The organism is Microbacterium sp. SORGH_AS_0454 (assembly GCF_031453395.1).
Lineage (GTDB): Bacteria > Actinomycetota > Actinomycetes > Actinomycetales > Microbacteriaceae > Microbacterium.
Map to the genome: position 1 here is coordinate 3298157 of NZ_JAVIYS010000001.1, position 230686 is coordinate 3528842.

Annotated in this window: 220 protein-coding genes, 2 tRNA genes and 6 pseudogenes (2 of these 228 cut by a window edge); 68 read left to right on the forward strand and 160 right to left on the reverse strand. The window is 69.5% G+C overall.

What is annotated here, in order from left to right; genetic code table 11:
• Positions 1-1403, forward strand: the 3' end of a protein-coding gene (locus tag QE454_RS15865; RefSeq protein WP_307459804.1) for an ATP-binding protein. Its footprint begins 1951 nt before the window's first position; only the last 1403 of its 3354 coding nucleotides appear in the window; its start codon lies off the left edge, out of view; its stop codon occupies positions 1401-1403.
• A gap of 69 nt (positions 1404-1472) precedes the next feature.
• Here QE454_RS15865 and QE454_RS15870 read toward each other — a convergent pair whose 3' ends face one another.
• Positions 1473-1793 (reverse strand): hypothetical protein, encoded by a 321-nt coding sequence (locus QE454_RS15870; protein ID WP_307459799.1) that lies wholly within the window; start codon positions 1791-1793, stop codon positions 1473-1475.
• Between the two features lie 19 nt (positions 1794-1812).
• Between QE454_RS15870 and QE454_RS15875 the strand changes: the two genes are divergently transcribed.
• Both QE454_RS15875 and QE454_RS15880 read left to right on the forward strand, forming a co-directional pair.
• The gene (locus QE454_RS15875; protein ID WP_307459796.1) at positions 1813-3255 is read left to right on the forward strand and encodes a PLP-dependent aminotransferase family protein; all 1443 of its coding nucleotides are present in this window, start codon (positions 1813-1815) and stop codon (positions 3253-3255) included.
• 112 nt (positions 3256-3367) lie between these two features.
• Positions 3368-5146, forward strand: coding sequence for a Na+/H+ antiporter (locus tag QE454_RS15880; protein WP_307459793.1), 1779 nt, complete (start codon positions 3368-3370; stop codon positions 5144-5146).
• Positions 5147-5175: 29 nt separating this feature from the next.
• Here QE454_RS15880 and QE454_RS15885 read toward each other — a convergent pair whose 3' ends face one another.
• Complete coding sequence (locus QE454_RS15885; RefSeq protein ID WP_210076411.1) at positions 5176-5949, reverse strand: hypothetical protein; 774 nt, start codon at positions 5947-5949, stop codon at positions 5176-5178.
• 309 nt (positions 5950-6258) lie between these two features.
• On the opposite strand from QE454_RS15885, the gene QE454_RS15890 reads away from it, so the two are divergent.
• The 10 genes from QE454_RS15890 to QE454_RS15935 all read left to right on the forward strand — a co-directional run bounded on the left by QE454_RS15890 (position 6259) and on the right by QE454_RS15935 (position 11966).
• On the forward strand, positions 6259-6654 hold the full coding sequence (locus QE454_RS15890; protein ID WP_210076413.1) for a YbaB/EbfC family nucleoid-associated protein: 396 nt from the start codon (positions 6259-6261) through the stop codon (positions 6652-6654).
• Complete coding sequence (locus QE454_RS15895; protein WP_307459789.1) at positions 6651-6968, forward strand: hypothetical protein; 318 nt, start codon at positions 6651-6653, stop codon at positions 6966-6968. The genes QE454_RS15890 and QE454_RS15895 overlap by 4 nt, the downstream gene beginning before the upstream one ends.
• The gene (locus QE454_RS15900; RefSeq protein WP_307459786.1) at positions 6965-8080 is read left to right on the forward strand and encodes an HNH/ENDO VII family nuclease; all 1116 of its coding nucleotides are present in this window, start codon (positions 6965-6967) and stop codon (positions 8078-8080) included. Before QE454_RS15895 ends, QE454_RS15900 begins: the two co-directional genes overlap by 4 nt.
• Positions 8080-8604 carry a hypothetical protein gene (locus QE454_RS15905; RefSeq protein ID WP_307459784.1) on the forward strand — a complete coding sequence of 175 codons (525 nt, stop codon included), beginning with the start codon at positions 8080-8082 and terminating at the stop codon, positions 8602-8604. The genes QE454_RS15900 and QE454_RS15905 overlap by 1 nt, the downstream gene beginning before the upstream one ends.
• Positions 8591-8932 carry a DUF2185 domain-containing protein gene (locus QE454_RS15910; protein ID WP_307459778.1) on the forward strand — a complete coding sequence of 114 codons (342 nt, stop codon included), beginning with the start codon at positions 8591-8593 and terminating at the stop codon, positions 8930-8932. Before QE454_RS15905 ends, QE454_RS15910 begins: the two co-directional genes overlap by 14 nt.
• Before the next feature lie 253 nt (positions 8933-9185).
• On the forward strand, positions 9186-9752 hold the full coding sequence (locus QE454_RS15915; RefSeq protein WP_210076423.1) for a DUF1851 domain-containing protein: 567 nt from the start codon (positions 9186-9188) through the stop codon (positions 9750-9752).
• A gap of 133 nt (positions 9753-9885) precedes the next feature.
• On the forward strand, positions 9886-10233 hold the full coding sequence (locus QE454_RS15920; RefSeq protein ID WP_307459771.1) for a DUF2185 domain-containing protein: 348 nt from the start codon (positions 9886-9888) through the stop codon (positions 10231-10233).
• 18 nt (positions 10234-10251) lie between these two features.
• Complete coding sequence (locus QE454_RS15925; protein ID WP_307459768.1) at positions 10252-10818, forward strand: GAD-like domain-containing protein; 567 nt, start codon at positions 10252-10254, stop codon at positions 10816-10818.
• Positions 10819-10892: 74 nt separating this feature from the next.
• Entirely contained in the window at positions 10893-11456 is a 564-nt protein-coding gene (locus QE454_RS15930; RefSeq protein ID WP_307459765.1) for a GAD-like domain-containing protein, read from the forward strand.
• 48 nt (positions 11457-11504) lie between these two features.
• Positions 11505-11966, forward strand: a complete 462-nt coding sequence (locus QE454_RS15935; RefSeq protein ID WP_307459762.1) for an NUDIX domain-containing protein — start codon at positions 11505-11507, stop codon at positions 11964-11966.
• Positions 11967-11995: 29 nt separating this feature from the next.
• Here QE454_RS15935 and QE454_RS15940 read toward each other — a convergent pair whose 3' ends face one another.
• Both QE454_RS15940 and QE454_RS15945 read right to left on the reverse strand, forming a co-directional pair.
• Entirely contained in the window at positions 11996-12391 is a 396-nt protein-coding gene (locus QE454_RS15940) for a ribonuclease inhibitor (protein ID WP_307459759.1), read from the reverse strand.
• Positions 12388-13179 (reverse strand): AraC family transcriptional regulator, encoded by a 792-nt coding sequence (locus QE454_RS15945; RefSeq protein WP_307459756.1) that lies wholly within the window; start codon positions 13177-13179, stop codon positions 12388-12390. The genes QE454_RS15940 and QE454_RS15945 overlap by 4 nt, the downstream gene beginning before the upstream one ends.
• A 49-nt stretch (positions 13180-13228) precedes the next feature.
• On the opposite strand from QE454_RS15945, the gene QE454_RS15950 reads away from it, so the two are divergent.
• Both QE454_RS15950 and QE454_RS15955 read left to right on the forward strand, forming a co-directional pair.
• A complete protein-coding gene (locus tag QE454_RS15950) occupies positions 13229-13663 on the forward strand; it encodes a DUF2000 domain-containing protein (RefSeq protein ID WP_307459753.1) in 435 nt (144 codons plus the stop codon).
• 484 nt (positions 13664-14147) lie between these two features.
• Entirely contained in the window at positions 14148-14360 is a 213-nt protein-coding gene (locus QE454_RS15955) for an alternative tryptophan synthase beta-subunit (RefSeq protein ID WP_307459750.1), read from the forward strand.
• A 132-nt stretch (positions 14361-14492) separates the two neighbouring features.
• Here the strand turns inward: QE454_RS15955 and QE454_RS15960 are convergent, their stop codons facing one another.
• The gene (locus QE454_RS15960) at positions 14493-15155 is read right to left on the reverse strand and encodes a response regulator transcription factor (RefSeq protein WP_307459747.1); all 663 of its coding nucleotides are present in this window, start codon (positions 15153-15155) and stop codon (positions 14493-14495) included.
• Entirely contained in the window at positions 15152-16360 is a 1209-nt protein-coding gene (locus QE454_RS15965) for a sensor histidine kinase (RefSeq protein WP_307459744.1), read from the reverse strand. Before QE454_RS15965 ends, QE454_RS15960 begins: the two co-directional genes overlap by 4 nt.
• Before the next feature lie 133 nt (positions 16361-16493).
• Here QE454_RS15965 and QE454_RS15970 point away from each other — a divergent pair, with 133 nt between their 5' ends.
• The 4 genes from QE454_RS15970 (at position 16494) to QE454_RS15985 (ending at position 20998) form a co-directional block, all read left to right on the forward strand.
• Positions 16494-17201 carry an ABC transporter ATP-binding protein gene (locus QE454_RS15970; protein ID WP_267786679.1) on the forward strand — a complete coding sequence of 236 codons (708 nt, stop codon included), beginning with the start codon at positions 16494-16496 and terminating at the stop codon, positions 17199-17201.
• Positions 17198-18490, forward strand: a complete 1293-nt coding sequence (locus QE454_RS15975; protein WP_307459741.1) for an ABC transporter permease — start codon at positions 17198-17200, stop codon at positions 18488-18490. The genes QE454_RS15970 and QE454_RS15975 overlap by 4 nt, the downstream gene beginning before the upstream one ends.
• A 93-nt stretch (positions 18491-18583) precedes the next feature.
• Positions 18584-20251, forward strand: coding sequence for an FAD-binding dehydrogenase (locus tag QE454_RS15980; protein WP_307459739.1), 1668 nt, complete (start codon positions 18584-18586; stop codon positions 20249-20251).
• A 117-nt stretch (positions 20252-20368) separates the two neighbouring features.
• A complete protein-coding gene (locus tag QE454_RS15985; RefSeq protein WP_309668755.1) occupies positions 20369-20998 on the forward strand; it encodes a hypothetical protein in 630 nt (209 codons plus the stop codon).
• A gap of 166 nt (positions 20999-21164) precedes the next feature.
• Here QE454_RS15985 and QE454_RS15990 read toward each other — a convergent pair whose 3' ends face one another.
• Complete coding sequence (locus QE454_RS15990; protein WP_307459734.1) at positions 21165-22106, reverse strand: alpha/beta fold hydrolase; 942 nt, start codon at positions 22104-22106, stop codon at positions 21165-21167.
• Positions 22107-22263: 157 nt separating this feature from the next.
• The gene (locus tag QE454_RS15995) at positions 22264-23343 is read right to left on the reverse strand and encodes an acyl-CoA desaturase (protein WP_267789386.1); all 1080 of its coding nucleotides are present in this window, start codon (positions 23341-23343) and stop codon (positions 22264-22266) included.
• Between the two features lie 390 nt (positions 23344-23733).
• Between QE454_RS15995 and QE454_RS16000 the strand changes: the two genes are divergently transcribed.
• The 3 genes from QE454_RS16000 to QE454_RS16010 all read left to right on the forward strand — a co-directional run bounded on the left by QE454_RS16000 (position 23734) and on the right by QE454_RS16010 (position 24950).
• On the forward strand, positions 23734-24099 hold the full coding sequence (locus tag QE454_RS16000; protein WP_210076457.1) for a hypothetical protein: 366 nt from the start codon (positions 23734-23736) through the stop codon (positions 24097-24099).
• Positions 24100-24243: 144 nt separating this feature from the next.
• On the forward strand, positions 24244-24408 hold the full coding sequence (locus QE454_RS16005) for a hypothetical protein (RefSeq protein WP_210076459.1): 165 nt from the start codon (positions 24244-24246) through the stop codon (positions 24406-24408).
• 83 nt (positions 24409-24491) lie between these two features.
• Complete coding sequence (locus QE454_RS16010; protein WP_210076461.1) at positions 24492-24950, forward strand: hypothetical protein; 459 nt, start codon at positions 24492-24494, stop codon at positions 24948-24950.
• A gap of 389 nt (positions 24951-25339) precedes the next feature.
• On the opposite strand, the gene QE454_RS16015 is transcribed toward QE454_RS16010, so the two are convergent.
• The gene (locus tag QE454_RS16015) at positions 25340-26044 is read right to left on the reverse strand and encodes a hypothetical protein (protein WP_307459732.1); all 705 of its coding nucleotides are present in this window, start codon (positions 26042-26044) and stop codon (positions 25340-25342) included.
• A gap of 695 nt (positions 26045-26739) precedes the next feature.
• Between QE454_RS16015 and QE454_RS17330 the strand changes: the two genes are divergently transcribed.
• The gene (locus QE454_RS17330; RefSeq protein ID WP_373459423.1) at positions 26740-26883 is read left to right on the forward strand and encodes an MYXO-CTERM sorting domain-containing protein; all 144 of its coding nucleotides are present in this window, start codon (positions 26740-26742) and stop codon (positions 26881-26883) included.
• A 3974-nt stretch (positions 26884-30857) separates the two neighbouring features.
• On the opposite strand, the pseudogene QE454_RS17335 reads toward QE454_RS17330, so the two are convergent.
• A pseudogene (locus tag QE454_RS17335) lies at positions 30858-32156 on the reverse strand (AAA family ATPase); the annotation flags it as partial.
• Between the two features lie 305 nt (positions 32157-32461).
• Positions 32462-32998 carry a DUF4238 domain-containing protein gene (locus QE454_RS17340; RefSeq protein ID WP_396652976.1) on the reverse strand — a complete coding sequence of 179 codons (537 nt, stop codon included), beginning with the start codon at positions 32996-32998 and terminating at the stop codon, positions 32462-32464.
• Here QE454_RS17340 and QE454_RS16025 point away from each other — a divergent pair.
• Positions 32997-33383 carry a tyrosine-type recombinase/integrase gene (locus tag QE454_RS16025; RefSeq protein WP_373459407.1) on the forward strand — a complete coding sequence of 129 codons (387 nt, stop codon included), beginning with the start codon at positions 32997-32999 and terminating at the stop codon, positions 33381-33383. The two genes, QE454_RS17340 and QE454_RS16025, sit on opposite strands and share 2 nt — an antisense overlap.
• Positions 33384-33619: 236 nt before the next feature.
• Here the strand turns inward: QE454_RS16025 and QE454_RS16030 are convergent.
• Positions 33620-33693: transfer RNA gene (locus tag QE454_RS16030), tRNA-Pro, on the reverse strand.
• A 123-nt stretch (positions 33694-33816) separates the two neighbouring features.
• Between QE454_RS16030 and QE454_RS16035 the strand changes: the two genes are divergently transcribed.
• Both QE454_RS16035 and QE454_RS16040 read left to right on the forward strand, forming a co-directional pair.
• On the forward strand, positions 33817-34395 hold the full coding sequence (locus QE454_RS16035; RefSeq protein ID WP_307459723.1) for a GNAT family N-acetyltransferase: 579 nt from the start codon (positions 33817-33819) through the stop codon (positions 34393-34395).
• 42 nt (positions 34396-34437) lie between these two features.
• The gene (locus QE454_RS16040) at positions 34438-34821 is read left to right on the forward strand and encodes an RNA-binding S4 domain-containing protein (protein ID WP_210076488.1); all 384 of its coding nucleotides are present in this window, start codon (positions 34438-34440) and stop codon (positions 34819-34821) included.
• A gap of 461 nt (positions 34822-35282) precedes the next feature.
• Here QE454_RS16040 and QE454_RS16045 read toward each other — a convergent pair whose 3' ends face one another.
• On the reverse strand, positions 35283-36185 hold the full coding sequence (locus tag QE454_RS16045) for an NUDIX domain-containing protein (RefSeq protein ID WP_210076490.1): 903 nt from the start codon (positions 36183-36185) through the stop codon (positions 35283-35285).
• Positions 36186-36349: 164 nt separating this feature from the next.
• Between QE454_RS16045 and QE454_RS16050 the strand changes: the two genes are divergently transcribed.
• Positions 36350-36763 (forward strand): GNAT family N-acetyltransferase, encoded by a 414-nt coding sequence (locus QE454_RS16050; RefSeq protein ID WP_307459717.1) that lies wholly within the window; start codon positions 36350-36352, stop codon positions 36761-36763.
• A 166-nt stretch (positions 36764-36929) separates the two neighbouring features.
• On the opposite strand, the gene QE454_RS16055 is transcribed toward QE454_RS16050, so the two are convergent.
• The 11 genes from QE454_RS16055 to QE454_RS16105 all read right to left on the reverse strand — a co-directional run bounded on the left by QE454_RS16055 (position 36930) and on the right by QE454_RS16105 (position 47356).
• Positions 36930-37367, reverse strand: coding sequence for a DUF805 domain-containing protein (locus QE454_RS16055; RefSeq protein ID WP_307459713.1), 438 nt, complete (start codon positions 37365-37367; stop codon positions 36930-36932).
• Positions 37368-37694: 327 nt separating this feature from the next.
• A complete protein-coding gene (der, locus tag QE454_RS16060; protein WP_210076496.1) occupies positions 37695-39218 on the reverse strand; it encodes a ribosome biogenesis GTPase Der in 1524 nt (507 codons plus the stop codon).
• Positions 39208-39951 (reverse strand): (d)CMP kinase, encoded by a 744-nt coding sequence (gene cmk, locus QE454_RS16065; protein WP_307459711.1) that lies wholly within the window; start codon positions 39949-39951, stop codon positions 39208-39210. The genes der and cmk overlap by 11 nt, the downstream gene beginning before the upstream one ends.
• A complete protein-coding gene (locus QE454_RS16070) occupies positions 39944-41077 on the reverse strand; it encodes a prephenate dehydrogenase (RefSeq protein WP_307459708.1) in 1134 nt (377 codons plus the stop codon). The genes cmk and QE454_RS16070 overlap by 8 nt, the downstream gene beginning before the upstream one ends.
• A gap of 52 nt (positions 41078-41129) precedes the next feature.
• Positions 41130-41915, reverse strand: coding sequence for a pseudouridine synthase (locus tag QE454_RS16075; protein WP_307459705.1), 786 nt, complete (start codon positions 41913-41915; stop codon positions 41130-41132).
• Entirely contained in the window at positions 41912-42538 is a 627-nt protein-coding gene (scpB, locus tag QE454_RS16080) for an SMC-Scp complex subunit ScpB (protein WP_307459702.1), read from the reverse strand. Before scpB ends, QE454_RS16075 begins: the two co-directional genes overlap by 4 nt.
• Positions 42528-43355 (reverse strand): ScpA family protein, encoded by an 828-nt coding sequence (locus QE454_RS16085; RefSeq protein WP_210076524.1) that lies wholly within the window; start codon positions 43353-43355, stop codon positions 42528-42530. The genes scpB and QE454_RS16085 overlap by 11 nt, the downstream gene beginning before the upstream one ends.
• Positions 43247-44287 carry a ParA family protein gene (locus tag QE454_RS16090; protein WP_309668758.1) on the reverse strand — a complete coding sequence of 347 codons (1041 nt, stop codon included), beginning with the start codon at positions 44285-44287 and terminating at the stop codon, positions 43247-43249. The genes QE454_RS16085 and QE454_RS16090 overlap by 109 nt, the downstream gene beginning before the upstream one ends.
• A gap of 419 nt (positions 44288-44706) precedes the next feature.
• On the reverse strand, positions 44707-45516 hold the full coding sequence (locus tag QE454_RS16095) for a DUF4184 family protein (RefSeq protein ID WP_210071842.1): 810 nt from the start codon (positions 45514-45516) through the stop codon (positions 44707-44709).
• Position 45517: 1 nt separating this feature from the next.
• Positions 45518-46831 (reverse strand): tyrosine--tRNA ligase, encoded by a 1314-nt coding sequence (tyrS, locus tag QE454_RS16100; RefSeq protein ID WP_307459699.1) that lies wholly within the window; start codon positions 46829-46831, stop codon positions 45518-45520.
• Positions 46832-47014: 183 nt separating this feature from the next.
• Positions 47015-47356, reverse strand: coding sequence for a hypothetical protein (locus tag QE454_RS16105; RefSeq protein ID WP_309668759.1), 342 nt, complete (start codon positions 47354-47356; stop codon positions 47015-47017).
• A 107-nt stretch (positions 47357-47463) separates the two neighbouring features.
• Here QE454_RS16105 and QE454_RS16110 point away from each other — a divergent pair, with 107 nt between their 5' ends.
• Positions 47464-47676 carry a hypothetical protein gene (locus QE454_RS16110; RefSeq protein ID WP_309668760.1) on the forward strand — a complete coding sequence of 71 codons (213 nt, stop codon included), beginning with the start codon at positions 47464-47466 and terminating at the stop codon, positions 47674-47676.
• 49 nt (positions 47677-47725) lie between these two features.
• Here the strand turns inward: QE454_RS16110 and QE454_RS16115 are convergent, their stop codons facing one another.
• The 18 genes from QE454_RS16115 to infC form a co-directional block, all read right to left on the reverse strand.
• Positions 47726-48373: a SatD family protein gene (locus QE454_RS16115; protein WP_307459694.1), complete on the reverse strand. Its 648-nt coding sequence runs from the start codon at positions 48371-48373 to the stop codon at positions 47726-47728.
• A 51-nt stretch (positions 48374-48424) separates the two neighbouring features.
• Positions 48425-49855 carry an argininosuccinate lyase gene (gene argH, locus QE454_RS16120; protein WP_210071846.1) on the reverse strand — a complete coding sequence of 477 codons (1431 nt, stop codon included), beginning with the start codon at positions 49853-49855 and terminating at the stop codon, positions 48425-48427.
• A gap of 204 nt (positions 49856-50059) precedes the next feature.
• Positions 50060-51172 (reverse strand): heparan-alpha-glucosaminide N-acetyltransferase domain-containing protein, encoded by a 1113-nt coding sequence (locus QE454_RS16125; protein ID WP_307459689.1) that lies wholly within the window; start codon positions 51170-51172, stop codon positions 50060-50062.
• The gene (gene argF, locus QE454_RS16130; protein ID WP_210071848.1) at positions 51169-52092 is read right to left on the reverse strand and encodes an ornithine carbamoyltransferase; all 924 of its coding nucleotides are present in this window, start codon (positions 52090-52092) and stop codon (positions 51169-51171) included. The genes QE454_RS16125 and argF overlap by 4 nt, the downstream gene beginning before the upstream one ends.
• Complete coding sequence (locus tag QE454_RS16135) at positions 52089-53306, reverse strand: acetylornithine transaminase (protein ID WP_210071849.1); 1218 nt, start codon at positions 53304-53306, stop codon at positions 52089-52091. Before QE454_RS16135 ends, argF begins: the two co-directional genes overlap by 4 nt.
• Entirely contained in the window at positions 53303-54205 is a 903-nt protein-coding gene (argB, locus tag QE454_RS16140) for an acetylglutamate kinase (protein WP_307459685.1), read from the reverse strand. Before argB ends, QE454_RS16135 begins: the two co-directional genes overlap by 4 nt.
• The gene (gene argJ / locus QE454_RS16145) at positions 54202-55359 is read right to left on the reverse strand and encodes a bifunctional glutamate N-acetyltransferase/amino-acid acetyltransferase ArgJ (protein WP_307459682.1); all 1158 of its coding nucleotides are present in this window, start codon (positions 55357-55359) and stop codon (positions 54202-54204) included. Before argJ ends, argB begins: the two co-directional genes overlap by 4 nt.
• Positions 55356-56405 carry an N-acetyl-gamma-glutamyl-phosphate reductase gene (argC, locus tag QE454_RS16150; protein ID WP_307316064.1) on the reverse strand — a complete coding sequence of 350 codons (1050 nt, stop codon included), beginning with the start codon at positions 56403-56405 and terminating at the stop codon, positions 55356-55358. Before argC ends, argJ begins: the two co-directional genes overlap by 4 nt.
• Before the next feature lie 502 nt (positions 56406-56907).
• Positions 56908-59418 (reverse strand): phenylalanine--tRNA ligase subunit beta, encoded by a 2511-nt coding sequence (gene pheT, locus QE454_RS16155; protein ID WP_307459679.1) that lies wholly within the window; start codon positions 59416-59418, stop codon positions 56908-56910.
• Entirely contained in the window at positions 59418-60458 is a 1041-nt protein-coding gene (gene pheS / locus QE454_RS16160; protein ID WP_307459677.1) for a phenylalanine--tRNA ligase subunit alpha, read from the reverse strand. The genes pheT and pheS overlap by 1 nt, the downstream gene beginning before the upstream one ends.
• 83 nt (positions 60459-60541) lie before the next feature.
• The gene (locus tag QE454_RS16165) at positions 60542-61459 is read right to left on the reverse strand and encodes an amino acid ABC transporter permease (RefSeq protein ID WP_210071855.1); all 918 of its coding nucleotides are present in this window, start codon (positions 61457-61459) and stop codon (positions 60542-60544) included.
• Complete coding sequence (locus tag QE454_RS16170; RefSeq protein WP_307459673.1) at positions 61456-62106, reverse strand: amino acid ABC transporter permease; 651 nt, start codon at positions 62104-62106, stop codon at positions 61456-61458. Before QE454_RS16170 ends, QE454_RS16165 begins: the two co-directional genes overlap by 4 nt.
• 78 nt (positions 62107-62184) lie before the next feature.
• Positions 62185-63105 carry a glutamate ABC transporter substrate-binding protein gene (locus tag QE454_RS16175; RefSeq protein ID WP_210071857.1) on the reverse strand — a complete coding sequence of 307 codons (921 nt, stop codon included), beginning with the start codon at positions 63103-63105 and terminating at the stop codon, positions 62185-62187.
• 132 nt (positions 63106-63237) lie between these two features.
• Entirely contained in the window at positions 63238-63996 is a 759-nt protein-coding gene (locus QE454_RS16180; protein WP_373459405.1) for an amino acid ABC transporter ATP-binding protein, read from the reverse strand.
• A gap of 75 nt (positions 63997-64071) precedes the next feature.
• Positions 64072-64869 (reverse strand): RNA methyltransferase, encoded by a 798-nt coding sequence (locus QE454_RS16185; RefSeq protein WP_210071858.1) that lies wholly within the window; start codon positions 64867-64869, stop codon positions 64072-64074.
• Positions 64870-64981: 112 nt separating this feature from the next.
• The gene (gene rplT, locus QE454_RS16190; RefSeq protein WP_056227445.1) at positions 64982-65365 is read right to left on the reverse strand and encodes a 50S ribosomal protein L20; all 384 of its coding nucleotides are present in this window, start codon (positions 65363-65365) and stop codon (positions 64982-64984) included.
• Between the two features lie 29 nt (positions 65366-65394).
• Positions 65395-65589, reverse strand: a complete 195-nt coding sequence (rpmI, locus tag QE454_RS16195; RefSeq protein WP_013583375.1) for a 50S ribosomal protein L35 — start codon at positions 65587-65589, stop codon at positions 65395-65397.
• A 47-nt stretch (positions 65590-65636) separates the two neighbouring features.
• Complete coding sequence (gene infC, locus QE454_RS16200) at positions 65637-66281, reverse strand: translation initiation factor IF-3 (RefSeq protein ID WP_144782047.1); 645 nt, start codon at positions 66279-66281, stop codon at positions 65637-65639.
• A 227-nt stretch (positions 66282-66508) separates the two neighbouring features.
• On the opposite strand from infC, the gene QE454_RS16205 reads away from it, so the two are divergent.
• On the forward strand, positions 66509-66934 hold the full coding sequence (locus QE454_RS16205) for a DUF1844 domain-containing protein (RefSeq protein WP_373458847.1): 426 nt from the start codon (positions 66509-66511) through the stop codon (positions 66932-66934).
• 297 nt (positions 66935-67231) lie between these two features.
• Here QE454_RS16205 and QE454_RS16210 read toward each other — a convergent pair whose 3' ends face one another.
• The 6 genes from QE454_RS16210 to QE454_RS16235 are packed head-to-tail and all read right to left on the reverse strand — an operon-like array spanning position 67232 to position 71558.
• Positions 67232-68032, reverse strand: coding sequence for an SseB family protein (locus QE454_RS16210; RefSeq protein WP_307459668.1), 801 nt, complete (start codon positions 68030-68032; stop codon positions 67232-67234).
• A complete protein-coding gene (priA, locus tag QE454_RS16215) occupies positions 68016-68762 on the reverse strand; it encodes a bifunctional 1-(5-phosphoribosyl)-5-((5-phosphoribosylamino)methylideneamino)imidazole-4-carboxamide isomerase/phosphoribosylanthranilate isomerase PriA (protein ID WP_210071861.1) in 747 nt (248 codons plus the stop codon). The genes QE454_RS16210 and priA overlap by 17 nt, the downstream gene beginning before the upstream one ends.
• A gap of 46 nt (positions 68763-68808) precedes the next feature.
• Positions 68809-69459: an imidazole glycerol phosphate synthase subunit HisH gene (gene hisH, locus QE454_RS16220; protein ID WP_210071862.1), complete on the reverse strand. Its 651-nt coding sequence runs from the start codon at positions 69457-69459 to the stop codon at positions 68809-68811.
• Entirely contained in the window at positions 69456-70070 is a 615-nt protein-coding gene (gene hisB, locus QE454_RS16225; protein WP_210071863.1) for an imidazoleglycerol-phosphate dehydratase HisB, read from the reverse strand. The genes hisH and hisB overlap by 4 nt, the downstream gene beginning before the upstream one ends.
• Positions 70067-71161 carry a histidinol-phosphate transaminase gene (locus QE454_RS16230; protein ID WP_267786642.1) on the reverse strand — a complete coding sequence of 365 codons (1095 nt, stop codon included), beginning with the start codon at positions 71159-71161 and terminating at the stop codon, positions 70067-70069. The genes hisB and QE454_RS16230 overlap by 4 nt, the downstream gene beginning before the upstream one ends.
• A 46-nt stretch (positions 71162-71207) precedes the next feature.
• Positions 71208-71558, reverse strand: a complete 351-nt coding sequence (locus QE454_RS16235) for a LysM peptidoglycan-binding domain-containing protein (protein ID WP_307459666.1) — start codon at positions 71556-71558, stop codon at positions 71208-71210.
• Between the two features lie 258 nt (positions 71559-71816).
• Between QE454_RS16235 and lexA the strand changes: the two genes are divergently transcribed.
• The gene (gene lexA / locus QE454_RS16240) at positions 71817-72506 is read left to right on the forward strand and encodes a transcriptional repressor LexA (protein WP_210071866.1); all 690 of its coding nucleotides are present in this window, start codon (positions 71817-71819) and stop codon (positions 72504-72506) included.
• A gap of 97 nt (positions 72507-72603) precedes the next feature.
• Entirely contained in the window at positions 72604-74490 is a 1887-nt protein-coding gene (locus tag QE454_RS16245; protein WP_307459663.1) for a prolyl oligopeptidase family serine peptidase, read from the forward strand.
• Positions 74491-74621: 131 nt separating this feature from the next.
• Here the strand turns inward: QE454_RS16245 and hflX are convergent, their stop codons facing one another.
• Entirely contained in the window at positions 74622-76139 is a 1518-nt protein-coding gene (hflX, locus tag QE454_RS16250) for a GTPase HflX (protein WP_210071868.1), read from the reverse strand.
• An 86-nt stretch (positions 76140-76225) separates the two neighbouring features.
• On the opposite strand from hflX, the gene QE454_RS16255 reads away from it, so the two are divergent.
• On the forward strand, positions 76226-76870 hold the full coding sequence (locus tag QE454_RS16255) for a class I SAM-dependent methyltransferase (protein WP_210071869.1): 645 nt from the start codon (positions 76226-76228) through the stop codon (positions 76868-76870).
• A gap of 130 nt (positions 76871-77000) precedes the next feature.
• On the opposite strand, the gene dapF is transcribed toward QE454_RS16255, so the two are convergent.
• Genes dapF through miaB form a run of 4 tightly spaced genes read right to left on the reverse strand, consistent with a single transcriptional unit; the run spans position 77001 to position 80812 of the window.
• Positions 77001-77855 (reverse strand): diaminopimelate epimerase, encoded by an 855-nt coding sequence (gene dapF / locus QE454_RS16260; RefSeq protein WP_210071870.1) that lies wholly within the window; start codon positions 77853-77855, stop codon positions 77001-77003.
• Between the two features lie 37 nt (positions 77856-77892).
• The gene (locus QE454_RS16265) at positions 77893-78342 is read right to left on the reverse strand and encodes a GNAT family acetyltransferase (protein WP_307459659.1); all 450 of its coding nucleotides are present in this window, start codon (positions 78340-78342) and stop codon (positions 77893-77895) included.
• Positions 78339-79268 carry a tRNA (adenosine(37)-N6)-dimethylallyltransferase MiaA gene (miaA, locus tag QE454_RS16270; protein WP_307459656.1) on the reverse strand — a complete coding sequence of 310 codons (930 nt, stop codon included), beginning with the start codon at positions 79266-79268 and terminating at the stop codon, positions 78339-78341. The genes QE454_RS16265 and miaA overlap by 4 nt, the downstream gene beginning before the upstream one ends.
• Positions 79265-80812, reverse strand: coding sequence for a tRNA (N6-isopentenyl adenosine(37)-C2)-methylthiotransferase MiaB (miaB, locus tag QE454_RS16275; protein ID WP_210071873.1), 1548 nt, complete (start codon positions 80810-80812; stop codon positions 79265-79267). Before miaB ends, miaA begins: the two co-directional genes overlap by 4 nt.
• Positions 80813-81009: 197 nt before the next feature.
• On the opposite strand from miaB, the gene QE454_RS16280 reads away from it, so the two are divergent.
• Positions 81010-83565: a LuxR family transcriptional regulator gene (locus QE454_RS16280; protein ID WP_307459652.1), complete on the forward strand. Its 2556-nt coding sequence runs from the start codon at positions 81010-81012 to the stop codon at positions 83563-83565.
• A 30-nt stretch (positions 83566-83595) separates the two neighbouring features.
• On the opposite strand, the gene QE454_RS16285 is transcribed toward QE454_RS16280, so the two are convergent.
• The 7 genes from QE454_RS16285 to QE454_RS16315 form a co-directional block, all read right to left on the reverse strand.
• Complete coding sequence (locus QE454_RS16285; protein WP_307459650.1) at positions 83596-84333, reverse strand: regulatory protein RecX; 738 nt, start codon at positions 84331-84333, stop codon at positions 83596-83598.
• A 143-nt stretch (positions 84334-84476) separates the two neighbouring features.
• Positions 84477-85529: a recombinase RecA gene (gene recA / locus QE454_RS16290; RefSeq protein WP_210071875.1), complete on the reverse strand. Its 1053-nt coding sequence runs from the start codon at positions 85527-85529 to the stop codon at positions 84477-84479.
• Between the two features lie 285 nt (positions 85530-85814).
• Positions 85815-86039 (reverse strand): DUF3046 domain-containing protein, encoded by a 225-nt coding sequence (locus tag QE454_RS16295; RefSeq protein WP_210071876.1) that lies wholly within the window; start codon positions 86037-86039, stop codon positions 85815-85817.
• A 9-nt stretch (positions 86040-86048) separates the two neighbouring features.
• Positions 86049-86357 carry a helix-turn-helix domain-containing protein gene (locus QE454_RS16300; protein WP_055835145.1) on the reverse strand — a complete coding sequence of 103 codons (309 nt, stop codon included), beginning with the start codon at positions 86355-86357 and terminating at the stop codon, positions 86049-86051.
• A gap of 171 nt (positions 86358-86528) precedes the next feature.
• Complete coding sequence (locus QE454_RS16305) at positions 86529-87056, reverse strand: CinA family protein (protein ID WP_307459646.1); 528 nt, start codon at positions 87054-87056, stop codon at positions 86529-86531.
• The gene (gene pgsA / locus QE454_RS16310) at positions 87053-87640 is read right to left on the reverse strand and encodes a CDP-diacylglycerol--glycerol-3-phosphate 3-phosphatidyltransferase (protein WP_307316015.1); all 588 of its coding nucleotides are present in this window, start codon (positions 87638-87640) and stop codon (positions 87053-87055) included. The genes QE454_RS16305 and pgsA overlap by 4 nt, the downstream gene beginning before the upstream one ends.
• Entirely contained in the window at positions 87640-89901 is a 2262-nt protein-coding gene (locus QE454_RS16315; protein WP_396652977.1) for a DNA translocase FtsK, read from the reverse strand. Before QE454_RS16315 ends, pgsA begins: the two co-directional genes overlap by 1 nt.
• A 61-nt stretch (positions 89902-89962) precedes the next feature.
• On the opposite strand from QE454_RS16315, the gene QE454_RS17345 reads away from it, so the two are divergent.
• Entirely contained in the window at positions 89963-90355 is a 393-nt protein-coding gene (locus QE454_RS17345; protein WP_396652978.1) for a hypothetical protein, read from the forward strand.
• A gap of 65 nt (positions 90356-90420) precedes the next feature.
• On the opposite strand, the gene QE454_RS16320 is transcribed toward QE454_RS17345, so the two are convergent.
• From QE454_RS16320 to dapA, 3 genes are all read right to left on the reverse strand, one after another.
• Positions 90421-90912, reverse strand: a complete 492-nt coding sequence (locus QE454_RS16320; protein ID WP_210071880.1) for a GNAT family N-acetyltransferase — start codon at positions 90910-90912, stop codon at positions 90421-90423.
• Between the two features lie 78 nt (positions 90913-90990).
• Positions 90991-92667 carry a ribonuclease J gene (locus tag QE454_RS16325; protein ID WP_210071881.1) on the reverse strand — a complete coding sequence of 559 codons (1677 nt, stop codon included), beginning with the start codon at positions 92665-92667 and terminating at the stop codon, positions 90991-90993.
• Between the two features lie 76 nt (positions 92668-92743).
• Positions 92744-93721 (reverse strand): 4-hydroxy-tetrahydrodipicolinate synthase, encoded by a 978-nt coding sequence (gene dapA / locus QE454_RS16330; RefSeq protein WP_103210415.1) that lies wholly within the window; start codon positions 93719-93721, stop codon positions 92744-92746.
• A 96-nt stretch (positions 93722-93817) separates the two neighbouring features.
• On the opposite strand from dapA, the gene QE454_RS16335 reads away from it, so the two are divergent.
• Positions 93818-94354 (forward strand): NUDIX domain-containing protein, encoded by a 537-nt coding sequence (locus QE454_RS16335; protein WP_307459636.1) that lies wholly within the window; start codon positions 93818-93820, stop codon positions 94352-94354.
• A gap of 20 nt (positions 94355-94374) precedes the next feature.
• On the opposite strand, the gene QE454_RS16340 is transcribed toward QE454_RS16335, so the two are convergent.
• From QE454_RS16340 to QE454_RS16350, 3 genes are read right to left on the reverse strand one after another with little or no spacing between them, the layout of a single operon-like run.
• Complete coding sequence (locus QE454_RS16340) at positions 94375-95127, reverse strand: SDR family oxidoreductase (RefSeq protein ID WP_307459633.1); 753 nt, start codon at positions 95125-95127, stop codon at positions 94375-94377.
• Between the two features lies 1 nt (position 95128).
• Positions 95129-95629, reverse strand: coding sequence for a dihydrofolate reductase (locus tag QE454_RS16345; protein ID WP_309668763.1), 501 nt, complete (start codon positions 95627-95629; stop codon positions 95129-95131).
• A complete protein-coding gene (locus QE454_RS16350) occupies positions 95626-96435 on the reverse strand; it encodes a thymidylate synthase (protein ID WP_307459631.1) in 810 nt (269 codons plus the stop codon). The genes QE454_RS16345 and QE454_RS16350 overlap by 4 nt, the downstream gene beginning before the upstream one ends.
• A 150-nt stretch (positions 96436-96585) precedes the next feature.
• Here QE454_RS16350 and QE454_RS16355 point away from each other — a divergent pair, with 150 nt between their 5' ends.
• The 4 genes from QE454_RS16355 to QE454_RS16370 all read left to right on the forward strand — a co-directional run bounded on the left by QE454_RS16355 (position 96586) and on the right by QE454_RS16370 (position 99034).
• Positions 96586-97023 (forward strand): thioredoxin family protein, encoded by a 438-nt coding sequence (locus tag QE454_RS16355; RefSeq protein ID WP_307459628.1) that lies wholly within the window; start codon positions 96586-96588, stop codon positions 97021-97023.
• The gene (locus QE454_RS16360; protein WP_307459624.1) at positions 97016-97588 is read left to right on the forward strand and encodes a DUF4395 domain-containing protein; all 573 of its coding nucleotides are present in this window, start codon (positions 97016-97018) and stop codon (positions 97586-97588) included. The genes QE454_RS16355 and QE454_RS16360 overlap by 8 nt, the downstream gene beginning before the upstream one ends.
• Positions 97589-97695: 107 nt before the next feature.
• Positions 97696-98121 (forward strand): OsmC family peroxiredoxin, encoded by a 426-nt coding sequence (locus QE454_RS16365; protein WP_103210405.1) that lies wholly within the window; start codon positions 97696-97698, stop codon positions 98119-98121.
• Positions 98114-99034 (forward strand): TIGR01777 family oxidoreductase, encoded by a 921-nt coding sequence (locus QE454_RS16370; protein WP_307459621.1) that lies wholly within the window; start codon positions 98114-98116, stop codon positions 99032-99034. The genes QE454_RS16365 and QE454_RS16370 overlap by 8 nt, the downstream gene beginning before the upstream one ends.
• Before the next feature lie 54 nt (positions 99035-99088).
• Here the strand turns inward: QE454_RS16370 and QE454_RS16375 are convergent, their stop codons facing one another.
• The 5 genes from QE454_RS16375 to QE454_RS16395 form a co-directional block, all read right to left on the reverse strand.
• On the reverse strand, positions 99089-99541 hold the full coding sequence (locus tag QE454_RS16375) for a hypothetical protein (protein WP_267786620.1): 453 nt from the start codon (positions 99539-99541) through the stop codon (positions 99089-99091).
• Positions 99538-100350, reverse strand: coding sequence for a 4-hydroxy-tetrahydrodipicolinate reductase (dapB, locus tag QE454_RS16380; protein ID WP_307459619.1), 813 nt, complete (start codon positions 100348-100350; stop codon positions 99538-99540). Before dapB ends, QE454_RS16375 begins: the two co-directional genes overlap by 4 nt.
• 64 nt (positions 100351-100414) lie before the next feature.
• Entirely contained in the window at positions 100415-101017 is a 603-nt protein-coding gene (locus tag QE454_RS16385; protein ID WP_210071892.1) for a histidine phosphatase family protein, read from the reverse strand.
• Between the two features lie 78 nt (positions 101018-101095).
• Positions 101096-102121, reverse strand: coding sequence for an aldo/keto reductase (locus QE454_RS16390; RefSeq protein WP_267786618.1), 1026 nt, complete (start codon positions 102119-102121; stop codon positions 101096-101098).
• Between the two features lie 229 nt (positions 102122-102350).
• The gene (locus QE454_RS16395; RefSeq protein ID WP_210071894.1) at positions 102351-104648 is read right to left on the reverse strand and encodes a polyribonucleotide nucleotidyltransferase; all 2298 of its coding nucleotides are present in this window, start codon (positions 104646-104648) and stop codon (positions 102351-102353) included.
• A 304-nt stretch (positions 104649-104952) separates the two neighbouring features.
• On the opposite strand from QE454_RS16395, the gene QE454_RS16400 reads away from it, so the two are divergent.
• Positions 104953-106209, forward strand: a complete 1257-nt coding sequence (locus QE454_RS16400; protein WP_307459614.1) for a hypothetical protein — start codon at positions 104953-104955, stop codon at positions 106207-106209.
• 99 nt (positions 106210-106308) lie between these two features.
• On the opposite strand, the gene QE454_RS16405 is transcribed toward QE454_RS16400, so the two are convergent.
• Positions 106309-108342 carry a GDSL-type esterase/lipase family protein gene (locus QE454_RS16405; RefSeq protein ID WP_307459611.1) on the reverse strand — a complete coding sequence of 678 codons (2034 nt, stop codon included), beginning with the start codon at positions 108340-108342 and terminating at the stop codon, positions 106309-106311.
• Positions 108343-108409: 67 nt separating this feature from the next.
• Here QE454_RS16405 and QE454_RS16410 point away from each other — a divergent pair, with 67 nt between their 5' ends.
• The gene (locus tag QE454_RS16410) at positions 108410-109021 is read left to right on the forward strand and encodes a DedA family protein (protein ID WP_307459607.1); all 612 of its coding nucleotides are present in this window, start codon (positions 108410-108412) and stop codon (positions 109019-109021) included.
• Positions 109022-109105: 84 nt separating this feature from the next.
• Here QE454_RS16410 and QE454_RS16415 read toward each other — a convergent pair whose 3' ends face one another.
• Genes QE454_RS16415 through QE454_RS16425 form a run of 3 tightly spaced genes read right to left on the reverse strand, consistent with a single transcriptional unit; the run spans position 109106 to position 112631 of the window.
• The gene (locus QE454_RS16415) at positions 109106-110893 is read right to left on the reverse strand and encodes a VWA domain-containing protein (protein WP_307459603.1); all 1788 of its coding nucleotides are present in this window, start codon (positions 110891-110893) and stop codon (positions 109106-109108) included.
• Entirely contained in the window at positions 110886-111821 is a 936-nt protein-coding gene (locus QE454_RS16420; protein WP_307459600.1) for an ATP-binding protein, read from the reverse strand. The genes QE454_RS16415 and QE454_RS16420 overlap by 8 nt, the downstream gene beginning before the upstream one ends.
• Before the next feature lie 48 nt (positions 111822-111869).
• The gene (locus QE454_RS16425) at positions 111870-112631 is read right to left on the reverse strand and encodes a fructosamine kinase family protein (protein ID WP_307459597.1); all 762 of its coding nucleotides are present in this window, start codon (positions 112629-112631) and stop codon (positions 111870-111872) included.
• 46 nt (positions 112632-112677) lie between these two features.
• On the opposite strand from QE454_RS16425, the gene QE454_RS16430 reads away from it, so the two are divergent.
• Entirely contained in the window at positions 112678-113460 is a 783-nt protein-coding gene (locus tag QE454_RS16430; protein WP_309668764.1) for a DNA/RNA non-specific endonuclease, read from the forward strand.
• A gap of 13 nt (positions 113461-113473) precedes the next feature.
• Complete coding sequence (locus tag QE454_RS16435) at positions 113474-113890, forward strand: nuclear transport factor 2 family protein (protein ID WP_307459594.1); 417 nt, start codon at positions 113474-113476, stop codon at positions 113888-113890.
• 24 nt (positions 113891-113914) lie between these two features.
• Here the strand turns inward: QE454_RS16435 and QE454_RS16440 are convergent, their stop codons facing one another.
• The 6 genes and pseudogenes from QE454_RS16440 to efeU form a co-directional block, all read right to left on the reverse strand.
• The gene (locus QE454_RS16440; protein ID WP_210071903.1) at positions 113915-114517 is read right to left on the reverse strand and encodes a bifunctional 2-polyprenyl-6-hydroxyphenol methylase/3-demethylubiquinol 3-O-methyltransferase UbiG; all 603 of its coding nucleotides are present in this window, start codon (positions 114515-114517) and stop codon (positions 113915-113917) included.
• 223 nt (positions 114518-114740) lie between these two features.
• Positions 114741-115385 carry a CE1759 family FMN reductase gene (locus QE454_RS16445; protein ID WP_307459591.1) on the reverse strand — a complete coding sequence of 215 codons (645 nt, stop codon included), beginning with the start codon at positions 115383-115385 and terminating at the stop codon, positions 114741-114743.
• A 1-nt stretch (position 115386) separates the two neighbouring features.
• The gene (locus QE454_RS16450; RefSeq protein WP_210071904.1) at positions 115387-116616 is read right to left on the reverse strand and encodes an LLM class flavin-dependent oxidoreductase; all 1230 of its coding nucleotides are present in this window, start codon (positions 116614-116616) and stop codon (positions 115387-115389) included.
• 116 nt (positions 116617-116732) lie between these two features.
• A pseudogene (efeB, locus tag QE454_RS16455) lies at positions 116733-117961 on the reverse strand (iron uptake transporter deferrochelatase/peroxidase subunit).
• A 59-nt stretch (positions 117962-118020) separates the two neighbouring features.
• Positions 118021-119250, reverse strand: coding sequence for an iron uptake system protein EfeO (gene efeO / locus QE454_RS16460; protein ID WP_307459587.1), 1230 nt, complete (start codon positions 119248-119250; stop codon positions 118021-118023).
• A gap of 62 nt (positions 119251-119312) precedes the next feature.
• The gene (efeU, locus tag QE454_RS16465; protein ID WP_307459584.1) at positions 119313-120254 is read right to left on the reverse strand and encodes an iron uptake transporter permease EfeU; all 942 of its coding nucleotides are present in this window, start codon (positions 120252-120254) and stop codon (positions 119313-119315) included.
• 216 nt (positions 120255-120470) lie between these two features.
• Here efeU and QE454_RS16470 point away from each other — a divergent pair, with 216 nt between their 5' ends.
• On the forward strand, positions 120471-121487 hold the full coding sequence (locus tag QE454_RS16470; RefSeq protein ID WP_307459581.1) for an isopenicillin N synthase family oxygenase: 1017 nt from the start codon (positions 120471-120473) through the stop codon (positions 121485-121487).
• Positions 121488-121848: 361 nt separating this feature from the next.
• Here the strand turns inward: QE454_RS16470 and rpsO are convergent, their stop codons facing one another.
• Entirely contained in the window at positions 121849-122118 is a 270-nt protein-coding gene (gene rpsO / locus QE454_RS16475; protein WP_056227311.1) for a 30S ribosomal protein S15, read from the reverse strand.
• Positions 122119-122286: 168 nt separating this feature from the next.
• Between rpsO and QE454_RS16480 the strand changes: the two genes are divergently transcribed.
• Positions 122287-123621 (forward strand): MFS transporter, encoded by a 1335-nt coding sequence (locus QE454_RS16480; protein ID WP_307459578.1) that lies wholly within the window; start codon positions 122287-122289, stop codon positions 123619-123621.
• 99 nt (positions 123622-123720) lie between these two features.
• Positions 123721-124638 (forward strand): DMT family transporter, encoded by a 918-nt coding sequence (locus QE454_RS16485; protein ID WP_307459575.1) that lies wholly within the window; start codon positions 123721-123723, stop codon positions 124636-124638.
• 101 nt (positions 124639-124739) lie between these two features.
• On the opposite strand, the gene QE454_RS16490 is transcribed toward QE454_RS16485, so the two are convergent.
• The 3 genes from QE454_RS16490 to QE454_RS16500 all read right to left on the reverse strand — a co-directional run bounded on the left by QE454_RS16490 (position 124740) and on the right by QE454_RS16500 (position 127149).
• Positions 124740-125300 (reverse strand): YceI family protein, encoded by a 561-nt coding sequence (locus QE454_RS16490; protein WP_210071910.1) that lies wholly within the window; start codon positions 125298-125300, stop codon positions 124740-124742.
• Positions 125301-125450: 150 nt separating this feature from the next.
• Positions 125451-125816, reverse strand: coding sequence for an FKBP-type peptidyl-prolyl cis-trans isomerase (locus QE454_RS16495; RefSeq protein ID WP_013583439.1), 366 nt, complete (start codon positions 125814-125816; stop codon positions 125451-125453).
• A 172-nt stretch (positions 125817-125988) separates the two neighbouring features.
• Complete coding sequence (locus QE454_RS16500) at positions 125989-127149, reverse strand: PrsW family intramembrane metalloprotease (protein WP_307459572.1); 1161 nt, start codon at positions 127147-127149, stop codon at positions 125989-125991.
• 83 nt (positions 127150-127232) lie between these two features.
• Between QE454_RS16500 and QE454_RS16505 the strand changes: the two genes are divergently transcribed.
• Positions 127233-128099: a fumarylacetoacetate hydrolase family protein gene (locus tag QE454_RS16505; RefSeq protein ID WP_307459570.1), complete on the forward strand. Its 867-nt coding sequence runs from the start codon at positions 127233-127235 to the stop codon at positions 128097-128099.
• Between the two features lie 60 nt (positions 128100-128159).
• Here the strand turns inward: QE454_RS16505 and QE454_RS16510 are convergent, their stop codons facing one another.
• The 4 genes from QE454_RS16510 to QE454_RS16525 all read right to left on the reverse strand — a co-directional run bounded on the left by QE454_RS16510 (position 128160) and on the right by QE454_RS16525 (position 132299).
• A complete protein-coding gene (locus QE454_RS16510; RefSeq protein WP_210071913.1) occupies positions 128160-129623 on the reverse strand; it encodes an aspartate ammonia-lyase in 1464 nt (487 codons plus the stop codon).
• A 184-nt stretch (positions 129624-129807) separates the two neighbouring features.
• On the reverse strand, positions 129808-130710 hold the full coding sequence (locus tag QE454_RS16515; protein WP_210071914.1) for a phosphodiesterase: 903 nt from the start codon (positions 130708-130710) through the stop codon (positions 129808-129810).
• Positions 130711-130752: 42 nt separating this feature from the next.
• Positions 130753-131082 carry a peptidase gene (locus QE454_RS16520; protein WP_210071915.1) on the reverse strand — a complete coding sequence of 110 codons (330 nt, stop codon included), beginning with the start codon at positions 131080-131082 and terminating at the stop codon, positions 130753-130755.
• The gene (locus QE454_RS16525; RefSeq protein ID WP_307459564.1) at positions 131082-132299 is read right to left on the reverse strand and encodes an inorganic phosphate transporter; all 1218 of its coding nucleotides are present in this window, start codon (positions 132297-132299) and stop codon (positions 131082-131084) included. Before QE454_RS16525 ends, QE454_RS16520 begins: the two co-directional genes overlap by 1 nt.
• 209 nt (positions 132300-132508) lie before the next feature.
• On the opposite strand from QE454_RS16525, the gene QE454_RS16530 reads away from it, so the two are divergent.
• Positions 132509-134623, forward strand: coding sequence for a S9 family peptidase (locus tag QE454_RS16530; protein WP_307459561.1), 2115 nt, complete (start codon positions 132509-132511; stop codon positions 134621-134623).
• Between the two features lie 468 nt (positions 134624-135091).
• Positions 135092-135730 carry an endonuclease domain-containing protein gene (locus QE454_RS16535; protein ID WP_307459558.1) on the forward strand — a complete coding sequence of 213 codons (639 nt, stop codon included), beginning with the start codon at positions 135092-135094 and terminating at the stop codon, positions 135728-135730.
• A gap of 364 nt (positions 135731-136094) precedes the next feature.
• On the opposite strand, the gene QE454_RS16540 is transcribed toward QE454_RS16535, so the two are convergent.
• The 3 genes from QE454_RS16540 to QE454_RS16550 form a co-directional block, all read right to left on the reverse strand.
• Complete coding sequence (locus QE454_RS16540) at positions 136095-137123, reverse strand: 6-phosphofructokinase (RefSeq protein ID WP_141375580.1); 1029 nt, start codon at positions 137121-137123, stop codon at positions 136095-136097.
• A gap of 306 nt (positions 137124-137429) precedes the next feature.
• The gene (locus QE454_RS16545; RefSeq protein WP_210071919.1) at positions 137430-139589 is read right to left on the reverse strand and encodes a DEAD/DEAH box helicase; all 2160 of its coding nucleotides are present in this window, start codon (positions 139587-139589) and stop codon (positions 137430-137432) included.
• Between the two features lie 268 nt (positions 139590-139857).
• Complete coding sequence (locus tag QE454_RS16550) at positions 139858-142248, reverse strand: cation-translocating P-type ATPase (protein ID WP_307459555.1); 2391 nt, start codon at positions 142246-142248, stop codon at positions 139858-139860.
• Between the two features lie 119 nt (positions 142249-142367).
• On the opposite strand from QE454_RS16550, the gene QE454_RS16555 reads away from it, so the two are divergent.
• Positions 142368-143735 carry an MFS transporter gene (locus QE454_RS16555; RefSeq protein WP_307459553.1) on the forward strand — a complete coding sequence of 456 codons (1368 nt, stop codon included), beginning with the start codon at positions 142368-142370 and terminating at the stop codon, positions 143733-143735.
• Positions 143736-143834: 99 nt separating this feature from the next.
• On the opposite strand, the gene QE454_RS16560 is transcribed toward QE454_RS16555, so the two are convergent.
• From QE454_RS16560 to QE454_RS16580, 5 genes are read right to left on the reverse strand one after another with little or no spacing between them, the layout of a single operon-like run.
• Positions 143835-144779 (reverse strand): bifunctional riboflavin kinase/FAD synthetase, encoded by a 945-nt coding sequence (locus tag QE454_RS16560; protein WP_210071922.1) that lies wholly within the window; start codon positions 144777-144779, stop codon positions 143835-143837.
• Positions 144776-145195, reverse strand: a complete 420-nt coding sequence (locus QE454_RS16565) for a hypothetical protein (RefSeq protein WP_307459550.1) — start codon at positions 145193-145195, stop codon at positions 144776-144778. Before QE454_RS16565 ends, QE454_RS16560 begins: the two co-directional genes overlap by 4 nt.
• Positions 145196-145246: 51 nt before the next feature.
• Complete coding sequence (locus QE454_RS16570; RefSeq protein WP_307459547.1) at positions 145247-145615, reverse strand: hypothetical protein; 369 nt, start codon at positions 145613-145615, stop codon at positions 145247-145249.
• Complete coding sequence (truB, locus tag QE454_RS16575) at positions 145612-146496, reverse strand: tRNA pseudouridine(55) synthase TruB (RefSeq protein WP_307315920.1); 885 nt, start codon at positions 146494-146496, stop codon at positions 145612-145614. The genes QE454_RS16570 and truB overlap by 4 nt, the downstream gene beginning before the upstream one ends.
• Positions 146496-146972 carry a hypothetical protein gene (locus QE454_RS16580; RefSeq protein ID WP_307459544.1) on the reverse strand — a complete coding sequence of 159 codons (477 nt, stop codon included), beginning with the start codon at positions 146970-146972 and terminating at the stop codon, positions 146496-146498. Before QE454_RS16580 ends, truB begins: the two co-directional genes overlap by 1 nt.
• Positions 146973-147158: 186 nt before the next feature.
• On the opposite strand from QE454_RS16580, the gene QE454_RS16585 reads away from it, so the two are divergent.
• Entirely contained in the window at positions 147159-148037 is an 879-nt protein-coding gene (locus tag QE454_RS16585) for an A/G-specific adenine glycosylase (protein ID WP_307459541.1), read from the forward strand.
• Positions 148038-148226: 189 nt separating this feature from the next.
• Here the strand turns inward: QE454_RS16585 and rbfA are convergent, their stop codons facing one another.
• The 4 genes from rbfA to nusA all read right to left on the reverse strand — a co-directional run bounded on the left by rbfA (position 148227) and on the right by nusA (position 153051).
• Positions 148227-148703: a 30S ribosome-binding factor RbfA gene (gene rbfA, locus QE454_RS16590; protein ID WP_307459537.1), complete on the reverse strand. Its 477-nt coding sequence runs from the start codon at positions 148701-148703 to the stop codon at positions 148227-148229.
• A 171-nt stretch (positions 148704-148874) separates the two neighbouring features.
• Entirely contained in the window at positions 148875-151682 is a 2808-nt protein-coding gene (gene infB / locus QE454_RS16595; protein ID WP_267786573.1) for a translation initiation factor IF-2, read from the reverse strand.
• Between the two features lie 93 nt (positions 151683-151775).
• Complete coding sequence (locus QE454_RS16600; RefSeq protein ID WP_210071930.1) at positions 151776-152027, reverse strand: YlxR family protein; 252 nt, start codon at positions 152025-152027, stop codon at positions 151776-151778.
• A gap of 34 nt (positions 152028-152061) precedes the next feature.
• A complete protein-coding gene (gene nusA / locus QE454_RS16605; RefSeq protein ID WP_267786572.1) occupies positions 152062-153051 on the reverse strand; it encodes a transcription termination factor NusA in 990 nt (329 codons plus the stop codon).
• A gap of 286 nt (positions 153052-153337) precedes the next feature.
• Between nusA and QE454_RS16610 the strand changes: the two genes are divergently transcribed.
• A complete protein-coding gene (locus QE454_RS16610; RefSeq protein WP_307459534.1) occupies positions 153338-154348 on the forward strand; it encodes a LacI family DNA-binding transcriptional regulator in 1011 nt (336 codons plus the stop codon).
• A 92-nt stretch (positions 154349-154440) separates the two neighbouring features.
• Here QE454_RS16610 and QE454_RS16615 read toward each other — a convergent pair whose 3' ends face one another.
• The 5 genes and pseudogenes from QE454_RS16615 to QE454_RS16630 form a co-directional block, all read right to left on the reverse strand.
• Positions 154441-156456, reverse strand: coding sequence for a sucrose-specific PTS transporter subunit IIBC (locus QE454_RS16615; RefSeq protein WP_307459531.1), 2016 nt, complete (start codon positions 156454-156456; stop codon positions 154441-154443).
• 137 nt (positions 156457-156593) lie between these two features.
• Positions 156594-157973, reverse strand: a complete 1380-nt coding sequence (locus tag QE454_RS16620; protein WP_396652988.1) for a glycoside hydrolase family 32 protein — start codon at positions 157971-157973, stop codon at positions 156594-156596.
• Positions 157921-158058: pseudogene (locus QE454_RS17350) on the reverse strand (hypothetical protein); the annotation flags it as partial. The pseudogene QE454_RS17350 and the gene QE454_RS16620, both read right to left, overlap by 53 nt.
• 80 nt (positions 158059-158138) lie before the next feature.
• Entirely contained in the window at positions 158139-158741 is a 603-nt protein-coding gene (locus QE454_RS16625) for an HD domain-containing protein (RefSeq protein WP_307459525.1), read from the reverse strand.
• A gap of 138 nt (positions 158742-158879) precedes the next feature.
• Positions 158880-161375: a glycogen/starch/alpha-glucan phosphorylase gene (locus QE454_RS16630; RefSeq protein ID WP_267786567.1), complete on the reverse strand. Its 2496-nt coding sequence runs from the start codon at positions 161373-161375 to the stop codon at positions 158880-158882.
• 177 nt (positions 161376-161552) lie between these two features.
• On the opposite strand from QE454_RS16630, the gene QE454_RS16635 reads away from it, so the two are divergent.
• A complete protein-coding gene (locus QE454_RS16635; protein ID WP_307459520.1) occupies positions 161553-162362 on the forward strand; it encodes a DUF1206 domain-containing protein in 810 nt (269 codons plus the stop codon).
• Between the two features lie 9 nt (positions 162363-162371).
• On the opposite strand, the gene QE454_RS16640 is transcribed toward QE454_RS16635, so the two are convergent.
• The 9 genes and pseudogenes from QE454_RS16640 to ispG all read right to left on the reverse strand — a co-directional run bounded on the left by QE454_RS16640 (position 162372) and on the right by ispG (position 172270).
• Entirely contained in the window at positions 162372-163193 is an 822-nt protein-coding gene (locus QE454_RS16640) for an aldo/keto reductase (RefSeq protein WP_307459517.1), read from the reverse strand.
• 68 nt (positions 163194-163261) lie between these two features.
• Positions 163262-165058 (reverse strand): proline--tRNA ligase, encoded by a 1797-nt coding sequence (locus tag QE454_RS16645; RefSeq protein WP_210071938.1) that lies wholly within the window; start codon positions 165056-165058, stop codon positions 163262-163264.
• Between the two features lie 119 nt (positions 165059-165177).
• A complete protein-coding gene (locus tag QE454_RS16650) occupies positions 165178-165840 on the reverse strand; it encodes a hypothetical protein (RefSeq protein ID WP_309668772.1) in 663 nt (220 codons plus the stop codon).
• Entirely contained in the window at positions 165803-166297 is a 495-nt protein-coding gene (locus QE454_RS16655) for a hypothetical protein (RefSeq protein WP_309668773.1), read from the reverse strand. The genes QE454_RS16650 and QE454_RS16655 overlap by 38 nt, the downstream gene beginning before the upstream one ends.
• Entirely contained in the window at positions 166294-166824 is a 531-nt protein-coding gene (locus QE454_RS16660) for an RNA polymerase sigma factor (protein ID WP_210071940.1), read from the reverse strand. Before QE454_RS16660 ends, QE454_RS16655 begins: the two co-directional genes overlap by 4 nt.
• Before the next feature lie 121 nt (positions 166825-166945).
• A pseudogene (locus QE454_RS16665) lies at positions 166946-168129 on the reverse strand (benzoate/H(+) symporter BenE family transporter).
• Between the two features lie 111 nt (positions 168130-168240).
• A complete protein-coding gene (locus tag QE454_RS16670; protein WP_307459503.1) occupies positions 168241-169170 on the reverse strand; it encodes a L,D-transpeptidase in 930 nt (309 codons plus the stop codon).
• A complete protein-coding gene (locus QE454_RS16675; RefSeq protein WP_307459500.1) occupies positions 169167-170924 on the reverse strand; it encodes a phosphatase PAP2 family protein in 1758 nt (585 codons plus the stop codon). Before QE454_RS16675 ends, QE454_RS16670 begins: the two co-directional genes overlap by 4 nt.
• 215 nt (positions 170925-171139) lie before the next feature.
• A complete protein-coding gene (ispG, locus tag QE454_RS16680; protein WP_056228466.1) occupies positions 171140-172270 on the reverse strand; it encodes a flavodoxin-dependent (E)-4-hydroxy-3-methylbut-2-enyl-diphosphate synthase in 1131 nt (376 codons plus the stop codon).
• A 242-nt stretch (positions 172271-172512) separates the two neighbouring features.
• Between ispG and QE454_RS16685 the strand changes: the two genes are divergently transcribed.
• Positions 172513-174492: a chorismate-binding protein gene (locus QE454_RS16685; protein WP_307459497.1), complete on the forward strand. Its 1980-nt coding sequence runs from the start codon at positions 172513-172515 to the stop codon at positions 174490-174492.
• Between the two features lie 70 nt (positions 174493-174562).
• Here QE454_RS16685 and QE454_RS16690 read toward each other — a convergent pair whose 3' ends face one another.
• Positions 174563-175879 (reverse strand): RIP metalloprotease, encoded by a 1317-nt coding sequence (locus QE454_RS16690; RefSeq protein WP_210071945.1) that lies wholly within the window; start codon positions 175877-175879, stop codon positions 174563-174565.
• Positions 175880-175966: 87 nt separating this feature from the next.
• Here QE454_RS16690 and QE454_RS16695 point away from each other — a divergent pair, with 87 nt between their 5' ends.
• Positions 175967-177631: a Mur ligase family protein gene (locus QE454_RS16695; protein WP_307459491.1), complete on the forward strand. Its 1665-nt coding sequence runs from the start codon at positions 175967-175969 to the stop codon at positions 177629-177631.
• 24 nt (positions 177632-177655) lie between these two features.
• Here the strand turns inward: QE454_RS16695 and dxr are convergent.
• Both dxr and QE454_RS16705 read right to left on the reverse strand, forming a co-directional pair.
• Positions 177656-178739 (reverse strand): annotated as a pseudogene (gene dxr / locus QE454_RS16700) (1-deoxy-D-xylulose-5-phosphate reductoisomerase).
• Positions 178740-178752: 13 nt separating this feature from the next.
• The gene (locus tag QE454_RS16705) at positions 178753-179745 is read right to left on the reverse strand and encodes an FKBP-type peptidyl-prolyl cis-trans isomerase (RefSeq protein ID WP_210071948.1); all 993 of its coding nucleotides are present in this window, start codon (positions 179743-179745) and stop codon (positions 178753-178755) included.
• 191 nt (positions 179746-179936) lie between these two features.
• Here QE454_RS16705 and QE454_RS16710 point away from each other — a divergent pair, with 191 nt between their 5' ends.
• The 4 genes from QE454_RS16710 to dhaM all read left to right on the forward strand — a co-directional run bounded on the left by QE454_RS16710 (position 179937) and on the right by dhaM (position 183096).
• Positions 179937-180638: a 1-acyl-sn-glycerol-3-phosphate acyltransferase gene (locus tag QE454_RS16710; protein WP_267789383.1), complete on the forward strand. Its 702-nt coding sequence runs from the start codon at positions 179937-179939 to the stop codon at positions 180636-180638.
• Between the two features lie 102 nt (positions 180639-180740).
• Positions 180741-181736 (forward strand): dihydroxyacetone kinase subunit DhaK, encoded by a 996-nt coding sequence (dhaK, locus tag QE454_RS16715; RefSeq protein WP_210071950.1) that lies wholly within the window; start codon positions 180741-180743, stop codon positions 181734-181736.
• A complete protein-coding gene (gene dhaL / locus QE454_RS16720) occupies positions 181733-182368 on the forward strand; it encodes a dihydroxyacetone kinase subunit DhaL (protein ID WP_307459485.1) in 636 nt (211 codons plus the stop codon). Before dhaK ends, dhaL begins: the two co-directional genes overlap by 4 nt.
• Positions 182369-182376: 8 nt before the next feature.
• Positions 182377-183096 carry a dihydroxyacetone kinase phosphoryl donor subunit DhaM gene (gene dhaM, locus QE454_RS16725; RefSeq protein ID WP_307459481.1) on the forward strand — a complete coding sequence of 240 codons (720 nt, stop codon included), beginning with the start codon at positions 182377-182379 and terminating at the stop codon, positions 183094-183096.
• A 19-nt stretch (positions 183097-183115) separates the two neighbouring features.
• Here dhaM and QE454_RS16730 read toward each other — a convergent pair whose 3' ends face one another.
• The gene (locus QE454_RS16730; RefSeq protein WP_307459478.1) at positions 183116-184081 is read right to left on the reverse strand and encodes a sugar-binding transcriptional regulator; all 966 of its coding nucleotides are present in this window, start codon (positions 184079-184081) and stop codon (positions 183116-183118) included.
• A 112-nt stretch (positions 184082-184193) separates the two neighbouring features.
• On the opposite strand from QE454_RS16730, the gene QE454_RS16735 reads away from it, so the two are divergent.
• The 3 genes and pseudogenes from QE454_RS16735 (at position 184194) to glpK (ending at position 188386) form a co-directional block, all read left to right on the forward strand.
• Complete coding sequence (locus QE454_RS16735) at positions 184194-185912, forward strand: glycerol-3-phosphate dehydrogenase/oxidase (protein ID WP_307459474.1); 1719 nt, start codon at positions 184194-184196, stop codon at positions 185910-185912.
• A 121-nt stretch (positions 185913-186033) separates the two neighbouring features.
• Positions 186034-186790: pseudogene (locus tag QE454_RS16740) on the forward strand (MIP/aquaporin family protein).
• Positions 186791-186874: 84 nt separating this feature from the next.
• Positions 186875-188386, forward strand: coding sequence for a glycerol kinase GlpK (gene glpK / locus QE454_RS16745; RefSeq protein WP_307459471.1), 1512 nt, complete (start codon positions 186875-186877; stop codon positions 188384-188386).
• Positions 188387-188542: 156 nt separating this feature from the next.
• Here glpK and QE454_RS16750 read toward each other — a convergent pair whose 3' ends face one another.
• On the reverse strand, positions 188543-189022 hold the full coding sequence (locus tag QE454_RS16750; protein ID WP_210071957.1) for a hypothetical protein: 480 nt from the start codon (positions 189020-189022) through the stop codon (positions 188543-188545).
• A gap of 47 nt (positions 189023-189069) precedes the next feature.
• A complete protein-coding gene (locus QE454_RS16755) occupies positions 189070-189540 on the reverse strand; it encodes an OsmC family protein (protein WP_307459468.1) in 471 nt (156 codons plus the stop codon).
• A gap of 137 nt (positions 189541-189677) precedes the next feature.
• Here QE454_RS16755 and QE454_RS16760 point away from each other — a divergent pair, with 137 nt between their 5' ends.
• Positions 189678-190661 carry an asparaginase gene (locus tag QE454_RS16760; protein ID WP_210071959.1) on the forward strand — a complete coding sequence of 328 codons (984 nt, stop codon included), beginning with the start codon at positions 189678-189680 and terminating at the stop codon, positions 190659-190661.
• Between the two features lie 36 nt (positions 190662-190697).
• On the opposite strand, the gene QE454_RS16765 is transcribed toward QE454_RS16760, so the two are convergent.
• The 17 genes from QE454_RS16765 to prmC all read right to left on the reverse strand — a co-directional run bounded on the left by QE454_RS16765 (position 190698) and on the right by prmC (position 206152).
• A complete protein-coding gene (locus QE454_RS16765; RefSeq protein WP_307459465.1) occupies positions 190698-192230 on the reverse strand; it encodes an APC family permease in 1533 nt (510 codons plus the stop codon).
• Positions 192231-192273: 43 nt separating this feature from the next.
• Positions 192274-193047 carry a PP2C family serine/threonine-protein phosphatase gene (locus QE454_RS16770; RefSeq protein ID WP_210071961.1) on the reverse strand — a complete coding sequence of 258 codons (774 nt, stop codon included), beginning with the start codon at positions 193045-193047 and terminating at the stop codon, positions 192274-192276.
• A gap of 115 nt (positions 193048-193162) precedes the next feature.
• Positions 193163-194143: an aldo/keto reductase gene (locus tag QE454_RS16775; RefSeq protein WP_307459461.1), complete on the reverse strand. Its 981-nt coding sequence runs from the start codon at positions 194141-194143 to the stop codon at positions 193163-193165.
• Positions 194144-194208: 65 nt separating this feature from the next.
• Complete coding sequence (locus QE454_RS16780) at positions 194209-194871, reverse strand: large exoprotein (protein ID WP_210071963.1); 663 nt, start codon at positions 194869-194871, stop codon at positions 194209-194211.
• Between the two features lie 100 nt (positions 194872-194971).
• Positions 194972-195721: a YaaA family protein gene (locus QE454_RS16785; RefSeq protein WP_210071964.1), complete on the reverse strand. Its 750-nt coding sequence runs from the start codon at positions 195719-195721 to the stop codon at positions 194972-194974.
• Positions 195722-195791: 70 nt separating this feature from the next.
• Positions 195792-196052, reverse strand: a complete 261-nt coding sequence (locus QE454_RS16790) for a F0F1 ATP synthase subunit epsilon (RefSeq protein ID WP_058597269.1) — start codon at positions 196050-196052, stop codon at positions 195792-195794.
• A gap of 1 nt (position 196053) precedes the next feature.
• Complete coding sequence (gene atpD / locus QE454_RS16795; protein ID WP_210071965.1) at positions 196054-197502, reverse strand: F0F1 ATP synthase subunit beta; 1449 nt, start codon at positions 197500-197502, stop codon at positions 196054-196056.
• 22 nt (positions 197503-197524) lie between these two features.
• Entirely contained in the window at positions 197525-198424 is a 900-nt protein-coding gene (locus QE454_RS16800; protein WP_210071966.1) for a F0F1 ATP synthase subunit gamma, read from the reverse strand.
• A gap of 24 nt (positions 198425-198448) precedes the next feature.
• Positions 198449-200080 (reverse strand): F0F1 ATP synthase subunit alpha, encoded by a 1632-nt coding sequence (gene atpA / locus QE454_RS16805; RefSeq protein WP_103210257.1) that lies wholly within the window; start codon positions 200078-200080, stop codon positions 198449-198451.
• Between the two features lie 62 nt (positions 200081-200142).
• A complete protein-coding gene (locus QE454_RS16810) occupies positions 200143-200931 on the reverse strand; it encodes a F0F1 ATP synthase subunit delta (RefSeq protein WP_210071967.1) in 789 nt (262 codons plus the stop codon).
• Positions 200931-201488 (reverse strand): F0F1 ATP synthase subunit B, encoded by a 558-nt coding sequence (locus QE454_RS16815; RefSeq protein WP_103210253.1) that lies wholly within the window; start codon positions 201486-201488, stop codon positions 200931-200933. The genes QE454_RS16810 and QE454_RS16815 overlap by 1 nt, the downstream gene beginning before the upstream one ends.
• A 35-nt stretch (positions 201489-201523) precedes the next feature.
• Positions 201524-201757 (reverse strand): F0F1 ATP synthase subunit C, encoded by a 234-nt coding sequence (gene atpE, locus QE454_RS16820; RefSeq protein WP_043360904.1) that lies wholly within the window; start codon positions 201755-201757, stop codon positions 201524-201526.
• A gap of 44 nt (positions 201758-201801) precedes the next feature.
• A complete protein-coding gene (gene atpB / locus QE454_RS16825) occupies positions 201802-202614 on the reverse strand; it encodes a F0F1 ATP synthase subunit A (protein WP_103210251.1) in 813 nt (270 codons plus the stop codon).
• A 213-nt stretch (positions 202615-202827) separates the two neighbouring features.
• Positions 202828-203316, reverse strand: a complete 489-nt coding sequence (locus QE454_RS16830; protein WP_115920136.1) for a hypothetical protein — start codon at positions 203314-203316, stop codon at positions 202828-202830.
• Positions 203313-204485 carry an MraY family glycosyltransferase gene (locus QE454_RS16835; protein WP_210071968.1) on the reverse strand — a complete coding sequence of 391 codons (1173 nt, stop codon included), beginning with the start codon at positions 204483-204485 and terminating at the stop codon, positions 203313-203315. Before QE454_RS16835 ends, QE454_RS16830 begins: the two co-directional genes overlap by 4 nt.
• Positions 204482-205219, reverse strand: coding sequence for an L-threonylcarbamoyladenylate synthase (locus tag QE454_RS16840; RefSeq protein WP_210071969.1), 738 nt, complete (start codon positions 205217-205219; stop codon positions 204482-204484). The genes QE454_RS16835 and QE454_RS16840 overlap by 4 nt, the downstream gene beginning before the upstream one ends.
• Positions 205220-205258: 39 nt before the next feature.
• Positions 205259-206152: a peptide chain release factor N(5)-glutamine methyltransferase gene (gene prmC / locus QE454_RS16845; RefSeq protein ID WP_307459456.1), complete on the reverse strand. Its 894-nt coding sequence runs from the start codon at positions 206150-206152 to the stop codon at positions 205259-205261.
• Positions 206153-206251: 99 nt separating this feature from the next.
• On the opposite strand from prmC, the gene cysK reads away from it, so the two are divergent.
• Positions 206252-207190: a cysteine synthase A gene (gene cysK, locus QE454_RS16850; protein WP_267786533.1), complete on the forward strand. Its 939-nt coding sequence runs from the start codon at positions 206252-206254 to the stop codon at positions 207188-207190.
• Position 207191: 1 nt separating this feature from the next.
• Positions 207192-207761, forward strand: coding sequence for a serine O-acetyltransferase EpsC (epsC, locus tag QE454_RS16855; RefSeq protein ID WP_307459454.1), 570 nt, complete (start codon positions 207192-207194; stop codon positions 207759-207761).
• Between the two features lie 52 nt (positions 207762-207813).
• On the opposite strand, the gene QE454_RS16860 is transcribed toward epsC, so the two are convergent.
• Positions 207814-209067, reverse strand: a complete 1254-nt coding sequence (locus tag QE454_RS16860) for an acyl-CoA dehydrogenase family protein (protein WP_210071973.1) — start codon at positions 209065-209067, stop codon at positions 207814-207816.
• Positions 209068-209282: 215 nt separating this feature from the next.
• Between QE454_RS16860 and QE454_RS16865 the strand changes: the two genes are divergently transcribed.
• Together QE454_RS16865 and QE454_RS16870 are read left to right on the forward strand one after the other, a co-directional pair.
• The gene (locus QE454_RS16865; RefSeq protein ID WP_307459451.1) at positions 209283-210269 is read left to right on the forward strand and encodes a helix-turn-helix domain-containing protein; all 987 of its coding nucleotides are present in this window, start codon (positions 209283-209285) and stop codon (positions 210267-210269) included.
• Positions 210270-210420: 151 nt separating this feature from the next.
• Positions 210421-211818, forward strand: coding sequence for an amidase (locus QE454_RS16870; protein WP_307459449.1), 1398 nt, complete (start codon positions 210421-210423; stop codon positions 211816-211818).
• Positions 211819-211927: 109 nt separating this feature from the next.
• Here the strand turns inward: QE454_RS16870 and QE454_RS16875 are convergent, their stop codons facing one another.
• The 13 genes from QE454_RS16875 to QE454_RS16935 form a co-directional block, all read right to left on the reverse strand.
• A complete protein-coding gene (locus tag QE454_RS16875; RefSeq protein WP_210071976.1) occupies positions 211928-212521 on the reverse strand; it encodes a GrpB family protein in 594 nt (197 codons plus the stop codon).
• A 9-nt stretch (positions 212522-212530) separates the two neighbouring features.
• Entirely contained in the window at positions 212531-213607 is a 1077-nt protein-coding gene (gene prfA, locus QE454_RS16880) for a peptide chain release factor 1 (RefSeq protein ID WP_267789382.1), read from the reverse strand.
• A 32-nt stretch (positions 213608-213639) separates the two neighbouring features.
• Positions 213640-215844: a transcription termination factor Rho gene (rho, locus tag QE454_RS16885; protein WP_307459440.1), complete on the reverse strand. Its 2205-nt coding sequence runs from the start codon at positions 215842-215844 to the stop codon at positions 213640-213642.
• 153 nt (positions 215845-215997) lie between these two features.
• Positions 215998-216930: a homoserine kinase gene (gene thrB, locus QE454_RS16890; protein WP_307461223.1), complete on the reverse strand. Its 933-nt coding sequence runs from the start codon at positions 216928-216930 to the stop codon at positions 215998-216000.
• Positions 216927-218009, reverse strand: coding sequence for a threonine synthase (gene thrC / locus QE454_RS16895; protein WP_115920114.1), 1083 nt, complete (start codon positions 218007-218009; stop codon positions 216927-216929). The genes thrB and thrC overlap by 4 nt, the downstream gene beginning before the upstream one ends.
• A gap of 1 nt (position 218010) precedes the next feature.
• Positions 218011-219366, reverse strand: a complete 1356-nt coding sequence (locus QE454_RS16900; RefSeq protein ID WP_210071980.1) for a homoserine dehydrogenase — start codon at positions 219364-219366, stop codon at positions 218011-218013.
• Positions 219363-220811, reverse strand: coding sequence for a diaminopimelate decarboxylase (lysA, locus tag QE454_RS16905; protein WP_307459437.1), 1449 nt, complete (start codon positions 220809-220811; stop codon positions 219363-219365). The genes QE454_RS16900 and lysA overlap by 4 nt, the downstream gene beginning before the upstream one ends.
• A 231-nt stretch (positions 220812-221042) precedes the next feature.
• Entirely contained in the window at positions 221043-221813 is a 771-nt protein-coding gene (locus tag QE454_RS16910; RefSeq protein WP_210071982.1) for a DUF2993 domain-containing protein, read from the reverse strand.
• A gap of 3 nt (positions 221814-221816) precedes the next feature.
• Positions 221817-223481 (reverse strand): arginine--tRNA ligase, encoded by a 1665-nt coding sequence (locus tag QE454_RS16915; RefSeq protein WP_307459434.1) that lies wholly within the window; start codon positions 223479-223481, stop codon positions 221817-221819.
• Positions 223482-223520: 39 nt separating this feature from the next.
• On the reverse strand, positions 223521-224324 hold the full coding sequence (locus tag QE454_RS16920) for a transglutaminase family protein (RefSeq protein ID WP_307459432.1): 804 nt from the start codon (positions 224322-224324) through the stop codon (positions 223521-223523).
• Between the two features lie 54 nt (positions 224325-224378).
• A complete protein-coding gene (locus QE454_RS16925; RefSeq protein WP_307459430.1) occupies positions 224379-224852 on the reverse strand; it encodes a hypothetical protein in 474 nt (157 codons plus the stop codon).
• On the reverse strand, positions 224849-226003 hold the full coding sequence (locus QE454_RS16930) for a serine/threonine-protein kinase (RefSeq protein ID WP_307459427.1): 1155 nt from the start codon (positions 226001-226003) through the stop codon (positions 224849-224851). Before QE454_RS16930 ends, QE454_RS16925 begins: the two co-directional genes overlap by 4 nt.
• A 31-nt stretch (positions 226004-226034) precedes the next feature.
• Positions 226035-226289: a DUF6458 family protein gene (locus tag QE454_RS16935; protein ID WP_307459425.1), complete on the reverse strand. Its 255-nt coding sequence runs from the start codon at positions 226287-226289 to the stop codon at positions 226035-226037.
• 120 nt (positions 226290-226409) lie between these two features.
• On the opposite strand from QE454_RS16935, the gene QE454_RS16940 reads away from it, so the two are divergent.
• Positions 226410-226607 (forward strand): DUF2188 domain-containing protein, encoded by a 198-nt coding sequence (locus QE454_RS16940; RefSeq protein ID WP_307459423.1) that lies wholly within the window; start codon positions 226410-226412, stop codon positions 226605-226607.
• 50 nt (positions 226608-226657) lie between these two features.
• Here QE454_RS16940 and QE454_RS16945 read toward each other — a convergent pair.
• From QE454_RS16945 to QE454_RS16980, 8 genes are all read right to left on the reverse strand, one after another.
• A tRNA-Arg gene (locus tag QE454_RS16945) sits at positions 226658-226730 on the reverse strand.
• Between the two features lie 91 nt (positions 226731-226821).
• On the reverse strand, positions 226822-226995 hold the full coding sequence (locus tag QE454_RS16950; protein WP_156371637.1) for a hypothetical protein: 174 nt from the start codon (positions 226993-226995) through the stop codon (positions 226822-226824).
• Between the two features lie 82 nt (positions 226996-227077).
• Positions 227078-227527, reverse strand: coding sequence for a hypothetical protein (locus tag QE454_RS16955; RefSeq protein WP_267786512.1), 450 nt, complete (start codon positions 227525-227527; stop codon positions 227078-227080).
• 100 nt (positions 227528-227627) lie between these two features.
• Entirely contained in the window at positions 227628-227933 is a 306-nt protein-coding gene (locus tag QE454_RS16960; protein ID WP_307459418.1) for a hypothetical protein, read from the reverse strand.
• 156 nt (positions 227934-228089) lie between these two features.
• Entirely contained in the window at positions 228090-229259 is a 1170-nt protein-coding gene (locus QE454_RS16965; protein ID WP_307459414.1) for an RtcB family protein, read from the reverse strand.
• A gap of 338 nt (positions 229260-229597) precedes the next feature.
• Complete coding sequence (locus QE454_RS16970) at positions 229598-229951, reverse strand: hypothetical protein (RefSeq protein WP_307315782.1); 354 nt, start codon at positions 229949-229951, stop codon at positions 229598-229600.
• A 70-nt stretch (positions 229952-230021) separates the two neighbouring features.
• Positions 230022-230201, reverse strand: coding sequence for a hypothetical protein (locus tag QE454_RS16975; RefSeq protein ID WP_307459410.1), 180 nt, complete (start codon positions 230199-230201; stop codon positions 230022-230024).
• A protein-coding gene (locus tag QE454_RS16980; protein WP_210071994.1) for a MarR family winged helix-turn-helix transcriptional regulator crosses the window boundary here: on the reverse strand, positions 230198-230686 show its 3' portion. It continues 66 nt past the right edge of the window; the window shows 489 of its 555 coding nt (coding positions 67-555); the start codon falls outside the window, past its right edge; its stop codon occupies positions 230198-230200. Before QE454_RS16980 ends, QE454_RS16975 begins: the two co-directional genes overlap by 4 nt.

Here is a 230686-nt window from a genome sequence, read left to right on the forward strand (position 1 = left end):
CCACCGCCAAGACCGCGGTCGATGAGGCCGCCGCCGCCCTCGACGCCTTCGACGCCCGGCGCGGTGCCCTCGAGAAGATCGCCGATCTGTCGTGGGACCAGGTGGACGTGGCATCCGTTCAACGCGAACTCGACCGCTGGAACGAGACCGTGGTCGACATCACCGCGGGCAACCCCCGCATCGCCGAGCTGCAGGAGCAGATCTCGGGCGCGAAGGCCCGCGTGGCGCGCCTTCGCGAGGAGATCGGCGGAGCCAAGACCGAGCAGCAGGCGCTGGCCGCGCGCTGGGCCGAGATCACCGACGACGTGGATGCCGCGCAGATCCTGCTCGAACGGGCCGAGGACCTCGAGATGACGCTCACCCCCGATGAGGTCGCCTACCTCGACGGGCTGTTCGTGGCGCCCTCCGGCGACGACCTCTCGCCGTCGCAGCGGCTCGCGCGCTTCGACGCGGCCCTCGAGTCCGCGTCGAAGCGCCTGCTCGAGGAACAGCGGAGCGCGCAAGAGACGTGGAGCGACCAACGCGAGAGCCTCCGCCGCACGATGACCGCGTTCACCGACCGGTGGCCGAGCCCCAACCTTCTCGCCGACCCCGACGACTCGCTCGGCGACTTCGAGCGGATCCTCGCCGACCTCGAGGCCAGCGGCCTGCACGAGCTCGAGGCGGAGTGGCGCGACTCGCTGCTGCGCCTGTCGGGCAACGACCTCACCAGCCTCGACTCCGCTCTCACCCGGGCCCTGCGCGAGATCCGCGAACGCATCGCCCCGATCAACGACATCATGCAGGATCTGCCGTTCTACGACGACGAGCACCGGCTGCAGATCGTGCCGCGCGAGAGCCAGTCCGAGGTGCGCAAGCGCTTCCGCCGGGAGCTCCGCGACGTGCGGGCCGCGATCGACGCCGCCTCATCCGATGAGGAGCGCGAAGCCGTGTACGGGCGGATGGCGCGGCTCATCGGCCGCATCCGGCCGACCGCACCCGACTTCGCCGACCTCGTCGACGTGCGTAATCACGTGCGGGTCAGCGCCGAGCGCTTCCGCGCCGACACCGGCGAGCACGTCGCCCTCTACGACCACATCGGCGAGAAGTCGGGAGGCGAGTCGCAGGAGCTCATCGCCTTCATCGTCGGCGCCGCTCTGCGGTATCAGCTCGGGGATGCCGGTGCCGAACGGCCGCGGTACGCGCCCGTGTTCCTCGACGAGGCGCTCATCAAGGCCGACGCCCACTTCACCAAGCGCGCGATCGGCGCGTGGCGCGGCCTCGGCTTCCAGCTCGTCATCGGGGCGCCGAACGACAAGTACAGCGCGATCGAACCGCACGTCGACGTCGAGTACGACATCCTCAAGGACACGCGCGGGCGCTCGTGGGCGAAGGCGAAGGTGGGGCTGGCGGCGGAGAGCTGAGGTCCTCCCGAGATCGCGATCGCGGCCAGCAGCGATACGCTCCGCGGTGGGAGCACGGAGGCGCCGGCGTCACGCGGGCGTCATGACGCCGCGCTCCACACACGCGAGGTCAGGTACCGGTATCTGGGCGAGGACGTCGACCACGCGCGACGTCCCCAGGGCCGGTTCGCTCGCGACGCGCATCGCGAGGGAGCGCACGGCTACTACCGGCGTCACCGACGTCACGGCCGTCTCTCCGAGCGCTCGGTTCACGGCGTGCACCGCGTCCGCGAGCCCCTCCTCGTGACAGCGCGCGTCCTCGGCGCCGATCCACGCGAGCAGCTCGCCAATGGTCCAATCGAGGGTCAGTGGACTGAGAACGAACGGTTCGGCTGATTCACGACGGGTCATTGGTCCAGAATCGGGGGCTATGACCCTCGTCGACAGAGCCACTTCCGCCCTGGTGGACCACCGGACGGCTGTCGTGTCGGCAGAAGCCCTCGCCGCGCGGCTCGGACGCTGGGCGACGACCGACGCGACCTTATCCGCAAGTCTCGCCGACGGCATCGCTCGCCTCGTCCGTGAGGGAGAACTGCGCGGTGGGGACCGCCTCCCCTCGGAACGCACCCTCGCCGCGACCGTCGCCGTCTCGCGCGGCACGGTCGTCAGCGCGTACGCGCGGTTGTATGAGGACGGCATCCTGGACCGCCGGCAAGGCAGCGGGACGCGGATCGCGGGGGCGGCGCCCACCGCCGCGCGCTCGCGGGCCGGGCGCGGCGAGGCCCTCTACGCGTCGCTGTCGTCGAACATCGATCTGCTGCGCGCGGTACCGGCGATCGCGCCGCGCGCCGTCGAGATCGTGCACCGTCACCGACCGGTGCTCGACGCCACCACCGCCGAGGCCGACCCCGCGGGTCTGCCCGCCCTGCGCGAACTGATCGCCCAGACCGTGACCGACGACGGAACGCCCACCACGCCCGCGCAGATCCTCGTCACGCACGGCGGCCAGCAGGCGCTCAGCCTCCTCGTGGAGGAGCTCGTCTCCCCCGGCGACACCGTGCTCACCGAGAACGTCAGCTGGCCCGGACTCACGGACGCGGTGCGCCGCCGCGGCGGCCTGGTGCACGGCATCCGCCTGACCGCGGACGGGATCGACGTCGCAGAGCTCGAGGCAGCCATCGTCGTGCGCCGCCCCGTGCTCATCGCCTTGAACCCGCACAATCACAATCCGACCGGCATCCAGACCCACCCGCTCGTCCGACAGCGGATCGCCGACCTCGCGGCCGAGCACGGCATCACCGTGGTGGAGGATCGCGTGCTCGCGTACCTGTCGTTCGACGGCGTCACTCCCCCCTCGCTCGCGGCCCTGCGGCCGGACGCGCCGATCATCGCCGTCGAGTCGCTGTCGAAGTGGGCCTGGGAGGGTCTGCGGGTGGGGTGGGTGCGCGCCGACCCGGTACTGGTGAGGCGGTTACGGGGCCTCCGCCAAACGACGGATCTGTCGACGAGCGTGCCCGCCCAACTGCTCGCGCTCGATCTGCTCGCCGAGGCGCCCGCACTGCGACGGGATGCCGTCGTGACGCACCGCGAGGCCGCCCTGCGCGCCGGCGCCCTCCTGACGTCGCACCTGCCCGAGTGGGAGTGGCGACCCCCGCGCGGTGGCCTCTGCATCTGGGCCCGGATACCGGTGGGCTCGGCCGCGGCGTTCGCGCGGCACGCTGCGGCCTTCGGCGTCTCGGTGGCCGGGTCGGCCGCGTTCTCGTCCGACATCGACACCGACGATCGGATTCGTGTGCCGATCACCTCGCCCCTGCTCGATGAGGGACTGCGGCGACTCGCCGACGCGTGGGAGGGATATCGAGATCGCGACTGAAGACGACGCGCGCACGGAGATGTCGGCCCTCCCACCCCGCGGCTGACGCCGCTCGGGAATTCCCCGCACGCTCTCTACGCTGTGTCCAGGGGCACGACGAAGGGCGGCAGGCATGCAGGGACTCGAGATCACGGTTCTGCTGGGCCTCGCGATGCTCGTGGGCACGGTCCTGGCACCGCGACTGCGCGTGGCCACACCGCTCGTGCTGCTCGTCATCGGCCTCGCCCTGGGCTTCATCCCAGAGCTCCGTCAGATCGAACTCCCGCCCGAGACCGTGCTGCTGCTCTTCCTGCCCGTCATGCTGTTCCGCGAGGCGTGGACGACCTCTCTGAGGTCGGTGCGCCGGTCGCTGCGCTACATCATCCCCATGAGCACGCTTCTCGTCGTGGCATCCGCTTTCGCCGTCGCCGGGGTCGCGACCTGGATGGGGGTGCCGTGGGAAGCAGCCCTCGTGCTCGGTGCCGCAGTCGCTCCGCCCGACGCGACGGCCGTCGCAGCGCTCGGACGACTGTTGCCCGCCAGGACCTTCATGAAACTCAAGGCCGAGAGCCTCACCAACGACGGCACCGCGCTCGTTCTCTACGCGATCGCCGTCGCCCTGCTCCTCGGTGACCAGATCACGCCGCTGCAGATCACCGGCATGGTGCTGCTGTCGTACCTCGGTGGCGCGGCGGCCGGTGTCGCGGTGGCGGCCGCCGCCTTCTTCGCCCTGCGCCGCATGCAGTCGACGCTCACGATCAACCTCACGATGGTGCTCGTCCCGTTCGTGTCGTTCCTCATCGCCGAACTCGTCGAGGCCTCAGGGGTGCTCGCCGTGGTGTTCGCGGGTCTGATCATGGCGTGGGTGTCGCCGCGCATCACCACCGCGATGTCGCGACGAGCGGCGGATGCCACGTGGCCCTTCGGCGTCTACCTGCTCAACGGCGCGCTCTTCGTGCTGATCGGGCTCGAGGTGCAGCTCGTGCTGCACGAGATCTCGGGGTCGGAGATCGGTCTGCTGCTCCTGGTCACCGTTGCGGCGTGGGTCGCTCTCTTCGTCGTGCGGTACCTGTTCCAGTGGCTCTTCTCGCCGTTCTCGCGCCCCGCCGCCGGATCATCGCGGTCGCTGCGGCATCGATCTCGCGTGGTGAGTACGGTGGCGGGATTCCGCGGCGCCGTATCGCTCGCCATCGCCCTGTCGGTGCCGGTCACCACGGCCGAGGGCGCACCCGTGGCCGGTCGCGACGCCATCGTGTTCGTCACGGCGGGCGTGATCGTGCTCACCCTGCTCGTCCAGGGTCCCCTGCTGCCCGCCGTGATCCGGTGGGCGAAGCTTCCGAACGACGACGCCGCGATCGAGGAGTACGAGCTCGCCGAGCGCGCGATCTCGGGTGCCGCCCTCGCGGCCCTCGACGACCTGGCGACCGAGCACGGCATCAGCGATCGCGTGCGCGACCGTGCGCGACGCGAAGGCTACGAGCGTCTCGAGCTGGCGAACGCCCGCGCGATCGCGCGGCAACGCGCGATCGAAGAACACGACCTCGCCGAGCTCGACGCGTCGCTCGGCGATGACCCGTCATCGACGGGGCCAGTACCGCCGGACGGTCCCGAAGCCGAGCGTCGCCGCGCGGGCGCCGACAGCACGGCGGACAGCCCCGACGAGGCAGCGGCCTTCACCGGCCCCCTGCGGATGATCGCCGTGAGCGACGACATCGACGTCACCCAGCGCTCTCCCCTGCTTCGCCACAAGGAGGCGCAGCGACTGCGGCTGGCGGTGCTGGACCGCAAGCGCGAGGTGCTGCTGCGACTGCGCCGCGAGGGCACCATCGACGACCTCGTCGCGCGGAAGATCCTCGCGGGCCTCGACCTCGAAGAGATCCGCACGCGGGGGCTCGAGAAGGCGAGCGAGTAGGGGGATCGGCGGGATGTCCCGCGTCGTAATCAGCCCCCGACGGGACGGAGCACGTCTGCTGCGCGGTTGAGCGCCGCCTCTCCCCCGGTCTCGAGCACACCGCGCTCTTCGGGATGGTCGCGGAAGAAACGGACGATCGCCGCGACCTGATTGGGATCTGCGCCGAGGTAGCGCATCGAACACGTGACCGGCACGTACCCGTCGACCATCGTGAGCGACAGCGTCGCGGGCGGCCCGGTGACCGTGACCTCGCCCACGAGATCCCACGGCCAGTCGACGTCGCCGCGCGCGCGGATGCCTTGCAGGCCGTCGACCGTCAGAAGCAGCCCGGGGGTGACCTGCAGACGCCAGAGCACAACGCCGAGGAAGACCACCGCCAGGAGCGTCAGCAGCAGAGAAGAGCGGCGGGGAGACACGAAGCCGTCGCCGTCCAGGCCCACCGCGATGGCCGCCACGACCCCGACCAGCCCGTACAGGACGATGAGCGCCACGGTCACCGCGGTGGGCCAGACCGGGGGCCGGAAGTGCAGGCCCGGACCGCGAGACGCGATGTAGACGACGCCGTCACGCGGAAGTCGCTTCATGAGGAGGAAGAACCCGACGAGCGCGGCGAGCGAGAGAGCGAACGCGCCCATCACCAGCCGGATGCCGAGCTCGTCGTCGACCACGACGATGAACACCGGGATGAGGATCGCGAGCGCGACGAGAGTCATCATCGCGTTCGCGCGACGCATGTCGCCCGTCGTTGCGATGTGCGGCGTGTCGCCGGAGAGACGGCGGACGAGGATCTTCTGGACAGCCACGCGTCGATTCTGTCAAAGCGCGCCGTCCTCGCCCAGAACCGCATGCGCGACGTCGAATACGGAGCGCGTCGCCCCTTCGGCCTCGCGCCGCGCCCTCGTCCGAGAGCTCGGGATCCCGCGCGAGCGCGTGCCGTTCCTGGGCTACTGGCGCGCGGGCGGGGGGATGACTGAGCCAGGCGCTCGCACGAGGATGAGACGATTCTCATCCTGCCCGGCGGCTTTTCGACCTACCCTCGTCTGTGTATAAGCGACGATTGCCGCGCGCTGGGGAGAAACGTCTGCCGCGTGTGGCCTGGGTGGGGGCGCAGCGTGTACGGATCACCGGAAGAGACGCTCGCGCGGATCGAAGAAGATACGCGTCGGGCGCAGGAACGCGGCGAGAAGCTGCCCGTGCTGCAGGCCGCGATCGCCGATGTACGAGCGAAGGCCGTGGCACGCACCCGGGACATCTCGGTCGAGGTGGACGCGGCGGGGGTCGTGCGCGACCTCGAGATCGCGGACTCGGCCCTCGACCGCGGGGGCCGACGCGTCAGCGCCGAAGTGATGGAGCTGATCGCGAAGGCGACGAAGAACGCCCGCGTTCGCACCCTGGAGGTGACCACCGAGATCATGGGCGAATCCGACCCCATCGTCGGCGTCGTCGCCGCGGAGCTCATTCCCGACCAGGAAGACGACGGAGTGACGCGCCGAGGAGGGCTGCGATGAGCCAGCAGATCCGGATGGATTCGGACATTCTGCTGCAGCACGCCTCGCGCGTGCAGCAGCTGGCCTCGGATGCTGCCGAGGCCGCATCGGCGATTCAAAGCGTCAACCTCGGCGGAGGGGCGTTCGGCGTTCTCTGCGCCTGGATCGTTCCCCCTGTCGGAATGGTGTCGGGGGCGGTCTCTCAGCACATCAACGGCGCGGAGGGCGTACTCGAACGCACTGGGCAGGAGTTACGCGCAGTCGTCGCCGACTTCGACACGTTCGAAGAGACCGTCATCCAGGTGACGAAGCACCTCGAGGGAGGCCTTGGATGAGCAACTCGCTCGTGGCGGCTCCCGTGGATACGACATCCGCGTTCTCGGGCGCGTTCCTCGTCACCGACGGGCAGGCTCTGGCCGATGCCATCCAGAGCGGCAACTGGGTCGAGGGAGGGATCGCGGGATTCTCGGCCGCGATGAACACCGTCGCCGCCGTGATGGACCCCATCGGCACGCTGATCGCCAACGGCCTGGGGTGGCTGCTCGACCACATCGAGCCGCTCAAGGGATGGCTGAACGATCTCACGGGGAACGCGGCCGAAGTCCAGGCGTTCGCCGCAACCTGGAGCAACGTGGGCGCCCGGATGAGCGAGCTCGGCGTCACCGCGCAGAACCGGCTCGCTGACCTGGACGGGCTATCGGGTGAGACCATCACCGCGTACACGGCGCACGTGCAGGGGCTGTCGCAGCACCTCACGACCTCGGGCCAATGGGCGGGGGCGATCTCGACGGGCTTGTCGATGGCGTCGTCGCTCGTGCAGATGACCCATGATCTCGTGCGAGACGCCATCAGTCAGATCGTCGGCATGGCGATCTCGGCCGCCATCACCGCTGTCGCAACCGTCGGTCTCGCAACACCCGTGATCGCGGCGCAGGTCGGCTCGCGGGTCTCCGCGCTCGTCCCGCGCATCAGCAAGACCATCACCACCGTCGTGAACGCCTTCACGAAGCTCCGCGGGCTCGTCGACGAGCTGACCGGCATGGCGGGCAAGGCGTTGCAGTTCTTGACGAAGTGGGCCGGGGGTGGCAAAGGCTCCTCGACAGTCGAGCACGTCATTGAGACGGTTGCCGACACTCGCCCCTATCTGAAGCCGGGATCGCGCCCGTCCTTCCGGAAGGGTGTGGTGGAAGAGGTATGGGAACGCGCGAAGTCCTTTGACGGGCACGTCTACGACCCGAACACGGGTGCACGCATCGATTGGACTCCGGGGCAACCACGAAAGGGCGTGTGGGACATGGGTCACATCCCCCAGGAGAAGTACCATGACATGTGGGTGGAGTATGTCGAGGGCAAGATGACTCCCGCCGAATTCCGGGATTGGTACAATACGCCCGAGAATTATCGACCAGAATTGCCGGCGAATAACAGAGGTCACAAGTTCGAGTAATGGATATATTTCTTACTGCCCATTTGAAATCAGCGGACGATTTTTTCGCGAAGTTCACACCTGGCGATGCCCAGGCGGTCGACGCGAAAGGACGCGGTCTCTTGCTTATGTCCCTGCAGAATAAAGACCTGCCCAGTCGATACACTGTGAGTAACTTCCTCCTTGATCACGGCGCCCCCGTCAACACCTCCGGCAATGGAGGGGCGACGGCCCTCCATGTCCTCTTCGGTCAGGTCTCGCACGACGTGACCGAGGATGCGCACCTCGCGCGACGTCTTATCGACGCCGGCGCGGACGTGAACGCTCGTGACGACAACGGGCGGTTGCCGTTTTTAGAAGTTCTCAACATGAAATACAGCGACGATGATCTGAAATCGATTTACGACCTCTGGTTTGAACAGCCGCATGCCGACTTCACAACGGTTTCGGATCACGGAGTCTCACCCATCACATTTGCTAAGAAACTCCCTTTCCGCGGCACCGTTGTCGCACGAATGGAGAAGTATGTCAATGAGCGTTCCTGAATTCATCCGCGAGTCGGGAGCGTCGATAGCGTCCCGGCGGGTCCTCGACGGCAGCGCGCTCCTCAAGTGGGCCGTACGCGAGGCTCCTTCAAACCCGTCCGACAACGGGTGGCGCTTCTTCTCGGAGATCGACGACGAGTCGTATTTGGATGATCCTTCGAACCTCGAGGTGGCGTCGTTCAACAGAGTCGCGGCCATCGAGCCGGCCGTGATCCCCCTTCTCAACCTGCCGGTGGGCACGGACTTGGCAATCATCCGCGACCAGGGCAGGATCCGGTTCTTCGACAACGAAACGGGACGCGAAGTGCCTGCGTCCGACCTCGGCTGATGACAGATCACAAGATCTGCGGCTTCGCCCCGGCAGCAACGGGTACAGCAGAGCGCACGCCGCGGAAACCGAAGCCAAGAGACTGGTCCGCTACCCGACTTAGCAAGACGTCGACGTCAGACACAACCCGAAGCACGGTCGCCCCGGTGGGATGGGCAGCGCACACCCGGGGCGTCATGGACAACAAGACGTTCGAGACATCGCTGCAACGGAGAGATGACTTCACGACGTGAGAGCTAGAGAATAACAAGCGATGCCCACATCCCCCTTCGAAGATTTCGTGCATTTCTCTGAAATGCCCGCCAGTTCCCTCGCAAAGTTCTCACCCCTCGTCGAGCCCGCCGTCGTAGAACTCTGGCGTGTGCATGGTATCGGTTGCACGACAGATGGCTTCCTGAAGTTGATCGACCCCGACCATTACCTGACCATGATCGGAGAATTCCTCCCGCGACCCGACATGATCCCCGTTCTCGCAACAGGGATGGGGGACGTAGTCGTCGCGTACTCGGGAAAATACCGCGTTCTCCAATACCGGTACGCTCGGGCAACCGGCGGAGTCGGATCCAGTCTCGCTCGCATCGGACGTCGAGCAGCAGATCGTGAATACCTCGAAGAGTTCCTCGACGCGAAGCCTTACTTCGAAGCCGTGAACACATACGGTCCGCTCAATTCTCCTGATGACATCGACTACATCTTCGGATACGAACTCCCTCTTCCTGCCGGAGGACCGGAGGGCGTCGACCACCTCACACGCTCTCGGATATTCGAGCACATCGCATTGACAATCCAGCTGTCTGGTCCGATTCCCTTCGCGGGCTGATCAAGACCATCACGAACAGCAGCAGGACGCTGACGAGGTGCTGGAATGCGCGAGAACGAGTACTCACTAATGCTCATTACCCAGCAGGCAAACACCACCTTAGCGATGATCCAGATACTGCGAATGGAGAAACATGTCAGCGAGCGTTCCTGAATTCATCCGCGAGTCGGGAGCGTCGATAGCGTCCCGGCGGGTCCTCGACGGCAGCGCGCTCCTCAAGTGGGCCGTACGCGAGGCTCCTTCAAACCCGTCCGACAACGGGTGGCGCTTCTTCTCGGAGATCGACGACGAGTCGTATTTGGATGATCCTTCGAACCTCGAGGTGGCGTCGTTCAACAGAGTCGCGGCCATCGAGCCGGCCGTGATCCCCCTTCTCAACCTGCCGGTGGGCACGGACTTGGCGATCGTCCGCGACCAGGGCAGGATCCGGTTCTTCGACAACGAAACGGGACGCGAAGTGCCTGCGTCCGACCTCGGCTGACAGCCGGAGCGTCCAGAGATGTCAGTCGAGTTGTTACGCGACTTCGTCCCCGTCGCTCCTGCTCCGTCAGAGGTGATCCTCCGGTACCAAGACGTCGTAGAGCCCGCTCTCGTCGAGCTATGGGAAAAGCAGGGATTCGGGCTCGCAGCCAACGGCTTCCTGCGGGTTGTCGACCCGGGTTACTACTCGTCCATGATCCAAGAATTCCTTCCCCGCCCCGACATGATTCCTGTCCTCGCGACAGCACTGGGCGACGTGATCGTCTTCTTCGACGGCTCGTACCGTGTGTTGCAGTTCCGGTATGCCCGCGCGACCGGTGGTGTGGGATCGAGCCTGAATATGATCGGACTGTTCGCGGCTCAGGAGAGCTGGCTCAACAGATTCATGGCCTACACCCCGTATGCCGAGGCAGCTGAGAAGTACGGTGCCTTGAACTCGCCCGCAGAGTTTGATGACATCTACGCATACAGACTGCCCCTACCCGCGGGAGGAGTCGAGGGGGTCGAGCACTTGAGGCGTTCCCGCATTTTCGAGGACATCGCACTCACGACGCAGCTCGCCGGGATGATCCCGTTTGCTGGATAAGCCCCCTCATCGGGCACTGTTATGGCCCCAACATCTGACGAAAGTACACTCAACGGCCGCGCGATTGGACAGTCATGACGTTCCGACCATTTGAAGATTTCGTGCCCGTCGCCTCGGTCCCGGCAGCTACGATCCAGAAATATTCGGGGACTCTCGAGGAAGCGGTTTTGGAGATGTGGCAGCTCCACGGACTCGGAATAGCGGCGAATGGATTCTTGAAGATCATCGACCCCGAGGTCTACAAAGAGATGATCGGCGAGTATCTGCCGCGACCCAATATGGTTCCTCTGTTCGCGACCGGTCTCGGGGATATCGTGGTGGCTGAGGCGGGAAACTACCGAATACTACAATTCCGGCATGCCCGAATTTCGGGGATGAGCTCGAGTATCCGCCATCTCGGACTCAAGATCATCAGTGCCGACTGGCGTCAGGAGATCTACGGCTCCGCTCCATACGACGAAGCGGCGTCCACATACGGGCCACTGACGGCGCGCGCAGACTTCGACGACATCTACGCGTACGGGCTCCCCTTACCCGCAGGCGGCGTGGAGAGCGCTCAGTCTGTCACCCGCGCCCGGATCTTCGAGCACATCGCCGTCACCACACAGCTCGCCGGTCCCATCCCTTTCGCTGACTGAGATTATGAAGTAGATCTCATCAGCAGGCGCGAGCGAGAGGAGGACGACATGCCTCACAACGCGTCATTCATCCGCGTGAAAGCCATGCTCGTCATCCCCCACCCGAGCATCCCCGCCCATCTCGTGAGCGCCCACGCCCCGACCCTCGAAAACCCGCGAGGCTTCCATCGTCTGATCGGCGGCAGCGTCGAATTCGGCGAAACGCATCGCGAGGCGATCATTCGCGAGGTGAGGGAAGAGCTCGGCGCGCGCATCACCGACCTGACCTACCTCGACACGGTCGAGAGCCTCTTCCGCTACGACGGCGAGAGGGGTCATGAGATCGTCGCGCTCTACTCCGGGGGACTCGACCCCTTACCCGAAGAGTACGGCGGCAGCCTCACCGAGTCCGACGGTTCCGTGGTGCCGGTGGCCTGGCGACCGATCGATGCCGAAACGGATGCCGTTCCTCTCTACCCCGCGGCCGCGGAGCGTCTGGTTCGATCCGTCCTCACCCGCACGGCGCGGTGAGCCTCGCCCTCGCGACCCCGCGCGCCGACTCAATCGGGCACGAGCTCGATGTTCCCGTGATCCCGGAACACCCGCACCACCAGCTCGAAGTACGTCTCACCCGCGCCCGCCTCGAGCGCATCGAGGGCGCGTTGGGCGGTGTCCACGGAATACACCTGCGGCCGAGCGAGCTTCGCGCGGTAATACTCGCGCGTGGCCTCCACCCCCAACGCTTCTCGAGCGACGTCCGAGCGTTTCCACACCACCCGCGCCGGCTCCGCCCCGTCGAGCACCCCGAACCCGCCGTACAGCAGGTCGTCGAGGGCATCCAGGCTCTCCCCCAGCGTCCAGTCCTCGTCGGGCATGAACACGCGGTTCAGTTCGGAGTACAACGACGGGATGCCGTGGACCGCCGCACCGTCGATCTCGATGGTGCGCCGGGTCATGGCATCCCTCGTCCGGAGCCGGCGAAGACCGCCGGAGTGACGCCCAACACCCGGCGGAAGTGACGCGTGAGGTGGGCTTGATCGTGAAAGCCCGTGCGAGCGGCGACCTCGGCGGGCCGGCCGCCGTCGACGAGCATGCGTCGCGCGGCGTCGACCCGACGCGTCACGAGGTAACGGTGCGGGGCGATGCCGTAGGTCTGCGAGAACACGCGCACCAGGTGGCTGGGGTGCGCGTGCAGTTCACGGGCGGCGTCGGCAAGGGTGAACGACTCCCCCCACCGGTCGTCGAGGAACGAGCGCAAGCGCCTCGCCAACGGTACGTCGGCGAACACCGCCGTCTCCGACCCCGCGTGCGACAACACGGCCTCGCGTACGGCGATCAGCCAGTGCTCGGCGGCGAGTTCGTCTCCGGGATGCCGGAGTGCCGCGTGGATTCTCTGTGCTGCGGCCACCGCCGAGTCGCGGGCGAGGGTCGGCCGTCGCGCGATGCGAGCCGCCGTCGCCTCCGACAACCAGTCGCCCGAGAGGTACAGCACGCGCTTGCGGTATCCCTCACCCGCGCGCGCCGAACGCCCGTCGTGCGGGATGCCCGGCGGCAGGAGCGTGACCGCTGCGGGCACCGCCTGATGCGACGCGCCGTCGAGACCGTACGACACGGCCCCGCGGTCGACCAGCATGACCGCCCAGTCGTCGTGCGTGTGCACGGGATAGGAGTGGTCGAGATCGGCGTGGTACGTCTCGCGCAGGAACGGCACCTCCGGATGCCAAGCCCGCACGCGATCGACCATGCAAGAAACGTACAAGACGCCTCCGACACCGCGGGCAGAAGCTGGATCCATGACTGATCTGACCGACCCACCCCGCTTCGACTCGAAGGTGGTCGTGGTGCTCACAACCGGCCTCGCGGCGTGGCAGGAACTCAACGTGACGGCCTTCCTGATGTCGGGCATCGCCACCAGCGCCGACGACCTCATCGGGGAGCCCTACCGCGACGCCGACGGCACGACCTACCTGCCGATGCTCCGTCAGCCGGTCATCGTGCTCACGGCCGATGGCGACGCCCTTTCCCGAGCACGGGCCAAGGCCGCCGCACGCGACGACGTCGCCCTGGCGATCTACACCCGCGAGCTCTTCGGGACGTCGCACGACGTCGCCAACCGCGCCGCGGTCGCCGCCGTTCCGGCATCCGATCTCGATCTGGTCGGCATCGCCGTGCGCGGCCCGCGCAACGTCGTCGACCGGGTGGTCAAGGGGGCGACGTTCCACGAGTGAGCGAACGACGAAGGGCCGGACGCCTATCGGCATCCGGCCCTCTCGTACGAACCCCGCTCGGAGGTTCCGGACGACTAGTTGCCGCCGTTGATCACCGACAGGTACGACCCGAAGGGGCGCGAGGTGTCGAGATCGGCGAAGTCGTCGGCAAGGCCCTCGTGAGGCGTGTTCTCGTTCTTCATGGATCAAGTGTCCGCGAGAGGGCGTCGCCACGGAGGGTGCTTGACAAGCGACCGATATTTCGCCTAGCTAACTACTCATCCCTCTAGAGATTGGATGCGCCGCTCCAGGTAACCGACGTCGTCGACCGCGGCCAGGGCGAACAGGATCACGATGCGCGCGGTGGTCATCCCGACATTGTCGGGGGGCGCTTCGGCTCCGATCGTGACCGACCGGGTTACGCCGGAAAACCGGCAGATGACGGGTGCGAGACATTTGGGATGAGTGCGATTCACGGGCGTTACGGTTCCCTCAGGAGGCATCCATGACTCGACCCCGCACGGTGACCCACACCTACACGCTGGCGGGCGGATGGCAGAAAGCGCATCACGCGCCCTTGGCGGCAGAACTCGCCGAGAATCTGCGCCGCTCCGGCGTGACCATGGCCCGCGCGCGTCGAGGCATGTTCGACAGCCGCGAGATCTCGCTTCGCGACTACCCACCGCGGCGAGCGGGAGCGCCCGTCGTCCCGCGCTGAGAACCGGCAGCGAGCGGGACGGAGGCGGCCGACCGCGGGGGCCTGCATCCCGATCCTCGACGAGAAGATCACCCGGCCCCGGCGAGTGAGTGCGCGCATGATCCGCACACGGGCCTCCGGGAGCGAGAACCGTCAATTACCGGGACGGAGCAGCCCGCTCTCGTACGCCGCGATCACAAGTTGCGCGCGATCGTGGGCCCCGAGCTTGAGCATCGTGTTCTTCACGTGCGACTTCGCCGTGTGCGGAGAGATGAACAGCTGGGCGGCGATCTCGTCGTTCGAGTGCCCGCGCGCGATGAGCAGCAGGACCTCGCGCTCGCGATCGGTCAATGCCTCGAGCGACGGGGGCGCGCCCACCGGCGCGGGAGCCGTGCGCACCCAGGTTTCGATCAGCGCGCGCGTGGCCGTCGGAGAGAGCAGGGCTCCCCCCTCGTGCACCGTGCGCACCGCGCGCACGATGTCGTCGGGCTCGGCGCCCTTGCCGATGAACCCGCTCGCCCCGGCCCGCAGAGCCGAAACGACGTACTCGTCCTCCTCGAAGGTGGTCAGGATGAGCACCCGGGTGTCGGTGAGGGCCGGGTCGGCGCAGATCACCGCGGTGGCGTCGATGCCGTCCATCCGCGGCATCCGGATGTCGCACACCACCACGTCGGGTCGGAGGCGCCGGGCGAGCGCGACAGCCATCTCGCCGTCGACGGCCTCGCCCACGACCGTGATCCCCTCGGCTGCGTCGAGCAAATCGCGAACGGCGGAGCGGATGAGCGACTGATCGTCGACGACGATGACGGTGGTCACGGGGCGGTCTCCGATCGAGCGGCAGCGGGGAGGGGAAGACGCGCGGCCAGCCGGTAGCCGCCGGGGGCGAGGCCGGCGTCGAGCTCGCCGCGCACGGCGTCGACGCGCTCGCGCAGACCGAGGAGCCCGAACCCCGACGTCGGCGGTGCGTCCTCGGGGTCGGAGACGCGATCGAGCGGGTTCGTCACCACGATCTCGAGCGCACCTCCGTCGCGACGCATCAGGACGTGCGCGCGGCGCGCCGCGCCGTGCTTCACCGCGTTCGTGAGGCCCTCCTGCACGACGCGGTAGGCCACGATGCCGATTCCGATCGGGATGCCGGAGGCCTCGGCATCCGTTCCGATCTCGTCGCGCACCACGACGTCCCACCCCGCCACACGCACCGACTCGACCACCTCGGGAACGCGCGCGAGCCCGGGTTGCTCGAGCGCTGCGGCCTCGTCGGGAGCGCGGAGCACGCTGAGCATCGCCCCGATCTCGCCGAGCACGTCGCGCGAGGTGGTGCGGATGGTGGCGAGCGCCTCGCGTGCCTTCTCGGGCCGCGTCTCGAGCGACGACGATGCGACGCCGGCGTTGAGGCTGATCACCGAGATGCGGTGCGCGACCGCGTCGTGCAGGTCGCGGGCGATGCGCAGGCGCTCCTCGGTCACGCGGCGGCGGGCCTCGACCTCGCGGGTCTCTTCGGCCCGTCGTGCCCGTTCCTCCACCGCCTCGACGTACGCACGTCGCGATCGGGATGCGTCGCCGACCGCGCCGGCGAGCGCGAGAGCGAGGGCCACCTGCAGAAAACGCGTGTCCGTGCCGGTGACGAGCGTGATCGCGATGCTCACCCCCGCCACGACCGCCACGGCCACGAGACCGGCCGGGACCGACACCCGCCGGGTCGTGCGCTGGGCGACGGCGTACATCGAGACGATCAGCGCGAGGGTCGCACCGGGCGAGAGGGTCCCCAGGCTCAGCGCCCCCAGGTACAGGGCCGCGCACGCGGCGAGCGCGACCCGAGGACGCACGCGTCGCAGCGGTAGCACCGCAGCCGGAAGCAGCACCAGAACGAGGGCGAGAGTGTTGGCGGGGCGCATCTCGGCGACGGGGATCGGTGCGAACGCGGGTCCGACGATGAGGAGGGCGAAGCCGAGGTCGACGAGCCACGGACGCGCCGACCGCATCGCGCGGCGCGCGGGCATCGTCGATCCGGGGGCGCTCACCCGACCAGTCTGTCCCCTCGCTCCCTGTCCGGCGATCGCCCCGGCGGGTCATTCGCGAATACCCCCGTGGGGGGGAGGCGTCTTCCCCGGCGGTGGGACGCGGCATCCGGGGTCCGAGCGCGAGGGTGGGGTCATGGCATCCGATCCCGCTCCCCCACTCCTCTCGGTCACCGACCTGCACAAGTCGTACGGCCGAGGTTCCGCCCGCTTCGACGCGCTGCGCGGGGTGACCCTCGACATCCACCGCGGCGAGAGCATCGCCATCCTCGGCAAGAGCGGCTCGGGCAAGTCCACGCTCATGCACCTCTTGGCGCTGATGGACGCTCCCACGCGCGGCACCGTGCGCCTCGACGGAGTGGATGCCACGACCCTGCGCGGACGCCGGCTCAACCGAACGCGCAACAAGACCTTCGGTTTCGTCTTCCAGCAGTTCTTCCTGACGCCGACCGCGTCGGTGTTCGACAACGTCGTGCTGCCGCTGAAGATCGCCGGCGTGGGGCGCGCCGAGCGCAAGCGTCGAGGGCTGGCCGCCCTGGCCGAGCTCGACATGGGCGACAAGGCCCGCAACAAGGCCACGGCCCTGTCGGGCGGACAGAAGCAGCGCGCGGTGATCGCGCGGGCGCTCGTGAACGACCCGCAGGTGATCTTTGCCGACGAACCCACCGGCAACCTCGACTCGGCGACCGGCGCGGTGGTGGAGGACATCCTCTTCCGCCTCAACCGGGAGCACGGCATCACCCTCATCGTCGTGACGCACGACGAAGACCTGGCGGCGCGGTGCGACCGCCGCGTGCAGATCCGCGACGGACTGATCGTCGCCGAAGAGCGGAGCGCGGCATGAAAACCCTCGACCTCGTCGGCACCGCCGTCGCCAACACCTTCCGTTCGAAGACCCGCACGATCCTGACGGTGCTGGCGATCTTCGTCGGTGCCTTCACCCTCACCATCACCAACGGACTCGGAACCGGCATCAACGCCTTCATCGACAGCACCGTGAGCGCGATGGGCGCCTCGGACGCGCTGACGGTGACGAAGACGAGCACCGACGCCGCGGCATCCACCGCTCCTCAGAAATACGATCCGGATGCCATCTCGTCGGGGCGTCAGGCGGGCCCTCCGGGAACGACGAGCGAGGTGACAGCGCTCACGGATCAGGACATCACGACGCTCGCGGCGGTGCCGGGCATCGCGCGGGTCGTACCGGTGAAGTCCGTGACGATCGACTACGTGCAGGCGCCCGGCGGTGACCCGTATGTCGCGCGGGCCGGGAGCCTCGTGGCGGGACAGACGCCGCAGCTGGGCGCGGGGGCAGCGCCCGACGACGGTTCCGAGACGTTGGAGGTCGCCCTCCCCGACGCCCTGGTGGCGCCGATGGGCTTCGCCGACGCCGAAGCGGCCGTGGGTGCCACCGTGACCATCGCGGTCACCGATCCGGTGCGCACGCAACACACGGTCGAGGCGACGGTGACCGGGGTCACCGAGGAGGCGTTCGGCAGCACCACGACGCTGACGACGAACGCCGCGCTCGAGAACGCCCTGTCGGCCGCGCAGAACACCGGCGTCCCCGCCGACCAGCTCGACCGGTACGCCTCGGCGAGCGCGACGATGACGGCGGACGCGGACGCGACCGAGGTGAAGGCCGCGCTCACCGATGCCGGCTACACGGGCACGACGGTCGCCGATCAGCTGGGCACCTTCGAAGCGGTGATCAACGGGATCGTGCTGGTCCTGAACGCCTTCGCGATCATCGCGCTGCTGGCCGCGAGCTTCGGCATCGTGAACACCCTGCTCATGTCGGTGCAGGAGCGGACCCGCGAGATCGGCCTGATGAAGGCGATGGGTATGGGGAGCGGACGCGTGTTCTCGCTCTTCAGCCTCGAGGCGATCTTCATCGGTCTGCTGGGCAGTGCTCTCGGCGCAGTCGTGGCGATCGGGGTGGGGACGGCGGTCAGCGCCCAACTCGCGACGAGCCTGTTCAGCGACCTCCCCGGCCTGCAGCTCATCGCCTTCGATCCGGTGTCGATCGTCGTGACGACGCTGGCGGTGATGGGGATCGCTTTCCTCGCCGGAACACTGCCGGCAGCGCGTGCCGCGCGCGCCGACCCGGTGGAGTCGCTGCGATACGAGTGAGTCGAGGGCCGGTGCGCGGGAACATTCTCGGGCACCGGCCCTGGACGCGTCGACGGCGTAACGTGGACCCGCTACTCGACGCCGAGGGAGAACATGGACGCCGACGTCATCATCATCGGGGCGGGCCTCGCCGGCCTCGTCGCCAGCAATGAACTGGTGCGCGCGGGCAAGCGCGTGATCATCGTCGAGCAGGAGAATGCGGCCAACCTCGGCGGGCAGGCCTTCTGGTCGTTCGGCGGGATCTTCCTGGTCGACTCCCCCATGCAACGCCGCCTCGGGGTGAAGGACTCCCTCGATCTCGCCTGGCAGGACTGGCAGGGTTCCGCAGGCTGGGACCGCCTCGACGGCGCACACCCCGAAGACGAGTGGGCGCAGAAGTGGGGGCGGGCGTACGTCGAGTTCGCCGCCGGCGAGAAGCGCGCGTGGCTGCAGCAGCAGGGCGTGAGGTTCACCCCCGTCGTCGGCTGGGCCGAGCGCGGGTCGCTCAGCGCCGGGGGCCACGGCAACTCGGTTCCCCGCTTCCACGTTCCGTGGGGAACGGGCACCGGGATCTCGGAACCCTTCGCCGACAGAGCGAGAGAAGCGGATGCCGTCGACCTGCGGTTCCGCCACCGGGTCGACGAACTGGTCTTCACCGACGGCGCCGTGACGGGCGTGCGCGGCGCGGTCCTCGCCCCCGACGATTCCCCGCGCGGGGTGTCGTCGTCACGCGAGGTGGTCGGCGAGTTCGAGCTCTCGGCGCAGGCCGTCGTCATCTCGTCGGGCGGCATCGGCGGCGACCACGAGCGCGTGCGCCGGTGGTGGCCCGAGCGCCTCGGTACTCCCCCGCGCACCATGGTCACCGGCGTGCCCGCCCACGTCGACGGCCGCATGCTCGACATCGCCGCGGACCAGGGAGTGCGCCTGGTGAACCGCGATCGCATGTGGCACTACACCGAGGGGCTGCAGAACTGGAATCCCGTGTGGCCGGGTCATGGCATCCGGATCCTGCCCGGTCCGTCGTCGATGTGGCTCGATGCGCGCGGTCGCCGGTTGCCCCTCCCGGGGCTGCCCGGGTACGACACCCTCGGCACGCTGAAGATCCTGCGCTCGACGCCCGACCTCGTCGACTACGACTACTCGTGGTTCGTGCTCGATCAGACGATCATCAAGAAGGAGTTCGCGCTGTCGGGGTCGGAGCAGAACCCCGACATCACCAACCGCGACCTGGCTCTGCTGCTGCGCACGCGGCTCGGGCGTGCCGCTCCCGGCCCCGTCGAGGACTTCAAGCGGGAGGGAGCCGACTTCGTCGTCGCCGACACCCTGGCGGAGCTCGTGCGCGGCATGAACGCCCTCACCGGAGACGATCTCCTCGACGAGGACTCGATCCGCCGACAGCTCGAGGCGCGTGACCGCGAGGTCGTGAACCCGTACTCGAAAGACGCTCAGACCATCGGCATCCAGAACAGTCGACGCTTCCGCGGCGACCGCCTGTTCCGCACGGTCCCCGCCCACGCGATCCTCGACCCCCGCCACGGCCCGCTCATCGCCGTGCGGCTCTGGATCGTCACGCGCAAGACACTCGGCGGCATCCAGACCGACCTCGACGGCCGCGCCCTGCACGGATCCGGGATGCCGATCCCCGGCCTCTACGCGGCGGGCGAGGCCGCGGGCTTCGGCGGCGGCGGGGCCCACGGGTACAACGCCCTCGAGGGGACCTTCCTCGGCGGGTGCCTGTTCACCGGGCGGACGGTGGGGAGGGCGTTGGCGGGGGTCGTGTGAGGGGTGGCGGCCGGGGCGCGCGACTCGGTGTAGCAGCGCGGCCTCGGGCCCGTGTGGAGCGCCTCGTATGGGGGAATGGTCCGCATGCCGCCAGCATGCGATCCGTACACTCGACACGTGACCCCACCGCCCGCCGACGAAGCGTTTCGCGCGCAGGACTCGCGGATGCACATGCGGCACAGGGTGCTCTTGCTATGGACGCTCGTCGTGGTGTGCGTGGTGGCGAGCGCACTCATCTGGGGTCTGTGGGTCATGCCGGTGTCGCGGTCGGTCGCGGAGGCGCAGAAGGTGCCGCTGGGCCAGACGGTCGAGCTGCCCGCTGAGGGCGTCACGGGAGTGTGGGCGTCGGGCGTGGCACCGCTGCTGGGACTCGTCGAGTGCCGGGCCGAGACCGCCGACGGGCGCGCGCTCGGCATCTGGTCGGTCCCGTCACCGGGGTGGGACGACACCCTGTGGTGGATGACCCACGGCGACGGCTTCTCGCCTGTGCAGAGCATCGCGGATGCGGACGGCGCCGCCGCATCCGTCACGTGTTCGTCGCGGCTCGACGCGTACGACGGGCAGTTCCTGCTGGCCGGCGACGTGACCGCCGGCGGTGGCGGCGTGGGGCTCGGACGGATGGGAAACGTCGACTATCCCGCCGGCACCCTACTCGCGCTCGGTGCCGTGGGACTGCCGCTGTTCGCCTTCCTGATGACGATCGTGCTCCTCGCGCAAAGGCTCCGTACCGGCCGCTCGGCCCGATAGCCGCGGTCGCCGCGACCCCGTCCGACGGTCAACCGGAGGCCGCCCGGTGGCCTACGCTTCCGGGAACAGCGGACCGATCACGGCCCACGCCTCATCCGAGATCACCTCACGCGACACGACATCCAGAATCGCCCGAGGAGCGCAACCGGGGGTTCAGCAACGTGCCCTAGCGCGAGGCTTCGAGAAACCGGCGCGTATCCTGGGCGATCTCGCGCGAGAGCGTGTGGTGCAGGTAGTGCTCGCCCGCCATCAGCACCACCTCGCCCCGGTCGACGGATGCCGCCTGGGCGCGGTGAAGGTCGACCCACCCCTCGACGTCATCGTCGGCCTCGCGCACGAACAGCAGCACCGGGAGGTCGGCGGGGAAGCGTCGACCGCTCGCGTCGGCGACGTTCGTCGATGCGTGGGTCATCTCGTCGAGCACGGTCGGCGCCGCGGAGTTCGCGTTCGTGAGCAGACGCATCTGCTCCCTCTCGTTCGCGCCGTACGGCAGTCCCTCGTACGGGTCGGGGGTGAACGCACGAAGGGCGCGGGTGACGCCGAGGGTGTCCAGGAGCGCGAGGGAGTCGGTCGCGATCGGTTCGTCACCGCCGGGTTGGTCCGGCACGCTGCTGTCGATGCCGACGAAGGCCGTCACCTCGTCGCGATACGCCTCGACGTAGGTCAGCGCGTAGATGCCGGAGATCGAGTGCCCCATGAGCGCGTAGCGGTCGACGCCGAGGTACTCCAGGGCCGTGTGCACCTCGCGCGCGATATTCGCGGCCGTGCGCGGCTCGTCGGTCTGATCGCTCAACCCCGTGCCGAACGGCTCGACGGCGACGACACGATAGGTGTCGTCGAGCTGGTCGATGAGCGGCGCGAAATCGAGGCCGGGCGCCGCGGTGCCCAGGCCCGGCAGCAGCACGATGGTCTCCGCGTGGTCACCGTTGATGACGACGTTCATCGAACGATCCCCCACGGGCACCCGCTCGCCGTACGGGGTGATCTCCGCGGCCTCAGCGCGGGTGGCCACGGCGTTGACGGTGGCCGTGGTGGCCAGCGTCACCGCGAAGACGCCGACGATCGCGACGGGTGGGAGCAGGAGGGCGAGGCGGGTGGATTTCTTCACGGGAAGGTCCTTCGGGTCGAGGTTCCTCCAGTCGACCAGCGGCTGCCCGTGGGCGGGAGAGCCTTCGGTCACCACTCGCGGTGACATTTGTCACCGAAACCACGACAGAGGGCCCCGCGCGATGCGGGGCCCTCTGGGATGGATGGTCGTGCGGGCGTCAGGCCCGCGCGGCCGCCGAGGTCATGGGGCACTCGAACGGGTCGCGGGCGGCGAGCCCCACCTGGTTCAGGTAGCGGATGACGATGCCGTACGACTCGAACAACGTGGTCTCGACGTAGGGGACGTTGAGCGTCTGGCTGTGCTCCTTGACGATCGCACGGGCCTTGCTGAGGTGCGGGCGCGGCATGTTCGGGAACAGGTGGTGCTCGATCTGGTAGTTGAGCCCGCCCATGAGCCAGGTGGCCCACCAGCCGCCGGTGATGTTGCGCGAGGTGCGCACCTGCTTGCTGAAGAAGTCGAGCTTCGCATCGGGAGCGATGACGGCCATGCCCTTGTGGTTCGGAGCGAACGAGGCGCCCATGTACAGACCGAACACCGCGAGCTGTACGCCGACGAAGGCGAAGGCCATTCCGAGCGGCAGGAAGACGAACACCGGAGCCACGAAGACCGCGAAGCGCAGGGCGATGAGTCCGAGCTCCGTCCAGCGGCCCTTGACCGGTTCCTTCGAGAGCAGGTGGCGCAGACCGATGAAGTGGAGGTTGGCGCCCTCGAGCGTGAGCAGGGGGAAGAACGCCCAACCCTGGCGCTGGGTGATCCAGCGCTGCAGGCCGCGTGCCTTGGCGGCGTCGACCTCGATGAAAGAGATCGTGTCGATCTCGATGTCGGGGTCTTTGCCCACGCGGTTGGGGTTGGCGTGGTGACGGGTGTGCTTCGAGGTCCACCACGACAGGCTCATGCCGACGACACCGGCCGCGAGCCACAGCGCGAGGCGGTCGTTGGCCTTACCAGAGGAGAAGATCTGCTTGTGCGCGGCCTCGTGGGCGAGGAACGCCACCTGGGTGAACAGGATGCCGAGGGCCGCGGCGATGAGCAGCTGGAACCAGCTGTCGCCGAGCAGGACGAATCCGGTGATCGCCCCGCCGAACCCGAGGGCGAGGACGGTGCCGACCAGGGCGTAGAACCGGCGGGCGCGAACGAGCAGGCCCGTCTCTCGGACGACCTGCGACAACTCCGTGTAGGCCTTGGCCATGGGCGGGAACTCCGTCGTTCCCTTGTAGGTCTGACGGATCGGTCCCATCCGGGACTCGATGACGGGTGCAGCCAATGCGTGCTCCTCGGTGGGGGTGACCGAAGTCTTCGACGACGAAAGCGGATGCCGACGACGTGAGGGCCACGCTACGGGGGCGGTATGCGCCACGACGTATACGCCGACGCCGGAATCGGCGGAAATCCGCATATTCGCCGCCCCGCGCGCACATTCTGCTCAGACAATTGCCAGCCTCAGGACACAGAACGTTCTTTTCGGTGCGTCCGCCGATCAGGTGGCGCGTGTCATCGACGGCCTCGACGGCACGTGCTTTCGAGCCGCCCGCCTGAACGGTTCGGAACCCTGCGGCAAGATGCGACGATAATCAACCCACCCCCCGAAACCGTCTGCCCCCGCAAGACGGGGCGCACACTGGGGAAGATGCGACAGGTCAGCTACGCGGGTGGACGGTTCGTCACCACCGACGAAGTCGCCGACGCGCTCCTTCACCTCATCGTGGGGATCGCCGCGACCGGCGTTCCTCAGCGGGTTGAGGTGCCCATCGTCGTCGAGGGCGACGGTGGCGGCCAGGAAACCGCGTGGATGACCGTCGGCCCATCGCCCGCGATGCTGAGTGTGCCCCTCGCCTGGGTCGGCGAGGTGCCCGACTTCTCCGATCAGGTCACCATGATGCGGATGCAGGCGTCCTACCCACGAACGGCGATCACCATCGCGCCCTCGTCACCCGAAACCTGGGACCCGACCCCCGTCACGTCGTGGGACGACGAAGACTACTACGGGCTGTGAATGCGCACCCGACATCATTCGTCGACCGTGGAATCACCGGCTCCCCGCGAAGTGCGGCGCGCTAATCGGTGAACTATTCGATTTCACAAAATGCCCGTAAAAAGAAAATGACGGGAAAAAAATAATGAGCGTAGAGTCGGCGATATGTGGCGCACTCTCGTAATTCTGCTCGTCGTGTGGGCGGTGCTGACAGTCGTGGGATTCGCCTTCCAGGGGCTGCTCTGGCTCGCAATCATCGGCATCATCCTGTTCGTCGGCACGTTCCTGTTCGGCGTGATCCGGTCTCGGACACGTCGGCGCGCCTCCTAGAACCAGCCTTCGTTCGAGCCATTTCGACGGGGGACCCTTGCGCCCAGTTCGCTCTGCGACGCCTGCCGAAAAGTCGAGATCATATGACCAGTTCCCCTTCGCCCGCCTCCGACCGCTCGGATCTGCTCGGTCTCACGACGGTGTTGGCGGGCTCGCTTCCGCGAACCCTGGGCACCCCCGAAACGCCCGACACCTACCAGGTCGACGCGGTGTTCTCTCGCCGCCCCCTCCCGGAAGAGGTGGCGGCGATCCATTCCGCAGCGACGCAGCAGGCGCTGGCCACCGCCGGATACCCCTCCGTGACCGTGCGCGTCTCCGACCGGCGCCTCGAGATCCGCAATACGACCCTCGAACAGCTCGAGACGGGACTGGCAACCGTCCTCGCCGATCAATTCGCACTGATCACCTCGCACATTCGCGAAGAACAAGCCACGGCACGCAAGCTCGTCGAGGACGCAGCCGGCGCGGAGGGCACCCGCATCGATGCCGTCGCAGCGCGCGCAGGACGCATTCGGTTCCAGCGTTCCGGCGACGCCGGCTGATCTCGAAGACCCCGCACGGGTGATCCCGCCGCTCGAGAGGAACGACTCCGGTACCGCGAGTTCTGAAAGAGCATGACCGCCACGACAATACGAAGGGCCCCTGCAAACCCGCAGGGGCCTTTCGTGTTCTCCGACATCGCCGGACCGTTTCGCCAACAGTCCTCTTGGTCGGGATGACAGGATTTGAACCTGCGACCCCTTGACCCCCAGGTGCCAGGACCAGGTTCTTAGCCTTCGTGACCTGGCTATTCCTGTTTCAGCGATGCTCTCCGCGCGTCCCATATTGCAGGTTTTGCAGGCTGTTGGTCACTTGATTGGTCCACTTCGTCGACGAGAACGGACCTCCAGTGTGCAACCACCAGATGCTGGCAGTACCGGTGCCGGAAAGGTCAGCCACCGCTCTTACCCGGAAGCTCCGAGCCCTCAGCTTCAAATGCGGTGACCAGGGTCGACACCACCGATGACAGCGCTGTTGCTCTCCTCGTGACCTCACTGTTCCAGTCCGGACTCTCGACATCGTCTTCGCTGCCATTGTCGGCGAAGCGAATGCGACGGAGTGTCCGCAGCGCCCCGTCTCCGATCTTCTCCGCTTGCTTCGTCCAAGCCGCGCCGTCTTCCTCGGCAAGTGCGGCCGCCCGGCCAATCAGTCCATGGACGAGATCGCCGGCGAGTCGATCGATGAGCAGTGCGGCTTTCAGAGTGGTGCTTGTCTCGGTCTCCTCTGTGCTTGGCTCGGCATCAGCGGCGAAGGCGCCGAAATATGCCCACGGTCTTCGTCCGGGTGTCAGCCTCGCGATTGCCGCCTCCACCTCGTCCACTTCAGCGAGGGGTAACCGACTGCCGGGAAGCTGACGGCGAAGCGACCAGAGTCGGAGGATTAGGTCGGCAACCTCAGCCTCAGCGGTAGATCCCTCAGGTCCAGCCCTCTGTTCAAGGCTGGTCAGGCGCTCCGCAAGATAGTGAGCTATCCAGCGTCCGAGAGTGTCGGTCTGTTCCAGCTCAGCCGCCAGCAGCTTACCTAGTTCCAACACAGCCGTTGAAGTCGTTCCATCCTGTTCCTGGCTGGTAGGAGAAGACTCGGAAGTCGCTGCCATGATCGGCGTCACCTCCTTCATTGTCGTTGTCTGAGACGTCGGCATAGCGAGCGCTACGATCTTCGCGCCTCACGCGTACCTCCACAATGAGCGCGGCATGGAGGCGTCCCAGCAACTGGTCGAGCGCTTCGGTCGTGATCCGCAGCCGGTGACCTGATGGGCCGTGTGGTTCACGGCCGGCGCTAATCTCTGCCCAGGTCTCAGACGCCAAGACCACGTCCGCCTCCTCGCTCTGCCAGCGGAGGCCGCCGTCTCGGGAGGTAATGCTGAGCATTTTCGCAATGTCCTCGGAAGGGCGTGGGAGCTCGGGCGTGAGTTCGGTGGCGAGGGGGTCCAGCCGGTCGATGCCGCCTTCAGAATTCGGCGTTGACACCCAACCTTGAAGCTGGAACGGAGGCGAGGAGAACTGGAAGTCTTCGTCATCTAGGTCAGCTGATGGGATTCGGAAGCTCCAGTAACCGTCAGCAGTTTGCAGCGCACGTACAAGCGCGCCCGCGGCTTCGGGAGTGACCAGAGCCGATGCGATGTCGATGCTCAGGGATCGGTCGTACTCAGTGGCAGCGGCCGATTGCCAGACCGTCACCCATCCGTCAGCAGGTTCGAGGGCGGTCAGAAACTCGGATTCATGAACCCGGCTACTTCCTCGCGGTCCGGCAGTAGCCAATGAACCAGGGATCGAGCTTCGCTGATCTGTAATCCATCGCCCGTCGTGGCGTGCGACGTCGAAGTCGGCGAGCCATTCTAGGACGTCGGGCTGTTCTGCATCGGGGTCGCGGTACGGAACAACGGTCCTCATGAGTCTTCCGGCGATGGTAAGTGCCGCGTGGCGTTCCAGGTAGTAGTCGAGATCCTCAGCTTTAGGAATCTCCCACTTGTATCCGTAGGTTTCACCGTCCTCGTAAACACCTGCGGTCCGCCTCGGGTCCTCTAGACGTTTGCCCTTGCCTCGCCATCCCCATTCGTCGAGGATGAGCGTGCTAGCCGCATCGAGCACTTCTTGGTGTGTGATGGCGAGTGCCTTCGTTAGTCTTCCGAGGACATACTCGTCGAAGTCTGGATGGAATCGGTGCTCAGCGTATGGTGCGCCCTTCATCATTGGACCGGGCTGGGTGGGGCGGTGCCAGCTTTCGAGAGTCACCGGCTCTGCAAGCTTGGCCTTCCAGTCTGTCCCAACAGAACGGCCAATTGGTGCGGTGGTCAGTAGTGCAACTGATGAGCAGTGCCGTTGAATCGCGGCGTGGTCCGGATAGCGGTCGCTTAGTTCGATCACTGTGGACATGAGTGCGTCGACGGCAGAGGGATCGTCGCGTGCTACTCGCTCGACAGCGACCAGGAACCACTCTGCTGCGCTCATCTGGTAGTAGAGGAATCGTTCATCGGCGTACCCAGCTGCATCGCCCCGCGTGACTGCCGAGCCGAGCGCAATGATCACGTCGCTGACGCCGAGTTCGATGGCTGTACGCACTGCGTGTGCAGCCAGCCAACGAACTGCTGAGCGCGGGTCACCAAGTGCAGCCCAGAGGAAGTTTGCTATTGCGGTATCGATTGGGTCTGCTGGCGCCTGCCCGGAAGCTGTCCTGGGACTAATTCTGAGTTCTTCCTCGAAGGCGGCGAGCGCTTCGTCGAGCACGCGCGCAGCCGTGGAAGGGTCGAGGACTGCTGAAGCTCCAGCTGCGAGCATGTAGCAATGGTCGGCATCGGTCAACGCTTCCTCAAGATTCAGGTGGTCGAGGGCACGTTGGAGGAGATCGGTCGTGCGCACCTCCAAGAGGTCGGCCGCCGCAGGCAGGTCAAAACTCATCCAGTTGTGGTGAAGCAACCGGGCACCGTGTCGATCAACGTAGGTGCCGACCGCATTCTTCAGCGAATCGACGAACGATTGAGCCGTTCGAGGACGCACTAGGGCCGCGTTCAAGAGCTTGGCTAGCTCGTAGTCGCTGAGGGCATCAGAATCCAATGCGGCGTCCAGGATCGGGCCCCACTGAAGCTCTGGACGCGAAAAAGTTTCTGAGATGAAGAGACTGTCACTGTACGTACGAGCCTCTTGCTGAAGTCGAACCGCCACGTTCACGTCGCTTGTCCGAGTGAGGTCAAGTGCCGCGATCTGCGCTTTGCATTCGTCTATCTGAGCGGATCGTTCTGTTTGTTCGTCTGGCGTGAGATCCATGGTGGTGCTCCTGAACTCGTCAGGGTCCTTGGCACGAAGGGGGTCAGGAAGTGGGGACTGCCTGAACTCGGGATCGAGGGAGCGTCCAAGTCGGTTTGCGAGATTATCTACGGCAGACAGGGCCTTTGCGTTGAGGGCGCCGGATACGTCAAGTTCACGAAGCGCGGCGTCCAGGTCAGAGTTGGTCGAGAAGGGCGCCAAAACTATTCTGAGATCTGGCCGTCCCGCAAGCAGGGCACCATCCCCTTCAATTAGTCCCCTGAATTGCCAGTCGAGCGCCCCGAACCGGCGATCCCTCCACTGCCCGAGAATTCGCAGAACGTTGGCGCCCGAGACCCGCGCGAGTGCAGCGACGAGCTGCTGTTGGTTGAATCCGTCATACACAATCGGTTCCACGGCCTCGCCGAGGCGAGCGACGCGCTCAGCGAGGGTGAATGCGTCGAGGGGGTCGATGCCAGCAGCTGCCCGCGTGAGGGCAACTACTGCATCCCATCGATAAATCGCATCATCACCCACTCCGCTGGCAGCTTTCACAGCGTGGTCGAAGTAGCTTCCAGCTTCGGCCTCACTAAAGCGGTGCATTCCCCGAGCTATGCGCACGAGCGTTTCGGCCTTGCTGTCGGCCGTTTCAGCGGAACCCGTCAGGGCATGCCGTGCCGCGTTGGAGAGTTCGAGGACCGCCGACGCGAAACGGGCGTCGCCTCGCAGCCCTGAGATCAGGTCGAGCGCCCCGGCAATCGGAGCATTGGCAGAGAACGTCTGAATCGCTTGAATGCAAGCGACTGTCACCTCTTTTTCCTCGTAGGAAGAGCCGAGCATGGGCAAGATCTGCCGGGCGATTCGGAGGGCCATTGACCAGATGTCATCTTGTGACTGGCGTTTGGGGTAACTCGCGATCACTGCTGCCGCGGCTTGCGGATCGAGGTCACCGCGAGCGTATTTTGCCCAAGAACTGAGCCAGCTGATGGCGGGGCGCAGATAGCGATTGAGATCGTCGTCATTGGACTTCGCGGGGTCGTACTTTCCACGCTTCGCTGGAACTTTAAGGGGCCGGTAGTGCCCGACATCGAGTACCTCACCCATTAATTCGGCACGCAACGCGACCGCTAGGAGAAGACCCGATCGGCCTGAGCCGTGTCTGTCGCCGAGTCCAATAGGTAGCGATGGCGGCAGGCATTCGCGAAGTCGTTCTGCGGCCACTGTTGCGTCGGCAATCGAGTGACGCACCGCAAGCGCGCAAAGCCATGAAGCGCCCCGGAGCGCGGTATCTTCCGCATTCCGGTGATCGTATTCTTCGGCAGTGAGACGAGCACGGAATCGTTCCAGTACCGTCCACGCGCCGCCAACGACACTGGCATCTACGGTCATTCCAACGCGCTGCATCTCGCCAAAGACGCCAAGAATTAACGCAGGATGGGTGGAACTAACGATCAGGCCAGAAACGTCCTCCTCTGGGGCACATGAGATGAGCATCCGCGCAAGCGCTGCGCTCGATTCGAGGACAAATCGAGCTGGGCGCCAACCCGACAAGTAACGGACAGCCGCAGGAGGTCCATCCGTTCGAAGGATCGCAAGTGCGATGTGTGCCACTTGTTCTGGGGTGACATTCTCGTCGCGCGAGTACCGCTCTCTCGGCGAGCGTACCCAGGCAGCGATGGCGGAAGCTGCTTGCCGAGACCTGCTTCTGGCTGTGCTCGTACCTCCGGTGGAATGAGCAAGCATCGCCGCCTCGGCACCGAGCGTAGAGCCAGACCAACTTTGTGGGAGCTCTCGCGACGCGATCAGCTCACCAAGCACCCGGGCGTCCATCCGCGAACCCGCCAGGTCAGGGTTGTCTCTAATGATCGTGAACTGCCGCCCCTTCCCTGCGCGACCCGCTCCAGCGCGCATGGCCAACTGCACAATCGAATCCGGACGTCGTAACTGGACAGCTGCACGAAGACCGAACTCCACGCGTAGGTGCTCGACCTGGGTACGCTCGACGTCACTCGTTGAGGGCAGGGCATCATCCGTGGCAACGAGGGCGAGCAGTTCGTCGTGGAGATTTGCGCTCCAGAGAACCTCCGGCAGGGAAGACGCGGCGTAAGCAGAGGAGCCGCTCAGCGTGCGCAGCTGAGACGCGACTTGGGCCGCGACCTCAGGTGTGGCACGGTGCCGGGAGCGGAAGTACGTTTCCGTCGGTTCGTCGAGAAACTGGACGCTTTGCCCGCTCAGGATCAAGCCGCGACCTAGGTCGGATATGAAACTGCGGACGTTAGCAACCTGCGTACCGGCAAGTTCCGCAAGCACGCCCAACGGAACACTCGGACGCAATAACGTGAGGAGCTGGGCAGCACGTTCGAGTTCTGATCGCGATCTACCAGCGTTGTTGAAGACCTTGGTGACTTGCTCTTGCATGAGAGCGTCAAGCGGAGAAGTGCTGTCCGTAAACCCCGCGAGTCGACCGAGAGCCTCTTGAATCGTTTCGGTTTCAGAGAGCACCGTTGACACGACTCGCGGATTACCCGCGGTTCGATCGTGAATCTCTGCAACGTCCAGAGTCGTCGCCGATGGATGTGAAGTTGAAACGACCTTCGCCGTCTCTTCTAGTGCGAAGGCCGGTAGTTCGAACGTCGCCGTGCCCGCAGGAGCTTCAAGAAGATGAGCACGCTCTGGTCGACAAGTCAACACGATGTGAACGTTCGTCGGAATAGCGTCGTCTAGCCTCAGCAAGTCCCGCACGAATGCTCTAGATTCCGCGTTGTCCTCCGCGGCCATCACGGCGTTATCGGCGGCGTCTACCACTATCACTAGCTGGCGAGTTCCACTCTGAACGAGAATCTCGCTCGCAGCGTCGAGGCGACGAACGAAAGCCTTGGTGTACTCCTCGGGGGCGAGGTTGCCGGTGTGAACTATCGGGAGACCAAGCCCAATTCCCGCGATTTCAGTAGCAAGCTGAACTAGTCCGTCGCGGTGACGATGCCGCGTACGGTCTGGTCTGCGGTAGGACCCATTGCCGAAGCAATCGTAGATGATGACGTCGGCTCGACCTCGTAAAAGATCCGGTAGCGCCCGAGCGAACGTGCTCTTCCCCGCTCCGCCCTCAGCCGTTACGACTATCGAACCGGAAGATCCAAGAATCCGATCCGCGAGTTCAACATATGCGTCTCGCACAAAGAACGGTGCAGTCTCAAGCTGGCACGGCGCCGGTGCAAGCTCGTCCTCCCGACAACCGAAAGCAGTGAGGACATCTGCCTTCCGCATTGGGCCACTGGACTCAGTGCTCGCTCTTGAGGCGACAAGGTCAACAAGAGACGCGGACACGCGGAGGTCGGTGTCAGCGGTGAGTCCGCCGACTTCTCGGTCAAGCCCGCGTCGGAGAACGGCAACCCCGGGCTCACGGCCTCGGAGGTCGAGCCGTGAGCATAGAGACGCCGCATCATCGGCGCTGAGATTCGCTGCACTCGTCAGCTTGGCGGCTGACGACCCCACGGCAGTCGGCTGACCACTAGCCAAATCGCGCACAGCATTGACAGCGTCAGAGGAAATCGGCTTGTTCGTGACTATGGAGAAGCGAATCGTGGCCTGCGGGTACTGCATTCGCAATGTGTCGTCGAGCTGAGCAAACTTGCTGAGGATCTTGCAAACCTCGCCAAGGGTGACATTCTCGTTTGGGCGCAGGGTCGAGTGCTTGAACTGACGCACTTCCAGGGACGTAAAGTCTTCGTCTGTGGGTCCATAGAACTCAACAAGGTCTATGACCTCAGCACCGTCTGGCTCGGCGTCCGAAGGAGCGGAGCCGAGTCCCTCGATTGATACCTGCTGGAGATCGGTCGCGGGGCTCAGGAGCTTTAGCAGGCGGGCTGCAGCCCAGGTGTAGTGGAATCGGTCACCGTCACGTGACGCGCGTACTCGTTCTGTCCCAGTGGAACCGCTTCGAGTGGAAGCGCTCTTTGCCCTAGCCATACCTCAGTGCTCCGTACGGGACCAGCAGCGCCAACGTCTGCCGTGGTGACGAACAGTCACGAGGAGATTCGGTGACATCACCTGGTGGAAACCCCCTACCGGTGACCAGGTCACCTACTGTCCGTCCGACACGCACTCATTCTCTCGCATCCTCTCCATCGCTCTCGGGCGACACGCGCCAAGAGACCGGTGGCGTGCGATCTCCTCGGCCGCACCAACCGAGCCTGCGCGACTAGATCGCACACGACAGCTCATGATCGAGGCGATCCGCGGCGTATCACTGACCCACCACGAGAAGGTCTTATCTATTGGGCGGGCAGCCGTCGTTGGACCCAAAGCTCACGACTTGTACCTCCGTCTTCAGTGACGCTGACGAGTTGGTCGCGCCACGCCGTGCGCGGTGCCATCTGAAGGCCATCATGTAGACGGTCGTCGGGGTGGTGGATGACCCATCGGTGTGCTTGGCCTGCGATCTGGCGATTCACCACGCGGATCAGTTCGTCGCGGCCAGTAGCACTGGCAACCGAGGGGAGACCAAGCTTGTCAGGATCGACCTCGCGGTCACGCAACTGGAGTATCACTCTCGGGCTGAGAGGCAACCACACGATGCTTGCAGTCGCGTAACCAACGGGTGCATCACCGGGTGACCACCCGCACACTGGCTCGTCTGAAGTGAGGACGGGCTCGGTGTCGCTCAGGATCAGTGACCAAGTCATCTGGTGGGCCAGACGTTCTCCGAGTTCACCGAGAGCAAGCTTGATGCCCTCTTGGATCATCACCGCATCTGGTGCCACCAACCTGGGCCCGGACGGGCCGAGCATCTCAGCCCTAAAGATGCCCATGCTCGACGCCCTCGAATCGGTTCTCGAACGTCTCACCGCAGACAAGCAGCCCGACGACCCGCTCCTGCGGGGGCCACGCGGCGGAGTCCTCACCACAGCCACCGTCCGCGACGCTACCCACTGGGACGACCTCGTGGCAAAGCTCGGCTTCGACAACCTCACCCGCCACGGGCTCCGCCACACCGGAGCAACCTGGATGGCCGACGCCGGCATCGCTCTCCACGTGCTCCAAGAGATCCTCGGGCACCAGTCGATCGAGACCACCAAGGGCTACCTGCACCCCGACCACCGGCACCTGGCCGAAGCCGCCAGACAGGCCAACCAGTTCCTCTCCGCAGCACCCACCAGAAGGGACCCAGCCCGCCGCGACGGACCCCGCCTATGACCACCGCGGAACAGTCGCTCCGACCCTTCCAGAAGGGGCCGGAGCATCGGCCTGCCCGGATTCTGGTCCACCTCATGGGCACCTATTGGTGCACCTCACGGGCGACGAGCTCGAAAAAGGATTGGTCCACTTAGTCAGCGGAAGGCTGGAGCAGATCGAGAAAGTGGACCAGCCAGTGACCACATCCAGAAACGACGAAGCCCTGGTGAGAGTTTTCTCTCACCAGGGCTATTCTGTCGGGATGACAGGATTTGAACCTGCGACCCCTTGACCCCCAGTCAAGTGCGCTACCAAGCTGCGCCACATCCCGTTACCCGCGAGCGGGCAACTCCCCTATATTAGCCCCTCGCCGACTCCCCCGCGAACCAACGGCCACCCCGGGCGTGTGGGCACTCCCTTGTCGATGTCGGAGCCCCTCGCTACGGTCTCGGGCATGACGATCGAGATCCTCCCCGCCACCGGCGACCGCTTCGACGACGCAGAGACGGCGCTCGACAGCGGAGACGGTCCCGGGTGCCAGTGCCAGTGGTGGCTGCTCACGAACGCGGAGTTCCAGCAGAGCTCGCGCGACGACCTCACCACGCGCTTTCATGCCGAGATGCACGGTGATCGCTCGCCGGGGCTCATCGCCTACGTCGACGGCGAACCCGCGGGCTGGGTGCGCGTCTGCCCCCGCGTCGACCAGGCCCGCCTCCTCCGCACCCGCGACGTCACGGTCGCGACAGAGGAGCCCCTCGACGCCGACGACGTCTGGTCGGTCTCGTGCTTCGTGGTCCGCACGGCGCACCGAGGCACGGGCTTGATGAAGAAGCTCCTGGATGCCGCGGTCTCCACCGCCCGCGCGGCCGACGCCCGCGTCGTCGAGGCGTATCCCCTCGACCCCACCGTCACGAAACGCTCGGCCAACCAGCTCTATCGCGGCACGGTGTCGATGTTCGAGCAGGCGGGTTTCGACGTCGTCGATCGCCCCAAACCCGACCGCGCGCTCGTCGCGCTGACTCTCCACGACTGACCGCCCGACCTACGATGGAGGTTCACCGACGAAAGACCCGACATGACGGATGCCATGACCACCGCCCGCGTCGACGCGTGGCTCTGGGCGGTGCGCGTCTACAAGACCCGGTCTGCGGCGACCACCGCGTGCCGCGCGGGGCACGTTCGGGTCAACGGGGAACGCGCCAAAGCGGCGCAGCCCGTACGTCCGGGCGACGAATTGCGCGTGCGGATCCAGGGCTTCGACCGGATCCTTGTCGTGAAGAAGACGATCGCGAAGCGTGTCGGGGCGGCCCTCGTCGCCGAGTCCGTCGACGACCGCACTCCCCCACCGCCCTCGAAAGAGAGCATGCCGTTCGTGCCGGTACGCGATCGCGGCGCCGGACGCCCCACCAAGCGCGATCGCCGCGACATCGAGAAGCTCCGCGGCCGCGATCCCGACTGACCGCGCGTCACAGCCTCGGCAATCCGCAGAACCTCAGCCGACCCCTCCCCCGCCAACTGACCTCGCGCGAATCTCAGACCCTGTGCACGCCCCGCCCCGCACGCCCCGCACAACCTCCACAATCCGCACAACCTCAGCCGACCCCCGGCCCCGCCAACTGACCTCGCGCGAATCTCAGACCCTGTGCACGCCCCGCCCCGCACGCCCCGCACAACCTCCACAATCCGCACAACCTCAGTCGACCCCTTCCCCGCCAACTGACCTCGCGCGAATCTCAGACCCTGTACAGGCGCCGCCCCCGCACGCCCCGCACAACCTCCACAATCCGCACAACCTCAGTCGACCCCCGGCCCCGCCAACTGACCTCGCGCGAATCGCCGACCCAGCGACACCGCTGACCAAACGACACCGCTGCCCACTCGACGCACGCACGACGTCGGACCGGTGACGCCCCGCAGCCGTCAGTCCAGCTGATCCAACAACCAGCGCGCACCGCGCACTCTCGCCCCGAGCTCGACGACGCGCGCCGACAGCTCGCGGTCGCTCGTCACGACGACCACGGGGCGGAACGCCGCCACGACCTCGCGCACGACCGCGACGATCTCGTCGTCGCCCTCACCCGGCGCGTGCCGCACCTCGACCGGGGGTGCCACCGGCTCGGCAGACCGCGCCTGGCCCTCCAGCACCGCCGTGACCACCGGGAACCAGCGCGTCGCGGACAGCCCGAGCGCCTCGGCATCCACTCCCCGCTCCGCCAGCCGCGAGACCTTTCTCACCAGGCGGGTCGCGGCGCCGGCGCGATCCTTCCACCACCCGTCGGGAACCGAACCCATGACGTTGGCCACGTCGACGACGATCGCCGGCCGCGCGGTCAGCGCTTGGCGCAGGGCCGGCCACGAGGCGGCGAACCCGGGGTGCAGCGGCAGGGAATCGACGTCGTCGACGGCGACCCACTCCAGGGCGACGCTCTCGGGATCGCTGATCACGGGCTCGAACGGCGTTGTCACGTCGGCGACCAGGGTCGAGTATGACCAGATGCCGAGGTCGAGCACGCTCTCGAAGCGCGCGCTCACGGCATCCGCCGGCACCCCCGCTTCTTCGCCCGATTCGCGCAGGGCGCCGTCTCGAGCGGATTCGCCCTCGTGCCGCGCGCCTCCCGGCAGGGCCCAGGTATTGCCGAAGTGGCTCCACGAGACGCGATGCTGCAGCAGCACTCCGCGCTCGGGGTCGAGGGCGAGCAGCCCCGCGGCGCCGAAACGACCCCAGTACTTCTCGCCCGTGGGCGCGACGACCCAGGCGTCGCCGGGGTCGCGGGGTCCGTGCGGACGCCGCGGCTCGCCGGGGGCAGGGGGCTCGATCGTCATCGGCTCCAGCCTGGCACACACACGACCGACGGTCCCCGCCCAGCGTCACGAGACGCCATGAGATCGCCCGCGCCGCCGCGCAGTTCGCGCCGAGAATCGCAATATGACGGCCGCTCCTCGCCCGCGGGGAAGTCGGAACCGCCTCGAGTTGCCACAATCGTCGGATGGAGTACGAATTCGACGACGACCCCGAACGGGTCGACCGCGACGCGGTCTGGCAGTGGCTGAGCACCGAGGCGTACTGGGGGCGCTGGCGCACCCGAGCCGACGTCGAGGCCCAGCTCGACAGCGCGTGGCGCGTCGTCGCCGCCTATCGCCGCGACACGGGCGACTTGGTCGGCTTCGCGCGGGCGATCTCCGACGGCGTCGGATTCGCCTACCTGGCCGACGTGTTCGTGGTCGACGGGCACCGGGGCCACGGCCTCGGCAAGGGCCTGGTCTCGCTCATGATCGATGAGGGCCCCGGCCCCCACTTCCGATGGACGCTCTTCACCAGCGACGCGCACGGCCTCTACCGCCAGTTCGGTTTCGCCGAGCCCGACCAGACGGCTCTCGTCCGCCCCGCGGCGCCCCTCTGAGACACCGGATGCCGGCTCCCCCCGCCGACACGCCATCCCGCTGTCACGTCGGTCACCGCCCGTCATCCCCCACCGCTGAGGCCCGCGCGCGAGTGGAGCGACGGGGCCACGGCATCCGGAACGACGAGCGCCCGACCCATCGGGTCGGGGCGCTCGCTCGGATGTCTCAGGCGTCGAAGCGCGCGCCCTCCGGCCGCGGCCCCTGGAGCGTGAAGACGAAGAGAACCAGGACGCCGATGAGCGGCACCACCCCGATGAACACCCAGAAGCCGCTGCGACCGGTGTCGTGCAGGCGCCGCACGAGCACCGCGAACGTCGGCACGATCGTTGCGAGGGCCCAGACGAGCCAGATCGCCCCGAGGATCACCCCGAGCGGTCCGGTGATGGTCGTCGAGCCATCGGCTTCGATACGGATGCCATCGGTCAGCGTGGGGAGCGCATTCAGCACCGTGCCCACGACGGCGGCGGTCAGCACCCACCACCAGTACTCGCTGCGGCTCGCGCGCCCACGGAAGGTGGCGTACTTCGCGAAGACGCGGCGGACCGCAGCGCCCAGCGGCGCGCCGTAATACGGCTGGTCGAGCGGCGGGGCGGCGGCGGTCATGGGGTCTCCCGGCGTCAGTGGAGGGCGGATGCCACGGCGTCGCCGTCGCGAGAGCACTGTATCGACCACCCGATCCGGCCCGACCCCGCTTGCGCTCATGCCCGTCCGTGCCTCGCGGCACCCACCGCGCGCGAGACGGCATCTCGCTGACACACCCGCGTCAGCCTGCAACCGGCTCGTCAGCGAGTTGCAGTCTCGCGCGAAATCCGGGCCCGCAGACCCCTCGCACGCACGCCGCCGCCGCGCCGCCGTGCGCGCGAGGCACACGCCCCAGCACGCGAAAGCGCCCCGACCCCCACGTGGGGATCGGGGCGCTCGCTGCGCGCCTCAGCGCTGGCGCTTCTCGCGAATACGCATGTTGAGCACGATCGGCGTGCCCTCGAAGCCGTAGATCTCGCGCAGGCGCCGCTGGATGAACCGGCGGTAGCCCGGGTCGAGGAATCCGGTCGTGAACAGCACGAATGTCGGCGGACGCGTCGCCGCCTGCGTGCCGAACAGGATGCGCGGCTGCTTGCCACCGCGCAGCGGGTGCGGGTGCTCGGCGACGAGCTCCGACAAGAAGGCGTTGAACTTTCCGGTCGGGATGCGGGTGTCCCACGACTCGAGCGCCTGCTCGAGGGCCGGCACGAGCTTGTCGAGGTGGCGACCGGTGCGGGCCGAGATGTTCACGCGCGGGGCCCAGGCGACGTGCGCGAGGTCCTGCTCGATCTCGCGCTCGAGGTAGCGGCGACGGTCCTGGTTCTCCATGTCGTCGTCGTTGAGGCGATCCCACTTGTTGAACGCCAGCACGAGCGCGCGACCCGACTCGAGCACGAGGTCGATGATGTTGAGATCCTGCACGCTGATGGGCTGCGACACGTCGATGACGACGACCGCGACCTCGGACTTCTCCAGCGCCGTCGAGGTGCGCAGTGACGCGTAGAAGTCGGCGCCCTGCGACAGGTGCACGCGGCGACGGATGCCGGCGGTGTCCACCAGCGTCCAGAGCTTGCCACCGAGCTCAACGACCTCGTCGACGGGGTCGCGGGTGGTGCCGGCGAGCTCGTTGACGACGACGCGCTCTTCGCCGGCCGCCTTGTTGAGGAGAGACGACTTGCCGACGTTCGGGCGACCGAGGATCGCGACGCGGCGAGGTCCGCCGATCTCGTATCGGGCGACCGCCGACACGTCGGGCAGTACCTTCATGATCTCGTCGAGCAGGTCGGCCACGCCGCGGCCGTGGATCGCCGAGACGGGGTGCGGCTCGCCGAGTCCGAGGTTCCACAGGGCGGCGGCCTCGGGCTCGTGGCGGGCGTCGTCGACCTTGTTCGCGATGAGGAAGACCGGCTTGCCGCTCTTGCGCAGCAGCTTCACGACGTGCTCGTCGGTCGAGGTCGCTCCCACCGTGGCATCCACCACGAACAGGACGATGTCGGCGAGATCGATCGCGACCTCGGCTTGCGCTGCGACCGAGCGGTCGATGCCCTTCGCGTCGGGCTCCCAGCCGCCGGTGTCGACCAGCGAGAAGCGCCGGTCGAGCCACTCGGCCTTGTAGGTCACGCGGTCGCGGGTGACACCGGGGGTGTCCTCGACCACGGCCTCGCGGCGGCCGAGGATGCGGTTCACCAGCGCCGACTTGCCCACGTTCGGGCGGCCGACGATCGCGACCACCGGCAGCGCCGGCAGGAACTCGATCGCTCCCTCGCCCGAGGCGAGACCGGCGAGCAGCGCCGCGTCTTCCTCGTCGAGGTCGAAGTCCTCGAGGCCCGCGCGCAACGCTTCGGCCCGCTGTTCGGCGAGCACCTCGTCGAGCTGCTCCATCTTCTCGGCGAGCTGGTCGGGCCCGCCCTCGTACTCGTCTTCAACGCCCATCGCGGGCTCCCATCGTGGAGTCGACGACGCTCAACACGGCGTCGACGGTCTGTTCGAAATCAAGGTGGGTCGAATCGACGACCTGCACGCCGGGGGCGGCGGTGAGGAAGTCGACGACCGTGGAATCAGCGGCGTCGCGCTGGTGGAGGGCTGCGGCGACCTTCGCGGCATCCTGATCCGTCAGCTCCGCACTGCGGCGCGCGGCGCGCACCTCGGGAGCGGCGGTGAGGAGGATGCGCACGGGGGCGTCGGGGAACACGACCGTGGTGATGTCGCGGCCTTCGACCACGACGCCCGGAAGAGCAGCGGATGCCACGAGCCGGCGGAACAGCTCGTTCACCGCGTGGCGCACCGCGGGAACGCGGGCCACGCCGCTCACGGCATCGGTCACGCGGGGTTCGCGGATGGCGGCGGTGACGTCGGTGCCGCCGACGCGTACCCAGCGATCGGTGGGGTCGAGCGAGATCGCGTAGTCGAAGTCGCCGAAGACCTCGAGCACCGCCGTGGCGTCGGAGGTGTCGGCCTCGTGCGCGAGGGCGTGCCAGGCGAGGGCGCGGTAGGCGGCACCGGTGTCGAGGAAGCCGTACCCGAGACGGGTGGCGGCGGCCTTGGACACGCTGGACTTGCCGCTGCCGGCGGGACCGTCGATCGCGATGACCGCGGGGGCGGATGCCGAACCCTCGGCGGGCGCGGCGAGACCGGGCCGGAAGAGGGCGGAGGTGGGATCAGTCATGGGTGGTGCTCGCAATCCGCCAACCGCGCTGCTGGAGGCCGTCGACGGCGCGGCGGACCGCGTCGGGGACGACGCTGATCTCGGCCAGGCCGAACGGGGCTCCGGGCGAGTGCTCGAGGCGTAGGTCTTCGACGTTGACGTCGAGGTCGCCGAGCTCGCCGAACAGGCGCCCCAGCTGGCCGGAGGTGTCGTCGACCATGACGACGAAGGTATCGAAACGGCGATTCTGGCCGTGCTTGCCCGGCAGGCGCTCCACGCCCTCGTTGCCGCGGCGAATGGTGTCGGCGACCGCGCGACGTGCACCGGGCACCTCGGGATCGCGCAGGGCCCCGGCGACAGCGGTGAGGTCGGCGGCGAGCTGATCGAGCACCTCGACGACGGGCGCCGCGTTCGCCCCGAGGATCTGCACCCACAGTTCCGGTGCGGAGGCCGCGATGCGCGTCGTGTCGCGCACGCCCTGACCCGCGAGACGCAGCGAACCGTCGGGGGCCTCGACGAAGCGCCCGGCGAGAAGGCTCGCCACGAGCTGCGGAACGTGCGACATGAGCGCGACGGACTCGTCGTGCTCCTCCGGCGTCATCTCGATCAGGGTCGCGCCGAGATCGAGAGCGAGGCCCTCGACCAGGGAGAGATCGTGCGCGGAGGTCTCGCCGTCGCGGCAGACCACCCACGGGCGCCCCACGAAGATATCGGCGCGGGCCGAGATGGCTCCGCCGCGCTCACGACCGGCCATGGGGTGCGAGCCGATGTAGTGGGTGAGGTCGACGCCACGTTCACGCAGCGTGCGCAGCGGCTCGAGCTTCACGCTCGCGACGTCGGTGACCACGGCATCCGGGAATGTCTCGAGCTCGCGCTGCACGACGTCGGCCGTGACATCGGGCGGAACAGCCACCACGATCAGCGCGGGCCTGTCGTCGGGGCGTTCGGCCCGACCGGCACCGTAGTCGATGGCGAGCCGCAGCTGCGACGGCGACGCGTCCACGAGCACGACGTCGACACCGCGGGCGGTGAGCGCGTGGCCGATGCTGGCTCCCAGCAGCCCCGAGCCGACGATGCGGACGGTGCCGCTCGTACGGGTCGCCAAAGGCCCGGCCGCGCGCGCGGACGTTCCGTTGACTTCGCTCATCGGGTCTCCTGCCCTGGGCGGCGCCGCTGGCACCGCGAAGCGCCCGAGAGGCTCACTCCGCCGGATCGGCCGGAGCGCTGTCGTCCTGGCGGGACAGCGTGAGCAGGGCACCGCGTTCTACTGTAGTCAACTCGCGGGCCTTGCCCACCGGGAGAGTTCCCAGGTGGAGCGGTCCGAACTGCCGCCGGACCAACTCGATGACCGGGTGACCGACCGCAGCCATCATGCGGCGGACGATCCGGTTCTTGCCCGAGTGCAGGGTCAGCTCGACCAGGCTCTCACCGCGGGAGGCGTCGAGCAGGCGCGCCTTGTCGGCGACGATCCGCCCGTCTTCGAGGTCGACGCCCTTGATGAGGCGTTGGATCGTCTGGGGAAGTACCTGCCCCTCGACCTTGGCGATGTACACCTTGGTCACCCCGAACGAGGGGTGCGCGAGCACGTGCGCGAGGTCGCCGTCGTTGGTGAGGACGAGAAGACCGCTCGTATCGGCATCCAGTCGTCCGACGTTGTAGAGGCGCTCGTCCCAGTCCTTCGTGTACTGGCGCAGATCGGGGCGGCCGCGGTCGTCGCTCATCGAGCTGACGACGCCGGTGGGCTTGTTGAGGATGACGTAGCGCTTGGACTCGTCGAGCTGGATGGCCGTACCGTCCACGTCGACGAGGTCGGTCTCGGGGTGGATGCGGCGGCCGAGCTCGGTGACGACGACGCCGTTCACTCGCACGCGTCCCTCGACGATCATCTGCTCGGCGACGCGGCGCGAGGCCACTCCCCTGTTCGCCAGCACCTTCTGCAGGCGGATGCCGTCGTCGCTTGCGGCTCCCGTCGAATCGTCGCTCATTTCAATACCTCTCCGTCGAATCCGTCCGAGCCGTCGTCGAGCAACGGCGAGATGTGCGGCAGCTCGTCGAGCGAGTTGATGCCGAGGTTGACCAGCAACTGGTCGGTCGTTCCGTAGTGGATCGCGCCCGTGTCGGAGTCGGTGAAGACCTCCGTGATGAGTCCGCGCGACAGCAGCGTGCGCACCACGGAGTCCACGTTCACCGCGCGGATGGATGCCACCTGCCCGCGCGTGACGGGCTGCTTGTACGCGATGACGGCCAGGGTCTCGAGCGCCGCCTGCGACAGGCGCGAGGGCGCCTGGGTGTTCACGAACTCGCCGACGACGTCGTCGTACTCTTCGCGCACGTAGAGGCGCCAGCCGCCGCCGACCTCGCGCAGCTCGAAGCCGCGGACCGGTCCCCCGGTCTGTCCGTCGTAGTCGGCGACGAGCGCCTCGACGGCCTGGCGGACGGCCGGGACGGGCGCGCCCACGGCGGCGGCGAGGCTCACAAGGCTCTGCGGCTCGTCGAGGACCAGCAGGATCGCCTCGAGGCGACGGGCGACGGATGCCGGGTCGCTCGGGCGCGGAGCCGGAGCGGCGTCGGTGAGCTGTGGCGACGGGGACATGGCGTCATCGGTCATAGTCGGCTCCCAGGGCGGCGAGGTTCTCTTCCGACCACCTCTCGGCGGTCCAGCGGAGTGTCAGCTCCCCCAGCGGTTCGAGCTGCTCGAACGACAGCGCCGCGTGGCGGTACAGCTCGAGGATCGACAGGAACCGAGCGACGACGACCCCGGTCTCGGTGACGCCGGCGACGAGGTCGCGGAAGTTCAGTGTTCCCGCCGACCGCAGCAGCGTCACCACGATCGCGGCCTGCTCGCGGATGCTCACGAGGGGCGCGTGCAGGTGGTCGAGACCCACCGTGGGGATCTGCTTGGGCGCGAAGGCGACGACGGCCAGCGCGGCGAAATCGTCGGCGCTGAGAGTCCACTTCAACTCGGGCACCGCGCTGCGGTACTTCTCGTCGAGCCGCACATTGCGCGTGTGCCGTTTGTCCTCGCGCTGCAGGCACCGGGCGAACCACGCCGACACCTCCTTGAAGGCGCGGTACTGCAGCAGGCGCGCGAACAGCAGGTCGCGAGCTTCGAGGAGCGCCACCGACTCGGCATCGACCAGCTCCCCCTGCGGGAGGAGACCGGCGATCTTCATGTCGAGGAGGGTCGCGGCGACGACGAGGAACTCGGAGGCCTCGTCGAGGTCGCTCTCCGGGCCCATCTCGCGCAGGTACGCGATGAACTCGTCGGTGACGCGGCTCAGTGCGACCTCGGTGATGTCGAGCTCGGCGCGAGAGATCAGGGTGAGCAGCAGGTCGAAGGGTCCGTCGAAAACGGGGAGGGTGACACGGAAGCCGGGGGCATCGGGGGTTCCAGACCCGTCGACGGCCTCGAGGACCGATGGCACCGCGAGGCCGGTGCCGGCGGGGGTGTCGTCAGGCGACGGGCGCCACGGGCGACCAGCTCCCGCGCCAACCGCAGGTAGGCCTGGGCGGCTGCGTGCTCGGGAGCGAACTCGGTGATCGGCATGCCCGAGACCGAGGCATCCGGGAACTTCACCGTGCGACCGATGACCGTCTCGAGGACGTCGTCGCCGAAGGCCTCGACCACGCGCTCGAGCACCTCGCGCGAGTGGAGCGTGCGGGGGTCGTACATCGTGGCGAGGACGCCGTCGAGCTCGATCGCCGGGTTGAGGCGGTCGCGCACCTTGTCGATGGTCTCCACGAGCAGGGCGACACCGCGGAGGGCGAAGAACTCGCACTCGAGCGGGATCAGCACGCCGTGCGCGGCGGTCAGGGCGTTGACGGTCAGCAGACCGAGCGAGGGCTGGCAGTCGATGAGGATGACGTCGTAGTCCGCCGCGACCTTGCGCAGCACCCGGGCGAGGATGGTCTCACGCGCGACCTCGTTGACGAGGTGCACCTCGGCGGCCGAGAGGTCGATGTTCGCGGGGAGGATGTCGAGACCGTCGACGCGCGTCGAGACGATGACCTCGCGGGGGTCGCGCTTGGTGTCGAGCAGCAGGTCGTAGATGGTCGGCACATCGTGCGTCTGGATGCCCAGGCCCGCCGACAGCGCGCCCTGCGGGTCGAAGTCGATCGCGAGAACGCGACGGCCGTAGCCCGCGAGCGAGGCCGCCAGGTTGATCGTGGTCGTCGTCTTGCCGACGCCGCCCTTCTGGTTGCAGAGGGCGATGATGCGAGCCGGGCCGTGGCTGTCGAGCGGCTTCGGGGTGGGGAACCCCTGGTAGGGGCGACCGGTGGGTCCGAGGATGACCTCGTCTGCGCCCGTCTTCTGGCCCTTTGTGCTCGCCGACACCGAGTCTCCCGCCTTCGTCATAACGTCCCCGAGTCTAGCCGCCGCCCGCCGCCGAGCCCGTGTGACCCGCGGGTGGTCGCCGCCTCGGCACACGGCATCCATCCGCCCCGCACAACCTCCGTGATTCGCACGACCTCCGCGCGAGAGGACCACGTCCCACTGAGTCTGCGCGAATCCCCGACCTCGCGCGCGCCGCACCCCGGCCCGCGGTCCCCGCACCTGTCGCAGGACCGCAACCCGTCGCACAACCTCCGTGATTCGTACACCCTCCGCGCGAGAGGACCACGTCCCACTGAGTCTGCGCGAATCCCCGACCTCGCGCGCGCCGCACCCCGGCCCGCGGTCCCCGCACCTGTCGCAGGACCGCAACCCGTCGCACAACCTCCGTGATTCGTACACCCTCCGCGCGAAAGGCCCGCATCCCACTGAGGCTGCGCGAATCACCGACCGTGCGCCGAAGCCCGCTTCGCGTCGACCGCCCGCGCGCGCCGCACCTGCACGACCACCGCCAGCGCGAGCGTCAGCGCCGCCCAGGCCGCGGCGACCTTCGTCAGCACGCCGTAGATGAGGTGCGTGGGCGTGTAGTCCGCGCCGAACCCGCCCTGCACCGCGAGCGCGACGAGCGCGGCACCGACCAGCGCGACCGGGAGCGAGAGCCACCACGCCGCGCGGGCGGCATCCGGGATCACCCTCCGCACCGGGTGCGGCGCGTGCCGCGACAGCCACACGAGAGCGAAGATCGCGAGCACGAGCAGGCCGAACGCACTCGACGCATGCTGCAGCCACTTTGCGCCCGTGAACATCCCCCACTGCCCCGAGAGCGCCGGGAACAGTTGCTCCCCCACCCGGCCTTCGTGCGTGAACAGGTCCCACGCGATGTGAGAGACGACGCCCAGCGCGAGCGAGACGACGAGCCACAGGATGCCGACGACTCCCCCGCCCACGCTCTCGCGCAGCGCCGTGCGGGCACCGGCATCCCACTCCGCCGGCAGGCGCTCCGCGACCGCGCGCGGCAGCAGCTCCCGGGTCGCCGGTCGCAGCACGCACCGCCACACGAGCAGGAGCACGAACGCCACCACGACGGTGATCGGCACCCACGCGAAATCGTGCGTGAGTCCGTAGCCGGGCCACATCCCGCGGACGAAGAGCGGCAGATCCGGAGTCATCGCCCCGATCGCGATCGCCGCCGGAACCAGCCGCGTGCGCAGGAAGGGCAGCGCGACGACGGCGTGGCTCGGCGTGAACGGCATGTCAGCTCAGGAACAGCCCGGCGAGCGTCTTCTTGCCGCGACGGAGCACCGAGACACCGCCGGGGAGCGCGCCCCCGACGACCGCCTCGTCGCTCGTGACCTTCTCGCCGTCGAGCGAGACACCGCCCTGCGAGATCGCTCGTCGCGCTTCGCTGAAGCTCGCGCACAGCCCCGTGGCGGTGAGCGCTTCGACGACGGTGGATCCGGCGGCGACGGTCGCGTGGGGCAGTTCCTCGAGCGCACTGCGCAGCACGGCGGCGTCGAGCACGGTCACATCACCCTGCCCGAACAGCGCCTCGGTCGCGGCGATGACGGCCTCGGTCGCCTCGACGCCGTGCACGGTCGTCAGCACCTCACGAGCGAGACGCTTCTGCGCCGCACGACGGAACGGCTCCGTCTCGACGAGGGTCTCGTACTCCTCGATCTCGGCGCGCGTGAGGAACGTGAACACCCTGAGGCGCTCGATCACGTCGCGGTCGTCGGTGTTGAGCCAGAACTGGTACATGACCCACGGACTGCACATCTCGGCATCGAGCCAGATGGCGTTGCCCTCGCTCTTGCCGAACTTCGTGCCGTCGCTGTTGGTGATCAGCGGCGTGCCGATGGCGTGAACCGAGACCCCCTCGACGCGGCGAACGAGATCGGTGCCGCTGGTGAGGTTGCCCCACTGGTCGCTGCCACCGGTCTGCAGCACGCAGTCGTACTGGCGGTGCAGCTCGAGGTAGTCGAGCCCCTGCAGGATCTGGTAGCTGAACTCGGTGTAGCTGATGCCCGCCTCGGAGTGCAGGCGCGCGCTCACGGCGTCCTTCTTGAGCATCGTGCCGACGCGGAAGTACTTGCCGATGTCGCGCAGGAAGTCGATGGCGCTGAGCGGCGCGGTCCAATCGAGGTTGTTCACGATGCGCGCGGAGTTCTCGCCCTCGAAGCTGAGGAAGCGCTCGACCTGGCCGCGCAGCAGGCCCACCCACTCCTCGACGGTCTCGCGCGTGTTGAGCGTGCGCTCGGCCGTCGGGCGAGGATCGCCGATCAGGCCCGTCGACCCGCCGACGAGCCCGAGCGGGCGGTGCCCGGCGAGCTGCAACCGGCGCATGGTGAGCAGCTGCACGAGGTTGCCCAGGTGCAGGCTCGGGGCGGTCGGGTCGAAGCCGCAGTAGAACGTGATGGGGTCGCCACCGAGGAGTTCGCGCAGCTCGCCCTCATCGGTCGAGACGTGCACCAGACCGCGATACACCAGCTCGTCCCAGACGTTGTCGAAGGTCGGGTCGTTGGCGGGGGCGAGGGCGCTCACGGGCGCCGCGTCGGTGGAGGCAGACACCGGTTCAGGCTATCAGCGGGGGTGTCCGAGTCCGGATGCCATCGCCCGGGCGCTCAGCGGGTCGCGGCGGAGACTGGCCGGCGGCGGTCGGCTCAGCGGGAAGAAGCAGCGTTCTCGAAGCCGTCTCCCCCGGTGATGACCATCGACCGTGTCGGCCTCAGTCGGTGTCCCTCGCGCGACGTGTCAGTGCGCGTGCACGCCCCACCACACGAGGAATGCGACCGCGAGCGAGGTGACCCAGCTCACGAGGCTGCCGATGAGGAAGTACTCGGCGCGGTCTCCGTCGTCGCGGTCGCGCGAGATCTCGGGGAATCGCACGATTCCCTTCGCCGCGAGCACCGCGGCGAGCAGCGTGTACGCCCCGGTCAGCGTCAGCACGAAGACGAGGATGCGCTCGAGCGGCCCGATGAGTCGACCGCCTCTGAGGGTCGGCACCGCGTCGCGTTCGGGATCGGCCGCGCGCCCGCCCATCTCGGACCGCAACGCGATGCGCACCACCGCGTTGCCCGACTCCAGCAGGAACACCAGAGAGCCGATGACGAGGACGGCGACGTCGATCGACCGCCGACGCCCCCGGCCGATAGGCGGCCCACGCCTCGCCGAGCAGGCCCGGCCGCTCGCGCCCCGGCGCGATGACCACGCACGCCGCGGCGGCGAGCGCGAGCAGGGCGACCGGCCACAGCCCCGCTCGAGCGGGACCGTCTTCGGGCACGACCCACGTCCAGATGGCGGCGACGGCGACGGCGAGGAGTCCGGCGATCACGGCATCCAGTCCCGCCGAGACGATGACGAGAGCGAGGGATGCCACGGCGAAGGCGAGCCAGCGCCGCGTGCGGATCATCTGACGGATGAGGTCGACCGCGCCCACCGCGAGCAGGAGAAGGCCGGCGGCGATCATGAGCGCACCCGCGCGGTGAGAGCCGCGAAGCCCTCGACGAGAGCGGCGGAGCCGGCGGCGGAGAGCGCCTGTGATACCGCGGACTGGCTGATGCCCTCGATGTCGGCGAGTTCGCGCTGAGAGCGTCCGACGCAGCGTCCGTAGGTCAACCGACGCGATCGCTCGCTCATGGCCGACACGAGCTGGTCGCGGCTCAGGGCGTAGGCGCGGGCCAGCGCGATGGTCTCGGTCATGGTGGCATCCTGCCCCTCGGCGAGAACGATCCAGGTGCGCGCGAGCGGCGCGGCGCGGGTCTGCAGCCGTTCGATGTGGTCGATGGCCTCTCGAGCGGCCCACCATGCCGGGCCCTCGGGGACGGTGCGGTCGGCGAGCTCGATCGGTCGCACCTCCCCCACTCCTACACCGAAACGGCAGTCGACGTCGTCGGGCAGGGCCAGGCGCAGCAGCAGGAGCGAGGCGAGCGCACCGGAGAGGTCGTCGTACTCGCCCTGCAGCTCGTCGCCCACGACGGGCGCGAGGGGGGCCCCGGCGACGGGCAGATCATGCTGAACCGCGCGCACCGACTCGACGATGGCCCGCTGCGCGCCGGCGCGATCGTCGAGTCGCCGAGAGGCGATGATGTCGGCGATCACAGCGACGGTCATGAGATAAGCCTAACGCTTATTATCTTGTCTTGATAAGCGAATAGCTGATACTCAGGCGATGAGTGAGCGAGATGCCGCCTGCGCCCGGGCCACCAGCTCTTCGCGCTGTTCGCGCACGCGCTCGGGAGCAGTACCGCCGACGCCCGTCCGGCTCGACACGGACCCCTCGATCGTCAGCACTTCGCGCACCCGCGGGGTGAGCTGCGGCGACACCGAGGCGAGCAGAGCGTCGTCGGCGTCTTCGAGTCCGATCTCGCGCTCCTCACACGCCCGCACCAGGGCCCCCGAGATCTCGTGGGCGTCGCGGAAGGCCACCCCCTGACGCACCAGCCATTCGGCGACGTCGGTCGCGAGCGAGAAGCCCTGCGGGGCGAGCTCGGCCATGCGATCGGTGTGGAAGCGGAGCGTGGCGATCATGCCCGAGAACGCGGGCAGAACGAGCTCGAGGGTGCGCACCGAGTCGAAGACGGGCTCTTTGTCTTCCTGCAGGTCGCGGTTGTACGCCAACGGCAGGCCCTTGAGCGTCGCCATCAGCCCCGACAGGTTGCCGATCAGGCGGCCGGCCTTGCCGCGCGCGAGTTCGGCGATGTCGGGGTTCTTCTTCTGCGGCATGATGCTCGAGCCGGTCGAGTAGGAGTCGTCGAGGGTGACGAAGCCGAACTCGCGGGTGTTCCAGAGGATCACGTCTTCGGCGAGGCGCGAGAGGTCGACGCCGATCATGGCGGTGATGAAGGCGAACTCGGCGACCACGTCGCGCGAGGCGGTGCCGTCGAGGGAGTTCTCGGCCGGACGGGCGAGACCGAGGCGGTCGGCCACCAGCTGGGGGTCGAGGCCGAGGGTCGCCCCGGCGAGCGCACCGCCGCCGTACGGCGAGACCGAGGCGCGCACCGACCAGTCGCGCAGGCGCTCGAGGCCGCGGACGAGAGCCCAGCCGTACGCCTGCAGGTGGTGGGCGAGGAGCACGGGCTGCGCGTGCTGCAGGTGGGTGCGACCGGGCATGATCGCGCCCTCGTGCGCCTCGGCCTGAGCGACCAGGGCGTCGATGAGGCGGAGGAGCTCACGCGTGATGGTGCGCGAGTGATCGATCAGGTACAGCCGCACGAGAGTGGCGATCTGGTCGTTTCGGCTGCGACCCGCGCGGAGCTTGCCGCCGAGAGCCGGGCCCACGGTCTCGATGAGCACGCGCTCGAGAGCCCCGTGCACGTCTTCGTCGCCGGGTGCGGCGAGCAGCGAGCCGTCCTGCACGCGGGCCGCGAGCTCGTCGAGGCCGTCGTGCATGGACTGCGCCTCGTCGGCCGTGAGATACCCCGCCGCCTCGAGAGCGGCGGCGTGGGCGTGCGAACCCTGGATGTCGTAGAGCGCGAGATCCCAGTCGAAGTGGGTCGAGCGGCTCAGCGCCGCCAGCTCGGGAGACGGTCCGCCCGAGAAACGGGCTCCCCACAGGGCGCCCTCGTTCGTCGATTGACCGGTCTCGCTGCTCATGCCGTCCAGCCTACCGAGGGCCACCGACGCCGCCGTCGGCGCGCGGCCCCGAACCGGTGACGCTCCCCGTGCCACATTCCGGAGAAATCGCGCCCGCCGGCACCGACCACGCCAGAAACCGGCCCCGGCGCACATTCCTCCGGAGTTCCGCACACCCCGCGCCGCACACCCCGCGCCGCGCACCCCGAGGCCAGGCCCCCGGCGTCAGCGGTGAGGTGTGATCGGCGGCCGGGTATCCCGGCCGACGATTAGACGCACGACGGCGTCGACGAACATCTCGAGGGGGCCGCGGCCGATCGTGAGCGCCCAGACCGTGCAGCCCACGATGAGCCCGAGCGTCAGGGGGACGAACAGCCCCGCCTCGCGGATGCCGACGAGGTCGGACGTGTCGCCCAGCAGGGCGGAGGCGACGATGGCCCAGACGACGAGTTGCAGCACGTACGCGGTCAGCGGCATCGACCCGACGGCCCGCAGCGGCAAAGCGACCCAGCGCAGCGGCGTGCGGCACAGCAGCAGGCACACCCCGATCGTCAACAGCGCGAAGCCGCCGGAACCGATGACCTCCCACAGTCCCGAAGAGTGGTCTTCGGCGGTCAGCACCGCCGCGAGATACGGATCCCCCGCCGCCACCGGGGCCGTGGCGATCGCGAAACCGTACCCGGCGAGCGCGAGCGAGGCGCCCGCCATGGCGAGCAGCGCCTGATCCGTGACGTTGCGCAGGTCGAGTCGGCCCACGCCCATACCCGCCAGCAGGAACGCGATCCACACGGTGAACGGGTACGCCCACCCCACGGCGGCCTCGAGCTCGGCTCCCGCCGGACCCGCCCAGATCGGCGCCGCGTCGAGGAACGGCTGGATCCACGGCATGACGATCGCGAGCACGCCGGCGGTCAGGAACAGATTCCGCGCACGCATGCCCAGAAACGGCAACGCCAGCACGAACAGCAGCGCGTACGCCGGGAGGATGACGTAGACGGGCACTCCCGTCATCACCAACGACAGGCCGATCGCCCAGAGCAGGGCTCCGCGCAACGCCAGCCGGGCAGCCGCGCGGGGTCGTCGCTGCGGGGCGAGCGGCCGCGGTCCACCGGTGACGAGGGCGATCGAGACCCCCGCGAGCACCGCGAAGAGGATCGACGAACGACCGTTCACGACGGTGACCCACGTGCTCGGATCCGGTGTGAGGGTGCGCTCGGTGTCGAGCAGGTGCGCGGCGAGCATGCCCAGGACGGCCAGCCCGCGCGCGAGGTCCACGCCGACCAGCCGGCCCGGTCCGTCGAAACGGGACCAGGCGCGGCCGAGCGGCGAAGAGGTCACTGCTGACGCAGAAGCCACACCAGGAGCGCCTTCTGGGCGTGCAGACGGTTCTCGGCCTCGTCCCAGACGACGCTCTGCGGCCCGTCGATGACCTCGGCGTCGACTTCGTAGCCGCGGTCGGCGGGCAGGCAGTGGATGAAGATCGCGTCGTCGTCGGCGCGCGCCATGAGCTCACCGGTGACCTTGAAGCCGCCCAGGTCGCGGATGCGTGCGATCTTCTCCTCCTCTTTGCCCATCGAGACCCACGTGTCCGTGACGACGACGTCGGCTCCGGATGCCGCGGCCTCGGGGTCGGCGAGCAGGGTGATCGACCCGCCGGTCTCGGCGGCGATGCGCTCGGCGTCGGCGATCACGTCGGCGCGCGGTGCGTAGTCGGCGGGGGCCGCGACACGCACGTGCATGCCGGCGGTGACCCCCGCGAGGACGTACGAGTGGGCCATGTTGCTCTGACCGTCACCGAAGAACGACAGGGTCAGGCCCTTCAGCTCGCCCTTGTGCTCGCGGATCGTGAGCAGGTCCGCCAGCAGCTGGCACGGGTGGAAGTCGTCGCTGAGCGCGTTCACCACGGGAACGCGCGTCCCGCGCGCCATCTCTTCGAGACCCGCCTGCGCGTAGGTGCGCCACACGATCGCGGCGACCTGGCGCTCGAGCACGCGCGCGGTGTCGGAGGGGGTCTCCTTGCCGCCGAGCTGGCTGTTCGCGGTCGAGATGATCAGCGGGGAACCGCCGAGGTCGGCGATCCCGACCGCGAACGAGACACGCGTGCGGGTCGACGACTTGTCGAAGATCACGGCGACGGTCTGAGGGCCCTCGAGCGGCTTCTGCGCCCAGCGGTCCTTCTTCAGCTCGATCGCGAGGTCGAGGATCTCGGCCTGCTCAGCCGGGGTCAGGTCGTCGTCACGCAGCAGGTGGCGGGTCACGCGGGGGCTCCTTCGAGGATCAGGGCATCGGAGACGGTGGCCAGCGCGGCACCGAAGAGATCGAGGAACGCCGAGACCTCGGCATCCTGGATCGTCAGGGGCGGCGCGATGCGGATCGAGTCGTCGTTCGCGGCGTTGACCACCAGGCCGTGTTGCTGGGCGGCGGCCACCACGGCCTTGGCGACGGGGCTGTTGAGCCCGATGCCGAGGAGCAGACCGCGACCGCGCACGCCCGAGACGAGCGGGGAGCCGAGGGCGGCGATCCCCTCGCGCAGCTGGATCTCGCGGCGGGCGGCGTTCTCGACCAGTCCCGCCGACTCGATCTCTTCGAGCACGGCCCCGCCGACGGCGGTGCCCAGGGCGTTGCCGCCGAAGGTCGAGCCGTGCGTGCCGGGGAAGAAGAGGTCGCTGGCCGCGCCGAAGGTGATGAGCGCGCCGATCGGGAAGCCGCCGCCGATGCCCTTGGCGACCGTGATCGCGTCGGGGACGATCCCGGCATGCTGGAAGCCGAACCAGGCACCCGTGCGACCGGCACCGGTCTGGATCTCGTCGACGATCAGCAGGGCCCCGTGGCGCGCGGTGATCTCGCGCGCAGCCTGCAGGTAGCCCTCGGGCAGCTCGACGACCCCGGCCTCGCCCTGGATGGGCTCGACGAGCAGCGCCGCCACGCGCTCGTCCATCGCGGCCTCGAGAGCGTCGATGGTGGCGTCGATGTGCTCGACGCCCGGCACCATCGGCAGGAAATCGGCCTGCAACGCGGGCTTGCCGGTGAGGGCGAGAGCACCCATCGTGCGGCCGTGGAAGCCGCCCTTGAGGGTCAGGATCCGGGTGCGGTCGGTACCGCGACCGTGCAGGCGCGCGAGTTTGAGAGCGGCCTCGTTGGCCTCGGCACCCGAGTTGCCGAAGTACACACGGCCCGACTCGCCCGTGCCCGCGAGACGCTTCAGGCGCGCGGCCATCGCCAACTGCGGGGGCGTGGCGAAGTAGTTCGACACGTGCGCGAGCGTGGCCGCCTGATCGGTGATCGCCTTCACGAACACGGGGTGCGCGTGGCCCAGGGCGTTCACGGCGATGCCCGCGAGGAAGTCGAGGTACTTGGTGCCCTCGCTGTCCCAGACGTACGCGCCTTCTCCGCGCACGAACAGCGCCATGCGGTCGCCGAAGCTGCGGACCAGGTCGCGTCCGGCGTCGTCCTGCCAGGTTGCGGTGGTCATGCGACCACCTCCGTTCCGATTCCCTTGCTGGTGAACAATTCGACGAGCACCGAGTGCGGTACGCGTCCGTCGATGATGGCCGCGGTGGGCACTCCCCCGTCGACGGCGTCGAGACACGCCTGCATCTTCGGGATCATCCCCGACTCGAGCTTCGGCAGCATCGTGCGCAGCTCCGTCGAGGTCAGGTGCGACACCAGCGAGTCACGGTTCGGCCAATCGGCGTAGAGCCCGGGGACGTCGGTGAGCACGACGAGCTTCTTGGCGTTGAGGGCCGTCGCGAGCGCCGCCGCCGCGGCATCCGCGTTCACGTTCAACGAGGTGCCGGGGTTGTCGAGGTCGGGCGCGATGCTCGACACGATCGGCACGCGGCCGGCGGCCAGGTGGTCGAGGACCGGCTGCGGGTCGACCGTGACGACATCGCCGACACGACCGAGATCGTGCTCGACGCCGTCGACGACGACGCCGCGACGGCGGCCACCGAAGAGTCCCGCATCTTCGCCGCTCAGGCCGGTGGCCAGGGGGCCGTGGGCGTTGACCTTCGCCACGAGCTGCGGGTTGATCTGCCCGGTCAGCACCATGCGGACCACGCTGATCGCCTCGGTCGAGGTCACGCGGTAACCGCCGCGGAACTCGCTCGGGATGTCGAGGCGGTCGAGCATCGACGAGATCTGCGGGCCGCCGCCGTGCACGACGACGGGCTTGACGCCGACGTAGCGGAGGTAGGCGATGTCGGCGGCGAAAGCGTTCTGCAGCTCGTCGCTGACCATGGCGTTCCCGCCGTACTTCACCACCACCACCTGGTCGCGGTACTTGCGCACCCAGGGCAGCGACTCGACGAGCGTGACCGCCCGTTCGCTCGCCTGGGCGGGATCGGTGTCTTGGAGGTCGACGTGGGTCATGAGGAGTAAGCGCTGTTCTCGTGGACGTAGTCGTGCGTGAGGTCGTTGGTGCGGATCGTCGCCGTCGCCTCGCCGACGCGCAGGTCGATGACGAGGTCGGTGGCGCGCGGGGTGAGGTCGACGTCTTCGCGGGGGCGGTCGGGGCCGCCGGCGGTGCACACGCGCACCCCGTTCATCCATACGTCCACGTCGTACGGGTCGAAGGCCGCGTCGGTCGTGCCGATCGCGGCGAGCACGCGGCCCCAGTTGGGGTCGTTGCCGAAGATCGCCGCCTTGAACAGATTGTTCCGAGCGACCGAGCGACCGACCTCGACGGCATCGTCCTCGCTCGCGGCGTTCACGACCTGGATCGTGATGTCGTGGCTGGAGCCCTCGGCATCGCCCTGCAGTTGCGCGGCCAGATCGTCGCACACCGCGGCGAGCGCGGCGGCGAACTCATCGGCATCCACGCGGATGCCACTGGCTCCGCTGGCGAGGAGCGTGACCTGGTCATTGGTCGACATGCACCCGTCGGAGTCGAGGCGGTCGAAGCTGACCCGCGTCGCAGAGCGAAGGGCCGCGTCGGCCTCGGCAGCGTCGAGCACGACGTCGGTCGTGAGAACGACGAGCATGGTCGCCAGGCCCGGGGCGAGCATGCCGGCGCCCTTCGCCATCCCGCCGATCGACCATCCCTCACCGGCGTGGACCGCGCGCTTGGGCCGGGAGTCGGTGGTCATGATCGCCAGCGACGCGTCTTCTCCGCCCTCGGCGGACAGGGCGGCCACGCCCTCGTCGACGCCCCGCAGAACCTTGGCCCGGAACGCCTCGTCCCCCGTGCCGATGAGGCCGGTGGAGCACACCACCACATCGCCCGCTCCGACACCGAGGAGCTCGGCGGCGCGCTCAGCGGTCTGATGGGTGGTCTGGAAGCCGAACGAACCGGTGAAACAGTTGGCCCCGCCGGAGTTCAGGACGACCGCCTCGATCGTTCCGTCCTTGACGACCTGCTCCGACCAGAGGATCGGGTTGGCCTTGGCGCGGTTCGACGTGAAGACGGCGGCACCCACCTTGAGCGGGCCGCGGTTGACCACGAGGGCGACGTCGCGCGCGCCGGTCGATTTCAGGCCGACCGCCACACCGGCGGCCTCGAATCCTGCGGGGGCGGTCACGCTCACGGGGCGACTCCGTTCAGGGGAAGGGCGGTGGTCTCGGCGAGACCCAGCGCCAGGTTCATGGACTGGATGGCAGCGCCGGCGGTGCCCTTGACGAGATTGTCGACCGCCGCGACGACCGTCACCCGGTTCGCCGCGCGATCGATCGCGATTCCCATCGATGCGATGTTGGCGCCGAGCACGTCGGCCGTCCGCGGGAAGACGCCCTGGGGAAGCAGCTCGACGAAGGGCTCGCCTGCGTAAGCCGTCTCCCAGGCGCCGCGGATCTCGGCATCCGTCACTCCCTCCCGGATGGGAGCGGACGAGGTGGCGAGGATGCCGCGCGACATCGGAACCAGAACGGGGGTGAAAGAGAGCCGTACGCCGTCGCTCGGCGCTCCGGCTGCCACCAGCGCCTGGCGGATCTCGGGAATGTGACGGTGCGTACCGCCAACGGCATATGGGTTGGCGGAGCCGAGGATCTCACTCGCGAGGAGGTTCGTCTTGGCCGACTTCCCGGCACCACTGGGGCCCACGGCGAGCACCGACACGATGTCGAAAGGATCGATGACTCCGGCGGCGACACCGGGAGCGAGGGAGAGAGCGACGGTGGAGGCGTTGCAGCCGGGAGCGGCGATACGCGCGGCCCCGCGGAGGTTCTCGCGCTGCTTTCCCCCCGCGACGGGCAGCTCGGGGACGCCGTAGGCCCACGGGTCGGGGTGAGCCCCGCCGTAGAACGCCGCCCAGTCCTCCGCCGAGGTGAGGCGGTGGTCGGCACCCGCATCGATCACGAGCGGGGTCTCGGCCAGGGCGTCGGTGTACTGCGCGGACTGCCCGTGCGGCAGAGCGAGGAACACCACGTCGTGCCCGGCGAGCACCTCGGGAGTCGTCGGTTTCAGCTCGAGGTGCGCGAGGGAACGCAGGTGCGGCTGGTGGGCGACGAGGGGCTGCCCCGCGCTGGAGTGCGCGGTGACGGTGCGGATCTCGACGTCGGGATGAGAGGCCAGGAGGCGGAGGATCTCGCCGCCCGCATAGCCGGAAGCGCCGGAGACGGCGACCGAGAGGGTCATGTATCCACCTTACGAGTCGGGGCTGGTGCTGAAATCAGCGTGAACCGGGGCGGCGACGCCCGTACGCCCGACCGAAGGCGGGTTACGAGGTCGCCGAGAATCGGCGCGCGACCCGACGTCGACGCTCGCCACCGGTGCTCACGAAGAGCTCCTCGGTGCGCACGGTGATCGACGACATGTGGCGAGGGTATCCGCAGCGCGGGGATGGGGGCAAATCGAGCCTCCCGCCGGCCGGCGACGATCGATGCGCGCGTGAATCTAGGGGCTCGTCCCCCTTTGTCCCCCAAATGGGGGACAAGAAACCGGTATGATGAAGTACCTGCCCTCATCGCCGGGCGCTTCCGGCAGCCCCCCTTACCGGCGGTGAGGGCAGGCCCACCCTGCGCGATCGCGCCCGAGCGTGTGACGCACACCACGCCGTCGAAGAGAGAATCCGCCGACAGCGGGAACGCCGAAGCGCCGCACGGCCCGAGCCGGCGGCGCTCCAGAACGCGTGGAATGCTCAGTCGCGAATCGCGGCGCCGAAACGCTCGGCGGCCACGGCGACACCGGCGAGCTTCGCCTCGGTCGCCTCGGCCGCGGTGAGCGTGCGGTCCTCGGCGCGGAAGCGCAGGGCGAAGGTCAGGCTCTTCGTCCCCTCGGCCAGACCCGGGCCGCGGTAGTCGTCGACGAGCCGCGCGCCTTCGAGAAGCGGAGCCCCGCCCTCGAGAAGCGCGGCACGCACCGCGCCGGCGGCGACGTCGGTCGAAACCGTCAACGACACGTCCTGAGTCGCGGCCGGGAAGCCCGAGAGGGATGCCGCGACCACACGCGCGTGAGCGAGCTCGAGCATCGCGTCGAGGTCGAGCTCGGCCACGAGAACGCGACCGGGCAGGTCGGCGGCGGCAGCGACCGCGGGCAGCAGCTCGCCGACGTAGCCGATGTCGGTCCCCGCGGCGAGCACGCGAGCCGTGCGACCCGGGTGCAGGGCCGCACGCTGCGCCTGCACCAGCTCGATATCGAGACCCGCGGCGGCGGTGAGCACGCGCACGGCGTCGACGGCGGCGGCGAGGTCCGCTGCCACCGCGGCCTGGCCGGGCTGCTTGGCCACGGTGTTTCCCGTCAGCAGCACGGCGACGTGGCGACGCTGCGGCGGAATCGATGCGTCGAGGGCCGTGAGCGTCGCGGCATCCGGTCGCACGGCCAGCGGCGGCACCGACGGGGTGCCGTATTGCACGCCGGGCTTCGGCAGGAACACCGTGCCGGTCTCGAACAGCGCGAGATCCACGATGCCGCGCGAGACGTTGCGGTGCGCGACCTGCAGCAGGGCCGGGACGAGGGAGCGGCGCAGGAACGGCGCCAGGCCGTCGAGCGGGTTCGCGAGCTTCACGCTCGGCAGCGGGTCGCCCGACGGCGAGCCGTGCAGGGCGTTCTGCTCTTCGGTGGTGAACGGGAACGACGGCGTCTCGACGAAGCCGGCCGAGGCCAGGGCGTTCGCCACGCGACGGCGCCCCTGCTGAGCGGAGGTGAGGCCGCGACCGGACGGGGGCGTCGGGAGCACGGACGGGATGCGGTCGTAACCCTCGATGCGCGCGACCTCTTCGGCCAACGTCCACTTGTCGCCGAGGTCGTGACGCCAGGACGGTGCGGTCACGGACCAGCCGCCGTCGCGCTCGTCGACCGTGCAGCCGATGAGGCGCAGGGCCGAGACGATCTCGCCGTCGGTGTACTCGACGCCGATCAGACCGGGCACGAAGCCCGCCGGAAGCGTGATGGCCTCGCGACGGTAGGTCGAACCGAGCGAGGCGCCCAGCTCCGTGTCGAGCGTGCCGCCGGCCAGCTCGACCATCAGCGTGGCGACGCGCTCCGCCGCCACGTACGGCACGAGCGGGTCGACGCCGCGCTCGAACCGGCGCGAGGCTTCGGAGGGCAGCTTGTGCCGTCGCGCGGTGCGGGCGATCGATACCTGGTCGAAGGTGGCGGCCTCGATGAGCACGTTGCGCGTGGCGTCGCTCATCTCGGTGAGCCCGCCGCCCATGACGCCGGCGAGACCGATCGGCCCCGACTCATCCGTGATCAGCAGATCTTCGGCGTGGAGCGAACGAACCTGGCCGTCGAGGGTCTCGAGCTTCTCGCCCTGCTCCGCGCGGCGCACCGTGATGCCGCCCCGCAGACGGTCGAGGTCGTAGCCGTGTATCGGCTGGCCGAGCTCGAGCATGACGTAGTTCGTGATGTCGATGAGCACCCCGAGGGAGCGGATGCCGGCGAGCGACAGGCGCGTGATCATCCACGGCGGCGTCGGACGCGAGGGGTCGACGTCTCGCACGATCCGCGCCACGAACTCGGTCGCGCCGTGGCGTCCGCGAATGGGTGCCTGATCGGCGACCGTGACCGGGAAACCGGAGGGCGTGCGCGCTGCAGCCTCATCGTGCCCGAGGCCCGGATCGCGGAAGTCCGCCCCGGTCGCGTGCGAGTACTCGCGGGCGACACCGCGCAGCGACAGGGCGTAGCCGCGGTCGGGGGTGACGTTGATCTCGACCGCGAGATCGTCGAGACCGAGGAGCGCGATGGCATCCGTTCCGACCGGCGCATCGATCCCGAGATCGACCAGGCGCAGGATGCCGCCGTGCTCGCTGCCGAGCCCCAGCTCTTTCGCCGAGGCGATCATGCCGTCGGACACGTGGCCGTAGGTCTTGCGGGCGGCGATCGGGAAGGGACCGGGCAGAACCGAGCCGGGCAGGGTCACCACGACCTTGTCGCCCTCGAAGAAGTTGCCCGCACCGCAGACGATGCCGCGCACTCCCCCGTGCTCGGCGCCCACGTCGACCTGGCACCAGCGGATGGTCTTGCCGTTGGACTGGGGTTCGGGGATGAACTCCTTCACCTCACCGACCACGATCGGGCCGGACAGCTCGAAGCGGTGCACGTCCTCTTCTTCGAAGCCGACCGACACCAGAGCCGCGAGGACGTCGTCGGGCGTGGCCTCGGCGGGCACGTCGACGTACTCGCGCAACCAGGAGAGCGGGACGCGCATCAGACCACCATTCCGAACTGCTCGCTGAAGCGCACATCGCCCTCGGCCATGTCGCGCATGTCTTGCACGTCGCTGCGGAACATGAGCGTGCGCTCGATGCCCATGCCGAAGGCGAAGCCCGAGTACTCCTCGGGATCGATGCCTGCGGCCCGAAGGACGTTGGGGTTGACCATCCCGCACCCGCCCCACTCGATCCAGCGCGCCCCGCCCTTGAAGGTGGGGTGCCACAGATCGAGCTCGGCACTCGGCTCGGTGAACGGGAAGAAGTTCGCGCGGAAGCGCGTCTTGGCCTCGGGCCCGAACAGCACGCGCGCGGCGTGATCGAGCGTGCCCTTGAGGTGCGCCATCGTGATGTTCTTGTCGATGACGAGACCCTCGAACTGCGTGAACACCGGCAGGTGCGTCGCATCGAACTCGTCGGTGCGGTAGACCCGGCCCGGGCACAGCACATAGATCGGCAGGTCGCGCTCGAGCATCGACCGCACCTGCACGGGGCTGGTGTGGGTGCGCAGCACCAGGTGGCGCGCGACCGGGTCGACGAAGAACGTGTCCTGCATCTGACGCGCGGGGTGGTCGACGTCGAAGTTGAGCGCGTCGAAGTTGAACCACTCGTGCTCGAGCTCGGGGCCCTCGGCGATCTCCCACCCCATTCCGACGAAGATGTCCGACACCTGCTCCTGGAGGAGCGAGATCGGATGCCGCGCCCCGACGCGTGCGCGCTGCGGAAGGGCGGTGACGTCGATGCGCTCGGCCTCGAGCTGGGCGGCGGTCTCGGCTTCGGCCAGCTCGCTCTCTCGAGCGGCGAGCGCCTGGTTCACCTGACCGCGAGCCTGCCCGACGAGCTTGCCGAAGGCGGCCTTGTGCTCGGGGGCGACATTGCGCATCTGGGCGTTCAGCTGCGCGAGAGAGGACTGCTCCCCCGTGTGCGCGGAACGGGCGGACTTCAGTTCGGCCGTGGTCGCGGCTGCGGCGATGGCGGCAAGCGCTTCATCGACCGCGGAGGCGACGGCCTCAGGGGTGATCTCGGGTGCGTCGGACACGAGATGAGAGTCTACCGACGGGCGGGGACACTGCCCCGCCCGTCGGTAGGTCACATCGTCACTCGGAGTGTCTGCCGAGAGCGTCAGGCGGGAGAACCCGGGTCGTGCTTCCCGAGACCGCGCTGAGCGACGATCAGCTCGGTGTCGGTGCCGGTCTGCCCCGCCGGCTCGGCGGGGGCGACGTTGCCGCCCTTCGGCGACCGGCGCAGACCGATCTCGACGCGGTGCGCGGTGTACGACAGGGCGAGGCACATCGCGACGTAGATGACGCTGGCGACCATCGCGGCGGGGATCAGCGGCGACCCGTACTCGCCATTCGATCCCAGCAGACGTGCGAAGTACAGGAGTTCGGGGTAGGTGATGATGAAGCCGAGTGCGGTGTCTTTCAACGTCACCACGAGCTGGGCGATGATCACGGGCAGCATGGCGCGGATCGCCTGCGGAAGCAGGATCAGGCGCATCACGCCGGCCTTGCGCAGCCCCACAGCGTACCCGGCCTCGCTCTGGCCGCGCGGCAGCGCCTCGACGCCCGCGCGGATGACCTCGGACAGGACCGAACCGTTGTAGAGGATCAGCGCGATGACGACGGCCCAGTACGACGACATCTTGATACCGACGACGGGCAGGCCGTAGTACAGCAACAGCATGAAGACGAGGACGGGGACGGCGCGGAGCAGTTCGACGACCCACCCGACCGGAAGGCGCACCCAGCGGTGGTCGGACATGCGGCCGATGGCGAGGATGAATCCGAGGACGAGCGCGCCGACGGCCGCGACGGCGAACGCCGCGAGAGTCGCCAGCGTCGCCTGACCGAATCGCTCCCAGATCGCGCTGTAGCTGAAGACGTTCCACTTCGCCGCCGAGAACTGGCCGGTGTCGATGAAGCGCCACACGACGAAGCCGATGACGGCGGCGACGAAGACGAGCGTGATCACGCCGAGGATGCGGTTGCGCAGCTGCGCGCGGGGACCCGGCACGTCATAGAGGACGGAGGAACTCATCGGGCGACCTTCCACTTCTTCTCGGCGGCGCTCTGCAGCCCAGCGAGCAGCAGGACGAGGATGACGAAGACCGCCATCACGAGGAGGATGGTGACGAGCTGGTTCTCGCCGTTCTCACTCATCGTCGCTCGGATGTTTCCGAGGTTGACCACCGAGAATCCGGCGGCGACGGTGGTGTTCTTGAGCAGGGCGATGAAGACGCTCATCATCGGCGGGATGACCGAACGGGTCGCCTGGGGCAGCACGACGAGCGTCATGACCTGGCCGAAACCGAGGCCGAGCGCGCGAGCCGCCTCCGCCTGGCCCACGGGGACGGTGTTGATGCCGGCGCGCAGGGTCTCGGCCACATAGGTCGCGGTGTAGATGCCGAGGCCGCACACGGCCAGCGTCAAGAAGCTGCCGCGCGGGACGTCGATCAGCAGCGGGACGCAGAACGCGAAGAAGAACAGCACCAGCGTGAGCGGGGTGTTGCGGATCCAGTTCACGTAGACCGCGCCGACCGCGCGCGCGATGGGCACGGGCGACACGCGCATGGCGGCCACGATGAAGCCGAGCACGAGCGCGATCAGGCCGCCGCCCAAGAAGAGCACGACCGTCCCCCAGAGCGCCTGCGCCCACAGGTCGGGGTAGTCGAAGATCTGGTTCACCGTACGCTGTCCGTTTCTCTCTCGTCGTCCTCGTCGGGCGGTGCGGACGGCGCGGTGTGCGCCGCCCGCACCGGGAGATCAGCTGACGGGGTCGACCGCCGGCTGCTCGCCCTTGACGCCCGAGGCGCCGAGGTTCTTCTCGAAGATGGCCTCCCAGGTGGAACCGCCATCGGTGAACATGGTGTTCACGAACTCCTGGAAGGCGGTGTCGCCCTTGGCGATGCCGACGCCGTAGCGCTCCTCACTGAAGGGCTCGCCCGCGATCTTGAGGTTGTCGGGGTCCTGCGCGGCGTAGCCGAGGAGGATCGCCTCGTCGGTGGTCACCGCGTCGACCTCGCCGTTCTTCAGCTTCTCGACGCACTGCGAGTAGGTGTCGAACTCGACGACCTTGGCCGGCGTCTGCTCGCGGATCCGCTGGATCGGCGTCGAGCCGGTCACCGAGCACACGGTGGTCTCGGCCGTGAGCGAGTCCTTGCCCGTGATGGTGTCGTTGTCGGCGGCCACGAGCAGGCCCTGACCGGTCAGGAAGTAGGGACCGGCGAAGGAGATCTGGTCCTTGCGCTTGTCGGTGATCGAGTAGGTCCCGACGTAGTAGTCGATGTCGCCGTTGATGATGGCCTGCTCGCGGTTTGCCGAGGCGATGGCCTTGTACTCCACCTTCGAGGTGTCGGCCGGGTCGTACCCGAGGGACGCGGCGATCCAGCGCGCGACGTCGACGTCGAAGCCCTTGCGCTCGCCCGTCACGGGGTCGAGGTAGCCGAGGCCGGGCTGGTCTTCTTTCACACCGACCACGATCTTGCCGGCCGAGGTGATCTTCTCGAACGTGGGGCTGCCGTCGATCTTCACGTCGGTGGCGACCGCGCCGTAGACGGGGGCGTCGGAGCCGCTGCCGCCGTCGGAACCGGGGGCTGCGCCCGGGGTGCCGCTGTTGCAGGCCGTCAGGGCCAGCAGGCCGGCGGCGACGATGCTCGCGCCGGCGAGAAAACGAGTTTTACGCATGTGATGTCTCCTTGGTTACGTGTGCTGTGCGGATAGGGGTCGTCGGTGACGGCGCGCGAGATCGACCGGGGGGAACGGTGCGTATGCGGTCGGCGGAAGAACCTCCTCGTTCATCGCCGTCAGGGGAAAGCCTCAGTGCGTGATGAGCTTCGAGAGGAAGTCCTTGGCACGGTCGGACTCGGGGCGGGTGAAGAACTGCTCGGGCGTCGCCTGCTCGACGATCTGCCCGTCGGCCATGAACACCACGCGGTTCGCGGCCTTACGCGCGAAGCCCATCTCGTGGGTGACGACGATCATCGTCATGCCGTCCTTGGCGAGGCCGACCATGACGTCGAGCACCTCGTTGATCATCTCGGGGTCGAGAGCCGAAGTCGGCTCGTCGAAGAGCATGACCTTCGGCTTCATCGCCAGCGCACGGGCGATGGCCACACGCTGCTGCTGTCCACCCGAGAGCTGGGCGGGGAGCTTGTCGGCCTGGTGGCCCACGCCCACGCGATCGAGAAGCGCACGCGCCTCTTTCTCGGCATCCGCCTTCTTCATCTTGCGGACCTTGATGGGCCCGAGCGTGACGTTCTCGAGGATCGTCAGGTGTGCGAAGAGGTTGAACGACTGGAACACCATGCCGACGTCGGCACGCAGTTCGGCCAGGCCCTTCCCCTCTTTGGGAAGCTCCTTGCCGTCGATCGTGATCGACCCGCTCGTGATGGTCTCGAGACGGTTGATGGTGCGGCACAGCGTCGACTTGCCGGAACCCGACGGGCCGATGACCACGACGACCTCGCCGCGGTCGACGGTGAGGTCGATGTCTTTCAGAGCCTGGAACTGCCCATAATGCTTCTGGACGTCGGAGACGACGACCAAGGGCTCGGTCTTCGGGGGAACGGATGCCATGTCCTCACCCTATGAGGATGCTGGGCGCCCGACCACATTCCTGCGCACGCCTTAACCGTTCTGTAACAGCGGGGGTCAGCGTGCTCGCTGTGCGAAAGCCGTCTCGTAGAGGCAGACGCTCGCCGCGGTGGCCAGGTTGAGGGACTCGGCGCGACCGTAGATCGGCAGACGCAGAGCGAGGTCCGCCTGAGCCAGGGCGGACTCGTCGAGACCGCGGGCCTCATTACCGAACAGCCAGGCCGTCGGCTCCGACAGAAGCTCTCGGGATGCCAGGAAATCGGTGCCCTCGACATCGGCGGCGACGATGCGCAACCCCGCCTCGTGAGCGCGGGCGACGACGTCCGCCAGCTCGAGATCGACAGCGATCGGCAGGTGGAAGAGCGAGCCGGTGGTCGAGCGTACGACCTTGGGGTTGTAGGGGTCGACGGTCCGGCCGGTCAGGATCACGGCGTCGGCTCCCGCGGCATCCGCGGCTCGGATGATCGTGCCCAGATTGCCGGGATCACGCACTTCCTCGCAGATCGCGACCAGGCGAGGCTCCCCCGCCAGGATGTCCTTCAGCGCGGTGGGCGCCTGCCTCGCCACCGCGACGATCCCCTGCGGCGTGACGGTGTCGGCCATGGCGTCCAGAACCGCTTCGGTGGTGACCTGCAGGTCGACACCCGCCTGCTCGGCGGCATCGCGCACGTCGGTGTGCTTGTCGAGAGCGGCAGATGTCGCGTACACCTCGAGCACGGTCTCGGGCGCCCAGGCGAGCGCCTCGCGCGCGGCTTGCGGACCTTCGAGCAGGAACAGGCCTGTCTCCTGGCGGGCAGCGCGCTTGCTGAGCTTCGCCACGGCGCGCACCCGGGGCGAACGGGGGTTCTCGAGCACGACCCCAGTGTATGGCGCAGACGGAATGCTTTCCCCACGCCGCGCGAACGACTCGCGGGAACGATGAAACGGGCGCCCTCCGAAGAGGACGCCCGTTTCGAGAAGACGTGTCTTACGCGGTCTTCGCAGCGTTGACGTCGGTCGGCAGCGCGGCCTTCGCGGTCGCGACGAGCGACGCGAACACGGCGGGCTCGTTCACGGCGAGCTCGGCGAGCATGCGACGGTCGACCTGCACACCCGCGAGGCCGAGGCCCTGGATGAAGCGGTTGTACGTCATGCCGTTCGCGCGCGAAGCGGCGTTGATGCGCTGGATCCACAGACGACGGAAGTCGCCCTTGCGCTTGCGACGGTCACGGTACGCGTAGACCAGGGAGTGGGTGACCTGCTCCTTGGCCTTGCGGTACAGGCGCGAACGCTGACCGCGGTAACCGGACGCGCGCTCCAGGATGACGCGACGCTTCTTGTGGGCGTTTACTGCCCGCTTGACTCTAGCCATTTCTCATTCTTCCTAACGTGCGTCGGCGCTCAGAGGCCGAGGAGCTTCTTGGCGACCTTGGAGTCGCCCTTGGCCAGGACCTGCTCCTGGTTGAGGCGACGGGTGCGCTTGGAGGCCTTGCCCTCGAGGTTGTGGCGCATGCCGGCCTGCTGCTTCATGAGCTTGCCGCTACCGGTGAGCTTGAAGCGCTTCTTGGCGCCCGAGTGGGTCTTCTGCTTCGGCATCTGTCTTCCTTCGTTGGGGTTCCCGCCGGAGCGGGAGTCGGGGAGCTTTACTCGGCGGACGCCGGAGCAGCTTCGTCTGTGGGTGCCGAGTCGCCTCGAGCGGCGCTACGCGCGGCTTCACGGTTCGCCGTGCGCTGCGCGTTCTGCTCGGTCTTGACCTCGGACTTGTTCTTGTGAGGGGCGACCACCATCACCATGTTGCGGCCGTCGATCGTGGGGTTCGACTCGACCGTGCCGAACTCGGCGACGTCTTCGGCGAACTTGCGGAGCAGACGGACACCCTGCTCGGGACGCGACTGCTCGCGACCACGGAACAAGATCATGGCCTTCACCTTGTCGCCCGCCTGGAGGAAGCCCTCGGCGCGCTTGAGCTTGGTGATGTAGTCGTGAGCCTCGATCTTCAGACGGAACCGGACCTCTTTGAGGACGGTGTTCGCCTGGTTACGACGCGTCTCTTTGGCCTTCTGAGCGGCCTCGTACTTGAACTTGCCGTAGTCCATGATCTTGACCACGGGCGGCTTCGAGCTCGGCGCGACCTCGACCAAGTCGAGGTCCGCTTCCTGGGCCAGGCGCAGCGCAGCTTCGATTCGGACGATGCCGACCTGCTCGCCGTTGGGTCCGACGAGACGGACCTCCGGGACTCGGATGCGCTCGTTGGTGCGGGGATCGCTGATGCGGAACTCCTCTTTCATACGGGTGGTGGCCGCCGCGATCCATCGGAATCGCGGGCGAAGAGGAGAGACACGCCACCCGGCACGGTGCTTTCGGCACCGGCTTCTGCACCCAGGCAACCCCGTGCGAAACGGAGCGGAGTGCGGGAACCCGGTAGCCTGGAGCGGCAAGCGCGGGTGGGATGTGATCCTCTTTCGTACGGAGTGAAACACTCCGAAGCCCGCCATAGTCTAGCAGAGAGATTCACGTGGACACGATCCCCTCCGACCAGCCCGCCCACGACCAGGGCACACACCGCCACGGAGCCGAAGACGAGCGCCTCGCCCGCTGGGAGGAGCAGGAGCGTGCAGCCTCTTCCGCCACGCGTGACATCGCCGATGTCCCCGCCGTCGAGGTCATCACCACCGCCGCGGTCCACCTCATGAGCGCCGCCGCGGTCAAGACCGGACTCGCCGACGACCCCGGCCAGCAGCTCGACCTCGACGAAGCCCGCAAGCTCATCAACGCCCTCGCCGGCCTCATCACCGCCGGAGCTCCCGAGATCAGCGACATGCACGCCCGCTCCCTGCGCGATGGCCTGCGGTCGCTGCAGTTGGCTTTCCGCGAGGCGTCGACGATTCAGGATCCGATCGGCAAGGGCCCGGGCGAGAAGTGGACGGGGCCCGTCACGTAAGTCTGTCGCTCTGGGGTACCGGGCTTCGTGATGCCCCCTTCCCAAGGCAAGAGCGGGGCCCCTTCCCCGATTGCCTGGGGAAGGGGGCATCACTGCGCGCTGTGCCGCAGGCCACCTCTTCCGTGACACCCGAGGGGTATGGGAGCGGGCGACGCCCCGGCTGCTGTCACGAGCACAGGGGATGCCACGAGGACAGGGGTCCGGACGCCGGGGTGGCCTGTTCTCGACGCACCGTCCTGTTGCGGTGACGGTGCTGGGGTCAGGACTCGGTGCTGGGGTCAGGACTCGGTGCTGGGGTCAGGACTCGGTGCTGCGGTGGAGCTTGACCGTCAGGGAGTCGACGAGGACAGCGATCCGATCGTCCGCCGACCAGCGTCGCGCCAGACGCGCCAGCGTGGCATCCAGTTCCTCCTGCTCGAGGCCGGACATGAGCTGAAGATGCACGACGAGTTCAGGCCCGCGCAGACGCCCGGTCGGGTCTCCCGACTCGACGGCGAGATCGAGGACGGCCAGCTCTCCGGCGATGCTCTCGTGAAGCCCGGTGAAGATCGAGGGCGAGGTGTGCGCCGGCTCCCAGGGCTCGCCCTGAGCGATCGCCCACACCGCCGGACGGCGGATGACGAACTCCGTCTCTGACGCGGGATCGACGACGATGAGTTCGGTGTCCTCCGATGCCGCCGCCAGCGCCGTGCGCCGTCCGTCGGCGGGCACCGGCCGTGCGGTGGCATCCCACGTCTGCAGAGCCGTCACCGAGGTGAAGACCGGGAGCACTTTGCGACCGTCGGGCGCGGCTACCGTCACGATCGACAGTTCCTGGGTCTTGTCGACCTCGAGGCCGTGCGCGCCGATGCCGTGGTCGCCCTTCTCCGCCACCAACGGAATGAGCAAGCGCGCGTCGCGATAGGCGTCGACGACGGAGCGGGCATCGCCCTCGCCCGCGCGGAACGTCAGGAGCGCCGCCAGCAGCGCCGGATCGGCGGATCCGGCGTCCCCCGAGTGGGGGTTGGCCGAGAAGCTCCGGCCCTCCCACGGGACGCCTGCGGAATCCGCGTGGGCGCCGTGGGCGTGGCCGTGGGGATCGTCAGTGTCCGGCGACATCCAGCGCCTCGGCCAGGGTGAACTGGCCCGCGTAGAGCGCCTTGCCGACGATCGCGCCCTCGACACCGAGCGGGACGAGCTCGCGCAGGGCCGCGATGTCGTCGAGGCTCGAAACGCCGCCCGAGGCGACGATCGGCTTGGGAGTGCGCTGCGTCATCTCACGCAGCAGCTCGATGTTGGGGCCGCGGAGAGTGCCGTCCTTCGTGACGTCGGTGACGACGTATCGGCTGCAACCGGCGTCTTCGAGGCGCTCGAGCACCGTCCACAGGTCGCCGCCGTCACGGGTCCAGCCGCGCGCGGCGAGGGTCGTGCCCCGCACGTCGAGACCGACCGCGATCGCCTCGCCGTAGCGGTTGATGACGTCGGCGGCCCACTCGGGATTCTCGAGGGCCGCGGTGCCGAGGTTGATACGGCTCGCGCCGCTCTCGAGAGCCGCCTCGAGGGAACGGTCGTCGCGGATGCCGCCGGAGAGCTCGACCTGCACGCCCTTGACCTGCTTGATCACCTTGCGCATGACGCTGGCGTTGCTGCCGCGACCGAAGGCGGCGTCGAGGTCCACGAGGTGGATCCACTGCGCGCCCTGCCGGGCGAAGTCCGCGGCGGCGTCGACGGGATCGCCGTAGCTGGTCTCTGTACCGGCCTCACCCTGAGTCAGACGGACGGCCTTGCCGTCGGCGACGTCGACCGCGGGAAGCAGCACAAGTTCGGGCGTGGACGCGAAATCGTTCATGGCTCCTCGCACCCTTCGGCGCATCTCGCCGAGCCGGGGCACGAGGTCACACAGTAGTCGTGCGCAGCCCGTCGATCCAATTGGCGAGCAGACGGATGCCGGCTTCGCCCGACTTCTCCGGGTGGAACTGGGTCGCCGACAGGGGGCCGTTCTCGACGGCCGCCAGGAACGGCGCCCCGTACGTGCACCAGGTCAGAACGGGCTGGGGGAACGGCGGGGCGACCTCGAGCGACCAGTCCTGCGCCGCGTACGAGTGCACGAAGTAGAACCGCTCCTTCTCGAGGCCGTCGAACAGGCGTGACCCGTCACCGGGTGCCACGGTGTTCCAGCCCATGTGCGGGAGCACCGGCGCCTCGAGCTCCGCGACGGTTCCGGGCCACTCCCCCAGGCCGGGGGTGTCGGCGCCGCGCTCGATACCGCGCGCGAACATGACCTGCATGCCCACGCAGATACCCAGGACGGGGCGACCGCCCGCCAGACGACGATCGATGATCTCGCCGCCCCGGCTGTCGTTCAACGCGCCCATGACCGCACCGAACGCGCCGACGCCGGGGACCAGCAGCCCGTCGGCGTCGAGCAGCAGAGAACGGTCGGAAGTCAGCCGCGCGTCGGCTCCCGCCTCGATGAGCGCCTTGACCGCGGAGTGGACGTTGCCCGAACCGTAATCGAAGACGGCGACGACGGGTCTCCGCGTCACAATGCGCCCTTGGTGCTCGGGATGCCGTCGACGAGGGGGTCGAGAGCCTTGGCCTGGCGGAAGGCACGCGCGAGCGCCTTGTACTCGGCTTCGGCGATGTGGTGCGGGTCGCGCCCACCCAGAACACGGACGTGGACGGTCAGTCCGGCGTGGATGGAGAGCGCCTCGAACGAGTGACGCACGAGCGACCCGGTGAAGTGACCGCCGATGAGGTGGTGCTCGAAGCCCGTGGGCTCGCCGGTGTGCACGAGGTAGGGACGACCGCTGATGTCGACCACGGCCTGCGCGAGGGCCTCGTCGAGCGGCACGAGAGCGTCGCCGTAGCGCGCGATACCGGACTTGTCGCCGAGCGCCTGACGGATGGCCTGTCCGAGCACGATCGAGGTGTCTTCGACCGTGTGGTGGGCGTCGATGTGGGTGTCACCCGTGGAGCGGACGCGCAGGTCGGTCAGGGAGTGCTTCGCGAACGCGGTGAGCATGTGGTCGAAGAACGGCACGGTCGTCGAGATGTCGCTGACGCCTCGACCGTCGAGGTCGAGCTCGAGCTCGACGCGGGACTCGCTCGTCTCCCGGGTGATCGAAGCGGTACGGGGCGAGGCGGGGCCGGTCATGATCGCGATCCTACCGAGGCGAGCGCGTCGAGGAATGCGGTGGTCTCGTCGGCCGTTCCCGCGGTCACGCGGAGGTGGTGGGCGATGCCGACGTCTCGAATCAGGACACCCCGGTCGTACAGCGCCTTCCAGGTGGCTGCCGGGTCGTCGACACCGCCGAACAGGACGAAGTTGGTCCACGACTCGTGGGCCGTGTAGCCCAGCGCCGACACCGTCGCCGAGATGCGGTCGCGTTGCGCCACGATGTCGTCGACCATCGACAGCATCGTCTCGGCGTGGCCGAGAGCCGCGGTCGCCGCCGCCTGCGTGAGAGCACTCAGGTGGTACGGAAGACGGACCAGGCGGAGAGCGTCGACCAGCGCGGGGTCGGCCGCGAGGTATCCCACCCGGGCGCCGGCGAAGGCGAAGGCCTTGCTCATGGTGCGCGAGACGACCAGCCGCGGGCGGTCGGGGAGCAGAGAAACCGCCGACGGCTCGTCCCGCGGGGCGAACTCCTCGTACGCCTCGTCGACGATCACGATGCCGTCGGTGGCGTCGTACACCGCCTCCACCACATCGAGGCGCAGAGGCGTTCCCGTCGGGTTGTTCGGCGCACAGAGGAAGACGACGTCGGGCCGCTGCTCGCGCACCTGCGCCGCAGCTGACGCGGGCGAGAGGGTGAAGTCGTGCTCCCGTTCCCCGGTGACCCAGCGCGCACCCGTGGCGCGCGTGAGGATCGGGTACATGGAATAGGTGGGAGCGAAGCCCATCGCCGTACGGCCGGGGCCACCGAAGGCCTGCAAGATGTGCTGGAGCACTTCGTTCGAGCCGTTGGCCGCCCAGATCTGTTCGGGGTTCAGGCCGTGCCCGAGGTATCCCGCAAAGGCCTCGCGCAGTCCGGTGAACTCGCGGTCGGGGTACCGGTTGACGTCCCGAAGCGCTCGAGCGACGGCGTCCAGGATGTCGTCAGCCACCTCGGACGGAACAGGATGCGTGTTCTCGTTCACGTTGAGCGCCACGGGCAGTGCAGCCTGCGGGGCTCCGTACGGGGTCATACCCCGCAGATCGTCGCGAAGAGGAAGGTCGTCGAGGCGTACGGTCACCTCACCCATCGTAGGCGTCGAGCGGAGTCGAGGCGCACGAGCCGCGACCCGCCGTTCAGGCCGCGGGGGCGTACTCGGCGGGGATCGCGATGCGCTGACCCGCTGACACCGAGCCGCCGGGCAGAGCGTTGAGGCGCGTGATCTCTGCCACCACGTCGCGCGGGTCGGCGGAGGGGGCCACGTCTTCGGCGATGGACCACAGGGTCTCGCCGCTCATGACGGTGATCTCGGTGAACGAACCGGCGGGAGCGCCGGCGTCGCCGGAGGCGAGGGCGGATCCGCCACCGACGATCGCCACGGAGAGCACGGCGACGATCGGGAGGGAGATAAGGAACGCCACGACACGGCGGCCGCGCGCGGTGATGCGCAGGCGAGTGGACGGGGCGGTGAGGGCGATGCTGCTCATGATGTGCTCCTTGGTGGGGAGAGATTCGCACCCCACCCTCGGCCGGGAGGGCGGTGGTGCGAATCTGTATTCCGAATCTATATTCGAACCTGTTCGAGTGTCAAGACCTCGTGTATCGCAGACGAATCGAACGCGACACGCGTGGGCCTCCGTATCAATCGGGTCGTCGACCGGATACGGTTTCGACACGGAGACCTCATCACCAACCTCCGACATTCGAATTTCCGCCGTGGTTTGCGCGGCGCGAGGGGAGCACAGATGACCGACGCGACGACCGCCGCCGGCCGCGAACGGCCGCAGACCCGGCGGCGCAAGAATCTCAGCGACAAGCAGCTGGCGATCCTCGAAGTGATCCAGCGATCCATCGCGCGGCACGGGTACCCGCCGAGCATGCGCGAGATCGGCGACGCGGTCGGACTCAAGTCGCTCTCGAGCGTCACCCACCAGCTCAACCAGCTGGAGCTCAGCGGCTACCTTCGCCGCGACCCCGGCAAGACGCGAGCGATGGAGGTGCTCATCGACCTCCCCGGCGCCGCCGCGGAGAACCCCGCCGACGCCGCTCCCGCCCTCGGCGACGCCGCCCTGGTGCCCCTCGTCGGTCGTATCGCAGCCGGCGTGCCCATCACGGCCGACCAGCAGGTCGAGGAGATCTTCCCCCTCCCGCGCCAGCTCGTCGGCAAGGGGGAGCTGTTCATGCTCAAGGTCTCGGGCGAGTCGATGATCGACGCGGCCATCTGCGACGGCGACTGGGTCGTCATCCGTTCGCAGGCCACGGCCGAGAACGGCGAGATCGTCGCCGCCATGCTCGACGGCGAGGCGACGGTCAAGACCTTCCGTCGGCGCGACGGCCACACGTGGCTGCTCCCCCGCAACAGCGCGTTCGAGCCGATCCTCGGCGACGAGGCCGTCGTCCTCGGTCGTGTCGTCGCGGTGCTGCGTACCGTCTGAGCCCGACGACTCGAGGCCGGATGCGCACCGAGAGGTGGCATCCGGCCTCTTCCGTTCTACGCGGGTGGATGTCGTAGGCCCTGCCTAGGCTGGGGTCATGGCTGACACCCTCCCCTACGGTTCCTGGCCCTCCCCGATCACGCCCGAGTCCGTCGCGCAGGCGTCACCGCGCGTCGACGGGGCTCGGCTCGTGGGCGACGAGATCTGGTGGGGCGAGTCCCTCCCCCACGAGGCCGGTCGTGTCGCGGTGAAGCGTCGCCGGGCCGACGGCTCCGTAGAGACGGTTCTCCCCGCACCCGCCAACGCCCGCTCCGCCGTCCACGAGTACGGCGGCGGCGCGTGGACCGCGTCCGACGATGGCGAGCTGTACTACGTCGAGAAGACCGACCAACGCGTGTACGCGCTTCGCCCGGGCGGGACCGCGCGACCCCTCACTCCCGCCGACGACGCCGTACGCCACGGCGGCCTCCGCTGGGAGCACGGGGGGCTCCTCGCCATCCGCGAGACACACGGCGCGTCCCGCGTGCCGCGCCGCGAGATCGTGCGCATCCCGCTCGACGGGGCGACGGAGGTGCTCGCCGAGGGCAGCGACTTCCTCGCGCAGCCCGCCCTCTCCCCCGACGGCCGTCGTCTGGCATGGATCGCGTGGAACCACCCCGACATGCCGTGGGATGCCACGACCCTCCGTGTCGCCGACCTCGAGACGGGGGTCATCCTCGACGTGGCCGGCGGGGAACGACGCGCACCGCTGCAGCCCGTCTGGATCGCGGACGACGAGCTGCTCTACGCCGACGACCCCGAGGGTCGCTGGAACCTCTTCCGCCGTCCTCTCGATGGCGACGCCCAGCCCCTCGCCCCGGCCGATGCCGACACCGGCGGAGGTCTGTGGGTGCTCGGCACCCGCTGGTTCGGCGCAGCCGCCGACGGACGCGTCGTCGCGGTCCGCACGAACGGGGCGGACGAGATCGTCGAGATCGCCCCCAGCGGCGTGCGCCCGATCGTCGTGCCCGTCGTCGCGGGGGCCGCGATCGACGACGTTCGAGGCTCGCGCGTCCTCGTCTCGGGGTCCGACGCCCGCGGACGCTCGGGGCTCTGGCTCGTCGACCTCGAATCCGGCGCGGTGGAGCTCGTCACCGGCGGTTCCGGCTCGTGGGGAGACGAATGGATGCCGGCAGCCCGCGCCCTGTCCACCGACGGACCCCATGGCCCGGTGCACGCCTTCGCCTACGCCCCCACCAACCCCGGCGTCGCGCCGATCGCGGGCGAACGCCCGCCCTACGTCGTACTCGTCCACGGCGGACCCACCTCGCACGTGGGCCCCGCCCCCTCGGCGAAGACGGCGTTCTTCACCAGTCGCGGTATCGGCGTCCTGGACGTCAACTACGGCGGCTCTACCGGGTACGGCCGCGCGTACCGAGACCGGCTGAGGGGCCAATGGGGCGTGGTCGACGTCGACGACGTGGCGGCCGCCGCATCCGCCCTCGCCGAGGCGGGGCTCGCCGACCCTGATCGCCTCGCCATCGCGGGTGGCTCGGCGGGCGGCTGGACGGTGCTGGCTGCCGTGACCCGCACCGACGTGTTCTCGGCCGGCATCTCGCGCTACGGCGTCGGGGACGCCCGGGCCCTGGCGGAGGACACGCACGACTTCGAGGCCCGCTACCTCGATGGCCTCATCGGGCCCCTGCCCGAGGCCGAGGCGGTGTACCTCGAGCGCTCGCCCCTGGGGCTCCCGGAGCTCTTCCGCGTACCCCTTCTCATCCTGCAGGGCTCGGAAGACCGGGTGGTCCCGCCGTCGCAGGCCGAGGCCATCCGCGATGCTCTGACCGCACACGGCGTGCCGCACGCCTACGTCCTCTACGAGGGCGAGGGACACGGGTTCCGACGGTCCGAGACGGTGATCGATTCGCTCGAGCGCGAACTCGGCTTCCTCGGCGCGGTGTTCGGCTTCGAGACACCGGGCACTCCGGCGCTCGAGCTCGGCTGAGTCCGCGCAGGACGCAACGGACGCAGACGTCGCTGCACGCGGAACTGCCCCGCGTCCGCGGGGCACCGCTCCCCCGGGAAGAGGCGACGGGCCCCGCGCCTACGCGCGGGGGCCCGTGACGCCGCCTCGGGTCAGGCTCCGAATGCCGCAAGCTCCGCCGCGAGACGAGCGCCCACGTGCGCGTGCAGGAACGTTCCGCTCTCGCGGTGCTCCTGCGCCACGATGAGTCCGCTCTCGTGGACGGCTGAGACGAGGTCGCCACGGTCGTAGGGAACGACCGCCTGCACCTCGACCGCCGGCAGCGGAAGGGCGTCCTCGATCGCGGCGCGGAGCTCGTCGATGCCCTCACCCGTCCGCGAGGAGACGAACTTCGCGTTCGGCGCGAGCCCCCGCAGCACGAGGCGGTCGTCTTCGCCGACGAGGTCGGCCTTGTTGAAGACGACGATCTCCTGACCGAAGTTCGCATCGACGTCGCCCATCACGTCGCGCACCGTCATGAGCTGTGCGGCCGGGTCGGGGTGCGAGGCGTCGACGACGTGCAGGATGACGTCGGCGTCGCCGACCTCCTCGAGCGTGGACCGGAACGCCTCGACGAGCTGGTGCGGGAGGTTCCGCACGAAACCGACCGTGTCGGTCAGCGTGTACACGCGGCCGTCGCTCGTCTCGGAGCGGCGGACCGTGGCATCCAGCGTCGCGAACAGGGCGTTCTCGACCAGGACACCGGCGCTCGTGAGGCGGTTCAGCAGGCTCGACTTACCGGCGTTCGTGTACCCGGCGATGGCCACCGACGGGATGGTGTGCCGCTTTCGCTCGGCGCGCTTGGCCTCGCGAGCGGGAGCGAAGTCGCGCAGCTGCTTGCGCAGCAGCGCCATCTTCGTGCGGATGCGGCGGCGGTCGAGCTCGATCTTCGTCTCACCGGGTCCGCGTGAGCCCATACCGGCACCGCCGGCGCCGACCTGTCCACCGGCCTGACGCGACATCGAGTCACCCCACCCGCGCAGACGCGGGAGCAGGTACTCGAGCTGCGCGAGCTCGACCTGAGCCTTACCCTCGCGGCTCTTGGCGTGCTGACTGAAGATGTCGAGGATCACCGTCGTGCGGTCGATCACCTTGACCTTGACGACGTCTTCGAGGGCGCGCCGCTGGCTCGGGGCGAGCTCCGTGTCGGCGATCACGGTGTCGGCGCCGACGGCGGCGACGATGTCGCGCAGCTCCGCCGCCTTGCCGCGTCCGACATAGGTCGCCGGATCCGGATGCGGCCGGCGCTGCAGCACACCGTCGAGCACCACGGCACCGGCCGTCTCTGCCAGAGCCGACAGCTCGCGCAGGGAGTTCTCGGCATCCGCCTGCTCGCCCTGAGGGTGCACGCCGACGAGCACGACGTTCTCGAGGCGCAGCTGCCGGTACTCGACCTCGGTGACATCTTCGAGCTCTGTGGACAGACCTGCGACGCGGCGCAGCGCCGCACGTTCCTCGCGGTCCCACTGATCACCGTCGGAGTCGCCGCCGTAGGCCGTGGTCACGTCCTGGAGCGCTTGAGCGGCGCCGAAGACCCGGACCCCGCGGTGCGCTTCGGCGCGCGAGAGCACGCGGTCCACCGGATCCACCGGAGACGCGTCGGTGCTCGGGGGTGTGGTCTGTTCGGTCATGGGTTCCTTCCGTTCGCGGTGTTCCCGCGTGTTCTGGCACTTTATCCGTCCCCGCGGTGCGGCGGACGGTCGGATATCCTGGCGTGATGGGGAGCGAGCACTACTTCAGCGCGTCGCCGTCGAGTCCCGAGCAGCTCCGCCACCTCCGCGTGACGCTGGCCGGTCGAGAGCTCGAGGTGGTCACGGCCGGCGGCGTTTTCAGTCCCGACCACGTCGATGCCGGCACATCGGTGCTGCTCGCGAACACCCCGCCCCCTCCCGCCGGCGGGCACTTCCTCGACCTGGGGTGCGGGTGGGGTCCGATCTCGCTGTCTCTGGCGCTCGCCTCACCGCACGCGACCGTCTGGGCGGTCGACGTCAACGAGCGTGCTCTCGATCTCGTAAGACGCAACGCCGATTCGCTCGGCCTCGACAACATCAACGCCGTGCGGCCCGAGGATGTTCCCGACGACGTCTCGTTCCGCACCATCCGATCCAACCCGCCGATCCGCGTCGGCAAGTCCGAGCTGCACGGCATGCTGCGGCACTGGATCCCGCGCCTCTCGGAGCGCAGCGACGGCTGGTTCGTCGTTCAGCGCAACCTGGGCTCCGATTCGCTGCAGCGCTGGCTGGCGGCGACCTTCCCCGACGGCTACGGCGTACAGCGCGCCGCCACCGGCCGGGGCTTCCGTGTGCTGCGCGTCCGCAAGCACGGCTCGCCGCCGAGCGAGCTCATCGACGTCGTCTCCTGACGGCGCGGCGATCCGCCTCGCCGAGACCGGATGCCAAGATCGCGCCTCTCACGCGAGACCACCCGACCGCGCGAGCCTCGGTCGTATCCCCTCGCGCCGATCGCGCATGCCCAGGACAGGGCGGCGCGCCTCAGGCCAGCGCGACCTCGCCCGTGAAGACCAGCGACGCGGGACCCGACAGGTAGACGCGACCCTCGGACACGCGCACACCCAGCGTGCCGCCCGGGGTATCGACCACCCAGGAGTCGGGTGCGGCCGCCCCGGCCCAGTGGCGCACGGCCAGAGCCGCCGCGGCCACGCCCGTACCGCAGCTCAGCGTCTCGCCCACACCGCGCTCGAACACGCGCAAGCGGATCGCCCCGACCCCGTCGCGCACGAGCGGGTCGGCGGGGACGACGAACTCGACGTTCGCGCCGTGACGGGGCGCCGGGTCGAGCACCGGCTGATAGGCGAGATCGAGACCCTCGAGTTCGGCGTCCGACGAAAGGGCGACCACGACGTGCGGATTGCCCACGTCGATACCCACCCCCGGTCGCGCGACCGGCAGACCCTTGGCGCGCACGAGGGTCTCGTCGCCCTCGATCGCGTAGACGCCCAGGTCGACCTCGTAGCCGCGGTCGCTGCGTGTCAAGGTCTTCACTCCCGCGCGTGTGCCGATGCGCAGGCCCCCGTCGAGCGAGGCGAGACCGGTGTCGCTCAGGTAGCGCGCGAACACGCGGGTTCCGTTGCCGCACATCTCCGCCTTCGATCCGTCGGCGTTGCGGTAATCCATGAACCACTCGACACCCGCGGCAGCGGCATCCGCCCCCTCGTCGATCGCGGCGCACCGCACGACGCGCAACAGGCCGTCGGCCCCGATACCGAAGTGACGATCGCAGAGCACGGCGATCTGCGCGTCCGAGAGGTCGAGTTCGCCGTCGGGGTCGGCCACCACCACGAAGTCGTTTCCGGTGCCGTGGCCCTTGGTGAACGCGAGAGTCGCCATGCGCCCAGTCTAGGGAGGGGCGACGTCCGTTCGTCGCTCAGGCCGAGGGCGACGGCCCGCCCGGCCCGTCGACAACGAGCCGCTTGCCGGTCGCCCACGTGTCGAAGGGCTCGTAGCCGAGCGCGTCGTAGAAGCCGCGTGCGCCGGCGTTGTCAGGACGCACCATGAGCTGCACCTTGGGGCAGCCCATCGACTCGAGCAGCCGCTCCGCCTCGGCGACGAGGATGCGGCCGATCCCCCGCCCGCGGTGCGAGGCCGCGGCCGCGAGGTAGTACAGCCAGCCACGGTGGCCGTCGTAGCCGGCCATCACACTGCCGACGACCCGGCCGTCGTCGACGGCCACGAGGAAGAGCTCGGGCTGGACAGCGAGCTTGCGGCGGATATCGGCGCGCGGATCGTTCCAGGGCCGCGTGAGACCCGCCTCTTCCCAGAGCGCCACGACGACGTCCTCGTCCGCCGGCGCGAACGCACGGATATCGATCGTCACGGTTCCTCCCACGGTCGGGATGCCAGGTGGCCGGCATCCACCGCCCGCGCATCGACCCACCGGGCCGTGTCGTACCGCCGGAACCACGACACCTGCCGACGCGCGTAACGCCGCGTGAGCGCCTGGGTCTCGGCGACGGCCTCGTCGCGGGTCAGCTCGCCCCGCAACTGCGCGAGGGCCTGCGCATAGCCGATAGCCCGCCCCGCGGTCGCGCCGCGCTCGAGGCCCTGCGCGCGCAGCTGCGCGACCTCGTCGACGAGCCCGTCCGCCCACATGCGCTCGACGCGCGCGTCGAGCAGCGGAACGAGCTCCTCGCGGGCGAGGGCGGTGGCCACGATACGGGTGTCCGGATGCCAGAACTCCGGCGCCTCGGGAAGGGCACCGCCGTGCGTCTCGCTACCCTGCGCCAACACCTCGAGGGCGCGGACGACCCGGCGGCCGTTGCGCGGATCGATGCGCTCGGCGGCCGCGGGGTCGGCCTGGCGGAGACGCGCGAACAGCACACCCGCACCGTGTCGCTCGAGCTCGTCCTCGAGTTCGGCGCGCAGCTTCTCGTCGCGCGGCGGGAAGCGGAAGTCCCACAGCACGCTCGAGACGTACAGTCCCGAGCCGCCGACGAGGATCGCGTCAGCTCCCCGCCGGTGGATCTCGCGGATCGCGGTGCGCGCGGCATCCTGATACCAAGCCACCGCGGCCTCGTCGGTGACCGCAAGGGCGTCGAAAAGATGATGCGGGATGCCACGACGCTCGGACTCGGGGAGTTTGGCGGTGCCGATGTCCATGCCGCGATACAGCTGCATCGCGTCGGCGTTGACGATCTCGACCGGCCGACCGCCGGCCGCCAGAGCCTCGGCGAGATCGAGCGAGAGCCCGGTCTTGCCCGTGCCCGTCGCACCGACGACGGCCCACAGGACCGGCGCGGTCACACGCCGACGCGGAGGGTGGGAAGGCCCAGCGACACCGCGCGCGGGGCACCGCTCTCGCCCGCCGGCGCCGGGATGCCGCAGGACTCGGCCTGCGACCGATCCCACGCGTCGCCCGCGCGCGTCCGGCGGATGCGCAGCGGTGCTCCGTCGGGCGCATCGGCGAGCAGATGGAAGGGCGCCGCGTGCGTCACCGTGACGGACACCACGTCGCCAGGGCGCGGGAGCGGCGAGCCCTCCGGCAGCTCGAAGTGCACCAGGCGGTTGTCTTCGGCGCGGCCGGTGAGACGGTGGGTCGAGGCGTCCTTCTTGCCCTCGCCGGCAGAGACGAGCACCTCGAGCGTGCGGCCGAGCTGCTTCTGGTTCTCTTCGGCGGCGATGCGGTCCTGCAGCGCGAGCAGACGCTCGTAACGCTCCTGCACGACAGCCTTAGGCACCTGATCGGCCATGGTGGCTGCGGGAGTGCCCTCGCGGATGGAGTACTGGAACGTGAAGGCGCTCGAGAAGCGCGCGGCCTCGACGACTCGAAGCGTCTCTTGGAAGTCCTCCTCGGTCTCACCGGGGAAGCCGACGATGATGTCGGTCGTGATGGCCGCGTTCGGGATGCGCTCACGCACACGGTCCAGAATGCCGAGGAACTTCTCGCTGCGGTACGACCGGCGCATCGCCTTGAGGATGCGGTCCGAGCCCGACTGCAACGGCATGTGCAGCTGCGGCATGACCGCGGGGGTCTCTGCCATCGCCGCGATCACGTCGTCGGTGAAGGCAGCCGGGTGAGGACTCGTGAAGCGGATACGCTCGAGGCCCTCGATCTCGCCCGCCGCCCGCAAGAGCTTGCCGAACGCCAGACGGTCGCCGAACTCCACGCCGTAGGAGTTGACGTTCTGCCCCAGCAGGGTGACCTCGATGGCGCCATCGTCCACGAGCAGGCGGATCTCGTTCAGGATGTCGCCGGGGCGACGGTCCTTCTCTTTGCCGCGCAGGCTCGGCACGATGCAGAACGTGCAGGTGTTGTTGCAGCCCACCGAGATCGACACCCACCCGCTGTGAACGGAATCGCGCTTCGTCGGCAGCGTCGACGGGAAGATCTCGAGCGACTCCAGGATCTCGAGCTCGGCTTCGCCGTTGTGACGGGCGCGTTCGAGCATGCCAGGGAGCGAGCCCATGTTGTGCGTACCGAACACCACGTCGACCCAGGGGGCCTTCTGCTGGACCGCGTCCTTGTCCATCTGGGCGAGGCAGCCGCCGACGGCGATCTGCATCCCGGCGTGCGCGTCCTTGCGTGATTTGAGGTGGCCCAGCGTTCCGTAGAGCTTGCCGGCGGCGTTGTCGCGCACCGCGCAGGTGTTGATCACCACGACGTCGGCTTCCGTGCCGGCATCCGCTCGGACATACCCGGCGCTCTCGAGCGAGCCCGAGAGCCGCTCCGAATCGTGCACGTTCATCTGGCAGCCGAACGTACGGACTTCGTAGGTGCGCGGACCGTCGACGCCGTGAGCGGCGATGGACGGCGCGATCAGCGTCGGGGTCGAGACAGGGGTGGTCATGATGCGAGCAAGTCTAAACGCCGCCCCTGCGACGGACGTCTGATCGTCCGCACTCGTCCTCCCGCAGTGGACGCACCGATCGGCGCTTATCGGGTCAAAGGATGCGCAATCGGAATGATGCCGCGCCCTCCTCATCGGTACCTTGGGGACACGTCAACGTCCGCGAGGTCTGCGGGCGGTCTCCGGGGGGAGAAATCATGGGGGAAGACCGTTCGACGAGGTGGTCGAGGGGGCTGGTCGGAACGGACCGGGATGCCGCGGCGCTGGCGCAGCGAGCGCGGAGCGGAACGTCGCTGATCCTGGCGGGACCGCGTGGGAGCGGACGCAGCTACTTTCTGCGCGCCGTCGCCGCTGAGCTGGAACGGGACGACGCCCTGGCTGTCGATCTGCGCACCTCCCCTGCGCTCACCCGCGTCGACTTCGGAGCGATCGATGCCTCCGGACACGCTGGGCTCCGCACTCTCGCGGACCGCAGCGCCACCACTGTCGTCGAGGGAGTGGTGGTCGTCGACGACGTCGACTTGCTCGATGCGGCGTCGGCGCGAGCTCTCGCTCGGGGCATCGCCGCCAACCGCGTGATCGCCGTGATCGGGCTGCGGACGGCGCGTGCTGGATCGACCGGTCTCCCCGACGACGTGGGCGTCGTCCGCCGAACCGTTGTCGACCTCTGGCTCGATGGATTCGCGCACCGGATCGACCTCGCCGACCTCAGCAACGACGACGCCCTCGACATGATCGACCTCTTTCCGGGAGCCGACGTTCTCGACAGCTCCACCCGTGCCGGGATCGTCTGGCGGGCCGACCGGTCTCGGACCCTTCTTCGACACCTCATCGTCGAGGCGATCGATGCCGCCCGAGCCGGACGCGACCCGCTGAGAGAGCTGCAGACAGTGGATCCACGCAGTCGGCTCGCCATCGCCGTGTCCGAACACGTCGCCGACTTCTCACCGGAGGATCTCGCGTGCCTCGCCGCGGTGCGGCGACTGCCTCACCTCGAGCTCGCGGTCGCCGCGCGACTGCTCGATGCCGAGAGGATTCAGGCTCTCGTCGCGAGGGGTCTCCTGCACGCCGACGCCTCCGCCGATCGCCGCCTCACTGCGAACGATCTCATCGCCCAGCAGGCGCAGAGGCAGCTCGGTGCGGCTCGGGTCGACGAGGTGGTGGAGTCGGCGGGACATCGCATGCTGAGGGAATCGGCTGAGTGGTGGAGTCCGGCTGTCGCCATCTCGGTCGCGGAGCGCTGGCACCGGCATGGGAGCTCCTCGTTAGGCGAGGCAGACTGCTCCCCCGCACTGCGCGCCCGTGTCGCGCTCGACGCTGTTCGAGAGGCCAACGACCGAGGTGACACCGCACGCGCGGCGGCGTACGCCGCTCGGGGCCTACGAGCGATGGAGGATCCCGAACTCCGACGGGAGGCGCATCTCGCCGCCGATCGGCCGGACCCGATGCCGGGGCCCGCCGAGATGACGAGTACCGACACACGGCGACGTGACGCGCGGTCCCGCGCGACACGACCTCCCCGCGGCACGACCGGCCACCGCGTCGCGGCGTCGACGCTCGCCGATGAGCGCGTCGACGTTCTGCTGCAAGACGCCGTTCACGCAGCCGCGGACATGGACTGGGCCCGGGCGGTGACCGCGACCGAGAACGCGCTCGCGGAGACCTCCGCGTCCCCGGCGGCTCGACTACGCGCCCTCGTCGCCGCGGGATCCGCACTGACGTTCCGGGGAGATTGGCGTCGAGCCCAGAAGCACTTCCGATCGATCGAGCGTGTCCTCGACGCCCGTCGATGCCCGGAGGGCATAGGGGTGCGCGACCGCCTGATGGCTCTGCTCACCATGCTCGCCTGCCATCAGATCGCCGGCGCCGACGGCACGGCAGTGCGCAAGCGACTCGAGGACGAGACGAGCATCGCCGTCCGAGAGGGAGAATCGGCGGACCTCTCGGTCGCTGGCGCCGCCTGCGCGATCGCATTCGCGTGCGTCGGTCGTCCCGAGGCATCGCAACGGGAACTCGCCTCTGCGCTTTCGCGGGAGTCGACGATGGTGCCTCCCTTGCACGCGGCCATGATCGAGCTCGGCGTGGCTGACGAGCTCGCCATGTCGGGCCGCACGAGGCAGGCTCGGGCGATCCTGAACCGCCTGCGAACGCAACCCGTGCCACTGCTGGTGCGCAGTCGACTGTATGTAGAGACGACCATTCTCACGGCGGAGGGACGGATCAACGGAGCGCGGCGAGCCGCCCGGGCCGCGGCCGACCTCTCGTGCGGGCGCTCCACCGCCGCGCTTCGCATTCGAGACCTGTTCCGGCTGGTGACCCTCGGAGAGGCCGAGGAGGGGGAGATCGACGAGCTCGTGCAGCTCGCCGCCACCACCGACCTTCCCCTCGCCTCCGCGGCCGTGCGCCGAGCGACGGCGCGCACCAGCGCGGAAGCGCGATCTCCGGTCGACGAGCTCCGACTCCACGACCTGTGGTCCGCCCCCGAGACACCCGCGGCGCGCACCGCCGTCGACGCTGCGCGCAGCACCTCGCGAGACACACCGACCGAGGCGATCGACGACCTCACGGCGCGCGAGCGCGAGATCGCGCTCCTGGCCGACGAGGGTCTGAGCAATCGCGATATCGCTCAGCGCCTGTTCCTGTCGATCCGGACGGTCGAGTCGCACGTCTACCAAGCGCGGATGAAGGTGGGAGCACCCTCGCGGCGGGAGCTCGGCCGTTTCGTGGCAGCGGCGTCCGGCGCCGGTAGCTGAGAGGCGGCGTCGACCACGGAAGGCTCGACGTCAGCGGTCGGGCGTGAACCTCACACCCGAAGCGGGACGCGAGAACGACCGGGTCCGCCCGATCCCCGCCTCATCGAGAGCTGATCGCGCGGCCGTGAGAGCGACCGACGACGGGTACCCGCGTCGCGACAGCTGACCGGCGAGGCGTCGGAGAGCCGCGTCGTAGTCCTTGCCCTCGACTCCTCGCACCTTCGACCGCGCGAAATCGAGTGCGCGTTCGGCGTCGTCGTCGGGGAGGGCGGCGAGGACGGCCTCGGCGACCTCCCTGGGAATGCCGCGCTTGCGTAGGGTCTCGGCGACGGCGCGTCGCCCCTCGCCTTTGCGCTCGACCGCCGACATCGCCAGTTGGTCCGCGAATGCGACGTCATCGAGGTACCCGAGGTCGACGAAGTGGTCGACGAGTTCGTCCGCGGTCGAGTCATCGGCACCTTCGACGCCGCGCACGACGGTCCGGGCCTCAGACAGCGACAAGGATCGCGAGCGAAGCTTGCGCAGGAGAACCGCTTCCGCCCGCTCACGGATCTCTGCCCGCTCCGGGAAAGACTCGTCGTCACCGGTGTCGTCACCGACGACGGAGAGTCGGGGACGCCCCGCGATAGGGGCGACCGCCCCTTTCACACCGGGCATTCCGGTCGAGTCGTCCGCGATGGCCTCGTCTCGGCGCGAGGGGTGGTCGCCGCCCGGCCGGACACCCGCCCCGAAGAGAGGGATGACCGGAGCAAGATCGGTATCGTCCACGGCTCGAAGCTCACGGCGCGTCGGAGACTCGTCGAGTCCGCCCCAGTCTTTCTTGCTTCCCCGTTCAGGGCTGTCACCGAGACTCCGGTCGTCGCCCACTTCCTCGGACGGGCGACGACCGGAACCCCGCGTGTCGTCGGTCATCAGGCCGGGCGCCGTGCGGCCAGCTCGTCGTCCGCCGGCGCAGCAACGGCGGGAGCGCCTCCGATGCCCATCTTGGTCTTGATCTTCGTCTCGATCTCTTCCGCGATGTCGGGGTTCTTGATGAGGAAGTTGCGCGCGTTCTCTTTCCCCTGACCGAGCTGCTCACCCTCGTAGGTGTACCAGGCACCCGACTTCTTGACGATGGCGTGCTCGACGCCGAAGTCGATGAGGCTTCCCTCACGCGAGATACCGACGCCGTAGAGGATGTCGAATTCCGCCTGCTTGAAAGGCGGGGCCATCTTGTTCTTCACGACCTTGACGCGCGTACGGTTGCCCACCGCCTCGGTGCCGTCCTTCAGCGTCTCGATGCGACGGATGTCCAGTCGCACCGACGCGTAGAACTTGAGCGCCTTTCCACCGGCCGTGGTTTCCGGCGAACCGAAGAAGACACCGATCTTCTCGCGCAGCTGATTGATGAAGATCGCGGTGGTCTTCGTGGTGTTCAGTCCACCGGTGAGCTTACGGAGGGCCTGCGACATGAGGCGGGCCTGGAGACCGACGTGCGAGTCACCCATCTCACCCTTGATCTCGGCCTCGGGAACGAGTGCGGCGACCGAGTCGATGACGACGAGGTCGATCGCGCCGGAACGGATCAGCATGTCGGCGATCTCGAGCGCCTGCTCGCCCGTATCGGGCTGGGAGACGAGGAGGGCGTCGATGTCGACACCGAGCTTCTTCGCGTACTCGGGGTCGAGTGCGTGCTCGGCATCGATGAAGGCGGCGATTCCGCCGGCACGCTGCGCGTTCGCGATCGCGTGAAGCGTCAGCGTGGTCTTTCCCGAGGACTCCGGGCCGTAGATCTCGATGATGCGGCCACGAGGGAGCCCACCGATACCGAGAGCGACGTCGAGAGCGACGGAGCCGGTGGGGATGGTCTCGATGGGCGCTCGATCGTCGCTGCCCAGTCGCATGACCGAGCCCTTTCCGAACTGACGGTCGATCTGAGCCAGCGCGGACTCGAGGGCCTTTTCGCGCTCTGCAGGTGAGGGCATGACGTCTTCTTTCTTCTCGCGTTCCGGTCGCCTATAGGCTGTCGCGCCTCCCACCGACGGTGGGTTCACCCGACAAGGCGTTCAGAGTGTCGTTCGACATCTCTCACGTTAGAGAGGGCCTCCGACATTGGCTTCGGAGAACCCCCCGGCCGTGGACAGACGAGGAACAAACCCTGGTGTGAAGGAGCCTACGCCGGTTTCGAACGTAGATTCGATGACACGCCGAAAGAACGGCGTCGACAGCCGAAAGCCTCGGCGGCACGCCGTCGGACGTACGAAGACACTTCAGGAGCGCCGCGGCTCCAGCCGACCCACTCCGTAACGACGGGTGGCGGGAACGTCCGTCTCTTCGCACAGTGCAAGCCAGACGTCTCGCGGGTCGACGCCCGCCGCGAGAGCGTCGACGCTGGTGCGCCCGCCCACCGACGACAGCACGAGATCGGTCAACAGCGAACCCCCGCGCGCGCCGAACTCGTCACGGACGGCGCGATCGAACTCGCTACGACGCACGAGCGTCGCTCAGCGGAGCGAGAGCTCGGGCTCGACGGAGGCGACGAGCTCGTCGGGCACCACGTCGGGGAAGGTCTGCAAGCCCTCGAGCACCGAGAGCCGGTCGCCGACTTCGCGCATGATGGTCGAGATGGGAACGTCGAGGGCTTCCGCGACCGAGGCGAGGATCTCGCTCGACGCTTCCTTCTGACCGCGCTCTACCTCGCTGAGGTAACCGAGGGCGACGCTCGCGCGGCTGGCGACCTGGCGGAGGGTACGACCCTTCTGCTGGCGGAGGTCACGCAGGACTTCGCCGATCTCTTGACGAACCAGGATCATGTTGGGGCCCTCCTCACTGCTGATTCCGTCGCCGCCCTCCGTGGACGGCTGTGAAACACCTTCTGTGGTCACCCTAATGCTGTGCGCTGTGCACCGGATGGGAATCGCTACACGAAACCGGGATATGCGATGATTTGTTCCCGTTTTCGTCGACCGGGTACGCCGACGTCTTCACAAGGCCGCCAGCGCCCGCCGAATCGCCAGGTGGGCCGTCTCGCGGCGGATGCGCTCACGGTCGCCGGCGATGACCAGGGAGTCGACCCGCGTGCCCAACGGCGTCGACACGGCGATGTGCACCGTGCCGACCGGCTGCCCATCCTGTTCTTCGGGGCCCGCGACGCCCGTCGTGGCGATCCCGACGTCGGTGGGCACGCCGTCTCGACCCAGGACGTCGCGCACGCCGCGGGCCATCTGACGCGCCACGCGCGGGTGCACAGCCCCGTGCGCGTCCAGCAGCGTCTGATCGACGCCGAGCAGACCGTGCTTCAGGTCGGTCGCGTACGCGACCACTCCCCCGCGTACCGTGCGCGAGGCGCCGGGGATGTCGACGAGCGAAGACACCACGAGTCCACCGGTCAAAGACTCCGCCACGCCGATCGTCCACCCCAGCTCGACGAGGCGCTCCAAGAGGACGGCAGCACTTTCACGAGGTGTCCGGACGAGGGTCTCGTCGAGGTCGTCGGGAACGCCGTCGATCACCGTGCCGCTCGCTTCTTCCGCGCCGCCCGGACCTCGGTCACGACGTAGTCGAGTCCGGAAGCGATCGTGAGGACGACCGCGATCGTCATCGTGATGACGCCCGCCCACCAGACGGTGGCCTGCCACGCACCCGCACTCGACACCGACGCGAACGGGATCAGAGCGATCGAGAGAGCGATGGCTTGGAAGACCGTCTTGAGTTTGCCCATCCACGCCGCCGCCAGCACGTGATCGCTCACGACGAGGAAGCGGTAGACGGTGATGCCGATCTCGCGCACGAGCACCACGATGGTGACCCACCAGGGAAGCTCACCCAGGATCGACAGTCCCACGAAGGCAAGTCCCGTCAGGGCCTTGTCGGCGATGGGGTCGAGGAGCTTTCCGAGGTCGCTGACGATGTCGTACCTGCGGGCGATGTAACCGTCGATGCCGTCGGTGGCGATGGCCACGATGAACAGCACAGCGGCTGCCCAGCGGAGGCCGCCGTCGGCGCCCGCGTCGACGAGAAGGAGCCAGAGGAAGACCGGCGCGCAGACGATGCGCGCGATGGTGATCGCGTTGGGCAGCTGCGGGTGCACGGCCATCAGTCGCGACCCGTCAGCTGCCAGGCGTCCTCGGAGCCCTCGTCGTCATCGGCGTTCACCACGGGCAGACCCTCGAACTGCGCCTCGATGGGATCGGAGCCGTACCGGTCGTCGGCGCCGGGTGCGGGGGCCGCCGGAGCGTCATCGCCTCGAAGGCGCGCGAGCACCGCAGGGAGTTGCTCGTTGGTCACCATCACGTCACGCGCCTTCGACCCCTCGGACGGTCCGACGATCTCGCGGGATTCCAGGAGGTCCATGAGACGACCCGCCTTCGCGAAACCGACGCGGAGCTTGCGCTGCAGCATCGAGGTCGAGCCGAACTGAGTCGACACCACGAGCTCGGCGGCGGCGAGCAGCAGCTCGAGATCGTCGCCGATATCGGCGTCGATCTCTTTCTTCTCGGCGGCGGCCTGCACGTCGGAGCGGTACTCGGGCCGCGCCTGCTGAGTGACGTGCGCGACGACCTTCTCGATCTCCTGCTCGCTCACCCACGCGCCCTGCACGCGAAGAGCCTTGGAGGCCCCCATCGGCAGGAAGAGACCGTCTCCCTGCCCGATGAGGCGGTCGGCACCGGGCTGGTCGAGGATGACGCGGGAGTCGGTGACGCTGGTCACCGCGAATGCCAGGCGTGAGGGGACGTTCGCCTTGATCAGACCCGTCACGACGTCGACCGATGGACGTTGGGTGGCGAGGACGAGGTGGATTCCGCTCGCGCGGGCGAGCTGGGTGATGCGGACGATCGAGTCTTCCACGTCGCGCGGGGCGACCATCATGAGATCGGCGAGCTCGTCGACGACGACCAGCAAGTAGGGATAAGGCTTCAGCACCCGCTCGCTGCCGGCCGGCAGCGTGATCTCTCCCGCGACCACGGCGCGGTTGAAGTCGTCGATGTGGCGGAAGCCGAACGACGCGAGGTCGTCGTACCGCATGTCCATCTCTTTCACGACCCACTGCAGCGCCTCGGCCGCTTTCTTGGGGTTCGTGATGATGGGGGTGATGAGGTGCGGCACGCCGGCGTACGACGTCAGCTCGACGCGCTTCGGGTCGATCAGCACCATGCGCACGTCGGAGGGTTTGGCGCGCATCAGCAGGCTCGTGATCATGGAGTTCACGAAGCTCGACTTACCCGAACCGGTGGAACCGGCCACCAGAAGGTGAGGCATCTTCGCGAGGTTGGCGACGACGAACCCGCCGCCGACGTCTTTTCCTACGCCGATGGTCATCGGGTGCGTGGACGAGGTCGCGGCATCCGAGCGGAGGATGTCGCCGAGGGTCACGATCTCACGGTCGGCGTTGGGGATTTCGACACCGATCGCGCTCTTGCCCGGAATGGGCGCGAGGATACGCACTTCGTTGGAGGCGACGGCGTAGGCGATGTTGTTGGTCAACGCGGTGATGCGCTCGACCTTGACCCCCGGACCGACCTCGATCTCGTATTGGGTCACTGTCGGGCCGCGCGAGAACCCGGTCACGCGCGCGTCGACCTTGAACTGCTCCATGACGCTCTCGATCGCCGCGACCACGGCGTCGTTCGCCGCCGAGCGCGCCTTCGGCGGCGTCCCGGCGGCGAGGGCGGTGACCGCGGGAAGGCGGTAGTTCGCCGCGGGGGGCGCACCGGCGTGGTCTCCGCCGAGACCCGAGATCCCGGGGAGATCGTCGTCGGGTGCGTGTTCGAGGGGCGAATCGTCATGCAGACCACGACCCGCTGCGACACCCGCCAGAGCCGTGGCGTCGAACACCTCGGTCAAGGCGTCGGGCGTCGGGGGCAGGGGCGGCGGCGTGGGACGGGTCGTCGGCTCGGGCTCGACCACCGCGGATTCGAAGCCGCCCTGCGTCGTTCCGGGCGACAGCAGCTCGGTCAGGTCGTTCGACCCGAGGGAGCCGTCGGTCTCTTCTTCACGACCCGTCTTGTTTCGCCGCCACCACGGCAGCGACTTCTCGCCCGATTCCTCGTCGGAGTCACCCGCGGGCAACACCTGGGTCGCGGCAGTCTCGTCGCGCTCGGCACGCTCGGCCCCGAACATCCAAACGTACAGGTCGCCCAGGCGGCGTCCGATGCGATTCGGCGGGGTCTTGGTGAGGATGAGGATGCTCAACACCGCGAGCACGGAAAGAGCGATGTACGCCCCGACGTCCTGAAGGACGAGCGCGAGCGGCTCTCCGACGATCCAGCCCGCGAGCCCGCCGGCGGGACTCAGCGCCGGCAGACCACCGACGTTCGGTGCGGGGCGACCCCCCGCGACGTGGCAGAACCCCCGCAACCGTCACGACGAACAGGGCGAAACCGATTCCCACGCGGCCGTTGTCGTGCACCGAGGCCGGGTGGCGGAACAGCCAGCCCGCCAGGAGAATCAGCAGAACCGGCAGAACGAAGGCGACCCGGCCCACCAATCCGCCGAAGCTGTACGCGCTGATCAGCGCAGCGGCATCCGTCCCGATGAAGAACCACTCGACCACCGCACCGAGAGCCGCGAGCACGACGAGGAAGAACGGGAAGCCGTCGCGTCGCTGATCGCGCTCGAGGTTCTCGGGGCCGAAGGCGCGGAACATGCCGCCCACGCCGTGCGCGACGGCCATCCACGCGCGGGCCGCCGCAGCAGGCTTTTCGGGCTCGTCGACGTAGCGCTTGGGCGCCGGGGCTGCGCGCTTCGACGCGGGCGGCGTGGACTTCGCGCGCGACGACCCCTTGGCGGGAGCGCGGCCGCCGGACGGTGACGAGGTACGAGGCATTCCTCCACGGTAGGCCGACCCTCCGACATTCGGGCGTACCGACGCGGACTTCAGCCCAGGCGCTTGACCATGACGTCGCGCCCCATGCCCTTCCGCACGACGGCGAAGCCCTCCGACCGGTACAGGGAGAGCGCGTAGTTGTCACGCTCGACGCTCAAGCTGATGCGCGCGAATCCCTGCACGCGGGCGTGATCGACCAGGCGCTGCAGCAGTGCACGACCGGTGCCGTGCGCGCGCCAGACGGGTCGCACGCCGATGATGAGCTCGGGCACCCCCGTGCCGACCCACCCGAAGCCGGGTTCGTCGCGGGGAAGCATGCGGTACCACGCCGCCCCGACGGGCTCGCCGCTCGGCGACTCGGCGACGAACCCCGCGTCGCCGGGGCGCATCCACCCCGCGATGTAGCGGCGGTACTCCGGGCTGCTGACGATCTCGTGACGCGGCCGCGAGACACCCGCGCGCCACGTCGCGGCCTCGACCGTCATGTCGGCGAGGAAGGCGCCGTCGGAGGCGAGCGCCGCACGGATCGGGAGACCGGGCATGCCCGAATGATAGCGAGCGCCCGCGGGGAGCGGGAACGACGAAGCGCCGCGGGCGAACCCGCGGCGCTTCGAAGAGAATCAGGCCTCGATGACCATCGGCACGATCATGGGCCGCCGACGCAGCGACTGATTGACCCAGCGACCGATCGTGCGACGGACGACCTGCGAGAGAGCGTGGTTGTCGCGCACCCCCGACTTCGCGGCCTCCGCGAGGGCCGCGGCGATCTTCGGCTTGACGCTGTCGAACACCTTGTCGGCCTCGGCGAATCCGCGCGCGTGGATCTCCGGACCGGAGATGACGCTGCCGGTCGCGGAATCGACGACGACGATCACCGAGATGAAGCCCTCCTCGCCCAGGATGCGGCGATCCTTCAGATCGGCATCCGTGATCTCGCCCACCGACGAGCCGTCGACGTAGACGAAACCGATGTCGACCTGACCGACGACCTCGGCGACGCCGTCGCGCAGGTCGACGACCGTGCCGTTCTCACCGAGGATCGTGTTCTTCTCGGGAATGCCGGTCTCGCGTGCGAGCTTCGCATTCGCCATGAGATGGCGGTACTCGCCGTGCACGGGAAGCACGTTCTTGGGCTTGAGGATGTTGTAGCAGTAGAGCAGTTCGCCGGCGGCAGCGTGGCCCGAGACGTGCACCTTGGCGTTGCCCTTGTGCACGACGGTCGCCCCGAGCTTGGTCAGCCCGTCGATCACACGGTAGATCGCGTTCTCGTTCCCGGGGATCTGACTGGATGCCAGGATGATCGTGTCGCCCTCGCCGGGCTCGATAGCGTGGTCGAGGTTGGCCATGCGACTGAGCACGGCCATCGGCTCGCCCTGCGAACCGGTCGACATGTAGACGATCTTGTCGTCGGGCAGGTCGCGCGCCTTCTTGTAGTCGATCAGCACGCCATCGGGGACGTTCAAGTAGCCCAGATCGGCGGCGATGCCCATGTTGCGCACCATGCTGCGGCCGAGCAGCGCCACCCGACGACCGTTGGCGTGGGCGGCGTCCAGCACCTGCTGCACGCGGTGCACGTGACTGGAGAAGCTCGCCACGACGACGCGACGCGGAGCGCGGGCGATGACCTGGTCGAGCACGGGGCCGATGCCCCGCTCCGTGGGGGTGAACCCGGGGACGTCGGCGTTGGTGGAGTCCACGAGGAAGAGGTCGACGCCCTCCTCGCCCAGGCGGGCGAAGGCGCGCAGGTCGGTGATGCGGCCGTCGAGCGGCAGCTGGTCCATCTTGAAGTCGCCGGTGGCCAGCACGAGGCCGGCGGGCGTGCGGATCGCGACGGCGAGCGCGTCGGGGATGGAGTGGTTCACGGCGATGAACTCGAGATCGAACGGGCCGACCTTCTCGTGCTGACCCTCCGTGACCGTCAGCGTGTACGGGCGGATGCGGTGCTCTTTGAGCTTCGCCTCGATGAGCGCGAGCGTCAGGCCCGAGCCGATGAGGGGGATGTCGCCCTTGAGCTTGAGGAGGTAGGGAACGGCGCCGATGTGGTCTTCGTGACCGTGGGTGAGAACGACACCGACGATGTCGTCGAGGCGGTGCTTGATGGGCTCGAAGTCGGGCAGGATCAGGTCGACGCCGGGCTGGTGCTCCTCGGGGAAGAGCACGCCGCAGTCGACGACGAGCAGCTTGCCGTCGTACTCGAAGACAGTCATGTTGCGGCCGACTTCGCCGAGACCGCCGAGCGGGATGACGCGGAGGGTACCCGCGGCGAGCGCGGGCGGGTCGAACGGGGTAGTGGGCATATGAGCCTCCTCGGACACCGCCTCGCGGCATCCCTTCGTGTGGCGTCCCTGGCCGCGGTTCGGCGGACGCCGATGCTTATCTCGTGGTGCCGTGCACCTTCGGCAGGGCACCGCCGGCGGCCGCGTTGCGGTCGGGGCGGAAGTTGGAGAAGTCGGCGCCGGCCACGTCCTTCACGAGGGCCAGCTCGTCTTCGATGACGGCGGCTTCCCACTCCTCCGGCCCGACGAGGGGCAGGCGGACGCGCGGGCTGCCGATGCGGCCGAGGCCGTGGAGGATGTACTTCGCCGCGACCGTGCCGGGCACGTGCGTCATGACGGCGCGGACCAACGGCTCGAGACTCTTGTGCGCGGCCGTGGCCGAGGCCAGATCCCCCGCGTTCACGGCGTCCACGATCGTGCGGTAGGGCGTCGCGGTGATGTTCGCCGTCACACCGATGAGGCCGGAAGCCCCGATCGACAGGTGCGGTAGCACGTTGGCGTCGTCTCCCGAGAAGTACATGAGGTCGGTCTGGTTCAGCACGCGGCTGACCTCGCTGAAGTCGCCCTTGGCGTCCTTGATGGCGAGGATGTTCGGGTGCTTGGCGAGACGCAGGATCGTCTCGTACTTGATGGGCACACCGGTTCGACCGGGAATGTCGTAGAGGATCACCGGCAGGTCCGTCGCGTCCGCGACGAGACGGAAGTGCGTCAGGATGCCGGCCTGGGTCGGCTTGTTGTAGTACGGCGTGACGATCATGATGCCGTCGGCGCCGGCCTTCTCGCTCGCCTTGTAGAGCTCGATCGCGTGCGCGGTCTCGTTCGACCCGCCGCCCGTGATGATCTTGGCGCGACCGGCCGAGACGCTCTTTCCGACCTCGACGAGACGCAGCTTCTCGGGGTCGGTGAGGGTCGAGGTCTCACCCGTGGTGCCGGTGACGACGATGCCGTCGGCTCCGGCGGTGATGACGTCGTCGATGTGCTTCTCGGTGGCGGGCCAATCGACTTCGCCGTCGGCGGTCATCGGGGTGATGAGCGCGACGAGCACCTGACCGAAGGGATTGCCGGAGTGCGTCATGGGTCCAGGTTATCGGTTCGCGGCGTTCCACCCTCGGCGTCGCCCGCAGCTCGGGTGAACAATGCGTGACAGCGACCGCGTCCTAGGGTGGGCGTCATGGCCTGGACCACCCGCTCATCGCGCACCGTCTACGAGAATCGCTGGATCCACGTGCGTGAGGACGAGGTGACCGGCCCCCACGGCGACGGGATCTACGGCGTCGTGCGGATGCAGCACCCCGCGGTGTTCGTCGTCGCCCTCGACGAGCGGGAGCGCGTGTGCTTCGTCGAGCTCGAGCGCTACACGACCGGGCGCTCCCTCGAGGTTCCCGCGGGCGGCTCCGACGGGGAGGATCCCCTCGAGGCCGCGAAGCGCGAACTGCTCGAGGAGACCGGGGTCACGGCATCCGAGTGGAGCTCGCTGGGCCGGATGAATGCGCTCAACGGCATTGCAGACGCTCCCGAGTACGTGTTCCTCGCGCGGGGCCTGACGACGACGGATGCCACGGCCTCGCAGCACGAGGAGGGCATCGACGCCGTGCGGTGGATCCCCTTCGCCGAGACGCTCGAGCTCATCGCGAACGGGGAGGTGTCGGACGGCGAGACGATCGGCGCGCTCGCCCTGGCGGGAATCCGGCTGGGCCGTTTCCGCTGAGCCCGTGCGGGGAGCGCGGTTCAGCGTCCTCGCGAAGCGGCGCGCACGACCACGGCGTCGGGAAGCAGGCGTGAGGCGGCGACGAGCACCCTGTACCGCCACGACGGCACCGACACCGAACGACCGCGAGCCGCGTCGCGCAGGCCCTCGCGGACCACGTGCTCGGCGTCGAGCCACATGCCCGCAGGTACGCCCTCTCGGCCGGGCGGCAGGCCGAGGCGCTCGTGGAAGTTGGTGTGCACGAACCCGGGGCACACCGCTGTCACGCTCACACCGCGCGGGGCGTAGACGACGTTCGCCCAGCGGCTGAACGAGATGAGCCAGCCCTTCACCGCACCGTACGTGCCGCGCGGGACGAACCCGGCCACCGATGCGACGTTGACGATGCGGCCGCTCCCCCGCTCGAGCATGGCGGGCAGGGAGGCGTGCATCAGCCTCATCGCGGCTTCGACGTGCAGGCGGAGATGCCGCACCTCGAGGTCGACGGGGTTCTCTTCGAAGGCGAGATCGAGGCCGAAGCCGGCGTTGTTGACGAGCACGTCGACGCCCTCGGCCAGGCGCCTCTCGACCACGGCGAGCGCTTCGCCGTCGAGGAGGTCGGCGCCGAGCACCTCGACTCCGACGCCCCATCTCGCTCGCACATCGTCCGCGACCCGCTCCAGCGCCGCGCCGTCGCGGGCGACGAGGACCAGATCGGCACCGCGGGCGGCCAGCTGACGGGCGAACTCCGCGCCCAGGCCCGAGCTGGCGCCGGTGATGAGGGCGACGGCCACCTCAGCGCGTCCCTCGGCGATAGGTCTCGAAGCGATACCGGATGCCGCTTACGGAGGTGTGCCACCCCTCGACGGGATCGGCGGCCTCGAGCGTCCAGCCGTCGATCGAGGGGGCGAAAGTGTCGCCGTCCACCTCGACGTCGAGGCGTGTGAGTTCGAGGACGTCGGCGCGGTGGATCGCCTCGGCATAGAGCCGGCCTCCCCCCATCACCCAGACGTCTTCGCCCTCTGCCCGCGCGAGAGCGTCATCGAGCGAGGATGCCCTCTCGGCGCCCTCGGCGGTCCAGCCCTCGGAGCCCGACACCACGAGATTCCGGCGCCCCGGGAGGGGGCGGAACCGCGGCGGGAGCGACTCCCACGTGCGCCGGCCCATGATGACGTCGGACGACCCGGTCACCGCGCGGAAGTGCGCGAGGTCCTCGGGCACATGCCAGGGCATCCCTCCGTCGGCGCCGATGACGCCTCCGTGCGCCTGCGCCCACACGAGGCCGACCGCGGTCATACCGCGACGGCTCCGCGGATCGCGGGGTGGTGCTGGTAGTCCTCGACGACGATGTCGTCGAAGGAGTAGTCGAAGATCGACTCCGGCTGGCGGGCGAAGCGGAGCGTCGGGTAGGGGTAGGGCTCGCGCGAGAGTTGCTCGCGGACCTGCTCTCGGTGATTGTCGTAGACGTGGCAGTCGCCACCGGTCCAGACGAACTCTCCGGGCTGGAGGCCCGTCTGCTGCGCGACCATGAGCGTCAGGAGCGCATAGGAGGCGATGTTGAACGGCACGCCGAGGAACATGTCGGCGCTGCGCTGGTAGAGCTGGCACGACAGCTTGCCGTCGGCGACATAGAACTGGAACAGGGCGTGGCACGGTGCGAGCGCCATGTCCGGGATGTCGGCGGGGTTCCAGGCCGACACGATCAGCCGACGCGAGTCGGGGTCGCGACGGATCTGCTCCACGACCTGCGAGATCTGGTCGATCGTCCCGCCGTCGGCGGTGGGCCACGAGCGCCACTGGACACCGTAGACGGGCCCGAGCTCGCCATCGTGATCGGCCCACTCGTCCCAGATGGTGACGCCGTTGTCTTTCAACCACGACACGTTCGATTCGCCGCGCAGGAACCACAGCAGCTCGTACACGATCGACTTCAGGTGCACGCGCTTGGTCGTGATGAGCGGGAAGCCCTCGGCGAGGTCGAAGCGGATCTGACGCCCGAACACGCTCGTGGTGCCCGTCCCGGTGCGATCGGACTTGTGCACGCCCGTTTCGAGAACGTCGCGGAGCAGGTCTTCGTAGGGCGTCGGGATGTCGGCGGTCACGGCCCTCACGATACCCGCGAAGCAGTCCCACCAGAACGTGGGGAGGAAGCTCGGTGCACGGCTGCGGGGAGCGCACCGCTGGGGAGGAGGCTCCGTCACGGGAGGACTCATCGGCCCTCGTCGCGCGCACGCGCATTAGCGTTGACCGTCGTGGACGTGACCTTCGCTCTTCTCGCGGTCGGCGTGCTGGTCGTGCTGACGACGCTCGTCGGTGTCGTGTTCCGCCGACGACAGGGGCGCGCGCGGACCGTCGACTCGGCCGAGGCGGTCGATCCCGGCCTGCTCGGCGCGGACTGCCTGGGCCCGGAGGCGACCCTGGTGCAGTTCAGCACCGAGATCTGCTCGCGCTGCCCCGGGGTGCGCCGCATCCTCACGCAGGTCGCCGACTCCCGTGAGGGCGTCCACTACATCGACGTCGACCTGACCCATCGTCCCGATCTCGCTCAGCAGTTCCACGTCCTGCAAACCCCCACCACCCTCGTGCTCGATCGACGCGGAGCCATCCGCACCCGTTTCGGCGGGACTCTCGAACGCGCCGCGGTCGAGAACGAGTTGACCCGACTGCAGAAGGAGCCCACCCGTGCCTGACCCCTCGCGCATCGACGCCCGCGGCCCGCGCTTCGCGGCATCCATCACCGCCGCCCTGCTCCTGGTGGCGACGGCACTCGGCCTGGTCGGTATCTCGACGCGGCGCGGGGGTCTCGGGTGGGTGGCCTACCAGCCCGCGGCCGATGCCACCTTCCGCCCCGACGCCTGGACCGTTCAACAGGTCTCGTTGCAGGACCGCGTCGCCGACCCCGGCTTCGTTCTGCTGCTCGTCATCGCGCTGCTGTTCGTGTGGGGGGTCGCCTGGCCCCGCACGGCGCCCTGGGGCGTCGTGTATCGCCGGGTGGTGCAGCCACGGCTCGCGCCGCCGACCGAGTTCGAGGACCCCCGTCCGCCCCGCTTCGCCCAGGGCGTGGGGCTGTTCGTCACCGCCGCGGGACTGTTCCTGCACCTCGTCGGAGTGCCGTGGGCGCTGCCGATCGCGGCGGCGATGGCGTTCGTCGCAGCGTTCCTCAACGCCGTCTTCGGGCTGTGCCTCGGATGCCAGCTCTACCTCGTGCTGCAGCGCGCGGGACTCATCGGTCGCCGCGGTCCCGCCGCAGCCTGAGCGTCTTCGAGCAGAGCCCTGTCAAGACCCGCCCGGCGGCCGACGCTCTCACTAGGCTGGCCGCGTCGCGGTCACCCCTGGCCGCGCCGAGACAACGGAGGTTCCCCATGGCCGTCACGAGCGAAGCCACCACCGCCTGGAAGGGCAGCCTGTTCGAGGGATCGGGTGAGGTCACCTTCACCTCGTCTGGAATCGGTACGTTCGACGTGAACTGGAAGGCGCGCAGCGAGGGATCGGGCTCGGTCACCACGCCCGAAGAGCTGCTCGCGGGTGCGCACTCGTCGTGCTTCAGCATGGCGCTGTCGAACGCACTGGCCGAGAACGGCACCCCGCCCGAGTCGGTCGACGCCACGGCATCGATCACCTTCAAGCCCGGCACCGGCATCACCGGCAGCCACCTCAACGTCAACGCCGTCGTCCCCGGACTCGACGACGAGACGTTCCAGAAGATCGCCGCCGACGCGAAGGCCAACTGCCCCGTGTCGCAGGCGCTCACGGGCATCGACATCACCCTCGAGGCGACGCTTGCCTGAGACTCCGGCCCGACGCGTCGTCCTCGCCGGCGCGTCGGGCCTCATCGGCTCGGCGCTGCTCGACTCGCTGCGCGGCGACGGCGTCGAGGTCACCTCGCTCGTGCGCCACGAGCCGACGGCGCCCCACGAGGTGCAGTGGCTGCAGGACGCCGCACCCCTCGACCCCGACGTGCTCGCCGGGGCCGACGCGGTGGTCTGTCTGAACGGGGCGTCCATCGGGCACTTCCCCTGGACGGCCTCGTACAAGAGCACCCTGCTGTGGTCGCGCATCACGCCGACCCGTACGCTGGCCGCGGCCGTGCGCGCGCTCGGTGCCGACGCCCCCGCACTCGTGAACGCCAGCGCCACCGGCTTCTACGGATCGCAGCCGGGGGCAGTGCTGACCGAGACCTCGAAGCGCGGCTCCGGTCTGCTGGCCGACATCTGCGTCGACTGGGAGCACGCCGCCCGCGCCGCCGGCGACTCGGCCCGCGTGGCGATGCTGCGCACCGCGCCCGTCGTGCACGAGCAGGGCGTGCTCAAGCCCCTGCTGCTTCTGACCAAGCTCGGCATCTCGGGCCCCATCGGGCGCGGGACGCAGGTCTGGCCCTGGATCTCGCTCGACGACGAGGTACGGGCCATCCGCCACGTCATCGACGCCGACGTGTCGGGACCGGTCAACCTCACCGGGCCGGTGCGCGCGACGGCGAACGACCTCGGGTTCGCTCTGGCTCGCCGCATGAACCGTCCCTACCTCGTACGCGCGCCGATCTGGGGCGTCAAGCTCGCCCTCGGGTCCGACGCGACGGAGGCCCTGCTCACCTCGGATGCCGACGTTCGTCCCGCCGTCCTCGAAGACAGCGGATTCGTGTTCACGCATCGCACGGTCGAAGAGGCCGTCGCCTCGGCCGTTCCCGCGCGCGACGCGGCCTGAACGCGCGGGGACGACCGACGCCACGCCGGTCGTCCCCGCGGCGCTGGCTCGTGTTCAGGCCGTCCGGCGCTCCGCCGTCTCCAGGCGGATCGCCGTGCGGATCGCGTCTCGCGCGCGACGACGATCTCCCGCCGCGTCGTACGCGAGCCCCAATCGGTAGCGCGCGCGCCAATCGCCGGGGTGCTCCTCGACGTCGGCGCGATAGCGCGGAAACAGCGCGTCGCCGTCCTCGCGCTCGATGCGGCCGCTGGGACGCACGGGAAGGTCCTCGTCGGGCAGCCCGCCCTCGGCCTCCAGCCGCTCGCCCAATCGCTGTGCACGCACGCCGAACCACAGCTCCCGACCGATCGCCCAGATGGCCAGGGCCGGAAGGACGAGCAGCGCCACGCCCATGACGACGCCGACGGTTTCGCCGCTCGAGAGCAGCACGATGGCCCGCTGCCCCGCCAGCACGACGTACATCAGCAGCAGCACCGTCATGACGGCGACCGCGACGCGGACTCTCATGCGCTGGTGACGCCCGCCACCTGGCCCGACACGTCGCCGTCGGCGATGGGGGCCTCGGGCGGCAGGGGTCGCACGCGTACCCCGATGTCGATGAAGCTGTCGAGGCCCACGTGCACCCCGCGCGCGTCGCGGGCGGCGGCCAGGGCGATCCGGATGCCGGGAGCGTACGCCCTGGCCGGCTCGATCGTGTCGTGGACGATGGTGAGCGACTCCCCCGCACCCGAGAGAATCGTCTCCTGCCGGGCGACGACGCCCGGACGGCGGAGCGAGTGGATGGGGACCGATGCGACACGCTGGCCACGGGCTCGCTGATCGACGTGCGGCGATTCGACGGGTCCGACATCGGCCCGCGCCGCTGCGATCAGCTCGGCCGTGCGCACGGCGGTTCCGCTGGGTGAGTCGATCTTGGTCTCGTGGTGCGCCTCGATGATCTCGATCGAGGGGAAGAACGGCGCCGCGGCCGCGGCGAGGGCACTGCCGATCACCGAGCCGAGGGAGAAATTCGGGATGAAGACGGCGCCCGTGCCACCGGCATCCACGAGGGAACGGACCAAGGCGATGCGCTCGTTCGACCAGCCCGACGTGCCCACCAGCACATTGATGCCGCGTTCGACGGCCGCGCGGACGACGTCGATCGACACGGCGGGCGTGGTGGCGTCGATGACGAGGTCGGCGCCGTCGATCTCGCTGAGCGGAGAGGCCGAGGTGAGCACCGCCGTCACCTCGTAGCCGTCCTCGGCGTCGACGACCGCGCGGATCACTCCGCCCAGCTTCCCGGTTCCCCCCACGATGGCCACACGCGTCGTCATGCGTCCAGCCTAGGCGCGAGCACCCGACGTCGCGGCGTTATCCACAGACGCGCCGCGGACGAACTCAGACGGGAAGCGGGTCGACCAGGCCGGTGCGCAGCTCCACCGGCAGGTGCGCCAAGTCGTTGTGGGAGAGCAGCGTCCAGGGGCGCCCCTTCTTCTGCGCGATGACCGTCAGGCCGCAGTAGGCCTGGTTGATCGTCATCCAGCGCCAGTCGGGCGCCTGCAGAACCTCGCGAACGAACCACGAGATGACGAAGTTGTGCGTGATCACGAGCTCGTGCACCTCGCCGGCCTTGCGGGCGAGGAACTCGGCGGTGGCGTCGGCCATCTGGGCGCGACCGGCGTCGATCTCGGCCTCGCTCACCGAACCGAAGAAGGGCTCGAACACCGAGGGCGTCTCGGGCGTCATCCCGGTGGGGATGCAGTCGAACAGCAGCGCCGAGGACTCGGGCGTGACCGCGGGCAGGCGGTCGGCGACCGCGCGGGCGGTCTGCGCCGCACGCTCGAGAGGCGAGTGCCAGACAGCGTCGAGAGGGAGGCCCGAGAGGCGGTCCGCCAGCAGAGCGGCCTGCCGTTGCCCTCTCGGAGACAGGGGCCCGTCGGTCAGACCGTGTTCGGCATCCTGGTGCTCGCCATGGCGCACCAGGTAGATGTAGTGCGTCACGTCAGCTCACTTCGTCGTCGATCTGCCGTCCCCCGGCCCTCTCGACAAGCCTACGTCACACCCCCGACACCGTGCCGGTCACTCCGCGGCTCGGGCGATATCCGACAGGTGCGCGCGGCTCAGGCGCACGCCCACGGCGCGCATGCACTCCACGACGTGGCGGGGGGCGAAAGCGTTGACGATCGGCGCCGTCACGATCTTCTGCGCGAGCAGCCAGGCGACGGCGACAGCGGCATCCGGGAGTCCGAGCTCTTCGCCCACCGCGTCGAGGGCGCGCAGAACGCGCGAGCCACGACGGTTCAGGTGCGCCGCCACCTGCGTGCCACGCACCGACTGCGAGGACTGGCCGCGGGTGCGCGTCTCGCCGGCGAGGAAGCCGTGGGCGAGCGGGTGCGAGGGGGTCACGGCCATGTTCTGGGCCGAGGCGATGAGGCGCACGTCGCCCTCGAACTCGGACCGGCGCAGCACGTTGTAGGGGACGTCGAGTACCGCGATGCGCGGGTACCCGGCGGAGGACAGGATGCGGGCCTCGACGAGCTGCGCGGCGGTATAGCCGTGCGCACCGATCGCGCGGACCTTGCCCGACTCCACGAGCCACTCGCTGGTGGCCAGGGTGTCCTCGAGCAGGGCTCGGTCGCCGCGGGCGGCGTCGAGGGAGAGCACGTCGATGCGGTCGGTGCCCAGGCGCGTGAGCGAGGCCTCGACGGCGCGGACGAGATTGACGGAGTCCAACCCCGGGTTGTCGGGGTGGCCGCCGATGCGGACCGTCAGCACCGTGTCGTCGCGCATGCGGCGGGTGCGGAGCCACTCGCCGATGATGAACTCGCTGCGACCGGCGGCGTAGCTGTCGGCCGTATGCAGCGCGTTGCCGCCGAGCTCGGCGTACGCGTCGAGGATCTCGTGGCTCGAGCGGGCGTCGACGTTCCAGCCGAACTCTCCCCCGCCGAGGAACAGGGGGAAGACGTCGAACCCCGTCTCGCCGAGAGGCACGCGCACGTGAGAGCCGAGGCCGGGGCCCTGCAGGGTGATCGGCGACGAGGGGTGCGCAGCACGATCCCGACGCAGGCGCGGCGAGGCCGTCTCATCGACGCCCGAGCCGCTCATGGTGAGGTCCTCTCCCCGCGATGCCGGATGACGGTACGGAACCACCCGTATCACCACGCCCCCCGACGTACTACGAGGCTAGGCCTTCCGCGAGACCGGCCAGCCCATTGTCCCGCCGTGGCGATAAACATTGCGTAACGCTTGCGCGGCGATCGTCACACCCGCCCCACGGGCCACACGACGGATGCCCGCCCCGCGAGAGCGGGACGGGCATCCGGTGATCAGAGGATCAGCCTTCGGCGGGAGCCTCGGGACCCTGGCTCGCGGCGGCCGAGCTCTCCGTGTCGGCGGGCTCGGGCGTGGTGGCCTCCTCGTCGAGCACGGGCTCGAGCGACAGCTTGCCGCGGTCGTCGATCTTCGTGATGCGCACGAGGATCTTGCGACCGACCGAGAGCACGTCTTCGACGTTCTCGACGCGCTTGCCGCCGGCGAGCTTGCGGACCTCGCTGACGTGCAGCAGGCCGTCCTTGCCGGGAAGCAGCGAGACGAACGCGCCGAAGGTCGCGATCTTGACGACGGTTCCGAGGAACTGCTCGCCCACCTCAGGGTTGGTCGGGTTGGCGATCGCGTTCACCTGGGCACGGGCGGCCTCGGCCGAGGGGCCGTCGGTCGCGCCGATGTAGACGGTGCCGTCGTCCTCGATCGAGATCTGTGCGCCGGTCTCGTCCTGGATGGAGTTGATCGTCTTGCCCTTGGGCCCGATGAGCTCACCGATCTTGTCGACCGGGATCTGGACGCTGATGACGCGGGGCGCGGTGGGCGCCATCTCGTCGGGGGCGTCGATCGCCGAGTTCAGGACGTTGAGGATCGTCAGACGAGCCTCCTTGGCCTGGGTGAGCGCGGCCGCGAGCACCGACGACGGGATGCCGTCGAGCTTGGTGTCGAGCTGGATCGCGGTGATGAACTCGCTCGTTCCGGCGACCTTGAAGTCCATGTCGCCGAGAGCGTCTTCTGCGCCGAGGATGTCGGTCAGGGCGGCGTAGCGCGTCTGTCCGTCGACCTCGTCGGTGACCAAGCCCATGGCGATACCGGCGACGGGGGCGCGAAGGGGCACACCCGCGTTCAGCAGCGACAGGGTCGAGGCGCACACCGAGCCCATCGACGTCGAACCGTTGGAGCCGAGAGCCTCGGACACCTGACGGATCGCGTAGGGGAACTCCTCGCGGCTGGGGAGCACGGGAACGAGAGCACGCTCGGCCAGGAAGCCGTGGCCGATCTCGCGACGCTTCGGGCTGCCCACGCGACCGGTCTCACCGGTCGAGTACGGCGGGAAGTTGTAGTGGTGCAGGTAACGCTTGCTCGTGATCGGCGAGAGCGAGTCGATCTGCTGCTCCATCTTGAGCATGTTCAGCGTGGTGACGCCCAGGATCTGGGTCTCGCCGCGCTGGAAGATCGCCGAACCGTGCACGCGCGGGATGACCTGCACCTCGGCGTCGAGCGGTCGGATGTCGGCGAGGCCACGGCCGTCCATACGCACGCCCTCGGCGAGGATGCGACCGCGGACGATGGTCTTGGTGACCGACTTGTACGCGGCGTTGAACTCCAGGGTTGCGACGGCGGGCAGCTCACCCGACTCGACGGCGGCGAGGAGCTGCTCCTTGACGGAGGTCTTGACCTCGTCGTCGGCGTTCTGGCGCTCCTGCTTGTCGGCGATCTGGTAGACGGGCACCAGACGGTCGTAGGCACGGCCGGCGACGAAGTCGTAGGTCTCCTGGCTGTATGCCGGGAAGACGGGGAACGACTGGATCTCCTTGGCCGCGGTACGGGCGACCTCGTTCTGCGCGTCGACCAGCTGACGCAGGAAGGGCTTGGCAGCCTCGAGGCCCTCGGCCACGACCTGCTCGTTCGGCTTGGTGGCGCCGCCCTTGATCATGTTCCAGCTGCCCTCGGTGGCTTCGGCCTCCACCATCATGATGGCGACGTCGCCGTCGTCGAGCACGCGGCCGGCGACGATGAGGTCGAAGACGGCGTCTTCGAGCTGCGTGACGGTCGGGAAAGCGACCCACTGGTCGGCGTTCTCGCCCTGGCCGGGGATGAGCGCGAGACGCACACCGGCGATGGGACCCGAGAACGGCAGACCCGAGATCTGGGTCGACAGCGAGGCGGCGTTGATCGCGAGGGCGTCGTAGAACTCCCCGGGAGCGATCGAGAGCACGGTGACGACGATCTGGACCTCGTTGCGGAGGCCGTCGACGAACGACGGGCGCAGCGGCCGGTCGATGAGGCGGCACACGAGGATGGCCTCGGTGGAGGGGCGACCCTCGCGGCGGAAGAACGAGCCGGGGATCTTGCCGGCGGCGTAAGAGCGCTCTTCGACGTCGACGGTCAGCGGGAAGAAGTCGAATCCTTCACGCGGGTGCTTGCCGGCGCTGGTGGCCGACAGGAGCATCGTCTCTTCGTCGAGGTAGGCGGCGACAGCGCCCTGAGCCTGCTGAGCGAGGCGTCCGGTCTCGAACCGGACGGTACGGGTGCCGAAACGGCCGTTGTCGAGAACGGCTTCAGCGGCGGTGATTTCTGGACCTTCCAAGAGGTCCCTCCTTCTTTGTTTAGGCTCGCCGCCCCGTGTGGGCGACGAGCTGACATGCGAAGGAGCAGGAACAGGCAGAAAGGGCGCGCCGACGAATCGGCCCGGAAATCCCGGCGACTGGCCACCAGTAGACGACCACCCGGCGATCCGACGGGGAGTCCACCACAGGGGACCAGCGTCTGCCGGCCTGCTCCGTGAGCTCATATGTAGTTGAGCCGATGCCGAGGCGGCATCCTTCCTCACCCTATCAGCGACCACCGTCCGGGGGTGGGCAGCACACGGGATCGTGCTCTAGCGTGACCTCATGGGCCTCATTCGTCGCACGAGTCACACGCTTCTCGCGTGCGTCGTCGTCGGCGCGGCCCTCGTGCCCTCTCCCGCCTCGGCGGGCGTCCGCACGGGCCATGCCCTCGCCGTCGTCGACGACAGCGCCGTGGCCCAGGTGAAGCAGGAATTGGATGCCGCGGAGGCCGATGCCGCAGCCGCGTCGCACCGTGCCCTCGATGCGTCGGCCGTCGCCGAGCAGACGCGCCTCCAGGCGGAACGGACCGCGGCGCGCGCGGCGGAGCTGACCGCGCAGAGCGCCTCGGCCGATGCCGCGGAGACCTCCAGCGCCGCCGCCGCGGGAGCGAGTGCCGCGCGGTTGTACCGCACCGTGGGCAGTGGCCCCCTCGTGGCGCAGCTCCTGACGGACGCCGATCCCGATTCGCTGCTCGAGCGGCTCGGCATCCTGGATCGTGTGTCCGAGGTCACGGCACGCACCGCGGGCCGGGCCCGCAGTGCGGCCGACGTCGCCACCTCTCTGCGCGAGCAAGCGGAGCAGGCCCGCGACGAAGCCGCGCGCCTCGCCGACGACGCACGGACCACCGCCGCGACCGCGCAGAGCGACGCCGAGGCCGAGGCCGAAACCGTGCGGGCGGCGCAGGCGCGCCTCGATGATCTGTACGCCCAGCTCGCGGCGTTGCGGGCGACCACCGCCGCTCAGGAACGCGCGGCACGCGAGCAGGAGAAGGTGCAACGCGACGCGCAGCAGCCCGGCGGGTCGGCGGGAGGACCGGTGGCGGCATCCGGCGGCGGCTCGAACTCCGGCGGCGGGTCGACGGGTGGGTCCGGCGGGTCGAGCTCGTCCGGCGGCTCGGGCTCCGGCGGTTCCAGCTCCGGCGGCTCGGGCTCGAGCGGCGGGTCGGGCTCCGGCGGCTCGAGCCCGGGCGGCGGGTCCGGCGGCGGGTCGACCGCCCCGGCGGGGCCGGTCATGAGCCCCGGCGAAGCGCGCTCGGCGGCCCGCGGCGCGATCGGTCGCTACGGCTGGGGCGACGACCAGTTCTCGTGCCTCGTCTCGCTGTGGAACCGCGAGTCGAGCTGGCGGGTCGACGCCTACAACAGCGGCAGCGGCGCCTACGGCATCCCCCAGGCGCTCCCCGGCGACAAGATGGCCGCCTTCGGCCTGGACTGGCGCACGAACGCGAACACCCAGATCTCCTGGGGCCTGTCGTACATCAGCTCGCGATACGGATCCCCCTGCGGGGCGTGGGATCACTCTCAGCGCACCGGCTGGTACTGACGGTCCGGGTCGAGCCCGCGCGAAACGCGAGAGAGCACACCAGCTCAGCGCGCATCGTCGTGCGACGTCGAGCCGATCGTGAGATCCCGAACGGAGGGCTCACACCGCGTCGGCGCGCTGGCGATCACCGCGGGTCGGCAGCTCGACGAGGCCGGTGTGCTTGGCGACGATCCCGTCTCCCGCGGTGCGCCCGCGCAGGCGCCGCCACACCCACGGCAGCGCGTCGCGTGTGAGCCAGGTCCCTCGCGGCCGCTCGGCGTCGTCGGCGTGCAGAGCCTCGTCGAGTCCGAGCAGCGCTCGCGCATCCGGCACGCCCAGCGCCTCTGCCGCCCGGTAGGCGACGAGGCGGTGCCCGGCCGAGCTGAGGTGCACGAGGTCGTCGGCCCACATCGACGCCTCACCGATCTCGCCCACCGCCTCGAGATCGAGCAGGATGGCGCCCTGCTCGGCGGCGATGCGGCGCACGTGCACGTTGTACGCGGCGAAACGCCGGGCGAAGATGCGCGCCGCGGGCCGGCGCGGGAGGAACGTCGTGACCAGCAGAACGTCGGCGCCGCTGCGGCGGACCGCCCGCACCGCCGACTCGACCTCGGCCACCAGGGCCGGCAGCACCGGGGCGGGGCCGACGAGGTCGTTCGCCCCGATGAGGATCGACACGAGATCGGGTTTCAGCTCGAGCGCGGCAGGGATCTGCTCGTCGATGAGGTGTCGCACCCGCCGGCTGCGCACGGCGAGGTTCGCGTAGCGGAACGGCCCCTGATCCGTGGTGCCCGCGAGCAGCTCGGCGAGGCGGTCCGCCCACCCGCGGAACTGACCCGACGGCATGCGCGACGCGTCGCACAGACCCTCCGTGAGCGAATCGCCCAGGGCCACGAAGCGCGTCCACCGCCCTCGGGTTCGGGACGCCGTCATGCCCGCCGGTCGTGGGCTCGTACGCCGCAGCAGACTGTCGTCGACGCGGCGCAGAGCCACGGCGTCGCGGTAGTGCTCGATCAGTGCCCCGGTCAGGGCCGACCATGTCCGCCCCTCGACCGAGTCGCGCGCCGCACGGGCGAAGGCGCGGCGCTTCGACTCGTCGCCGATGAGGTCCGCGACCCGGGTGCGCAGATCGTCGAGGTCGCCGGGCTTGTACAACCACCCGTCCACGCTCGAGCGCACGAGATCCAGCGGCCCGCCCACGCCGGTGGCGACCACCGGGACACCGCTCGAAAGCGCCTCCTGGATCGTCTGGCCGAACGTCTCGCTCTCCCCCGGATGCACGAACACATCGAAGCCCGCGAGGGTCGATGCGAGCTCGGTGCCATCCAGGTGGCCCGTGAACACGGCATCCGGTATCGCCCGCTCCAGCGCCGGACGCGACGGTCCGTCCCCCACGATCACCAGGCGCGTATCGGGCAGGTCGGCGAGGGCACGCAGGTCGTCGACCTGCTTCTCGGGGGCGAGACGCCCGACATAGCCGATGATGCGCTCGCCGTTCGGCGCGATCCGCGCTCGCCACGCGTCGTCGCGGTGCTCGGGGGCGAAGCGCACGGCATCCACTCCCCTGCCCCACCGGCGGATGCGGTCGACGCCCAGCTCTTCGAGCTGACGGGTCGAGGCCGACGACGGGGCGAGCGTCAGGGTCGCGCGGCGGTGCAGGCGCGAGACGTGGCCCGCGACGAGTGCCGTGGCGTGCGGGAGGCCGTACTTCTGGGAGTAGGCGACGACGTCGGTCTGATAGACGGCGACCGAGGGGATCTTGAGCGCGTCGGCCGCGGCGAGCCCCTGCCAGCCCAGCACGAAGGGGGATGCCAGATGCACGACGTCGGGATCGAAGTCGCGCAGCAGCGCGCCCAGGCGCGCCGCTCGGGCGAACACCACGCGCACCTCGGGATAGGAGGGCAGCGGCACCGAGCGCAGCAGCTCGGTGCGGGCTCCGTGCAGGTCGGCGGTGACGTCGCCGGACTTGGGGGCGATGACCAGCGTCTCGTGCCCCGCCTCGGCGAGATGGCGCAGAACGTGGAGAACGGAACCGGTGACCCCGTTCATGTGCGGCAGGAAGGATTCGGCCAGCAGCGCGACTCTCACGTGACCAGGGTGGGGCGCATCCGCCTCCTGTGGGAGCGCCGAGGGGCCGACGTTCGCGATGTTCACCGGATGCTCCGCTCGGCGTCACCGCCGCGTCGGCGGGGCGTCTCGATCGGCGGCGGAGAGTGACGGAATGGACGGAGTCGACGCCTGGCTGCAGGCGATCGCGGCGAGCCCCTGGGCTCTGCTCGGCATGGCCGCCCTCGTGTTCGCCGACGCGTTCCTGGTCGTCGTGCCGGGAGAGGCCGCGGTGACGGCATTCGGGGCGCTGGCCGTGTCGCACGGGACGCCGCCGTTGGCCGGGGTCATCGTCGTCGCGGGGCTCGCCGCCTTCGCGGGAGACGCCTGTTGCTACCTCGTGGGGCGCACCGTCGGCGTCGAACGCTGGGCGTGGATGCGCGGACCCCGCGTGCGCGCGGCACTCGAGTGGGCCCGGGCGCGCCTCGAACGCAACGCCGCCGTGGTGCTGTTCACGGCGCGCTTCGTGCCCTTCGCCCGGCTCGCCGTCAACCTTGCTGCCGGCGCCGCGCGGGTGAATCCGGTGCGCTACCTCGGCGTCGCGGCGCTGGCGGCCCTGGCGTGGGCGGCGTACCAGGCGGTGGTCGGCGCGGTCGTAGCCGCGGTCGTCCCGGGCGGACCGGTGGTCGCGGTCATCGTGTCGATCGTCGTGGCGGTCGGGATCGGCGTGGGCATCGATCTCGTGCTGGCGCGGCGGGCGCGACGCCGGTCGAGCGTGGAGGCGTGACGGCCGCGCCGGTCGGCGCGGATGCTCGGCGGCCGGACGGACCGGGACGAGGGAGGCACGCCCCCACCCCGAACCCCTCGGCGCTCAGTCCGAGGAGACCGTGACGCCCGCGGCCCGGAACGGGGCGAGGGTGCGTTCCAGCGGTGCCCACCCCCGCGGATCGAGCGGCACGAACACGGTGCGCGCGGCGCGCGCCGTCGCGCGATCGAGCTGGGCACGAAGATCGGCCGTCGCGGTCGACGGGTCTGCGCGCCCGACGAGGTCGACCGTCGCTTGACCATCGCTGACGATCACGAGGCGGCAGCGCTCGCGCGGCGCGTCTCCGAACTGCTCCAGAGCGCATCTGACGGCATCCGCGAGGGGCGTGCCTCCACCGCCCTGGGCGCTCGCGCGCTGAAGGGTCGCACGGGCGCGGGACGTGCGGGCGGTGCGCTGCTGCACCACACGCGAGAAGGATCCGGCCGCGAGCACGATGCTCACATCGCCCCGGTCCCGGTACACGTGCGCGAGGGCGGCGTCCGCGACGCGGCGCGCGTGCGCGGCTCCGGCCGTTCCCATCGACGATGAGCCGTCGACCACGATCACCGTGTGCGATGCCGTGGGCTCGTTTCGCAAGCGCCCGCGCAGGTCGTCGCGAGCGAGGGCGAGCTCACCCGTCGCGCCGGTCGTCGCGTGCCGGCGCAGAGCGCGTTGCAGAGTGGGGAGGATCGCGATGCGCCCGCCCGCCCTCTCCGGGGTGACGATGCGACCGGGCCGGCCCCGACCGCTACCCGCCCGCATCGCACCGCGACGCGCGCTCCGCCCCGCCCGCACCGTCGCTCGAACGACGGTGTCGCTCAGGGTGGGGTCGGCGAGCGCGTTGGCACGGGCGGAGGGGTTCTCGTCGGGATCGTGGGTCGCCACACCGGCTTCGGGCGCCCCGTCGGCCGATGCGGTGGCCGGCGCGGCGTCGGACGTCGGGGCACGCGGGTCGCCCGCCTCGCGGGGGCTCTCCCCGCCGTCATCGGCCGAGGGCTCCGCGGCGCAGACCTGCTCCGCCGCCTCGTCGGTCGCCGGATCCGCGTCCGCCGACGTGTCCTCTCCCCCACTGCCGGCCTCGGGCGCGGCGGCTTCATCCCCATCCGCGGACTGCTCCTCGCCCCCGCTCCCTTCCACCGCCGTCTCGTCCTCGCCGTCGGTGCTGTCGTCCCCCTCCGCGCCCACCGCCCACTCACCGGGCGACTCAGCGGCATCCGTCCCGTTCGGCACCTCATCCGACGCGCCGTCCGTCCCTTCGACGTCGCCGTCGCCGCTCGCCCCCATCGCCCGCCCGTGGGGGACGGCGACCATCGCGCGCACGACGGTGACGGGGTCGCCCTTCCATCCCTCCGCGACGAGGGCGGATGCCAGGACGCAGGCCGCGACGTCGATCGCCCCGTCGTGCACACCGTGCGCCGCCAGCACCCTGACGACACGACGCCACAGCCCCGCTTCTTCCTCGCCCGCCGGCCTGCGCCCCGGCGCCACCCGTCCACCCACGTCGACGACGACGGTGCAGAGGCGGCGCACGTTGTCGGGCAGCGTCGTTCCTTCGGGGCACAGCGCGAGGACCCGGGCGGTCTTCGGCGGCGGCTCATCCGCATCCACGCGGCGGATGACCCGGGTGGCCCGCGGCCGCAGAGAGCGGAACACCTGCTCGGCGCGCTGGGCGTCACCCGTCAGCGCGAGACCGAACGGGGCACCCGAGCGCCACGCCTCGATCACCGCGTGAGCAGCGGGTGCGAGCGGGATGTCTCCCGCGATCTCCGCGCGGAGCTCTGCCACCGCACCGTCGGCGCGCGAGCCGGTCGCGGCGACGGGGCGATCGGGTGGTGCGACGTGCCTCTCAGGCAACGCGCCGCCCCAGCACCGCGGTCGCGGCGACCCGCACGCGGGCAGCGGCGACCGATACCGGCTCGAGGGCGGTGCGCGGCGTGCGGTGCTGCAGAGCGGGAACCGCCACGGCGGCGAGGTCGTGGACGGTGACCGCGGGGCGTCCCGCGAGCGCCGCGGCCGCCCGGGCGGCCCGCACGAGGACGAGCTCCGCGCGGTGCCCCACCGCTCCCGCGTCGACGCAGAGGCGGACGGCGGCCTCGAGCAGGTCGTCTTCGAGGTCGACGTCGGCGCACCGGTCACGAGCGAGGCGGATCCGCGCGGCGAGGCGTTCCTCGCGCTCGGCCCACTCCGCGAGGAACCCGTGCGGATCGCGCTCGAACGCCAAACGTCGGCGCACGATCTCCCACCTCTGCTCGACGTCGCGGATCGTCGCGACCGGCGTCGACAGTCCGAAGCGGTCCTCCAACTGGGGGCGCAGCTCACCCTCCTCGGGATTGCCACTGCCCACGAGCACGAACCGCGCGGGGTGCGTGTGACTGATGCCGTCGCGCTCGACGGTGTTCACCCCCGAGGCGGCGACGTCGAGCAGCAGGTCGACGAGGTAGTCGTCGAGAAGATTGACCTCGTCGATGTACAGGATGCCGCCGTGCGCCGCCGCGAGCAGGCCCGGTGCGTAGGCGACCTCACCCCGGAGCGCTCGGTCGATGTCGAGCGATCCGAGCACGCGGTCTTCGCTCGCGCCGAGCGGCAGGTCAACGACCGGCATGTCGAGGTCCTCACGCGCGAGCAGCTGAGCGAGCCCGCGCACGGTCGTCGACTTCCCGGTTCCGCGGTCGCCCAACGCCAGCACGCCTCCCACTGCCGGATCGACGGCGCACAGCGTGAGAGCGTGTCGCAGATCATCCTGACCGACGACGGCGGTGAAGGGAAAGACGGGTGAGGTCATGGCATCCATCATATTGAGAATGTTTCTCAATAATTGGAACCTCGCGCCTCACACCAATGCGAGCGTGCGCTCCGCGGCGCTGACGAGCGCCCGCCCGTACGAGGGGCCGTGGCCCGCCGCGTGCACCGCGAGCGGATGCAGCTGATGGAGCGGCACACGGGCACGCCATCCCTCCCGCAGGGGGTGCACGGCGGCGTAGGCGGCGAGGATGTCGTCGAGGAGAGGACACCCGAACAGCTCCAGCATCGCGAGGTCGGTCTCGCGATGCCCGCCGTGCGCCGCGGGGTCGATGAGCACCACTCCCTCCGCGGCCCAGAGCACGTTGCCCGCCCACAGGTCGCCATGCAGGCGGGCAGGCGGCTCGTCGTCGTCGAAGGCGCCGTCGGCGATCAGGGCGCACGCGCGTCGGACGACCTCGGCACCGGATGCCGACAGGTTGCCCGCCGCGACCGCGATGGGCACGAACGGCTCGACGCGCTGAGCCGCGTAGAACGCACCCCAGGTCGGTTCGGGACGCGCGGGTTGCGAGCGCCGACCGATGAAGATGTCCCCCTCCCATCCGGGCGACGGTGAGCCGAAGGCATCGGCCCCGGCCGCGTGCGTCGCGGCGAGCGCCGCCCCGAAGTCCGCCGCGGCCGCGCGAGTCGGCGCGGCCTCCGCGATGCGCTCGAGAGCGATCCGGTCCTCGCCGACGGCAATGACCCGCGCGATGCGCGCTCCCCCGGCCGCCGCGAGCCACCGCAGCCCCGCAGCTTCCGCGGCGAAGAATCCGGCGGGCGCGTCGACGCGGGTCTTCACGAGCTGTTCCATCGCCCCAGTCTGTCGCGATGTCGGAGGTCACCGGCACGATGGAGGCATGAGCGACGGCTACGACCCGGACTTCCTCGGCATCCCCCTGCCGCTTCCCGCGCCCGCCGCGGCGACCACGCGGCTCGACTATCCGAGATTCTCGGTGCTGCTCGACGAACGGCGCCGATTCGCCGCGGTCACCGGCGTCGTGATCGACGGCGCGACCCTGCGCGAGCAACCACGGACGGGCGAGTGGCGTCTCGACCCGCGCGTGCCCGACGACGCGCAGGCCGGGGCCGAGGTCTACAGCCGCAACGACCTCGACCGCGGTCACCTGGTGCGCCGCCGCGACCCCGGCTGGGGCTCCGCGGCCGAGACCCGGGATGCCACCGAGGCTACGTTCTTCTACACGAACGCCGCCCCGCAAGCGGCCGGGTTCAATCAGTCGAAAGAACTGTGGCTCGGGCTCGAAGACCACGTCCTGGCCTACGCCGAGACCACCGATCAGCGGCTGGCGGTGTTCACGGCACCGGTGCTCGACGACGACGATCCGCCGTACCGCGGCATCCGGGTGCCACTGCGGTTCTGGAAGATCGCGGCGTGGCGGCAGGGCGAGACGCTGGCCGCGGCCGGATTCGTGCTCGATCAGACCTCGCTCGTCGACACGCGCCAGGGGCTGACGGTGCCGCCGCTCGGCGCGTTCCGCACGTTCCAGGCCCCGATCGCCGACATCGCGACAGAGGCACGTATCGACGTCGGCCCCCTGGCCGCGGCCGACACGTTCATCCGGCGCGGGCTGCGGCCGGTCGCGGCGCGGGAGTTGCGGAACGTGCAGGAGATCGAGCTGTGAGGCAGGACCCGAGGTGGCATCCAGACAAAGGAGACGTGAGATAAAAGAGCACACACCCGCGGCCCGCGCCCTCGCGGACCTCATCGGGGCGACGAACACGCACGACTTCGACATGGTTTCCCCTCTTCTCGCCCCCGATGTCGTCTACCACTTCACGGATGAGACCGTCCGTGGCCGAGCAGCCGCACGGGAATACTTCGAGCGCACCTGGCACACGGTGCGTGACGAGGAATACGGGATCGAGGACGTCGAGTGGCTGGTCTCGAGTGAGGCGACGGCCGTCGCCAGCTACCGCTTCGTCTGGCGCGGCATCATCGACGGTCTCCCCCGGTCGGGTTCCGGTCGCGCGACGAACGTCTTTGTCCGCGCCGCCGAAAACCGCTGGCTTCTCGCGCACGAGCATCTGAGCCCGGAACCCGGTGCCACCTGACCATCGCCTGGTCGGATGAAGCCGTCAGTCCACCCGCACCGCGTGCAGCAACGTGTCGATCGCGGCGGAGCCGTGTCCGCCCCGCAGCTCGGCATCCGCGGTCGTCCGGGTGATCCGCTCGCAGCGCTCGATTCGGAACCGGTCGTCGAGCGCACCGCGCAGCAGCTCCGGGGTGTACAGGATCGCGGGGTCAGACGGACCGTGACCACCCGCCGCGATGTTCTCGACGTCGTGGCCGATCACGACGAGCGTTCCCCCGGGCGCGACCCATTCCGCGATCCGCGCTACCGCGGCCGCGCTGTCGGGCAGGTGTAGATAGCACGAGACGACGAGTCCGACCGGTGCCGGCGGCTCCCACTCGTGCACATCGGCGTGGGTCCAGGTGACGGCGTCACCGCCGGGTCGAGCCGCGGCGAGCGCGAGCCCCGCCGCCGAGAAGTCGATCCCGATGCAGCCCCAACCGCGGGCGGCGAGCCAGACGGCGGTACGTCCGTCGCCCGTCGCGACGTCGATGGCCGTTCCGGGACGAAGCGCGGAGACGATCTCGCGCACCACGGCGGGAGGCTCTGCGGCCCACACACCCCCGGCGGAAGCCCGGTATCGCTCGTCCCACTGCGTGGCATCCATTCGAGCTCCCTCTCCTCGACCCACCCTAGGCCGCGCGCGTCGCCCACCCGCGCCGGCCCATCGCTCGGTCACAAGCTCGGCGATTCGCACAACCTCAGCCCCGAAACCGCGATCGCAGCGGAGGATACGCAGATCACTGAGACAGTGCCCCCGACGCGGCGCCCGAGCCGCACGCACGACGAAGCCCCGCCGCTCACGGGAGCGACGGGGCTTCACCACGGGATCACTCCCCCGACAGACCACCCAGTAGGTGACCGAACGACCGGCCCTCGCCGAGATACGACGAGGGGTCGAACGGATCGGCGTCGCGCACCGGCTCGCGGGCGGCGATGGCGTCCGCGAACTCCCGAGCCCCGCGGTCGACGCGGGAGCCGAGCGGGGCCACCTCGTCGGCGTTCGCCCCCCAGTCACTCGAGGCGGCGAACACGCCGGTCGGCACGGGCTTGGCGTGCAGGTAGGTGAACAACGGGCGGATCGCGTAGTCGATCGCGAGCGAGTGCCGGGCGGTGCCGGCGTTCGCGCCGATCAGCACGGGCGTTCCGCTGAGAGCCTGGGGGTCGAGCACGTCGATGAACGACTTGAACAGACCCGAGTAGCTCGTCGAGAAGATCGGCGTGACGGCGATGATGCCGTCGGCCGAGACGACCGTGTTGATCATCTGCTCGAGCGCCGGTGGGGCGAAGCCGGTGAGCAGGTTGTCGGTCAGGTCGTAGGCGTAGTCGCGCAGCTCGAAGACGTCGCTCGTGGCGTCGATCCCGCGCTCGCGGAGCTCGGCGAGGGCTGCGTGAGAGAGACGGTCGCCGAGCATGCGCGTCGACGAGGGCGTCGAGAGTCCCGCGGTGATGACCGCGATGCGGCGAGCGGCCATATCAGGCACCGACCTTCGTCGCGGCGGCACCGAACGCGCTGCCCGCGCGGGCGGCATCCTGGTACGGGCTGCCCGCGGTGAGGTTGTCTCCGCGGTTCGCGGCGGGAACGGCCTGACGCGGGGCCGCACCGGCGTAGATCTTCTCGACCTGGTTGGCGTGCGTCGGCGCGTCGGGCACCTCGGCCGGACGGTTGACCTGCAGTTCCTTGCGCAGCACCGGCACGACCTCGGAACCGAGGATGTCGAGCTGCTCGAGCACGGTCTTGGTGGGAAGACCCGCGTGGTCGATGAGGAAGAGCTGACGCTGGTAGTCGCCGAACGTCTCGCGCATCGCGGCGTAGCGATCGATGATCTGCTGAGGCGAGCCGACGGTCAGCGGGGTCATCTCGCTGAAGTCCTCGAGGCTCGGGCCGTGGCCGTAGACCGGCGCGTTGTCGAAGTAGGGACGGAACTCGCGCACCGCGTCCTGCGAGTTGGCGCGCATGAACACCTGGCCGCCGAGGCCGACGATCGCCTGCTGGGGCGTGCCGTGACCGTAGTGGGCGAAGCGCTCGCGGTAGAGCGTGATGAGGCGCTGGTAGTGCTCCTTGGGCCAGAAGATGTTGTTCGCGAAGAAGCCGTTGCCGTAGTACGCGGCCTGCTCGGCGATCTCGGGGGTGCGGATCGAGCCGTGCCACACGAACGGGGGCACGCCGTCGAGCGGACGCGGGGTCGAGGTGAAGCCCTGCAGCGGGGTGCGGAACTTGCCCTCCCAGTCGACGACGTCCTCACGCCACAGCTTGTGCAGCAGGTCGTAGTTCTCGATGGTGAGGGGCAGCCCCTGACGGATGTCCTTGCCGAACCACGGGTAGACCGGGCCGGTGTTCCCGCGACCGAGCATGAGGTCGGCGCGACCGCCCGACACGTGCTGCAGCATCGCGAAGTCTTCGGCGATCTTCACCGGGTCGTTGGTGGTGATGAGCGTCGTCGAGGTCGTGAGGATGAGGCGCTCGGTCTGAGCCGCGATGTAGGCGAGCGTCGTCGTGGGCGACGACGACCAGAACGGCGGATTGTGGTGCTCGCCGAGGGCGAAGACGTCGAGGCCGACCTCTTCGGTGTGCTTGGCGATCGTGAGGGTGTCCTTGATGCGCTGAGCTTCGCTCGGCGTCTTGCCGGTCGTGGGGTCCTGGGTGATGTCGCTCACCGTCATGACACCGAACTGCATTCCGGGCCAGCTGCTCGTCTCACTCATGATGCGCCTCCTATTTGTATGCATCTGAATATACATGGTGAAACGTCTCGCGCCGATCTTTATTCCGCGTGCGGAAACGTCGAGCGGACCCTCGCAACCCGGCGGAGCACTCGGCGTCAGGAGCCGAGCAGCCCCGCCCCCACCGACGCCCCCGCGGCCGGAGCGGGAGGCACCGCCCACAGTCCCGAACCGACGTGGCGAACGTACTCGTTCATGGCATCCGTCGACAGAGCCTTCTGCACGGTGATGTAGCGCTGCGGGCTCTTCTGGAACGACAGGAAGAACAGCCCCGCATTCAGCCGCCCGAGGTCGGTCGTTCCATCGACGAAGTTGTAGCCGCGGCGCAGGAGGCGGATGCCGCCGTTCATGTCCGGGTGCGCCAGCCGCACGTGACTGCGGGGGTCGATGGCCGGGGTTCCCGTCGAACCCATCGCCGCGAAGTCCGGCTCCGTGAACTCGTCTCCGCCCGACAGCGGCGCGCCCTTCGCCTTGTCGCGCCCGATCACGCGATCCTGCTCGGCCAGGCGCGTGCGGTCCCACGTCTCGATGAGCATCGAGATGCGACGCGCGACGAGGTACGACCCGCCCGCGAGCCACGCCGGGCCCTCGGATGCCGATACCCACACGTTCTCGTCGAGTGCGGCCGCGTCGTCGGCGAGGATGTTGGCCGTTCCGTCCTTGAAGCCGAAGAGGTTTCGGGGAGTCGACTGCTCCGACGTGGTCTTCGACGTGCGACCGAATCCGAGCTGCGACCAGCGGATCGTGGCGCGCCCGAAGGCGATGCGGCTGAGGTTGCGGATCGCGTGGACGGCCACCTGGGGGTCGTCGGCGCAGGCCTGGATGCAGAGGTCGCCGTCGGATCGCAGCGGGTCGAGGTCGTCGCCGAGGAACGCCGGGAGTCGCTCCAGCCCGTCGGGTCGCTGACCTTCCAGGCCGAAGCGCGCATCGAACAGCGAGGGGCCGAAGCCGAAGGTGATCGTGAGGTTGCTCGCGGGAAGCCCGAGAGCCTCCCCCGTGTCGTCCGGCGGCGCCTCGGGAGATCCACCGACGGCTCCCGTGGCGGTGACCTCGAGCCCCTGCATCATGCGAGTGGCGGCATAGGTCCAGTCCGACAGCAGCTCGGCGAGGTCGTCGCGGGTCGTGCGCGCCATCATGTCGTACGCCGCGAAGTGCAGGTGCTCCTGCACGGGCGTGGTGATCCCCGGCTGGTGGATGCCGGTCGGTGCCGCCGCGGCATCCATCACCGCCCGCTGCTGCTCACGGCCGTACGCCGCCCCACACCCACGAGTCCTGCGCCCGCGCCCACCACGAGCCCCGTGGCGCCGGCACCGAGGGCGAGGCCCATCAATCCGCGGCGCGACAGGCCCGTGGCATCCGGCGCCTGCTGTTCTTCCTCGGTCACGCTCACTCCAGGATCGTCACCGTGAGCTGCGACAGCGGCTCGGCGAGGGCGTTGATGAGGTCGGTGAGCTGACGCTTGTCGGCCTCGGTGATCTGGCTGTAGGGGACGAAGCCGGCGTCGAGCGAGCCGTACTTGGCCAGTGCCGCCTCGAGGTCGGCGTAGCCGCCGTCGATGCGCGAGACCAGCGCGGTGCCCTTGTCGCCCTTCGAGTCGGCGAAATCACGCACGAGCGAGAACGCCATCTTCGAACCCTCGACGTTCGCCGCGAAGTCGTTGAGATCGGTACCCGACCACCAGTCCTCTTCGCCGCTGATCTTGCCGGTGGCGACCTCGTCGAGCAGCGAGATCGCGCCGTTCGAGATGCCCGCCACCCCCTGCGTGGTCAGCGCCTGGGTGAACGCGTCGGAGTGGACGTAGTCGTACAGCTCCTGCGTGTCGGCGATGAGCTTGTCTGCGTGGGTCGCCCGCTCGGCCGGGGTCGAGGGAGCCCAGTTCTTCCACGCCGGGGTCTCGCCATCCGCGTTGAGCGCGTCCTTCGCGGGCACCCACAGGTCTTTCTCGATGCGGTGGAACCCGGTCCAGTCGAGCCCCTCGGCCACGGCGTCGACCTCGCGGTAGTCGATGCGCGGGTCGAGGTCTCCCAGCGCTTCGGCGATCGGCTCGATGCGCTCGTAGAACGCCCGCACGCGCGGGAACTGCTCGCGCGCGGAAGCGTCGTCGCCCGACTCGTACGCGGCCGTGAAAGCCTTGACCGCGGGGATCAGCTGGCCGACCTGGTCCTTCACGAACGCCGCGTAGAGGTCGACGGCCTGCTGCTTCTGCTCGGCATCCGGTCCGGTGACGGCCACCGCGTCGCCCGTGACGGAGAAGCTCGCCCGACCCACTCCGTCGCCGATCATCCCCGGCTTGCAGAGGGTGAAGTAGTCACCGGGCTGCGCGACGACCGTGAGGTTGCGCGAGGCGCCGGGGGCGATGTTCTCGACCTCGCCGACGATACGCAGACCATCGGATGCCAACAGGTAGAACTCCGTGACCTGATCGCTCTTGTTGCTGACGTCGAAAGCGACGGTGCCGCTGGGCGCGCTGGCCGACGACACCGCGCACCCGTCGTCGGTCGAGGTGACCGACAGGGCTCCGGAGGCCGAGGCGTCGGACTTGGCGACGCAGCCGGAAAGGACGAGGGCGGCCGCGCCGGCCACGGCCGTGGCCGCGAGGAGGCGAGTCGAGTTCATGATGCTCCGTTCGGAAGGAGGGGTGGATGCCGCGGCGTCGGGCACGCGAGCGGCGTCGGGGGCTACGGGGCGGCGGTCGCCGCGTCGGGGGTCGGGGCGGGGGCGGGCGCGGCCTTGGCGGCTCCACGCGATCGGCGGTTGGCGCGGACGCCCCGCACGAAGAGGGGCACGACGACCGCTACGTAGGCGATCCACGCGAGGACCTGCAGCCAGGTCATCTGCGGCATGAAGCCGACCGTGGCCTGCAGCAGCGCGGCCAGAGGCCCGCCGGGGGCGATCGCCCCGGAGACGTCGAACGCCCAACCGAAGGGGAGGCCCGCCCAGCCGGTGGCGACCGAACCCGTCGCCGCGTCGACCGGGGCGCCGGCACCGAAGGGACCGGGGAGCGCCCCGGCCTCCTGCAGGTCGTGGAAGGCGTAGGCGAGCACGCCCGCGGCCACCACGACGAGGAATCCGCCGGTCCACGTGAAGAAACGCGACAGGTCGAGGCGCAGCATGCCGCGGGCGATGAGCCAGCCGAGCACGACGGCCGCCGCAAGACCGAGGAGAGCCCCGACGAGCACCGTCGGGGCGTCGCCGAACGACTGGACCATGGACCACAGCAACAGCGTCGTCTCGACGCCCTCGCGCGCAACGGAGACGAACCCGATCGCGACGAGCGCCCAGACACCGCCTCGCAGAGCCCTGTCGACACCCCCCTCGAGGCCGGCCTTGAGCGTGCGGCCGGCGCGCTGCATCCAGAAGATCATCCACGTCACCATGGCCACCGCCAGCAGCGAGAGGCCGCCGCCGAGCAGCTCCTGCGCCTCGAACGTGAGCATGTACGCACCGAAAGTGAACACCGCACCGATGGCGAGGGCGAGGGCGACGGCGAGACCGACACCCGCCCACAGGCGCGGCAAGGCGTCGCGTCGGTCGAGGCGCGTGAGGTAGGCGACGAGGATGCCGACGACGAGAGCGGCTTCGAGGCCTTCGCGAAGGCCGATGAGGAAGGTGGCGAGCACGGGCGGGTGTTCCGACTTTCAATTCTCGGGTGGGAGCCGCGGCGCTGCGGGTAGGTAAGGGAAGCCTCACCTGACCAGTACACATTACGCAATCCCCTGCCCCTCCGCACCCCGCCGGTCGGCGGGGATCGGCCCACTTCACCCGACTCATCGGCGTCGTCGGTAACCGTCGGCAACATTTCGGCGCGCACCGCAGAGACGACCTAGCCTCGACGCATGTCCGACCTGAACCTCCCCGTGCTCGACCTGTCGCTCCTCGACCAGGGCCCGGATGCCGCCGCCCGCTTCTGCGAAGAGCTGCGCGCCGCGACCCACGACGTCGGCTTCTTCTACCTCACCGGCACCGGCGTGAGCCCCGAGCTGGAGGCGCGCCTGCTCCAGGCGGCCACGGACTTCTTCGCGCTTCCCGAGGCCGAGAAGCTCTCGATCGAGAACGTCACGAGCCCGCACTTCCGCGGCTACACGCGCGTCGGCGGCGAGCGCACCCAGGGTCGCGTCGACTGGCGCGAACAGATCGACATCGGCCCCGAGCGCGACGCGATCGATGACCCCGACGGTCCGGGATACAACCGGCTCATCGGCCCGAACCTGTGGCCGTCGGCGCAGCCCGAGCTGAAAGACGTCGTCACAGAGTGGCACGACCACCTCACCGGCGTCGCCCGCAAGCTGCTGCGCGCGTGGGCGCTCGCCCTCGGCGCAGAGGAGCAGTACTTCGACCGCCACTTCGGCGACCCGCAGACCCTCATCAAGATCGTCCGCTACCCCGGCAAGGACGACCCGACGCCCCAGCAGGGTGTCGGTGCCCACAAGGACTCCGGCGTCCTCACCCTGCTCTGGGTCGAGCCCGGCAAGGGCGGCCTGCAGGTCGAGCGCGAGGGAGAGTGGGTCGATGCTCCCCCGGTCTCGGGAGCTTTCGTCGTCAACATCGGAGAGCTGCTCGAGTACGCCACGCAGGGGTACCTGCGCGCGACGAACCACCGCGTGATCTCGCCGCGGTTCCCCGACGAGCGCATCTCGGTGCCGTTCTTCTTCAACCCTGCCCTGGATGCGCGTCTGCCGATCATCGAGCTGCCGGCCGATCTCGCCGCCGAGGCCCGCGGCGTCGAGGACGACCCCACGAACCCCATCCACGCCACCTACGGCGAGAACGCCCTCAAGTCACGGCTGCGCGCCCACCCTGATGTGGCGGAGCGCTGGCACTCCGACCTGCTCGCCGCGCGCACGGCATCCTGACCCGTCCACCGCGTGGCCGCGGGTCGCGACCGTTCGCGTGGCCGCGGGCCACAGGGCCGCGCGGCCGCCGGACCGCGGGGCCGCAGGACCGCAGGACCCCAGGACCCCAGGACCCCAGGACCGCAGGACCCCAGGCCACGCATAAACACCGTCGGCGCCCATAAACACGTGCACATCGCGTTTATGGGCGCCGATCGCGTTTATGCGTGCGACCCGGTGCACGTGGCCGCGCGACGCCGACGCATCGAGACGCGACGACGAGCACACGCCGCGAGGGCACGGCATCCGGGAATGACGAAGGCCGCCCCACACCGTGGGGCGGCCTTCCAAGAATGTTTTGCGCGATAGAACGCTGGTGCGATTAGCGACGCAGACCGAGACGCTCGATGAGCGAGCGGTAACGGTTGATGTCGACGTCCTGCAGGTAACCCAGCAGGCGGCGGCGCTGACCGACGAGCAGGAAGAGCCCACGGCGCGAGTGGTGGTCGTGCTTGTGGGTCTTGAGGTGCTCGGTGAGGTCCTTGATGCGCTGCGTCATCATCGCGACCTGCACCTCGGGGGATCCGGTGTCACCGGGGTGCGTCGCGTACTCTTCGATGATCGCCTTCTTGACGTCTGCTTCGAGTGCCATAGATGGGATCCCCTTCCTTCTCATTGCGCGGCGCCCGTCACACGATGTGCGAGCTCTCTTTATCCGCGGCCGATCGAACGGCAACCGCATGAGTCTACCAGCATCGGGATGCCGGCACCGCACCGGTCCGCGGCGTCCGGTGTCGGAGGGCTGGCGTAGCCTCGATCCGTGAGTCAGACCGATCCCGCCGCTCCCCCGCGCCGAGGCGCGCGCGGTGCGTTCATCGATCTGCGGCCCCTCACGACCTCTCCGGCATTCGCACGGCTGTGGGTCGGGTCGACGCTCGCCGGACTCGGCGGCCAGCTGACGGTCGTCGCCGTCATGCTCCACGTGTTCGAACTCACCCAGAGCACTCTCGCGGTGTCGATGATCGCGGTCGCGGGACTGCTCCCCATGATCGCGGCGGGGCTCTACGGCGGCATGCTCGCCGATGCCTTCGACCGGCGTACCGTCGCGCTGCTCGCCGCGGTGGTCACGTTCGCGTCGACGGCGTTGCTCGCCGTGCTCGCGTGGACGGGGCTCGAGACCGTGGCCTGGCTCTTCGCCCTCAGCGTGATCAACTCCGCGGCGAATTCGATCGTCATGGCCACGAAGTCGGCGATCACCCCGCGCCTCATCCCCCGCGATCTGCTGCCCGCCGCTGCGGCTCTGCAGGGCGTCACCGTGGGAGTCATGGTCATGGCGGGTCCGGCTCTGGCGGGTGTCCTCGTGGCGGTCGCCGGCTACGCCTGGACGTATTCGCTCGACGTGCTGCTGATGACCTCTTTGTTCCTCGGCCTGTGGTCACTGCCCAAGCTCCGCCCCGAGGGCGAGATCGTGCGCCCGGGGCTGGAGTCGTTCCGCGACGGCGTGCGTTTCCTGCGCCGCGCACCCAACATCCGCCTGCAGTACATCCTCGACATCATCGCGATGACCTTCGGCCAACCGGTCGCCCTGTTCCCCGCGATCGGCGCGGTGCTGCTCGGTGGTGGCGCCATCACCACCGGAATCCTCACCGCGGCGGTCGCCGCGGGCGCCTTCTTCTCGAGCCTGTTCTCGGGCCCGGTCGGCCGGGTGCGCCGGCAGGGGCTCGGCATCGAGCGTGCGATCCAGGTCTACGGTCTGTCCATCGGCCTCTTCGGGCTGGTGCTGCTCGCCGCCACCCTCGGGTGGCTGCGTCCCGCTCTCGTCGACGAGACCCACGCCGCGGTCGCCCTCATCGCCCTTGCCGCGGTTGTGCTGGCGGTGTCGGGAGCCGCCGACAACGTCAGCGCGATCTACCGGTCGACCATGATGCAGGCGGCGGTTCCGGATGCCATGCGCGGTCGCCTGCAGGGCATCTTCATCGTCGTGGTGGCCGGTGGCCCCCGCGTCGGCGCCCTGTACGCCGGCACGCTGGCGACCCTCGCCGCCCTGTGGGTTCCGCCCCTGTTCGGCGGGATCCTGATCCTCGCCCTCGTCGGAACGCTGGTGCGCTTCTCGCCGCGCTTCCGGAACTACGACGCCCTCGACCCCCAGCCCTGACCGGGCGCGAGGGGCGGCGACTGCCGACCGTCGGCGGATTACGGACGTCGCATCGGCGGAGCCCACTCGATGTCGCACCTCGGCCCTAGGGTCGGGATCGTGGCATCCACTTCCGCTCCCTCGCCCGTCTCGATCGCGGTGCAATTCGTTCTCACCGGCGTCGTGTGGGGGTCGAGCTTCCTCTTCATCGCCGTGGCCCTGACCGGCATGACCCCCGCGCAGGTCGCCGGCGGGCGCCTGCTGTTCGGTGCCCTCGCCCTCGCGGCGATCGTGGCGATCCGCCGCGAGCGCCTTCCCCGCAGTCGACGCGTCTGGGGGCACCTGAGCGTGTTGTCGCTGAGCTTCTGCGTCGTTCCGTTCCTGCTGTTCGCGTGGGCCGAGCAGCACGTGTCGTCGGGCCTGGCGAGCATCTTCAACGCGACGACGCCGATCATGACCGCGATCATGGCGTGGGCGGTGTTCCGCGTCGAGAGGCTGAAGGTCGGCCAGCTGGTCGGCATCGCGGTGGGCATCGCGGGCGTGGTCGTCATCATCGCGCCGGGCGCCCTCGCCGACGTCGGTGACAGCACGGTCGCGCAACTCGCCCTGCTCGGGGCGACGGCCTGCTACGGCTTCAGCCTCGCGTACATGCGCCGCTTCCTCGGCGACACCGGCCTCTCGGGCATCGCGTTCGCGTTCGGCTACATCGGGCCGGCGGCGGCGTTCATGGTGCTGCTCTCACCGTTCATCCTCGCCGAGCCGATGCAGCTGACCCTGCCGGTCGTCGGGAGCATCGTCGCCCTCGGGGTCCTCGGCACGGGCATCGCCTACGTCTGGAACCAGAACACGCTCCGCGCCTGGGGGCCCACCCGCGCCTCGACCGTGACGTACATCACGCCGGTGGTGGGGGTGGCTCTCGGCATCCTGGTGCTCGGTGAGCGCATCTCGTGGAACGAGCCCGTGGGCGCCGCGGTCGTGTTCGTGGGCATCCTCCTCGTCCAGCAGCGGATCCGCCTCTCCGGTCGAACCCGCGCCTGACGCCCCGCGAGAATCACCCCGCGGGGACGACGATGGCCCCGGATGCCGAGCACCCGGGGCCATCGCGATGTTTCAGGTCCGCAGCGCGAGCTGCGGCGAGATCACGCCTGGAGCGCGAGCTGCAGGTCGAGCTCGATGGTGACGTCCTTGCCGACGAGCACGCCGCCGGTCTCGAGGGCGGCGTTCCAGGTGAGACCGAAGTCTTCGCGGTTGACGACCGTCTTCGCGGTGGCGCCGGCCTTGTAGTTGCCCCACGGGTCGGTGCCGAAGCCGCCGAAGTCGAGCGCGAAGGTGGCGGGCTTGCTGATGCCGCGGATGGTCAGGTTGCCGTCGACGAGGAAGTCGCCGTCCTCGACGCGAACGCCGGTGGAGCGGAAGTCCATCGTCGGGTAGGTCTCGACGTCGAAGAACTCGGCGGAGCGGAGGTGCTGGTCGCGGCCCTCGTCCTTGGTGTCGACCGAGGTGACGTCGACGGAGGCCTCGACGGTGGCCTCGAGGGGGTTCTCGGGAGCGACGATCGTGGCGCTCTTCATGCCGAAGGTGCCGCGGACCTTCGAGATCATCATGTGGCGCACCGAGAAGGTGACCTCGCTGTGCGACGGGTCGAGGACCCAGGTGCCCGCTTTGTAGCCGGGGATGTCGAGGGCGGTGGTGTCAGTCATGTCACTCCTAAAGGTCTGGGGAGCCGCATCGGCGTCCTGCCGGGGGTCAACTCCCATTCATACGAATGTATTCCACGATCGAGCGAAATAACGAACCCGAGGAGGCCGACGCCCCCTCGGGTTCGTGAACGTTCCGTGAAGAACGGCCGATCAGCCGACCTTCAGCAGGTCGATGATGAAGATGAGGGTCTTGCCGCCCAGGAAGTGCCCGCCGGCGGGTCCGTAGGCCAGGTGCGGCGGGATCACGAGCTCGCGGCGTCCGCCGACCTTCATGCCCGGGATACCGTCCTGCCAACCCTGGATCAGGCCGCGGAGCGGGAACTGGATGCTCTCGCCACGACCCCAGGAGGAGTCGAACTCTTCACCCGACTCGTACTCGACACCGGCGTAGTGCACGGTGACCGTGTCGCCGGGCTTGGCCTCGTCGCCGTCGCCGACGATGATGTCGCGGATGACGAGGTCGGAGGGGGCGGGGCCGCTGGGAGCGTCGAACTCCGGCTTGGTGCGATCAGTCATGCCTCCATCCAAGCACGGCGAGCGCGCCCATGAAGCCCCTGGACACGGAGCCGAGAAAAGACTCAGCGCCCGGTGCCGCGGCGATGCCTGCGTGTCTACCGGGCGCTGAGTTGGCCTACATCGATGGTGCCCCTGCCCTTCGACGGTGTCAAGACCTCGCCGTGGCGCCGGGTCAGGGGCGCAGGAGCGTCGCCCGCGCGGCCGTCGTTCGTTCGAGCAGATACCGCTCGGTGGCCGGGGCGTGCGGGTCGCGACCCGACAGGGTGCGCTGCCGCGCGGCGGCGAGAGCCGTGGCATCCGCGATGAAGCCCTTCATCACCGCCGAGCGGTCTCCGGGCAGCGTGCGCGACCAGGCCAGGGCCGAACGCCGCCCCGGGGCGGTGGCGAGCATGTCGACCTCTTGGGGGGTGAACCATCCCGCCGCGGCGTACTCGCCCAGCCGCGCACGGGTCAATCGCGACTCCTCGCGGCGGAGGGCCAGGATGCCGAGGATGAACAACACGAACAGCGGCACCTGCAGCGCGGCGTACAGCTCGAAGAAGTCGAAGAAGGTGGCGGAGCCGTTCCACAGGGCGTGCAGCACGATCGCACCGATGACTCCGGGCACCGCGTAACGCAGTGCCGCGCCGGTGCGCAGCCCCCGGCGCGCGGCCAGCCCGAAGGCGAACCCGGTGAGGCTCGTGAACATCACGTGAGCGAACGGCGAGAGCACGGCGCGCAGGAAGAACGTGCTCGCGACCTGCCCCGGGCCTCCCTCGAGGTAGCTGATGGCGAAGTACTGCACGTTCTCGGTGAGGGCGAAGCCGGCCCCGATCAGCGCACCGTAGACGATGCCGTCGACCGGGCCGTCGAACGCGCGGCGAGCAAGAGAGAAGACGAGCAGCACGCCCAGGCCCTTCGCGAGCTCTTCGACGATCGGCGCCTGGATGACGCTGCTGAATGCCGGCGGCTGCGGACCGACGACCAGCGTGACGACGAGGTCGACGCCGAGCGCGAGCGTCACCGAGGCGATGGCGCCCCAGGCGACGGCGAAGACCAGCAGGCGACGCGGCTCGGGCTCCCACCGATCGATGTAGCGCACGGCGAACCACACGATCACGAAGGGGATCGTGGCGAGCACGAGGCCGATGAACGACGCGGCGGTGCCGAGGAATCCGGTGAAGTAGCGGACCAACAGCGCGAGCAGCGGCACCAGGAGCACCGCCACGATCCACAGCGCCACGCCACCCCGGCGCGAGCGAGGCGGGGCTGCCGAGACGGCCGCCTGCGGAGCCGTCGAGATGCGGGGCGCATCGGCCGATCCGGGCTGCGACAGCGGCGAGGGATAGGTCATGCGCACAGCCTAGAGGCGGCCTCGGACACGGCATCCGGGGCTTGCGGACTCCCCCACCGGGCCCGGGCCGGTAGCGTGGAGGCATGCGTTTCGCCCACGTCCGTGCACAGGAGGGGGCGGAAGCCCCCCGTCTCGTCAGCGTCCAGGGCGAGGAGTTCTCGTTCGTGGACGAGTTCTTCGCCGGTGCCCCGAGCACCCTCGAGCAGCTGATCGCCGGCGGCGACGAGCTGCTGGGGCGCGTTCGCGACGCCACGGCCGGCGCTTCGCGGCATCCGCTCTCCGGCATCCGATACGCCTCCGCGGTGCTCGCGCCGCCCTCGATCCTCGCGGTCGGGCTCAACTACGCGGCCCACTCGGGAGAGCTCGGACTCAAGACCGATGCCGGCCCCACCGTCTTCGTCCTCTGGCCGAACTCCCTCACCGCCCACGGCGAGACCACCTCGTGGCCGCGTTCGCTCAGCGAGGCCGTCGACTACGAGGCGGAGCTCGGCGTCATCATCGGCCGTCCGGGTCGTGACATCGCCGAGGAGGACGCCCTCGACCATGTCTGGGGGTACACGGTCGTCAACGACGTGACGGCGCGCAACATCCAGTTCTCCGAGGCGCAGTGGTCGCGCTGCAAGTCGTTCGACGGGTTCACCCCGACCGGCCCGTTCGTCGTGACCGCCGACGAGATCCCCGATCCGCAGGACCTCCACATCTGGACCGTCGTCGACGGACACACGGTGCAGGATGCCAGCACCGGCCAGATGGTGCGCTCGGTGGCGACTCTCATCAACAAGCTGTCGGAGTCGGCGACCCTCCTGCCCGGCACCCTCATCTCCACCGGTAGTCCCGGGGGCGCCGGCTACTCTCGCGACCCGCAGATCTTCCTGCGCGACCGTTCGACCGTGACCGTCGGCATCGACGGCATCGGCGAGCTGACCACGCACTGCCGCATCCTCGACTGAGGTCGGGACAAACAGAAGGGCCGGGACGAACGCGTCCCGGCCCTTCGCTGTTCGCGGGGCTCAGCCCTCGACGACGCTGTCCGCCGCACGCACGATCGGAATCGCGGCCGTGACGGCCTGCAGGCCCGAGAGGCGCGCGGGCGAGATCTGCTTGAGCACCTCGTCGCGCGTCATCAGCCCGGCCTCGACGACCAGGTCGGCGACGTTGCGGTGCGTGAGCAGCGCCGTCTTGGCCAGGGCCGCGGCGGCGGCGTAGCCGATGAACGGCGTGAGGGCGGTCACGACGCCGACGGAGGAGCCGACCATCGCGCCGAGCCGCTCGCGATTGGCCGTGATGCCGTCGACGCAGTTGACGCGAAGGGTCCACATGGCCTGACGCATCCAGGTGATCGACTGGTAGATCGAGTGCGCGATGACCGGTTCGAAGGCGTTGAGCTGCAGCTGACCGCTTTCGACGGCCATCGTCACCGTCATGTCGGCACCGACCACCGAGAAGGCGACCTGGTTCACGACCTCGGGGATGACCGGGTTGACCTTGCCGGGCATGATGCTCGAGCCCGCCTGGCGCGCGGGGAGGTTGATCTCGCCCAGGCCCGCCTGGGGACCGCTCGAGAGCAGGCGAAGATCGTTGCAGATCTTCGACAGCTTCACGGCATTGCGCTTGAGCGACGACGAGAACGACATGAAGGCGCCCGTGTCGCTCGTGGACTCGACGAGGTCGGTCGCCGTCTCGAGGTCGAGACCGGTGATCTCGCGCAGGTGCCGCAGCACCGCTCCCCCGTACCCCGCGTGGGCGGTGATGCCGGTGCCGATGGCGGTCGCGCCCATGTTGATCTCGTAGAGCAGGTAGGCGTTCTCGGTGAGGCGGCTGTAGTCCTCGCCGAGGGTCGTGGCGAAGCCGTGGAACTCCTGTCCGAGCGTCATCGGCACGGCATCCTGCAGCTGCGTACGACCCACCTTCAGCACGTCATGGAACTCCTCGGACTTCGACAGGAACGACTGCCGCAGGAGCTTGAGCTCCTCGAGCAGGCTCTGAAGCGTGAGGGCGAGGCCGATCTTGATCGCCGTCGGATACACGTCATTGGTCGACTGACTGCGGTTCGTGTCGTCGATCGGCGAGAGGAAGGCGTAGTCGCCCTTCTCACGTCCCGCAAGCTCCAGGGCGATGTTGGTGATCACCTCGTTGGCGTTCATGTTGGTCGAGGTGCCGGCCCCGCCCTGGATGACGCCGACGGTGAACTCGTCGTGGAACTCACCGTCGATCACGCGCTGAGCGGCACGGTCGATGAGGTCGGCCTTGTCGTGATCGAGCACGCCGATCTCGCGGTTGGCGCGCGCCGACGCCTGTTTGACCATCGCGAGGGCGCGCACGAGGTCGGGATAGACCGAGATGGGACGCTTGGCGATCGGGAAGTTCTCGAGCGCTCGAGCCGTGTGGATCCCCCAATACGCGTCGGCGGGGATCTCGAGGGATCCGAGGGAGTCGGTCTCGGTACGGGTGCGCGTCATTGCGTCCAAAGCCATGTGGGAGTCCTCGTGGGTGTCATGGTGAAGAGGGGATGCCACGAGCCTAACGAGCACGGCTACCCGGGCCAGTGGACACGGCGGCCGGTCGACGGATCTGCGCGCTCCGTCGTGTCTATTGCCGCCGCGCGCGCCCGACCGGGCCTCAGGCCGGGCAGGCGGACGCGGGGCCGGACTCCGCCGCTCAGGACCGTTTTCGCGAGAACGCCTCGAGACGCTCGTCGGGGCTGAGCGCCGCCATGCGCGCCGTCCACTCCGGGGTGAACAATCCCGACGCCTCGACGTCGACCACGGGGACGACGGCGTGGGTGATCGTGTCGTCCCAGACGTGCACGAGGTGGAACGATCGCCCGGCATCCATACCGTTGACCGCGTCCGCGGGGCGCGCGAGATCCATCGTGTAGCAGGAGGCCGATGCGACGCTCACGGGAACGCCGGCGAAGGTGCCCGAGGTCGAGTAGTGCAGGTGCCCCGCCAGGATCGCCCGCACGTCGCTCCCGGCGATGGCCGCGGCGAGGCCCGGCTGGTCCCGCAGCTCGAGGATGTCGAAGAAGGGGATGTGCGTGGGCAGCGGCGGGTGGTGGAGCGCCAGGATCGTGCCCAGCGGAGCCGGCTCGGCGAGTTCGGCGCGCAGCCAGTCGAGTTGCGCGGCATCGAGATCGCCGTGGTGCCAGCCGGGGACGCTCGAGTCGAGCGCGATGAGCCGCAGGCCGCCGAGATCCCAGACCCCCGTCACGGGTTGCTGCGTCGGCTCGGCGTCGAGGAGCCCTTCACGAAGGGCGGGGCGCTCGTCGTGGTTCCCGGCGACCCACACCACCGGTGCGCCCAGGCGCGAGGCCCACGGCTCGACCGCGTCGCGCAGCGCACGATAGGCCTCGGGCTCGCCGAGGTCGGTGAGGTCGCCCGTGAAGACCACCGCATCCGGCCGCACCCCGGTCGCCTCGGCGGCCTCGAGCGTGCGGCGAAGATGCAGCGCGGTGTCGTATCGGTCGCCGAGCAGACGGTCGCCGCCCAGCAGGTGTGTGTCGCTGAGATGGAGGATCACGCGCGCCGCGGGCGCGTGTTGACCGAACTGCACGGATGCCATGTCTTCAGCCTACGAGGGGGCTCCGACATCGCGTCCGAGGTCTCAGTGACGCAAGAGGATCAGCAGCAGAGCACCGAGCACGGCTGCCGCGCACACCGCGAAGCAGAGGTACGCGCCGATCAACGACACGCGCTTCTGCGCGTCGCTCAGCGGGTTCTTCTTGGCCGCTTTGGCCACCGCCTTCTCGGCGCGGCGCTTCTGCTTGTCGGTGAGCACCGTGATGGCATCCGTGAACTCCGCCGGGGACACCAGCGGCGGGCGGCCACCGCGCACGAGCAGTCGCAGGCCGAGCGAGTAGAACGTCACGACGATCGCGGCGCCGACGATCGCGGCGACGAAGACGTGGAGGAAGGCTTCCCAGTTGATCAGCATCAGGCGTCTCTCCCGACCTTGTCGCGCTCGAGACGGCGCTGACGACGCGTGGGTCCGGGCTTGCGGGGCACGTTGACCGCGGCCCCCGAGTCGGCGACCTCGCTCATCGCGTTGGCCGAGGTGACCGAGTCCCGCCGCGAGCGAAGGAACAGCCCCATGACGATGACGACGGCGATGACGGCGTCGACGGCGACCCCCCAGCCGCCCAGCCACACGACGATCAAAGCCGCGGCAGCTCCCACCGCACCGGCGGCGGGCAGGGTGAGGACCCAGCCGATCATGATGCGGCCCACGGTGTTCCAGCGCACGGTCGAGCCGCGACGGCCGAGGCCCGAGCCGATGACCGAGCCCGAGGCGACCTGCGTCGTCGACAGGGCGAAGCCGAGGGCGCTGGATGCCAGGATCGTGGCCGCCGTGGAGGTCTCGGCCGAGAACCCCTGGGCAGGCTTCACGTCGGTGAGGCCCTTGCCGAGCGTACGGATGATGCGCCAGCCGCCCATGTAGGTCCCGAGGGCGATCGTCAGCGCGCACGCGAAGACGACCCAGAGCTGCGGGTCGGGGTTCGACGTCGACTGCCAGCCCACCGTGATGAGGGCGAGCGTGATGACACCCATCGTCTTCTGGGCGTCGTTCGTGCCGTGCGCCAGGGCGACCAGCGACGAGGTGAAGATCTGGCCCCAGCGGAAGCCGTCGCGACCATCGGCCTTCATGTCGTGACGGCGGGTGATGCCGTAGGCGATCTTGGTCACGGCGAAGGCGATGATCCCGGCCGTGAGAGGCGCGATGAGCGCCGGCAGGATGACCTTGCTCAACACCACGCCGGTGTCGATCGCCGAGGCACCCACGCCCACGAGCGTCGCGCCGATCAGGCCGCCGAACAGAGCGTGCGACGAGCTCGAGGGAAGTCCCAGAAGCCACGTGAGCATGTTCCACGTGATCGCGCCGATGAGGCCGGCGAAGATGATCGGCGGGAAGATGTCGGGACTCAGCTGGTCCTCGCGGATCATCCCGCCCGAGATGGTCTTGGCGACCTCGGTCGACAGGAACGCGCCCACCAGGTTGAGGCTGGCGGCCAGCAGGACGGCGACCTTCGGCTTCAGCGCACCGGTGGCGATGGGGGTGGCCATCGCGTTCGCGGTGTCGTGGAATCCGTTGGTGAAATCGAAGAACAGTGCCAGCGCGATGACCAGCACGATGATGAGGGCTGCGCTCTCCACCGTTCGCTTTCCGTGAGAAGGAAGAGGGGATGCCGACGGGATCGGCGCGACGAACGAAGAGTTCACCTGGAGTTCGACACCCGTTCACCGGGGTCGCCTCGACATCCTTTCACCGAGGACCGCGACGGTCAAACTTGCGCAGCGTCGAGGCGCCGGCATCCTGAGCATTCTCGCGGACCGATCACGCACGGGCGCACTAGCGTGGGACGGTGACCGATCTCGACCCGAAGCTCACCCCGCCCGTCGCCGACCGCCGCCCTGTCGCGCGAACCCACCACGGCGACACGTTCGACGATCCCTACGAGTGGTTGCGCGCCAAGGACGATGCCGAGGTTCTCGCGCACCTCGAGGCCGAGAACGCCTACACGGGCGAGCGCACCGCGCACCTCGCCCCCCTTCGCGACACGGTCTTCGGTGAGATCAAGGGCCGCACGCTCGAGACCGACCTGTCGGTGCCCGCGCGCCGGGGCGATTGGTGGTACTACGGCCGCACGGTCGCCGGGGCCCAGTACGGCATCCAATGCCGCGCCCCCCTCGACTCCCCCGACGACTGGACGCCGCCGACCCTCTCGCCCGACTCCCCCGTCCCCGGCGAGCAGGTGCTGTTCGACGGCAACGTCGAGGCCGAGGGCACCGAGTTCTTCTCGCTCGGCAGCTTCGAGGTCTCGAACGACGGCACGCGCATGCTCTACGGCATCGACGTCGCGGGCGACGAGCGCTACACCGTTCGCGTGCGCGACCTCATCACCGGCGAGACGCTCGCCGACGAGATCCCCGGCACCTTCTCGGGCGCGACGTTCTCGCCCGACGGGCGCTTCATCGTCTACACCACCGTCGACGACGCGTGGCGGCCCGACACCGTGTGGCTGCACGAGATCGGGACGCCCGTCAGCGACGACGCGAAGCTCTTCCACGAGCCTGACGATCGGTACTGGATCGGTGCCGATTTCACCCGCAGCGACCGCTTCCTCGTGATCGAGATGGGCTCGTCGATCACGAGCGAGGAGTGGATCCTCGATGCCGATGACCTCCGCGGCGAACCCCGCGTGGTGTGGCCGCGCCGCGAGGGCGTCGAGTACTCCTCCTCGCACGCCGTGGTCGACGGCGAGGACGTGCTGTACATCCTGCACAACGACGGCGCTCTCGATTTCGAGCTCGTGCGGGTCTCGGCATCCGATCCTCAGGGTCCGCGCGAGACGGTGATCGCGCACCGCACCGGCCACCGTCTGCTGGGCGTCGACACCTTCCGCGACTGGGGCGTGGTCGGCTACCGGCGCGACGGCCTCGCACGTCTGGGCATGCTGTCGTACGCCGACGGCGCCGTGACCGAGATCGGGTTCGACGAGCCGCTGTACAGCGTCGGCACCGGCGGCAACCCCGAATACGCACCCCCGGTGCTGCGCCTCGGCTATGGCTCGTTCGTCACCCCCGGCACCGTGTACGACTACGTCGTCGAGACCGGCGAACTGCTGCTGCGCAAGCGCCAGCCCGTGCTGGGCGGGTTCGACCCCGCCGACTACGGCCAGGCGCGCGTCTGGGCACCCGCCGAGGACGGCACCCAGGTGCCCGTATCGCTCGTGTGGAAGCGCTCGTTCGGCGACCCCGGCGAGTCGCCCCGACCGGTGCACCTGTACGGCTACGGATCGTACGAGCACTCGATCGAGCCCGGCTTCTCGGTGCCGCGTCTGTCGCTGCTCGACCGAGGCGTCGTCTTCGCGGTCGCCCACGTGCGCGGCGGCGGCGAGATGGGTCGCCAGTGGTACGAAGACGGCAAGATGCGGGCCAAGCGCAACACCTTCACCGACTTCGTCGCCGCGGCGCGTCACCTCGTCGATGCCGGGTACACCACCCCCGACCGGATCGTCGCCGAAGGCGGAAGCGCCGGGGGCCTGCTGATGGGCGCCGTGGCGAACCTCGCGCCCGAGATGTTCGCCGGTGTGCTGGCCGACGTGCCCTTCGTCGATGCGCTGACGACGATCCTCGACCCCTCGCTCCCCCTCACCGTCATCGAGTGGGACGAGTGGGGCGACCCGCTGCACGATGCGGACGTCTACGCCTATATGAAGTCGTACTCGCCGTACGAGAACGTGCGCGAGGGCGTCGAGTACCCCCGCATCCTCGCGGTCACCTCGCTCAACGACACCCGCGTGATGTACGTCGAGCCCGCGAAGTGGGTCGCGCGCCTGCGCGAAGTCGGTGCCGACGCGCTGCTGAAGTGCGAGATGGTCGCCGGTCACGGCGGCGTCAGCGGCCGCTACAACGCCTGGCGCGAGCGCGCCTTCGAGATCGCGTGGTTGCTCGACGTGCTGGGCCTGGCGGAGTAAGCCCGACCCTCGTCTCGAACGCCCCGTCGCCTCGCGCGGCGGGGCGTTCGGCGTCTGGATCCGCGGCGTTGCGTCATGAGAACAGGGGAAGTCACGAGAACAGGGCGAATCGGCCGGTTTCGCCCTGTTCTCGTCGCATCTCCTGTTCTCGTGACGAACGCGCTGCTCCGACACTCGTCCCCAGGCCGCTCCTCCTCCGAACCATCCCCATTTCGTGGAAGCAGGGAACGACTGGCGTCTCCCGGCCGCGAGTCTGGTGCGATGGAACCCAGCCTGGTCGCATGGTTGACGGCACGCGGCGGCGTCGCGCACACGACCTCGGCTGCGGCTGCCGGCTTTGGCCCACGGGCGATCGCGGCAGCCGTGGCGACGTCGGAGGTGGAACGCATCCGGCGATCCTGGATCGTCACGCCCGACTGTCCCTCGAGCCGGAAGAGAGCGGCATCCGTCAGCGGTCGGTCGACGTGCGTGAGCGCGGCTCACGACATGGGCCTGTGGACACCGCGGAGCGAAGACGTGCACGTGTGGGTGCCCGCCACGGCCTCGCGCCTCGACGACGCACGTCTGCGACTGCATCGCGCCACTGCACCCATACCCCTGATGCGCACCGATCCCCTCGAGCCCATCGTCAACGTGCTGTTCCACGTCGCCCGCTGCCTTCCTCCCGTCGACGGTCTCGCCGTGTGGGAATCCGCACTTCGGTCGAAGAAGGTGGATGCCGACACCCTGGCGGCGGTGGGTTGGCGCTCGACCCGCGCCTCGAGGTTCGCGCACGTCGCCACGTTCCTCTCCGACTCGGGCCTCGAGACGCACTTCCGCGAGCTGATGCTCGCGATCGGCGTCCGCCTGCGGCAGCAGGTATGGGTCGACGGGCACCCGGTCGACGCCGTGATCGGCGAGCGCCTGGCGATTCAGATAGATGGGTTCGCTTTCCACAGCTCACCGGCGGACCGGCGCCGCGACCTCCGCCAGGATGCCCGGCTGGTGCTGCGCGGGTACACGGTCCTCCGCTTCGACTACGTGCAGATCCTGTTCGAGCCCGCCTATGTGATCGACACCGTGCGCCTCGCGATGGCGCAGGGACGCCACCTCTGCCCGTCCCGCTGAGTCGTTCCGCCCGGTCCGCCCCCCTGCGTCACGAGAACAGGGGATGCCACGAGAACAGGAGGAAATCGCCCCGATTGCCCTGTTCCGGGCGCACCGCCCTGTTCTCGTGACAATCCGGAGGGGGCGCATGCGTCAGGCCGACCCGCCCACCGAATCGATACCGCGGCCCTTCCACGTCACCAGAACAGGGGATGCCACGAGAACAGGAGAAAACCGCCCCGATTCCCCTGTTCCGGGCGCACCGCCCTGTTCTCGTGACAATCCGGAGGAGGCACCCCGACCGCCCGTCCCCACAGCGCCACCCCCCCTACAGCGCGACGCCCCGCCCCGCACGAGGCGGAACGGGGCGTCGACGCACCGTGGCTCAGCCGAAGAGGGCTGCGGCCTCTTCGTAGCGGTACAGCGGCACGCTGTTGAGCTCGCCGAGGGCGTCGGCGAAGGGGACGCGCACGATGTCGGTGCCGCGCATCGCGACCATCTGGCCCCACGCGCCTTCGTGGAGAGCGTCGGCGGCGTGCAGACCCAGGCGCGTGGCGAGGACGCGGTCGAAGCCCGAGGGCGAACCGCCGCGCTGGATGTGTCCGAGCACGGTGGAGCGGGTCTCGATGCCGGTGAGGCGCTCGATCTCGGGCGCGAGCAGCTCGCCGATGCCGCCCAGGCGGGGACGGTTGAAGGCATCGAGGCCCTTGTCGCTGAAGGCCTCGTCCATGCCCGTGAGCTTGAAGCCCTCCGACACGACGACCAGGGGCGCGCGACCGCGGTCGTGCGCGCGGGTGACCTGCTCGACGATCTCGTCGATCGACATCGGCACCTCGGGGATGCAGATCACGTGAGCACCCGCGGCGATACCCGCGTGCAGGGCGATCCAGCCGACGTGACGGCCCATGACCTCGGCCACCATGCAGCGCTGGTGCGAGTCACCGGTCGTGCGGAGGCGGTCCATGGCATCCGTTGCGATGTTGACGGCCGTGTCGAAACCGAACGAGTAGTCGGTGGCGCGGAGGTCGTTGTCGATCGTCTTGGGGACGCCGAGCACGTTGATGCCGTCCTTCGACAGACGGTCGGCCGCGGCGAGCGTGCCTTCGCCGCCGATGGCCAGGATGCCGTCGAGCCGGTGCCCGTACATGGTCTTGGAGATGTTCTCGGCGCCGCCGCGCGCCCCCTCGTAGGGGTTGGTGCGGCTCGTGCCGAGGATGGTGCCGCCGACCTTGGACAGACCCTTCACCTCGTGACGCGTGAGCGGGAAGAAGTCGCCGTCGACCACTCCGCGCCAGCCGTCGCGGATGCCGACGAACTCGATGTCGTAGTTGGTCGTGCCCTTGAGCACGACGCCACGGATGACCGCGTTCAGCCCGGGGCAGTCGCCGCCGCTGGTCAGGATGCCGATCTTCATGGGCAGAGTCCTCTGGTGCTGTGGTTCGGGTGAAGGGGTCGGCGCCGTTGCCGTCTTCGACCCTATCGCCGCGGGCGGGACCGCTGCCACACGGTGACGGACGGGGCGGGCGGATGCCGAGCACTCGACCCCGCGAGGGGCCCCTCGCGTGCGCAATTCTTGCGGCGGGTCCGCTGTTCGATGCGCACGGGACGGAGGAAACGTCCCGAGGGCCGAACCCGCTCGCGAGCGCAGAAGAACACCGGCGCACGCACGCTCGAACGCCCCGGACGCCGAAGCGACCGGGGCGTTCGAGGGAGAACCGGATCAGGCCGCGCCGAGCGCCTGACGCAGCAGATGCATGAGCGCCGACAGCTGAACCGAATCGCTCGAGCCGGGCTCGATCGCCTGGCCGTCGAGGGCGCGGGCCGCGAGGCCTTCCTTCGAGTCGATGAGCTCGGCGATCTTGGTGTCGATCGTGTGCGCGGCGATGATGCGCCACGCGGTCACGGGCTCCTCCTGACCGATACGGTGCACGCGGTCGATCGCCTGGGTCTGCTCGGCGGCGGTCCACGACAGCTCGGCGAGCACGACGTTGGACGCGGCCTGCATGTTCAGGCCGACACCGGCGGCCGTCAGCGAACACACCGCGATGCCGACGTCGGGGTCGCCGTTGAAGGCGTCGATCGCGGCCTGGCGCGCGGTCGAGGTCTGCTCCCCGCGTACCGATACGGCCTTGAGGCCGGAGGCCTTGAAGTGGGCCTCCGCGGCATCCATCACGTCGATGTGCTTGGCGAAGAAGACGACCTTGCCGACGGAGCGCTGCAGTTGCACGGCGTAGTCGGCGGCGAGGTGCGCCTTGGCCTGACCGATGCGGCGGACCATCGTGAAGACGTTCTCGCTCCCCGAGCCCGCGGCCTTGGATTCCTCGAGCTCGCCGTGGGCGACGAGACGCACGATGTCCTCGTCGATCTCGCCGGCGGCGGAGCCCCGGTCGCCGCGCGCCTCGATGATGCGGCGGTACTTCGCCGCGAGACGGGCGCCGAGTTCGCGCTCGGCCTGGCGGATCGAGCGGCCGAACTCGTCGTCGAGCTCGACCGGCAGGTCGGCCACGAGCTTGTCGGGGAGGTCGGCGGCGACATCCTTCTTCTTGCGCCGCACGATGCCCATCGAGATGACCGCCTCGCGCGCCTCGGGGTAGAACGCCTTGTCCGCGGGCGTCAGACCCGTGGCATCCAGCTTCTCCATGAGCTCGGGGCCGGGCTTCTCGCCGTTGGTCCAGCCGAGGAAGCGCCAGATCGCGTCGAAGTCCTCGACGTCGTTGATCAGCGGGGTACCGGTCAGCGCCAGCAGGAGCGGGTCGCGGGTCTGCTGACGGACACGGGATGCCAGGGCCAGCACGTTCTGCGAGCGCTGCGACGTGAGGTTCTTGATGAAGTGCGCCTCGTCGACGACGATGCCCTTCAGTCCGATCGACGACAGCCATGAGAGGTGTCGGTCGAGGATCTCGTAGTTGACGATGAAGATGTCGGCGAAGGCGTCGATGTCGGCGCCGCCGCCCGAGATGACGGTGGCGCGCCGCTGGGGCGTCCATCGCTGCACCTCGCGGGCCCAGTTCATCTTCACGACGTTGGGCACGACGACCAGCAGCGGGTACGCGTCGGCGACGGATGCCGCGAGCACCGACTCCGCGGTCTTGCCGAGGCCCGGCTCATCGGCCAGCAGGAACGAGCGGTGGCCGGTGCGGACGGCCTCGAGGAACCGCGACTGGTGCGGCATGACCTCGAGCCCGCGCGGCGAGAGACGGTCGAACTCGGGGACGGGCGGCAGCTCCATGCTCGCGGCCGACCCGCCGGCGCCGGTCTCGAACGCCTTGTACAGCGGACCCATGAGCTCCCAGCCGTCGAGGCGACGACGGGGGGCGTCCCCGGTCGAGCGGGGAGTGAGGTCGGGTGCGAGGAAGGGGTTCGCCATCTGGCGCGCCTCGATCGAGGCGGGGATGACCTGCTTCTCGGCGAGCGCCGCGGGAACGACCGGGGCGACCTTCGGCGTGTTGTCGGTGATGATGAGCTCGTCGGGCGGCAGCTCGGCACCCGATTCGAGCAGCCAGTCGCGGCGCATGCGACGGGCGACCGGCGAGGTGGCCTGGTCGACCTCGAGCAGCTGGATCAGCGAGGTGTCGCGGGCGGCGGTCTTCGCGAGGATCGTCGCGACCCCGTCGAGGCGCTTGAGCAGCTCGGCGCGTGCGGCGTCGGTGATCTCGGTGTCGGCCTTGACCCGGGCGCGCTCCTCGCGGACGAGGAAGGCGATCACCTGGAACTTGACGCGGTTGGTGGGCCCGAGCTTTCCGCGCTGCGCCTTCGCCTCGATCTCGCGCACCTTGCGGGCGAGGATCGGGATGACGGGTGCTTCGTCGTCGCGTCGGGATGACGTGGTCTTCCTGCGTCGTTGGCTCGAGCCTCGGGACGCGGTTGCCGTAGTCGGCATGCTCCTCCTGAGCGTGTCGTCCGGATGACAATCCGGAGCGTCCGGCGAATGCCGGTGGATCAGTGACCCCGGGGATTCGTCGCTCGAACCGCCGCCGAAGAAGCGGTGTCGGCGACCCGCAACGCGTCTACGCCGAAACGGCTCGCGAGGACAGCGGAGAGCGGGGTCGAGATCATTCTAGCGGCCGGAAGCCGCTTTCCGCGTGAGGCGGAGGAATTCGTCGCCGCCCAGGACGCTGAGTGAGGATCCTCCGCACGTCTTTCGGGTCTCACACCGCGCGGCGCAGCCTCAGGCTGTTCAGCACGACGAACACGCTCGAGAACGCCATCGCGGCCCCGGCCAGCATCGGGTTCAACAGGCCCAGCGCGGCCAGCGGCAGCGCGGCGACGTTGTATGCGAACGCCCAGAAGAGGTTGCCGCGGATGATCCGCATCGTGCGCCGGCTGAGGGCGAGGGCGGTGACGATGCCCCGCGGGTCGTCGCGCATGAGAGCCACGTCGCTGGCGTGCAGCGCGGCATCCGTCCCTCCGCCCATTGCGATACCCAGATCGGCGGATGCCAGCGCCGCGGCGTCGTTGACTCCGTCGCCGACCATCGCGACGGTGCGTCCCTGAGCGCGCAGCGCCGTGATCTCGTCGACCTTCCCTTCGGGCAGGACGCCCGCGCGTACGCGTTCGATGCCCAGTGCATCGGCGACGGCACGGGCGACGTGCTCGTTGTCGCCGGTGAGGAGCACCGGCTCCAGGCCCATGGCCTTCAACTGCGCGACCGCTCGGGCGCTCTCGGGGCGGACCGTGTCGGCCACCTCGATGACGACTCGGGCGTGCGGGGCACCGTCGGGACCGGCCCACCCGGCCACCACGACGGTGCCGCGCCGCTCCCCCGCCTCGACGGCGTCGGCGAGCGCCGCGGGCAGCTGCGCGCCGAGGTCCGCGGCGAGCGCCGGACGACCGGCGAACACCCGTACGCCGTCCACCGTCGCGGTGACCCCACGACCAGGCAGGGCCTCGAGGTCGGTGGCGACCGGCCCCTCGCCCGCGGCGGCGACGATCGCGTGGGCGATGGGGTGCTCGGACCCTCGTTCGACGGCGGCGACGCGCCGCAGGGCGTCGGCGGCATCCTGAGCATCGGCGGTCGTGACGCGCGCGACGCTCATCCGGCCCGAGGTGAGAGTGCCCGTCTTGTCGAGCACGATCGTGTCGATGCGCTCCGCGGACTCGAGCGCCGCGGGTCCGGTCACGAGGATGCCGAGCTGCGCTCCGCGACCGGTGCCGACGAGGATCGCGATCGGGGTCGCAAGTCCCAGGGCGCAGGGGCAGGCGATGATGAGCACCGCGACGGCCGCGGTGAAGCCGGCGGCCACGGGCTGCCCGGCGACGAGCCACGCGACGAGGGTCAGGGCGGCGAGCGCGATGACGACGGGCACGAAGACGCCCGAGATGCGGTCGGCGAGCCGCTGCACGCGACTCTTGCCCAGCTGGGCGTCTTCGACGAGGCGGGCGATACGGGCGAGGCGGGTCTGCTCCCCCACTCCCGTCGCGCGGACGACCAGTCGCCCGCCCGCGGCGATCGTGCCGCCGGTGACGGTGTCCCCGGGGCCGACGTCGACGGGCAGCGCTTCTCCGGTCAGCATGCTCTCGTCGATCGAGGCACGCCCTTCGAGCACCTCCCCATCGGTGGCGACCGTGGCGCCCGGCCGCACGACGAAGGCATCGCCCACCGAGAGCCGGTCGATGTCGATGCGTCGCCCGTCGGCGAGTTCCGCCTCGCGAGCGCCGAGGTCGAGCAGGGCGCGCAGCGCCGCGCCGGCCCGCCGGGTGGATCGCTGCTCGATGACGCGCCCGAGCAGGAGGAACACCGTCACCGCGGCCGCGACCTCGAAGTAGACGACGGAGGTCGCGTCGTGCACCGGGCCGAAGAGCATGACCTCATGCCGGATGCCGATCCGCCCGGCCGTTCCGAAGACGAGCGCCCACACGCTCCACAGGTAGGCGGCGAAGGTGCCCAGGGTGATGAGGGTGTCCATGGTCGCCGCGCCGTGACGCGCGTTGCGCAGCGTCGCACGATGGAACGGCCAGCCGCCCCAGAGCACGATCGGCGTCGTGAGAACGAGCGAGACCCACTGCCAGCCCGGGAACTGCCACGCCGGGATCATCCCGAGGGCGACCACGGGCACGGCGAGGGCGAGCGAGACCCACAGCCGGACGCGCAACGGGGTGGAGCCGGGCGCGTCGCCGGTGTCGTGGACGTGGCCGGCGTGGTCCGCTGCCGCGTCGAGCGCGTGGCCGGTCGCCGCGTCGATCTCGCCGCCGGGCGCGGGAACGGCGACGGAATCGGGCGCCGAGGTGCCGGCATCCGCTCGCTCGCCCGTTGGGGTCGGCAGAGGGGCGGATGCCGCCACACCCGCCGCAGGCCGAGAGGCGGGGCGCGGACGGACGGTGGCGTCGTATCCGGCGGAGCGGACGGCGTCGACGAGGGCAGCGGGGTCGAGGTCGGCGGGGTAGCGCACCCGCGCGGTCTCGGTCGCCAGGTTCACCGCGGCCTCGACGCCCTCGACGCGGCCGAGCTTCTTCTCGACGCGGGCGACGCAGCTGGCGCAGGTCATGCCTTCGATATCGAGCACGGCCTCCGCGGTCGGTGCTTCGGTGCTCTCGGCCATGGCTCCTCCTCCGGTCACTCCGTTCTCAACACGATACCCCCTGGGGGTATTCCCGGGGCCGGATCCCGTCCGGGCCGCCCGCCCGCCCGCGCCGGCCCGCGCGACCCTACGCTGGAGTCATGGCCGACACGATGACACGCGAGCAGCGGGTCGTCCTGGCGGTTGCCGTTCTGGCGTCGTTCGTGTCGTTCCTCGACGGGACCGTGGTCAACGTCGCTCTCCCCGCGATCGCGGGCGAACTCGGCGGCGGCCTGTCGACGCAGCAGTGGGTCGTGGACGCCTATCTCGTGACCCTCGGGGCATTCATCCTCGTCGCGGGTTCGCTGAGCGATGTGCTGGGGCGCGTCGTGGTGCTGCGGATCGGCCTCATCGGCTTCGGCATCACCTCTCTCGCGATCGCCGCAGCCCCCACGGCCGAGTTCCTCATCGTCGCCCGAGCCCTGCAGGGCATCGCCGGAGCGCTCCTGGTCCCGAGCTCGCTGGCCCTGATCACCTCGACGTTCCGCGGACCCGCGCAGGCCCGCGCGATCGGCATCTGGACCGGCGCGACCACCGTCGCCATGCTCGCCGGTCCCCTCATCGGCGGCATCTTCGTCGACACGCTCTCGTGGCGCCTGGTGTTCCTCGTGAACGTCCTGCCCATCGCGGTGACCCTGTGGTTGCTCGCCCGCCTCGGGCACCGCGACCACCGGCGTCCCGGCGCGCGCGTCGACATCCTCGGGGCCGTGCTGTGCGCCCTGGGACTCGGCGGCATCGTCTTCTCCCTCATCGAACAGCCGAACCTCGGGTGGGCCTCGCCGGTGATCTGGGCGCCCGGGGTCATCGGCATCCTGTCGTTCGCGGGTTTTCTCGTGCGCCAACGCACGGCGCGCGACCCGATGATGCCGCTCGACCTGTTCCGCTCGCGCAACTTCTGGGCGGGAAATCTCACCACCGTCTTCGTCTACGCAGCCCTGTCGCTCAACGGCTTCGTCCTGAGCGTCTACCTGCAGCAGGGCGCGGGGCTGCCGGCCACCCTCGCGGGACTCGCATCGCTGCCGAGCACGGTGCTGATGATCCTGCTCAGCTCACGGATGGGCGCGCTCGCGGGGCGTTTCGGACCGCGCCTGTTCATGACGCTCGGCCCGATCGTGATGGCCGTGGGCGCCCTCCTGCTGCTGAACGTGGGCGGCGACTTCGCCTACGTGACGCAGGTGCTGCCCGGAGTGATCGTGTGGGGCCTGGGCCTGACCGCCACGGTGTCCCCCCTCACGGCGGCCGTGCTCGGCGCGATCGACACCGAACGATCGGGCATCGCCTCGGCCGTCAACAACGCCGTCTCGCGCGTCGCGGGACTCCTCGCGATCGCCGCGGTGTCGGCGGTCGTGGGCGGCTCGCTCGATCTCGACGGCTTCCACCGCGCTGCCGTCTTCACCGCGGCGCTGATGCTGCTCGGGGCTGCGGCGTCGTTCCTCGGCGTCCGGAATCGGTTGCCCCGGCAGGACTGAGCGACGAGCCCGGGCGTCACGCGCACCCGGAGCGGTGCAGCGGTGCCCGAGCGGCCCCGAGGCCACGGACCACGCCGCGAAACCGCGCCCTCTCCGCGCTCAGCGCAGAATGGCCCGCGCCCGCTCCACGTCGTCGGCCATCTGCACCAGCAGGGCGTCGATGCCGTCGAAGGCCGTCATCTCGCGCACCCGCTCGACGAAACGCACCTCGACATGATGGCCGTACAGGTCGAGGCCGGTCTCATCGATCACGTACGCCTCGACCTGACGGGCGTGCACGTCGTCGAACGTGGGATTGGTGCCGACGCTGATCGCGGCCGGGTAGCTGATGCGCCGCGCGCCGTCGACGTCCACGAGCCAGCCGGCGTAGACACCGTCAGCGGGGACGAAGCCCTCGAGTTCGGGCGAGAGGTTCGCGGTGGGGTAGCCGAGCTCGCGGCCGCGCTTGAGTCCGTGCACGACTTCGCCCCACACCGAGGGCGCACGACCGAGCAGGCGCGCAGCCGTGGCGACGTCGCCGACCGACAGCGCCTCGCGTATCCAGGTGGACGACACACGCCGATCGGCGTGCACCGCGCGCACATCCTCCACCACGTCGACGCGGAACCCGTGCTCGGCGCCCATACGCGTCAGCAGGTCGGGGTCGCCCTCTCCCCCGGCGCCGAAACGGAAGTCACGGCCCACGAGCACCGTTCGCGCCTGCAGCGCCTCCACGAGCACCCGCAGCGCGAAGTCGTGGGCGGGGATGGCCGCCAGCTCTTCGTCGAAGGTCAGCAACAGGGTGGCATCCACCCCGGCCCGCTCGAGCAGCTCGAGCTTCTGGTGCGGTCCGATCACATCGGGCGGACATTTCTCGGGGCGCAGCACGCTCAACGGGTTGCGGTCGAAGGTCACCGCGACCACGCGCGCTCCGTCGGACGCGTCGATGCGCGCCCGGTCGATCACGGCGCGGTGCCCGGCGTGGACGCCGTCGAACTTGCCGATCGCCACCACCGAGGGACCGAAGTTCTTCGGCACCTCCGCGGGCTCGCGGAACACGATCACCGGGTCGCCCGACGGTGACGCACGAGCCACCACAGTCCGAGGAAGGGCAGCACGAGGGGGATGAACAGGTATCCGTAGCCGTACACCGACCACACCGTCGGGTGCTGGAACAGCTCGGGGAGCACGAGACTCAGGGTTCCCACGACGAGGACACCCACCAGCTCGAAACCGATGGCGATCCACGCGACGCGGTACCAGGTCGGTCGCGCCGAGAAGACGAGCGCGAGGGTGGCGAGGATGTACACGACCGCGGCGAGGGCCGACAGCGAGTACGCGAGCGGGGCGTCGTCGAACTCGCGAACGATCTGCACGAAGGAGCGGCCGGTGGCGGCGAGCGCCATGATGCCGTAGACGACGACGAGGACACGGCCGATGCCGGTCATCCCCCGGGAGCGGGTGGGAGTGGTGGATGCCATGACCTGTCGATTCTAGTTCGCCCGCGGCCGCGGCGAGCGGTGCGGCCCGCGTCAGGCCAGCTGTACGGTCCAGATGATGTGCATGCGCCAGACCATGACGGCCACGGCGAGGGCCGCGACGCCCATGATGACGGTGCTCCAGCGGCTGCGTTCGATGAGTGCCCACGCGGCTCCCGCGACCGGCACGAGGGCGGCCGAGACGAGATAGGTCCAGAACTCGAGCAGGCTCCCCGACGGGGGGTTGCCGGCGAACGGTGAAATGATCGCCACCACGATCTGCACGATGAGCAGCAGTTCGATGAGCGCGAGGGATCCGACCGTGACGTCTCCGGGGCGGCGTCCGACGAGCCCCGCCGAGATCGCGACGAGGCCCGCGAGGACCGCGATCCCCACCTGCACGAGCGTGAACCACAGGATCATCGGGCGGCCTCCTCGGGCATGTTCATGGCGCTCTTGAGCTGCGTCCCCCGCTTCTCGACGATGCCGACGAGGCGACCGTCGGGGTCGATCGCGGCGGCGAGGGCGCCCGTCAGGCGTCCTCCCCCGTCGATGCGTTTGCCGTGACGCAGATCGCGCGCTTCGTCCGCCCCCACCGCGAGGGCGCCCACGACGACGGCGGCCGCGGTGGCCGGCTCGACGAGGGCGTCTTCGGCGATGTCGTCGACGGATGCCGCGCCGGAGACGTCGAAGGCACCGATGCGGGTGCGCCGAAGGGCCGTCAGATGCCCGCCCACGCCCAGCGAGCGGCCCAGGTCGCGGGCCAGGGCTCGGATGTACGTACCGCTCGTGCAGTCGACGACGACGTCGAGCTCGATCGTCGTGTCGCCCCGACGGGTCTCGCGCACATGGAAGCGCGAGACGGTGACGCGCCGAGCCTTCAGCTCGACCTCCTCGCCCGCGCGGGCGAGGTCGTAGGCGCGGCGCCCGTCGACCTTGATGGCCGACACCGTGCTCGGCACCTGGTCGATCTCGCCCGTCAGCTCGGCGATACCCTCGAGGATCTGCGCCTCGGTCACGGCGGAGGCGTCCGCACGGGCGGTCTCGGTCCCGTCGGCGTCGTCGCTGTCGGTCTCGACCCCCAGGAGGATCGTCGCCTCATACGTCTTGTCGGCGCCGACGATGTACGTGAGCAGCCGTGTCGCCCCCTCGACGCCGAGGACGAGAAGTCCGGTCGCCATCGGATCGAGCGTGCCGGCATGGCCGATCTTGCGGGTGCCGAGCGCCCGGCGGGCCCGCGACACGACATCATGGCTGGTGATACCCCCGGGTTTGTCCACCAGGAGGATGCCGGGGCGGACCATCAGCAGAAGTCTCCGAACACCTGGACCGGGTGCGAGGGGTCGGAGTTCTCGACGATGACCGAGGCGGCGACGCGCGGCCGCGCGGTGTGGACGTACTGTTTCTGCGCGTCGGGCAGCTCGGGGCGCGGCTGTCCGACGGGCGGGTTGGACTCGAGCCACACCGACCAGTTCCACAGTCCCCGCCGCGCCGGGGTCTGGAGGAACACGCCGTCGACCACGAGCACTGCGTCGCCCTCGCCCGCGCGGAAGGGCGCCACGACGCCGTCGCGCACGTCGGCTGCCTCGTCGGAGACGCTCGCCCGGTGCACGGCCGTGCCATCCTCGGCCACCGCGGACGCGAAGCCCTCGGCGAAAGCGTGCGCCGCCTCGGCATCCAGCCCCTCGATGGCCACCACGACGCGGCCCGCGCGGTTGTTCTGCCGCATGAGGTCGCGCAAGCTGCGCTGAAGGGTCTCGACGGGGTTCTCGCTGGGCATGCCTCCAGCCTACGGTCGACCACCGACACTCGACCGCGCTCTCCGCCCCGCAACGGCTGCGCCGCGCCGCCCCGAACCACGCAGAAACGCGACCCGCGCACAGAAACACGCTCTGCTCGCGTTTACGGGCGCGGAGGGCGTTTATGCGTGCCGAAGGACCGGGTTCTGCGACCGTAGGCTGGAGGGATGCCAGATCTCGCCGCCCCGCTCATCGCGTGGTACCGCGACGCGGCGCGCGACCTTCCCTGGCGCCGCCCGGGCTTCGGCGCGTGGGGCACGCTGGTCAGCGAGTTCATGCTGCAGCAGACCCCGGTCACGCGAGTCATCCCGCACCTCGAAGCGTGGCTGGAGCGCTGGCCGACCCCGGCGGACCTGGCCGCCTCTCCCCCGTCCGAGGCGGTGACGCAGTGGGCCAACCTCGGCTACCCGCGGCGCGCGCTGTGGCTGCATCGGGCGGCGGTCGAGATCCGCGACCGGCACGACGGAGTCGTCCCCCGCGATGTCGAGGCGCTCCTCGCCCTCACCGGGATCGGCGATTACACCGCCCGCGCGGTAGCGGTCTTCGCCTACGGCGACCGCCACCCGGTCGTCGACACGAACACGAGGCGCGTCCTCGCCCGCGCAGTCGAGGGCGTGGCGCAGCCCGGTCCTCCGCACCGCCGGGATCTCGAGCGGATGGATGCCGAGCTCCCCCACGACATGATCGATGCGGCGATCGTGAACGCCGCCGCCATGGAGCTCGGGGCGATCGTCTGCACGGCCCGCTCGCCGAAGTGCGACCTCTGCCCGCTCGCCACGCGGTGCGCCTGGCGGGCCGCAGGCTACCCCGCCTCCGAAGACCGCCGCCGTCGGCAGGCGAAGTACGAGGGGAGCGACCGCCAGGCGCGCGGAGCCGTGCTGAAGGTGCTGCGCGATGCGGCCCCCTCCGCGGTCCCGCTGTTCGCGGTGCTCCCCGACTGGCCCGACACCGCGCAGCGCGACCGTGCCATCGACTCGCTCATCGCCGACGGCCTCGCCGAAGCGGTCGACGACGTCCTGCGTCTGCCCGGTCACTCGGCATCCTGAATCCGCCCCGGGGCACTCCGCCCCGGTGCACTCCGTGCCGGACGCGACGCTCCGGCGACACCGTCGTCGCGGCGCGGATCGAGCCCGTCGCCACCGCCGGACGGTGCGGTCCTCAACAGGCAGCCTCCCAGGAACGACGAAGGCCGGACACGACCCCTCGGGGTGGTGTCCGGCCGTGTGCTTCGAAGTTCAGGAGCGAGGCGCGTCTTCGACGTCGACGTCGTCTTCGCTGTCGTCGTCCTCTTCGTCTTCGCGCGGCTTGACGTACGGATCGGCATCTCCCGCGTAGGCGGCCGAGGCGGCGAGACCCGCGACCGACTCGTCGCGCTCGCGCGCTTCGCGCAGCAGCGCCGAGATGTGGTCGGCGTTCTCGGGGATTCCATCGAGGATGAACTCCAGTGACGGGGTGAGCCGCGTGTTGAGGTTCTTGCCGACCTCGCTGCGGAGCATGCCGGTCGCCGACTTCAGCGCGGCGGCGGTGTCGGCGCGATGCGCCTCGTCGCCCATGACGGTGTAGAACACCGACGCGTGCTGGAGATCACCCGTGACCCGCACGTCGGTGATGGTGACGAATCCAAGCCGCGGGTCGCGCAGCCCCTTCTCGAGACGCTCGGCGAGCACCACGCGGATCCGGTCCGCCACTCGCGCCTGTCGTTCCCCTGCCACGTCAATTCCTATCTCTCACTAAGCCAGACGTCACACGCCAGATGCCGAAGCATAGGCGAAGGACGGAGGTTTCGTGGGTCTGCGGGAGCATCGGGGTAGGGGCCCCGCTCTGCTCCCGCAGACCCACGAAACCGGAGGCCGTAGCCGGTAGCTACGACCTCCGGTGTGTGATCAGCCTCGCGGCTTCTCGACCATTTCGGTGGTCTCGATCTCGTCACCGATCTGGATGTCGTTGAACTTGCCCAGACCGATACCGGCCTCGAAGTCCGTACGCACCTCGGTGACGTCGTCCTTGAAGCGACGCAGCGACTCGATCGCCAGGCCGTCCGCCAGCACGACACCATCGCGGATGACGCGAGCCTTGGCGTTGCGCGTGATCGTTCCCGATCGCACGATGACACCGGCGATGTTGCCGAACTTCGAGGAGCGGAACACCTCGCGGATCTCGGCGACACCCGACTGCACCTCTTCGAACTCCGGCTTGAGCAGGCCCTTGAGCGACTGCTCGACGTCGTCGATCGCGTTGTAGATGACCGAGTAGAACCGCACGTCGACACCCTCGCGGGCGGCACGCTCGCGGGCCTTCGTGTCGGGACGGACGTTGAAGCCGATCACGATCGCGTTGTCGATCGTGGCCAGGTTGATGTCCGACTCGGTGATCGCACCCACACCGCGGTGGATGATGCGCAGCTGGACGCTGTCGTCGACCTCGATCTTGAGCAGCGATTCCTCGAGCGCCTCGACGGCACCCGACACGTCACCCTTGATGATGAGGTTGAGCGACTCGACCTTGCCCTCTTCGAGAGCACGGGTGAAGTCCTCGAGCGAGATGCGCTTGCGGGCCTTGGCCAGCTGGGCGTTGCGCTCGGCGGCTTCACGCTTCTCGGCGATCTGACGCGCGGTGCGGTCTTCCTCGGTGACGATGAACACGTCGCCGGCGCGGGGCACGGAGTTCAGACCCTGCACCGAGACGGGACGCGACGGGTAGGCCTCTTCGACCGCTTCGCCGTTCTCGTCCATCATCGCGCGGACACGGCCGTAAGCCGTTCCCGCGACGATCGCATCGCCGACGCGGAGGGTTCCGGACTGGATGAGCACCGTGGCGACCGAACCGCGACCCTTGTCGAGCTTCGCTTCGATCGCGACACCGCGGGCCGCCTTGTTCGGGTTGGCCGTCAGGTCGAGACCGGCGTCGGCGGTGAGCAGGACCGCATCCAGGAGGGCCTGGATGTTGAGGTTCTGTCGAGCCGAGACGTCGACGAACATGACGTCTCCGCCGTACTCCTCGGCGACCAGGCCGTACTCGGTGAGCTGCTGGCGGACCTTGGCCGGGTTGGCGTCGGGCTTGTCGACCTTGTTGACCGCGACCACGATCGGCACGTTCGCCGCCTGGGCGTGGTTCAACGCCTCGACCGTCTGCGGCATGATGCCGTCATCGGCCGCGACCACGAGGATCGCGATGTCGGTCACCTGCGCTCCTCGGGCACGCATGGCGGTGAACGCCTCGTGACCCGGGGTGTCGATGAAGGTGATCGCGCGCTCGATGCCCTCGTGCTCGGTCCAGATCTGGTACGCACCGATGTGCTGCGTGATGCCGCCGGCCTCGCCCGCGACCACGTTGGTCTGGCGGATGGCGTCGAGGAGTCTCGTCTTACCGTGGTCGACGTGACCCATGACGGTGACCACCGGAGGACGGATCTCGAGATCGTCCTCGCTCTCGGCCTCGAGCTCGGCATCGAGGTCGAGACCGAAGCCCTCGAGGAGCTCCTTGTCTTCGTCCTCGGGCGAGACCATCTGGATCTTGTAGCCGAGCTCGGCACCGAGCACCTCGAAGGTGGCCTCGTCGAGCGACTCGGTCGCGGTGGCCATCTCGCCCAGGTTGAACAGAATGGTCACGAGCGTGCCGGGCTGGACGGTGTAGCCGCGCAGGGCCTCGAGCTTGTCCGCGAAGTCGGCGATGGATGCGCCGCGGCGCAGGCGGATGATCTCGCCGTTGCCCTTCGAGACGTTGACGCCGCCGACGACCGGCGCCGACCGCATCTCGAATTCCTGCCGCTTCGCCCGACGCGACTTACGCTGCTTGGACTTGCCGCCACCCTTACCGAAGGCACCCGCGGTACCACCGCCGGGACCACGGCCACGGCCGCCGCCACCACCGGGACGACCGGCGAAACCACCGGCCGGAGCGCCGCCACCGGGGCGCTGGAAACCGCCACCGGCACCGCCGGGACGACCGGGACCGCCGGGACGCTGCTGGAACGGAGCGCCGGGACGACCGCCGCCACCGGGACGACCGGCACCGCCGGGGCGCGGGGCACCGGGACGCGGGGCGCCAGGACGCGGAGCCTGGGGACGCGGGATGTTGCCGGGGGTCGGGCGCTGGCCCATGCCCTGCGCCGAAGCGAAGGGGTTGTTCCCCGGACGGGGGCCCGCGGGACGCTGGCCCATGCCCTGCGAGGAGGCGAAGGGGTTGTTGCCCGGACGCGCTCCACCCGGACGCGGGGGCGCGCTCGGGCCGGGCTTGGGGGCACCGGCGCCGGGGGCGGCGGCACCGGGGGTCGGCGCACCGGACGTCGACGCCGAAGCGGCGGGCTTGGCTGCCGGGGCCTCGGCCGCTGCGGGAGCGGCCTTCTCGGGGGCAGCGGTCTCGGGGACCGGGCTCGCCGCGGGAGCGGCGGGGGCCGCGGGCTTGGCGGGGCCGGGGGTCGGGCCCGAGGGACGGGCACCGGGGGTCGCCGCGGGACGCGCGGGGCCCGGACGGGCGCCGGGGCGCGCCGCGGGCGCGGCGGGCGATCCACCGGCGGCCGGCGCCGAAGAACCCTCGGCCGCGAGGGCGGCGCGGAGCTTACGGGCCACCGGGGGCTCGATGGTGGAAGAGGGGCTCTTGACGAATTCGCCGAGCTCCTTCAGCTTCGCAAGCGCGACCTTGCTGTCGACGCCGAGCTCGGAAGCGATCTCGTGCACGCGTGGTTTTGCCACAATTCTCCTGTCTGAGGGCCTACCCCGGACAGGGCAGACCGCTAGTTGCGGACGGGTCTCATTTCGAGCCGTTCACTTCGTGTCCATAGCCGTTCAGCCTTTTCGCTGGAGGTGTGATTCGAAGGTCTGCGTGTCAAGCGGGCCTGACACACGCAATGCTCGTACGAAGGCGCGACGCGTAAGAGCTTTTCTCACGCATGCGTCCGTCTCGTGCACCCACGCTCCCCGACCCGGAAGGACCGCTCGTTCGTCTGCGACGAGGACCGATCCGTCGGTGACCACTCGCAGAAGCGAGGATCGGGGGGCGCGTGCGCGGCATCCGACGCACGTTCGTACGGGTTCCACTCTACACCTCGTGATCGTGGGGACGATCGGACCCTCAGTTGTCTTCGAGGATGCTGTCGGGCTGGATGTCGATCTTGGCGCCGGTGAGCTTCGCGGCCAGGCGGGCGTTCTGGCCCTCTTTGCCGATCGCCAGCGACAGCTGGTAGTCCGGCACGAGGGCGCGCACGGCCTTGGTCGTGGCATCCAGGACGAAGGACGAGGTGACCTTGGCCGGCGAAAGCGCGTTCGCGACGAAGCGCGGAAGCTCGGCGTCATAGTCGATGATGTCGATCTTCTCGCCCGAGAGCTCCTCGGTCACGGCGCGCACGCGACGACCGAGTTCGCCGATGCAGGCGCCCTTGGCGTTGACCGTCGGGTCGGTCGCCTGCACGGCGATCTTCGAACGGTGGCCGGCTTCGCGAGCGAGCGAGACGATCTCGACCAGGCCCGCGGCGATCTCGGGGACCTCGAGGGCGAAGAGCTTTCGGACCAGGCCCGGGTGCGTGCGCGAGACGGTGATCTGCGGACCCTTGTTGCCCTTGGAGACGCTCGTGACGTAGACGCGCAGTCGCGAGCCGTGGGCGTAGGTCTCGCCGGGCACCTGCTCTTCGGGCGGGAGGATGGCCTCGACGGTGCCGAGGTCGACGTGCACCATGCGCGGGTTGGGCCCCTGCTGGACGACACCGGCGACGATGTCGCCCTCTTTGCCCTTGAACTCCCCCAGCACGGCGTCGTCGGCGATGTCGCGCAGACGCTGGCTGATGACCTGCTTGGCGGCGAAGGCCGCGATGCGACCGAAGTCGTCGGGAGCCTGCTCCTCTTCGCCGATGACGGCCCCCTCGTCGTCGGTCACGGGCGTGAAGATGCCCACGTGACCGGTCTTGCGATCGAGGGAGGCGCGAGCGCCCGTCGGGATCTCGCCGCTGGGCGAGATGTGCTTGGCGTAGGCGGTCAGGATCGCCTGCTCGATGATGCGCGCGAGTTCATCGAAGGGGATCTCCTTCTCGCGTTCGATCGTCTTCAGAAGTGCGAGATCGATGTCCACAAGGGCCCTCCGTTATTCAGCTCTCCTCGACGCGACCGGCGCCGACAACCCCCCTACGATACCCGGGATGCCGCGAGCATTGCGACCGTCGCAGGATCACGGCCGTCGTCGCACAGCCGTTTCCCGGCCGCGCGGACGTTCGAGCACGTGCAGAACTCTGGAACACGGCGACCGGACCACGCGAAGACGCGGCCTGCCGGCACGCCGACCGACCAGGGCGAAGCGTGCTGCTGGGTAGGCTCGACGGGACCCGACCGCTGCGGCGGGTCCGGGCCGAGGAGGGCATGTGGCACGACCGACTCTCAGCGATGTCGCGGCTCGCGCCGGGGTTTCGGTGACGACCGTCTCGCGGGTCCTCAACGATCGCGGCTACCTCAGCGACCGGGTGCGTGGCGATGTGCGCCGCGCGATCGAGGAGCTCGGCTACCGGCCCAACGAAGTCGCCCGCTCGCTGCTCGGCCGGGGCACGCACGTCGTCGGGCTGATCGTGCCCACGGTGGCCGATCCGTTCTTCGGTGAGTTCGCCGCCGCCGTCGAGGCGGGGCTCGCCGATCGTGGTTACCGCACCCTGCTGTGCGACAGCCTGCGTAGCGTCGAGCGCGAGACGGCGTCGCTGGAATTACTCCTCGCCCACCAGGTGGCCGGCGTCATCACCTCCACCCACAACGACGGCGTGGACCTCTATCGGACGGCGGGGCTGCCGATCGTGGCTCTGGACCGGAGCCTCGGACAGGGGATCCCCGACGTCCGCAGCGACAACGTGGCCGGCGCCGCCCTGGCCACGGAGACGCTCGTGGATGCCGGCTATCGCCGCATCCTCTTCGTGAGCCCGCGTGACGACGTCCGCTCCGCCCGACGGTCGGGCCATCGCGAGGTCATGGCCGCACGGGGACTCCCCGAGTCGGTGCTGGCGTACGGGTTCAGCTCGAGCCTGGACGAACGGCGCGCCCTCATCGAGGAGACCCTCGACGGGGGCGAGTACGACGCGGCGTTCTGCACCGACGACGTCAGTGCCCTGATGGCGGTGGAATGGGCGCGGTCCCGCGCAATCCCCGTCCCGGCGGAATTCGGGGTCATCGGGTACGACGGCTCCGCGACCGTGCGACACCTCGCCCCGACCTTGACCACCGTGCTCCAGCCGATCGAGCAGTTGGCAGCCGAGTGCGTGCGACTCCTGCTTCGGCGCATCGACGAGCCCGCGGCCGATCTCCCGGCGGAGACGGTGCTTCCGGTGTCGCTGCGCCGCGGATCGACGGTGCGCGGGCACGACGCCCTCGCGGACCGACCGGGCCGGTGAGTCTGCCGCGCGGGTGAGGCGGCGACTTTCGCCGTCCGATCCCGCGAGCGCCCGCGGGGGTTCGCAGTCCCCGCGGGCTCGCACTCCTCGGCTCAGACCGTGGGGGCCTCCACCGCGCCGCGGAGCACCTGGAACACGGGGGTGCCGGCCTCGACGTCGGCCGAGGTGATGACCGCGTCGACCTCGAAGTCGTCGGAGTTGGTGATGACGATCGGAGTCGTGACGTCGTACCCGGCCGCGCGGACGGCGGACCAGTCGACGCGGGCGAGCGGGGTGCCGACCTCGACGCGCTCCCGTGCGGCGACGAGGGCAGTGAAGTGGGCGCCCTTCAGGTTGACGGTGTCGATGCCGATGTGGACGAGGACCTCGACGCCGTCATCGGTCGTGATACCGTAGGCGTGACCCGTCGGGAAGACCGCGGTGAGCACTCCGGCCACCGGGGCGGTGACATCACCGTCGCTGGGCACCACCGCGGCGCCGCCGCCGAGCACGCCGCCGGAGAACATCGGGTCGGGGACCTCGGAGAGCGGGATCAGGCGGCCGCGGACGGGCGAGACGATGTCCAGACGGACAGCGTCGGCATCGGATGCCGCGGCGGCGGCCACGGTGTCGGTGGCGACCTCCGCGACGTCGGACGCCGAGGCGTCGGCGTCCGTCGGCTCATCCAGCGGGGCGACGCCCTCCGTCGGATCCAGCGGCTTACCGCGGGCGATGCGCCAGCGACCGTAGACGAGGGTGGCGACGAAGGCCAGAACGAAGCTGATGAGCGCGCACAGCGCGAACTGCGGGATCGAGGACGGCTGGATGGACACGAATCCGATGACGCCGGCCGCACCGAGGGAGATGGCCTTCACGCCGAGGGCGCTGATGAAACCGCCGGCGACGGCTGCGGCTCCCATTCCGATGAAGAAGGGGAACTGCAGGCGCAGGTTCACGCCGAAGATCGCCGGCTCCGTGATGCCGAGCAGGGCGGAGGTGCTCGACGCGCCCGCCATCGCGCGCAGCTTGGACCCGCGCCGGACCAGGAAGAACACCGCGAGGCACGCCGCTCCCTGCGCGATGTTTGCCATCGCCGCGATCGCGAAGATGAACGACCCGCCCTGGGCGATCAGGCTCAGTTCGACCGCGGGGAAGCTCTGGTGAAGGCCCGTGACGACGATGGGCGAGTAGACGAGGCCGAAGAGCGCACCGCCGAGGAAGCCGAAGCTCTCGTACACCCACGACAGCCCGAACGTGATGGCATCGCTCACCCACCGCATGGCCGGGCCGACCGCGACGAAGGCCGCGACCCCGACCACGAGGAGCGAGATCATGGGGGTGAAGAGGAAGTCGAAGGTTCCCTTCAGCACGCGTCGGAGCAGCTTCTCGCACACCGACAGCAGGTACACCACGGCGAGGACCGGGATGACGGTGCCCTGGTAGCCGGCCTGGGCGACGTCCATGCCGAGGATGTTCCAGTAGGTCATCGTGCCGTCGGCCATGGCCTCCGACACGGCGTACCCGTTGACCAGCGAGGGCATGACCATCGCGGCACCGAGCGCGGCGGACAGGAAGGGGTTGGCCCCGAAACGCTGACCGGCCGAGAAGGCGACGAGCACCGGGAGGAAGGCGAACGCCGCGGAGGCGAGCAGGTTGATGAGGGCGGCGGGGTCCGCCAGCCACGGGAGGGTCGTCGTGACCGCCTCGGGTCCGAACAGGCCAGGCGCAGTGAGCACATTGTTGAGCGCCATCAGCAGACCGCCGGCGATCAAGGCGGGAAGCACGGGCACGAAGATGTCGGAGAGCATCTTGATGAAGCGCACCACGACGTTGCCGCTCTGGCCGGCGACCTGCTTGACCTCGTCTTTGGTGGCGGCGCGCACCCCCGAGAGCGCCACCAGTTCGTCGTAGACCTTGTCGACGTCACCGGGTCCGATGATGATCTGGAACTGCCCTCCCGCCTCGAACGTCCCCTTCACATTCGGGTCGGCATCGAGCGCGGACTGGTCGATGCGCGTCTTGTCGACGGTGACGATGCGCAACCGCGTCGCGCAGTGCGCGGCTGCCTGGATGTTCTCGGACCCGCCGAGAGCGGTGAGAACGGAGCGGGCGACAACATCGTGCTGCATCGGGAGTCCTGGAAGTCGGAGACAGGGTGAGAGGCCGAGTGACAATGCTGTCAAACGTTTGACACAGTATGCCGCGCGAAATGCACCACAGCAAAAACCGCTCTCCCACCCGCGCAGACGTCGGCGGATGACGGGGGTCAGGGGCTGTAGAGCGACGACTCTCCCGAGAGGACCGCCACCTCACCGCCGCGCGCGCTCAACGACACCGAGACGGGTCCCTCGGCGAAGAACGTCCGGGCGGTGAAGGCCGTCGTGCCGTCGACGATGATCTCGACGATCGAGCGGTCCACGAGCAGCTCGATGACTCGCTCGGGGGCCCCGGGTGCGGGCAGCGGGACCTCGCGACGTGCACCGCCGACGCGGTAACGGGTGGCCGAGCGATCGACCGTGAGCGAGGTCGCATCCAGATCGACGGTCACCGGGGATGTCTCGGGACCGATGAGGATCCGCGCCGATGCACCGGTGTCGACGCGCAGACGCAGGCTCGTCCAGCTCGCGGATGCGTCGCCCGGAGCGAGAAGACCCACGCTCTCGCCGTCGCTCAGCGTCGCCGCGGGCACCGCGGTCGTCGCACCGAAGTCGGCGCGGGCCGGGGCGAGACGCTGGTGCAGCACACCGCCGCGCAGGGTCAGGCTGCGGGGTGCCGAGAGCGTGTGCACCCAGCCGTGCGCCCGCGAGGGCTGATCGTCTTGGGCGGGCAAGCCCGCCCAAGCCAGCAGGAGTGCGTCGTCGGCATCGCCGCGGCCCGCGAAGACCTGCGGGGCGTAGAACTCGAACCCCGCGTCGATCAGACGGAACCCTCCCGTGTCGCGCAGACGCGAACCGTCGAGGTGACCGACCACGTACCCGCAGACGTCGGCGACACCGAACGGATTCACGTCCGCGTCCGTCGCCCCCTGCGGACACAGCACGAGCACGTCGTGCTCGACGCCGGTCTCGAGGTCGGTGAGACGGAAGATGTTCGGGCACTCCCACATGTACCCCGCGGATGCCGCATCCAGCCCCTCGACCGTCAGCTCGCCGTCGAAGCGCCAGGGGCCTTCGGCATCCGGCGCAGAGTAGAGCAACACCGCTCCGGTCTCATCGTCGCGCTGCGCGCCGAGACACATCCGCAGACGGCCCCCCTCGGTGCCGTAGACCATCGGGTCGCGGAAGTGCGCCGTGTAGCCCGCCGGGCGGTCCGCATCCGGGAGGAAAGGACCGGCGGGGTCCTTTTCGAAAGCGACGAAGTCGTCGGTGTGGACCCGCACCTGGTGAGCCTCACGCGTGCCGTCCGGGTTCTTCACGTTTCCCGTGTACAGGAGGTCCGCTCCGGCCCCCGCTGGAACCGCGGAACCCGAATAGCATCCGTCGCGGTCGTACGCGGCGTCCGGTTCGAAGGCCATGCCGTGGTGGGTCCATCGGAGGAGATCGCGGGAGGTCGCGTGGCCCCAACCCGATGCCGCGTTCCGGGAAGGCCGGACCCCACTGGTAGAACGCGTGCGCCACGCCGTCGACCACGATGAGACCGTTCGGATCGTTGATCCGCCCGTACGGGGACGCCAGATGGAAGAGGGGGGCGTCGGGATCGGACAGGGTACGCGCGTGGCGCTCGATATCCATAGCGCCAGCCTATTCGGCTCGCGTGAGCGGTCATGTCGGCCTCCCCCGCCCACCCCGGGCGAAGACCGCGTCGTGACGGGTCAGTACCGCTCGAGCGGGTTGGCTGCGAGCTTTCGCACCACTCCCCCGTCGACGAGCCGCCGGGCGGCGGTGTCGGGCTTGCGCGCGGCCTGGTCGGTGACGCACGCGCCGAACTCCGCTGCGAGAGAGCTCCGGGGATGCACCGCGAGCACCTCACGGACGAACTCCGCGGGCAGCGCGTCGGGACGAGCGCCGGAGATGTCGAGCGCGGTCGCCGTCTCGAGCAGGTAGCCCTCGGCATCCAGATCGGGGTCGACGCTCGGCCAGTTGTGGCGCACGATGACGTCGAGGACGCGTTCGCGTCGTTCGCGGTCCCACCCCGCGCCGGCGGTCAGAGCGACGCCGACGTGGCCGCCCGCGTGCTCGTACGACAGGGTGTGGTTGTCGAACTCGGTCACCGTGCCGATGTCGTGCAGGACGGCTGCGACGTAGAGCAGCTCGTGGTCGATGCCCGCGACCCCGTCGACCAGCGCGAAAGCCTCTGCCCACAGCCACGAGCGCAGGGCGTGCGCGGTGATCGCCGGTGACTGGTACTCCCGCGCCAGGGCGAGGGCACCGCGCGCGGCGAAGCTATCGGGCACGGGGAAGTCTGCGAGCTGCACGGGGCCTCCGAGGTTTGGATCCCTCCACCCTCGCAAGATCCCGCTCCGCGCGGCAGTGCCGCCACGGTCACCCGCCGACGTCTTCCTGCCAGAGCGCTCCGGATGCCGCGGCCTCGAGGTCGCGGCATCCGGAATCGATCACTGCACCGGGGTGGCGTGCCAGATGCGATCGAGGTAGTCGCGCATCGCGCGGTCGGACGAGAAGTAGCCGCTGCGCGCGACGTTGAGGATGGCCGAGCGCACCCAGCCGTCCTGGTCGGCGTAGGCGGCGTCGACGCGGTCCTGGGCGTCGAGGTACGCCGAGAAGTCGGCGAGCGCCATGAACCGGTCTTCGTACAGCAGGTTCGACACGAGCGGTTCGAAGACCGTGCGGTCGCCGCCCGAGAACGCGCCCGACGCGATGAGGTCGATCGCGCTGCGCAGGCGCTCGTCCTTCTGGTAGAAGTCGGCGGGGCGGTAACCCTCGGCCCACAGGGCCTCGACCTCGGGCTCGCTCATTCCGAACAGGAAGAAGTTGTCGTCGCCGACGAGCCCCCGGATCTCGACGTTCGCTCCGTCGTCGGTGCCGATGGTGAGGGCACCGTTCAGGGCGAGCTTCATGTTGCCCGTGCCCGAGGCCTCCTTGCCGGCGAGAGAGATCTGCTCCGACAGGTCGGCGGCGGGGATGATGCTCTCGGCGAGGGTGACGTTGTAGTTCGCCGGGTAGAGCACCTTGAGCTTGCCCTGCACGCGCTCGTCGGCGCTCACGACCTCGCCGACGGCGTTGATGAGGTGGATGATGCGCTTGGCCATGCCGTAGCCGGGGGCTGCCTTCGCTCCGAACAGGAACGTGCGTGCCTGCACGTCGGCGACGTCGAGGCGGCCCGACACGATGCCCTCGTAGGTGCTGACGATGTGCAGCACCTTCAGCGTCTGACGCTTGTACTCGTGCAGACGCTTGATCATGACGTCGAGCATGTGACCGTCGTCGAGGGCGGCCTCCCCGCGGGCTTCGAGCACGCGGCTGAGGCGACGCTTGTTCGACGCCTTCACCGCGGCGAACCGCTCGCGGAAGTCCGCGTCGTCGGCCAAGGCCTCGAGTCCCCGGAGTCGCTCGAGGTCGACCGTCCAGCCGGCGCCGAGGGCCTCGGTGATGAGCGCCGAGAGGTCGGGGTTCGCCAGGCGCAGGAAGCGACGGGGCGTGACGCCGTTGGTGACGTTCGTGAACTTGTCGGGCCACATGGCGGCGAAGTCTTTCAGCACGTTGTCGCGCAGCAGCTGCGAGTGCAGCTCGGCGACGCCGTTGACCTTCGAGCCGGCCACCGTGGCCAGGTAGGCCATGCGCACCGAGCGGTACGGGTGCTCGCCGATGATCGACATGCTGCGGATGAGCATCTCGTCGTCGCCGAAGCGCTCTCGCACCTCGAGCAGGAACTCGTCGTTGATGCGGTAGATGATCTCGAGGTGGCGGGGCAGCAGGCGACCGAGCAGATCGACCGACCAGACCTCGAGGGCTTCGGGCAGCAGGGTGTGGCACGTGTACGCGAAGCACTTCTGAGTGATGGCCCACGCGGCATCCCACTCGAGATGCTTCTCGTCGACGAGGACGCGCATCAGCTCGGGCACCCCGATGACCGGGTGCGTGTCGTTGAGCTGGAAGATCACGCGCTCGGGCAGACGCTCCAGGTCGAAGTCCTCGGGCAGGACGTTCTCGATGAAGTCGGCGATGGATGCCGCGACGAAGAAGTACTGCTGCTGCAGGCGGAGTTCCTTGCCCTGGGGCGTGGAGTCCTCGGGGTAGAGCACCTTCGAGATGTTCTCGGCGAAGGTCTGCGCGCGCACCGACTCGACGTAGTCGCCGGAGTTGAAGGTGTGCAGGTCGAACGCGTTCGTCGCCACCGCGCGCCACAGGCGCAGGGTGTTCACGCGACCGTTGTGGTAGCCCGGGACCATCATGTTGTACGGCACCGCGAGGACGTTCCACTCGGGTACCCAGCGGGTGCGCTCGACACCCTCGTCGTCGTAGGTTTCGGTGGTGCCGGCGAACGAGATGGTCTGCGCGGCCTCGGGATGGGCGAAATCCCAGGGCGACCCCATACGCAGCCAGGCGTCCGGCTGCTCGATCTGCTGACCATCGGCGAAGGTCTGACGGAAGATGCCGTACTCGTAGCGGATGCCGTAGCCGATGGTGGGCACGCTCATGGTGGCGAGCGAGTCGATGAAGCAGGCGGCGAGGCGCCCGAGGCCGCCGTTGCCGAGCCCGGGTTCGATCTCGACCTGGCGGAGGTCGTCGATGTCGATGCCGCACTGCGCGAGGGCCTCGGTGGCGATGTCGGTCAGACGCGCCGCGAGGAGGTTGTTGTCGAGCTGCCGGCCCAGCAGGTACTCGGCCGAGAGGTAGCAGACGGTCTTCGCCTGCTGCGTCTTCTGCTGTGCCCGATCGTCGAACCATCGCGCCATGAGGTAGTCGCGCACCGTGTAGGCGAGGGCGAGGTACTGGTCGTTCACGTCGGAGGTCGACAGGGTCACGCCCTGGTCGAAATTCAGGTTCTGGAGGAACTGTTTCGCGAAGCCGTCGACGGACGCCGCGGGGGCGACGACGGGCGCGATGGCGAGCGGGTGGGTGGGGCGCAGCTCTGGGGTGTTCTCGGGCACCTTCCGACCGTAATCAGAACCGCCCCCTCCCGCCAATGGGGGAACGGCACCGACACACGATCTTCACCCGTTCGCCGCACACTTATCGACCCGAGAGGCCGCACGAGCCGAACGGATGCCGACCCCGGGCGCGCACCCGGATTGTCGCTCGCCCGGGAATCGGCATACGGTTCCGTGGTGCCCACCTCCGCCCGCAGCGCCGCCCGCGAGGCCGAGGCCAACCCCGCATTCCGTGTCATCGCCCGCGCCGGGTACGCGGCCAACGGCATCCTGCATCTCCTGATCGGCGGGCTGGTGATCGCGGTCGGTTTCGGAGCGCGGGAGGACAGCGATCAGACCGGCGCGTTTCGCGCCCTCGCCGCCGTACCCCTGGGTGCGGCCGCGCTGTGGGCCCTCGCGATCGGCCTCGTCAGCCTGGGTGCGTGGCACCTCCTGCAGGCTTTCGCACCTCGACGCCTCACGGTGTGGCGCCGCATCGGGCGGATCGCGACCGAGGCGCCGCAGGGCCTGATCTTCGTCGCCGTCGGCCTGGTGTCGGCATCCGTCGCCCTCGGTGCGCGTCCGCACGCCGAACAGGCGGCCGAGAGTCTCAGCGAGGCCGTGTTGACGTGGCCCGTCGGCGGGTTCGTGCTCGGGGCCGTGGGCCTCGCGGTCGCCGGTGTCGGCATCGGGTTCGTCTGGATGGGACTGCGCCGGTCGTTCCACTCGAAGGTGCGCACGCCCGACGGCCCCGCCGGCTTCGCGCTCAGCGCGCTCGGAGTCGTCGGCTTCGCGGCGAAGGGCGTGGCGCTCATCGTCGTGGGCGTCCTCGTGGTCGTCGCCGCCATCACCGTCGAGCCCGACACCGCGGGCGGTCTGGACGGGGCGACCTCGGCCGTCGTCGCTCTTCCGGCCGGACCCGTTCTCGCGTCGCTCGTCGGCCTCGGGTTCCTCGCCTACGGAGCGTTCACGGTGTTCCGTGCCCGGTACGCCCGCCTCGACGCCTGACCCGACGACTCAGTCGAGGTCGGGATCGCGACCGGTCCGCTCCCCCGTGTCGAGGGTCGCGATGGCCTCGTGGTCGTCGGCGTCGAGCACGAAGTCGAAGACGTCGCCGTTCTCGCGGATGCGGTCGAGCGACACCGACTTGGGGAACACGACGAGGCCGCGATCGAGGTGCCAGCGCACGACCACCTGGGCCGGAGTCTTGCCGTAGCGCTCGGCGATGCGCGCGAGCTCGGGCTCGTCGAGCAGGCCGCCGCGTGCGAGCGGTGCCCACGACTCGGTGACGATCTCGTGCGCGGCGTGCCAGTCGACGAGCTCGTCCTGCGGGAAGCGCGGGTGCAGCTCGACCTGGTTCACGGCGGGGAGGACACCCGTCTCCTCGCGCAGACGCTCGAGGTGCGGCACGGAGAAGTTGCTGACGCCGATCGAGGTGGCGCGCCCCTCCTCCTGCAGGCGCTGCAGAGCCCGCCACGTGTCGACGTAGCGATCGGCGCTGGGAATGGGCCAGTGGATGAGGTACAGGTCGACGCGGTCGACGCCGAGCTTGGCCGCACTGGTGTCGAAGGCGCGGAGCGTCTCGTCGAAACCCTGGTCGTCGTTCCAGACCTTGGTGGTGACGAAGACGTCGTCGCGATTCAGGCCCGAGGCGCGCAGTCCCTCGCCCACCTCGGCCTCGTTGCCGTAGAGCGCCGCGGTGTCGATGTGGCGGTAGCCCATGGCGAGGGCGCCTTCGACGAGACCGGCGGTCGCGTCGGCGGGCACCTTGTAGGTTCCGACACCCAGCTGGGGAATGGTGGAACCGTCGGACAGGGACAGACGGGGAGCCGAGATCATGGCATCCACGCTACCGATGCCGGCGTCGCGTACGGTCGGCGTGCCCTCCGAAAGCCGGGGAGGAGGGGTCAGCGCGTCAGCGCGGCCACGGCGTCGTCGACCGATACCGTCTCGCGCTCGCCCGTGCGGCGGTCCCAGAGCTCGACCTGGCCCTCGGCCGCGCCGCGACCGACGATGAGGATGCGCGGGATGCCGACGAGCTCAGCGTCGCCGAACTTCACCCCGGGCGACACCTTCGGGCGGTCGTCGTAGAGCACGTCGAGGCCCGCGGCCTCGAGCTGGTCGGAGACGGATGCCGCGAGCTCGAACGCCACCGCGTCGCGGCCGGTGGCCACCACGTGCACGTCGAACGGGGCGACCGACGACGGCCAGATGAGGCCCTTCGCGTCGTTGTTGAGCTCGGCGATGATCGCGAGGATGCGGGTCACCCCGATGCCGTACGAGCCCATGGTGACGGTGGCGAGCTTGCCATTCTCGTCGAGCACCTTCAGGCCCAGGGCCTCGGCGTACTTGCGACCCAGCTGGAAGACGTGGCCGATCTCCATGCCGCGCGCGAGCTCCACGGGGCCGGAGCCGTCGGGGGCGGGGTCACCCTCGCGCACGGTCGAGACCTCGACGAAGCCGTCACCGACGAAATCGCGGCCGGCGACGAGCGAGTGCACGTGCTTCTGGTCGATGTTGGCGCCCGTGATCCACGCGGTGCCGTCGACCACGCGGGGGTCGAGGTAGTAGCGGATCTTCGTCGCCGACTCCTCGCCCAGCACCGCACCGGTGGGCGACCAGGGTCCGATGTAGCCCTTCACCAGCAGCGGGTTCTTCGCGAAGTCCGCCTCGGTGGCCGCCTCGACCTCGGCCGGAGCGAAGGCGACCTCGACGCGCTTGTCGTCGACGTCGCGGTCCCCCGGGAGGCCGACGACGACGAGCTCGCGCGTGCCGTCGAGGTGCGTGAGGGCGAGCACGACGTTCTTCAGCGTGTGCGCCGCGGTCCACTGGTTCGCCTCTGCCGTGGCGGGACCGGCGATCCCGGGAGCCGGGGCGTCGAGGTGCGCGTTCGAGTGGTCGACGAGGGTCGCGATCGTCGGGGTGTCCGGCGAGTCGAAGACGACCGGCTCGGGCTGCCCCTCGATGGGGAGGGCATCGGGAACGACCGTGGTGAACGCCTCGACGTTGGCCGCGTAGCCCCCGGCCGAGCGCACGAAGGTGTCCTCGCCGATCGGCGTCGGGTGGAGAAACTCCTCCGACTTCGACCCGCCCATCGCCCCCGCATCGGCCGCCACGATGACGTACTCGAGCCCCAGGCGGGTGAAGATGCGCTCGTAGGCGTCGCGCTGAGCCTGGTACGAGGCGTCGAGGCCAGCATCCGTCGCGTCGAACGAGTATGCGTCCTTCATCGTGAACTCACGACCGCGCAGGAGACCGGCACGGGGACGAGCCTCGTCGCGGTACTTGTCCTGGATCTGGTAGATCGTCAGGGGCAGGTCCTTGTACGACGAGTACAGATCCTTCACCAGCAGGGTGAACATCTCCTCGTGCGTCGGCGCGAGCAGATAATCGGCACCCTTGCGGTCCTGCAGGCGGAACAGCGCGTCGCCGTACTCCTCCCAGCGACCGGTGACCTCGTAGGGCTCACGCGGCAGCAGCGCCGGGAAGTGCACCTCGAAGGCACCCGCGTTCGCCATCTCCTCGCGGACGATCGTCTCGATCTTGGCCTTGACCTTCAGACCGAGCGGCAGCCACGCGAAGACGCCCGGGGCGTTGCGACGGATGTAGCCGGCGCGCACGAGCAGACGGTGGCTCGTGACCTCGGCATCCGAGGGATCTTCGCGAAGCGTGCGGAGGAAATAGTTCGACAGACGGGTGACCACGAGAGTCGAGTCTAGGGCGGTGGATGCCGAAGACCCGGCCTCTGGGCAACAGTCACGCCGCTCACCGTCCCTGGAACCAGAGAGATCACGCCGTGGGGTGGTCGAGCGGGATCCCCAGGTCAGCCGAGTTCTGTCAGGACAGCCTCGACCATGGCGCGCATCTGTGCATCATCGAGCCCGCGCCCGCGCACGTTCAGAACTCCACCGCGTGCAGCGGCATCCAGCTCAGAGGCAACATTGGGAGGGTTCTCCGGATAAAGCCATCCGGAGACGCCGCCAGCAAGAGGGAACGATTGTCGTCTGTCGTCGCCGGCGGCTGCGTCCTCGTCGAGCGTGCCGCCCGGCCAGAACGTCAGATCCATGGTGAAGAGCGTGCTGACGTCTTCGCTGTGTCCCGAGAAGCCGCACCATCCCGCGGCCCCATTCGAGGTCAACACGTCCCAGGCCTGCCCATGCGGGAAGTAATCGGTCTGGATGGGGCCGATGTCATCGCGCCCCAGCGCCTCTCGGACGGCGGGGAGAACCTCACTCTCGCAGTCGGGGATCGACCATGCGTCCGAGGACAGCGCACGTGCGATACCCGGCGTCTCAGCTGCACGCGGACCGATGTTCTGCACCGCAGCCGCGGCACCCTCCACGTCGTCGGATTCCGCGTTCACCCATGCATCGCCGTGGCGCTCGCTGTAGGAACAGACACTGCCGCCGACGCACGGGGGCACGAGTCCCACTTCCTGGCGAACGGAGTCAGGCACGGCCTCCCATGGCACGACAGTCATCGTCACCGGGACTCCCTCCCCGGCGGACACGGGAATCCATGTGCACGACACCCCCTCCGAGAACCCGGGCACCCCCGAGAAGATTCGTCCCTGGCTTCATCGGAACACCGAAGAACTCCGAGACAGTTTCGTCATCCAGCACGACGGAGCACTCGCCCCCGAAGGCAAGTGCCTGCAGTACGGTCGTCGGTGACATCGTCGGCGTCGGAGCCGATGTCGGGGTAGGTATCGGGATGGGGGTCGTCGTCGTGGTGACCGTCGGCGACGGCGTCGTCGCGATCTCCGGCGCGCTGAGCGTCGAGGTCACCGCCACTCCCCCGGCGATCGCGACCACCATCACCGCGGCCACCGAACCAGCGATCCACGCGTTGCGGTGCGCCCCGACGTGCTTGATGTCGTGGGCGCCGCCCACGATGCGGGCGCGCAGGGCCGCGCGCTCGGAGGGCGTCAGTTCGTCGTTCATGCCCGTGCCCCTTCCAGCGCGAGCTCGTCGCGCAACTTCGCTTTGGCGCGGGCGAGCCGCGATTTCACCGTTCCGGCCGGGATGCCGAGGGCTTGAGCGATCTCGCGCTCGGCGTAGCCCTCGAGCACCGACAGCACGACCACCGCCTGCTCGCGCTCGGGGAGGCGCTTGAGCGCCGAGAGCACCCCGCTGTCGTCGGCAGCGTCGCTCGACACCTGCTCGGCGACCGGGGCGCGGTCCAGCAGGGCGCGATAGCGCCGGCTCGACCGCTCCAGGTTCCGCGCGCTGTGCGCCACCGTCGTCAGCAGCCACGGCAGCGGAGACCCATCGACCAGACGCACCGAGGCGCGCTTGCGCCACAGTTCGAAGAAGGCCACGGTCACGGCATCCTTCGCATCCTCCCGATGACTCAGCAGCCGCGACGCATGGCGGAACAGCCGCGTCTCGTGCCGATCGAACAGCGCGGCGAGCGCGAGCTCGTCGCCTTGGCGTACCCGGTCCCACAGCCAGGCGTCGTCTTCATCCACACCCAGTAATGTCCGCGGGGGCGCCATCGGTTCCCTTTCCGGCGACGAAATGGATAACGAAACGGTGACGGTCCGCGAGGTTCGTGCCGCACGGCGACGCCACCGTCATCGGGCCGCAAGCTCAGATCGCCCGACGCCCCACGTGCAGCACCGCGCGTACGACGAGACCCGCGACCAAGGCCCAGAACGCGGCGCTCACCCCGAACACCGCGATCCCGGAGGCGGCCACGAGGAACGTCACCACGGCGGGCACCCGCTCACCGGGGTCGTCGATCGCCTGCTGGATCGCCGACCCGAACGCGCCGAAGAGCGCCACGCCCGCGACCGCCGGGATGACGCCCGCCGGGGCCAGCAGCACGATCGCGGCGAACGCCGCCGACAGGGCGCCGAGGACGAGGTAGGTGCCTCCGGCCGACACCCCCGCGACCCACCGCTTCTTCGGGTCGGGGTGCGCGTCGGGTCCCGCGGCGATCGCCGCGCTGATCGCGCCGAGGTTCATCGCGTGCCCGCCGAACCCGGCCGCGGCGGCCGAGCCGAGCCCGGTGACGAGCATCGCGGGGCGCCACGGGATCGTGTACCCGAGGCTGCGCATCACGGCGACTCCGGGCACGTTCTGCGACGCCATCGTCACCACGAACAGCGGCACCGCGATGCCCACGACCGCGCCGACCGTGAGAGAGGGGCGGTGAACTCCAGGCGCGGCAGCAGGGTCGCGGCATCCGCGTCCACCCCCGTACGGGCCAGCTCCACCCCGACCACCGCGATCGCGGCGACGAAGGCGAGCGGGACGGCCCAGCGGGGAAGGAACCGGGATGCCACGAGCCACACCAACAGCACGGGAGCCACACCCCACGGGTCGTTCACGAGGCCGACGAACGGCGCCACGCACAGCGGCAGCAGGACACCGGCGAGCATCGCCTGCGCGATCGAGGCCGGGATCCGCGCGATGAGCGCGCCGAGCGGGGGGAACAGCGCCGTGCAGAGGATCAGCGCGGCGGAGACGAGGAAGCCGCCGATCACCGCCGGCCACCCGCCGTCGATGGCGCCGGTGGCCGCCAACAGGGCGGCGCCGGGGGTCGACCAGGCGACGGTGATCGGTATGCGGTAGCGCCCGGCGAGCACGATGCAGCCGATGCCGATGACGAGCGTGATCGCGAGCAGGCCACTGGCCGCCTGGGCGGGAGTCGCCCCCACGGCACGCAGGCCCGTGAGCACGACGGCGAAGGTGCTGGTGAATCCGACGAGGGCGGTGACGACCCCGGCGACGAGCGGTCGGGCGAGCGAGGGCGGCGAGGTGTCGGCCATAGGCCCCCGAGGCTACCGGATGCGCAGAAGCCCTCCGTGCCCCGGCCGCGACCGGGTGCCCCCGGGGCTCACGGCGCTCCCGGGGCGGTCACCCCGCGGGCGCGGTGGGCGTCAGCGCAGCACGACGAGCGTGCCGAGAGGAAGCGCGGCGAGCGCCGCGACCGCGTCGGCACCGATCCGCACGCAGCCGTGCGAGATCGCCCCGTCGCGCTCGTCCGCGTAGTGGATGCCGATGAGTCCCCCGTCGTGACCGCCGAAGGGCTCGTCGGCGGCGGCCGAGTGCAGCGACGTCAGGTGGATCGGCTGGTCGCCGGTCCCCTGCGACGGGTCGACGTAGCGCGCCTCGAGGTACCCGACCACGCCGGTCGGCGTGGGCGTGCCGTCGGCACCGACGGCGGCGGGGAACGTCGCCTGCACGGTGCCGTCGACGGCGACGATCGACACGGACCGCTGCGCCACCGACACCTCGACGCGAGACGTCGGGCCGGTCGTCTTCGCCAACGACGTCAGCGGGGCCCAGGCCGCGGTCTGCGCCGCCGCGGGCTGACCCGCCGGCGCAGCCGACGGGAGCGTGCGACGGGCGGGCGTCAGCACGAGCGCCCATGACCCCTCGATGCGGACCACGACGACGGGAGTGGCCTCCCCCAAGAAGTCGCGCGCGGCCAGACGCGCGACGGGACCGCCGCTGCCGCCCGCGCGTCCCGTGCCGTCGGCGTCGCCGAAGAGGGGCAGGTCGGATGCCGTCGAGTAAACGTCGGCGTGCGCGGGCACGGCCGTGTCGGCGACGAGAAGCCCGCCGATCACCGCGTCGTAGCGCGCCTCGGGCAACGCCGACAGTGCGCCGGCGTCGACCGCGGGCACCGGGCGAGGCGACGCGGCGGTCGCGGGCGTCGGGGAGGACGAGGGCGTGGGATCGGCTGCCGGGACCGAGGGGGCGGCGGGAGCCAGCGCCCACGCGGCGATCACCGCGACGACGGCCGCAGCCGCCGTCGCGGTGATCGTGACGAGCGCCAGGCGCCGACGAGCGGGGCTCGTCGTCATCCGCTCACCAGGGGCAGGCGCACGCCGGTGACCGTGACCGCGAGCGGTCCCGCAACGACGGCGCCCGTGGCATCCAGGAGCGTGATCGTGTGCGCACCGGCCGGGGTCGAGGCGGGGATCGTGACGGTCGTGGCGAAGACGCCGTTCGCATCGGCGGCGATGGTCGCGATCGTCACCGGGTCGCTGTGCAGCTGCACCGTGAGCGGCTGACCGGCGGCGAAACCCGAGCCCGCGATCTGCAGCTGGCCACCGGCGGCGACGGTCGTGCCGTTCGGAGCGGTCAGCGCGGGCGTCGTGCTCGTCGAGCCGCTCGGGGCGGGGAGCACCTGGGCCGCGCCGCCGACGCCGAGCACCGTGACGGTGGCGTCGGCGTTGACCTGCACCTTGGCCGACATCGCGGCGGCGAGGTTGAGACGCTGCCACGAGCCGTTGCCGCCGGACGTCTGATCGAGCGGGTAGCCCGAGTCGATCTGGGTCTGCGCGAGGATCGACGTGCGCTGCGCGTCGGTCAGCTGCGGGAACGCGGTCAGCAGCAGGTTCGACGCGCCCGCCGGCACGGCCGCCGGCTGACCGGCGGTGCCCGTGCGAGCGAAGCCGTAGGTGAGGCGTTCGGTGTACACCGACACGGCCGAGGCGCGGTCGGTGACCTTCTGCGCCGTCCCGCCGGGCATGGCCTTCCCGCCGTAGGGGTCGTTCTGGTACGGCGTCTCGGCGGCGATGCACGCGGCGAGGGTGCTTCCGCACTGCTGCTGCAGGTACGTCGTCAGCTCTTGGCGGGCGGGCTGCAGCACGCCGGTGCGGTAGGCGTCGTCCGACCAGCGGGCGGCGAGAGCGGCCTCGCCGTCGATGCGTCCGCCGACGACGTCGAGCGGGTAATGCACACCGAGCACGATGCGGTTGTTGCCGTTCTCGGACGCCCGCGCGAGCACCTCGGGCCCCAGTTCGGGGACGAGGGTCGCGAGGGTGATGCCGGCCTGATAGGCGGTGGTCGTGTGACCGGACGGGAACGAGCCACCCTTGCAGATGCCCGGCTGACCGTACGCGGCGTCGAGGGGCACGTCGTTGGGCGAGAACTGGTGCGTGGTGTCGGTGACCGGTGCGACACGGCCGATGAGCAGGTTGCCGTTCGCGTCGGCCCATGCCGTTCCCTGGCGCATGGCCTTCAGCGACGAGGCGTTGTTCACGCTGGGCGCGCAGGCGGCGTTGTCGCCCGAGACGGCCGTCGCGTTCGGATCGGTCATGACGAAGGGGCGCGCGTAGCTGAACGTGTTCTTCGCCGTGCTCGTCGACACGTAGGCGCCCGACGACCCGTTCGAGCTGTTGATGAGGGCCTGCGTCAGCGGCAGGGCACCCGAGTTGAGACCGTTGACGTAGATCGCGCCGAGCGACGAGCCGAGACCTCCCGAGACGGTGAAGGACTGGTCGTAGGCGGTCTTGGCGTTGTTGTTGTACTCGGAGTCCTGCAGAGCGCGGAACTGCTGCGCGGCGGTGGCGTTGTTATTGATCCACACCGTCAGCCGGTCGTTGTAGGCCAGCACCGTCGGGTTCACCACCGTGCCGCTGAAGTCGCCCTGACCGCTGGGCGTCCAGAAGTCGCGGTAGCCGCTGAGCAGCGCGACGAGATCGGGCTTGGCGCTGTCGCTGGGGTAGCTCGCCGCGTTCGCCGAGAGCGGCGCCGCGGTGCCGGCGACGACGAGCGCGCCGGCGATGGCGATGCGCCACGCCGTGCGGAGCCTGTGGGTGCGTGATTCCATGCGTGATGCGCCGCGGGGTGCGCGGCGTCTCCTCTCCGACCGTCCGATGGGATCGGCCGCGACGCGTCGCCGCGACCGGATCAGACGGTAGGCCCGCTCCGTGAGCATCGGTGGTTCGCCCGCCGCCGAGATGTCGAACGGCCGGTGTCACCCACGTGAACGAATGCTGTGGGCAGGCGATGAGAGCCCGGTGGGCCAGCGACGACGCGCGAGGCTCAGGCCGTGATGACCTGCGCGGTGCCGGTGGCGGCGTCGGGGCCCATCTCGGCGGCGAGGCGGTTGGCCTCGGCGATGAGCGTTGCGACGATCTCGCTCTCGGGAACGGTCTTGACGACCTCGCCCTTGACGAAGATCTGGCCCTTGCCGTTGCCGGATGCCACACCCAGGTCGGCGTCGCGCGCTTCGCCGGGTCCGTTGACGACGCAGCCCATGACGGCGACGCGCAACGGCACGGTCATGTCCTTGAGGCCCTCGGTGACGTCGTCGGCGAGGGTGTAGACGTCGACCTGCGCACGGCCGCACGAGGGGCACGAGACGATCTCGAGCTTGCGCTCGCGCAGGTTCAGCGACTGCAGGATCTGATGGCCGACCTTGACCTCTTCGGCGGGGGGCGCCGACAGCGAGACGCGGATGGTGTCGCCGATGCCCTCCGACAGCAGGATGCCGAACGCCGTGGCGCTCTTGATCGTGCCCTGGAACGCGGGGCCGGCCTCGGTGACGCCGAGGTGCAGGGGCCAGTCGCCCCGTTCGGCGAGCAGGCGGTACGCCTTGACCATGACGATCGGGTCGTTGTGCTTGACCGAGATCTTGAAGTCGTGGAAGTCGTGCTCCTCGAACAGCGAGGCTTCCCACACGGCGCTCTCGACGAGTGCCTCGGGGGTGGCCTTGCCGTACTTCTCGAGCAGGCGGCGGTCGAGCGAACCCGCGTTGACGCCGATGCGCAGCGAGACGCCCGCATCCTTGGCGGCCTTGGCGATCGCGCCGACCTGGTCGTCGAACTTGCGGATGTTGCCCGGGTTCACGCGCACCGCGCCGCAGCCGGCGTCGATCGCCTGGAACACGTACTTCGGCTGGAAGTGGATGTCGGCGATGACCGGGATCTGGCTCTTCTTCGCGATGATGTGCAGCACGTCGGCGTCGTCCTGCGACGGCACGGCAACGCGCACGATCTCGCAGCCGGACGCCGTCAGCTCGGCGATCTGCTGCAGGGTGGCGTTGATGTTGGTCGTGGGCGTCGTGGTCATCGACTGGACGCTCACCGGGGCGTCGCCGCCCACGAGGACCTTGCCCACGCGGATCTGGCGGGTCTTGCGACGGGGCGCGAGGGTCTCCGGCACGCGGGGCATTCCGAGGTTCACAGCAGGCACGCGATCAGCCTACGCCGCCCGCACCGCACGGTGCCTGAACCGGCGCCGAAAGGCTGCTGTGGTAGGTTCGGCGCCATGCGCGCTCACACATCCTGGTGGCTCACCGTTTAGGCGGTGCGCACGCATGCAACAGACCGCCCTCCCCCTGGGGAATCCGGGCGGTCTTCGTGTTTTCGGCGGCCGCATCGGACCTCGTTCAGCACAGACGGAAAGACTTCTCGATGACCGGGCTCGACCCCTCCTCCCCTTTCACGGACCTCGCCGCAGGCTCCGCCCCCTTCGCCCTCATCGCCCGTGACGAGGCGACCGTCGAGGTCCTCACGGGAGACGTGGTCGACGTGGACCTCCTCGCCGACATCCCCCTGACGGATGCCGAGGGCCGCGCCCGCGAGGTGCTCGCCCTCGTTCCCTACCGCCAGGTGCGCGAGCGCGGCTTCGTCTGCCACGACGACGGAGCACCGCTGCGCTGCCTGGTGATCGACGACCGTGTCTCCGTGCCGCGGGCGGAGGCCCTGGCATCCCTCCCCTCCTCGCCCGTGCCCCTTGCCGACGCCGGCTTCGACATCACCGACGAGGACTACGCCGCCATCGTGCGCCGCGTCATCGCGGACGAGATCGGTCGCGGCGAGGGTGCGAACTTCGTGATCCGTCGCGACTTTGTCGCCGGCGTCGACGTCGACCCGCGCATCGCCGCGCTCACGTGGTTCCGGGCTCTTCTCGAGCACGAGAAGGGCGCGTACTGGACCTTCGCCGTCGTCGCGGCCGATCACATCGCGGTGGGAGCGAGCCCCGAGGCGCACGTGAGCGCCAAGGACGGCATCGTCACGATGAACCCGATCTCGGGCACCTTCCGCCACCCGGCGGGCGGGGCGACGTCCGAGACGCTCGCCGAGTTCCTGCGCTCGACCAAAGAGACCGAGGAGCTCTTCATGGTCGTCGACGAGGAGCTCAAGATGATGAGCGCCGTCTGCAGCGACGGTGGCCGCATCACCGGCCCGCACCTCAAAGAGATGTCGCGCCTCACGCACACCGAGTACATGCTGCGCGGCTCGAGCGATCTCGACCCGCGCGACATCCTCCGCGAGACGATGTTCGCCCCCACGGTCACCGGCTCCCCCATGCAGAACGCGTGCACCGTGATCGCCCGGCACGAGACACAGCCGCGCGGCTACTACTCCGGTGTCGCCGCCCTGTTCACCCCGAACGGCTCGACCGAGGGGCCCACGCACGATCTCGACGCGCCGATCCTCATCCGCACGGCCTATCTGGTCGACGGACGCCTGCGCGTTCCGGTCGGGGCCACGCTCGTGCGCCACTCCGACCCCGACGGCGAGGTGGGCGAGACCCACGGCAAGGCCGCCGGCGTGCTCGGCGCGATCGGTGCGGTCCCTCGAAGCGTCCCCGCGGTTCCCGAGGGGGCGGATGCCGATGCCCCCGCCGCCCCGCAACGACCGCTCGCCGAGGATCCCGCGATCGCCGAACTGCTGGCATCGCGCAACGATCGCCTGGCGCCCTTCTGGATGAACCCGCAGGACCCCGACGGGTCGGGCCCTTTCGCGGGCCGCACGGCGCTCGTGGTGGATGCCGAGGACCGCTTCACGACGATGCTCGCGCACCAGCTGCGGCACCTGGGACTCGACACCCGTATCGTGCACTGGTCGCAGGCGTCGGACGACGAGGTCGATGCCGCCGACCTCGTGATCTCGGGCCCCGGCCCCGGTGACCCGCGCGACGACAGCCCGCGCATGTCCGCGATGCGCCACGTCGTCTCCCGCCGCCTCTTCCGCCACGCTCCGCTTCTCGCGGTCTGCCTGAGCCACCAGATCCTCGCCGACCAGTTCGGCATCGATCTCGCCCCTCTCGCGCAGCCGCACCAGGGCCTGCAGAAGAGCGTCGACGTCTTCGGCGAGGACGCCTCGATCGGGTTCTACAACACGTTCACGGCGCGCGTGGCGCCGGGAACGACCGAGCGCGAGATCGTTGTCGAGTCGATCACCGTGCGCGGGGAGTCGACGGGCGCTCCCCTCCCCGTCCCGGAGGGTCGCATCGAGATCCCGGCCGAGGTCGCGGCCGACCCCGAGACCGGCGACGTCTACGCCCTCCGCGGCCCCGCGTTCGCGAGCGTGCAGGGGCACCTCGAGTCGATCCTGTCGCGCGACGGCATGCGGACCCTCGAACGCCTGATCGCGCACGCGCTCTGACCCGCGGCCTTTCGGCGGGCTCACGCCCTTCCCACGGGGAGGGTGTGAGCCCGCCGCTCCCCGGGCGCGGCTAGAGCAGCTGCACCGGGTTGAAGATGTCGGCGAGGAACAGCACCCCGCCCGTCGCCACGAGCAGGATCACGACGACGAAGGTCACCGGAACGAGCTTCGTGGCATCCACGGGACGAGCGACCTTGCCGCGCAGACGCGCGATCTGTCGCTTGATGCCGTCCCACAGCGCCACGACGACGTGACCGCCGTCGAGCGGGAGAAGCGGGATGAGGTTGAAGACGAACAGGGCGATGTTCAGGCCGCCCAGCAGCGTGATCATCGTCTGCACGCGGTCGAGGATCGGCGCGTCGACCGCGGCGATGTCGCCGGCGAGACGGCCGGCGCCGACCACGCTCATGGGGCTGTTCGCGTCGCGCGGCTGGCCGTTGAGGGTGTCGACGGCCACGTCGTAGATGCGCACGGGGAACTGCGACACGATCTGCGCGACCGAGCCGATGTACTGCCCCGTCGCCGCAAGGCTCGTCCCGATCGGTTGGCGGACCAGGGCGCTCTGCGGGCTGATGCCCGCGAATCCGACGGTCTGGTACTCGGTGGCGCCCGCGGCGTCGACCACGGGACGACCGTTCGCGTCGGTGACCGCGCGGTCGGTCGTCGCGGGCGTGAACTCCACGGTGCGCTGCGTGCCGTCGCGGTCGATGACGACCGAGAGCTGCTTACCGGGTGAGCGCTGGATGATCGCGGCGGCCTCGGCGAACGTCGAGACGGGGGTCCCGTCGATCGAGACGAACTCGTCACCGGGTTGGATGCCGGCGGCGGCCGCCGGAGCGACGGGATCGCTGGGGGTGCAGTCGGTGCGCCCCTCGCTCGCGGGGATGACGCACTGCGAGACCGAGGCGACAGTGGTGGTGCCCTGCTGGATGCCGATACCGCTCAGCGCGATCGTGAAGAGCACCACCGCGAGCACGAGATTCATGATCGGGCCGCCGAGCATGACGATGATGCGTTTGTAGACGGGCAGCTTGTAGAAGACCCGATCGTCGGCGGCGATCAGGGTCTCGGCGTTCGCGTCGCGAGCGTCCTGGACCATCGTCGCGAAGAAGCGCGAGCGCTTGGTTCCGGGCTTGGCGTCCTCGGGTGCGGGCGGGTACATGCCGGCCATCGAGATGAAGCCGCCGAGCGGCAGCACCTTCAGGCCGTACTCCGTCTCGCCGATCCGCTTCGACCAGAGGGTCGGCCCGAAACCGATCATGTACTGGCCGACGCGCACGCCGAAGAGCTTGGCGGGCAGGAGATGCCCGACCTCGTGCAGCGCGATCGAGACGGCCAGGCCGAGCACGAGCACGATGACGCCGATGAGGAACGCGATCGCAGTCACCCGCCGACGATACCGCCGCGCGCCTTTGAACCGCCCGTGCAGCCTCGATGCGGTGTCTGTGCGATGCCGGATGAGACAATGGATCCGATGTCCTCCGCCGCCCCCTCGAACCTGCCGCCCGTCCTCCGCCCGGAGAACCCGCCGCGCCGCGACCTCGCCGAACTCGCCCGACGCTACGGCGTCCGCACCGTGGGCGACGTCGACGGCACCACCCTCACCGGCATCACGCTGGCCACCGCCGATCTCCGCGCCGGCGAGGCTTTCGTCGCCATCCGCGGGGTGAACCGCCACGGGGCGGAGTTCGCCCCCATCGCCGCCGAGCGTGGCGCCGTCGCGGTCATCACCGACGACGCGGGGGCGGAGATCGCCGGCCCGGCGGGTCTTCCGATCGTGGTCGTCGACGACCCCCGCGCGCTCCTCGGCGATCTGTCGGCGTGGGTCTACGGAACCGGGCCAGACGACGCACTCCCCCAATTGCTGGCGACCACGGGCACCAACGGAAAGACGAGCGTCTCGCACCTGCTCGAGGGGATCCTCGGTCAGCTCGGCGTCGTCACCGGCTTGTCCTCGACCGCCGAGCGTCACATCGCGGGCGAGGTCATCGTCTCGCGCCTCACCACTCCAGAGGCCTCCGAGTTCCACGCCCTCCTCGCCCTCATGCGCGAGCGCGGCGTGCAGGCGGTCGCGGTCGAGGTGAGCGCGCAGGCTCTCACCCGCCACCGGGTCGACGGTCTCGTCTTCGATGTCGCGGGCTTCACGAACCTCACCCACGACCACCTCGACGACTACGCCGACATGCGCGAGTACTTCGAGGCGAAGCTCCCCCTGTTCCGCCCCGACCGCGCGCGTCGCGGCGTCGTCTGCCTCGACTCGGCATCCGGCGCCGAGATCGCCGCGCGCGCCGAGATCCCCGTCGTCACCATCGCCACCCCGGCGATCAGCGAGAACGCGGCCGCTGCGGCATCCGCCGACTGGACCGTCGAGATCGTCGACGAGCGCCAGGAAGGCACCGAGTTCACCCTCAGCGACGGCAAAGGCCGTTCCCTCACCACCGTCGTTCCCGTCATCGGTCGGCATATGGCCGCCAACTCGGGCCTCGCCATCGTCATGCTGCTCGAGACCGGGTACACCTGGGAGCACCTCTACAGCACCCTCGACGGCTCGCACATCGAGGCTTCGCTGCCCGGTCGTACCCAGCTCGTCTCGGGCACCGAGGGTCCCGCGGTCTACGTGGACTTCGGCCACTCCCCCGACGCGTTCGAGAAGACCCTCGCCGCGGTCCGACGCGTGACGCCCGGCAAGGTGGTCATGGTGTTCGGCGCCGACGGCGACCGCGACGCCACCAAACGTCACGACATGGGCCGCACGGCCGTCGAAGGCAGTGACATCCTCGTCGTCACCGACCACCACCCCCGTCACGAGAACCCGGACACCATCCGTGAGGTGCTCGTCGAGGGGGCGCGACGCGCTCGGCCCGACGCCGAGATCCTCGAATTCACCCCGCCGGAGCGCGCGATCCTCGAGGCCGTGAAGCTGGTCGGAGACGGCGACGCGATCCTGTGGGCCGGTCCCGGTCACCAGGACTACCGGGATATCCGCGGCGTGCGCACCCCGTACTCGGCGCGAGAGCTGTCGCGTCGTGCGCTGCGTGCAGCCGGCTGGCCCGTGCCCGACCCGCAGTGGCCCGTGCCGTACCCGGCCGACAGCACTCCGTCGTCGGACCCCGAGCGCCCGGTCGACTTCCCGGCCTGAGCCGGCCGACCGCCCGCTCGGGACTCAGCGCGCCGCGATGATCTCGTCGGCGGTGCGCCGCGCCCAGGTCTCGGCTTCGGCGAGCGACTCGCGCGTGAGCTTCGTCGGCGGCTCGTGGCGGTCCACCACGCGCTCGATCAGCTCGACGATCTCGAGGAAGCTCAGCCGGCCCTCGTGGAACGCGTCCACGGCCTGCTCGTTGGCCGCGTTGAACACGGCGGGATAGGTGGCGCCCGCGCGTCCGACCTTCTTGGCCAGGGGCCACCGATCCGAACGCCTTCTCGTCGAGCGGCTCGAAGGTCCACTGCGAGGCGCGCGTCCAATCGAGCGGAACGCCCACGCCGGCGATGCGATGCGGCCAGTCGAGGCCGAGCGAGATCGGCAGACGCATGTCGGGCGGCGACGCCTGCGCGATGGTCGAGCCGTCGACGAACTCGACCATCGAGTGCACGATCGACTGCGGGTGCACGGTCACCGCGATCCGGTCGTACGGCACGTCGAAGAGCAGGTGCGCCTCGATCACCTCAAGGCCCTTGTTGACGAGAGTGGCGGAGTTCGTCGTGACCACACGGCCCATGTCCCACGTGGGGTGAGCGAGGGCCTCCGCGGGGGTGACGTTCTGCAGCTCGTCGCGCGAGCGTCCGCGGAAGGGGCCTCCGGATGCCGTGAGCACGAGCCGGCGCACTTCACCGTCGTGACCGGAGCGCAGCGCCTGAGCGATCGCGGAGTGCTCGGAGTCCACCGGGACGATCTGCCCCTCGGCGGCGAGCGCGGTGACGAGCTCGCCGCCGACGATCAACGACTCTTTGTTGGCGAGGGCGAGGGGGCGCCCCGCCTCGAGGGCGGCGATGGTGGGACCGAGTCCGACCGACCCGGTGATGCCGTTGAGCACCACGTCGGCCTCGACGTCGCGGACGAGCTGCTCGGCCTCGACGGCGCCGAGGGCGGTGTGCTCGACGCCGAAGGCCAGGGCCTGCGCCTCGACGCCGGCACGGTCGGTGCCGGCGGCGAGGCCGACGACCTCGAAGCGATCGGCGTTGTCGGCGATGACGTCGAGCGCCTGCGTGCCGATCGAACCGGTGGAACCGAGGATGAGGACGCGGCGCATGCCCTCAGCCTAGTTAGCCCGCCATGTTGGCGTGCTGCACGCCCAGGATGTCGACGACGAAGAACAGGGTCGAGTTGGCCGGGATGTCGCCCTGCGCCTTGTCGCCGTAGCCCGCGGCGGGCGGGATGACGACGACGACCTGCGAGCCGACGGTCTGCCCCTCGAGGGCCTGCCTGAAGCCGTCGACGACCTGGTCGGTCTGGAACTGCGCCGGAGTGCCGCGCTGCCAGCTCGAGTCGAAGACCTGCCCGCTGTCGTAGAGGGCGCCGGTGTACTGCACGATGACCTGGTCACCGGCGTTGACCGTTTCGCCCGCTCCCTGGCGCAGGTTCTCGATGCGCACGTCGGTGGGAGCCGGAGCGGTGGGCTTGGGCAGCATCTGCTTGCCGTCGGCGTCGGTCGTGGTCGTGGGGGCGCCGTTGTCGTCGAAAGTCACCGTCGGCATGCCGTCGACGGGGGCGACCTCGGTGCCCTCGGCGCGGGTCGGCAGCTCCGAGATGGCGTCGGCGACCATGACGAAGGCGGGTGAGCCCTCACCGAGCGTGCCGGCGGGGAACGACGAGACGGTGCGCGACCCGATCGGCGCGCACTCGAGAGCGGCCCCGAAGATCTGCTGCGAAGAGACGAGCGTGTCCATGCCGCTCGGCTCGGTGTCGAGAGTCTGGAGCTGAACGGCGCCCGAGGCGGTGTCGATCAGCGTGAAGTTGGCCTTGAGGACATCGCCCGCCTTGACCTGCTGGCCCGTGCCCTCGACGAGGGTCGTGCGCTGCAGGGCGGTGGGGTTGTACCCGTCCGGCAGAGTCACGGTGACCTTGCTCTGGAAATCGCCCGAGACGACGAGACCGTCGGGAGCGGGCGCGTCGGCGAGCGCGCTCTGGCACTGCCCCGCGTCCGCCGACCCGCTCGCGTCGGGCGTCGACGTCTCGTCGGGCGAGCCGGAGCACCCGGCCAGCAGCAGGGCAGCGGCGGCGGCAACGGACAGGGAAGCGATCGGGCGGAAGCGCACGGGTGACCTCTCGAGGAAAGACAGAGAACCCTCATCTTCGCGCATCCGGCTTTGCCGCGGCTGAGAGGCCGGTGCGCGCGCGTTCGCGCGTACACGCGCGCACCATGCACGCCCGGGCATGCGGCGGCGAGTAGCCTCGTCGAGTGAGTTCCGACCTGCCCGCCGAGACCCCCGCGACCGTGCCGGAACAGATGGGCGCGACCTACCGCCTCGGACGCCTGCTGATCGCTCCCCTGGCGCGCGCCGTCTATCGACCGCGCATCGAGGGGCGAGAGAACGTCCCCCGGACCGGTCCCGTGATCTTCGCGAGCAATCATCTGTCGTTCATCGACTCGATCGCCATCCCGGTCGCCGCTCCCCGCCCCGTGCACTTCATGGCGAAGTCCGCGTACTTCGAGAAGTGGGCGTCGCGCCAGTTCTTCACCGCGATCGGTGCGATACCCGTCGAGCGCGGCGCCGGCCAGAAGGCCCTCGACGCCCTCGACCAGCAGCGAGCGCTCCTCGACGACGGCCGGGCCGTCGCTCTCTACCCCGAGGGCACGCGCTCCCTCGACGGCCGCCTCTACAAGGGCCGCACCGGGGTCGCCTTCCTCGCCCTGCAGACCGGCGCCCCGGTCGTCCCGGTCGGTCTCATCGGCACCGACAAGGTCATGCCGGTCGGTGCGAAGATCCCGACGACCAAGGAGCGCATCACGGTGCGTTTCGGCACGCCCCTCGACCTCTCCCCGCACGGTGCCGCCTCCTCGGGCCGCGCGCGTCGCGGTGCCACCGACGAGATCATGGCCGCGATCCACGCTCTGAGCGAGCAGGAGCTCGCGAACGCCTACAACGAGGCACCCGCGCAGAACCCGATCGAGCGCATCAGGCAGGTACTGCCGCACGAGCGCCTCTGAGACGCGGTCTCTCACCGGCTTTTCCTCCTTGACGTGACGGCCCCCCGCGAGCAGGGTCGAAACCGACGGCCCGAACCGTCGTCGCCACAACGAGGAGGCACCGTGAAGAAGTTCGTCAACGACCCCGCCGACGTGTTGGCGGAGGCCCTCCGCGGCATCCGAGCAGCTCATCCGAACGTCCGGGTGGATGCCGAGAACCGCGTCATTCTGCGGGCGGAGCCGACACGCGCGGGCAAAGTGGCGCTCGTGTCGGGCGGCGGATCCGGTCACGAGCCCCTGCACGGCGGTTTCGTCGGTCTCGGCATGCTCGACGCCGCAGCGGCCGGCGAGGTGTTCACCTCCCCCACCCCCGACCAGGTGCTCGCCGCGACGCAGGCGGTCGATTCGGGTGCGGGCGTGCTGCACATCGTGAAGAACTACACCGGCGACGTGCTGAACTTCGAGATGGCGGCGGAGCTCGCCGAGGCCTCGGGCGTGCAGGTCGAGTCCGTCGTGGTCGCCGACGACGTCGCCGTCACCGACTCCACCTGGACCGCGGGCCGCCGCGGCACCGGCACCACCGTGATCCTCGAGAAGGTCGTCGGCGCCCTCGCGGAAGAGGGAGCCGACCTCGCCTCCGTCGCCGATCTCGCCCGCCGCGTCTCGTCCGCCGGCCGCTCGATGGGCGTTGCCCTGACCAGCTGCACCGTCCCCGCGGCGGGCCGACCCACCTTCGAGCTCCCCGACGATGAGATGGAGGTCGGCGTCGGCATCCACGGCGAACCCGGCCGTTCGCGCGTGAAGCTGGCATCCGCTCGAGAGATCGCGAAGCTCATGGTCGATCCGATCGTCCACGACTTCGGCGAGCCCGTCGGGCCGGCGATCGTGCTGCTGTCGGGCCTCGGCGGCACCCCGCTGATCGAGCAGTATCTGCTCTACGGCGAGGTCGCACCGCTGCTCGCCGCGGCCGGCGTCGACATCCAGCGCGTGCTGATCGGCGACTACATCACGAGCCTCGACATGGCCGGGGCGTCGTTGACCGTCGTCAAGGCCGACGAAGAGATGCTCCGCCTGTGGGACGCCCCCGTCGTGACCCCCGGTCTGCGGTGGGGCGCATGAGCGGCTCCGTCTCGACCGACGATCTGGTGGCATGGATCCGCGCGTTCCACGAGGCCGTGCAGCAGCAGAAAGACGAACTCACCCGCCTCGACTCCGAGATCGGCGACGCCGATCACGGCTCGAACATGGCGCGAGGTCTCGACGCGGTGGTCGCCAAGCTCGACCCCGTCCCGGCGAGTGCGGCCGATCTGTTCAAGACCGTCGGCATGACCCTCGTCTCGACGGTCGGCGGTGCCAGCGGCCCGCTCTACGGCACGTTCTTCCTCCGCATGGGCCCCGCCCTCGCCGCAGGGGGACAGATCGATGCCGATGCCCTGGGCGCCGCCCTGCGCGCCGGCGTCGACGGGGTCGTCGCCCGCGGGAAGGCCGAGCTCGGCGACAAGACCATGATCGATGCCCTCTCGCCCGCCGTCGACGCCTGGGATGCCGCAGCCCACGAGGGCCCCGCCACGGCCGCCCGGGCCGCCGCCGAGGCCGCGGCCCGGGGGCGCGACGCCACCGAGCCGCTCATCGCCCGCAAGGGTCGCGCGAGCTATCTCGGCGAACGCAGCGCGGGGCACCTCGACCCCGGCGCGACGTCCGCGACCCTGCTTCTGCAGGCGCTGAGCGACACCCTGGCGGCCGCCGAGTGATCGGTCTCGTGGCCGTCTCGCACTCCCGCGCTCTCGCCGAGGCCGCCGTGCACCTCGCCCTGCAGATGGGAGGCGAGACACCGCCGACGGTTCGCGTCGCCGCAGGCGGTCCCGACGACGATCTCGGAACGGATGCCGTAGCCATCGCCGCGGCCATCGACGAGGCCGACTCCGGAGACGGGGTCCTCGTGCTGATGGACCTCGGCTCTGCGATCCTCAGCGCCGAGACGGCTCTGGAGTTCGTCGCCGCACCCGAGCGCGTCCGTCTGAGTCCCGCCCCCTTCGTGGAGGGGCTCGTGGCCGCCGTGGTGACCGCCGCGGGTGGGGGCGACATCGAGACCGTGGCCCGCGAGTGCGCCACCGCCGCCGCCGCGAAGGCACGGCAGCTGGGCGCCGACGCCGAGGGGGCGGCATCCGGTGTCGGCGATACGGGAGTCGACCCGGCCGGAGAGGCGCTCTCGTTCGAAGCCGTCGTCACCAACCCCTCCGGGCTGCACGCACGACCGGCCGCCGCCTTCGTCAAGGCCGCTTCGCGGCACGATGCCGAAGTGCGCATCGCCGACCTCGAGACCGGTGCCGACGAAGTATCGGGGCGGAGCCTGCTCGCGCTGATGGCGCTGGGGATCCGTCAGGGATCACGCGTGCGGGTGCGCGCGTCGGGCCCCGAGGCCGAGGCAGCGCTGGCGGAACTCCGGGCGCTCGTCGACGACGGGTTCGGCGAGCGGTGAGCGCTCGGCGCGGCCTGCGTCAGCGCGTGACGCTCAGCAGACGCCGCGCGAGCGACTCCTCGACGACCAGTTCGGTCACGAGGTCCGCAGCGAGCGCTCCACGCAGTCCGTCGAGCTTGGACAGGCTCGACACGACGCAGAAGCGACGCGGGATGCGCCGGACCGTGTCGAGATCGGGGCCGCTGGAGCGTGCGTTGAGCTGGGGGATGTCACTCGAGCCGTCCGCGCGGTAGAACACGGTCGCGCAGTCGCCGACCACGCCCTCGCGCTCGATGACCGCGCGGTCGCGCTCGTCGAAATAGTCGCCGCTGTACACATGCGAGGGCACGTCGGCATGGGGCGAGCCGAGGCCGAAGACGAACAACCCGACGCGCTGCTGGATCTCCAGCACGGAACGCACCGACCGCTCCCGCCACATCGCCTGCTTCGTGTGCGGGTCGTCGAACAGCGCGGGCACCGGGAATTGGTGCACCGACGACGACCACGCGGCGCCGAGCTTCGACAGGATCTCCCCCGCGTAGGGGATGCCGGAGGTGCGGACGTTCGCCGCGCCGTTCATCTGGACGATGTGGGTGTCGTGCACGTCTTTCTGCGGGACGTGGCGCGCGACGGCGGAGAGGGTGGAACCCCAGGCGACGCCCACCGTCATCGACGATTCGACGCGCTCGGCGAGGATGCGCGCCGCGGTCAGCGCCGTGCGCTCGAGACGCTCGGCCTCCGAGGTGCGCGCGGGGGTGGGCACGACGTGCGCCGTGATGCCGAAGCGGTCCGCGATCCGCTGAGCCATCTGACCCCGGGCGTCGTCGGGCGGGCTGATGGAGATGGTGACCAGCCCCACGTCGCGGGCATGCTGCAGCAGGCGCGACACGGACGAACGGGAGACCCGCATCTCGTGCGCGATGGCATCCATCGTGAGGTCCTGCATGTAGTAGAGCTGCGCCGCGCGCAGGGCGTCGCGGGAGCGCTCCTCCGCTTGCGTCACCACCGTCGGAATACCTTCATGAACACTATTCTGCACGTTTGTTCAAGGGGCTTGCAACAACGTGCAGACAGGCGCATTGTGATCGTCGTACCAACAACGAAAGGTCGCAGTCGACATGTCGTCCCCCGCAACTCCGCTCCGCGCCGACGTCCAGGCGCTCCGCGACGCCGAAGACCTCGACGTCCTCATCATCGGTGGGGGCATCAACGGCCTCGCCACTCTCCGCGACCTCGCCCTCCAGGGCGTCAGCGTCGCGCTCGTCGAGCGGGGCGACTTCGTCTCCGGCGCCTCCTCGGCCTCCAGCCACATGGTCCACGGCGGCATCCGCTACCTCGAGAACGGCGAGTTCCGTCTCGTGAAAGAAGCGGTGACCGAGCGCAACGACCTGCTCAAGACGGCCCCCCACTACGTGAAGCCGCTCGAGACGACGATCCCGATCTACAAGACGTTCTCCGGCATCCTGTCGGCGCCCTTCCGTCTCCTCGTGACGCACGGTCGCGGCAAGCCCAACGAGCGCGGCGCCCTGCTGATCAAGGTCGGCCTGATCATGTACGACACCTTCTCGCGCGACGGCGGCTCGGTTCCCCGCCACAAGTTCCTCGGCAAGAAGAAGTCCCTGACGGAGCTGCCGAAGCTCAACCCCGACCTGGCCTACACGGCCACGTACTTCGACGCGTCGATGCACGACCCCGAGCGCATCGCCCTCGACGTCCTGCGCGACGGCATCGAGGCGGGCGCCGGCCGTACTCAGGCCGTCAACTATGTTTCGGCCGTGGGCGCGGACGCGAACGGGGTCCGCGTGCGCGACGAGGTCTCGGGCGAGGAATTCAGCGTCAAGGCGAAGGTGATCCTCAACACGGCCGGCCCCTGGACCGACCTCGCGAACTCCGCCATGGGTCTCGACACGACCTTCATGGGCGGGACCAAGGGCTCGCACATCGTTCTCGACAACCCCGAACTGCTCGCCGCAACCGGTGGCCGTGAGATCTTCTTCGAGCACTCCGACGGCCGCATCGTGCTGATCTACCCCCTCAAGGACCGCGTGCTCGTCGGCACCACCGACATCGACGCCGACCCCGCGAAGCCCGTCGTGTGCACCGACGACGAGATCGAGTACTTCTTCGACCTCATCGGTCACGTGTTCCCGAGCATCGGCGTGGACCGTTCGCAGATCGTCTACACGTTCTCGGGCATCCGCCCGCTCCCCCGCCACGACGACACCGCTCCCGGCTTCGTCTCGCGCGATTACCGGATCGTCGAGGACGAGATCGCGGGCGTTCCGGCCATGAGCCTGGTCGGGGGAAAGTGGACCACCTTCCGCGCTCTCGCCGAGCACCTCAGCATGAAGACGCTGCAGAAGTTGCGTCGTCCGCACCGCGTCAGCACCCAGGGCCTGCCGATCGGCGGCGGCGCGGGCTTCCCCACCACCCCCGAGCAGCGTCGTCGCTGGATCGCCGCACGCACGAATGCGCACTCGGCCGCGCTCGTCGAGGCCATGCTCGAGCGCTACGGCACCCGCGCCGACGCCGTCCTGGCCGCCCTCCCCGCCGAGCCCACGCCGGTTCCCGACGCTGCCGGGTACTACCGCGAGGAGCTCGCCTTCATCGCGAAGAACGAGCAGGTCGTGCACCTGATCGACGTGGTGCTGCGCCGCACGCACCTGGCCTTCGTCGGCGGTATGAGCGAGCGCACGCTGCAGGAGGTCGCCGAGGCGGTCGCCGAGCCCCTCGGTTGGGACGCGACCCGTGTCGAGGAAGAAGTGGCTCGAACGACGGAGATTCTGCGCTCCGCCCACCGTGTCGACCTGGCACAGGCCGGGGTGGCCCGAATCTGAGAGAACGTGCGGGCGTGCCACCTGTTGCACGCCCGCACGTGAGCCGTAGGTTCGGAGCACCGAGCCGCACTACCACCCGAGCCGAAGGTGTCCGGGTGACGAAAGAAAGGTCGATGACGACATGCAAGAAGTGAACCTGGGGCTGTACTTCCTCTCGGAGGTCGTAGGCACCGCCATGCTCATCCTGTTGGGCTGCGGCGTGGTCGCCAATGTGGCCCTCGCCAAGACCAAGGGCAACGCCGGCGGCACCCTGATGGTCAACTGGGGATGGGGCCTGGCGGTCTTCGCCGGTGTCATCGTCTCCGCATACTCCGGCGCCCAGCTGAACCCCGCCGTCTCGATCGGCCTCCTGGTCGCCGGCAAGATCTCCTTCGTCCAGTTCCTCGTAGCCGTCGCCGCGCAGATGGTCGGTGCCATCATCGGCGCCGTCCTGGCCTGGGCCTCGTACAAGCAGCACTTCGACGACGAGCCCGACCCCAGCCGCCAAGCTCGGCGTCTTCTCGACCGGTCCCGCCATCCGCTCGTACGGCTTCAACTTCCTCACCGAGGTCATCGCCACCTTCGTCCTGGTGTTCGTGATCTTCGGCTTCGGCGACTACGGCGTGGCCGACATCGGCGTCCCCGGCGGCATCGGCGGCCTCGCGGCCGTCCCCGTGGCCCTGCTCGTCGTCGGTATCGGCGCCTCCCTCGGCGGCCCGACCGGTTACGCGATCAACCCGGCCCGTGACCTCGGCCCCCGCATCGCCCACGCCCTCCTCCCCATCAAGGGCAAGGGTTCGAGCGACTGGGGCTACGCGTGGGTTCCGGTCGCCGGCCCCCTCGTCGGTGGTCTGCTGGCGGGTCTGCTGGCCCCGGTGCTCCTGAGCCTCGGCAAGTAGTCACCCTCGCGGGACGTCTCCCGACGCCCCTCCCCTCATCTCATCCTCTTCACCCGTAACAGACACTGACAAAGGAGTCCATCCATGGCCGACTACGTCCTCGCCATCGACCAGGGCACGACCTCGACGCGCGCGATGATCTTCGACAAGTCCGGGAGCGTCGTCTCCGTCGGACAGAAGGAGCACGAGCAGATCTTCCCGCGCGCGGGATGGGTCGAGCACGACCCCGCCGAGATCTGGCGCAACACCCAGGAGGTGATCGGCCTGGCCCTCAGCCGCGCCGACATCACCCGCCACGACATCGCCGCCGTCGGCATCACCAACCAGCGCGAGACCGCGGTCGTGTGGGACAAGAACACGGGCAAGCCCGTGTACAACGCCATCGTCTGGCAGGACACGCGCACGCAGTCGATCGTCGACCGCCTCGCGGACGGCGACCCCGAGCGTTACAAGAGCATCGTGGGCCTGCCGCTGGCGACCTACTTCTCGGGGACCAAGATCGTGTGGATCCTCGAGAACGTCGACGGAGCGCGTGAGAAGGCCGAGGCCGGCGACCTGCTGTTCGGCACGACCGACAGCTGGGTGCTGTGGAACCTCACCGGCGGCATCGACGGCGGCGTTCACGCCACCGACGTCACCAACGCCAGCCGCACGCTCTTCATGGACCTCGAGACGCTCTCGTGGCGCGAGGACATCCTCGCGGACTTCGGCGTCCCCGTCTCGATGCTCCCCGAGATCCGCTCCTCCTCCGAGGTCTACGGCACCGTCGAGTCTTCGTCGCTGCTGCGCGAGACCCCGATCGCGGGCATCTTGGGCGACCAGCAGGCGGCGACCTTCGGCCAGGCGGCCTTCGACCCGGGCGAGAGCAAGAACACCTACGGAACGGGTAACTTCCTCATCTTCCAGACGGGCGAAGAGATCGTCCACTCCAAGAACGGCCTGCTGACGACGCTCGGGTACAAGCTGGGCGACCAGCCCGCGCGCTACGCGCTCGAGGGCTCGATCGCCGTGACCGGCTCGCTCATCCAGTGGCTGCGCGACCAGCTCGGCATCATCTCCTCGGCCCCCGAGGTCGAGAAGCTCGCCGAGAGCGTCGACGACAACGGCGGCGTGTACTTCGTGCCGGCGTTCTCGGGCCTGTTCGCACCGTACTGGCGTCCCGACGCCCGCGGCGCGATCGTGGGTATGACCCGCTACGTCAACCGCGGTCACATCGCCCGCGCGGCCCTCGAGGCCACCGCCTTCCAGTCGCGCGAGGTCCTCGACGCGGTCAACGCCGACTCCGGCGTCGAGCTGGCCGAGCTCAAGGTCGACGGCGGCATGACCGCCAACGACGCCCTCATGCAGTTCCAGGCCGACATCCTCGGCGTGCCGGTCGTACGTCCGGTCGTCGCCGAGACCACCGCCCTCGGGGCCGCCTACGCCGCGGGCCTCGCCGTGGGTTTCTGGGACAACCTCGACGACCTGCGCGCCAACTGGCAGGAAGACAAGCGCTGGGAGCCGAACATGGACGACGGCGAGCGCGAGCGCGAACTGCGCCTGTGGAAGAAGGCCGTCACCAAGTCGATGGACTGGATCGACGACGACGTGCGCTGATCCCGCCCCTCCCTCACGACGGAACCCCGTCGGCCTCGAGCCGGCGGGGTTCCGTCGTTCGCGTGCCCTTTCGCACGGGGGCGAGGCCGCTGAGCATGTGGCGGGGGCGTCACCCTCTCGAGACGCCGGGTGTGCGGCATCCGGATGCCGCGACCCTCAACGCTGCGGCTTGGGATACGCCGCACGCACGGCGTCGGAGAGCAGGTAGTCCGAGACGCCGATGAGCAGGATCGCGAAGAGGATCTGCTCGGTCACGACCCAGAAGGGGTAGAGACCGGGGATCGCCGCGAGCACGAGGGCGACGATGGGGAAGATGCGGCTGAACAACTGCAGGCGGCGGAACGCCCAGTACCACCCGGCGCGGGCGCGCCAGAGGAAGTAGAACAGCGTGGTGGTGATCGCGAGCACCACGAGGCACCGCATCCACACCGCGAAACCGACGTCTTCGCCGTTCAGGGTCATGACGAAGGCGACCGCGACCGTTGCGACACCCAGCACGAAACCCACGACCAGCAGCAACGTGATCGCCCGGAAGGCGCGGTGCACCTTCGGATCGGCGGAGACGGAGACGCGGTGATCGGCCTGGCGCCCGCCGGCGATCCGGTCGAGGCGGCGCAGGGCGGGTTCGAGCTGCATGCGCTCACTGTACGACGCCCGACCGCGCCTCCCGCGACGCGCGGCGCTCAGCCTGCGGTGACCTCGGGCTCGTGTCGCACGGGGAAGTTCACCGAGTTGGCGATGAAGCACCACTCACGCGCCTGCCGGTGAGCGGCCAGCGCAGCCTCGACCATCGACTCCTCGGCCACGCGCACGCGGGGGCGAAGGACGACCTCGGTGAACGCTCCCCCGCTGTTGCCGTCCTCCTGCATCGTCCCCGAAGCATCGTCCTCGTAGGCGGTGACGACGACACCGGTCGTGACGCACGCGTGCAGATACGACAGCAGATGGCACTCGCTCAGCGCCGCGATCAGCAGCTCCTCGGGGTTCCACTTGGCCGGGTCGCCCCGGAAGGGCTTGTCGGCGGATGCCGCGATCGCGGGCTTGCCGTCGACCTCGAGGGTCACGGAACGCTCGTAGTCGCGATACCCGCTCGTGCCCGTTCCCAGATCGCCGGTCCAGGTCGAGCGCAGGCGGTAGTGATGCTCTCCGTTCATGCCCCCAGTCTGCCCCGTCCTCGCGGCAGGAGGCGTCGAGGAACGCCGCCCGGCGATCCCTGGGAGTGACGATTCCCGGCCGCTCATGCGATCTGGCCGCCCCCGTGGAAGAGGGGCCGGCCGGATACGATGGAGGGATGCCCGCAACACCTCCCGCCTCCGTCGAACTCGCCGTCGTGGACCGCAACGGCTTCGTCGAATCCCGTCACTACGGCGTCGCCGTGGTCCTCGCGCCCGACGGGACCGAGAAGCTCTCACTCGGCGAGGCGGGCGCCCTGTTCCTCCCCCGCTCGAGCATGAAACCGCTCCAGGCCCTGGCGTGCCTGTCGGCCGGAGCCGAGCTGGCCGACGAGCGTCTCGCGATCTCGATGGCGAGCCACGCGGGCACCGAGCGTCACGCCGAGGTGGCCCGCGGCATCCTGCAGGCCGCCGGCCTCACCGAGGACGACCTGGGCTGCCCCGCCGCGTGGCCCACCGACACCGCCTCGCGTGACGAGATGGTGCGCGACCACGCCTCCCCCTCGCCGTTGCGCATGAACTGCTCGGGCAAGCACGCCGCGATGCTCGTGACGTGCGTGGCCAACGGCTGGAGCACGGGCGATTACCTCGACCCGCAGCACCCGCTCCAGGCGCACATCCGCGAGGTCATCGAGCGTCTCGTGGGTGAGCGTATGACGACGACCGCGATCGACGGCTGCGGCGCTCCCGTCTACGCCATGAGCCTCGTCGGGCTCGCTCGAGCCATCCAGCGCATCGCGACGTCGTCGGAGCGCTCCCCCTTCGCGCTGCACCGCAGCGCCGGCACGCTCGTGCGCGCGGTGAAAGAGAACCCGTGGACGATCGACGGCCCCGGTCGCCCCGACACGGTGGTCATCGAGCGACTCGGCGTCTTCTCGAAGATGGGCGCCGAGGGTGTGCAGGTCATGACCGCACCCGACGGCACCACGGTCGCTCTGAAGATGCTCGACGGCTCCAACCGCGCCGGACACGTCGTCGCCCTGCGGCTGCTCGAACGCGTCGGTGCCCTCACCTCGCAGGAGGTCGCCGACACCGTCGCGCAGCTCTCGCTGTCGGTCCTGGGCGGCGGCCACGAGGTCGGCTCCATCCGCTCCGCCGTCTGACCCGATCTCGTCCTGCGCGACGCGGGGCGCTTCGAGTCAGATACCTCCGTCGACCGATCGAGGGTGGGCGATCGGCTCGTCCGGCACGAGCACCTCGGTTTCGCGATTGAGGCTCTCCCCCCGGAAGAACGGCTTGGCCGCCGGGAACACGAACCAGAGCATCATCAGGACGACGCCGAGCGCGAGCGCACCGATTCCGACCACGAAGGTGCCCCCGATGCCCAGCAGCACGGTGTTGCCGTACTCGGGGTCGTACATGTCGATCGCCGACTGCACGAAGGCGTAGGTCAGCATGAGGGCTCCGAGCAGGGGCAGGATGCCGCGATAGACGAGGCTCTTCGCCGAGGAGAACAGCTGGCGGCGGTAGTACCAGACGCAGGCGTAGCCGGTCATGGCGTAGTAGAAGGCGATGGCGAGGCCGAGCGACAGGATCGAGTCCTGCAGGATGTTGTCGCTGATGAGCGTCATGCCCACGTAGTAGACGCTGGCGACGATCCCCATCACGAGGGTCGAGAACGACGGTGTGCGGTAGCGGGGGTGCACCGTCTGGAAACGATGCGGCAGTGCCTTGTACGCGGCCATGGCGAGCGTTCCGCGCGCCGTGGGGAGGATGGTGGTCTGCGTGGACGACACCGCCGAGATGAGCACCGCGACGACGAGGACCCATCCGAACGGACCGAACAGATCGTCCTTGAGGGCGAGGAACACGTCGTCGGCGTTCGCGGGGTTGGCCAGGCCCGCCCCGTCTTCTCCGACCCCGGCGTACATCATCGCCGCGACGGTGACCGTGACGTACGTGCCGAGCAGGATGACGGTCGTGAGCAATGCCGCGCGCCCGGGGATGCGCTGGGGGTCCTTGGTCTCTTCGTTGAGCGCCAGACAGGTGTCCCAGCCCCAGTAGATGAAGAGGGCGAGCAGAACCGCCTCGGTGAACCCGCTCCAGTCCGTGAAACCGAACGGGTTGAACCATGCGAGGTCGAAAGGCGTGGGGTTCGGCGCGGTGCCGTCGAAGAATTTCCACAGCGCCAGCACCACGAACAGCGCGAGCACGACGTACTGCACCGCGAGCAGGATGTTCTGGATCCGCTCGCCGATCTCGACACCGCGGTAGCTGATGAAGGTCATCGCCGCGATGAACGCGACGCCGGTGGCGGTGACGAGCGGCACGTTCTGGGCGAGAGAGCCGTCGCCGACGAGGGACCAGAGGTAGACACCCGCGATCTGCGAGAGATTGGCGAGCACGACGATTCCGGCGACCGCCACGCCCCAGCCGCCCATCCACCCGGCCCACGGACCGAAGGCCTTCGTGCTCCAGGTGAACGTGGTCCCGCAATCGGGCACGTCGTTGTTGAGCTCGCGATAGGCGAAGGCGATGAACAGCATCGGGATGAACGCGAGGACGAAAGCGATCGGAGCCGAAGCCCCCACCGCGAGCACGACGAATCCGAGGGTGGCGACGAGGGAATACACCGGAGCGGTGGATGCCAGACCGATCACGGTCGAGCCCCAGAGGCCGAGGGTGCCGGCGGCCAGGCCTTTGCCGGCCGTCCGTTCGGGTGCGGAGGTCATATGCCGAACGTAGAATCCGCGGGTCTCCGCGGTCAAGATGAATTTATGCGGGGCGACGGATGACGTCGAGCACGACGATCGAGATGTTGTCGCGCCCACCGTTCTCGAGCGCGGCCCCCATCATCGCGTCGACGGCCGCGGCCGGGTCGGCGTTCGCCTCGAGGAAATGACGGATGCCGAAGTCGGTGAGCTCCTTGGTCAAACCGTCGGAGCAGATGACGAAGCGGTCACCGTCGAGCACGTCGAGGCGAAGATAGTCGGGCTTGACGCTGTCGCTCGGGCCGACGGCCCGCGTGATGACGTTGCCGTAGGGGTGGTTCTCCGCCTCTTCGGGACTGAGGCGTCCCGCCGCGATGAGCTCTTGGACCACCGAGTGATCGGTCGTCACCTGGACGATCTCGCCGTCGCGCAGAAGATACACGCGCGAGTCGCCGATGTTCAGGGTCACCCAGTGGGGTTCGTCCGTCTGGGTCTCGAGGTATACGCCCGTGAGCGTGGTGCCGGTGCCCTCGTCGGTCGTCTCCGGGTGGGCCACGATGTCTTTGACCGCGCGGGACAGGGCCTTCTCGATGTTCTTGGTCGAGACGGGACCGGTCGCGACGACGGCGCGGAGACGTTCGACGGTGCTCGCGCTGGCGATCTCTCCGCCCAGGTGTCCGCCCATACCGTCGGCCACCACGAACAGCGGGTAGTCGGCCAAGACCGCATCTTGATTGACCTCGCGGCGACGTCCGACCTCGGTGCTCGCTGCCCACGACAGCTCGAGGACGGTTTCGCCGAGCGAGACGGTGCGCGTGTGGGTGGTCACCTCGGGCACGAACGATCCTCCGGTTGGCCGACTGCGCCGGCGGAACCGCACGGCCCTGTCATCTTAGTCGACGCTCGCCCCCGATCCGCGGACGCGCCGCACGTGCGCCTGACCTCCGTGTCGATCACCCCGCGGCAGGATCCGCGGGAAGGGGCAGGATGCCATCGAGCTCGACGAGGTCCTCCCCGCTCGGCGTCCACGCGGTAGCCGCGGCGGCGTTCGCTCGGACCTGCTCGGGACTCGTCGCTCCGGCGATCACGCTCGAGACGACGGGCTTGGACAGGAACCAGGCGAAGGTCGCCTCGAGCATGCTGATGCCGCGAGCGTCGCAGAACGCCTGGTAGCGCTCGAGCGCGTCCCACGGCGCCTCACTCCACAGGTGCGGTCTCTGGCGCATGATGCGACTGTCCTCCGGCCCGCCGTCACGCGTGAACTTGCCGGTGAGCAGTCCGTTGTGCAGGGGGAAGAAGGGCAGGAGACCCAGACCGTAGCGCTCAGCCGCGGGAATGACCTCACGCTCTGCGGCGCGCGCGAGCAGGCTGTACTGATTCTGGGTCGAGACGAAACGCACCCCCCTCGCCGCGTGGTCGGCTTCGGCGATCTGCCACCCCGCGAAGTTCGAGTGGCCGACGTAACGAACCTTGCCCTCACGAACCAGGTCGCTCAGAGCGTCGAGCGTCTCATCGATCGGGGTCGACGGATCGGGCGTGTGCAGCTGGTAGAGATCGATCCAGTCCGTCCGCAGGCGACGCAGCGAGGCTTCGACGGCGCGGCGCACATGCGTGCGGGACCCCTTCGCCCCTCCCGAGATCGCCGGCGCGAAGTCGGCGTGCCCGAACTTCGTCGCGAGGACGACCTGGTCGCGTCGTCCCTCGAGAGCCTCTCCCAGCAGGCTCTCGGACAGACCGAACTCGCGTCCGTACATGTCGGCGGTGTCGAGGAAGGTCACCCCCGCCCCGATGGCGGCGTCGAGTACCGCCCGCGTGCCCTCGATCGTCTCGGTCGCCGTGCCCGCGCGCCCGAAGTTGTTGCAGCCGAGGCCTACCGCGGAGACGCGGAGTCCGGAACGGCCTACGCCGCGGAGGGGAAGAACGGGAGACGTCATCCCTCCACGCTATCGCCGCGCACGACGAAGGGCTCCCCGTCATGACGAGGAGCCCTTCGATGACGTCAGACCTGGGGGCCTGCCGGCGGAGCCGGAGGCGGCGGGGTCGTACCCGTGGCCGGCGGGTTGTACGGCTGCTGCGCCGGGGGCGCGCCGTAGCCGGGGCCGGCGTATCCGCCACCGTTGCCGGCGACGGGCTGACTCGGCTGAACGGGGATGCCGTTCCACACCGTCTTGTCGGCGAGGAAGGAGTTGGCCCACGGCGCGGGAGCGATCGCCGGGTTCCATCGGTTGTTGCTGAACGCGATGATCGCGAGCCAGATGAGCGCGCCGATGCCGGGGATCAACCACAGCAGGAGCAGCGGCCAGTCCTTACCGAGCTTGAGGCCGATGCGGTACGAGTACATGACCGCGACCGCAAGGATCGCGAGGCTGAAGATCGGGCCGATGACCGGGATGTTCGAGAGCACGCTCGAGGCGACCGCGACGATCAGGACCACCCACGGCGAGACATCGCCGAGCTTGGCGGCGATGAGGCCGTTGTATACGGGCACCCAGGCGCGCCATTTGCCCTGCACCCCGGCCTTCTCGAAGATCTTCATGTAGAGGAACGACGAGATCACGTATGCCGCGACAGCGAGGATGAAGAGGATCGGGATCAGGACGAGCAAGACTGCTGCGAGAGCGGCGGCACCGCTCCCGTCGTCGTAGTAGTAGGAGTCACTCATGCGAGTTCCTTTCCAAGCGAGTGCGCGGGAAGCATCCATGCGCCCCCCGCGTCTCACATGCTAGCGATCCTGAGACTTTCCTGACAGGGGTGCGCGAGAGTTATACAATCAGCGCCACCTCGCCGGGTGCTCCGGCACGGAGCGTCCACCCCGCGCCCTCCGCCCATTCATGAAGGTCGTCGACGGTCTCGATCCGCGCTCGTTGCACGGCCAGCGCCCGGACCAGCTCCCCCTTCGCGTGTTTGTTGAAGTGGTTGAGGGCGCGCGCCTCGCCGCCGGAGTCCTCGCTCATCACGCGGACATACACCGCCGCCACCCCCGCGGGAAGGGGACCGAGCGCGGCGTACGCCTCCGAGCGCAGGTCGAGGACGAAGTCCGGCCGAAGCTCTGCCCACGCCTGGCTCACGGCGTCTGCCCAGATGCGTCGCAGCGCCGGAGTGCCCGGCAGCGACGTGCCCGCGGCGAGACGATAGGCCGGGATGTGATCGAGAGCTCCGACCGGTCCGAACGGCGCGGACTGGATCATCACGTGGTCGCCGAGCCAGGCACGCGCCGCGGCGTCGAGGCCGGCGGCATCCAGGGCATCGAAGAGGACCCCGGTGTAGCGATCGATCGCCGGCATGGTCGGCGCGGTACGCAGGGCCGCGTTGTCGCCGATCTCGTGCCGACGCTTCGCGCTGATCTTGAGTACCCGAGCGGCTTGTTCCTCATCGGAGGAGAGAGCGACCAGCGCATCGACGACGGTCTTGCGCGCACCACTCAACGAGGGCAGGGGCAGCCCCGCGAGATCGAGAGGGAGGCCGTCGCCGCCCGGTCGCTTGGTCTCGGACGGGGGCAGAAGGACGAGCATGGGTTCTCCGCAGACAGACGACGCGCGCCGCCCGGAATCGGGCGACGCGCGTCGAGGGAAAGAGACGGTGTCAGGAGACGAGTGCCGCGTTTCCGGCGACGATCGTGAGTTCGTCGTTCGCCATCGACAGGAAGCCGTCCTCGGCGTTGGCGAGGATCTTCGAGCCGTCGGTGCGGGTGATGCGCACCTCGCCCTGGGCGAGGATCGCGAGAACCGGCTCATGACCCTGCATGAAACCGATCTCACCCTCGACGGTCTTGGCCACGACGAGCGAGGCCTCCCCCGTCCACACCTCGGCGTCGGCCGACACCAGGCTCACGCGCAACGACATGTCAGCCGTTCTCCTTCTGGATCTGCGCCCACTTGGCCTCGACGTCGGAGATGCCACCGACGTTGAAGAACGCCTGCTCGGCAACGTGGTCGAACTCACCCTTGACGATCGCGTCGAACGACTCGATGGTCTCCTTGATCGGGACCGTGGAGCCCTCGACACCGGTGAACTTCTTGGCCATGTAGGTGTTCTGCGAGAGGAACTGCTGGATACGACGCGCACGCGACACGACGATCTTGTCCTCTTCCGAGAGCTCGTCGACACCGAGGATGGCGATGATCTCCTGCAGTTCCTTGTTCTTCTGGAGGATCTGCTTCACCGAGGTGGCCACGCGGTAGTGGTCGGCACCGATGTAACGCGGGTCGAGGATGCGGCTCGTCGAGGTGAGCGGGTCGATGGCCGGGTAGAGGCCCTTCGACGCGATCTCACGCGACAGCTCGGTGGTCGCGTCGAGGTGAGCGAAGGTGGTCGCCGGAGCCGGGTCGGTGTAGTCGTCGGCGGGGACGTAGATCGCCTGCAGCGAGGTGATCGAGTGGCCGCGCGTGGAGGTGATGCGCTCCTGGAGCACGCCCATCTCGTCGGCGAGGTTCGGCTGGTAACCCACTGCCGAGGGCATGCGGCCGAGCAGCGTCGAGACCTCGGAACCGGCCTGCGTGAAGCGGAAGATGTTGTCGATGAACAACAGCACGTCCTGCTTCTGGACGTCACGGAAGTACTCAGCCATCGTCAGGGCCGACAGCGCGACACGCAGACGCGTTCCCGGCGGCTCGTCCATCTGACCGAACACGAGGGCGGTCTTGTCGAAGACACCGGCCTCTTCCATCTCGCCGATGAGGTCGTTGCCCTCACGGGTACGCTCGCCGACACCGGCGAACACCGAGACACCACCGTGGTCCTGCGCGACGCGCTGGATCATCTCCTGGATCAGGACGGTCTTGCCGACGCCGGCGCCACCGAAGAGGCCGATCTTTCCACCCTGCACGTACGGGGTGAGGAGGTCGATCGACTTGATGCCGGTCTCGAACATCTCGGTCTTGGACTCGAGCTGGTCGAAGCTGGGCGCCTTGCGGTGGATGCCCCAACGCTCGGTGATCTCGACCTGCTCACCGGGAGCGGCGTTGAGCACCTCACCGGTGACATCGAAGACCTTGCCCTTGGTGACGTCTCCGACGGGCACCGAGATGGGGCCGCGGGTGTCACGCACTTCCTGACCGCGGACGATGCCGTCGGTGGGCTTGAGGGCGATGGCGCGCACGAGGTCGTCACCGAGGTGCTGAGCGACCTCGAGGGTGATCTCGGTCGACTCGTCACCGATGGTGATCGTGGTCTTCAGCGCGTTGTAGATCTCGGGGATCGCGTCATGCGGGAACTCGATGTCGACGACCGGGCCGGTGACGCGCGCGACGCGTCCGACGACGGCCGCGTCGGTCTTCTCGGCGGTGAGGCTCATGGCTTCTTCTCTCCTTGGGAACTTACTTGCCGGATGCCAGAGCATCGGCGCCGCCGACGATCTCGGCGATCTGCTGCGTGATCTCCGCCTGACGCGCGTTGTTGCGCAGGCGGGTGTAGTCGGTGATGAGCTTGTCGGCGTTGTCGCTGGCCGACTTCATGGCCTTCTGCGTCGCGGCGTGCTTGGCGGCCGACGACTGGAGGAGGGCATTGAAGATTCGGCTCTGGACGTAGACCGGCAGAAGCGCATCGAGCACGGTCTCGGCGTCCGGCTCGAACTCGTAGAGCGGGTAGATCTCGGCCTGACCCGGGGCCTCGTCGGCCTCGAGCACCTCGAGCGGAAGCAGGCGCACCGACTCGGGCGACTGCGTCATCATGCTGACGAAGCGGTTGTAGACGAGGTGGATCTCGTCGACGCCCTCGTTGTCGCCACCAGCGCGATACGCCTGGAGAACGGCATCCGAGATCTCCTCCGCGGTGGAGAACTGCGGGGTGTCGGTGTCACCGACCCACTGCGCGGCGCTCGCCATGCGGCGGAACTGGAAGTAGCCGACGGCCTTGCGACCCACCAGGTAGAACACCACGTCCTTGCCCTGCGAACGCAGGAGCTCGGCCAGCTCGAGAGCCTCGCGGAGGATCTGCGAGTTGAACGCTCCCGCCAGGCCTCGGTCGGAGGTGAACACGACCAGGGCCGAACGGCGGATGTTCTCGCGCTCGGTCGTCAGCGGGTGGTCGACGGAGGAGTGCGTGGCCACCGCGGAGACGGCGCTCGTGACGGCCCGCGCGAAGGGCGATGCCGCGCGCACACGCGCCATCGCCTTCTGGATGCGCGAAGCCGCGATGAGCTCCATCGCCTTCGTGATCTTCTTGGTCGTCTGAGCAGAAGAGATCTTCTGCTTGTAGACCCGCAGTTGTGCGCCCATGATTCCGTTCTCGTGTCGTCGCTATCAGCGACGGCCCTTGACGATCCGCTCCTGGTTGACGTCTTCCGCCTCGGCAGCGTCGACCTTCTCGGCGCCGACGACGCCCTGGTCCTTGCCGGGCTGGAATTCCTTCGCGAATGCGTCGATCTTCTGCTCGAGCTCCGCGAGCGTGTCGTCACCGAGCACGTTGGTCTCGCGCAGGGTGTCGAGCACGGTCGAGTTGCGGCGGAGGTAGTCCAGCAGCTCGCGCTCGAAGCGCAGGACGTCGGACACCTCGACGGTGTCGAGCTTCCCGTTCGTTCCGGCCCAGATCGAGACGACCTGCTCCTCGACGGGGTACGGCGAGTACTGCGGCTGCTTGAGCAGCTCGGTCAGACGCGCACCGCGGGCGAGCTGACGACGCGAAGCCGCGTCGAGGTCGCTGGCGAACATCGCGAAGGCCTCGAGCGAGCGGTACTGCGCGAGCTCGAGCTTCAGGGTTCCCGACACCTTCTTGATCGACTTGACCTGAGCGTCACCGCCCACTCGCGAGACCGAGATACCCACGTCGACAGCGGGACGCTGATTGGCGTTGAAGAGGTCGGACTGCAGGAAGATCTGACCGTCGGTGATGGAGATCACGTTGGTCGGGATGTACGCCGAGACGTCGTTCGCCTTCGTCTCGATGATGGGCAGACCCGTCATCGAACCGGCACCGAGCTCGTCGGAGAGCTTCGCGCAGCGCTCGAGCAGACGCGAGTGCAGGTAGAAGACGTCGCCGGGGTATGCCTCGCGGCCCGGCGGGCGGCGGAGCAGCAGCGAAACGGCACGGTAGGCCTCGGCCTGCTTCGAAAGGTCATCGAAGATGATCAGCACGTGCTTGCCGCCGTACATCCAGTGCTGGCCGATGGCCGAGCCGGTGTAGGGGGCGAGGTACTTGAAGCCGGCGGGGTCGGAGGCCGGGGCGGCGACGATGGTGGTGTACTCCATCGCGCCGGCCTCCTCGAGGGCGCCCTTCACCGAAGCGATGGTCGAGCCCTTCTGGCCGATCGCGACGTAGATGCAACGCACCTGCTTGTTGACGTCGCCGGACTCCCAGTTGGCCCGCTGGTTGATGATCGTGTCGATCGCGATCGCCGTCTTACCGGTCTGGCGGTCGCCGATGATGAGCTGACGCTGGCCACGACCGACGGGGATCATGGCGTCGATCGCCTTGATGCCGGTCTGCAGCGGCTCGTGGACGCTCTTGCGCTGCATGACGCCGGGAGCCTGGAGCTCGAGCGCACGACGCCCCTCGGTCGCGATCTCGCCGAGACCGTCGATCGGGTTGCCGAGCGGGTCGACGACGCGACCCAGGTAGCCGTCACCGACACCCACCGAGAGGACCTCACCGGTGCGAGTGACGCTCTGGCCTTCTTCGATGCCGGCGAAGTCGCCGAGGACGACCACACCGATCTCGTTCTCGTCGAGGTTCTGAGCGAGGCCCAGCGTGCCGTCCGCGAAGCGGATGAGCTCGTTGGCCATGACGCCCGGAAGGCCCTCGACGTGCGCGATGCCGTCGGCCGCGTCGACGACGGCGCCGACCTCGGTCGCCGCAGCGCCGGTGGGCTCGTAGGCGTTGACGAAGTCCTTCAGCGCGTCACGAATGACGTCGGGGCTGATAGAGAGATCTGCCATTGTCTTCCTTCGTTCGTGGGGCACTCGGCCCCCAGATCCACGCCCATTCGGGCGGAAAGTCTTTAGCCTGCGATCCGCTGGCGGAGGTCAGCGAGACGTGCGGACACGCTCGCGTCGATGACGTCGTCCGCGACCTGCACGCGCAGACCGCCGACCACCGTCGGGTCGATCACGGTGTTCAGCGTGACCGCTGAACCGTAACGTGCGCTGAGAGCGTTCTGCAGACGGGTCTGCTGTTCGGCGCTGAGGGGGGCCGCGGCGTACACGGTGGCGACGATCCGCGCGCGCTGGTCGGCGACGATGCGCTCGGCCCGGCGAAGCAGGGCGCGTACGCGGCGGCCGCGGGCGTGCTGCACCAGCGACGACACGATGAGTGCGGTGCCGGTGCTCGCGCGGCCGTCGAGAAGGGTCGAGACGAGCGACCCCTTCGCCGAGGCGCCGCCGAGGCGCCCACCGAGAGCGAGCTCGAGCTCGCCGTTGCTCGCGACGGTGCGCGAGAAAGCGAACAGCTCCGACTCGATGTCCGCCGACTCGGCGACCGAGGTCGCCTGGATCGCCAGCTCTTCGAGACCCTCGACGAACTGCCCGGCGTTCGACCAGCGCTGCTGGGCGGCGCTGGAGAGCAGGGCGACCGTGGCGGGACGGTAGGTGGAGCCGAAGACGGCCGAGACCAGCCCCGCGCGAGCGGGGGCCGGCACCGACGAGTCGGACAGCGCGCCGCTCAACTGCGACGATCCGCTCACGGCACCGACGGCCGCGAACAGCTCGCGCGCGACGTCGAGATCGACGCCCGACGTGGAGGCCAGGGCCTCCGTCGTCGCGGTCCGCGCCTGAGTGGTCGCGCTGCCCATTACTTGGCCGCCTTCTCGGACGCCTCGAGCTCGGCGAGGAAGCGGTCGACCACGGCGTTCGCACGCGCGTCGTCGGACAGGGTCTCACCGATCACGTTGCCGGCGAGGTCGACCGCGAGGGTACCGACCTCGGAGCGCAGCTGCACGAGGGTCGCCTGACGCTCCGCCTCGATCTGCGCGTGAGCGGACGCGGTGATGCGAGCGGCATCGGCTGCCGCGGTCTCGCGCGCCTCGGCGACGATCTTGCGACCGTCCTGAGTGGCGGACTCGCGGATCTCACCGGCTTCGCGGCGCGCCTCGGCGAGCTGAGCCGTGTACTGCTCGAGGGCGGCCTCGGCCTGACGCTGGGCCTCGTCGGCCTTCGCGATGTTGCCCTCGATGGCAGCACTGCGCTCGTCGAGCAGCTTCGCCATGCGCGGCAGAGCGACGCGCCACACCACGAAGATGATGACGACGAAGCACACCGCCGACCAGATGATGTCGTAGACCGCAGGAAGCAGCGGGTTGTGCGCTTCCCCCGCGGGCTCCGCGGCGAGAGTGACAAGAGCGTTCAGCATCCTGTCTCCTTACAGTGAATCGAGAGCGGCCGGGATCAAGTGAAGATGAAGCCGGTCGCGATACCGATGAAGGCGAGCGCCTCGGTGAAGGCGATACCGATGAACATCAGGACCTGCAGGCGGCCCGCGAGCTCGGGCTGACGGGCGACGCCCTCGATCGTCTTGCCGACGACGATGCCCACGCCGATGGCGGGGCCGATGGCGGCGAGACCGTAGCCGATCGTGGCGACGTTACCGGTGACCTGGGCGAGAACCGTAGTTGCGTCCACGGGTTTTTTCCTTTCGTTGGGTGGCTCGGCGTGCGCCGGGCCGCTCAGTGCTCTTCTGCGACCGCGAGCTGGATGTAGACCGCGGTGAGGATCGCGAAGACGTACGCCTGGAGGAAGGCGACGAAGATTTCGAACAGGGTGAAGGCGAAGCCGAAGGCCAGCGAACCGGCGCCGAGAGCCGTCCACCATCCGCTGAGCCCCACGACGAAGAACTGCGTCGCCGAGAAGAACAGGACCAGCATGAGGTGACCGACGACCATGTTCATCAGCAGACGCAGCGTCAGGGTGACGGGCCGGATGATGAAGGTGGAGAGGAACTCGAGCGGGACGATGATGATGTACAGCGGCCACGGGACGCCCGAGGGCAGCAGCGCGTTCTTGAAGAAGCCGGCGGGGCTCTTCTTGATTCCTGCGTAGATGAAGGTGACGTAGGCCACGATCGCGAGCAGCATCGGAACGGCGATGACGCTGGTGCCGGCGATGTTCAGGAACGGGATGACACCCGTGATGTTCATGAACAGCACCATGAAGAAGATGGTGGTGAGGATCGGCAGGAAGCGCTTGCCGTCCTTGCGTCCGAGGATGTCCTCGGCGATGTTGACGCGGACGAAGTCCAGGCCCATCTCGGCGACGCTCTGGAAGCGGCCGGGGACGATCTTCATGCGGCGAGTGCCGAGCACGAGGAAGAGAACGAGGGCCAGCGTCGCCAGCATCTGCGTGAGGTTGATACGCGTGATCGCGAAGATCGTGCCCTCGAACAGCACCGCATCCGGGAAGAACTCCGAGATGGACGGCGGGTGGAACTCGGCACCCGCGGACGCGAAGTTCGTGATCAGGGTCGCAGCTTGAGTAGTCAGCGCTGGCTCCAGCTTCGGGGCATCGGTGTGAACCGTTGCGACGATGGTCGGTGATTGTTACCCGAAGTGCGAGCCTGGAGAAGAGTTCCAATCGCGGGTGGGTACTACGGCAACCCTATCAAACTCCCGGCGGATCCATGAGTCCGAGTGCCGTGATCGTCTCGCCGACGGACTAATGGGCCGCGACGTGCCGCCTCATGAGATACGGGGGTCTCAGGATCGGCGATCGCCCGCGTCGGGGTCGGTGGGCAGGGTCACATCGCTCACGCTCGGGATACGCATGCGCAGCAACACGACCACGTCGACGGCGAGCGACGCGATGACGCTGACGACGAGCGCCACGTAGAACACGACCGGGTCGACCCACCCCTGTCCGCGCAGCACCACGATCGCCACGATGAACAGGATGAGCTTCAGCAGCCACCCGCCCAGGACGATTCCGAAGAAGATCGGCACGTAGAGGGGATCTCCGAACCAGCGGTTCGCCACGAGGATGCTGATGGCCGTCACCGCGAGGAAGATCGCGCTGACCGCGACGCCCGACAGGGCGCTGCCGAGGCCTCCCCCGCCCCCGACGAGGAAGCCCACGACAGCCCCGAGCACGAGCAGCACCGCCGTCACGATGCCACCCCATACCAGGGCGGTGCGCAGCACCGGGGTACTGGAGAGAGGGCGACGAGGGGCGGGCGAAACACTGCTCATGAGGAGGACTCCGGTCGGGTGGGTCGGGGTCGGCGGGACAACCGCAGACGGTGCTGGGAGGGCAGGAGCGTGAGGACGGCGCAAGCGGCGACACCGGTCACGCCGAAGGCGATACCGATCGCGTAGTCGCCGGGCCAGCCCTGCTGGGTGCCGATGTACATCAGCAGGAACGCGAGGCTCACCACGGCGGTCCAGCTGTAGAAGATGAGAACCGCGTCGCGGTCGGTGTGCCCCATGTCGAGCATGCGGTGGTGAAGGTGCTTGCGGTCCGGCGAGAAGGGCGATCTGCCCGCCCACTGCCGCCGCGCGACCGCGAGCCCGAAGTCGAGCAGGGGCAGCAGCACGATGACCACGGGCAACAGGATCGGGATGAAGGCACCGAGCAGCTGCGAACGGCCGATCTTCTCGGGATCGAGCACCGCGGGGTCGAGCTGACCGGTGATCGCGACGGCGGAGCTCGCCATGAGCAGCCCCAGCATGAGTGCGCCCGCGTCGCCCATGAAGAGCTTCGCCGGGGTCCAGTTCATCGGGAGGAAGCCCAGGCACGCCCCCACGAGCACCGCCGCGATGAAGGACGCGAGGTTGAAGTAGGTACTCGCTCCGGTGTCGCGCACCAGGAGGTACGAGTACGCGAAGAAGACGCCGTTGGCGATCAGACAAACGCCCGCCACGAGGCCGTTCAGCCCGTCGATGAAGTTCACGGCGTTCATGACGACGACCATCGCGAACACGGTCAGCAGGAAGCTCACCCAGCTCGATCCCACCGTGAGTGCGCCGATCGGCAACGACAGGATCTGCAGCTGACCGAACCAGGCGATGATGCCGGCCGCCACGAACTGCGCGCCGAGCTTGATCATCCAGTCGAGATCCCACAGGTCGTCTGCGACGCCGACGAGCACGATGAGCAGCACCGCCCCGAGCAGGGAGAGCACCGGGACGGGGTCGATCCAGAAGATCGCGAAGTAGGGGTTCCTGCTCGAGAGCGCGAAGGCGGCGACCACGCCGAGGAACATCGCGACACCACCGAGGCGCGGGGTGGGCGTCTTGTGCACGTCGCGGTCGCGGATGCCGGGGTACAGCTTGAACCGCAGAGCGAGCTTCCACACCACCCACGACAGCGCGAGCGTGACCGCCGCCGTGAACAGGATGGTGAGGAGGTATTGGGTCACGGACCCGGCGCCTCGGCATCCGGGGTCGTTGCGGAGGGTGTCGCGAGGGGGTCCACGACCTCGTCGACGGGGTCCGGCTCGAGGAGGTCGCCCACCACCGCGCGCAGACGGTCGCGCGAGATCGCGCCCTCGCGCAGCACGCGGATCTGCGGCTCCGCTCCCCCGACGAGTGTCGTCGCGTCGATGATCGTCGAGGCGACGCCCGTCTCGCTGACGCCGGCGTCGAGGTAGGCCGCCACACTGTCGCCGAGCATGTCACGAGCGGAGTCGATGTCGACCGCCGCTGCTCGACCCGTGAGGTTCGCACTCGACACCGCGAGCGGTCCGGTCTCTTCGAGCAGTTCGAGCGTCATCTTCTGCGCGGGCATGCGCACCGCGACCGTGCCGTGCGTGTCACCGAGGTCCCACGAGAGCGAGGGCTGGGCGGGGAGCACGATCGTCAGCCCTCCCGGCCAGAACTCGCGAACGAGATCGTCGACGGCGGGAGGGATCTCGGCGACGAGGGCCCGCAGCGTCCCGACTCCGGGGACGAGGACGGGCGGCGGCTGCTGGCGTCCGCGGCCCTTCGCCTCGAGCAGGCCCGCGACGGCACGCGCGTTGAAGGCGTCCGCGGCGATTCCGTAGACGGTGTCGGTGGGGAGCACGACGAGCTCGCCGCGGCCGATCGCTTGACGCGCGTGGCGCATTCCGGACAGCAGCTGCGATTCGTCACGGCAGTCGTAGACGGGTGACATAACGCGCGTCAGTCTAGTCGCGCGCCGCCCTCCGCGTGGTCACGGACGGGTGGCGGTGGTGGCGCGATCCCTGCTCGTCAGATCGCGGTGGGTCGCGGCCGAACGCCAGCCGTCGGCGACGAGGATCTCGCGGATGGCCTCGCCCTGCCACTCGCCGTGCTCGATGACGATCATCGCCCCGGGGTGACCGAGCCGGAGTCCGACGCGGCTGAGATGGCGCACGGCATCCAGTCCGTCCGGTCCCCCGTACAGCGCCGCAGGCGGGTCGTAGAGACGCACCTCGGGATCACGCGGAATCGCGTCGTCGGGAACGTAAGGAGGGTTGGATGCCACGACCGACACGGTCCCGTCGAGCTCTCGGAACGCGTCGGCGAGGTCGACGAAAGCGAGTGTGACGTTGCCGGCACCGACGCGGGCCACGTTCTGCTTCGTCCAGACGAACGCGTCCACCGAGTTCTCGGCGGCGAAGACACGGGCGTGGGGTACCTCGGTGGCCATCGCGAGCGCGATCGCGCCGCTGCCGGTTCCGAGATCGACCGCGATCGGCGCCTCGGATGCCGCAGAGCGCAGCGCGTCGATCGCGAGCTGGGCCACCATCTCCGTCTCGGGGCGCGGGACGAACACGCCCGGTCCCACCGCCAGCTCCAGGGAACGGAACGGCGCGAGACCGGTGAGGTGCTGCAGGGGCTCACGGGCCGCACGGCGGTCGAGCAGAGGGGCGAGGGCGCGCGCGGCGGGCTCCGGCATCCGGTCTCCGCGGATGGCGGCGGCCTGCACCCCGCCGCGGGAGGAGTCGAGCGCATGGGCGACGAGGAGTTCGGCGTCGACCTGCGGATCGGGCACTCCCGCCGCGTGCAGTCGCTGCGCGGCGGAGCGCAGGACATCGGCGACCGAAAGGGCCGTGGGGACGGGGAGCGGGACGGTCTCTGGCATGACGGGAGCCCAGCCTAGTCGCGCGGCGTCACACGGGCCGGCGGTGTCGGAAGGCTCGCCTAAAATGATCGCGTCCCGACCGACGGCGAAAGGCGAGCCATGCCCGGCATCCACTCCGACATCACCTCTGCATTCGGCGACACGCCGCTCGTGCGGCTGAACCGCGTCGCCGAAGGCGCGGGCGGCCAGATCCTCGCCAAGCTCGAGTTCTACAACCCCGCCTCGAGCGTCAAGGACCGCCTCGGCATCGCCATCATCGACGCGGCCGAAGCCTCGGGCGAGCTCAAGCCCGGCGGCACGATCGTCGAGTCGACGAGCGGCAACACCGGCATCGCTCTCGCCATGGTGGGCGCCGCACGCGGGTACAAGGTCATCCTCACGATGCCGGCCTCGATGTCGAAGGAACGCCGCATCCTGCTCAAGGCCTTCGGCGCCGAGCTCGTACTCACCGATCCCACCAAGGGCATGTCGCACGCCGTGGACGAGGCCAAGCGCATCGTCGCCGAGACGCCGGGCGCCGTCTGGGCCCGCCAGTTCGAGAACGAGGCGAACCCCGCGATCCACCGCAAGACCACGGCCGAAGAGATCCTGCGCGACACCGAGGGCAAGGTCGACTACTTCGTCGCCGGAATCGGCACCGGCGGCACCATCACCGGCGTCGGCCAAGTGCTCAAGGAGCGCGTGCCCGGGGTCAAGGTCGTCGCCGTCGAGCCCGCCGACTCCCCCGTGCTCACCAAGGGCCACCCCGGTCCCCACAAGATCCAGGGCATCGGCCCCAACTTCGTGCCCGCGATCCTCGACCGCGACATCATCGACGAGGTGATCGACGTCGAGTTCGACGACGCGATCCGCCTGGCCCGTGAGACGGCTGCGAAAGACGGCATCCTGGTCGGCATGTCGTCGGGTGCGGCGATCTGGGCGGCCCTCGAGGTCGCGCGGCGCCCCGAGGCGGCGGGCAAGAACATCGTCGTCATCATCCCCTCCTACGGCGAGCGGTACCTCTCGACGGCGCTCTACGAGCACCTGCGCGAAGACTGACGTGGGGGTCCTCTCCCGCATCCGCGAAGACATCTCCTCGGCCAAGCTCCGCGATCCCGCGGCGCGCGGCGGCCTCGAGATCGCGCTGCTGTACCCGGGGCTTCACGCCGTGTGGTCGTACCGCATCGCGAACCGGCTCTGGCGACGGGGTCTGCGCTTCCCGGCGCGGGCCCTGTCGCAGGTGACCCGGTGGCTCACCGGGGTCGAGATCCACCCCGGCGCCACGATCGGTCGACGCTTCTTCATCGATCACGGCATGGGTGTCGTGGTCGGCGAGACGGCCGAGGTCGGCGACGACGTGATGCTGTACCACGGTGTCACCCTGGGCGGTCGTCAGCGCGAGGGCGGCAAGAGGCACCCGACACTGCACGACGGTGTCGCGGTCGGCGCCGGGGCGAAGATCCTCGGGCCGATCACGATCGGCGCCCGCAGCGCGGTCGGCGCCAACGCCGTCGTGACCGCGGATGCCCCGGCCGACAGCGTGCTCGTCGGCGTACCCGCCAAAGCGCGTCAACGCCGTGCCGGCGAGGACACCCGCGCGGTGCTGACGACGCCCGAGTACTGGATCTGAACACCCCCGTGCGGGTCCGCCATCGCCGCGGTCCCGCACGGGGGTGGGTCGATCAGACCGACAGGCGGTTCTCCGCCGCGGCCAGGTGGTCGTAGCCCGGGGTGCGCAGCATCTCGTGCAGGTGGCGGCGTCGCACGCCCATGTTGCCGCCGTCGTAGATCGGAAGGCACAGCACGTCCTGCATGATGCCGCCGAGCGGCACGCGGTCGCCGTAGGAGTCCACCCCGACAAGGCGCATCGCGTCGTAGACCGTCTGCACGGCGAGCTCGGAGTTGTAGATCTTCGACATGTTCGACAGCTCGCGGTCGAGGCCCCCGGTCTTGTCGAAGTGGTCGGCGGCCTTCCAGGCGAAGTACCGGCCGACCTCGATCCGCGTCTTGATGTCGGCGAGCATGTATCCGGCGTTCTGGTGGTCGATGACCGGCACACTGCCCGAACGCTTCTCGGTCGAGACGAAGTCGTACGCGATCTCGAAGGCACGGCGCATCTTGCCGACCGCCGCCGCGGCGATGCTGGAGCACGTCCACGAAAACGATCCCTTCGTCAGCGCCATCCCGTCACCGGGCGCACCGATGAGGTTCTCCACGGGCACGCGGACGTCGACGAAGTCCACGTACGGCGAGTTCGTGGCGAGGTGGCCCATCGTGTCGATGATGCCCGAGAAGGTGACACCGGGCGTGCCCTTCTCGACGACGATGATCGCGAGCGACTCGGCCGGGGGCTTGGTCTCGTCGATGCGGCAGACGACGCTGATGATGTCGGCGCCCTCGTCGTCCCAGCCCGAGGCATTGGTCGTGTATGCCTTCCGTCCGTTGAGGACCCACTCGTCACCGTCGCGGACGGCGAAGGTCTGCACGCCGTACTTCGGGTCGGGGTGGTCGAAGTTGGCGCCTCCCGCCGCCTCCGTGAACGCGATCGCCGCGAGAGCGGGGCTGCCGTCGACGAAGGGGGCGAGGAAGCGCTCCTTCTGCTCGGGCGTGCCCGCCGTGATGATCGGGAAGGTGCCGAGACCGGTGCCGAGGACGATGGTCGGGGTGTTGATCTCGACGCGCGCGAGCTCCTCGCAGGCGAGAGCGAACTGCAGGTTGCTGAAGCGGTGCCCGCCGTTGTCGACGGGGATGAGTCCCTTGACGAAGCCGGCGTCGACCATCTGCTGGTAGAAGGGCTTCAGGGCGCGGAAGCGGTCGAGCGGGTCGGGGATGGGCGCGATGACGTCGGGAACCTGGCTGAGCACGGTCTCGGCGAACTCCCGCGCCTGCAGGCGCAGACCGAGCTGCTCTTCGGAGAGGGTGAAGTCGATGGCCACGGATGAGCTCCTGTCTCGTCGGATGAGGTGTGGGTAGCGTCGCAGCGCCACGGACGGCAGCAATTGGACGCGCGTGCACGACGGTGAGGACGACAGTGCACGCGATGCCGCGGTGAGCACTTCGTTACCGGCACGACACGCGATGCGGCGTCCCGGGTAACAGCGCATTGCTCTGCTGAGTTCGTCGACATCCGCGGGCCGCCGAGGAGGAACCGATGAATCGATGGGACACACGCGACCGACCGCCGCGGGAGCAGTTCGCGTACTGGCGCGAGGTCGTGTGCGCCGCGTTCACGCCCCTCCGCCCCGCGGCGCGAGACACGCGCGACGACTGGTCCCGCGTGGGCCTGCAGGGCCGGGTCGAGAGCAGGCCCTTCGGCCACACCACCGGTGCCGAGATCGCGACGTGCGCACAGGTCATCCACCACGGTCCCGACGAGGTGCGCCGGGTCGACGACGAGGTCGTCTTCGTCAACCTGATGCTCGACGGGCGCTGCGTCGTCTCGCAGGACGGCCGACGCAGCATGTCGGGTCCGGGGACGTTCTCGATCGTGGATGCCACCCGCTCGTTCACGCTGGACTACCTCGACCCGTGGCGGACGGTGTCGTTCCGCGTACCGGCTCATGACATCCCCGACGTCTTGCGGGCGGATGCCACGGCACGGGCGTTCTCCGCCGCGACCGGGCTCGGAGCGGTCGTCGCCGACACCCTGCGCTCCTCGTGGGAGCAGGCGTCGAGAATGACCGACAGCGAAGCGGATGCCGTGGGGGTCGCCGTCTCGTCTCTGAGCCGCGCACTCTCGCATTCCGCGTCGACCGGATCCGTCAGCCAGGAACACGGCGGGGACGAGGAACTGCGTCGCAGCATCGCGCGCCATCTGGAGAGGCACATCCGGTTCGTGGACACTTCACCGTCAGCGATCGCGCGGCACTTCGCCGTCTCGGTGCGCAAACTCCATCAGCTGTACGAGGATGCTCCCCTCACCTTCGGTCAGACCGTCATGCGCGTGCGGGTGCGGGGGTGTGCCGACGACCTGCGCGCGATGCGCGGGCGGATGACGATGACGCAGCTCGCCGCCAAGTGGGGGTTCAGCGACCTGTCTCACCTGCATCGGGCTTTCCGCCACCACCTCGGGCAGACGCCCCGCGAGATTCTGGAGCAGCTCGACGAGGACAGCGCGGCGTGGGAGCGCGCCGGATAGCCGTCCGCGGTGGACAGGCGCCGGGCCGGCGACGGGGCGGCCCGTGCGGCCTCGCGAGGCAGGTCGACGGGGACGCTGCGCGAACGTGGGTCGCATCGGTGCGTGGCGTCGGCGAGAGACGCGCTGCTCGATGCCGTCGTAGGCTCGGAACATGACCCGCCTGCACGACCTGTCGCTCGTCGCGCAGGTCGGAGGCCTCGCCGACGGCACGCTCGACCCGCCCGAGCTCACGGCCCATTACCTCGACCGCATCGCCCGGTTGGCCGACCTGGGCGCTTTCGCCGAGGTGACACCCGACGCCGCGCTGCGCCGCGCCGCCACCCTCGACCCCGCCACCGGTCCCCTGTGGGGCGTGCCGCTCGCCGACAAGGACCTCGTCGCCCGCGCCGGCGTCCCCACCCGCTACGGCTCACGAGCCCGCGTGCACCTCGTGCCCGCGGCATCCGATCCCCTTGCCGAAGCGCTGGATGCCGCGGGGACGATCAACGTGGGAAAGACGAGCACGTCGGAGTTCGGACTCACCGGGTTCACCGAGCCGCTGATCCACGCGCCGGCGCGGGATCCGTGGCGCCTCACGGCCGGGGCGGGCGGATCCAGCGGTGGGGCCGCCGTCGCCGTCGCGGCGGGGCTCTTGCCGGCGGCCGTCGGCTCGGATGGCGGTGGGTCGATCCGCATCCCCTCGGCGACCGTGGGTGTCGTCGGACTCAAACCGTCGCGGGGGCGGCTACCGATCGGATCCGGCTTCGACTCCCCGGACGGCCTGTCGGTGACCGGACCGATCGCCCGCTCGGCAGAGGACGCCGGGCTGCTGCTCGACGCGCTCGTCGGCCTCGCGCCGTTCACGTACGCCACGGCGGCGCCCGGCGCGGGGCCGTTCGTCGAGGCCGCCCGGCGGCCACCGGGAGCGTTGCGCGTGGGGATCACGACCGTGTCGCCGTGGGACGACGACGAGGACATCGTGCTCGACGCCGACGCCCGCACCGCCTTCGACACGGCCGCCGCCTGGCTCAGCGACGCCGGACATGCGGTGGCGGATGCCGACTGGCATCCCTTCGGCTACGCGTCGCTGTTCCACGTGCTGTGGAGGGCGAGCGCAGCGCGGATCCCGTTGAGCGACGACGACATGATGCTCGTCGAGCCGTTGACGGCGTGGCTCGTCCGCGAGGGACGCCGACTGTCCGCGCTGGACCTGCTCGGCGGTCTGGCCTCGGCGCGCGCGTTCGAACGCCGCACGATCGCCGACTTCGCCGCTTTCGACGCGGTGCTCACTCCCGCGCTGGCGCAGCGGCCGCAACCCGTGGGGGCTTACGCCGGACATGGCCCCGAGCGGACGTTCGCGATGCAGGTGGAGTACGCGCCGTATTCGAGCTTCGTCAACGTCGCGGGGCTACCCGCGCTGACGGTGCCCCTGACGAGGGACACCACCGGCCACCCCGTGTCCATCCAGCTCGTCGGGCGTCCGGGCGGCGAGGCGACGCTGCTGTCGCTCGCCGCGCAGCTCGAGGCCCGCCGAGGCCCGCTCCCCCACCCGCCCGCCTGGGACGACTGACGCCCATCAGTGCACAGCGCAGGAGATCCGCCCGCGCCGAAGCGCTGACGCCGCTCTGCGGACGGGTCACGGCCGTGGATCCTGTGTCGCGGTCCCGGAATGGCGCCCGTCAGGGCAACAGGCCCGCCGCCGCGAAGGCGCGGGCGTAGATCTCGCGGATCACGCCCTCTTTGCGGGCGTTGTACTCGCTCATCAAGCCGTCGGCCGCGACCTCGCGCTTGACCGCGGCGTACCGCTGTCGATCGGCCTCGTCTGCGCGCAGCCAGTCGCGGAAGATGCGGTGCCGCGCCGCCTCGGGACTGTCGGGCGGCCACACGTGCAGGTTGGCGGCCGGCTCCGCCGAGACCAGGCAGCGGTGCCCCAGCCACCACGGCTCGCGCACGCGCAGCACGAATCCGAGCGCCTCGAGGGCAGGGACGAAGGCGTCCTCGTCGTCGGTATCGGCGACCGTCAGGTCGATGTCGATGATCGGCTTGGCGGCCAGCCCCGGCACCGACGTCGAGCCGATGTGTTCGATCGCGAGGACGCGGTCACCCAGCGCACCGACGATGCGGACGCGGAGCACCTCGAAGATCTCGGGCCACGCGGCATCCGGATCCACGATCTCGATCTGCCGCACCTGCTCGGCGGGGCCGACCCACGGCGAGAGCCCGGGCGGGGGCGAGGTGTCGTCGAACGACACGATCTGAGCGGCGGTGGGCACCACCCGAGCTTAGGAGTCGGCGAGGGCCGCGAGCCGCGCTTCTTCGTCGGCCGTGATGGCCGACTCGATGATCGGACCGAGAGCGCCGTCCATCACCTGGTCGAGGTTGTACGCCTTGTACCCGGTGCGGTGATCGGCGATGCGGTTCTCGGGGAAGTTGTAGGTGCGGATGCGCTCGGAGCGATCCATGCCGCGGATCTGCGACTTGCGCGCATCGGCGGCGACGGCGTCGCGCTCCTCCTGCTGCTTGGCGAGAAGGCGGGCGCGCAGCACACGCATGCCGGCCTCGCGGTTCTGCAGCTGCGACTTCTCGTTCTGCATCGACACGACAATCCCGGTGGGAACGTGGGTGATGCGCACGGCGGAGTCGGTCGTGTTGACGGACTGACCACCGGGGCCCGACGAGCGGAAGACGTCGATCTTCAGGTCGTTGGGGTCGATCGCGACCTCTTCGGGCTCGTCGACCTCGGGGAAGACGAGCACGCCCGTGGTGGAGGTGTGGATACGCCCCTGCGACTCGGTGGCCGGCACGCGCTGCACGCGGTGCACGCCGCCCTCGTACTTCAGGTGCGCCCACACTCCCTGGGCCGGGTCGCTCGAGGACCCCTTGATCGCGACCTGGACGTCCTTGTAGCCGCCGAGGTCGGACTCCGTGCGCTCGAGGAGCTCGGTCTTCCAGCCCATGGATGCCGCGTACTGCAGGTACATGCGCAGCAGGTCGGCCGCGAAGAGGGCGCTCTCGGCTCCCCCCTCGCCGCCCTTGATCTCCATGATGACGTCGCGGGCGTCGTCGGGGTCGCGCGGGATGAGCAGACGTCGCAGACGCTCCTGCGTCTCGGCGACCCGCTCCTCGAGACCAGGTACCTCGTCGGCGAACGCCTCGTCCTCGCGGGCGAGCTCGCGTGCGGCCTCGAGATCATCGGATGCCGAGACCCACGCCTCGTGCGCCGTCACGATCCGCGACAACTCGGCATAACGCCGGTTGACGCGCTTGGCGCGCGCGGCGTCCGCGTGCACGGCCGGGTCGGAGAGCTCTTCCTGGACGGCCTTGTGCTCCTCGAGCAGTCCGCGGACCGACTCGAACATCGCGGGCTCCGACATCGCGTCTCCCGCCCCGATCAGCGGATGCTGTTGTCGTCACCGCCGCGCGCGGGCGCCGGGATCGACTTCTGCATCTGCACGAGGAACTCGACGTTGGACTGGGTCTCCTTGAGCTTTCCGAGCACGACCTCGAGGGCCTGCTGGGGCTCGAGGCCGGCCAGCGCGCGACGGAGCTTCCAGGTGATCTTGACCTCGTCGTTCGACAGCAGCATCTCTTCGCGGCGGGTGCTCGACGCGTTGACGTCGACGGCCGGGAAGATGCGCTTGTCGGCGAGCTGGCGGTTCAGGCGCAGCTCGCTGTTTCCTGTGCCCTTGAACTCTTCGAAGATGACGTCGTCCATCTTGGAGCCGGTCTCCACCAGAGCGGTGGCGAGGATGGTGAGCGATCCACCGTTCTCGATGTTGCGCGCGGCGCCGAAGAAGCGCTTGGGCGGGTACAGCGCCGATGCGTCGACGCCGCCGCTCAGCACGCGCCCCGAGGTGGGGGCGGCGAGGTTGTACGCGCGGCCGAGGCGGGTGATCGAGTCGAGCAGCACGACGACGTCGCGACCCAGCTCCACGAGACGCTTCGCGCGCTCGATGGCGAGCTCGGCGACCGTGGTGTGGTCCTCGGCCGGACGGTCGAACGTCGAGGCGATGACCTCGCCGCGGACCGTGCGCTGCATGTCGGTGACCTCTTCGGGGCGCTCGTCGACGAGCACGACCATGAGGTGGACCTCGGGGTTGTTCGTGGCGATCGCGTTGGCGATCTGCTGCAGAACGATGGTCTTACCGGCCTTCGGGGGCGCGACGATCAGGCCGCGCTGGCCCTTGCCGACCGGGGCGACCAGGTCGATGATGCGCTGCGTGAGCTTCTCGGGGCCGGTCTCCAGGCGCAGGCGCTCCTGCGGGTAGAGCGGCGTGAGGTTGTTGAACTCGACGCGAGCGGCGGCATCGTCGACCGACAGACCGTTGATCGAGTCGACCTGCACGAGAGCGTTGTACTTCTGACGGCCCTGCTGCTCGCCCTCGCGGGGCTGCTTGATCGCACCGACGACGGCGTCGCCCTTGCGCAGGTTGTACTTCTTCACCTGGCCGAGCGAGACGTAGACGTCGCTCGGGCCGGGCAGGTACCCCGTGGTGCGGACGAAGGCGTAGTTGTCGAGCACGTCGAGGACACCGGCGATGGGGACGAGGACGTCGTCCTCACCGATCTCGGTCTCGAACTCGTCGCCCGCGACGCTCTGGCCACGGCGCTTGTTGCGCTGACGGTTGCGGCTGTTCGCCGAGCCGCCCTGCTGCTGCTGGGCCTGCTGGCCGTTCTGCGCGTTCTCGCGCTGGGCGTTGTCGCGCTGAGCGTTGTCGCGCTGAACGTTCTCGCGCGGGGTCTTCTCGGGCGCCTCGGCCTCGTCGGCGGAGGGCTGTGCCGGCGTCTCGCCCTTGTCGGCGTCGGCCTTGTTGCGGTTGCGGTTGCGCGAGCGGCTGCGGCCGCGGCCGCGGGCCGGCGTCTCGTCGCCCTGCTCGGCGCTCTCGGGCGCCGACGCGTCGGTCGATGCGCCCTCGGCCGACGCCGTGTCGGTCGTCGAAGCAGCGGCGTCGTCGGTCGAACCGGTCTCGGCGGACGCGGTCTCGGTGGCGCTCGCCTCGTCGGCGGCGCTCGCCTCGTCGGCGGCGGTCGTCTCGGCGACGGCGGGGGTCTCGGCGACGGCGGGGGTCTCGGCGGCGGCCTCTGCGTCAGCGGCGACGTCCGCCGCCGTGGTGACGGGCGTGGCGGCGTCGGCGGACTCGTCCGCGGCCGGCGCTTCGGCCGCAGCGGCGTCCGCGGCGGCCTTCTCTTCGGCGGCGGCGGCCTCAGCGGCGGCCGTCTCCTCGGCGGTGGCGCTCTTCGCACGGCGCGGAGCGCGCTTGCGCGGAGCGCGAGCGGGCTTCTCGACGGGGGCGGCCTCCGCGACGGGGGCCTCCTCGACGGGGGCTTCCTCGACGGGGGCCTCTTCGGCCGCGGGCGCGGCGTCGGCGGCAGGCGCCTCGACGAGCGCGTCGTCGGTGAACAGCGCCTCGGGCTGCGCGTCGGCAGCGGCGGTGTCCGCCTCGGCGGGCTCGTCGACAGCGGGGGCGCCAGCGCCCTCCGCAGCGGCCTCGGTGGCCTGTTCGGTGTCGGTGCCCTGATCGGCAGCGGTGGGCTGCTCGTCGGTCTCGACGCCCTCGGGCGCGTCGACGGGCTGGGTCTCGGAGATGGACTCCACGAGTGCTCCTCAGAAAATGAAACGTGATCAGATCGCGCTTCGCCATGCAGAACGCAGACGAAGGACACCAGCGGTTCGGGAGACTGCAGCCGATACCGGGTTCGCGATGTGTTGCGGATTTCGCAGGTGGTGCAGAGGCTCAGATTCGCGAAGTTACGCGGAACCCTCTGCGTTTTTCACTGTACCACCCTTGACGTCGACGGCGAGCATGAGCGCCTGCCACGGGGTGTCGACCACGGATGCCATAAGATCCGCCGCCGCAAGTCGCTGCCCCGGCCCGTCGGCGAGCACGAGCACGCTGGGCCCTGCGCCCGAGACGACGGCGGCGTAGCCCTCGGCACGCAGGGACCGCACGAGACGGTCGGTCTCGGGCATGGCCTGCGCGCGGTAGTTCTGGTGCAGCTTGTCTTCGGTGGCTGCCATCAGCAACTCGGGGCTCTGCGTCATCGCCGCGATCAGCAGGGCCGAGCGCGAGACGTTGAACACCGCGTCCTCGCGCGGCACCTGCAGCGGCTGGAGGCTCCGGGCGACGGCGGTGGACATCGTGAAACCGGGCACGAAGACGAGCGGCGACACACCACGGTGCACGATGAGCTGCTTGTGCTGGGGGCCCTCGGCATCCATCCACGCGATCGTGAGTCCGCCGAAGAGGCCCGGTGCGACGTTGTCGGGGTGCCCCTCCATCTCGGTGGCCAGGCGCAGCAGATCGACGTCGCTGAAGACGACCTCTCCCTCGAGCAGTCCCTTCGCGGCCAGGATGCCGGCGACCACGGCGGCCCCCGAGGATCCCATGCCGCGCCCGTGCGGGATGACGTTGTGCGCCGTCAGCCGGAGTCCCGGAAGGGAACGACCGACCGAGGCGTACGTGTGCGCCATCGCGCGCACCACGAGGTGCGAGGCGTCGCGGGGGACGTCAATCGCGCCCTCCCCCTCCACCTCGATCTCGAGGCGGTCCGCATCGAGTTGCTCGACGACGAGCTCGTCGTACACGCTCAGGGCGAGGCCGAGGGTGTCGAAGCCGGGCCCGAGGTTCGCGCTGGTGGCGGGAACGCGAACGGCGACCCGACGACCGGGGCCTGGGCTCACGCGGTCACCGGCTGCAGGTCGAGCACGGAGGCGACCTCCGAGGTGGCGGCGTCGACGACCGTGGGCGATACGTCGGTGCCGTCGGCGCGGCGCAGGGCCCACTGGGGGTCCTTGAGTCCGTGGCCGGTGACGGTGAGCACGACCTTCGCGCCGGCGGGGACGACTCCGGCCTCGGCGCGCTCGAGCAGACCCGCGACGCTGATGGCGGAAGCGGGCTCGACGAAGATGCCCACCTCGCCGGCGAGGATCTTCTGCGCCTCGAGGATTCCGGCGTCGTCGATCGCGCCGAAGTAGCCGTCGGTGGCGTCGCGTGCCTCGAGAGCCAGCTCCCAGGACGCGGGGTTTCCGATGCGAATCGCGCTGGCGATGGTCTCGGGCTGCCTGACGACCTCGCCGCGCACGAGAGGTGCGGAGCCGGCGGCCTGGAAGCCGAACATGCGCGGCACGCGGGTGGCGACGCCGCGGGCGGCCTCTTCGCGATAGCCGCGCGAGTACGCGGTGTAGTTGCCGGCGTTGCCGACCGGGATGAAGTGGAAGTCGGGAGCGTCGCCGAGGACCTCGACGACCTCATAGGCCGCCGTCTTCTGCCCCTCGATGCGGTCGGGGTTGACCGAGTTGACCAGGTGCACCGGGTAGTGGTCGGCGAGCTCGCGCGCGATCTCGAGGCAGTCGTCGAAGTTGCCCCGGATCTGGATGAGCCGGCCGTTGTGGGCGACGGCCTGGCTGAGCTTGCCCATGGCGATTTTGCCCTCGGGCACGAGCACCGCGGCGGTGATGCCGGCGTGCGCGGCGTACGCCGCCGCCGAGGCCGAGGTGTTGCCGGTCGAGGCGCAGATGACGGCCTTGGCGCCGTGCTCGACCGCACGCGAGAGCGCCACCGTCATGCCGCGGTCTTTGAACGACCCGGTGGGGTTCATCCCCTCGTACTTGACCCAGACGTCGGCGCCCGTACGACGGGACAGCGCGGGTGCCGGCAGCAGCGGCGTGCCGCCCTCGCCGAGGGTGACGACGGTGGAGGCGTCGGTGACACCCAGACGATCGGCGTATTCGCGGAGGACTCCGCCCCAGAGGTGTGCCATGTCAGTTCCCTTCCACACGCAGCACGGAGACCACGCGCTCGACGACGCCGCTCGCGGCGAGACGCTCGACGGTCTCGCTCAAATCCTGCTCGCGGGCCTTGTGTGTTCCGATGACCAGGCGGGCGGATCCCGCTCCGGTCGCTGAGCCTGTCGAAGCGCCCGAGTCTGCGGCATCCGGAGATGAGTCGATGACCGTCTGCTCGACGGTTGCGATCGACACGCGCCCCTCGCTGAGGATCCCGGCGACCGTCGCGAGGACGCCCGGCTGATCGTCGACCTCGAGCGTGATCTGGTAGCGCGTGATGACGTGCCCGATCGGCACGGCCGGGAGGTTCGCGCGGGTCGACTCGCCCACGCCCACACCGCCGGCGATATGACGGCGGGCGGCCGACACGACGTCGCCGAGCACGGCCGAAGCGGTCTGTACGCCGCCGGCGCCGGCACCGTAGAACATGAGATCGCCCGCGGCCTCGGCCTGCACGAAGACGGCGTTGTTCGCACCGTGCACGCTCGCGAGGGGATGAGTGCGCTCGACGAGGGCCGGGTACACGCGCACCGAGATCGACTCGGTGCCGTCGACACCGGCGGCCAGGCGCTCGCACACCGCGAGAAGCTTGATGACGTATCCGGCGTGACGCGCCGACTCGATCATCGCGGCATCGACCGAGGTGATGCCCTCGCGGTGGACGGCGTCGAGGGGCACGGTCGTGTGGAACGCGAGGCTCGCGAGGATCGCCGCCTTCTGCGCGGCGTCGTAGCCCTCGACGTCGGCGGTGGGGTCGGCCTCGGCGTACCCGAGGGCCTGTGCCTGGGCGAGGACGTCGGCGAAGTCGGCGCCCTCGGTGTCCATGCGGTCGAGGATGTAGTTCGTCGTGCCGTTGACGATGCCCATGATGCGCACGACGCGGTCGCCGGCGAGCGAGTCGCGCAGCGGCCGGATGATCGGGATGGCACCGGCTGCGGCGGCCTCGTAGTACACCTCGGCACCGACCTGGTCGGCGGCCTCGAAGACCTCGGAGCCGTGCGTGGCCAGCAGCGCCTTGTTCGCGGTGACGACGTCGGCGCCCGAGGCGATCGCGTGCAGCACCTGGGTGCGGGCGGGCTCGATGCCGCCCATCAGCTCGATGACGATGTCGGAGCCCACGATGAGGGTCTCGGCGTCGGTGGTGTAGAGCTCCTGCGGGAGGTCGACGTCGCGCTTCGCGTCGAGGTTGCGCACGGCGATGCCGGCGAGTTCGAGCTTGGCGCCCGCGCGATCGGCGAGCTCGTCGCCGTGCTTGAGCAGCAGGTCGGCGACCTGCGAGCCGACGGCGCCGGCGCCGAGAAGCGCCACGCGGAGCGTGCGGTAGTCGGTCATTCGGTGTCTCCGTGGGGTGATGCGGTCGTGCCGCGTGAGAAGGATGAATCGGATGCCGGGATGGCGGCGTCGCGCGAGAGCAGGTCGTCGATGCTCTCGCCGCGCACGATCACGCGAGCCTGACCGTCGCGGACCGCGACGACCGGCGGGCGCGGCGTGTAGTTGTAGTTGCTCGCGAGAGAGAAGCAGTAGGCGCCGGTGGCGGGCACCGCGAGCAGATCGCCCGGGGTCACATCGGCCGGAAGGTACTCGGCATCCACCACGATGTCCCCGGACTCGCAGTGGCGGCCGACGACGCGCGAGAGCGCCGGGGTAGCGGAACTCGTGCGCGAGACGAGGCGCGCCGAGAAATCGGCGCCGTACAGCGCGGGGCGGGCGTTGTCGCTCATACCGCCGTCGACGCTGACGTAGGTGCGGTCGAGGTCCTCCCCCGCGGTCACGGTCTTGACCGTGCCCACCTCGTAGAGCGTGATGCCGGCCTGACCGACGATGACGCGCCCCGGTTCGGTGGCGACATCGGGCATCGGGATGCCGCGCACCGCGCACTCGTCGGCGATGGCGTCGACGATGCCGTCGGCGATCTCTTCGATGGGCTTCGGGTCGTCGACCGAGGTGTAGGAGATGCCGAAGCCGCCGCCGACGTTGAGAAGGGGGATCTCTCCCCCGGCCAGCAGATCGGCGTGCAGGTCGACCAGACGCGCGGCCGACTCCCGGAAACCGGAGGAGTCGAAGATCTGCGAACCGATGTGCGCGTGCAGCCCCACGAACCGCAGACTCGACAGCTCGCGGATGCGGGCGACGGCCTCGGCCGCCCCCTCGAGCGAGAAGCCGAACTTCTGATCTTCGTGGGCCGTGGCCAGGAACGCGTGGGTCTCGGCGTGCACGCCCGTGCGCACGCGCACGAGCACCGACTGCACGGCCCCGCGCCGCGCGGCGATCGCGGCGAGACGCTCGATCTCGATCGGGCTGTCGACCACGACCGAACCGATGCCGACCTCGACGGCGCGCTCGAGCTCGCTCACGCTCTTGTTGTTGCCGTGGAAGCCCAGGCGCGCGGGCTCGGCGCCCCCGGCGAGGGCGACCTCGAGCTCCCCGCGGGTGCAGACATCGACCGAGAGCCCCTCGGCGACGACCCAGCGCACGACCTCGGCCGAGAGGAAGGCCTTGCCGGCGTAGTAGACACGAGCCCGGATGCCGTGGCGTGCGGCCGCGGAATCGAAGGCGGAGCGAGCACGACGAGCGTGAGCACGCACCTCGTGCTCGTCGAGGACGTAGAGCGGCGTTCCGAAGCGGTCGCGGAGGTCGAACACCGAGACCCCGCCGACCTCGACGGAGCCGTCGGCGACGCGGTGCGCCGAGGCGGGCCAGACGGAGGAGACGAGCTCGTTCGCTTCGGCCGGGGCGGTGAGCCAGGCGGGCACGAGCGCGGAGTGCGAGGCGGACACAGGGGGACCAATCGGGTTTTGCGGCGACGCGACGGCCGCGGATCACGGCTCCCACCCGCGCGGAGAGTCACGCGGCGGGCAGTCCTTGCAGTCTAGGGCACGACGTATGCCGCCCTTTTCCCACGACCGCCCCTGCTGTCTCGGTTCCGAAGGGGCGCGGGCGTCGCGGCACGCGACCGGGAGGAACGCACACGCGGACGTCCGGGCGATGCTCCGTGTCGAGCCGGGCGGTCAGCCGCAGGCGCCGTCGCTCTGCAGGGCGGGATCGTTCAGGATGCCGCCGGCCACGTCGAACGTCGCCACGAGATCCTGCCCCTGGACGGTGGCCGAGGTCAGGGTGAGCCCCCGCGGGAGGCGGTCGGCGATGCAGAGGCTCGTCGTCTTGAGCAAGGAATCAGCCACGCTGCCGAACTGGCCGCGGAGGGTATCGGCATCGATCGCGTTGCCGCCCACCTGGAACGACGACGGGGTCAACGTCAGATCGCCTTCGGCGGCACCGGGGGTGACCCCGACGCCGACCGGGATCGCAATGCCGAACAGTGAGAGCGAGGTCTCGAGATTCACATCGGGGGCGGCCATGGTGACGGTACTGGCCGGGAGATCCGGGACCTCGGCGAGCAGAGTCTTGAGGTGATCCTGGTCGAGGCGCACCGAGGCCACCCCGCCGTCCGCCGCGGCGTCGCCCGAGACGGGGACCCCGCGCAGGTCGACGCGGACGTCGCCGGTGATGGGACCGAGGGTCACGTCGTTCGACGACACGGCGACCTCGTCGAGGCGTCCGCCCAGCAGCTGCGGCAGGACCAGACCCGACACCGACACGTCGACGTTCTGATCGTCGGGCAGGCCGACGTTCTTCACGACGAGCGAGCGCACGGTGCTGGTCACGACCGAGCGGGCGATGAACTCCGCTGCCACGACCGCCCCGGCGAGCAGGACGACGACGACCACGAGGACGGCGATCCAGCGACCGGTGCGGCGGCGGGGGGCCGTGGCATCCGTCATGCTCTACATCCGCTCCGGAGCGCTGACCCCGAGCAGATCGAGGCCGTTTCGCAGCACCTGGCCGGTGGCGTCGTTCAGCCACAGGCGCGTGCGGTGCACGGACTCGACGGGGGCGTCGCCGAGCGGGATGACACGGCAGTTGTCGTACCAGCGGTGGTACAGCCCGGCGAGCTCCTCGAGGTAACGCGCGACGCGGTGCGGCTCGCGCACCTCGGCGGCGTACGCGACGATGCGCGGGTACTCCTGCAGTGCGCCCAGGAGCGCCGACTCGGTCTCGTGGTCGAGCAGCTCGGGGGCGAACTCTGAACGGTCGACGCCGGAGTCCGCGGCATTGCGCGCGACATTGTGCGTGCGCGCGTGGGCGTACTGCACGTAGAAGACGGGGTTGTCGTTCGTGCGCTTCTGCAGGATCTCGGGGTCCAGCGTCAGCGGCGAGTCGGCCGGGTAACGCGCGAGCGAGTAGCGCAGGGCGTCGGTTCCGAGCCACGCCTGCAGGTCGTCGAGCTCGACGATGTTTCCCGCCCGCTTGGACAGGCGTGCCCCGTTGATCGAGACGAGCTGCCCGATGAGCACCTCGATGTCCTTCTCGGGGTCGTCGCCCGCGGCTCCGGCGAGCGCCTTGAGGCGGTGAACGTAGCCGTGGTGGTCGGCGCCGAGCAGGTAGATCTTGTGAGCGAACCCGCGGTCGCCCTTGTTGAGGTAGTAGGCGGCGTCGGCGGCGAAGTAGGTGTACTCGCCGTTCGAGCGCCGGATGACGCGGTTCTTGTCGTCGCCGAAGTCGGTCGTGCGCACCCACACGGCGTCGTCCTCGTCGAAAACGTGGCCCTGCTCGCGCAGGCGGTCGACAGCCTCGTCGACGAGGCTCGGCTGGCCCTCGATGCCGGCGTGCAGGTCGCGCTCCGAGAACCAGACGTCGAAGTGCACGTTGAAGCGCGCGAGCGAGGCCTGGATCTCGCCGAGCTGGAAGCCGTAGGCGAGCTCGGTGGCGACCGAGATCTGCTCCGCGCGGTCGAGATCGAGGATGTCGGTGCGGGCCGCCTGCACACGCTCGGCGAGAGCGGCGATGTAGGCGCCGCCGTAGCCGTCTTCGGGTGTCGGCTCACCGGCGATGGCGGCGACCACCGAGCGGCCGAATCGCTCCATCTGCGCACCGGCGTCGTTGATGTAGAACTCGCGGACCAGCGTCGCGCCGCTCGCGAGCAGAACGCGGGCGATCGCGTCGCCCAGGGCCGCCCAGCGGGTGTGGCCGATGTGCAGGGGACCGGTCGGGTTGGCGCTGACGAACTCGAGATTGATCGTGTTCCCGCGCTGACTGTCGTTCGTGCCGAACGCGGCGCCCTGCTCGACGATCGTGCGGGCCAGCGCACCGGCGGCCGCGGCGTCCAGGCGGATGTTGATGAAGCCGGGGCCGGCGACCTCGACGCTCGCGATGCCGTCGACGGATTCGAGGCCCGCGGCGATCTCTGCCGCGAACTCACGGGGGTTGACCCCGATGACCTTGGACAGCTTCAGGGCGGCGTTCGACGCCCAGTCGCCGTGGTCGCGGTTCTTGGGCCGCTCGAGCGGAAGGTCGGCGGCGGTGATCCCGGCCGAGGATCCCTCTCGTCGCGCCTCGGCGAGCGGGGCGATGACGGCGAGCAGGGCGGCGGAGAGGGCTGCGGGATCCATAACCCGTCAAGTCTAGAGCGCGTCGCCGGGGAGCCCGCGTCAGGCGATCTGCACCAGGGCCTCGTGGTCGTCGGGCTCCGCAGCGGGGGCGTCTTCGAGCACGGCATCCACGCGCATCCGCTCCAGACCGACATAGCCGCCGTGGAAGCTGAGGAAGGCGCAGTCGGCCGCGTCGCGTCCCGTGGCGATCCGCACGAGCGAGCGGCGGTCGGCGAGGCGCGTGGCGTCGATGACGTACCAGGCCCCGTCGAGGTACGCCTCGGCGACGGCGTGGAAGTCCATCGGGTCGAGCCCGGGGGCGAAGCACGCCGCGTAGCGAGCCGGCACGTCCATCGCGCGCAGGAGGGCGATCACGACGTGGGCGTAGTCACGGCACACGCCCTGACCGGTCGAGAGGGTCGTCACGGCACTGTCGGTGCCCATGCTGAGCCCGGGCGTGTACGTGACGGTGGATGCCACGAAGTCCGACACCGCGGCCAGGAGCTCGCGCCCTGACAGACCGCGGAACTGACGCCGCGCCTGGGCGAACACCTCGTCGGACTGGCAGTAGCGGCTCGGCCGCAGATAGCCGATGGTCTCGAGATCGCTCGTGCGGGGGCTCTGGGCTGGACCCGAGACGAGCGCTTCGTAGCGCACCGAGAGGGGCCCCTGGTCGGCGGTGAGCCGATGGAGTCGACTGCCGGACGGGTCGACGAGCTCGGTCGGTGCGTAGAGACGGTCTCCCTGTGCGAATGTCAGATTCTCGCTCGCCAGGGGAGCTCCCTGCGCGGCGGTGATCTGGAAGATGAGGTCGACGGAGGCCCCGAGATCGAGGTCGAGTTCTGCGGTCACGCGGCGCGGCACCGGGCAATCCTCGCACGCGTTCCGACCCCCTCGGCGCGCCTCGGGCGAAGCGGCTCAGCCGTCTTTCTTGCCGGGGCCTTTGCCGTTGCCATTGCCATTGCCGTTGCCCGGTCCCTTGTCGTCTTTTCCGCCGGGACTCTGGTCGTCCGGAGCCGGCTGGGCGGGCTCGTCACCACCGTCGTCGACGACCGTGTCCGACGACTGTGTGGGCGCGGGATCCGTTGTGGGCGTCGGCGTCGGCGTCGGCACGAGGGAGGTCAGGTCGGCTCGGACGGTGGCGATCCGACTCAGGATGCCGTCGGCTTCGTCCGCGGAGATCTCGCCGGCGTCACGACGGGCGACCACGTCGGCCTCGAGAGCATCCAGGCTCGCGAGAGCCGAGGCGTAGTCGCCACCGGAGGCCTGATCGGCCACGGTCTGCACGTTCTGCTGCCAGGCCGTGGGGGTCGCAGCCGGCGGGGTGCACGCCGTGAGGACGATGACCGCGACGAGGAGGAGGCCCGCGGCGGGGGCGGCGCGGCGGATCACGGACCCACCTGCTTCCAGAGGTCGTCCATGTGCTGGTCGAGGGGCTGGGGAAGGGACGGCAGAGCGGGCTCGTCGGCCCCGCCCCCGGAACCGACAGCTGCGGCGATGCCGACGCCTCCGGCGGCCAGGAGAACCGCAACGACAGCGCCGATGACGAACGCGCGACGCGAGGGCTTTCTCTCGGCCCGGCGCCGAGTCGGGTTCACGGACGGCTCGAAGACGCGTGTGGGGCCGGTGCTGCCGGTGAGGGCGGCCGTCGAAAGAGGCGAGGCCGGCTTCGCCGGGGCCGATACGGGCACCGTCACCCCCGAGAGGGTGCCGAGCTCGGAGATGAGGCCCGTGGCATCCGGTCTCTCGTTCGGCTCGATCGCGGTCATCCGCTCGAGAACTCCACGCCACGCAGGCGGGATCTGCGCGGGGATCTCGGGAGGACCGACGAGCCGCGCCGCGAGCGCTTCGTGCGGCGTGCGGGACCCGAAGGGGCGGGAGCCGGTCAGCGCCTCGAGCAGGACGAGTCCGAGAGCGTAGACGTCGCTCGCGGGGCCGGCGGGCATCCCGCGCGCTTGCTCGGGGCTGAGGTACGCCGCGGTGCCGATGACCGTGTCGGCTCGGGTGACGCGTGTCGCCCCGACGAGCGAGGCGATACCGAAGTCGGCGAGGGTCGCGCGCGGGCTCTCGCCGGCGTGGGCGGCGGGTCGGATGAGGATGTTCGAGGGCTTCACGTCGCGGTGGACGATGCCGCGACCGTGGATGACGGCGAACGCCTCGGCGATCTCGCGACCGATGCGGGCGACATCGGGCCCCGGAAGCGGTCCGCGCGCTATGCGGTCGGTGAGGGTCGGTCCGGCGATGAGTTCCATCGCCAGGTAGGCCGGCTGCGCGTCGAGCTTGGCGTCGTACAGCGTGACCAGGGAGGGGTGCGACAGGGACGCGAGCAGCCGGATCTCGGAGCGCACGCGGGCCACGTCGGAGGGGTCGGCGCCGTCGCCGTCGATCACCTTGAGGGCGAGGGTGCGTTCGAGAGCGGTGTCGACGGCTTCGTAGACACGCGCGTAACCGCCCTGGCCGAGGACGCGCCCGAGGCGATAGCGCCCATCGAACAGGTCGTCGACGGCAGGGTCGTACGCGACGGTGGGAGTGGGTTCGGTCATATCAGCTCTCCGGGGATCGACCCCGCGGGGCTCAGACGAGGTCGTCGTTCGAGGAGCGCGTGCTCGAGCGCGTGACCTGCGCCGCCCCCACTCCTTCGGTACGGGTGACCGTATCGGTTTGGCGACGACGAACCAGCATCGCGACCCCGATGAGGAAGACGACGACGCCCGCGCCCATCATGATGTAGCCGATCGTGGTGAGATCGACGAAGTCGTTCGGGAGGTTGACCGCGAAGGCGAGGATGGCACCGACGACGAAAAGCGCGATACCGGCTCCAACACTCATGACAGACCCCTTCCGAAGGTCTCCTCAGCATCGCAGCATCCTGCGGAACCCCGTGACGGTCTTGACAACGCCTGTCAAGACGGGGGCGGTGCCCCCGTCCCGGGGTGTGACATGGATGCCATGAGCCAGAACGACGTGACCACCCGATCGAACCGAGGCCAGTGGGAGAACGCTGTCGAGGGCCGACCCGAGCTCTCGGCGAGCTTCTCCAGCCGCGAGGAAGCCGTCGATCAAGGGCGGGCCGTCGCGGACGAGCTCGGTTCGCGGCACATCGTCGAAGACGCCGAGCCCACCGGGTCCGTCACCGACGAGGGCTGACCCCGGCAAGACCGAAGGCCGCGATCGTGACGATCGCGGCCTTCTCGATGTGCCCCCGACTGGAATCGAACCAGCGACCTTTGGTACCGGAAACCAACGCTCTATCCCCTGAGCTACGGAGGCGGACCGGTCAAGATTAGCACCGTGGAGCGGTCGAGCCTGACCCGCGGAGCGGCCATCGGCTTGTCGCGACGCCCGCCCCGCGGCATCCGGATCACTCGTCGCCGATGACTCCGATGCCCGTCGCCTGGTGGTCGGCATTCGGGTCGTCTTTGGAGGGAGCCTTGGCTTCCTCGTCGACGTCGTTCTCCTGGCTCGGCTTGACCGTGGGGTCGTCGCCGAGGTCGGCGGCATCGTCGGCCGGTGCGGAGTTCTGCGGGTCGCTCATGGGATTCCCTTCGTCGCGTACCTCTCCAGCCTGTCAAGAGCGCCGACGGGGAACACCGGCTTGACCGAAGCGTCCGCCGGGCCTAGCGACCGAACAGACCGCGCACGCGACGCCCGACGGACTGCGTCAGCAGCACCTGTCGACCGTTCACGTCGACCGCGAGCACCGAACCGCCGAGTCCTCCGCTTCGCACCGGCTCGGCCTCGCCGCGGACGTACGCCTCGGCGACGTCGACGTGGACGGCGAGCAGCTGAGCGCTCTGGTCTTTGGAGGTGTTGGCGTCGACGATCTGCAGGCGGTGACCCGTGTCGGTCTCGACCGAGAACCACCGCGAGCCGGGCGTCGACACGACGGCCCAGCGCTTTCCGCGCGAGAACCGCGCCCAGGCGGCACCGTCACGCAGCTCGGTCGTGACATCGAGGTCGGCCTGGGCGATGACGAGCACCTCGAGCATGGCCAGCGCTTCGGCCGCGGTCACGTAGTCACCGCGGTCGGCGCTGAGACCGCCCCATTCGAACCTGCGCTCGCCCATCTCGCCGCCTCCGCCGTCGTCCTGCCCCGAGCGTAACCCCGCAGACGCGAACAGGGTCCGCCGCGCAGCGAACCCAGGGACATGGCCCGGGAGCCCGGCCTCAGTCCCGCCGGAGCCGGTCGTCGGGATGCAGACTGCGCAGCGGCACCGAGCCGTCGACGATCGCCTGAATCGCACCGGTGCTCACCTCGAGCTCGGCGGAGATGCGGTCGAGGTCGGCACCCGACGACACCGCGGAGCGAAGCGCGGTCACGGCCGCGTCCGAGGTCTCGTCGACGTCGTCTGCCGTGCTCTCCACGAAAGCCGCCAGGCGGGCCTGAGCGAGGCGGATGCACGTGCTCTGGCGTTCACTCCGGTCGGAGGGGTCGGGATGATGGTCGATGGTCTGGGCACGATCAGGGGTCATGAATCTTCACTCCGGGGGAAGTGTCCGCCCGCGCGGCTTCGCGAGCTCTTCCCCATCGTCGCGAAACGACGTCCGTCCGCGCATCCCCCGAGCGATGTATTCCACCCCGGCCGAACGGCGGATGCCATGGCTGCGGCGTGGCAGCCATGGCATCCGTCAGTCGCCCTTCACATTGACGATCTGGCGCAGCGTGTGCCGCACCGTGACCAGGTCGGCGGCATCGGCCATGACCCGGTCGATCGGCTTGTAGGCCTGCGGGATCTCATCGATGAACGCGTCGGTGTCTCGGTACTCGATCCCCACCATCGCTTCGCGCAGCTGTTCGCGCGTGAAGGTCTTGCGGGCGGCCGACCGCGAGTATTCACGACCCGCGCCGTGCGGCGACGAGTTCAGCGCGACGGGGTTGCCCCGACCCTCGACGACGTACGAGGCCGTGCCCATCGACCCCGGGATGAGGCCCGGACGACCGGCGTCGGCCATGATCGCGCCCTTGCGCGACACCCACACCTGCTTGCCGAAGTGCCTTTCGGACTCGGTGAAGTTGTGATGGCAGTTGATCCGCTCGCGCTCTTCGACGGGGGCGTCGAGGAATCGCCCGAGCTGGTTCGCGACGCGGTCCATCATCTCTTCGCGGTTGAGCAGGGCGAAATGCTGCGCCCACCGGAGCTCGCTGATGTACCGGGTGAACTCCGGCGTGCCCTCGACGAGGTAGGCCAGGTCGGGATGCGGAAGCTCGATCCACCACTGCTTCGCGAGCCGCTGCGCCACCTTGATGTGGTGTTGCGCGATGCGGTTGCCGACGCCGCGCGAGCCGGAGTGCAGGAACATCCACACGTCGTCGTTCTCGTCCAGCGAGATCTCGATGAAGTGGTTGCCGCTGCCCAGCGACCCGAGCTGGTGCCGCCAGTGGCCGGCGTACGACGCGGGGTCGAATCCGGCATCGTCGGCGAGCTCCTCGAGCTCGGCCACCCGCGGCTCGGCGGTCGCGACGATCTTGCGGTTGTCACGACCGGCCGAGAGCGGGATGGCACGCTCGATCTGCTGCCGCAGCTCCGCGAGGTCCAATCCGTCGAAGGCGGAGGCGTGGAACTGCGTCTTGACGGCGATCATGCCGCAGCCGATGTCGACGCCGACGGCCGCGGGCATGATGGCGCCGAGCGTCGGGATGACCGACCCGACCGTCGCGCCCAGGCCCAGGTGGGCGTCGGGCATGAGGGCCAGATGGGGGTGGATGAACGGCATCCGGGACGAGGTACGGGCCTGCTCGATGGTCTTGTCATCGATCAGGCTCGCCCACGACACCAGCCGTTCGGTGAGCTTGTGCATGGATCCTTTCCTTCGTGTGGTGCGCCGAAGCGCGGGGAGTCGAGCCTGCGGACGAGGCACTCCCCCACACGGTGGAAAGAGAAACGCCCCGACCTGACGGGGCGGGGCGAAACGAGACAGATGTCTAGACGACCGGCGCCGGAGGGTACGACGAGAGCAGGAACGGCAGGTAATTGCCCTGCTGCTCCGGACGCAGATCGCGCATCGCGGTCATGGTCTCGTCTTTCCTCGGCTCACCGTGCCGAGTGGCACGGACTTGAGACCATAGCGGATGCCGGGAGCCGATGACAAGGCTCCCGGCGGTCGTGGGCGGAGCGGGCGAACCTCACCCCGTCGACTCAAGCCTCGGTCGGCCGATCGAAGTCGTAATCGAGAAGCTCGTCGTCGGCGTCGGAAACAGGTTCGACAGCTCGAAGGTGCGGACGCGGGAAGAGCCGGTGCTTCTCGAGCTCGGCGGCCGCGTGCGAGAAATCCGGCTCTTCTTCGTGCCAGTCCAGCGGGGCGGAGAGCACGTCGTTTCCGACCCCGATCACGAGCTCCGCCTGAGCGACCTTCTTGTCCTCCGTGACGATGGGGATGCTCACGGCCTCGGACTGCCCCTCCTTCGCCACCGCCGCGGTCAACTCGATCAACGACGCGGCGACGTCGTCGGTGGTGATCACGGTCTCGCCGGCATAGGTCACGCATCGCATACGCCTACTGTGCGGGTCGTGAGGACCGACGCAGGGTGGCTTGCTCGTCGAGCGAGCGTGAGATAGACCCTCAGCCGCGACGCTGGGGCGAGCGGAACATGGTCTCGTCCAACTCGAACCACACCGCGCGGACGGTGTCGAAATCTCCGAAGGGTTCGGGTTGGGGATCGCTGAGGGACAGGCGATAGGCGCGAGGCAGGTCGTCCACGTGCTGTCCGTCGCGCGGGCCGCCGACGAGCACGTAGATCACGGGGAATCGACCGCCGGGTGCTCTACCGCGACGCCGTCCACCGCGTCGCTCATGCGTCGGAGGAACGCGACCACCGCGGCAGACTCGTCGGGCGTCATGTCGATGACGGCCGCGAGCATGCGATCGTGCATGTTACCGAGCGTCTGCCGCACCTCGGTGTGCGCGCGGGGGGTGGCCTGGATGAAGATGCTGCGCCGGTCGTCGGGGTTCGCCGCCCGGGTAACGTGCCCCGAGCGTTCGAGCCGGTCGAGGATCGCCGTGGTCGAGGCGGTCGAGAGACCGAGATAGCGGGTGAGCTCCCCCGGTCGCACCTGACGGTTGGCGTCGCGCAGCAGGTATCGCAGGACGAGGAGTTCGTTCTCGCCCATCGACATCGAGTCGCGCGTACGACGGCGCATCGCTACCTCGGCCGCGCGATAGATGCGAAGGGCTTCGAGAACGGCCTTGCTGCGGTGGCGCCGATCGGACGGCTCGTCGCCGTACCA

Coding starts and splice junctions, on each gene's coding strand:
- QE454_RS16870 (WP_307459449.1), top strand. CDS start 210,421: ATGACCCGCCTGCACGACCTGTCGCTCGTCGCGCAGGTCGGAGGCCTC.
- QE454_RS16760 (WP_210071959.1), top strand. CDS start 189,678: ATGCCCGCAACACCTCCCGCCTCCGTCGAACTCGCCGTCGTGGACCGC.
- QE454_RS16960 (WP_307459418.1), bottom strand. CDS start 227,933: ATGACCCCTGATCGTGCCCAGACCATCGACCATCATCCCGACCCCTCC.
- QE454_RS16955 (WP_267786512.1), bottom strand. CDS start 227,527: ATGGGCGAGCGCAGGTTCGAATGGGGCGGTCTCAGCGCCGACCGCGGT.
- QE454_RS15905 (WP_307459784.1), top strand. CDS start 8,080: ATGGATATATTTCTTACTGCCCATTTGAAATCAGCGGACGATTTTTTC.
- QE454_RS16050 (WP_307459717.1), top strand. CDS start 36,350: ATGGAGTACGAATTCGACGACGACCCCGAACGGGTCGACCGCGACGCG.
- QE454_RS16765 (WP_307459465.1), bottom strand. CDS start 192,230: ATGACCTCCGCACCCGAACGGACGGCCGGCAAAGGCCTGGCCGCCGGC.
- QE454_RS16175 (WP_210071857.1), bottom strand. CDS start 63,105: ATGCGTAAAACTCGTTTTCTCGCCGGCGCGAGCATCGTCGCCGCCGGC.
- QE454_RS16970 (WP_307315782.1), bottom strand. CDS start 229,951: ATGCGATGCGTGACCTATGCCGGCGAGACCGTGATCACCACCGACGAC.
- QE454_RS16550 (WP_307459555.1), bottom strand. CDS start 142,248: ATGGCCGAGAGCACCGAAGCACCGACCGCGGAGGCCGTGCTCGATATC.
- QE454_RS16325 (WP_210071881.1), bottom strand. CDS start 92,667: ATGCCCACTACCCCGTTCGACCCGCCCGCGCTCGCCGCGGGTACCCTC.
- der (WP_210076496.1), bottom strand. CDS start 39,218: ATGGGCGTTGAAGACGAGTACGAGGGCGGGCCCGACCAGCTCGCCGAG.
- QE454_RS16320 (WP_210071880.1), bottom strand. CDS start 90,912: ATGCCCGGTCTCCCGATCCGTGCGGCGCTCGCCTCCGACGGCGCCTTC.
- QE454_RS16555 (WP_307459553.1), top strand. CDS start 142,368: ATGGCCGACACGATGACACGCGAGCAGCGGGTCGTCCTGGCGGTTGCC.
- QE454_RS16540 (WP_141375580.1), bottom strand. CDS start 137,123: ATGAAGATCGGCATCCTGACCAGCGGCGGCGACTGCCCCGGGCTGAAC.
- QE454_RS16940 (WP_307459423.1), top strand. CDS start 226,410: ATGAGCCAGAACGACGTGACCACCCGATCGAACCGAGGCCAGTGGGAG.
- QE454_RS16255 (WP_210071869.1), top strand. CDS start 76,226: ATGGGGAGCGAGCACTACTTCAGCGCGTCGCCGTCGAGTCCCGAGCAG.
- QE454_RS15950 (WP_307459753.1), top strand. CDS start 13,229: ATGACTGATCTGACCGACCCACCCCGCTTCGACTCGAAGGTGGTCGTG.
- QE454_RS16735 (WP_307459474.1), top strand. CDS start 184,194: ATGTCGTCCCCCGCAACTCCGCTCCGCGCCGACGTCCAGGCGCTCCGC.
- QE454_RS16075 (WP_307459705.1), bottom strand. CDS start 41,915: ATGAGCGACGATTCGACGGGAGCCGCAAGCGACGACGGCATCCGCCTG.
- argB (WP_307459685.1), bottom strand. CDS start 54,205: ATGACCCACGTCGACCTCCAAGACACCGATCCCGCCCAGGCGAGCGAA.
- QE454_RS16865 (WP_307459451.1), top strand. CDS start 209,283: ATGAATCGATGGGACACACGCGACCGACCGCCGCGGGAGCAGTTCGCG.
- QE454_RS15870 (WP_307459799.1), bottom strand. CDS start 1,793: ATGACCCGTCGTGAATCAGCCGAACCGTTCGTTCTCAGTCCACTGACC.
- QE454_RS15915 (WP_210076423.1), top strand. CDS start 9,186: ATGCCCACATCCCCCTTCGAAGATTTCGTGCATTTCTCTGAAATGCCC.
- QE454_RS16005 (WP_210076459.1), top strand. CDS start 24,244: ATGTGGCGCACTCTCGTAATTCTGCTCGTCGTGTGGGCGGTGCTGACA.
- QE454_RS16230 (WP_267786642.1), bottom strand. CDS start 71,161: ATGGGTGAGGTGACCGTACGCCTCGACGACCTTCCTCTTCGCGACGAT.
- dhaL (WP_307459485.1), top strand. CDS start 181,733: ATGAGCGGCTCCGTCTCGACCGACGATCTGGTGGCATGGATCCGCGCG.
- QE454_RS16710 (WP_267789383.1), top strand. CDS start 179,937: ATGGGCGCGACCTACCGCCTCGGACGCCTGCTGATCGCTCCCCTGGCG.
- QE454_RS16565 (WP_307459550.1), bottom strand. CDS start 145,195: ATGGCATCCACCACTCCCACCCGCTCCCGGGGGATGACCGGCATCGGC.
- QE454_RS16775 (WP_307459461.1), bottom strand. CDS start 194,143: ATGACGTCTCCCGTTCTTCCCCTCCGCGGCGTAGGCCGTTCCGGACTC.
- QE454_RS16035 (WP_307459723.1), top strand. CDS start 33,817: ATGACGATCGAGATCCTCCCCGCCACCGGCGACCGCTTCGACGACGCA.
- QE454_RS16115 (WP_307459694.1), bottom strand. CDS start 48,373: ATGACCGTCGCTGTGATCGCCGACATCATCGCCTCTCGGCGACTCGAC.
- QE454_RS16675 (WP_307459500.1), bottom strand. CDS start 170,924: ATGGAATCACGCACCCACAGGCTCCGCACGGCGTGGCGCATCGCCATC.
- QE454_RS16055 (WP_307459713.1), bottom strand. CDS start 37,367: ATGACCGCCGCCGCCCCGCCGCTCGACCAGCCGTATTACGGCGCGCCG.
- argH (WP_210071846.1), bottom strand. CDS start 49,855: ATGAGCAGCGAGACCGGTCAATCGACGAACGAGGGCGCCCTGTGGGGA.
- QE454_RS16755 (WP_307459468.1), bottom strand. CDS start 189,540: ATGAACGGAGAGCATCACTACCGCCTGCGCTCGACCTGGACCGGCGAT.
- QE454_RS16445 (WP_307459591.1), bottom strand. CDS start 115,385: ATGGCCGCTCGCCGCATCGCGGTCATCACCGCGGGACTCTCGACGCCC.
- infC (WP_144782047.1), bottom strand. CDS start 66,281: ATGAAAGAGGAGTTCCGCATCAGCGATCCCCGCACCAACGAGCGCATC.
- QE454_RS16025 (WP_373459407.1), top strand. CDS start 32,997: ATGCTCGACGCCCTCGAATCGGTTCTCGAACGTCTCACCGCAGACAAG.
- QE454_RS16520 (WP_210071915.1), bottom strand. CDS start 131,082: ATGCTGATCAACTGGGAAGCCTTCCTCCACGTCTTCGTCGCCGCGATC.
- rplT (WP_056227445.1), bottom strand. CDS start 65,365: ATGGCTAGAGTCAAGCGGGCAGTAAACGCCCACAAGAAGCGTCGCGTC.
- QE454_RS16095 (WP_210071842.1), bottom strand. CDS start 45,516: ATGCCGTTCACGCCGAGCCACGCCGTCGTCGCGCTGCCCTTCCTGCGC.
- thrC (WP_115920114.1), bottom strand. CDS start 218,009: ATGGCACACCTCTGGGGCGGAGTCCTCCGCGAATACGCCGATCGTCTG.
- QE454_RS16750 (WP_210071957.1), bottom strand. CDS start 189,022: ATGCAGCTCGAACCCGCCCTGCGCCGCCTCGACCGGATCGCCGGCGGG.
- recA (WP_210071875.1), bottom strand. CDS start 85,529: ATGCCCTCACCTGCAGAGCGCGAAAAGGCCCTCGAGTCCGCGCTGGCT.
- QE454_RS16420 (WP_307459600.1), bottom strand. CDS start 111,821: ATGACCTCACCCGTCTTTCCCTTCACCGCCGTCGTCGGTCAGGATGAT.
- QE454_RS16545 (WP_210071919.1), bottom strand. CDS start 139,589: ATGCCGACTACGGCAACCGCGTCCCGAGGCTCGAGCCAACGACGCAGG.
- QE454_RS15925 (WP_307459768.1), top strand. CDS start 10,252: ATGTCAGTCGAGTTGTTACGCGACTTCGTCCCCGTCGCTCCTGCTCCG.
- QE454_RS16010 (WP_210076461.1), top strand. CDS start 24,492: ATGACCAGTTCCCCTTCGCCCGCCTCCGACCGCTCGGATCTGCTCGGT.
- QE454_RS15920 (WP_307459771.1), top strand. CDS start 9,886: ATGTCAGCGAGCGTTCCTGAATTCATCCGCGAGTCGGGAGCGTCGATA.
- rpmI (WP_013583375.1), bottom strand. CDS start 65,589: ATGCCGAAGCAGAAGACCCACTCGGGCGCCAAGAAGCGCTTCAAGCTC.
- QE454_RS16810 (WP_210071967.1), bottom strand. CDS start 200,931: ATGGGCAGCGCGACCACTCAGGCGCGGACCGCGACGACGGAGGCCCTG.
- QE454_RS15880 (WP_307459793.1), top strand. CDS start 3,368: ATGCAGGGACTCGAGATCACGGTTCTGCTGGGCCTCGCGATGCTCGTG.
- QE454_RS16365 (WP_103210405.1), top strand. CDS start 97,696: ATGGCCGTCACGAGCGAAGCCACCACCGCCTGGAAGGGCAGCCTGTTC.
- rpsO (WP_056227311.1), bottom strand. CDS start 122,118: ATGGCACTCGAAGCAGACGTCAAGAAGGCGATCATCGAAGAGTACGCG.
- QE454_RS16500 (WP_307459572.1), bottom strand. CDS start 127,149: ATGACCTATCCCTCGCCGCTGTCGCAGCCCGGATCGGCCGATGCGCCC.
- QE454_RS16400 (WP_307459614.1), top strand. CDS start 104,953: ATGGGCCTCATTCGTCGCACGAGTCACACGCTTCTCGCGTGCGTCGTC.
- atpD (WP_210071965.1), bottom strand. CDS start 197,502: ATGAGCCTCACCGCCGAGAAGACCGACGCGGCCGTCGTCGGACGCGTC.
- QE454_RS16790 (WP_058597269.1), bottom strand. CDS start 196,052: ATGTCGTTGCGCGTGAGCCTGGTGTCGGCCGACGCCGAGGTGTGGACG.
- QE454_RS15895 (WP_307459789.1), top strand. CDS start 6,651: ATGAGCCAGCAGATCCGGATGGATTCGGACATTCTGCTGCAGCACGCC.
- QE454_RS16785 (WP_210071964.1), bottom strand. CDS start 195,721: ATGCTCGTCCTTCTGCCCCCGTCCGAGACCAAGCGACCGGGCGGCGAC.
- QE454_RS16335 (WP_307459636.1), top strand. CDS start 93,818: ATGGCCTGGACCACCCGCTCATCGCGCACCGTCTACGAGAATCGCTGG.
- QE454_RS16135 (WP_210071849.1), bottom strand. CDS start 53,306: ATGACCACCGCAACCTGGCAGGACGACGCCGGACGCGACCTGGTCCGC.
- ispG (WP_056228466.1), bottom strand. CDS start 172,270: ATGCCCCGCGTGCCGGAGACCCTCGCGCCCCGTCGCAAGACCCGCCAG.
- QE454_RS16815 (WP_103210253.1), bottom strand. CDS start 201,488: ATGCTGAACGCTCTTGTCACTCTCGCCGCGGAGCCCGCGGGGGAAGCG.
- hflX (WP_210071868.1), bottom strand. CDS start 76,139: ATGACCGAACAGACCACACCCCCGAGCACCGACGCGTCTCCGGTGGAT.
- QE454_RS15970 (WP_267786679.1), top strand. CDS start 16,494: ATGGCATCCGATCCCGCTCCCCCACTCCTCTCGGTCACCGACCTGCAC.
- QE454_RS16655 (WP_309668773.1), bottom strand. CDS start 166,297: ATGAACGACGAACTGACGCCCTCCGAGCGCGCGGCCCTGCGCGCCCGC.
- QE454_RS16800 (WP_210071966.1), bottom strand. CDS start 198,424: ATGGGCGCACAACTGCGGGTCTACAAGCAGAAGATCTCTTCTGCTCAG.
- QE454_RS16015 (WP_307459732.1), bottom strand. CDS start 26,044: ATGGCAGCGACTTCCGAGTCTTCTCCTACCAGCCAGGAACAGGATGGA.
- QE454_RS15945 (WP_307459756.1), bottom strand. CDS start 13,179: ATGGTCGATCGCGTGCGGGCTTGGCATCCGGAGGTGCCGTTCCTGCGC.
- QE454_RS17340 (WP_396652976.1), bottom strand. CDS start 32,998: ATGGGCATCTTTAGGGCTGAGATGCTCGGCCCGTCCGGGCCCAGGTTG.
- QE454_RS15930 (WP_307459765.1), top strand. CDS start 10,893: ATGACGTTCCGACCATTTGAAGATTTCGTGCCCGTCGCCTCGGTCCCG.
- truB (WP_307315920.1), bottom strand. CDS start 146,496: ATGGTCCGCCCCGGCATCCTCCTGGTGGACAAACCCGGGGGTATCACC.
- QE454_RS16900 (WP_210071980.1), bottom strand. CDS start 219,366: ATGACCGACTACCGCACGCTCCGCGTGGCGCTTCTCGGCGCCGGCGCC.
- QE454_RS16780 (WP_210071963.1), bottom strand. CDS start 194,871: ATGAGTGACTCCTACTACTACGACGACGGGAGCGGTGCCGCCGCTCTC.
- QE454_RS16670 (WP_307459503.1), bottom strand. CDS start 169,170: ATGACGACGAGCCCCGCTCGTCGGCGCCTGGCGCTCGTCACGATCACC.
- QE454_RS16390 (WP_267786618.1), bottom strand. CDS start 102,121: ATGAGCGGCTCGGGCGTCGATGAGACGGCCTCGCCGCGCCTGCGTCGG.
- QE454_RS16495 (WP_013583439.1), bottom strand. CDS start 125,816: ATGACTGATCGCACCAAGCCGGAGTTCGACGCTCCCAGCGGCCCCGCC.
- QE454_RS16440 (WP_210071903.1), bottom strand. CDS start 114,517: ATGGATGCCACGCAGTGGGACGAGCGATACCGGGCTTCCGCCGGGGGT.
- priA (WP_210071861.1), bottom strand. CDS start 68,762: ATGAACGATTTCGCGTCCACGCCCGAACTTGTGCTGCTTCCCGCGGTC.
- QE454_RS16515 (WP_210071914.1), bottom strand. CDS start 130,710: ATGGCATCCGTGCAGTTCGGTCAACACGCGCCCGCGGCGCGCGTGATC.
- miaB (WP_210071873.1), bottom strand. CDS start 80,812: ATGACCACCCCTGTCTCGACCCCGACGCTGATCGCGCCGTCCATCGCC.
- QE454_RS16640 (WP_307459517.1), bottom strand. CDS start 163,193: ATGATCTCGGCTCCCCGTCTGTCCCTGTCCGACGGTTCCACCATTCCC.
- atpA (WP_103210257.1), bottom strand. CDS start 200,080: ATGGCAGATCTCTCTATCAGCCCCGACGTCATTCGTGACGCGCTGAAG.
- QE454_RS16425 (WP_307459597.1), bottom strand. CDS start 112,631: ATGGAACAGCTCGTGAAGACCCGCGTCGACGCGCCCGCCGGATTCTTC.
- QE454_RS16570 (WP_307459547.1), bottom strand. CDS start 145,615: ATGATCCTGTGGTTCACGCTCGTGCAGGTGGGGATCGCGGTCCTCGCG.
- QE454_RS16090 (WP_309668758.1), bottom strand. CDS start 44,287: ATGACGAAGGCGGGAGACTCGGTGTCGGCGAGCACAAAGGGCCAGAAG.
- QE454_RS15940 (WP_307459759.1), bottom strand. CDS start 12,391: ATGACCCGGCGCACCATCGAGATCGACGGTGCGGCGGTCCACGGCATC.
- QE454_RS16245 (WP_307459663.1), top strand. CDS start 72,604: ATGGCTGACACCCTCCCCTACGGTTCCTGGCCCTCCCCGATCACGCCC.
- QE454_RS16375 (WP_267786620.1), bottom strand. CDS start 99,541: ATGAGAGTCCGCGTCGCGGTCGCCGTCATGACGGTGCTGCTGCTGATG.
- QE454_RS16930 (WP_307459427.1), bottom strand. CDS start 226,003: ATGACCGAACCCACTCCCACCGTCGCGTACGACCCTGCCGTCGACGAC.
- QE454_RS16470 (WP_307459581.1), top strand. CDS start 120,471: ATGTCCGACCTGAACCTCCCCGTGCTCGACCTGTCGCTCCTCGACCAG.
- dapB (WP_307459619.1), bottom strand. CDS start 100,350: ATGACGACGCGTGTGGCCATCGTGGGGGGAACCGGGAAGCTGGGCGGA.
- QE454_RS16045 (WP_210076490.1), bottom strand. CDS start 36,185: ATGACGATCGAGCCCCCTGCCCCCGGCGAGCCGCGGCGTCCGCACGGA.
- QE454_RS16210 (WP_307459668.1), bottom strand. CDS start 68,032: ATGTCGCCGGACACTGACGATCCCCACGGCCACGCCCACGGCGCCCAC.
- prmC (WP_307459456.1), bottom strand. CDS start 206,152: ATGCCAGAGACCGTCCCGCTCCCCGTCCCCACGGCCCTTTCGGTCGCC.
- QE454_RS16410 (WP_307459607.1), top strand. CDS start 108,410: ATGGACGGAGTCGACGCCTGGCTGCAGGCGATCGCGGCGAGCCCCTGG.
- QE454_RS16280 (WP_307459652.1), top strand. CDS start 81,010: ATGGGGGAAGACCGTTCGACGAGGTGGTCGAGGGGGCTGGTCGGAACG.
- scpB (WP_307459702.1), bottom strand. CDS start 42,538: ATGACCGATGACGCCATGTCCCCGTCGCCACAGCTCACCGACGCCGCT.
- QE454_RS15935 (WP_307459762.1), top strand. CDS start 11,505: ATGCCTCACAACGCGTCATTCATCCGCGTGAAAGCCATGCTCGTCATC.
- QE454_RS16450 (WP_210071904.1), bottom strand. CDS start 116,616: ATGAGTGAGACGAGCAGCTGGCCCGGAATGCAGTTCGGTGTCATGACG.
- QE454_RS16430 (WP_309668764.1), top strand. CDS start 112,678: ATGAGCGACGGCTACGACCCGGACTTCCTCGGCATCCCCCTGCCGCTT.
- QE454_RS16345 (WP_309668763.1), bottom strand. CDS start 95,629: ATGACCGCGGTCGGCCTCGTGTGGGCGCAGGCGCACGGAGGCGTCATC.
- lexA (WP_210071866.1), top strand. CDS start 71,817: ATGACCGACGCGACGACCGCCGCCGGCCGCGAACGGCCGCAGACCCGG.
- QE454_RS15910 (WP_307459778.1), top strand. CDS start 8,591: ATGAGCGTTCCTGAATTCATCCGCGAGTCGGGAGCGTCGATAGCGTCC.
- QE454_RS16490 (WP_210071910.1), bottom strand. CDS start 125,300: ATGACTGACACCACCGCCCTCGACATCCCCGGCTACAAAGCGGGCACC.
- QE454_RS15975 (WP_307459741.1), top strand. CDS start 17,198: ATGAAAACCCTCGACCTCGTCGGCACCGCCGTCGCCAACACCTTCCGT.
- QE454_RS16935 (WP_307459425.1), bottom strand. CDS start 226,289: ATGAGTGTTGGAGCCGGTATCGCGCTTTTCGTCGTCGGTGCCATCCTC.
- QE454_RS16695 (WP_307459491.1), top strand. CDS start 175,967: ATGTCCTCCGCCGCCCCCTCGAACCTGCCGCCCGTCCTCCGCCCGGAG.
- argC (WP_307316064.1), bottom strand. CDS start 56,405: ATGACCCTCTCGGTCGCCGTCTCCGGCGCTTCCGGCTATGCGGGCGGC.
- QE454_RS16615 (WP_307459531.1), bottom strand. CDS start 156,456: ATGCAGCACGATGTTGTCGCCCGCTCCGTTCTCACCGCTCTCGGCGGG.
- QE454_RS16965 (WP_307459414.1), bottom strand. CDS start 229,259: ATGCACAAGCTCACCGAACGGCTGGTGTCGTGGGCGAGCCTGATCGAT.
- QE454_RS16510 (WP_210071913.1), bottom strand. CDS start 129,623: ATGGCTTTGGACGCAATGACGCGCACCCGTACCGAGACCGACTCCCTC.
- QE454_RS16830 (WP_115920136.1), bottom strand. CDS start 203,316: ATGAGCAGTGTTTCGCCCGCCCCTCGTCGCCCTCTCTCCAGTACCCCG.
- prfA (WP_267789382.1), bottom strand. CDS start 213,607: ATGTTCGAGTCGGTCCGCGGACTGCTCGAGGAGCACAAGGCCGTCCAG.
- QE454_RS16110 (WP_309668760.1), top strand. CDS start 47,464: ATGACCACGCACGCCGCGGCGGCGAGCGCGAGCAGGGCGACCGGCCAC.
- QE454_RS15875 (WP_307459796.1), top strand. CDS start 1,813: ATGACCCTCGTCGACAGAGCCACTTCCGCCCTGGTGGACCACCGGACG.
- hisB (WP_210071863.1), bottom strand. CDS start 70,070: ATGACCGGCCCCGCCTCGCCCCGTACCGCTTCGATCACCCGGGAGACG.
- glpK (WP_307459471.1), top strand. CDS start 186,875: ATGGCCGACTACGTCCTCGCCATCGACCAGGGCACGACCTCGACGCGC.
- pheT (WP_307459679.1), bottom strand. CDS start 59,418: ATGCGCGTCCCGCTCTCCTGGTTGCGCGAGTACGTCGACGTGCCCGCC.
- dapA (WP_103210415.1), bottom strand. CDS start 93,721: ATGACGCACTCCGGCAATCCCTTCGGTCAGGTGCTCGTCGCGCTCATC.
- QE454_RS16070 (WP_307459708.1), bottom strand. CDS start 41,077: ATGAGCGAAGTCAACGGAACGTCCGCGCGCGCGGCCGGGCCTTTGGCG.
- QE454_RS15900 (WP_307459786.1), top strand. CDS start 6,965: ATGAGCAACTCGCTCGTGGCGGCTCCCGTGGATACGACATCCGCGTTC.
- QE454_RS16950 (WP_156371637.1), bottom strand. CDS start 226,995: ATGAGCGACCCGCAGAACTCCGCACCGGCCGACGATGCCGCCGACCTC.
- QE454_RS16000 (WP_210076457.1), top strand. CDS start 23,734: ATGCGACAGGTCAGCTACGCGGGTGGACGGTTCGTCACCACCGACGAA.
- QE454_RS15980 (WP_307459739.1), top strand. CDS start 18,584: ATGGACGCCGACGTCATCATCATCGGGGCGGGCCTCGCCGGCCTCGTC.
- QE454_RS16505 (WP_307459570.1), top strand. CDS start 127,233: ATGCGTTTCGCCCACGTCCGTGCACAGGAGGGGGCGGAAGCCCCCCGT.
- QE454_RS16910 (WP_210071982.1), bottom strand. CDS start 221,813: ATGACGGATGCCACGGCCCCCCGCCGCCGCACCGGTCGCTGGATCGCC.
- cysK (WP_267786533.1), top strand. CDS start 206,252: ATGCCCGGCATCCACTCCGACATCACCTCTGCATTCGGCGACACGCCG.
- QE454_RS15955 (WP_307459750.1), top strand. CDS start 14,148: ATGACTCGACCCCGCACGGTGACCCACACCTACACGCTGGCGGGCGGA.
- QE454_RS15995 (WP_267789386.1), bottom strand. CDS start 23,343: ATGGGACCGATCCGTCAGACCTACAAGGGAACGACGGAGTTCCCGCCC.
- QE454_RS16840 (WP_210071969.1), bottom strand. CDS start 205,219: ATGTCACCCGTCTACGACTGCCGTGACGAATCGCAGCTGCTGTCCGGA.
- QE454_RS16165 (WP_210071855.1), bottom strand. CDS start 61,459: ATGAGTTCCTCCGTCCTCTATGACGTGCCGGGTCCCCGCGCGCAGCTG.
- pgsA (WP_307316015.1), bottom strand. CDS start 87,640: ATGGCCGTGCACCCGCAGCTGCCCAACGCGATCACCATCGCGCGCATC.
- QE454_RS16235 (WP_307459666.1), bottom strand. CDS start 71,558: ATGAGCAGCATCGCCCTCACCGCCCCGTCCACTCGCCTGCGCATCACC.
- efeO (WP_307459587.1), bottom strand. CDS start 119,250: ATGAACTCGACTCGCCTCCTCGCGGCCACGGCCGTGGCCGGCGCGGCC.
- QE454_RS16585 (WP_307459541.1), top strand. CDS start 147,159: ATGCCAGATCTCGCCGCCCCGCTCATCGCGTGGTACCGCGACGCGGCG.
- QE454_RS16040 (WP_210076488.1), top strand. CDS start 34,438: ATGACGGATGCCATGACCACCGCCCGCGTCGACGCGTGGCTCTGGGCG.
- QE454_RS16915 (WP_307459434.1), bottom strand. CDS start 223,481: ATGGATCCCGCAGCCCTCTCCGCCGCCCTGCTCGCCGTCATCGCCCCG.
- cmk (WP_307459711.1), bottom strand. CDS start 39,951: ATGACTGATCCCACCTCCGCCCTCTTCCGGCCCGGTCTCGCCGCGCCC.
- dapF (WP_210071870.1), bottom strand. CDS start 77,855: ATGGCGACTCTCGCGTTCACCAAGGGCCACGGCACCGGAAACGACTTC.
- QE454_RS16180 (WP_373459405.1), bottom strand. CDS start 63,996: ATGGCATCCGTTCCCCCGAAGACCGAGCCCTTGGTCGTCGTCTCCGAC.
- QE454_RS16580 (WP_307459544.1), bottom strand. CDS start 146,972: ATGCCCAGCGAGAACCCCGTCGAGACCCTTCAGCGCAGCTTGCGCGAC.
- QE454_RS16300 (WP_055835145.1), bottom strand. CDS start 86,357: ATGATCCTGGTTCGTCAAGAGATCGGCGAAGTCCTGCGTGACCTCCGC.
- QE454_RS16685 (WP_307459497.1), top strand. CDS start 172,513: ATGACCGGGCTCGACCCCTCCTCCCCTTTCACGGACCTCGCCGCAGGC.